The sequence below is a fragment of the Paenibacillus sp. SC116 genome (assembly GCF_024733555.1).
Classification (GTDB): Bacteria; Bacillota; Bacilli; order Paenibacillales; family Paenibacillaceae; genus Paenibacillus_B.
In genome coordinates, this window is sequence record NZ_JANIOF010000001.1 from 2,553,163 (window position 1) to 2,729,508 (window position 176,346).

113 protein-coding genes, 1 tRNA gene and 3 pseudogenes (1 of these 117 only partly in view) are annotated in these 176,346 nt (G+C 43.0%); 25 read left to right on the forward strand and 92 right to left on the reverse strand.

Features of this window, described 5'->3' with window-relative positions:
* The 6 genes from NQ117_RS11155 to NQ117_RS11180 form a co-directional block, all read right to left on the reverse strand.
* Positions 1 to 508, reverse strand: partial view of an NAD-dependent epimerase/dehydratase family protein gene (locus NQ117_RS11155; RefSeq protein WP_258278008.1) — the 5' portion only. Its footprint begins 410 nt before the window's first position; only the first 508 of its 918 coding nucleotides appear in the window; it begins with the start codon at positions 506 to 508; its stop codon lies off the left edge, out of view.
* Between the two features lie 3 nt (positions 509 to 511).
* Entirely contained in the window at positions 512 to 1,741 is a 1,230-nt protein-coding gene (locus NQ117_RS11160) for a class I SAM-dependent methyltransferase (protein ID WP_258278009.1), read from the reverse strand.
* 3 nt (positions 1,742 to 1,744) lie between these two features.
* Positions 1,745 to 2,821 carry a CDP-glucose 4,6-dehydratase gene (gene rfbG, locus NQ117_RS11165; protein WP_258278010.1) on the reverse strand — a complete coding sequence of 359 codons (1,077 nt, stop codon included), beginning with the start codon at positions 2,819 to 2,821 and terminating at the stop codon, positions 1,745 to 1,747.
* Position 2,822: 1 nt separating this feature from the next.
* Positions 2,823 to 3,605 (reverse strand): glucose-1-phosphate cytidylyltransferase, encoded by a 783-nt coding sequence (gene rfbF, locus NQ117_RS11170; protein ID WP_258278011.1) that lies wholly within the window; start codon positions 3,603 to 3,605, stop codon positions 2,823 to 2,825.
* A gap of 158 nt (positions 3,606 to 3,763) precedes the next feature.
* Positions 3,764 to 4,540 (reverse strand): glycosyltransferase family 2 protein, encoded by a 777-nt coding sequence (locus NQ117_RS11175; RefSeq protein ID WP_258278012.1) that lies wholly within the window; start codon positions 4,538 to 4,540, stop codon positions 3,764 to 3,766.
* A gap of 138 nt (positions 4,541 to 4,678) precedes the next feature.
* A complete protein-coding gene (locus NQ117_RS11180) occupies positions 4,679 to 5,437 on the reverse strand; it encodes a MerR family transcriptional regulator (protein WP_258278013.1) in 759 nt (252 codons plus the stop codon).
* Between the two features lie 380 nt (positions 5,438 to 5,817).
* Here NQ117_RS11180 and murB point away from each other — a divergent pair, with 380 nt between their 5' ends.
* Positions 5,818 to 6,735 (forward strand): UDP-N-acetylmuramate dehydrogenase, encoded by a 918-nt coding sequence (gene murB, locus NQ117_RS11185; protein WP_258278014.1) that lies wholly within the window; start codon positions 5,818 to 5,820, stop codon positions 6,733 to 6,735.
* Between the two features lie 511 nt (positions 6,736 to 7,246).
* Positions 7,247 to 7,990, forward strand: coding sequence for a YwaF family protein (locus NQ117_RS11190; RefSeq protein WP_258278015.1), 744 nt, complete (start codon positions 7,247 to 7,249; stop codon positions 7,988 to 7,990).
* Positions 7,991 to 8,092: 102 nt separating this feature from the next.
* Here NQ117_RS11190 and NQ117_RS11195 read toward each other — a convergent pair whose 3' ends face one another.
* From NQ117_RS11195 to NQ117_RS11210, 4 genes are all read right to left on the reverse strand, one after another.
* Positions 8,093 to 8,998 carry a DUF2268 domain-containing putative Zn-dependent protease gene (locus NQ117_RS11195; protein ID WP_258278016.1) on the reverse strand — a complete coding sequence of 302 codons (906 nt, stop codon included), beginning with the start codon at positions 8,996 to 8,998 and terminating at the stop codon, positions 8,093 to 8,095.
* Positions 8,999 to 9,241: 243 nt separating this feature from the next.
* Complete coding sequence (locus tag NQ117_RS11200) at positions 9,242 to 10,462, reverse strand: macrolide family glycosyltransferase (protein ID WP_258278017.1); 1,221 nt, start codon at positions 10,460 to 10,462, stop codon at positions 9,242 to 9,244.
* 393 nt (positions 10,463 to 10,855) lie between these two features.
* Complete coding sequence (locus tag NQ117_RS11205) at positions 10,856 to 11,788, reverse strand: manganese-dependent inorganic pyrophosphatase (RefSeq protein WP_258278018.1); 933 nt, start codon at positions 11,786 to 11,788, stop codon at positions 10,856 to 10,858.
* A 155-nt stretch (positions 11,789 to 11,943) separates the two neighbouring features.
* The gene (locus tag NQ117_RS11210; RefSeq protein WP_258278019.1) at positions 11,944 to 12,657 is read right to left on the reverse strand and encodes an MOSC domain-containing protein; all 714 of its coding nucleotides are present in this window, start codon (positions 12,655 to 12,657) and stop codon (positions 11,944 to 11,946) included.
* Positions 12,658 to 12,765: 108 nt separating this feature from the next.
* On the opposite strand from NQ117_RS11210, the gene NQ117_RS11215 reads away from it, so the two are divergent.
* Positions 12,766 to 13,167, forward strand: coding sequence for a hypothetical protein (locus NQ117_RS11215; RefSeq protein WP_258278020.1), 402 nt, complete (start codon positions 12,766 to 12,768; stop codon positions 13,165 to 13,167).
* A 63-nt stretch (positions 13,168 to 13,230) separates the two neighbouring features.
* The gene (locus NQ117_RS11220; RefSeq protein ID WP_258278021.1) at positions 13,231 to 13,536 is read left to right on the forward strand and encodes a hypothetical protein; all 306 of its coding nucleotides are present in this window, start codon (positions 13,231 to 13,233) and stop codon (positions 13,534 to 13,536) included.
* A gap of 14 nt (positions 13,537 to 13,550) precedes the next feature.
* Here the strand turns inward: NQ117_RS11220 and NQ117_RS11225 are convergent, their stop codons facing one another.
* Positions 13,551 to 13,790, reverse strand: coding sequence for a hypothetical protein (locus NQ117_RS11225; RefSeq protein WP_258278022.1), 240 nt, complete (start codon positions 13,788 to 13,790; stop codon positions 13,551 to 13,553).
* A 16-nt stretch (positions 13,791 to 13,806) separates the two neighbouring features.
* Positions 13,807 to 14,421: pseudogene (locus tag NQ117_RS11230) on the reverse strand (HAD-IA family hydrolase).
* A gap of 164 nt (positions 14,422 to 14,585) precedes the next feature.
* On the opposite strand from NQ117_RS11230, the gene NQ117_RS11235 reads away from it, so the two are divergent.
* Complete coding sequence (locus tag NQ117_RS11235) at positions 14,586 to 15,560, forward strand: aldo/keto reductase (RefSeq protein WP_258278023.1); 975 nt, start codon at positions 14,586 to 14,588, stop codon at positions 15,558 to 15,560.
* Positions 15,561 to 15,684: 124 nt separating this feature from the next.
* Here NQ117_RS11235 and NQ117_RS11240 read toward each other — a convergent pair whose 3' ends face one another.
* The 5 genes from NQ117_RS11240 to NQ117_RS11260 form a co-directional block, all read right to left on the reverse strand.
* Entirely contained in the window at positions 15,685 to 17,748 is a 2,064-nt protein-coding gene (locus tag NQ117_RS11240; protein WP_258278024.1) for an iron ABC transporter permease, read from the reverse strand.
* Complete coding sequence (locus tag NQ117_RS11245) at positions 17,745 to 18,746, reverse strand: ABC transporter substrate-binding protein (RefSeq protein ID WP_258278025.1); 1,002 nt, start codon at positions 18,744 to 18,746, stop codon at positions 17,745 to 17,747. Before NQ117_RS11245 ends, NQ117_RS11240 begins: the two co-directional genes overlap by 4 nt.
* Positions 18,747 to 18,965: 219 nt before the next feature.
* A complete protein-coding gene (locus NQ117_RS11250; RefSeq protein WP_258278026.1) occupies positions 18,966 to 19,748 on the reverse strand; it encodes a thioesterase II family protein in 783 nt (260 codons plus the stop codon).
* Positions 19,749 to 19,929: 181 nt separating this feature from the next.
* On the reverse strand, positions 19,930 to 21,108 hold the full coding sequence (locus tag NQ117_RS11255; protein WP_258278027.1) for an NAD(P)/FAD-dependent oxidoreductase: 1,179 nt from the start codon (positions 21,106 to 21,108) through the stop codon (positions 19,930 to 19,932).
* A 300-nt stretch (positions 21,109 to 21,408) separates the two neighbouring features.
* On the reverse strand, positions 21,409 to 21,582 hold the full coding sequence (locus tag NQ117_RS11260) for a hypothetical protein (RefSeq protein WP_169449340.1): 174 nt from the start codon (positions 21,580 to 21,582) through the stop codon (positions 21,409 to 21,411).
* 322 nt (positions 21,583 to 21,904) lie between these two features.
* Here NQ117_RS11260 and NQ117_RS11265 point away from each other — a divergent pair, with 322 nt between their 5' ends.
* Together NQ117_RS11265 and NQ117_RS11270 are read left to right on the forward strand one after the other, a co-directional pair.
* Entirely contained in the window at positions 21,905 to 22,897 is a 993-nt protein-coding gene (locus tag NQ117_RS11265; protein WP_258278028.1) for a phosphotransferase, read from the forward strand.
* A gap of 140 nt (positions 22,898 to 23,037) precedes the next feature.
* Entirely contained in the window at positions 23,038 to 23,451 is a 414-nt protein-coding gene (locus NQ117_RS11270) for a hypothetical protein (RefSeq protein ID WP_258278029.1), read from the forward strand.
* Between the two features lie 214 nt (positions 23,452 to 23,665).
* On the opposite strand, the gene NQ117_RS11275 is transcribed toward NQ117_RS11270, so the two are convergent.
* The 3 genes from NQ117_RS11275 to NQ117_RS11285 form a co-directional block, all read right to left on the reverse strand.
* Positions 23,666 to 26,446 carry an S-layer homology domain-containing protein gene (locus NQ117_RS11275; protein WP_258278030.1) on the reverse strand — a complete coding sequence of 927 codons (2,781 nt, stop codon included), beginning with the start codon at positions 26,444 to 26,446 and terminating at the stop codon, positions 23,666 to 23,668.
* 207 nt (positions 26,447 to 26,653) lie between these two features.
* Positions 26,654 to 27,853: a response regulator gene (locus tag NQ117_RS11280; RefSeq protein WP_258278031.1), complete on the reverse strand. Its 1,200-nt coding sequence runs from the start codon at positions 27,851 to 27,853 to the stop codon at positions 26,654 to 26,656.
* Positions 27,850 to 30,990: an ATP-binding protein gene (locus tag NQ117_RS11285; protein ID WP_258278032.1), complete on the reverse strand. Its 3,141-nt coding sequence runs from the start codon at positions 30,988 to 30,990 to the stop codon at positions 27,850 to 27,852. The genes NQ117_RS11280 and NQ117_RS11285 overlap by 4 nt, the downstream gene beginning before the upstream one ends.
* Before the next feature lie 215 nt (positions 30,991 to 31,205).
* On the opposite strand from NQ117_RS11285, the gene NQ117_RS24040 reads away from it, so the two are divergent.
* The 3 genes and pseudogenes from NQ117_RS24040 (at position 31,206) to pgsA (ending at position 32,248) form a co-directional block, all read left to right on the forward strand.
* Entirely contained in the window at positions 31,206 to 31,418 is a 213-nt protein-coding gene (locus NQ117_RS24040) for a GNAT family N-acetyltransferase (RefSeq protein ID WP_309137866.1), read from the forward strand.
* A 12-nt stretch (positions 31,419 to 31,430) separates the two neighbouring features.
* A pseudogene (locus tag NQ117_RS24045) lies at positions 31,431 to 31,664 on the forward strand (GNAT family N-acetyltransferase); the annotation flags it as partial.
* The gene (pgsA, locus tag NQ117_RS11295; protein WP_258278033.1) at positions 31,661 to 32,248 is read left to right on the forward strand and encodes a CDP-diacylglycerol--glycerol-3-phosphate 3-phosphatidyltransferase; all 588 of its coding nucleotides are present in this window, start codon (positions 31,661 to 31,663) and stop codon (positions 32,246 to 32,248) included. The pseudogene NQ117_RS24045 and the gene pgsA, both read left to right, overlap by 4 nt.
* Positions 32,249 to 32,413: 165 nt before the next feature.
* Here pgsA and NQ117_RS11300 read toward each other — a convergent pair whose 3' ends face one another.
* From NQ117_RS11300 to NQ117_RS11315, 4 genes are all read right to left on the reverse strand, one after another.
* The gene (locus NQ117_RS11300) at positions 32,414 to 33,175 is read right to left on the reverse strand and encodes a VOC family protein (RefSeq protein ID WP_258278034.1); all 762 of its coding nucleotides are present in this window, start codon (positions 33,173 to 33,175) and stop codon (positions 32,414 to 32,416) included.
* Between the two features lie 112 nt (positions 33,176 to 33,287).
* A complete protein-coding gene (locus NQ117_RS11305) occupies positions 33,288 to 33,989 on the reverse strand; it encodes a hypothetical protein (protein ID WP_258278035.1) in 702 nt (233 codons plus the stop codon).
* Between the two features lie 395 nt (positions 33,990 to 34,384).
* On the reverse strand, positions 34,385 to 35,464 hold the full coding sequence (locus NQ117_RS11310) for a hypothetical protein (RefSeq protein ID WP_258278036.1): 1,080 nt from the start codon (positions 35,462 to 35,464) through the stop codon (positions 34,385 to 34,387).
* Positions 35,461 to 35,988, reverse strand: coding sequence for an RNA polymerase sigma factor (locus tag NQ117_RS11315; RefSeq protein ID WP_258278037.1), 528 nt, complete (start codon positions 35,986 to 35,988; stop codon positions 35,461 to 35,463). Before NQ117_RS11315 ends, NQ117_RS11310 begins: the two co-directional genes overlap by 4 nt.
* Positions 35,989 to 36,479: 491 nt before the next feature.
* Here NQ117_RS11315 and NQ117_RS11320 point away from each other — a divergent pair, with 491 nt between their 5' ends.
* On the forward strand, positions 36,480 to 36,971 hold the full coding sequence (locus NQ117_RS11320) for a cation:proton antiporter regulatory subunit (protein ID WP_258278038.1): 492 nt from the start codon (positions 36,480 to 36,482) through the stop codon (positions 36,969 to 36,971).
* Positions 36,972 to 36,973: 2 nt separating this feature from the next.
* Entirely contained in the window at positions 36,974 to 38,200 is a 1,227-nt protein-coding gene (locus NQ117_RS11325) for a cation:proton antiporter (RefSeq protein ID WP_258278039.1), read from the forward strand.
* Positions 38,201 to 38,284: 84 nt separating this feature from the next.
* Here NQ117_RS11325 and NQ117_RS11330 read toward each other — a convergent pair whose 3' ends face one another.
* From NQ117_RS11330 to NQ117_RS11410, 17 genes are all read right to left on the reverse strand, one after another.
* A complete protein-coding gene (locus NQ117_RS11330; protein ID WP_258278040.1) occupies positions 38,285 to 40,198 on the reverse strand; it encodes a stalk domain-containing protein in 1,914 nt (637 codons plus the stop codon).
* A 172-nt stretch (positions 40,199 to 40,370) separates the two neighbouring features.
* Positions 40,371 to 41,303: an EamA family transporter RarD gene (gene rarD, locus NQ117_RS11335; RefSeq protein WP_258278041.1), complete on the reverse strand. Its 933-nt coding sequence runs from the start codon at positions 41,301 to 41,303 to the stop codon at positions 40,371 to 40,373.
* A 163-nt stretch (positions 41,304 to 41,466) separates the two neighbouring features.
* Positions 41,467 to 42,777 carry an MFS transporter gene (locus NQ117_RS11340; protein WP_258278042.1) on the reverse strand — a complete coding sequence of 437 codons (1,311 nt, stop codon included), beginning with the start codon at positions 42,775 to 42,777 and terminating at the stop codon, positions 41,467 to 41,469.
* A gap of 40 nt (positions 42,778 to 42,817) precedes the next feature.
* Positions 42,818 to 43,585: an ABC transporter ATP-binding protein gene (locus NQ117_RS11345; RefSeq protein WP_258278043.1), complete on the reverse strand. Its 768-nt coding sequence runs from the start codon at positions 43,583 to 43,585 to the stop codon at positions 42,818 to 42,820.
* Positions 43,586 to 43,596: 11 nt separating this feature from the next.
* Positions 43,597 to 45,936, reverse strand: a complete 2,340-nt coding sequence (locus tag NQ117_RS11350; RefSeq protein ID WP_258278044.1) for an ABC transporter permease — start codon at positions 45,934 to 45,936, stop codon at positions 43,597 to 43,599.
* A 36-nt stretch (positions 45,937 to 45,972) separates the two neighbouring features.
* Positions 45,973 to 46,716: a thioesterase II family protein gene (locus NQ117_RS11355; protein ID WP_258278045.1), complete on the reverse strand. Its 744-nt coding sequence runs from the start codon at positions 46,714 to 46,716 to the stop codon at positions 45,973 to 45,975.
* A 204-nt stretch (positions 46,717 to 46,920) separates the two neighbouring features.
* Positions 46,921 to 47,760: a hypothetical protein gene (locus NQ117_RS11360; RefSeq protein WP_258278046.1), complete on the reverse strand. Its 840-nt coding sequence runs from the start codon at positions 47,758 to 47,760 to the stop codon at positions 46,921 to 46,923.
* Positions 47,757 to 48,020, reverse strand: coding sequence for an acyl carrier protein (locus tag NQ117_RS11365; protein ID WP_258278047.1), 264 nt, complete (start codon positions 48,018 to 48,020; stop codon positions 47,757 to 47,759). Before NQ117_RS11365 ends, NQ117_RS11360 begins: the two co-directional genes overlap by 4 nt.
* Positions 48,021 to 48,044: 24 nt before the next feature.
* Positions 48,045 to 49,082 (reverse strand): HAD-IIIC family phosphatase, encoded by a 1,038-nt coding sequence (locus tag NQ117_RS11370; RefSeq protein ID WP_258278048.1) that lies wholly within the window; start codon positions 49,080 to 49,082, stop codon positions 48,045 to 48,047.
* Between the two features lie 38 nt (positions 49,083 to 49,120).
* Entirely contained in the window at positions 49,121 to 49,972 is an 852-nt protein-coding gene (locus NQ117_RS11375; RefSeq protein ID WP_258278049.1) for a 3-hydroxyacyl-CoA dehydrogenase family protein, read from the reverse strand.
* 33 nt (positions 49,973 to 50,005) lie between these two features.
* Positions 50,006 to 51,340, reverse strand: a complete 1,335-nt coding sequence (locus NQ117_RS11380; RefSeq protein WP_258278050.1) for an aspartate aminotransferase family protein — start codon at positions 51,338 to 51,340, stop codon at positions 50,006 to 50,008.
* A complete protein-coding gene (locus tag NQ117_RS11385) occupies positions 51,340 to 52,299 on the reverse strand; it encodes an ACP S-malonyltransferase (RefSeq protein ID WP_258278051.1) in 960 nt (319 codons plus the stop codon). The genes NQ117_RS11380 and NQ117_RS11385 overlap by 1 nt, the downstream gene beginning before the upstream one ends.
* Positions 52,296 to 53,447, reverse strand: coding sequence for an acyl-CoA dehydrogenase family protein (locus NQ117_RS11390; protein WP_258278052.1), 1,152 nt, complete (start codon positions 53,445 to 53,447; stop codon positions 52,296 to 52,298). The genes NQ117_RS11385 and NQ117_RS11390 overlap by 4 nt, the downstream gene beginning before the upstream one ends.
* Positions 53,448 to 53,699, reverse strand: a complete 252-nt coding sequence (locus tag NQ117_RS11395; protein ID WP_144986392.1) for an acyl carrier protein — start codon at positions 53,697 to 53,699, stop codon at positions 53,448 to 53,450. It lies immediately after the preceding gene.
* Between the two features lie 2 nt (positions 53,700 to 53,701).
* Positions 53,702 to 58,054 carry a beta-ketoacyl synthase N-terminal-like domain-containing protein gene (locus tag NQ117_RS11400; protein WP_258278053.1) on the reverse strand — a complete coding sequence of 1,451 codons (4,353 nt, stop codon included), beginning with the start codon at positions 58,052 to 58,054 and terminating at the stop codon, positions 53,702 to 53,704.
* Positions 58,047 to 74,735: a non-ribosomal peptide synthetase/type I polyketide synthase gene (locus tag NQ117_RS11405; RefSeq protein ID WP_258278054.1), complete on the reverse strand. Its 16,689-nt coding sequence runs from the start codon at positions 74,733 to 74,735 to the stop codon at positions 58,047 to 58,049. The genes NQ117_RS11400 and NQ117_RS11405 overlap by 8 nt, the downstream gene beginning before the upstream one ends.
* A 32-nt stretch (positions 74,736 to 74,767) precedes the next feature.
* Positions 74,768 to 75,247, reverse strand: coding sequence for a DUF6790 family protein (locus NQ117_RS11410; RefSeq protein ID WP_258278055.1), 480 nt, complete (start codon positions 75,245 to 75,247; stop codon positions 74,768 to 74,770).
* A gap of 1,132 nt (positions 75,248 to 76,379) precedes the next feature.
* On the opposite strand from NQ117_RS11410, the gene NQ117_RS11415 reads away from it, so the two are divergent.
* Together NQ117_RS11415 and NQ117_RS11420 are read left to right on the forward strand one after the other, a co-directional pair.
* Positions 76,380 to 77,396 carry a patatin-like phospholipase family protein gene (locus NQ117_RS11415; RefSeq protein ID WP_309137867.1) on the forward strand — a complete coding sequence of 339 codons (1,017 nt, stop codon included), beginning with the start codon at positions 76,380 to 76,382 and terminating at the stop codon, positions 77,394 to 77,396.
* Between the two features lie 157 nt (positions 77,397 to 77,553).
* On the forward strand, positions 77,554 to 78,417 hold the full coding sequence (locus tag NQ117_RS11420; protein ID WP_258278056.1) for a D-alanyl-D-alanine carboxypeptidase family protein: 864 nt from the start codon (positions 77,554 to 77,556) through the stop codon (positions 78,415 to 78,417).
* Positions 78,418 to 78,557: 140 nt separating this feature from the next.
* Here the strand turns inward: NQ117_RS11420 and NQ117_RS11425 are convergent, their stop codons facing one another.
* The 4 genes from NQ117_RS11425 to NQ117_RS11440 all read right to left on the reverse strand — a co-directional run bounded on the left by NQ117_RS11425 (position 78,558) and on the right by NQ117_RS11440 (position 83,963).
* The gene (locus NQ117_RS11425) at positions 78,558 to 79,559 is read right to left on the reverse strand and encodes a glutaminase (RefSeq protein ID WP_258278057.1); all 1,002 of its coding nucleotides are present in this window, start codon (positions 79,557 to 79,559) and stop codon (positions 78,558 to 78,560) included.
* A 158-nt stretch (positions 79,560 to 79,717) separates the two neighbouring features.
* Entirely contained in the window at positions 79,718 to 81,139 is a 1,422-nt protein-coding gene (locus NQ117_RS11430; RefSeq protein ID WP_258278058.1) for a M20 family metallopeptidase, read from the reverse strand.
* A gap of 123 nt (positions 81,140 to 81,262) precedes the next feature.
* Positions 81,263 to 82,519 carry an MFS transporter gene (locus NQ117_RS11435; RefSeq protein ID WP_258278059.1) on the reverse strand — a complete coding sequence of 419 codons (1,257 nt, stop codon included), beginning with the start codon at positions 82,517 to 82,519 and terminating at the stop codon, positions 81,263 to 81,265.
* 142 nt (positions 82,520 to 82,661) lie between these two features.
* Positions 82,662 to 83,963, reverse strand: coding sequence for a hypothetical protein (locus NQ117_RS11440; RefSeq protein ID WP_258278060.1), 1,302 nt, complete (start codon positions 83,961 to 83,963; stop codon positions 82,662 to 82,664).
* Positions 83,964 to 84,223: 260 nt separating this feature from the next.
* Between NQ117_RS11440 and NQ117_RS11445 the strand changes: the two genes are divergently transcribed.
* The 4 genes from NQ117_RS11445 (at position 84,224) to NQ117_RS11460 (ending at position 87,721) form a co-directional block, all read left to right on the forward strand.
* Entirely contained in the window at positions 84,224 to 86,215 is a 1,992-nt protein-coding gene (locus NQ117_RS11445) for a bifunctional 2',3'-cyclic-nucleotide 2'-phosphodiesterase/3'-nucleotidase (RefSeq protein WP_258278061.1), read from the forward strand.
* Between the two features lie 198 nt (positions 86,216 to 86,413).
* Positions 86,414 to 86,923, forward strand: coding sequence for a matrixin family metalloprotease (locus NQ117_RS11450; RefSeq protein ID WP_258278062.1), 510 nt, complete (start codon positions 86,414 to 86,416; stop codon positions 86,921 to 86,923).
* A 24-nt stretch (positions 86,924 to 86,947) separates the two neighbouring features.
* Entirely contained in the window at positions 86,948 to 87,286 is a 339-nt protein-coding gene (locus NQ117_RS11455) for a HEAT repeat domain-containing protein (RefSeq protein WP_258278063.1), read from the forward strand.
* A 39-nt stretch (positions 87,287 to 87,325) separates the two neighbouring features.
* Positions 87,326 to 87,721 carry an NUDIX hydrolase gene (locus tag NQ117_RS11460; protein WP_258278236.1) on the forward strand — a complete coding sequence of 132 codons (396 nt, stop codon included), beginning with the start codon at positions 87,326 to 87,328 and terminating at the stop codon, positions 87,719 to 87,721.
* 194 nt (positions 87,722 to 87,915) lie between these two features.
* Here the strand turns inward: NQ117_RS11460 and NQ117_RS11465 are convergent, their stop codons facing one another.
* Positions 87,916 to 88,479 (reverse strand): DNA-3-methyladenine glycosylase I, encoded by a 564-nt coding sequence (locus NQ117_RS11465; RefSeq protein WP_258278064.1) that lies wholly within the window; start codon positions 88,477 to 88,479, stop codon positions 87,916 to 87,918.
* A gap of 200 nt (positions 88,480 to 88,679) precedes the next feature.
* Between NQ117_RS11465 and NQ117_RS11470 the strand changes: the two genes are divergently transcribed.
* Positions 88,680 to 90,236: an FAD-dependent oxidoreductase gene (locus tag NQ117_RS11470; RefSeq protein ID WP_258278065.1), complete on the forward strand. Its 1,557-nt coding sequence runs from the start codon at positions 88,680 to 88,682 to the stop codon at positions 90,234 to 90,236.
* Between the two features lie 91 nt (positions 90,237 to 90,327).
* On the opposite strand, the gene NQ117_RS11475 is transcribed toward NQ117_RS11470, so the two are convergent.
* Positions 90,328 to 91,230, reverse strand: coding sequence for a DMT family transporter (locus NQ117_RS11475; protein ID WP_258278066.1), 903 nt, complete (start codon positions 91,228 to 91,230; stop codon positions 90,328 to 90,330).
* A gap of 28 nt (positions 91,231 to 91,258) precedes the next feature.
* Positions 91,259 to 92,296 (reverse strand): serine hydrolase domain-containing protein, encoded by a 1,038-nt coding sequence (locus tag NQ117_RS11480; protein WP_258278067.1) that lies wholly within the window; start codon positions 92,294 to 92,296, stop codon positions 91,259 to 91,261.
* A gap of 184 nt (positions 92,297 to 92,480) precedes the next feature.
* Here NQ117_RS11480 and NQ117_RS11485 point away from each other — a divergent pair, with 184 nt between their 5' ends.
* Positions 92,481 to 93,272 carry an AAC(3) family N-acetyltransferase gene (locus NQ117_RS11485; RefSeq protein WP_258278068.1) on the forward strand — a complete coding sequence of 264 codons (792 nt, stop codon included), beginning with the start codon at positions 92,481 to 92,483 and terminating at the stop codon, positions 93,270 to 93,272.
* 178 nt (positions 93,273 to 93,450) lie between these two features.
* Here NQ117_RS11485 and NQ117_RS11490 read toward each other — a convergent pair whose 3' ends face one another.
* Positions 93,451 to 94,038, reverse strand: a complete 588-nt coding sequence (locus tag NQ117_RS11490) for an NAD(P)H-dependent oxidoreductase (RefSeq protein ID WP_258278069.1) — start codon at positions 94,036 to 94,038, stop codon at positions 93,451 to 93,453.
* 120 nt (positions 94,039 to 94,158) lie between these two features.
* Here NQ117_RS11490 and NQ117_RS11495 point away from each other — a divergent pair, with 120 nt between their 5' ends.
* The gene (locus tag NQ117_RS11495; RefSeq protein ID WP_258278070.1) at positions 94,159 to 94,596 is read left to right on the forward strand and encodes a MarR family winged helix-turn-helix transcriptional regulator; all 438 of its coding nucleotides are present in this window, start codon (positions 94,159 to 94,161) and stop codon (positions 94,594 to 94,596) included.
* A gap of 83 nt (positions 94,597 to 94,679) precedes the next feature.
* On the opposite strand, the gene NQ117_RS11500 is transcribed toward NQ117_RS11495, so the two are convergent.
* The 5 genes from NQ117_RS11500 to ahpC all read right to left on the reverse strand — a co-directional run bounded on the left by NQ117_RS11500 (position 94,680) and on the right by ahpC (position 99,125).
* Entirely contained in the window at positions 94,680 to 95,177 is a 498-nt protein-coding gene (locus NQ117_RS11500) for an SRPBCC family protein (protein ID WP_258278071.1), read from the reverse strand.
* A gap of 243 nt (positions 95,178 to 95,420) precedes the next feature.
* On the reverse strand, positions 95,421 to 95,993 hold the full coding sequence (locus tag NQ117_RS11505) for a GNAT family N-acetyltransferase (RefSeq protein ID WP_258278072.1): 573 nt from the start codon (positions 95,991 to 95,993) through the stop codon (positions 95,421 to 95,423).
* A gap of 384 nt (positions 95,994 to 96,377) precedes the next feature.
* On the reverse strand, positions 96,378 to 96,719 hold the full coding sequence (locus NQ117_RS11510) for a DUF1801 domain-containing protein (RefSeq protein WP_258278073.1): 342 nt from the start codon (positions 96,717 to 96,719) through the stop codon (positions 96,378 to 96,380).
* A gap of 195 nt (positions 96,720 to 96,914) precedes the next feature.
* Entirely contained in the window at positions 96,915 to 98,444 is a 1,530-nt protein-coding gene (gene ahpF / locus NQ117_RS11515; protein WP_258278074.1) for an alkyl hydroperoxide reductase subunit F, read from the reverse strand.
* A 117-nt stretch (positions 98,445 to 98,561) separates the two neighbouring features.
* Positions 98,562 to 99,125: an alkyl hydroperoxide reductase subunit C gene (gene ahpC / locus NQ117_RS11520; protein ID WP_144986330.1), complete on the reverse strand. Its 564-nt coding sequence runs from the start codon at positions 99,123 to 99,125 to the stop codon at positions 98,562 to 98,564.
* Positions 99,126 to 99,873: 748 nt separating this feature from the next.
* On the opposite strand from ahpC, the gene NQ117_RS11525 reads away from it, so the two are divergent.
* On the forward strand, positions 99,874 to 100,344 hold the full coding sequence (locus NQ117_RS11525; protein ID WP_258278075.1) for a DinB family protein: 471 nt from the start codon (positions 99,874 to 99,876) through the stop codon (positions 100,342 to 100,344).
* Positions 100,345 to 100,415: 71 nt separating this feature from the next.
* On the opposite strand, the gene NQ117_RS11530 is transcribed toward NQ117_RS11525, so the two are convergent.
* Genes NQ117_RS11530 through NQ117_RS11540 form a run of 3 tightly spaced genes read right to left on the reverse strand, consistent with a single transcriptional unit; the run spans position 100,416 to position 102,378 of the window.
* A complete protein-coding gene (locus NQ117_RS11530) occupies positions 100,416 to 101,135 on the reverse strand; it encodes a hypothetical protein (RefSeq protein ID WP_258278076.1) in 720 nt (239 codons plus the stop codon).
* The gene (locus NQ117_RS11535) at positions 101,132 to 102,004 is read right to left on the reverse strand and encodes an ATP-binding cassette domain-containing protein (RefSeq protein WP_258278077.1); all 873 of its coding nucleotides are present in this window, start codon (positions 102,002 to 102,004) and stop codon (positions 101,132 to 101,134) included. Before NQ117_RS11535 ends, NQ117_RS11530 begins: the two co-directional genes overlap by 4 nt.
* Positions 102,004 to 102,378: a GntR family transcriptional regulator gene (locus NQ117_RS11540; protein ID WP_258278078.1), complete on the reverse strand. Its 375-nt coding sequence runs from the start codon at positions 102,376 to 102,378 to the stop codon at positions 102,004 to 102,006. Before NQ117_RS11540 ends, NQ117_RS11535 begins: the two co-directional genes overlap by 1 nt.
* A gap of 213 nt (positions 102,379 to 102,591) precedes the next feature.
* On the opposite strand from NQ117_RS11540, the gene NQ117_RS11545 reads away from it, so the two are divergent.
* The gene (locus NQ117_RS11545; protein ID WP_258278079.1) at positions 102,592 to 103,875 is read left to right on the forward strand and encodes an agmatine deiminase family protein; all 1,284 of its coding nucleotides are present in this window, start codon (positions 102,592 to 102,594) and stop codon (positions 103,873 to 103,875) included.
* 513 nt (positions 103,876 to 104,388) lie between these two features.
* The gene (locus NQ117_RS11550; protein WP_258278080.1) at positions 104,389 to 105,597 is read left to right on the forward strand and encodes an MFS transporter; all 1,209 of its coding nucleotides are present in this window, start codon (positions 104,389 to 104,391) and stop codon (positions 105,595 to 105,597) included.
* 284 nt (positions 105,598 to 105,881) lie between these two features.
* Here NQ117_RS11550 and NQ117_RS11555 read toward each other — a convergent pair whose 3' ends face one another.
* From NQ117_RS11555 to asnA, 12 genes are all read right to left on the reverse strand, one after another.
* The gene (locus tag NQ117_RS11555; RefSeq protein ID WP_258278081.1) at positions 105,882 to 107,270 is read right to left on the reverse strand and encodes a glycosyltransferase family 2 protein; all 1,389 of its coding nucleotides are present in this window, start codon (positions 107,268 to 107,270) and stop codon (positions 105,882 to 105,884) included.
* 17 nt (positions 107,271 to 107,287) lie between these two features.
* Positions 107,288 to 108,385: a cysteine peptidase family C39 domain-containing protein gene (locus NQ117_RS11560; RefSeq protein ID WP_258278082.1), complete on the reverse strand. Its 1,098-nt coding sequence runs from the start codon at positions 108,383 to 108,385 to the stop codon at positions 107,288 to 107,290.
* A 38-nt stretch (positions 108,386 to 108,423) separates the two neighbouring features.
* Complete coding sequence (locus NQ117_RS11565) at positions 108,424 to 109,566, reverse strand: radical SAM/SPASM domain-containing protein (RefSeq protein WP_258278083.1); 1,143 nt, start codon at positions 109,564 to 109,566, stop codon at positions 108,424 to 108,426.
* A gap of 19 nt (positions 109,567 to 109,585) precedes the next feature.
* Positions 109,586 to 109,852 carry an acyl carrier protein gene (locus NQ117_RS11570; RefSeq protein WP_258278084.1) on the reverse strand — a complete coding sequence of 89 codons (267 nt, stop codon included), beginning with the start codon at positions 109,850 to 109,852 and terminating at the stop codon, positions 109,586 to 109,588.
* Positions 109,853 to 109,866: 14 nt separating this feature from the next.
* Positions 109,867 to 113,355, reverse strand: a complete 3,489-nt coding sequence (locus tag NQ117_RS11575; RefSeq protein WP_258278085.1) for a beta-ketoacyl synthase N-terminal-like domain-containing protein — start codon at positions 113,353 to 113,355, stop codon at positions 109,867 to 109,869.
* Complete coding sequence (locus NQ117_RS11580) at positions 113,348 to 117,505, reverse strand: type I polyketide synthase (protein ID WP_258278086.1); 4,158 nt, start codon at positions 117,503 to 117,505, stop codon at positions 113,348 to 113,350. The genes NQ117_RS11575 and NQ117_RS11580 overlap by 8 nt, the downstream gene beginning before the upstream one ends.
* A gap of 50 nt (positions 117,506 to 117,555) precedes the next feature.
* Positions 117,556 to 118,842, reverse strand: coding sequence for an ACP S-malonyltransferase (gene fabD / locus NQ117_RS11585; RefSeq protein WP_258278087.1), 1,287 nt, complete (start codon positions 118,840 to 118,842; stop codon positions 117,556 to 117,558).
* Between the two features lie 21 nt (positions 118,843 to 118,863).
* A complete protein-coding gene (locus tag NQ117_RS11590; protein WP_258278088.1) occupies positions 118,864 to 122,712 on the reverse strand; it encodes a non-ribosomal peptide synthetase in 3,849 nt (1,282 codons plus the stop codon).
* Between the two features lie 36 nt (positions 122,713 to 122,748).
* Positions 122,749 to 125,877 carry a cyclic peptide export ABC transporter gene (locus NQ117_RS11595; RefSeq protein ID WP_258278089.1) on the reverse strand — a complete coding sequence of 1,043 codons (3,129 nt, stop codon included), beginning with the start codon at positions 125,875 to 125,877 and terminating at the stop codon, positions 122,749 to 122,751.
* Complete coding sequence (locus NQ117_RS11600; RefSeq protein ID WP_258278090.1) at positions 125,870 to 127,114, reverse strand: macrolide family glycosyltransferase; 1,245 nt, start codon at positions 127,112 to 127,114, stop codon at positions 125,870 to 125,872. Before NQ117_RS11600 ends, NQ117_RS11595 begins: the two co-directional genes overlap by 8 nt.
* Positions 127,115 to 127,184: 70 nt before the next feature.
* Positions 127,185 to 131,729, reverse strand: a complete 4,545-nt coding sequence (locus NQ117_RS11605) for a non-ribosomal peptide synthetase (protein WP_258278091.1) — start codon at positions 131,727 to 131,729, stop codon at positions 127,185 to 127,187.
* A 721-nt stretch (positions 131,730 to 132,450) separates the two neighbouring features.
* The gene (gene asnA / locus NQ117_RS11610) at positions 132,451 to 133,449 is read right to left on the reverse strand and encodes an aspartate--ammonia ligase (protein ID WP_483874617.1); all 999 of its coding nucleotides are present in this window, start codon (positions 133,447 to 133,449) and stop codon (positions 132,451 to 132,453) included.
* 657 nt (positions 133,450 to 134,106) lie between these two features.
* On the opposite strand from asnA, the gene NQ117_RS11615 reads away from it, so the two are divergent.
* Entirely contained in the window at positions 134,107 to 135,357 is a 1,251-nt protein-coding gene (locus NQ117_RS11615; protein WP_258278092.1) for a macrolide family glycosyltransferase, read from the forward strand.
* A gap of 255 nt (positions 135,358 to 135,612) precedes the next feature.
* Here the strand turns inward: NQ117_RS11615 and NQ117_RS11620 are convergent, their stop codons facing one another.
* The 23 genes and pseudogenes from NQ117_RS11620 to NQ117_RS11730 all read right to left on the reverse strand — a co-directional run bounded on the left by NQ117_RS11620 (position 135,613) and on the right by NQ117_RS11730 (position 176,266).
* Positions 135,613 to 136,875, reverse strand: coding sequence for an L-lactate MFS transporter (locus NQ117_RS11620; RefSeq protein WP_258278093.1), 1,263 nt, complete (start codon positions 136,873 to 136,875; stop codon positions 135,613 to 135,615).
* Between the two features lie 168 nt (positions 136,876 to 137,043).
* On the reverse strand, positions 137,044 to 137,790 hold the full coding sequence (locus NQ117_RS11625; RefSeq protein WP_258278094.1) for a LytR/AlgR family response regulator transcription factor: 747 nt from the start codon (positions 137,788 to 137,790) through the stop codon (positions 137,044 to 137,046).
* Positions 137,787 to 139,430, reverse strand: coding sequence for a LytS/YhcK type 5TM receptor domain-containing protein (locus NQ117_RS11630; RefSeq protein ID WP_309137868.1), 1,644 nt, complete (start codon positions 139,428 to 139,430; stop codon positions 137,787 to 137,789). The genes NQ117_RS11625 and NQ117_RS11630 overlap by 4 nt, the downstream gene beginning before the upstream one ends.
* A gap of 1,210 nt (positions 139,431 to 140,640) precedes the next feature.
* Positions 140,641 to 142,695, reverse strand: coding sequence for a protease Lon-related BREX system protein BrxL (gene brxL, locus NQ117_RS11635; protein ID WP_258278095.1), 2,055 nt, complete (start codon positions 142,693 to 142,695; stop codon positions 140,641 to 140,643).
* A gap of 18 nt (positions 142,696 to 142,713) precedes the next feature.
* Positions 142,714 to 145,266: a BREX-1 system phosphatase PglZ type A gene (gene pglZ / locus NQ117_RS11640; RefSeq protein WP_309137871.1), complete on the reverse strand. Its 2,553-nt coding sequence runs from the start codon at positions 145,264 to 145,266 to the stop codon at positions 142,714 to 142,716.
* Positions 145,267 to 145,347: 81 nt separating this feature from the next.
* Entirely contained in the window at positions 145,348 to 148,884 is a 3,537-nt protein-coding gene (gene pglX, locus NQ117_RS11645; RefSeq protein WP_258278097.1) for a BREX-1 system adenine-specific DNA-methyltransferase PglX, read from the reverse strand.
* 78 nt (positions 148,885 to 148,962) lie between these two features.
* Positions 148,963 to 152,526, reverse strand: coding sequence for a BREX system P-loop protein BrxC (gene brxC / locus NQ117_RS11650; RefSeq protein ID WP_258278098.1), 3,564 nt, complete (start codon positions 152,524 to 152,526; stop codon positions 148,963 to 148,965).
* A gap of 20 nt (positions 152,527 to 152,546) precedes the next feature.
* On the reverse strand, positions 152,547 to 153,113 hold the full coding sequence (locus tag NQ117_RS11655) for a DUF1788 domain-containing protein (protein WP_258278099.1): 567 nt from the start codon (positions 153,111 to 153,113) through the stop codon (positions 152,547 to 152,549).
* 1 nt (position 153,114) lies between these two features.
* Positions 153,115 to 153,714 carry a DUF1819 family protein gene (locus NQ117_RS11660; RefSeq protein ID WP_258278100.1) on the reverse strand — a complete coding sequence of 200 codons (600 nt, stop codon included), beginning with the start codon at positions 153,712 to 153,714 and terminating at the stop codon, positions 153,115 to 153,117.
* Positions 153,715 to 153,717: 3 nt separating this feature from the next.
* Positions 153,718 to 154,008 (reverse strand): TIGR04540 family protein, encoded by a 291-nt coding sequence (locus NQ117_RS11665; RefSeq protein WP_258278101.1) that lies wholly within the window; start codon positions 154,006 to 154,008, stop codon positions 153,718 to 153,720.
* A gap of 312 nt (positions 154,009 to 154,320) precedes the next feature.
* Positions 154,321 to 154,451 (reverse strand): annotated as a pseudogene (locus NQ117_RS11670) (helix-turn-helix domain-containing protein); the annotation flags it as partial.
* A 496-nt stretch (positions 154,452 to 154,947) separates the two neighbouring features.
* Positions 154,948 to 157,068 (reverse strand): protein kinase domain-containing protein, encoded by a 2,121-nt coding sequence (locus NQ117_RS11675; RefSeq protein ID WP_258278102.1) that lies wholly within the window; start codon positions 157,066 to 157,068, stop codon positions 154,948 to 154,950.
* Between the two features lie 414 nt (positions 157,069 to 157,482).
* Complete coding sequence (locus NQ117_RS11680) at positions 157,483 to 161,508, reverse strand: TIGR02680 family protein (RefSeq protein WP_258278103.1); 4,026 nt, start codon at positions 161,506 to 161,508, stop codon at positions 157,483 to 157,485.
* Complete coding sequence (locus NQ117_RS11685) at positions 161,474 to 162,682, reverse strand: TIGR02678 family protein (RefSeq protein WP_258278104.1); 1,209 nt, start codon at positions 162,680 to 162,682, stop codon at positions 161,474 to 161,476. The genes NQ117_RS11680 and NQ117_RS11685 overlap by 35 nt, the downstream gene beginning before the upstream one ends.
* Positions 162,675 to 164,177: a TIGR02677 family protein gene (locus NQ117_RS11690; RefSeq protein WP_258278105.1), complete on the reverse strand. Its 1,503-nt coding sequence runs from the start codon at positions 164,175 to 164,177 to the stop codon at positions 162,675 to 162,677. Before NQ117_RS11690 ends, NQ117_RS11685 begins: the two co-directional genes overlap by 8 nt.
* A 680-nt stretch (positions 164,178 to 164,857) precedes the next feature.
* Positions 164,858 to 166,693 carry a glutamine--fructose-6-phosphate transaminase (isomerizing) gene (gene glmS / locus NQ117_RS11695; RefSeq protein WP_258278106.1) on the reverse strand — a complete coding sequence of 612 codons (1,836 nt, stop codon included), beginning with the start codon at positions 166,691 to 166,693 and terminating at the stop codon, positions 164,858 to 164,860.
* A gap of 984 nt (positions 166,694 to 167,677) precedes the next feature.
* Positions 167,678 to 169,018, reverse strand: a complete 1,341-nt coding sequence (gene glmM, locus NQ117_RS11700) for a phosphoglucosamine mutase (protein WP_258278239.1) — start codon at positions 169,016 to 169,018, stop codon at positions 167,678 to 167,680.
* A 177-nt stretch (positions 169,019 to 169,195) separates the two neighbouring features.
* Positions 169,196 to 170,647 (reverse strand): CdaR family protein, encoded by a 1,452-nt coding sequence (locus tag NQ117_RS11705; protein ID WP_258278107.1) that lies wholly within the window; start codon positions 170,645 to 170,647, stop codon positions 169,196 to 169,198.
* On the reverse strand, positions 170,640 to 171,464 hold the full coding sequence (gene cdaA / locus NQ117_RS11710; protein ID WP_258278108.1) for a diadenylate cyclase CdaA: 825 nt from the start codon (positions 171,462 to 171,464) through the stop codon (positions 170,640 to 170,642). Before cdaA ends, NQ117_RS11705 begins: the two co-directional genes overlap by 8 nt.
* 180 nt (positions 171,465 to 171,644) lie before the next feature.
* Complete coding sequence (locus tag NQ117_RS11715; RefSeq protein ID WP_258278109.1) at positions 171,645 to 172,262, reverse strand: anti-sigma factor; 618 nt, start codon at positions 172,260 to 172,262, stop codon at positions 171,645 to 171,647.
* 144 nt (positions 172,263 to 172,406) lie between these two features.
* Positions 172,407 to 172,973 (reverse strand): RNA polymerase sigma factor SigW, encoded by a 567-nt coding sequence (gene sigW / locus NQ117_RS11720; protein WP_144986256.1) that lies wholly within the window; start codon positions 172,971 to 172,973, stop codon positions 172,407 to 172,409.
* 216 nt (positions 172,974 to 173,189) lie between these two features.
* Positions 173,190 to 175,982 (reverse strand): phosphoenolpyruvate carboxylase, encoded by a 2,793-nt coding sequence (gene ppc / locus NQ117_RS11725; protein ID WP_258278110.1) that lies wholly within the window; start codon positions 175,980 to 175,982, stop codon positions 173,190 to 173,192.
* Between the two features lie 210 nt (positions 175,983 to 176,192).
* Positions 176,193 to 176,266, reverse strand: a tRNA-Gly gene (locus tag NQ117_RS11730).
* Positions 176,267 to 176,346: the final 80 nt, after the last annotated feature.

Genomic DNA, 176,346 nt, shown 5'->3' on the forward strand with positions numbered 1-176,346 from the left:
CATACAAATGAAATATTCGTGCCCAGCACACTCTCAAGTCCACATACTCAGCATAAGATTGCAGCCAAGTACGCAGCGTATTTTTACAGACTGCATAGGGGGTCTTATTAGAAAGAGACGTACTTTGTTCTGCTAAATACCCGTTCTCCCACTCATACTCCGCACAGCTGCCTGCAACAACAATGTCTGTTCCTCCGCTCTCCACGAAGCGCTGAATGAGGGCCATGCTGGCATGCACCCAATGATAATTCGTAATCGAGCGATAGCACTGCGGAGGCACCGCCTCCCAAGCAAGATGAATCAGATGAGTAGGCTGTACACTGCGAATAAGGCTCGCCACTGCTGCTTCATCCAACAAGTCCACTTGATGCCAGTGGCAAGCCAACGACGTATTGGGAATCAACCTACTTCGATACGTAGCATGCACGTCAAACCCTTTTCCCTGAAGCTGAGCTGTAACATGCCTGCCAATCCATCCGCTTCCGCCCGTAACTAGAACCCGCTTCATAGGTTACAACACCTGGGCAGTAGGGATTAACACGACAAATTGCCCGCCCCAATCTCTTATATAGGCGTGCGACTCCATAATTTCTTGCTTCAGGTTCCACGGCAAAATCAAGACGTAATCAGGCTTCGTTCGCTTGATTTCATCGGGGTGTTTGATCGGGATACGTGTGCCTGGCAAATATAGATTTTGTTTGTGCGGGCTTTGATCCACGGTATAGGGAAGCCACTCTTTGCTAATACCGCAATAATTCAAGAATGTATTTCCTTTTGCTGGCGCTCCATAACCAACGATACTTTTGCCCATTGCCTGTACGTACGTGAAAAAGCTCAAAACTTCACGCCTTCTAATCCCTACTCGCTGTGAGAACTGTGTATAGGTGGAAAGTACATCAAGGCCATGTTCTTGCTCGAGCTGAATAATCTCAGCTACACGAGACGCAACCTTTCCCGCATCTTCTACATGTTTTGCGTACAATCGCAAAGAGCCACCATGCGTTGGAAGTTGGTCAACATCGACGACCTCCAATCCATGCTCAGCTAACAGCTTCTGAGCAGTTCGCAAAGAGAAGTACGAAAAATGCTCATGATATATCGTATCGAATTGCTGTTCTCGCAGCAGCTCGAGCAAATGCGGAAACTCAATCGTAATTACGCCATTCGTTCGCAGCAGTCGTTTTAGTCCCGCTGCAAAATCATGCAAGTCAGGTACATGAGCCAACACATTATTGGCAACTAATAAATCCGCCTGACTCCCCTCTTGAACTAGCTGCTTCGCTAATTCTTCTCCAAAAAACGCGGTTCTTGTCGGAATTCCCTTCCCTGTTGCAAGTTCAGCTACATTGGAGGCGGGTTCAACGCCAAGTGCACGAATGCTGCGGTCGTGAAAATATTGCAATAAATAGCCGTCATTGCTCGCCACTTCGATCACTTGCGACTCGCTGTTCAATTGAAAGCGCTCGATCACCATTTCCGCGTAGGCTTCCGCATGCTTGAGCCAACTGGATGAGTAGGAGCTAGCATATAAATAATGGCTGAATATTTGTTGTGGAGATTCATATTCTCCTAACTGAACAAGCAGACAGGCATCGCATACGTAGGCGTGTAAAGGATAGAATGGCTCCATACGATTTCGTTGGTCAGCCGTTAAAAATGAGTTGGCAAGAGGAGACACTCCCAAATCTAGAAACGTATGCGTAAGCGCCGCCTTACAAACACGACAGGTTGAATGTGCCATGCTCTACACTCCTTCTCCCTTGATATAAGCCTCAATTTGGTGCTGCGTAAATAGGCGTATATCTGCCCCCGCTTGATACTGTTGATACCATGCAACCGTCCACTCAACAGCTCTCTCTATCGATAGTTTGGGCTGCCACGCTAACTGTTGGACCGCTTTACTGCTGTCTAACGTCAAGATCGGCACTTCATAAGAGTTCTGTTCCGACGATTGATATTGAATATTTAATGGCTCACCCCAATGCTTGGAGGTTAGACGGATTAATTCATCAACGGTTACATGAGCCTGAGAAATGGGGCCAAAATTCCATGCCTCAGCATACTGCCTATTGCCCCAGCATTTTTCAGCCAACTGCAAATAACCTTGTAACGGCTCCAGCACATGCTGCCACGGTCGAATCGCTGTTCGATTTCTTATGGGAAGCGAAGTCTTTGCAGCAATAGCTCTAACGATGTCTGGAAACAGCCGCCCCTCCGACCAATCCCCTCCACCAATTACATTGCCGGCCCTTGCCGTTGCCAATGCTGGTTGGGATGAAGAGCCACTAGCCCAAAAGGACTTGCGATAACAGTCACTTACTATTTCAGCACATGCTTTGCTAGCACTGTAAGGATCATGTCCGCCAAGTGGATCCTGTTCTTTGAAATGCCGATGTCCAAGCCCGTCATTTTGATAGCACTTATCGCTCGTGACATTCACGATGACTTGCACACTTTTCGTTTGTCTCGCCGCTTCCAGCACGTTGGCGGTGCCTAATACATTGGTAGCAAACGTATAAACAGGTTCCCTATAAGATGGTCGGACTAACGGTTGAGCTGCTAAGTGGAATATGATCTGAGGCTGGTGTTTAGTCATAGCATGTAATAAGGATGGATAGTCATTGATATCCCCTTGAATGGATATGCATAGTTCTGAAACTTTTGCTGCATCAAATAAATTAGGGATTGAAGAGGGAGGGAGTGAATAACCGACTACTTGCGCACCTAAAGAGGCGAGCCAAAGTGTAAGCCAACTTCCTTTGAAGCCGGTATGCCCAGTAATGAATACTTTTTTCTGATGCCAAAAAGGATGTTCCGCCATATTACCAAACCTTCCAAGGCGCTTGATTATCTTCCCATAACGACAGCAGCTTTTTCTTATCGCGCATCGTATCCATAGGGTGCCAGAAGCCATTATGACGATAAGCCGCCAATTGATTCTGTTCAGCTAACTTCACTAACACATCCGTTTCCCATACGCTCTGATCATTTGCTATATAATTGAAAACAGTAGGCTCCAAAACAAAAAAACCGCCATTAATCCATCCGCCATTAATCCATCCGCCATCACCTACAGGCTTCTCCCTAAAGTTGACCACCATTTGATCCTCAATCAAAAGGGAGCCAAATCTGCCTGGCGGCTGAACCGCTGTAACGGTAGCTAACTTTCCATGCTGCTTATGATATCGTATTAGTTCTTCTATATTTACATTGCCTACCCCATCCCCATAGGTTAGACAAAAGGTTTCGTCACCTACATAATCTGCAATTCGCTTTACACGTCCACCCGTATCCGTTCCTTCGCCTGTATCGACCAAGGTCACTTTCCATGGTTCTGCGTTGGTCGCATGATGTGTAATTTCGCCCTTATCCATATCAATCGTGAAGTCAGATCGGTACAGTCGGTAGTTGTAGAAATAATCTTTAATGATATGACCTTTGTAGCCTAAGCAAATAATAAACTCACCAATTCCGTAGTGACTGAATATTTTCATGATGTGCCACAAAATCGGCTGTGTTCCAATTTCAACCATCGGCTTCGGCTTTAAGTTGGTCTCCTCACCAATTCGTGTTCCGTATCCACCCGCGAGAATAACTGCTTTCACTCACCTTCACCCCTAGCTGTCCATACTTTCAATAGGAATAACCGATTGTTGTTGTCACACTTTATGCACAGTATCCCTATTGGGTGCTGCTAAGGAAGAAGCCTCGCACTTGCTCCTAAGCATGGGGGAATGACTAACACTCCAACTCAACTCCATTGCTAAGTAGAATCCTGCCATAATGATTGGTATTCGGGAAGCAACCGTAAATCTACCACCCCGTGGGCAAATCGCTGGCGAGCGTGCTCCAACATATCCGGCGTCGTTATGTGCTGGGCACCATAGCTGTTTAGGAGACTGTGCATTGAAAGAGTAGGACCGATTTGCAACTTTCTGCGCCGCATCGCCTCATTCCACGGACTGTAAACGAATTTAAACACATAGGCAGCCCCGTCGTATGCAGTAAACGGATGCGGCGACCAATGCCGACCAATCGTATAGCCGCCATGTTCATAATTGTGAATCAGTCTACCCATATAAGGTTGATTGGGGTCACGTGAGAAGAACCCATGGAACCTTTGCTGCACTAAAGGCGCTGAATAGACAGGGTCGCTATAAGGGTAATTCGGAGGATCTCCGAGCAGAAACCATTTGATTAAATACATGCGCATACCTTTATCGTTGAGGGAATTGAAAAATGGTTCTTTATTGCGAACACAAAGAAATTCAGTCGTGTTTAAGACCATCTTCCAACCCTTACGCTCTTTCTCGATATCCATCACTTCACGATCCGCTTCGATCGCATCGAATTGAGGGACACGGGAATTGCGTATTTCCCAATGAGGCGCGAATGTGCGGCATATTTCTACAGAACGATCGGTTGAGCCTCGATTAATCAAAATGCCGTGATCGAATAGTTTGGTATGGTGCATCAACCACCACGGAAGTAAGTACTCTTCATTGTAAAAATGAGATATTAACGTAGTTATAACTTCCACCTCCTCCAACTAGGAATGGAATCTCTCTCTACTATTGTATGAACTCTATCAAACAATCGTGCTGGTTATCGTCATCATGACCCCAATGAAGTAGAGGTACATAAAAAAACGAAGCCAGAGCGGCTTCGTTTGCTTCGTTTATTGACCATCACAATAGATATGCATCGCCTGCTGCAAAAAAGATGCCAATCCAGGCTTAACTTTGTCGATATTTTTGGTGAACCGCGGATCTGACGTATATAGATCTCCAAGTCCGCGGAATATTTCCAGCGTGCAATTGTAGAAATTTCCTGTAATCAATGAGCGGTATTCGCTAATTAACGCCTGCACCTCTTCATCCGCAGGACCCTTGTCCATTCGCTCCGCGATTTGCTTATAGAGGGAGTCCCACTCGTGCTTAATTTGCTTCCAATCATCAGCTGTGTAAGTTGATGTTTTCTCTATGGATTCCTTATAAGCATCCGTGTGTCCATACTTTTCTTCTACTTCCTGCTCATATTTCTTCTGATGCTCTTCTATTTCAGCCATATCAAAGGGCTCGAACATTTCTTCTTTGGTCATCGCAATAGCTCCCTTCATCGATTGGAGGGTTTCCTCAACCGTATGAATCAATCGTTCGAGGCGATGCTTCTTCTGCACCAACATGCTCCGATGAGAGACGAGGGCGTGCTTGCGATCGAAGCTTGGATGGTCGATAATGCGCTGAATGTCAATGAGCGGGACGTCTAACTCTTTAAAAAAGAGAATTTGCTGCAGCCGCTCTAAATCATCATCCGTATAATATCGATACCCGTTCTCTTCCATCTTCTGTGGTTTCAACAGTCCAATGCTGTCGTAATGATGCAGTGTGCGCACACTGATCCCCGCCAAGTCCGCTATCTCTTTTACTTTGTACATCTCTTCATCACCTCGTATTTGTAGAATAAACTATAACGTTACGTCAGAGTCAATGCGTCATTTCTATTTTAATGATAATGAACAAATTACGATACATCCGTCTATTGTGTTGAGTAACAAATTATTGTTTGGCAGCCTGCGCTTTTCACAGCGAATCCTATAATCCCTCTACTGTGCCAGACAGGCTTACCATCAATCCATCACTGCTCCTAAATATGACAGTGCGCTGGTATACTCCATTATCTGGACTAGCAACTACAAAGGCTGATGTACATATGATATATGACGGACTGGAATTATCCGATGTATATTCCATCATGGCTCATTCCGTCAATGATTGATATAATGATAGGGTTAATCACACATAAAGGATGAACAATATGAGTAAATGGCTTGAACTTTATAAACAATTACTAACGATTATTCCTGAATCATCGATACAACTTGAAGAATCATTATGTCAACATACGTACACTCGTATGGGCGGACCAGCAGATCTGTTCGTCACGCCAGCTACCTATGAGGAAGCAGCCCAAGTCGTGCGCTTCGCTCGTCAACATGATATCCCCATTACTATTTTGGGCTTTGGCTCCAACGTCATTGTCCGAGATGGCGGTATTCGCGGAATCGTATTAAGTTTCGAGCAATTGACAGACATTCGTGTGTCTGACTCGATCGTCGTTGCGCAAAGCGGAGCTGCTATTATTGAGGTTTCCAGGTTTGCACTGAAGCAAAGTTTATCTGGCCTGGAATTTGCCTGCGGCATACCTGGCTCTGTAGGCGGAGCACTTTATATGAATGCGGGAGCTTATGGCGGCGAGATCTCAGATGTATTGCAAGATACGCTCGTGCTGACATCAGAAGGCGAACTACTTCGTCTTTCGAAAGAAGAGCTTGAGCTTGGCTACCGTACAAGTGTAATCGGACGCAAACAATATATCGTATTGGAGGCTGCATTTAAGCTTGTCCATGCTGATGCGGAACCGATTCAGAAAAAGATGGAGGAATTGACCTATCTGCGTGAATCGAAGCAGCCATTGGAATACCCTTCATGTGGCAGTGTGTTCAAGCGCCCTCCTGGATATTTTGCTGGACAACTGATTCAAGAGAGCGGACTTCAAGGTACTCGTGTAGGCGGTGCAGAAGTATCGAAGAAACATGCTGGCTTTATCGTCAATGTCGATCAGGCTACCGCTACTGAATATATCGCGCTTATTCATCACGTGCAGCAAACCGTGAAAGAGCGCTTCAGTGTTGAATTGGAGACAGAAGTTCGAATTATCGGAGAAGACAAGTAACGCACAAATCTAACTCTTAAGAACAACAAATAACAATGAAATAACCTTTCAACTCTATAGTATTAGAGATGGAAGGTTATTTTTATTGACCCCTCATAGGTGATTAGTAATGAGTGCACACATGAGTACATAAATCATGATTGTATGGACAAAAGTGCAGCTATTTTATGAGAAAAACGTCATTTTGAGATAGATTAAGACAAATATGCAGTTAATTTCCCGATTTGACACTCGGAATGGCCAAATAAGCCAAAATAAATGTATTTTTGACGCTAATAGCCTAAATAAGCACATTTATAGATAAAATAACTGCATAATTGTCACTAATCTACACTGTATACGCACCATACATGCAAGATTAGCTGATTCCACCTAAAACACTGCTTCTAAGCTAAATACGATACGAGTGAATGAAAAACATATAGTGAAATTAACTAGAGTCTAATTTGGGATTTTATAGTATATTGGAATTATTAAGGAAAGGCTTACAAGAAAAAAAGGGGCGTTGTTAATGGTTTCATGGTTCGACACCTATGATCCGAACACATTCCAAGCGTTCTCATCTGCTCATCTCGGTGCGCTGCTTCTCTTTTCCGCTTCCATTGTGCTGCTGTATGTGGGCCGATTTTGGCTGCGGGATGAGCAGCGCAGCAAGCGCATTAGATTTACGTTAATCGGCTTGCTTGTCTTAGCAGAGGTATCGCTAAATATATGGTATGTGGCAGGCGGTGTATATGACGTATCCGATACCCTTCCGTTGGAGTTATGCAGCATTTCGCTATACTTATGTGTGTTTATGCTGCTATTTCGCAGCCGCTTTATTTTCAACATCGTCTACTTTACAGGGATCGGTGGAGCGCTGCAAGCATTGTTAACACCGGCACTCGGATATCCATTCCCTCATTTCCGTTTTCTACAGTTCTTCTTGGCTCATATCGTCATCATTTTAGCGGTGCTGTATATGGTGTGGGTGGAAAAATATCGACCAACTTGGAAGTCGGTCGGGCTTGCTATGCTGTTCCTCAACGTGCTCCTTGTCGTCGTTGGTTCTATTAATTACTTGACTGGCGGCAACTATATGTTCTTGGCTCGCAAGCCGGAAACAGCATCCTTGCTGGACGTATTAGGTCCATATCCATGGTATATTTTATCGCTAGAAGCCGTCGCTTTTGTGATGTTTATTATTTTGTACGCACCGTTTGGATTATCAACATGGCTTCGACGCAGAAGAGGATATATATCGTACGAACAATAAGAGCAAGCCATCCGATGCTAAGTCGGGGCCTGCTCTTTTCTATTACATTACGATGGAAATACGATATCAGAACCGAATTACTGCCAATCACTCTGCCTCTCATCAATTGAACAAATTGAACACGCCACTGCCTTGAATAATGTCCGATTCCTTCATCAAGGTTGCTTCCGTAATACTAATGTTGTTGCGTTTGAGAAATGATTGTACGATATGATAACCAACTGCATAGCCCGCGCCATAAGACATCCCAACTGGCGTATACCCTTGTGCCTTGGCTACTTCATCGCCAAACATGTAGCCGCTTATCGCATCGAATCCTTTCTTATCAAGCGCAGTCTGCATCACTTCGATTGAATAAGCAAGATCATCCTCATCTAGTGAGGTCACCCATGGCCCTATAAGCTCCTGTCCATACATCGCAGCTGCAAATGATTCAGCCAGTCCTTCAATAATCATATATTCCCCTAACGTGACATCCCCATGGCTCCAATCAAAATACGAGAATCGTATATTATGATGGAACTCATGCGCAATCAAAGCAGGAAGTCGCTTGAGATTGTACTCGTTGGGATACATGTAAAGCTGAATAAAACCCGGAATACCGCCGAATCCAGAGTAGCCATTATGCGGCTTTAACTTTTCTGGATTCCCAAAATACAACCCTGCTATCAGTTGTTCCCTTGCTACGCTTAATCCGCCCTGCTCCGCATAGTGAACGCATTCCTGCAAAGAGCGCTGCAAGATTTGTTCCGCTTGATTAGCTCTGATCATGTCCACAGCAGCTAAGCCACGCTCATCTTCATCCAACGCTAAAATCCCCATCATTTCACACGCCATGACAACATCATAGCCACCTTCTGTCGCTGGCTTCATCGGCACTTGGATCGTGCTCCACATCTTTTCGAACGGCCCCATCATTTCATATCGGAAAAAGTCACGGCGCTTTTCCATAGGAAGCTGATAAAGCTGCTCATATTGTTTGAACGTATCCACCCATTGAATATTCATGTATACTCACTCCTCACATTTCGTCAGCCTCATTGTGCCGCGCTCTTGTCGAACAACACGATAAGCTATCACGTAGCGTGAGGGTCAAGAGAAGTGCAGAAATATTTTCCTCTTATCCATCCAAAAATAAAGAAAGCCGATGCATGCACATCATTCATGCACAAATATCGGCTACCTCTATTTTATTTGCTCCTATTCCTATTTACGTTCAAACGAGAACTTCTCGTTTGTATGTTGTTCGTTCTAATTAGCATTCACCAATGCAAATAGCCGCTGTTCAATCAACTCCACTGCACGCGCAGTTCCTCCTGCATCATCAATTTGTTGGCTCATTTGCTTAACCCGTGCTAACATGCATTCGTTGCCTGCAACCGTCTTAATCGCTTCACGCAGCGTATCTACAGTTACATCCTCCGGCTTCAAATAATAGCCCAACCCCAATGCTGCCACACGTTGAGCTGTTATTTCCTGCTCCAACATCTGTGGAATCACAACAAGCGGGACTTGATGCAGCATCGCCTCCATCGTACTATTCATGCCTCCATGAGAAATAAATAACTTGGCATGCTTCAATACAGATAATTGCGGCACACTCTCATGTACCTCAAAGTTGTCAGGAATCTCCAGCAATTGATCACGATCAATTTGTTTGCCAATGACCAAGACAACATGCCACGGTGTATGACCAAACGCTTCTATACATTGATTGAAAAACTCAGGCCAATCGTTAAATACAGTTCCTAGAGAGATGTAAAGGACAGGCTGTCCGTTTATCGGCGCATTCCAATTCACTTGATTATGCTCTGTACGGAGACAAGGTCCTACGAACTGATACCGCTCATCAAAGCTTTCTCCCGCGTAATGGATCATTCGAGGCATGAAAATGAGGGATAACTCTCTGCCGAACATCACCGATTCCAACGTTATCCCTGCGATTTGGAGACCATCAATATACTGGGCAACTTTTTCTTTGAAATCTGCAAATCCAGGAAGCTGATCCATCGCTTCATCCATGCTGTCCTGTTTGCTTTTAGGATAGGAAGAACATAGCTGGATGGAAGGAACGCCCCACTTCGCAGCTGCCACACTCCCTATCCAAGCCATAAAGTCGAACAATACTAGATCAGGGCGATCATCCTTGTAAATCTCCTCTAGCTGCGGCAGCATTTGCTGTGATTCTTTGAAAAATAAATCCATGGCATCGAGCGAGTCTTCTACACGCTGCCTTTTCATAGTGATATTAGCCGGGAACAAAGATTGATAAATACGCGCTTCCGCCCCTGTTGCTTCGATTGCAGGCACAAACTCTTCTGTTACCACATACGTGACCCGATGCCCGCGCTTCACTAATTCCTCCACAATTCCCAATGTAGGGTTAATATGACCGTGAGCACGAATATTGACGACAGCAATATGTTTTCTTTGAGAAACATCACCTTTATAAGTGGTATAGAGATGAGTCATCTACATTCCTCCTTGAACTGACATGTCCGACAATGTTTTTTGTTTTTTTTAGAAATACAGTGAAGGTATTGAGAGTCGTTCGTAGGTGCGGCTTTGCAATATAAACAAATAGGATTGATAGGTGTACTTGAGGTCGTGAACAATGAGGAAATGATACAAGAAGCGGATATCAACGAGTTTGCACCATTCAGATGCGAGTTATTAAAATGACTAGACGAGTCAGATCGCCAATCAACCATTTTCACCACTCTCCTTATCCATTTCTACTATAAATTGTAATATTAACCCTAGCATTTTACAACTCAAAAAGGCTGCCCACTGATGAATAATCAGTGAACAGCCTCTAAACATTAGTTAAAGTTAGCTATAACATCAAGAAATGATGCAATGTTATTACAGTGCGTTGAATGCCTCTGTCAATACAGGTACGATTTGAGACTTACGGGATACAACGCCTTTAAGAATCGCTTTGTTGTCATCCAATGTAACATTGTAAGCTTTCTCTACTGCGTGTGCAGATTGTCCAACCGCAAGACCAACGGAATCGTTGTTCAAGATGTCTGTTACAACGAACAAGAACAAGTCCAATCCTTTGTCAGCAACGATTTTGTTCAGAACCGCTTCTACTTCAGCTTGACGGCCCAATACATCGTTCACGTCTACTGCGTTTACTTGTGCGATTTCAACTTTTGCGCTGCCCATCGTGAACTCTTTGGAGTCAATGGATACAAGCTGCTCGATTGTTTTGTCGCTTAGATCCGCGCCAGCCTTCAACATTTCCAAACCGTACTGCTCAGCATCTACATCAGCGATCGCTGCAAGCTCACGAGCTGCATCGATATCTTCTTGTGTGCAAGTTGGAGATTTGAACAAGAGAGAGTCGGAAATGATAGCGGAAAGCATCAAACCTGCTACTTCTTTGCGAACCGATACACCTTTCTCTTTGTAAATCTTCAACAAGATTGTCGCTGTGCAGCCAACAGGCTCTGCACGGTAGTACAATGGTGCAGCTGTCTCAAAGTTCGCGATACGGTGATGGTCGATAACTTCCAACACTTGAACTTGATCGATATCGTTAGCGCTTTGTTGACGCTCATTGTGATCAACCAAAATAACTTGTTTCGCTTCGCTAGCAACAGCTTCAACAAGACGTGGCGCTTCTACATTAAAATGCTTCAAAGCATAAGCCGTCTCACCGCTCACTTCACCAAGACGAATAGCTTCTACGTTCAAGCCCAATTCTTTTTTCAATTCAGCGTATGCGATAGCGGAGCAGATTGTATCCGTGTCTGGATTTTTGTGTCCGAAAACTAGAATTTTCTCCATAACTAAACTCCCTTTTTAGTCGATTTTAGCGATGTAAGTATACCTTAGATCTTAATAACCAATCAAGATTATACCTTGAATCTTTGTTTATTCCTATACCTTTAGTAGGATTTATTTTCCTATAACAAGAACTTTTTATCAAAATGAGTAAATCATTACGTAAAGTAAACATTGTCGCCTACACGGATTTGCCCTACCTTCTTCACGGAGGCATATACACCAAAGTTCATTTTCATCTCTGTGTTCAAAATTTTTAATAGAGACGGATCACGTTCCTGTGTATCTGGATCCAGTGTCGTAATCATACAGCGGGAGCATTCTTCATCCACTTGCAGTTCTATGTCCCCTACCGAAAGACGTTTACCGAGCCACTCTGTCTCCGACACAATCCCTTCCTCGACCGCGATAACGATGTTCGCACGGAATCTGCGATGATCCACGGGCTTGCCCCATAAAGCTTCAAGCTTGCGCAGTGTCGCATCCGTTACAATAAGAATACTGGCCGCATCAACTGACATGAGATTCGGATCAGTCGGATTCGGTTCTCGATAACTCTTCATCGACACTTTTCTTTTCGAATAAGATTGAATCTCTTGCATTAATTCTTTATCCCATCCAAAAGTCCTTCCATCTGGCCCAGTGACGACAATGCCGTCATCCACATGTTTGGCTTGATAAGCAAGCATATTAGGAATTTGACGCGCGGTAAAGAAACTATTCCAGCCCTGTTTCGTCTCATCATAAAAGGCACAAAAACGATCTCCATATAAGCCATAGGGTTCAATCTGGCATGATTCCAAGCGCTCGCCAGCAAATGATTTTACAGGAAATCGATACATATCAATAATTTTTCCTACACGAGTAGCCAAATTCCTTACCCCTCTCTGTAATTACATGATGCTTTAGCTTACTTCTATTATATGGTTGGCATGGATCTTCGTACAACGTAATATCACATACAAAGGAGTGCAGCAATTATGACTTATGAAATGGTTTTTGAGCACAAACCACTGCTGCTTCGAATCTATCGGCTTATTATGAGATTTGAGCATCCAGAACAGTGCATAGATCAAGGCCTATTAGAAGAAGAATTTAAAGCAATTCTCGAACAACAAGATAGAGAGACTTTGATTCTAATCAAAACGATCACAATGGTCGGACGGCATGAACGCGGGTATGTGTATACGAAAGTTAACGATGATGGTAGTGCTTTCGAAAATATGATTAAAATAAAAATCTCCGAGTCTCCTGAGGAATTGGTTCAGAAATATGGAAAATATCTTATCTATGACAAAAAAGAAGACATCATCCCCCTATTGATTAGGAGATGGATTCGGCCCTCTTTTATCGAAGGTATGCATATTTTGAAACTCACGTAATATTGAATTCGATCCTTCCATTCGATGTTACACGAATTTTGAAGCTATACTAAGGAGGAAATCATGTTGATCGTAGAAATCAATTTTACCCATCATTCCAATTATATGGAGATAAGAGATGGCCTCCATATAAGTGCACGTGAGCTGCAACGCGGATTTGATGACTTTATGTCCAAACTCAATGGAAATAACTACTTTAAAGAATTTCATGTCTTTGCAGATCCCGAAGGGGAACCTCATTCAGGTTATGTAGGTGTGTATGGAGCAGAACATTTCATAGCATGGATAAATGTAGAGAAATACGGAGAACAGGTAGCTTGGCCCATTAGTAAGCCTAATCGTGAGCCGGATGAGATCATTTATTTTTAGGACTGTGTGGGCATTCATATATTGATTTTCAAATGACAATTAGGGGAACTACCTTCATTTGTTGAGGCATCCCCTTCTTCTGCATGGAGATCAACCTTAGGAAATTGTCGATTTAATGACTGACACATTACTTCTAATTTCTCAGGCAGTACCTTTATCATCGAAATATAAGGAATAAACGTGATAAGAAAATCGATTTCATGTCCACTTAACGGCTGCTCTTCTAACCATTCCAATATCGTTAAATCTTCCACTCTGGTTCACCTCTCTTTAAACTAAGTGCAGCAATGATGTGGGAGTGTGGCAGATCTCATCTGCATCTTGTAACAACTTAACGGAATCATATCCCCACGTCACCGCAACGATTTTCACTCCTATCTTCTTACAGGCTTGGATATCTCGAAGCTCATCACCTACATACCATACCTGCTGCAAGTCGATATGATGTTTACGTGCGACAGACGCGATAGCCTGGTGCTTGCCAAATATATTACTTGCTGAATGTACAAAATCGAATATATGTAATTGATGCAAATCTAAAAACGATTGGATAATGTCCTTTCTATTAGACGAAAGTAGACCAAGCGAATAGCCTTTTTGCTTACATTGATGCAGTACGGGGATGATCCCCTCAACAGGTTGAAGCTCATGAATCCATTTTATTTATTCCCTTTTCCCTTCTATAAGTAAGGCTGGTAACTTATACATCGGAATATGTAAGGCATGCATTCGCTCCGAAATAGACATTTCTGAGAAATACTCGACTTCATCCCTGTTTATCATACGTCCTCCGTATTTGACAGAAAGCTTGTTTAAAATTCTGATAGCTAAATCTTTTGACTGAACAAGCGTTCCATCAAAGTCAAAAATGAGATAAGGCTTCACGTATACTTCATCCCTTTTTTCTGAAAATAACAGCTATTTCTATTTTAACATTTCTATCATTTGAATATTGCTCAAGTCCATAGTATCGTAAAAGAGCAGAACGCAAAGTATATTCAACAGCATCTTAAATTCAAATATATCCACGAGACAAGGAGAGATTTCAGTTGCCACACATCCCGTTAAATCGCCGTAACATCCCTGCCAGTCAGCTCGTACTAGGCTGTATGGGGCTAGGCGGAGCTTGGAATCATGACCCGATTACGAATGAGCATGTAAAGCAAGCGCAGGAAGCTGTAGAAGCCGCACTTTCGATTGGTATCAATATGTTCGATCATGCGGATATTTACACCAAAGGCAAAGCAGAGCAAGTATTCGGACAAGTACTGAAAGAAACCCCTTCCTTGAGAGAGCAGATGATCATCCAATCTAAATGCTGCATTCGCCCAAGCGAAGCGCCTGGCATGCCTGGAAGATACGATGCCTCTGAGTCTCATATTACGAACAGTGTAGATGGCATATTACAGCGCTTAGGACTCGACTATATTGATATTCTGCTGCTGCATCGCCCAGATCCGCTGATGGACCCAGAAGAGGTCGCACGTACACTAGATAATCTTCATGCAGCTGGTAAAGTACGCTGGTTCGGTGTATCCAACATGAGTGCAGGGCAAATTCGTTTGCTGCAAGCTTACAGTAAGCAGCCATTTATCGTGAACCAATTGGAGATGAGCCTAGCGAAAATTGGCTGGTTGAACCAAGGGGTGCAGGTGAATACAGATGCTGCTGCTCATGACACATTCCCAGAAGGTACGCTTGAATATTGCCGTCTCGAAAATATTCAGCTGCAAGCATGGGCACCACTTGCTCAAGGCGTGTTCTCAGGCCGCAGTCTGGACGGACAGCCCGACAACATCATCGCTACAGCGAAACTTGTACAGCAGATGGCTGAGGAGAAAAATACAACGCCTGAAGCCATCGTCTTAGCATGGCTTATGTTCCACCCTGCTAACATTCAGCCCGTTATCGGCACGGTAAATCCTGACCGTATTCGCGCTTGTAAAGATGCAGGCAGCGTTGTGCTTACGAGAGAAGAATGGTACTCCTTGTACGTCAGCTCTCGCGGTGTGCCGCTACCATAACCAACAAATGAAAGTACGTGTTTCAACATAATAATACCCTAAAAAAAGTGGTGTTCCCCTCTTCTATACTAGCTTGGGGCAACACCACTTTTTCATCATACTTACATGTTCTCACTACGCTGCTCTAGCGTCTTGAAGTTGATCGCATCAGCCACAAGAAGTAAGGCGCACCGATAATCGCTACCACCAAGCCCGAAGGAATCTCTGCAGGTGGCATAATGGAACGACCAACAGCGTCCGCCAGCACGAGCAGTGCCGCACCAATTAACGCCGTGAACGGCACAAGTTTGCGGTGGTTATGACCGACAAGCAATCTAGCAGCATGCGGCGCGATTAGGCCAATAAAGCCAATCGTCCCTACAATAGCAACCGCTGCTGCCGCGAGAGCTACTCCGATTAACGCTGCTCTAAGCCTCGTGCGTACGACGTTAATTCCAAGGCCTGTTGGCACATCGCTGCCAAAGCCCAGCACATCCAGCTTACGGCCAACCAACCAAGCCGCAGGCACTAAAGTAGCAGGCCAGATGACAAGCTGTGCCAAGTCATCCCACCCTCGTGCATAAGTGCTGCCTGAGAGCCAAGATATCGCCATGGCTGTGTTCATCTTCGACTGAACGACGATGAGTTGAATTACAGCCGAGCCAAACGCAGACACAGCAATACCGACGAGCGCCAGCACAGCTGGCTGCAAACCAGTCCGGCGTGCGATCAAATAAATGAGGAACGCTGCTGTGATCGCTCCGATAAAAGCGGCAATCGGTAGGAAGGCGATCGGAAGATCCGGCCATACGACCAGAACGCTTAATGCCCCAATGCCTGCTCCCGATGATACCCCTAGAATGGACGGATCAGCGAGTGGATTGCGCACAACGCCCTGCATCATCAAGCCACTGACGCCAAACGCAGCTCCAGCACAAGCAGCGACTAGCATGCGTGGAATGCGATGATCCAGAATAACGTTCGATGACAGTCTAGTGCCTTGTCCGATCAACGTATTCCATATGTCAGACAAACTCATTTTTATCCCACCAAAGACAAGTCCGAACAACGTAAATCCTAACAATAGCAGGCTAATAATAACCAGCAATATCGGATACGGTACTTTGCGAATGACTGTGCCAAAGGATACAGTGTCAGGCTCCAGTGATTTCTGATGCCTGCGTGCTGCACGATAAGAAAGCCAAGCAAGACATGGGCCACCAATCATAGCCATCACAGCCCCTACTGGGAGTTCACGATATGAATCACCGGCAGCAAGACGGCTCGCCACATCTGCTCCTACCAGTAATACCGCTCCCCATAAGAAGGCAGCTGGAAGCAGTAAACGATGGTTGCGCACACCAACTAAGCGTACAAGATGCGGAGCAACGAGGCCGACAAAACCAATCGGGCCTACGATGCTCACGATAACCCCCGCCAATACTAAAGCGATCAGCAATCCGACAAGTCGTGTTAGCGTCACATTTTGACCAAGTGACTGGGCTGTTTCTTCGTTTAACAGGAGCACATCAAGGGGACGAGAGAATAAGAATGCAACGATGACGGCCACGATAATCCATGGATAGGCGTAGCTTATGCCGCTCCAATCATTTTGAATTAACGTCCCACTTCCCCATAGAAATAGACCGCTTGTCTCTTCTTCAAAAAAGATTTGCAAACCCGCTGTCACAGATGCCGCAGACATCGATACGATCATACCAGCCAATGCCATCCGTAATGGATTTGAACGGATACCACCAGAAAGCGCATAAGCGAATAAGGCCGCAGCAGCAGCGCCTACAAAAGCTACAGAGATGGATGAAGCAGCAAGCAGCGATGGAGCAAATACGCCAGCGAATACAACAGCAAGCTGCGCCCCGGCGTTAATGCCCAACGTGCCTGCTGAAGCAAGTGGGTTGCGTGTAATCGTTTGCAGCAATACACCCGCAACGGCCAACGCACCTCCAGCTAATATGCCGGCAACGACACGCGGCAGACGCATCGAACGTACGACATGATGTTCTGCCGTGTCCTGCGGTGCAATAATCGCTTCAATAACCAAAGCTGGCGTCAGGTCTGCTGCCCCCTGCATAATATGCATAATGACTAAGCAGGCTAACAGCAAGCTGCCTCCGAGCAACAGCGCCCATGGAGCAAACCTTTTGTTCATTAAAAAAGCGGTGTTGCCACCGCTTACTGCTGCCTTCATTTCGATAATGCCGCTACTGCTTTTTCAGCGATAAGCTGGGCAGAGAGCGGTCCTCCAAACAACCAAGTATCGCCGCCCATCGCATACGTGCGGTTCTCTTTTACGAAGTCTAGATTTTTCCACACTGGATTTTCTTTCATCTGATTCTCAAAAATATTGTCATCGTCTTGAACGATATAGAAGAAGTTTACCTGTTTCATATTGAGCAATGTTTCAGCAGTGCCTTCTTCAAACGTTGGCACATACTGTTTCGGTTGAAATGCATTTTTCATACCCAATTTGTTAAATACTTGTGCTGACATTGCGTGGTCGACCATAAAGCGCATTACTGGAGCTTTATCAGAAGAGTAAGCTTGTACGAGTACATACTCAGAATCCGCTTTACCCAATTCCTTTACTTTCTGCGCCAATTTTTCGATTTCCCCGTTCACTTCCTGAAGAACTTTTTCCCCTTCTTCCTGCTTATTCACCGCATTAGCAACCATTCTAAAATTCTTCTCCATCAACGCATAAGCATCTGGATTCTGTTCAGTCGCTGCATGGAACAGCAAGGTTGGTGCGATATTTTGAAGCTCATCATAGAATGCCTCGATACGGTCAACACCAATAATCAAGTCCGGCTCCAAGCTGGATATAACCTCGATATTCGGCTCAACTCGACCGCCAACATCAACTACATTACTATCCAATTTATGCTTCACATTTACCCATTTATCATAACCGTCCAGCTCAGCCACGCCGACAGGTTGAATACCTAGTGCGAGCAAATCTTCCACAACAGACCATTCAAGCGCTACGATACGTTTTGGCGTGCCTTTAATCTCTTGTGTGCCTTTCAAATGCTCAATGGATCGAACGTCACCTTGCGCTTGGTTCTGATTCTGTTCCTGCTTCGGTTCTGCACTTTCCGCTTTCGTCGGTGCATTACCCCCAGATCCACAACCAGTTAACAAGATGATAAAACTGAATAGCATAACAAGTAAGCGAATTCCTTTCATTACAGTCATTCCTCCATCTAATCTAGTATTTCAAACAAACAATAATGATAATCATTATCATTATGTATACAATGATCTACGATGTCAATCCATATTTATGTATCCTTTCAATCCACCTAGCAAATTCAGATATAGAAAAAGACTGCGGATGTCCGAACGTGCATCGGAACGATGATCCCAGTCTTTTAAAGAATTTAATTAAATTGTATAAATGGTTATTTATAACCGCATAACTCTCTCATCCTCATAGGAAAGTTGGAGCTGCGATTGAATCGTAGATGCCAGGCGATTCATACTATGGTGAATATAAAAATGCTCACCTTCCATCAAGATCAGGTCAAAATGGCTATCCGTCACCTCTCGCCACTTTGCGATCTCTTCAACGGAAACCATAGGATCATGCGTCCCTGCAAATGCTGTAATAGGAACGTTTAACCGTCCTTTATCTTTATAGCGATATCTCTCGCACAACTCCAAATCTGCGCGAATGATAGGCAAGGCAATATTCATCAATTCTTCGTTATGTAATACCCATTCGGGCGTGCCATTCCAGTCCTTTATGGTATCTTTCAACTGCTGGTCACACAACTTATAACGTTCTGTCTTCTCTCTTCTAGGCATATGCGGACTGCTTCGTGCAGAAACAAATAAATGCTCAGGCCTCAACCCGTATTGCTCTTGCAAATGACGGGTCATTTCATAAGAAATTAATGCGCCCATACTATGTCCAAAAAAAGCAAATGGCATTTCGCTTAGAACGCGAATCAGTCCTTGCGAAATACATGTAACGAGTGTATCAATTTGAGTAATAGGTGGTTCCATCAATCGTGCACCTCTCCCCGGAAGGTGAACGGAAACAACCTCAACACGTGAATCAAAGGCATCTGACCAGCTACGGTACAAAGAGGGACTTCCACCTGCATATGGAAAGCAAATCAATCGGACCGCTGCGTTGCTTTTTCGAGTCGTACGATACAACCATGGATTTCCCCAATGTGCCATGATCTTAATTTCCTTTCCATTTTCTCAGTCTTTGTAATTCGAGATCTTACACGATTTAGTGCTTTTTGTCATTGATAGATTTTGTCGATCTATTTGCGAAAAAACAAATAAGCTAGCGATCGTACGAAACGAATTTCGTCGATTCCTAGCTTTGTTGAATATGGTTGAAAAAGAACTTCGATTAATAAGCATAGGCGAATAAAGCTCGAATATGTGCGAGATATCTCGTTTTACTTGCCTCTTTCAACAAAGATGCAGGCAAGCCCGTTAACGGAATGCCGCTGGCTCCAACCGATGCAATGGCATCCTTTCTACCTAAGCTAGCTATTTTTCCAGCGAATGCAGGCTTACACATGTGCATAGAGTCACTGTTCAAATAAGCAAACACATTGTATCCGGCAGTTTCGCCCATTTGCCAAGCTAATTGTGCAGATGGAGGATAAGGATTCCCTTCTTCGTTACTAATAATCGCACTATCTCCCACTACGAAAATGGACGAATTGGAAGTAGATTGTAAATAGTAATTAACGGCTGCACGCCCCCGCTCTACTTCAATGCCGCAATTTGCTACGACTGCATTGCCTTGTACGCCTCCCGTCCAGACTAGCGTGTTCGCTTGAAGTGACTGGCCGCCTTTTAGAAGTATCCTATTCCCTTCAACCTCAGTTAAGGGCGCTCCATTTATAAAATGAACCCCACGCTTTTTCAGACTTGTCTGCGCTCTTGTCACCAGTCCAGCCTCAAAACCTTGTAAAATAGTTGGGGATGATTCGATATTATATAATTGTACATCTTGGGAATTTACACCCATACCAGCGCACCATTTTGGCAGCATATCCGCCAGTTCTCCTACTAATTCCACACCAGTAAGGCCGCCTCCACCAACGACGATGGTCATGTCTGCTGCATCTTTCGTGTTTCGATAAGCTTCGATACGGCCTTTGATATGTTTGCGAATCCGATTCGCATCTTCTACCGAGTTGAGCGTAAAGCTCTTCTCCCTAAGCCCCGGAATTCCGTAGAAAGCTGTTTCGCTGCCAAGTGCAATCACAAGAGCGTCATATGCATACGTTGTACCGCTTGCCAGCTCAACTTGACTGCGATCAGGCTTAATGGACACAACCGTATCGACGCATATATCGACATGCTTACCACGCAGCAACCTCTGCAAAGGAAGTGCTATTGCTTGTTCCGAGATAGTATCAGCTGCAAGTCGATGAAGCTCTGTCATAATTTGATGCGTTGGATAACGATTAACTATGGTAATGGATGCTTCCTCTACTGTCATATACTTTCGCAGTGTAAGAGCGCTGAGTAATCCGCCATAGCCAGCGCCTAAAATAAGTACCTTTTTCATCAAGAGTTCCTCCATCTCCTAATAAAAGCATTTTATGTGATTGTTTTCACTTTCACTTACATAGGATCAACGCTACTTCTCAACTGCTTTTGATATCTGCAATAAATTGTCGATCTTTCGATAATTGCGTACCTCATATGTTTCGCTTGCTGCCTTTGTGATCTCGTTCACTTTGAACATTGTGTGAACTTTTACTTACAGTAAATCATATCCATCCTCAATTGTAAATAGTTGTTTGTGATTTTTTTATCAATGTTAAACAAAAAGCAGGGAGACATATTCCGCCTCCCCTGCTTACTCTATTTACAACGGATCTGCATGTTTCACTGCATGTTCCCAGCTTGGGAAGTAGAACAATGCACTTCTCATCAACTCGGGGTCACTTTGCTTCACTTGTTTTTTACTCACCGAACCGCCACTCGATACGCGTTGACGTATTCGAGCGATCACCTCGTCAGGCTGTAAGGAAATATCCATCAGACTCACCTCCTCCTGAACTTCGTTATTCCCAATTGTACCCAACGCGGCATTAAGCTATACGAAATTCGTCCCATGTATACAAAAAGAACCGAGGTATCTCAAGTGATTGCCACTTGATCATACGCTCGGTTCTAGCTTGTAAATAGATATATGTCAGCACCGTTATTCCAACACTCAGAGCCCATTAATTGTAAAATAAATTCAAAAAAGACCTTATTCAACATCATAACTTAACGGAAAGAAATAGTCTATATTTTTCCCTTTCTATTCCTTATAGTAAGGGAGCCGGCACAATTCAGAAAACGGAGTGTTGCTAACGATGATGCCCTACCAATGTCACCTTGATCCAAAGGATCTACAAACACATGTTAAGAACATTTTTGGCACGGAATATGTCGTTGCAAATATTGAAAATATGCATGGCGGTGCACAAAAGGCCGTCTATAAGGTGAACTGTATGAATCAGTTTAGCTTTGTGCTGTACGTTTGGGATATAACCATCAATTATTTTCAACAAGAAATAGAAAAGGAACAACGATCAGAGCACCATTACAGCAGTCAACTATTTGTACAAAACTATACCTTTTTGCACGAAGTTGGTATTCGTGTACCTTATCTATACTATGTAAATCAAGATCGACTGCGTTATTCATTTGACTTTGCATTTGTGGAGTACATAGATGCACAACCTTCAGATGCGTTTTTCCAGGCCGATCGCATGACTCAGCACAACATATTTACAAAGACGAATGATATGCTTGCTGCTATGCACGCTAATACAAGCTGCACTTATGGAAAACTACATGAGCTTGGAAATAACAACGAACCATGTTATGCATCAATCATGAAGAATGCACAATTGCAGCTTGATTTTGCCGCTCAACATATTGCGCATATAGCCGAACATCAAACACAGTTGCTCGATACGCTATCTACGCTAGAATCCCGGATTGAGCCACGTCAACAATACCATTTCATTCACGGTGAACTTGGACCTAACCATATCTTCATCGACCAACAGCTTGAGCCATGCTTGATAGATATCGATGGGGCTATGTTTTTTGATATTGAATTTGAACATAGCTTCATGGCCTTTCGCTTTGATAAGCTGTATCCTTATTTTAAAAACAATGCTCTGGATCGCAATCGCATGCTGTTCTATAAAATGCACCACCATATTTCCTATGCGGCAGGTGGCCTCAAGCTGCTTCACAGAAACTTTCCAGATCGCCAGCTGGCTGAAAGTATCGTTTCATTCAACTCCCAATGTGTACTAGCATTTCTAGCAGGCACGGATAATATGAGGTTCTAGCTCTAGCAATAAAACGCAGACAGAAACCACTGCTTCGACATCTAAATACTATAGCGACCAGTTTTGGGGATTGTAATCATTTCATATTAGAATACAACATACTACTAAAAACTAGCTCTACAAATGAAAGGAGTAATTGAATGGCGACACTGCGAGATATACAGGAATATGGAACTTATATTGAATTCTCTTTTTTAAAGTGCATACCCGGCGATTACGAAGGATGTCGACTTAATTTCAAACACTACAAGGGAAACAGTATAGTTGATGAGTTGGACTTCGGTTGGACGAATCTGACGATTAAAAATTATGTGGAAGTGACTTCGAATTTTCCGCTTGAGGAATTAAACAATTTTAAGTTGAATAATTTGCACACCTCTTTCGAAAACCATCTATATCATTTGGAATGGACGAAGTTAGAAAAGGGCAATACGCATAAACTCCATTTTTTTGGATCTCAACAAGACTTTACGTTGATTGTAGCCGATGATGAAATCCGACAGTTTGGCCACGACTTAAAAAGCGAGTGGGAAAAAGGGCTTAATCGTGATTGAACTGCACCTAGTCAAGTAGACAGCATAAAAATTAAAGGCCGTTTAATTTGGGTTAATACCAGCATAGCTGTCATAGCTCGCAAAGTAAGCTCAGCTGGCACGGATAATATGAGGTTCTAGCTCAAGCAACAACCCGCAAATAGCACCAGTGCCAATGGCTGCTTTGCGGGTTGTTATACGGTTTATTGTTCAAACTTATCAATTAGTAGATGGGTTACTTCGAAATGAATCTTTCACCCTTTGCAGAGATAACTTCAGCAATATGAGCTTGCGAAGCTTCTTCAATATCCCCATATGCCCAATGTGTTGTCGGAACATCCTTCCATGTTGGTTGGACTACTTCCAACAAAGGCCCACGGTTCATCAATCTATTTAATAGCGTTACTGCTTCCGCTCTCGTAATCGAAGCATCTGGTCGGTACATTCCGTCTTTGTAGCCATGAGCGGCTCCAATTTCGGAAAGTGCTGCAATATGCTTCTCTGCCCAATGGCCTTGCACATCCTCAAAGCTGCTAGCTTTTTCAGACGTAAGCCGCTTCCAACGAGCAACCGTTGCAGCCATCTCCGCTCTAGTAAGCGGACGATTCGGTTCAAACCCGTTCTCACCTACACCAATCATAATTCCTTTAGAACTAATGGATTGAATAGCTGCAAATGCCCAATGACTTGGTTGAACATCTTTGAATAGAGACTCTGCTGCAGGGGAAGATTTCGCTTCTTCCTGACTAAGCTTCCACAACATAACAGCAAGTTCCGCACGTGTAATCGATTGATTTGGACGGAATGTATCATCTTTAAATCCATTCATGTAGGACTTATGTTGAACGGATTGGGATTCAGGCTTATCTTTGCCCGAATCTTTATCTTGTTCCTTTGATTCTTCTTTGTTTGGAGCAACAGGCCAATATCCTCCACCAGAACTAGAAGATTGCTTGGACTGGCGAATCACTTTAATCGTATAAATCGTTTGCGTACTACCATCCTCTGCCGTCACAATTACCTTCAGCTCGTTCGCCCCTACTTGAAGCGGAAGTACATAACCGCCTGTAAGTGGATCATACGTTGCCCCTGTCACTGAAAGGTGAGCTTTCGGACTATACACGAGGTCGGTAACAGATAATTGAGTAATATCATGTCCAACTGTCACCTCGTATGCAGTCGTTCCACTAGCAAATGCAGGTTTTATCGTCCCTTGTGAAAGGGTCATATTCAACAACAGGGCGTTTCGGCTCGGTTGTTTTTTCACGTTAACCTTATACGTCTTCTTCGTCGTGCCATCTGGCGCTGTAACTTCAAATTGTATGACATTGTCGCCAATTTTCAGAGCAATGGGAGCAGAAGCTTGATTGCTGTCTATATCTACTCCATTCAACTTCAACGTAGAACGGTTATCGTAAACGGCACCCGTTACACTAATATCGTATACATCATCTGTAACCGATACGGTGTAATCCGTGACGCTTGGTTCAAACGAAGGACTCAATGTACCTTGTGAGACCGTTAAATGAAGGAGATCCGCATTATCGCTTTCTGTCACCTTGAACAGCGTCGAACTATGAATCGCGCTTACACCTGTAACTTTAACCTTAATGTAGTAGTTAGCTATATCCAATGTATCTGAGACGGGGAGATTTACCACCGCACCGTTATTATTCACGATTCCGCTAACCGTAATCGCAGGAGATACCGAACGCTTATTTTCATCTAACAGCTCAACCTGTACCGCTGATCCATCCAGCACATTCGTTGTCTGAATAGCAACTGGCACACGGATTGCCTTGCCTTTCGCCGCTTTATTGGGCTCAACAGTCACACTAGAGATCGCTGGCATCGCAGCATCGATCGTTGTTGTTACGCTGCCGACGTTGGTAACTTCAGCTTTCTTCTGAGATGTTCCTGTCAGCATAAGTGTGTCTGTTCCTGTTGCCCCAGCCGGAACAGACAGCTCAATGTTAACCGTCTTAATAGCCCCATTACCAGAAACCTCAACACTTGTTCCTTCTACTACGGTAACATTCCATCCTCTTGAGGAAGTTGCATATAGATCAAATATATCTGCTTCCTTTTGGAAGTTTTGAAGCTTAAATTGATAAGAGACTTTGCTACTAGGAGCAGTTGTCTGTGAAGGAGGCGCAATAACTTGCAGAGCACCCGCAGTCGTCCACGTCTCAGTGGATTGAATGACCCATTTACCGTTCGTACCTAAAGTTGGATAATTCCATTGTAAATAATAACCCGCATCCGTATAATTTGCGTTCGACGTATTCAGCAAATTCCCATTGGTTACCTGCCTATGTCCATTCCCAATGTCTCCACTATAATATTGATCTGCAGGAGAGGTATTTTTCCCTGCAAAGCCCATTAAACCAAAAAGGGACATATCATTATTTTTAACGTAGACCATGTTCAAGAGCGGATCCCAATAGGACATTGCGCTATCTTGCCCGCCAAACGTAGTATCTCCACCATGGATTAACTTGAGATTGCTGTAGGATTTAGATGCTGATTTATTTTCAATCGACCATTCTTTTTCCATATATCTTTCGTTCTGAGGATAATAGATGGTTTGCTTCAGCTCCAAGTCGCCGGAATCGAGCAGCCATGTGATTACAATCGTATCTGGGTTAGGCATCGTAACGACGCCTTCACCCAACGGGACACTCTTCACACTACCTCCACCGGCGTAGTAAGGAGAGAAATATCTTGTAGTCGTACCCGACTCTGTATAGAACAAAGTCGTTCCCCAACCCGTATTAGAAAAATATTGACCTATATAGCTGTTTCCTTGCCACAAGTAAGCAGCAAGCGAACCATTATTACTTACCGTAACTTTTAATGGCTCCTGTACACCATTTATTAGCTTCCCACCGATTGTTCGCTGTTCAAGAGCAGCCTCTGCCTTATTTGCAAATGGTGTCAACACCAATGAACTGACCATGACTATAGCTATTACGAGAGCATATATTCGTCTTAAATTAAGATTTCTCACTACCACTTCTCAAACCCCTTTGCCATGAATTTTAATAGGTATATATTCCTAGTCCCTAGGAATCATCATATTCATGGCCACTGAACAAACACTGAAAATTCTTTCTATCTCCATACGAATTATCTGATATAGAAAAAACTGCCCGCTTGTAAGCGGACAGTCCTTTCTTTTATATGACACTCTGTATGAGATAAGTAATGATACATACCACTCTCAGAAGTTGAGATCATGCTCTTCGTTAAACAGCTGACTAACATGCTCATCCCACTCATGGGACAGCGCTTCTCCCAACTCTCTTTCAAATTGCTCCTTAAATTCTAGAATAAAACCTTTTGCTTTCGCCTTTTCCCCGCTATCAACGTAAATCTGCACCATCTGCATCGCGTAATCTTCGTTCCAAGGCTCAAGACTAAGCAGCTTGCGCACACAAGGAATGGCTTTCCGATAATCTCCTTGCTTTTTCATATGATTAATCATATCTTGCATGAGCCACAAAAATCGTTCTCGCAGCTCTTCGCGATGCACACTCATCCACAGATTATCCAACCCTTCACACCAATCACCACGATATAAGGCTAGCTTGTCTTCTAATTCCTCTACACTGGATTGCTGAGTTTGAAGATTTAGAAGTTCGTCTCTATCGTGCCATACGTCTGTCAATAGTAAGCGATACATTCGATCACGAAACGAAACGTGAATATGTTCTTGCAGCTCCTTCTCCGCTAATGCACGACGGAGCTGATACACACACGTATGCACATATTGCTTCGCTTTATCAGGATCCGAATTAGGGAATACATCCGTAATAATTTGATCCAAACTAACAGCACTCTTATATAGTAAATAAGCAAATAATTCTTCAACTTTGAGTGTACGCCATTTTACAAGACCTGCAGGCGATTGGATTTGCAATTGTCCAAGACTATAAATACTTGGTACCATTGATTTTGCAACTGGTACAATAGGAATCGATGATAGATCTGCCATTTGCTGCTGCACATCTTCTTTACGTAGTAGCGGTTGTAACTTCTCCCTAGATGTAATACTAGAATGTCGACGATGAATGCGACTCAGAGCTCTCTGTAATCGCTCAGGCTTGACAGGCTTCAATATATAATCGATAGCACTTAATTCAAAAGCTTGGACTGCGTATTGATTATAAGCTGTTACAAATACGACTTCGATCATAGGCTTCTGCTCAAGAAGCTGCTCTGCAAACGCCAGACCTGTAATTCCTGGCATTTGAATATCCAACAGCACGATGTCCGGCTCATTGTGAAGCGCCCATTCTAACGCTTGCTGCGCATGTGAAAATAAAGTGATATCCCCTGCCAACGGTTCATCTTTCAATATATCTTCCATCTCACCTAATGCAGGCAGCTCATCATCTACAACTAGTATCCGATAGGTCATATGCTCCCCTTCTCTGCACGTATTTTCATCGTTACTACAGTTCCTCCGTTCTCATGACGACGAATATCTAAAGATGTTCCATACATATTTCTCAAGCGACTATTAATATTGGCAAGCCCGATACCTTTCCGTTTACCGTCCAGTTGAGGCGAAGCTGCCGTTACATCCAATTCAATCTCGTCCAACCCTATTCCTACCCCATCATCCAATACAGATAGCTCAATCCATTCCCCCACTTTACGGGAGGAAATGATAACTGTACCACCTTCTACTTTTTCCATAAGACCGTGACGAACTGCATTTTCCACAATCGGCTGCAGCAGCAACGGCGGCACAAGGAAATCCTTCACTTCCAGCGCGTACTCCACATGTAACCGTTCGCCAAAGCGTGCTTGTTCCAGTGATACATAGGCTTTAATAAGCGCCAACTCTTCTGTAAATGAGACCTTATCTGCCTGGTTATCAAAATCAAAACTGCCTCGTAAAAAATCACTTAGTGCATGCAGCAACCTTCTCGTCTCATCAGAATCTCGTTTACTCATCCACGATATCGTATTGATCGAGTTAAATAGAAAATGAGGCTTAATTTGTGCACGCAGCATGTCCCGTTCTGAATGAACTAACTGTACAGCTGTTTCTTTAAGCTGAATTAATGTTTTTACACGCCCTTTTAAATCCGTCCAATCAAATGGCTTATGAATAAAGTCATTTGCTCCCGCCTCAAATCCAGCTAAATTTAATTGCACATTCGAGCCTGCTGTAGCCATCAATATCGGTAACTCTAGAGAATGATATTGTAGGCGAATCGTTCGGCACAGTTCGAATCCTGACATTTTTGGCATCATAACATCCATAATGCACAAATTGAAGCGATTGCCGTCCTTCAACAGCTCCAATGCAGCTTCTCCACTCCTTGCCGATTCACAAATATACCCTTCAATCTCGAGCAAATTACTAAGTGCCTTTAAGCTGGCGTAATTATCGTCTACAAGTAAAATACGAGCTTTGCGATTCCATGCATCCGCTGTTGATGCGGCAATTAATTCGCCTGCTAGAGACAGTTCGATAACTGATGACTGCTCCTGAACAGGATTGGCTATGAAGAATGCTTCGTAAGGATTGTCTGTACTCCTAACACTGCTATCCACAGCCTGTTGACTGGAATTAGCAGATGGAAGCACAAAAGTGAAGGCACTGCCTTCACCAGGGGCAGATCGAACCGAAATATGTCCCCCTTGCAGTTCAATTAATTGCTTTGTAATCGACAATCCGATTCCAATCCCCGTTGTATCGATAAATCCTTTTCGCTCCAGCTGTTGATATTCCATAAATATTCGCTCCAACTGACTCGATTCCATGCCGACTCCCGTATCCGTTACGGTAATCGACTCCCAACTGCCTTGATGAACGCATGACACCGTAATCGACCCAGATGGAGTGTGTTTAAGTGCGTTGTCCAGCAAGTTATACAAACTTTGAAGGATTCGATTCTCGTCGGCAATGACATAATGCTTGCCAGGTTCAACGTTATTTCGCAACTCCACTTCATCGTTATGATTTAAACGATTAAATATATCCAATACGACTGACACCACTCGATACAGATCAACCGGTTCGGTATGGAGTCGAATTCTACCGTTCTTTACTTGCTCATGATCCAAAATATCTTTTACAAGGTAGCTTAATCGCTGTGCTGTACCATTTACGAGGCGCAAGTCAAACTGCTGTGCTGCATTCAGTTGACCTCCTGAACCATGAATCATGGATTGGCTAATGTTAATAATCGCATTCAATGGAGACTTCAGTTCATGAGACGTACGGACTAAAAACTGCTCCTGATCTTTCATTTGTGTAGCCAGTTGTTCTGACAATTGCTTGCTACGATTAAACGCAGACGTAAATCGGCTGGAAAAGAACAACCCTTGCGACAGCACAAAAATAGGGATACCAATGGGCAGCATAAGCGTAATCGTTCCGACCCACACGACTTTGAGTGCCATCAATAGAATGACCTGCAAGACGGCCAGCATGCTAATAAACATATACATAGAGCCAGCTAATTTATGATGTACTGCCTTTACAGATACAACCATCATATAGACAACAACTGTTGTAAGAACTAGTAACAGCAAATACGTGAATCTAGAAAAAAAGCTCATCGGAGTAAATAAGGCCATCAACGTGATAAGCAATGTTAATCCGCCGATTACTCTGGGAACTTTAACGGATGCATACGGTTGAAATTGATGACAAATATGAGCCGTGATGAAGTAGCCGGCAGCAGCACCCGATATAAGCTGGATTTTTACATTCACTTCAAATGATAGATATGGCATAAATTCCAGCAGCACTTTTTCACCATGTGAAGCAACATACAAAGCACTAAAAAAACAAAACAGCGGGAAAAACATACCTGATTTCCCTTCGCGCCTATGAAGACTTTCCCCGAACAAGTAAATCGCCATAAACAACAGGCATACGATTGTTGATATGTCCACATAGCCCTTGCGCTTCTCCATCGTATGTATTCCATCCGGTGTACCGATATAAATCGGCTCTGATACACCTTGATTCGCATAAAAATCAAAGTTCGATGCTTGCAGCACCAGCTCAACTTCCTGTCTATCTGCCGAAAAATACCCATTATACGGTCGATTATAAGGTGTCGAGCTATCTGAGCTGCTGCCTACTTGTCCTGTCGAGCCAATCAGCTCTCCATCGGCATACAGCTTGCTCGCCGTCTTTACATTCGTAACCCTTATCGCATAATTGCGATAATTAGGAGGCAGCTTGAGCTTTATGCGATAGGTCGCATAATATACATCGTCATCGAGAAATGGTTTCCATCCGTTAGGATTCCATTGATGCGGGAGCCTAACAAATGCAGCATTCCCAGAATCAATAGGCTCTGATAAGAGCAGCTGACTGGGGATATACTCCCACAATCCATCGATGGAGATCGGCCCCTCATTCTCCATACTACATGAGGAAAAATCCATAATCCCCTTTTCGCTTACCGCACATTGTTCCGTACGAATATCAAATAACGGCACTGCAAATAAGACGAACAATAGCACAGTCCATAAGCAAATGATGGCTACTGGTATACGGCGTAGTTTGTTCCATACGGATGTCATAAGATGTGAGACTCCCATTCTTCTAGGCAGTAATATGATGCACTTCTGGAATAATACTACTGCTTACAAGAATTGTTGTACAAGCAAAAAAATTGGCTAAACGAAGAAAGTGACAATCCGTTAAATAGAAATAACGAATAAGTAGCACAAATGGCATGGGAAGGATAACTTAATATTTTCGCGAATGCTATATATTAGGATATTCCACGGGGTTCGTGAATAAGACGTTAGACGAAATGACCTTAAAGCGAGGTAATAACCTAATGAGCTTTCCAATACTTGAAACCGAAAGATTAATACTACGACAATTACGGCTTGAAGATGCAATTGAGTTATTCGATTACTTTTCAAAAGATGAAGTTACTGAATTCTATGATTTGGATAGCTTTACAGATATGAAACAAGCAGAAGAATTAATAGAAAATTGACATTGGGGTCATGGTTATATGGTAGAAGTAATTGAATCAGTAGTGAAATACGGATTTAAAGTACTTGAATTAAATCGAATAGAGGCATTAATTTATAGTGAGAACATCAGCTCAAGAAAAGTATTGGAGAAAGCAGGCTTTAGGGAAGAGGGATTATTAAAGGAATATTTTTATGAGAAGACGAAATTTGTAGATGCTATATTGTTGTCGAAACTTAAGAAGGATACTAGGAGGCTATTGTTATGAACCTTGCTAATAAAATTACAATTATAAGAATGTGCCTTATACCTTTCTTCATGTTGGCCTATCAACAGTATCCATCATGGATGGCAGATGAATACCCAATTATAAACTATGTGAATGAATATGGGGTCTACTGGGCAGTTTCTATTTTTATTATCGCATCTGCTACTGATAAATTAGATGGATATATAGCGCGGAAATACAACATGGTTACGAACCTCGGGAAATTATTGGATCCTCTTGCAGATAAACTATTGGTTTCTGCTGCTCTAATCATGATGGTACAACACAATATTATTCCCTCATGGATTGCAGTAGTTATTATTGGAAGGGAAATTTTTGTTTCTAGCATACGGATATTAGCTGCCGCAAGAGGAATAGCACTCGCTGCAGATAAACACGGGAAAGTAAAGCTTGTTCTTCAGGTTGTGGGTATAGCAGCTGTATTATTAGGTAATTATCCGTTTACTTACTTCACGGACTTTCCGGTTGATTATTCAATAATGATGGTTGCAGTTATATTGACAGTCTACTCTGGCTACAACTACACAAAGAATAATTATAAAGAACTAAACCTAGAATTTTAAATGTATTTCCGTCGCATTCATAACAAAACCGTTAGTTCCCTGTAGCCAAGCGCTACGTTGGTACCTTAAATCAGACATCAAAGGTAGCCTTCCCCGATCCCATAGAAGGCTACTTCCAGTCGGGATGCTTTCTTTGCTTGAAAAGAGCACCTGAACCGCTTCCTCCTAGAATAACTCCTCGCGTAGTTCTTGAAGGCGTTCTATAGATTCTTTCACATTTGCTTGCTCATCTGCCGTTAAAGTTATCTTTTCGACTTCTTGTAATGCGTCATTCGCTTTATCCGCTTGGCCCAACAAAACATAAATTTCCGTTTGCAAAACTTTGGCTTTAAAGAGGAGTTCATTCGTTACATCTTCTTTGAACTTAAGCAGCGCAGCTTCAATTGTATTTCTAGCAGCTAAATAATCTTCTTTTGAATAGGCAAAACGATAAGCTTGCGTATATGCTTTTTCAAATTTGGATTCAAGTGCCTTCACTCTTTCATCCTCTTTCTTCATTAAGGTTGTTGAGTCCCCTAAGCTTTCCCCAATGATAATCGTATTTCCAGCGGGATCTGTAATATTAACTCTCCAGTCTTCGGCTGTTTGATTTAACCTTGAAAACCTCGGCGTGCCTTTGGATGGAATTTTACCATAGTACGCTTTTAAGTTTGCTTTCAGTTCTTCATAAATGCTTCGGATATTTGGCACAACCACATAACAGCCGCCTATATTCCCCTCTTCTTCGAATTTTTTAACACCGTAAAAACTAAACTCTCCAATTCCGTCTTTTTGTACGGATGAAAAACGATAAGGAGCCTTTTGATAATAACTCATCTCGAATCCCATAGCGGTGTAGAACTCCAAATGTGTATCAAATAAGTCGTAATCACAATTAAAAATGGGAATGGTTCGATTTCGGTTTAATTCATGCAGCTGTTTGTCCATAAATAATCATCCTTTCACTCGGGATAGAAAGCCATTTTACCAACTTAGAAAAGGCAAAGAAACGACAAAGCCATATCAGCCCTATCGTTTCTTGCTTTGTTCCTTTTACCTATCACACACTCTTTGGAAGCGAAGCTACCAGCGTGCCTGGTGAAATCTCCAGACTATATTCAAACGGCTGTCCTTTATGGGAGTATTTCGATGCAGGAGTGGGCCAGTGAACTTCCCCACTCGAATTGCCTGAACCATGTGGTGTAGGAGGAGTAGAGTTGCTTGCTGTACAGGTAATCCAACTTCCAGAAGAGTCTCTGTATTGAAAATCACTGCATATAACGGAATCATGTGTAGTCGCCCAATCTGGCAGTGGGTCAGGAACACGCCCCGCAGGAAAGTTCTGATCACACGCACCAACAACAAGTCTTACACCCGTCAAACTACTATAGGTACCGGGAAATGATTTGACGATTGCGCCATTTACAATATAGTCCATCGCTGTCTTATCTGCGTTAATAGATAACTCAATAGGAACGATCTGACCTGGTCTAAAGCTCCAAGTATCATCCCCACCACTTCCAACACGCGCCCAAGTATAAAACCAATGCCACTTGTCACCTTGATGCTTATAGCTTGTTGAAATTCCGCACTCCACATGATGTCCCGAGCCATCTGCTGATAAATAAAAATTGATAAAACCATTGCCATTTCTACCTTTAATAGCAGCTGTAGATGGAATCGTCATCGTGGTTTTTACACCTGTAACTCCGTTTGCAGGTGTGTACCATCTTGCTAATTTCGCATATTCTGTAGCACTCATATGAACACTCCTTAAATAAAATTTTGATCATTCAAAGTTTCAGGGAGATCATTTGGTAAGTGAATTCCATTTCCGTCTCAACCAAATGGAAACTCTGAATCATTAAATAAAGTGAAAGGAATAGAGTGAAAAACAACCCTCAGCAAAAAATGTTCATAATAGTTGTTCTCATGATGCAAAGGATCTCCAGCCAGATGTAAGCCGACATCCATCCAAATTTATAACGAAAATAGCCGTTCCCATTATAAAAGAAGAAATGAGGAGATAAGGAGCTAGCGATGGCTCAGTTCGAGGATTATCTTAAGAAGAACAATTACATAGAGGAGAATATGCAAAGTTCGGTGGGAGAGATAAGGGGACCTCCCACCCTTATTTTTTTCTTAGCAGCAAGCAAATTACTTTGTTACATGTCGTGCCATGCGGTCGAGACTTCCATATTCATCGAATGAAGCAAAGATAGATTGTTTGCCACTACTGAACGTATAATCACTTGAAGCTTTGTCGACCTTCACTTGATAAGTGGACAAATCGATGCCGAACAATTTCTTAACAACAGGCAGTATCTTCTCAACAGCCTTGTCCTGTGTCAATTGAACTTGCTTCTGATTGTCTGTCTTTGGCAATGCAAAGACAGAAATTAACTCCCCTGTCTTGCTATCAATAACAACCTGAGATTCAATAGCATACTTCTTCCCCTTATCGATAGCTAAATATGAATATTTATCACGATCTATACTTTTAACTTCTTTTTTCCTTTTGAAATCCCATATTTCTCCCTTTCCTAAAGGTCCCCAGTTGGTGTACCGCTCAATATGCGTAAAGGGCAACTTACTCCCCAAGCCCTTTACGGCCTGCTCAGCTGCCCTCATAACTTTTGCATCGACATTAGATTTCTTGATTGCAAAGCGATAAGACGTCGGCTTGTTCGTTTTCAGATCTAATTCTATAAATTGTTCATCCTTTGTGAAAAAGTTAAGTGTCTGTCGCTTATTCGATTGGACGTTTGAGATATCTATACGCGCTCCTGCAAAAGGAGTATCTGCCTTTAATTGCTTAGCAGCCAATTGTGCTGTCTTCAAGTATTTCTCATAGTCACCTGTTAGCTCTGAAATAGCAAACGTAAGCGAAATTGAAAGCAGTTTTCCTGATCCGGCATCGATTGATATAGCAGCACTCCGCTCTTTATTTTCAACTAACCATCGTTCAATCGCAGCTTTCCCTGTAAAAAATTCACCTTTGGTTGCTCTCTCAAGCTTGAAATTTTTTCCGTTTCCGTACTGCTCGATTGCTTCTTCTGCTGCTTTTTTAATAGTAGGATCCAGGTCAGCATACGTAACCACTTGAGATTCTTTTTTATTGTCCATGCCATTATTGTCAATACTTTTACTAGCTGCCAGAACAGGTGTCGCAGCGAACACACTGCACGCCAATAATAGTACGATAAATCGATAATTCTTCCTACTTGTTCCCCTCACAAGACCCCTCCTCGTTTCATTCGTTTCCGCAGCTTGCCCAACCCACGATACAATATCGTTTTCGTTGATCCCAACGGAAGCTGCAATTTATCGGATATCGCTTGAATGGTATATCCTTTATAAAATTTTAATAGAATTACCTTTTTCTCGTTTATATCTAACTCATCTAACATTTGTTGCAAGGTTACGGCAAGAGGTACATCCACTGCTGACACGCTTCCACTATTCTGCTCCGTGAACTCAGGCGGGAACGGTATAATCTTTTTACGTTGCTGCAATAGATGAATCGATTGATTGATAGCAATCTTCGTCATCCATGACTTTACATATTGCGGCTCTCGCAGGCTGCCAATTGACTTATACGATTGATACGCAGTCTCCTGAACAATATCGAAGGCATCATCTTTGTTTTTCACATACATGTAGGCAACTCGAAAAATGGCTCCTTCATACTGCTGAAATATTTCTAGAAATGCTTTGTCGCTGCCCTTTTGTGCCTGTTTCACGAGCTTATGTATATCCATGTCGCATCGGTTTCTCCCTTCCCTCTAACATTTATTAGATCATGATTGGAGGAATATGGATTTACAATTTGTTAAGTTTTATGAAAATTTCTTCATATCGAATAGGGCATTTACTAACTATCGTTAAACAAAAAAACGCCGATATAAATCGGCGCTGTGTATCGTATATTGAAACAACCCAAATTATGCGTGAGACCAATTCAGAATGCGCCTTCTCCTTTCGTCCTTCCCTATTCTATTTATACGATTGCTCAACTACCAAATATTACTTATCTACTTTCGAATTTCTATTAAACTCCCCTTCCTACACCCCTATCAATCTATTTCTACTAATAAATGCACTCTCTTTCATCACTAAACCTATTTAAAGCATCGCAGACGAATTTTGATATGAAGTTTGAATCCCCCTACATTAAATGTTTATCTCGCGCCTAGAATAGGTTATAATGTTTATGGTAATATCATTTTTTTCGACAGGAGGTTTAAAACGGGTGAACATTAGAGAAACGGATCTACCAGGAATCGGCAGAAAGTACCAAATGGAAACCAGAAGTGGGGATAAGTTTGTCGTCATTATTCATGATGATGGGCGCCGCGAATTGTATCATTTTGATTACGATGATCCAGATGAGAGCATTTCCATGGTTTCGCTCGAAGATGAAGAAGCTCGCCAAATGGCAGCGATTATCGGGGGCATGACGTACAAACCGAAAGCGCTAGAGACGATCGAAGTTGCACTTGATGATTTGATAATTGAGTGGTATCGTATCGAGCCTCATGCGACTTGCATCGGTAAATCAATCGGCGAAACTAACGTTCGTCAATCGACTGGAACGACGATTATTGCAGCAATTGAGAAAGAAACGAAACATATTAATCCTGGTCCTGAATACGTCTTCAAAGCTGACACAATGCTTGTTATTGCTGGGGAACGCAAGCAGATGAAAGCCCTTAAAGCTATGTTACAGAACGGGAGTCGGTAATTATGGATCACCTGGTTCTTGAAGTTGGACTAGCCATCATTCTCATTGCCCTAGCAGGTTTATTGGCTACCAAGATTCGCTTCTCCGTCATTCCTTTCTATATTTTAGTCGGTATGGCTGTAGGGCCTCATGCTCCACAACTCGGTGTGCTTGATTTTAGATTTATAGAAAGCGCAGAGACGATTCACTTTTTGGGTCGATTAGGTGTACTATTTTTACTTTTCTATTTAGGATTAGAATTCTCTGTCGGACGACTGATCAAGTCAGGGAAATCAATTGCGGTCGGCGGAACGATCTACATTGCTATTAACTTTACGCTCGGACTTGCGTTTGGCTTTCTTGCCGGGTTCCCATTTGCTGAGACAATGGTTCTGGCGGGAATCACGACGATATCATCCAGTGCAATCGTAGCGAAAGTACTTGTAGATTTGAAACGGACGGCCAACCCAGAAACAGAAATGATACTCGGTATCATTATGTATGAGGATATTTTCCTTGCGGTTTATCTCTCTGTCCTCTCTGGTCTTGTTCTAAGCGATGAATCTTCCTTAGTGGGAGTATTGCTCTCTGCTTCTTATGCACTTGGATTTATGCTTCTATTCCTTGTTGCAGGCAGAAAAGCTGCGCCGCTGTTGAACAAATTATTGGATATTAGATCTAACGAGCTATTTATCCTTCTCATTTTCGGATTATTGTTCTTTGTAGCTGGATTAGGGGAAACGATTCATGTAGCTGAGGCGATTGGTGCATTGCTGTTCGGTCTTGTACTGGCAGAAACAACGCATATGAAGCGTATTGAGCACATGATTCTACCGTTCCGTGATTTCTTCGGGGCATTGTTCTTCTTCAGCTTCGGTCTAACCATTGATCCTAGCTCATTAGGTGGAGCAGTAGGACTTACGCTTGGTGCAGTTGCACTTACGTTGTTCGGTAACTTCCTTGCAGGCATGCTCGCAGGAAAAAGTGCTGGATTGTCTAGAAAAGCTTCTGCTAATATCGGACTAACGATCGTGTCACGTGGTGAGTTTTCAATCATCGTTGCGAATATTGGTATTGCGGCTTCCTTAAGCCCTAAAATCCAACCATTTGCCGCCTTATATGTACTAATCTTGGCCGTTCTCGGACCGCTCCTAACGAAAGAATCCAAATTAATCTATAAAGGATTAAATGCGATCTTCCGCTGGGAAAAACCAAAAGCAGCTAAAGAACGAAGTACATCCAAGAGTTAATACAGTACTATAGGATAGACAGAGGGTGTCCCAAGGGCCATGTTAAATGACTTTTGGGACACCCCCTTTTCGTTTTTGCTGTGGTTATTGATACATGCCTGTTACTTTTCCATTTGTAAAGGTAATAATGCTAAGGCTTGAACCACTTCCATATCCCCAAGATTCTACCGTAAGGTTGCCGCTTGTAATATAGGAGGTATGTTTTGGTTTTCCCCAAGACATGAGTACCTGCTCCTTGGTCATCCCTGTAGCTACTCTTTCTTTCTTAATTTTTTCCCATATCGATTTAGACCATTTATAACGTTTATATGGATCATAGTTCAATAGTTGAGTTTGATCGCTGAACAACCACGTTACTTCGCTAGCACTCATTGGATAACTCGTAAGCGTTTTGCCATTAGCATGCTTGAACACGACCGTATAGAACGTGTCCTTTGGAACGATGTCCGTCACGGTTAGTTTATTAAAACGCTCCCAACCTTGGAAATGATTAATCCAATAGCTCTTACCAATATATTTGGCCAAATCACCTTGTTTAGCTCGCTTTTGGACCTTAGCCGTTTCATCAGATTGAACGATCATTTTCGCGGAGCCAAATTTTATAATAGCCTGCTTTAATTGATTGTCCCATGAAATAGTCGCCTGCAAAATATGCTTCAGCAGCTCTGCAGGGAAAACCGTTGTACCACCAGCCGTTTGCACAACGCCTTTCATGGTGTATGCCTTACCATCAACTGTTGCAATTTTACTACCCGATTGCAGCTTGATTTTTTTGGAACCTAGTTGAATATGATGTTCCTTCGTACTAGGAACGGAAGTTACTTTACCTCCAATAGTTTGGAACACGGATTTTAGTGGAAGGTAGACAACACCGTCTTTTTGGATCGCTTTTTGCAGCGGCTCATCTAGACTCACTGAAATTTTCGCTTGGCTGCTCAACCCATTTGCCGTTATTTTTACACCTGTTTCGCCAACAGCACGAGCTTTAAATTTATTGTCAGGAATCCTCTCGATCAGCTGTGGTTGATCGATAACAAGTTCATCATTCTTTGGATATCGCTTATGTGTATAACCATTCGTATATTGTTCTTCTACTGCAATTAAAAATTGATCACCTACATTGGGTGTCGGTCTTGTAACGATCAGCTTAATACTTTTCATTTCAGGTACTTTCATTTTCTGTATGCCCTCTTCACTAAAAACATTCCAAGAGCCATCTTTTTGCTGGAAGTAAATACGATTGTCTGAATCGGAACTAGACATCTTCACGATATCTTTGAGATCATGAATTTGCTTCATTTCAAATTTATTCGTACGATCTGATACCCAGACCGTGCCGTCTTTTTTCGTAATTAACAGTTGTTGGGGCTCATACCATTGTACGTTGACTGCATCCGTCGTGACGGTTAACGGTTCTTTTTGAAAAGGAGCATAATGCGTGACAGTTCCCTCTTTATCCACCACTATAGTATCATATGTGTTGACATGTACGGATACCGCATTTGGTACATTTGCAATCAACTCAGGTCTGCCCGACCCCTGTTTCGTATAGATATCACCACTATGTGATAATGCAGCAAGCATACCATCACGTGCATCCAGCAGCCTAATGTTGGACAGCCCCGCAACTTCCTCGTCATGATTCCAGACCGTACCGTCTTTCTTGAGCCAATAGCCATACTTGCTCAGTTGGGCAACTTCCTTCATATATGGAAGCTCTTTTGACTTTCCAATATATTCCCAACTAACCACTTTCCCTCCAGCAGTTAACCCCCATCCCCCCATGTCTGTTTCTTCAATGGAGACGAGGTTAAACTGATTCCGTCGTGCACCGTCAAAATCCTTTCTCCACAAAGCTCCATCATCCAACAAAAATGTGTCGCTATCAATGACAGATACAATCTTCGGTTTACTTGCTGGCGAACTTGCCGAAACGATTCCTGCCGTGCAGAGCGCCAATAGAAGCGCGACGACAGATAGACTAAGCAATCTCTTCATTTACACATCTCCCCTATTTGTATGTACATAGACAACTTCCAGATTATATCAGACGATGTCACATCAAAGTAGGATAATATTAGAAACAAAAGAAAGGAGAGGATAAATTCCCTCTCCTTTTTAAATGGATTTTCTTTTTTATTTGAAACACTATTGAAGAATGACTATGTGGCTACTTCTTATGAACAGCAAGCTGCGGTTCTTGCTTTCTTCGAAGCAACAGTTCTTTCGATCGAGAGTATGTAAATAAAAGAAGCGCTAACCAGATCATCATAAACGCTAACAATTGCGGAGTGCTAAATGGTTCATTGAATAGAAACAGCCCTAGTCCAAGCATAATTGTCGGTGCAATATACTGGAGGAACCCGACCAAAGTAAACGATATACGCTTCGTTCCCGCAGCGAACAACAACAAGGGAACAGCCGTTACTGCGCCAGCGCCGATTAGTAGAAATATCGTCGTTACATCTCTGTCCCAAAACGATGGTGAGCTTTCGAAACCGAACAAGAAGACAAGCGCAATCGGCACCATAATCAGCGTTTCAATCGTTAATCCTGCCCAAGCACTAATTGGGACTGTCTTTTTCATAAGACCATAAAAGCTGAAAGTGGCAGCAAGTATTAAAGCCGCCCATGGGAAGTATCCATAGTACAGCACGAGTCCCAGAACCCCTACTCCCGCGATAGCAACAGATAACCACTCCAGCTTCTTCAGTCGCTCTTTTAAGAAAATAGTAGCAAGAAAAATGTTAAAGAGCGGATTCATGTAATAGCCTAAACTCGCTTCAATAACCCGATCACTTTCCACCGCAAAAATATAAACAAGCCAGTTTACACTAATCACGACAGCAGCAAGAATGATTCGAATGGCCATCTTTTTATCGGTAAACACTTGTTTGATTTCCTCGATGACTATCTTCAACTTACCAAGCAGCAGAAGAACCACGATCATAAACAATAGCGACCAAATAATACGATGTGCTAACACTTCTCCTGCGGGAACGGAGCCGATTGCCTTCCAATAGATCGGAAGGACACCCCACAAGATATAAGATACTACAGCTGCCAGCACGCCTACAGCATACGGGTTATGTTTTGTTTCCATGCCACGCCTCCACTCTATCCAATTCTTTATCTAATTTTGTATATTACTATATCAAAATTTATATATAAAATGGTGGAGAAATTATATTTTTATACCAACTAAATAGGAAAAGACCTGCCGGCATAGACGCTAGCGGGTCTTCTCTGTTTATGAAGCATACAACTTACATACTGTGATTCGAAACATCATGATTGACATCTAGCTCGCGGATTGACTTGATTCTAGACGTAATTACCGCGATGATAACCACGAATATGCCAGAAATAATAAATAGCAAGCCGATTCCTCGGCCAGGACCGGTACCAATATATTGGCCTACCGTTGAAGCGAGCAATCCTCCTTCTTGCAATAATGGGTTAAACACACGGTCAGCCAGTAAACCAGCTAGGCTGTACGCGATGACAAAACCAAGCTGTGAGAGGATACCAATAATGCCCCATACCCTGCCTTGCTTCTCATTATCGATATTTCTCCGCACAAGCACATCTGCACTCGTATTAATAAAGGGCAATGCCGATAAAAACACGAATCCCGCCGCGATCAAAAAGTAAATATTCGTGGTTACACCGTGCAAAGAGAAGGCAACACCAGCAACAACCAACCCTATGACCAACATCGGTACGTACTGTTTTGTTACTTTGAATAGACCAATTACGATGCTGCCAAGCAGCATTCCGATGGCACTTACTGATAGGAATGTACCAAGCGTCTGCGCATCGGCAAAGGAAAGAATCATTGGTCCAATCAACGTCTGCAGGAAGCCAAGATAAAACGTAATAATCGATACGATGACTACTAGTAGTAGTACACCTTTATTAGAAGTTACTTCATGCCAGCCATCTGCTAGCTCTTGCATAAAGGATTGAGATGCAGATTGTTTGGAAGCAACCTGCATCCCTCGCTTAACGACTATTACCGCGATGACTGCAACGAGGAAAGTAGCAATATTAATAACGAGAACGGTACTAATCGTCGTAATGCTTAATAAGAAACCTGCAAGAATCGGAGAAAATAAAAATTTTGCCGATTCGGCCAGCTGCAGCAATCCGCTTCCCTTCGAATATTCCTCCTCCGTAAGCAAATCGGTGGCAGATGCCTTGTAGGCTGGGCTCTGTAGTGCTGTAAATATAGCACTTACCGTAACGCCAACATAGATACTCCAAAGTGCAATGTTGCCGTTTAAGATCAGCATTAGCAAGATGAAGACGAGTCCTGCCGCTGCGCCTAAATCTCCGATAATCATCATCAAGCGTCGATCAAACCGATCCGCCAGCACACCACCGATTGGCCGTAACAAGATATTAGGCAGGAACGAGCATAAGGAAACAATTGCGACGCTGGTTGCCGTATTTGTCTGTTCAAATGCATATACGCCCAGAGAAAAAGCAGTCAAACCAGCACCTATGGAAGCAATTAGCTGACCCATCCATACGATAAGAAATTTATTGAATGACTTGTTCTGTACGCTTTCCATATGTAGCCCCTTTCGTCGATCCGACCTTTGAATGACACATTTAGAAGCCCATCTCCATTAGCCAGTGCGCTAATTTATTTTCTCTCGCTTTGATATCCTCCCCCGTTCTTGAATACTTGCCAAGACGCTGTTCTGCTACGATATTTCCATCCAGCATGAACAGAATGCGCTCACTTTTCGCTGCTACCTTCACATCATGCGTAACAAGAAGGATCGTCGTTCCTTCGTCGTTGATATCCGCTAAAATATCCATAATTTCCGACGCTGACTTGGAATTCAATGCCCCAGTCGGTTCATCGCCGAATACAATTTCCGGCTTATTGATAAGCGCTCTACAAATGGCGACGCGCTGCAGCTGACCGCCAGATGCTTGCGTAATATCGTTGTTAGCCAGTTCGGCAATTCCTGTGCGCTTCATGAGTTGCCGCGCTCGTTCATTAACTTGCGCGCGGCTGGTGCTATTGTTCATGTAAGCAGAGAGCACGATATTGTCGATAATATTCAAGTTCTTTAACAAGTGAATATGTTGAAAAATAAAGCCCATTTTCTCCAGTCTTACATCTGCCAGCTCTTGTTCTGTAAGTGCCGAGATTTCTTGCCCATTCAGCACCACACTGCCTGATGTCATGCGATCCATACCACTGATGTTATACAGTAAAGTGGATTTTCCTGAACCAGATGGGCCCATTACACTGACAAACTCACCCTTTTCAATCGTCAGATTTACATTTTTAAGAATATGATTCTCTTGGTTATTACTGACCACAAATGTTTTACTTAATTCCTTCGACTCCAACAGAATACTCATCGTCTTCCTCCTTATTCGGCAATCAGCGAAGCTACGCTGGATTTCTTAATGGACAAAATGCTCAATAACGTTGTAATCGTAACAACGAGGATAAGAATGAGCGGGCTAAGCAAGTATGCTTTAACAGGATCAACGATGAACTCGATCTGAGACGCGCCGAAAGAGGACATCAACGTGCTGACCAACATTGGGCCTACCGTATTGGATATGATCGTGCCAAGTAAAATACCGATTATCAATACAGACAACGACATCGTCACGTATTTCACCCGAACTTCTTTCAATCCAAACCCAACGCTTCTCATAATAGCGATTTGCGCATTATCTTTGGCAATGACCATTTTAATAAATAACGAAGTAATAAGAATCGATACCAGCACCGCGATCAGCGTTGCGACCACCGTAATAAGCCTGATCTGCTCGATCGTCGTACCTAGCGTTTGGTCGATGTAACCTTTTAGATCCGTTACTTTTGCCGGATAGAATGCTTTCTCATACTCCGCCATCTTCTGCTGCATGAGCTCAGGTGATTTTAAGTCGAGACTGACGACATACCACAGTACATTATCTTTATTAAATGGCAGCAGTGCTTTTGCCGTCTTTCCGCCATTCGTTACATCCTGATAAATACCGCTGACGACCATCTTTTTCTCTTGACCATCTACGATAAAACGAAGTTCATCGCCAACATTTTTCCCCAGCCCGCTGCTGTTCGCATAGGAAAGAGCAATCTCATTTTCCTTGGTTGGCGCATTTCCTTTTACATAATCAAGTGGGAAGATCGAAAAGTCACCTGTTTCTACACTAATATTCTCCTCGACTCCCTCACTATTGATCAGTTTGAACTGACTTGTAACGAGTGGAGAGAAGCGTGAAACATCTTTATCGTTCTGGATGACTTCCAGCATATTTGAGTACCTTGCTATCATGTCATCGGACTGCCTCAAATCGATACGAATGTCACTTTGGCCAATTCCCATATATGAGGTAAAGCTTGGTGACTGAATCGTATTTAAGAAGTTGATCGGTACGATAATCATAAAGGAGCTGACTAAAAAGACTACGAGCAGCAAGCGGAACATCTTAAACCGCTGTAACACATCTTTTATACCAAGGAAGATGGGAACTGCAAGTAGCTTGCTCTTGTGCAAAGAAGGGGAGAATCGATGCATTTTCGCATCACCGATACTGCCTGAACGCAGCGCTTCAACCGTCGAAATTTTATTGAACCTGCGCAGTACCAATCTACAGAAGAAGACAACCATGAAGAAGATAACCGCAACGGCTGCAATAGAAATCGCATAGTCTACAATGCCTTTAGGCGCAGACCCGATGTACAGCAAAATATTTGCCGTGAAAAATTGGTTAAGGAATAAAGATGTGACATAACCAGCAACGGCTGCGATCGCAGCCAAGACTACATACTTCGTTAAATATATTTTTTTAATATATCGTGAGCTAATTCCTATTGCCTTCAATACACCAATTTCTCGATAATCCTCTTCAATCGTCGCAAGCAGCGTAAATCGAATACAGAGAATAGCGATAATATTAAGCAATATACTCACAAATATAATGACTGCCGCTACTGCGCCATCTGTTAGTGCATTTAAGGTTTTGAATAAGGTTAGATCAATGGCGGGGCCTTTCTTCGGCAAATTGGAAGCCTGATAAGCTTGGGAGAATTCATTGAGTGTACTAAAATCGTGGAGTTGGAATTCAATTAGGTATTCGAGTTCACCATAGTTTTGTTTGACGAAGTCGTAATCAGATGGATGGATGACGAAGCGTTTGGAGTGGATAATCGATGGGTTCATCTGCACATCTCTTACAAAATCAACAACCGTAAATACCTTTTCAAACGGTGGAGCCGATATTTTTACTTGATCACCAATCTTCATATCATTTTGCTGCTTATAATAGATCGGTACGGCAATTTCGCCTTCTGATACTTGAATCACTTTACTTTCTAGATTGAGCAGTAAGTCAAAGGATTTGTTTTGCATAACGACACTAATATCCATGACACTGTTCTTCTCAGATTCGCCTTTGTTTCCTAAAAACAAGTTGGAACCGTCAATATTGATCATCTCTACCGTTTGTTGTTCTTTCACCTGCTTGTTCGTGGATGACCACTTATCAATAGCTGATTGATCAATCTCACCCGCATGCATTTGTACAAAGTGCGGTGCCTTAGACTGGGAAAATAGGTGGGTCAATGAATTCGATAACTCAACGATCATATTGGAACCTGCGGATACGAGTACAGCAGACAGCCATATGAACAAAAACAATACGATCGTGATACTCTTTTTCCTAGCGAAATCTTTCTTCAGCATTTTCAATAACATCTTTTCTACTCCAACCCCTTTCATTTCAAAAACGTATTAATCCTCCCTGAAAACGATTTGCTCCATATGATGGGCGACTACATCCGCATTAGCTGATATAAACATATGTGAACCATTTTCAATCGGGATTACCTGTAATTCATTATCAAGATAACTCAGCCATGAAGTAATGGAGTCCACTGGAACAATGCTGTCATTCTCCCCCCAGAAATAGTAGGTAGGTATGCGGATTGGCTGTATTTCAAGCGTAGAAGCAGTCTCTAACACCCCATAATCAGCACGAATCGTAGGCAAAAAGTACTCCAAAATGTTTCTCTCGTGTATAAGCTCTTCAGGTACTCCACCATAAGAGATGAGGTGTTCAATCAGCTTATCATTCGTTAAGCTCGTATATTTGTTCATTTCATAATCATTAGGAGGATTGCAAGCAGATAGAATTAACTTCATTTGATCCAGATCATAATCCCTAGTGTTATGTAATTTCTGCGCTAGCAAGTATGCAATGATTCCACCCATGCTATGCCCAAACAGGATTGCATGCGGCTTAATAATGGTAATCAATTGTTCAAAATACAAATCTAATAAAGTATGTATATCCGCTATCGGCGCATTGGTATCTCCTCCATGTCCTGGTGGATTCACTGCCCACACTTCAACATCATCATGCAGTGCATTCGCAAATTCTTTATAAGCGTACGCATTCCCCCCCAAGTAAGGAAAACAAATTACTTGTTTCTTGCCATTTCCCGGTTTGATTAGCTGAAATAGGTTGCTTTTCATATGACCCTCCTTAACCTCCATAACCCTTCAAGGTTATTTGAAAATGATCAGTATCGTTCACCTTCCCAAACGGCCAACTGCAAGATCATGCAGAATCCCTCCAAGCAGCTTTAACATCCTGTTCAGAGGGATTAAGCATTTATGTGTATTCTACATAACGAATAAATATCCTTTTTCTTCTAACTTGTGCAAAGGTTGCTGAGCCTAGTTCGCACCTGAATTGATGAATTCTGGGAAAGTTTGAAGCTTAGGATTAACCTTCTTAGCTTTAAACACAAGATGGATAATAATCGCTGCAAGTGTGAAGTACGTAATTTGCATAATTTGTACTTGTGGGTTAAAGAAGTACAGTTGAATTTGGCTGCCTGTAGCTGCAAGCCAAAAGGCAACGAGGTAGAACAGAAGGTTTCCTTTTGTCGCATTGAAAATGTAGCTTATAAATACAACAAAGACCATCAGTTGTATGACGTAGTATATATACGAAGTTGACGTTCCAAACGAAGAAATAACATAGCCTGGCAGAACCCATAGTCCGAAGGAGAATCCTGTCAAAAGGCCGCTAACAATATTGCTCTTAAATTTCGTTTGCAAAGCTGGTAGCAAAAATCCAATCCATCCCAGCACACCGCCAATTAATCCTGTTTCCTTAATCAAGTTAAATAGAGCAGCACCGATCATTTCTGGTACAGTAAACGTAATTTCAGGAACTGGAATTCCGAACAATTTTGAACCAAAGTGCATCGTTGCTGCGAACATGAAGAATACCACAATAATAATAGGAAACCAGAACAAATCCTGCTTTCTTGGGATGAACTTCGCTAGCACTCCTTTCACTGCACTGCCGCCGCCCACCATATAATAAGCAATCAAGCCAGCAATCGAAGGGGAATACAGCGTCACGATGGTGATCGGATGCATTAAGGTAAGCTCCCCTGTAATCGGAACTATTACATCAGGAAAAAATAGATAAACAATTGTCACTCCATAAGAAGCACCAAAAGCTATAGCCAAGTAAACGAATAAATACTTATTAATATTAATCACGATATCGCTCCTTTACTCGCAAGTTTGTTATCAATCAAGGCAACCAAATTATTGACCGTACTGAAATTCTTCAAATCCAACTCATCATTTTCAATCGTAAGATCAAATTTCTGCTCTACAAAATCCACAAGCTTCATCGCAAAGAGCGAGTTGACAAATCGCAATTCAAAGTAGTTGTCATCATCTGAAAGGGTCACATCGTCATTATCCAATGAGATGTTCGCGCCAATAAAGGTTCTTATTTCTGTGCGATAATCCATAGTATCCTCCCTTACAAATACGTTCTAAGCATGACAGCGAACGTCTATATAATCTGGATAACTCATAATCTTTTCTAGGTCATGCTCGAACACATAATTCCCTTGGTCGTCTGATGACTGCTCCCTGAATCCTGAGAACCGAAAGCTAACATTCATCATCCGATTCCTTCCTGTGTCTCGGAAGTCTGCCAACAGTTTTTTGCTCTGCTTCTTCGCTTCGTTCATAATGTAGCTGAGCAGCACGGTGCCTACTCCCCTAGAGATGACTCGACATGACATGAGCATCATCTCAAGTCTCCAATGGTCGGCATTCTGTTCGATTAAGGCTAAGCCTATCTTCCCATATGAACCGTACTTATCTTCCAACTCACACACGAGTAAATGATGGGCATCAGATTGTCTGAATTGATCCAATTCCTCGTAGCTGAACGTCTTGCCAGTAGCATTCAATTGATTCGTTCTTACCGTCAGCTCTTCAGCCCGCTTCAAGTCTTCTTGTCCTGCAGATGCAATCGAAAACTTCATATTTAGCGATGCTAAAAATTGCTCAGACGGTCCACGATATTCCGTTTCTGCCTGCTTGCGCATGATGTCATCTTGATACATTTTTCGTCTGCGTTTTGAGTCAATCGTAATGAACCTTGGATTCAACCTTGGATTATCCAATAAGGATTCATACAAGTTCGAGTTCACACAATCCACCGTTTTATGAGTATTTTTCACCTCCTCCAACTCAAACTCCTGATCATCTACAAACAGAATGCTGTCCATCCCGATGTTAATATTTTTTTGAATTTGCTCTATCGAGTAGGACTTGGCATTCCAATGGATCTCAGGGTAAATAAAATAATGACTAAGACCGTACTCTTTCAACTTTGCCATCGCTAGATCATGATCATTTTTGCTCGCAATGGATTGGAGAATGCCCCGTTTATCCAATATGTCTATAATCTCGACAATGCCAGGCTTGAGCGACACATCATTGGACTCGATCAGCACTCCATCCCAGATCGTATGATCTAAATCCCACACGACGCATTTTACTTCTACTTGTTTTCCCATTAGCACCCCTCTTTTCTAATAGTGAGTGTGAACATCCTCTAATAGGCGTAAAATCCTTTACCGCTTTTGCGACCTAGATGCCCTGCATCGACCATCTTTTTCAGCAGCGGACTGCATCTATATTTAGAATCTTGGTAGCTGTCATACAACACTTCCAACGAATCAACAACTGTATCCAATCCGATAAGGTCCGCTGTTTCTAATGGACCCATTTTATGATTGAATCCTAGCTTAATAATGCTATCTACTTGCTCAGGAGTAGCAATTCCATCTTGCACGATAAGGGCAGCTTCGTTCATAAATAAGTGGGAGAGTCGATTCGAAACGAACCCTGGGAAATCTTCAATAATGATCGCCTTTTTGCGCAATGTCTTTAAAAAGGCGACGATGTCATCCTTCGTCTGTTCAGAGGTGTGATAGCCCTTAATAACTTCAACCATTTCTTTTAGGGGGACTGGATTCATTAGGTGGATGCCGATGGCTCTGGATGGATCAGGCAAATAGGATGCAAGCTTCGTAATAGAAATACAACTTGTATTGAGTGCGAACAATGCACCCGGCTTGCATATTCCTGCTAACACTTGGTACTCCGATGTTTTGCTTTCTACATGTTCACTTATGTTTTCTATGACAATATCCGCATGTTCAATCCCCTTATAGTCCAACTGAAAAGAGATTCGCTCCAAGATCGAATGGAGGCTTTCCTCCCCATATGCCTTATTGAACATGCACGCAGAACGGTATTCCTTTTTGATGAGATTAGGAGCTTGTTCGATTGCAGCAGTGGAAATATCCTTGAGAATGACGTTATAACCATATCGAGCAGCATCTAGCGCTGTAGCACAACCCATAACTCCAGCGCCAATAATCGCAATGGTTTGGTGTTGCATGCTTGTAATCTCCATTCAGATTAATTTATCGTTTCAAATCGTTTCAAATACTTCATCAAAGATTTCTTTCGTCTCCACGAACGCTTTACCAATTCGTTCACGTAAGAAAGAAATATCTTCTGTGCTGATCGATATGTTAGGGTACAATCTTGAAACCGTAGATACGAGAATGCCGTGCTTCGCTAGATTAGTATGGAGCATAATATCGAGGGACATGATGTCAAACGTATAATCAGACGTATTTCTAAGAACCTCGTTGCAGCAGTGATAGGACGCGCAAGCAGTAGGACCTTGAATAACGAAAGGTAGTCCAACAGCCGCCGCCTCCGCTTTCATCAGCTCGTGAATGTGAAGCATGTTGTTGTTCATATTCGTTAAAGCTTCGCCATTGTTGCGGCTCAAAATTTCAAGTGTTGCTTTCACCGCCGCCGTTCCCAGCGGATAACCGTTAAATGTACCTGCATGGATTACCTTTTTATCTACCAGCAGCTGCATGATTTCCTTCTTGCCCACAAGCGCAGCAACAGGTACCCCGCCACCGGCAATCGCCTTACCCAGCGTCGTCAGGTCTGGCTTCACGTCGAAATACGTTTGTGCACCGCCTAGTCCCATGCGGACCCCTGTAATGATTTCATCAAAAATGAGCACGACATGGTGTTTATCACACAACTGTCTCACTTTTTGCAGATAGCCCTCTGCTGGCATAACGCCTCCGCCATTCACACAAACTGGCTCTGTAATGATAGCGGCAATCTCGTCCCCTTTTTGCAGCAGCAGTTCTTCTAATGCTTCCGCATCATTCCAAGGGATAAGATAAGATTGGCTCTCTAATGCATCTTTCGCTCGACCAGCCGTACCTTTCAAATCACCGAAATACTCGGACGGAATCGGAGCATCGCCTTTCTTCTGCACCTTTCCACCCATAATATTGTCGGCATTGCCATGATAATGGCCCTCGAAGCGAACAAAGCGATTCTTTCCTGTCCATGCACGCGCTAATCGCAGCGCATTCTGAACAATCTCCGTGCCAGACACGCCGAAGCGAATCATTTCCGCAGAAGGAACATACTTACTAATCAGCTCTAATGCTTCTGCATCGAGATCGCAATGGCTAACAGAAAGCACGCGATCGATCATTTCTTTTAAACTCTCACTGTACTCCTCATTCCCATGCCCAATAATAAGGGAGCCAAATCTAGCATAGAAGTCCAAATACTCATTGCCATTCATATCCCACAATCTGCTGTTACGAGCCTTTACAAAGTGAATGGGCGTCTCTTCCCATGGCATATGGAAATTATAATGCACGCCGCCTGGCAACTTTTCTTTTACACGCTGGTTATACAGCTGCATGTTGCTTAACGCCATTACGCGAGCGCCTCCTTTTTCAATAAGCTCAGGATTTGTATCCGATCTTCTTCATCATCAAAGGAGAAGCAAGCAGGTAGTACTGAGTTCTCCTTCACGAGATGCTTCGTAATTTGCTGTGGCCCAATATCGATGAATGATTTCACTCCTACATCGTTCATCTTGGTGAGCACTTGGTTCCACTTCACAGGTAAAATGAGCTGATTGCTTAAAATCGTTGGAATCGAATCGGAAGGCTCAATGACTTTGCCTGTTACGGTAGACCACACATCCAACTTCGTTTGTGCAAAAGTAACAGAAGCTAGTGCCTCTTCCAGCTCTGGCTTCAAATAAGCCATTAGCGCACTATGGTAAGGTGCATCCGCCTTCATCGGCATCATACGGAAGGGGATAAAATCTCCTCCCAGCTTGCTTACTTCCTCATCCAACTTTCGAAGTGCCATCTGATTACCAGCTACGATAAATTGATTCGGCGAATTATAGCCGGATATGGCTACATAATCATTGCCTTGAATCGACTCAATGATGCTGTCCAGCACCTCTTCTTTCATATCTACAACAATACCGGCTCTGCCCTTATTTTCTTGAATGACACGCTGCATAATTGCGCCTCTCTTCCTTGCATAAGAGACACCGTCAGCAAAGGTTACAGCTTCAGCAGCAATAAGCGCAGATATTTCCCCTAAACTATGGCCAGCCATACAATACGGTGCTGCTCCTACTTGTTCCTGGAATACTCGAAACAGGGCATAGCTTGCAGCAACTACTGCTGGCTGTGCATGGTCAGATTGAGTCAATTCTTGCAAATTGCCGTTAAGAATGAGCGAGCGAATATCCATGTTCAGCGCATGATTTGCTTCTTCAAAAACGTCAGCCGCAATCCGGTATTGCTCTATGAGATCTTTGCACATGCCGATATACTGGCTTCCTTGACCTGGGAACAACAGCGCATATCTCATCGTTTTTTACTCCTCTTGTAATACTGTCTTAAACCATAATGAGAAATGATTTCCTGCTGCATCTGGGAGGAGCCTTCAATAATTTCTAGCACTTTCGCTTCGCGGTACAATCGTTCTACCGGATACTGATTCGTAAATCCGTTCGCACCATGTACTTGCAAGGCATCGTTCGTTACATCTACGGCTACTTTTGAGGTGAAATACTTAGCCATCGTCGTTTCCATCGTCGCATCACTGTCTTTGGCCTTGCGCAATTCGCCTGCCCGCAAACACAACGCTCTCGCGGCATGCACCTTCGTCACACTATCTCCAATCATGCCTCGAATCAGCTGAAAATCACTCAATTTCTGATCGAATTGAATCCGATTCCGAGCGTAGGTCACCATTGCTTCGACTGCCTCTTGCGCAATGCCAACTCCTGCCCATGCAATGCTGTAACGTCCATTATCCAGTGCAGTAGAAACGATATACTCAAAGCCAAAATTCACCTTCCCCAATACATTTTCTTTTGGCACCTCGACGCTCTCCAGATGAATTTCCGCAAGGTAAGTCGCACGTCCCGCCATCAATCCTTCGATTCGTTTCGTCGTGACGCCTGGGAAGGAACGCTCTACGATAAAAGCAGTGCTCTTGCCTTGATTCGATGCAATAACAATAAATACATCAGCAATGTCGCCGAACGTAATCCATTTCTTGACGCCATCCAGCACATAGTGGTCAACTTCTTCTCGCCACACCGTCTTAATGCTTTTCGCATCCGAGCCTACATCAGGCTCAGACAAGCCAAACGCTCCAATCACTTCCCCGCTTGCTAATTTAGGAAGCCACTTGTCTTTCTGCGCCTCTGTTCCAAATCGCAGCAGCGTCTCACTTACTAGCGAAGTGTGTACGGTAATTAAGCTTCTCGTAGCAGAACAAGCCTTGCCAATCACTTCCGTAAACTGACCATACGAGACTGGATCCAATCCTAGGCCGCCATATTGATAAGGAAGAGGAGCGGCTAAGTAACCTTTAGCCGCCATTTTGCGAATAAGCTCCAACGGTATCCCTGACTGTTCCTCGAATTGATTCACATAGGGACGAATTTCGTCATTCACAAACTGCTCCACTTCCTGAATGACATTCTGTTGTATCGTCTCCGTACTCATCTAGACCACCTTCTCACTCATGCATTCATGCAAATATCCAGAGAATTCGGCAATCGTTTTGTACTCGAACAGCGCAACAGGGCTAATGTCGATATCCAGCTTTTTTCTAGCACGATTAATAATTTTCAGCGCCTGGATCGAAGAAACACCAATTTTCAGAAAGTTTACGTCCTCATCAATTTCACTATGATCTTGCTCTAGCACTGCAGCGATCTCCATTTTAAGAAATAGAATAATGTCGTCTTTCGTCATCGTTATTCTCCTCTCCATTCATGAATCCAATGTGATTTGCGCTCGAATGGATATGACGGCAAATGCACAAGTTTACCTGAACCAGCAGGATAAATCCGCTCCCAGTCTACGTTCGCACCTGCAATGTACAATTCACTCAATACGGATAACAGATGGGATTCCAACGAGCTGTCACTTTCCGGCTCTATCGCAACGATCTTGCCTTTGCATGCATCGGATAACGCTTTTGGTACAGTTCCGATCACGAGGACAACGTCGGCATTTAGATGACTAAGCTCATTTTGTTCGCTGCTAGCACTGCGGCTGAGGCGTCCATATTGCACATAGCGATCCGCGGCTTGAGGCAAATCTATCGCTTCATTTAAGTAATCTGCTAGAATTTCACCGGATTGGGCGCCTCTGATTTCTTTCATCTTGACTCCCATTTGTTCCAGTTGTGAGATAAAGCTGTGCCAGTACGATACATAAGCCAATTCATTCGTCTGAGCATCTGCCTGCACTTCAATATCGGATACCGTACTGCTCACTTCTGCAACATGCGATTGGTAGAAGGCAGAACTGTTCGATTGATGAGCACCATAGTCATACCCGCCTGCTAGACTTCTTTCCCCGATAAGCAGACTCACTCTCGCTTTTCGATGTCGGAATGCTAGTCCTTTCTTTAATGCAGCTAAGGAATTGTTTCCGGCACCGTCACTGGTAGCTATGACACATGCTGCGCGATACTCGTAGTGCTTTCTGTAGCGATTGCGAGTAAAGCAGAGATTAGCTATATCTTCTGGCGAAGAACTCGCTAGTAATTGATTGGTCTCGTTAATCATTTGCTCAAGCGCCGATTCCGTTTTCGCTGAGAAGGTTAGTAAATGATAAGGCTGCTGCGATTCTGAGGAGTCGGTTAATGCAGGAGTTGCCCACTCTTCCAGTACAATATGTGCATTCGTCCCGCCTAGCCCAAACGAACTGATTCCCGCTTTGCGCGTTTGCTGCTCCTCAACCGACCAATCTTCTACATCTTTTACAATATAGAAAGGCGTCTTTTCCAATTGCAGAGCAGGATTAATTTCGTTCATATGCAAGCTTGGAGCAAGCTTCTTATGCTTCATACTAAGCAATACTTTAGCTAGACTTGCGCCGCTCGACGCAGGGAATAAATGTCCGATGTTCGTTTTGACAGAACCAATTCCAATACGTGCTTCTTTTTCTTTTGTACTTGTTGAAAATAATTTCATCAGTGCATTGATTTCGATCGGATCACCGATCGTTGTACCCGAACCGTGCGCCTCAATATAACCGACATGCTTCGGATCTAGATTAGCATCACGATATGCCTTCGTTAGTACTTGATGCTGCCCCTTCGGATTCGGCGCCATAATGCTGAGCGAGTAGCCATCATTATTGACAGCCGTGCCACGAATGACACCATATATATTTTTATTCTCTTGAATCGCTTGTGTAAGTGGCTCCAAATATACGACGACCGCACCTTCTCCAATAATTGAGCCGTCTGCTGCCTTATCAAATACTTTCGTATGATTCGTAGTCGAGCATATTCCTGCTCTACGTGACAGCAAATGCACACTAGGCGTCGTCAAAACATTGGCGCCACCAACAACTGCGCCAGACACTTCATTGTGTCGAATGGCAGCTACTGCATGATGCAGCGCGGCCAAGAAAGAGGAACAGGCCGTATCGATCGCTAAGGCAGGACCGGTGAAATTGTACAAATGAGCAATGATAGCTGCCCCAATATTCGGCATATTGCCAACCATCGCATTTTGATGAATATGGTTAAATTCCACGTCTCCCAATGTATGGATAAGCTGGTCAAAATACGTACTCACGTTGCTAGCGACGTATACGCCAATATTTCGTTCATCCGATTCGTCCGTAATCATGCCTGCATCCTCAAGCGCCTCATAAGAGGTTTCCATCAATAGCCGCTGCTGAGGATCCATAAACTTGGCTTCTTCGTCGGTAATGTCAAAGAAGTCATTATCAAATTCATCAATGTTTTCAAGCTCGCCGATCCAATCATCCCAGTTTGGGCTTCCCGCTTGCTTTTTGCGCTTTGCGCTAATTTTGGTAATGCTGTCTCGCTTCGAACAAAGATTAGCCCAGAATTCCTCTTGCGATGCAGCATTCGGCAGCCTTAAAGCTAAGCCTGTAATTGCAACGGCTCTGTTACTATCAAGCTGGTGATGGTACTGAGAGTGATCACTTTGTCCAACGTTTGATGGTTGAGCACCGTGTTGATTCGTTGTTGATTGCTCGTTTATTGACTGACGATGTAACTGCTCATTCCGCGGCGATTCAACTGCCGACTTTTTAGTAACGGAAGCCTTAGGCGACATCTGCATCGACTGCAAATACTCTGCTGTTTCCCTTATCGTCTTACAGCGAACCAACACTTCAGGACCAATCTCTCGGCCTTCATGCTGCTCAATAGCACCAAGCAATTGATAAGCTTTGACCGAGTTTCCACCCAACGATAAAAACGAGTCATCGATTGAAATTTTGGCAGCAGCTCTATTGAGCACTTCCGACCATGCTTGATGAAGGAAAATTTCGAGCTCATTGCGCGGCAGCTGAATCACTCGCTCTTCCGATTGAGCCTTGGCAAGCCCTGCTTCGATCTCTCGCAACACTTCGTCAAACTCACCATTTTCATAGTCGGTTCTTAACTGGTATCTCTGTACTTTGCCGCTAGAAGTTTTAGGAATCAATTTAATTGGGATAACATGCGTCGTTTCGATGCCTAGTGATTCATTTAACTGGTGAATGACTCGCTCACGAACGGACAAGAACTTCTCCACACTGGACTTATATTTAATAAATACAAGCAGCTCTTCCTGCTCGGTTTTACTATTCGTAAGTCCAACTACCGTGGCGTTTCCACGCGAAATCTCTTCCATTTCATACACGACTTCTTCCAAATCATGCGCGAAGAAGTTTTTACCGCGAACGAAAATAATATCTTTCACTCGTCCGCTCACCACTAATGAACCATCTACCATAAAGCCAAGATCCCCGGTTCGCAGCCAATCATCTACAAACAGCTCCGCCGATAAATCTTCCCGGTTATAGTAACCCGACGTAACCGATTCACCTTGTACTTGAATCTCGCCTACGCAATATTCATCAAGTACATTGCCCTGCTCATCGGCGATTCTGAGACTAATGCTGTCCAAGGGGTGACCTTCGTGCGCTAATACAATGCCTTCTTCACCATTGTTTTCATCAACAGGAACAGCAATCTGTTCATTAATTAATCTCGCCCGATCAACCTTCTCAAATCTAGGCTCTGCACCTAGCGTTGACATCGTTATCCCTACGGTTGCTTCAGCCATTCCATAAGCAGGGAACATCATATTCGATTGATAGCCGCATACCGCAAATTTCTCTGCGAACCGCTGAACGACGGCGGAGGAAATCGGCTCCGCCCCGTTCAATGCCAGTCGTAAAGAAGACAAATCCAGTGTAGCTAATTTCGCTTCAGGTACTTTTTGCGTCATCCATTCATAGCCGAAGTTTGTGCAGCAGAACCAAGTTCCTTTGTGCTCCGTAATTTTTTTCAAGAAAAGATAAGGAGTACGAACAAAGCTGTAAGGCGTAAGCACAAAAAGATTCGTTCCACTTAAAATCGGCGTTAAGTGCTGGCAAAACAGTCCCATATCATGCGTGTGAGGAATCCAAGTGAAGGAGACGTCATCCTCTACAAGAGCTAGACCATTTTTGCATCCGATATTATTCGAAATAATGTTGCGATGGGTCAACTGGACGCCTTTCGGAATGCCTGTACTGCCTGAAGAAAATTGCAGCACAGCTAGATCATCCGGTTGAGATTGATATCTATCCGCTAGCTCATCGGCATGCAGCTCAGCTGTAGATATATATCGAAGCCCTGTAAAGATCGTGCTTTCTTGAAGCTGCTTGTACTGATCACGAAGCTGCTCTTCCACGATGACAAGCGGTTGGTGTAAGGTTTCCCACACTTTCGTGAACTTGAGCATCCCTCTGGAATCAGGCGCCCAAGATGTAGGCTTGCTCACAGGCGCAGCAATGATTCCGCCAAACATACATGCCCAGAACGCTCGGTAAAATTCTTTTGGGTTATCAATTTCTAAAATGGCAACGTCTCTCGGCTTCAGACCTTGGCGACGTAGTCCAGCAAGGTAGATACGAGCTTGCTCTACCAACGCTGGATACGATTCAAAATCTTCATTCCCGTTGGAATCCACATACGTAATGCCTTTATGCGGATGTCGATTTGCAATATAGATAAGCATGTCAGCGAGCGTGTTGTATTGTTCAGGAAGCGTAACCTTGTTGCCATGTCGGATCGCTTTCTTACCCATTTTCCACCTCCGCAAATTTTTCATTGCTCAACCGTTCTGAATGCCCGAGCAGTTCCGTTTCCATAATGTCATTAAGCAGATCGGTGTCGATTCCGCTTGAGCAATCAATCGAGATTCTCAAATACTCCTCATCATAGTTCACAGTGACCATGCATGCTGCCAAGCGATCACCATCGCTATCGCCCATCGCCTGTTCAAAAGCATGCCGCTCCTCTTTCGAAACAAACCCTTGGAAGTTGAACAATACGAGCTGCTTGAGCTGCTCATTGCTTTGATAGGCTGATAGAAGCAATGACACTACGCCTGGGAACTTCTCAGCTAGCTTGGCATCATATAGTAAGGAAAGGAAATTAATCGCATGATCTCGGCAATATTGAATCCGTTCCAAACTGCTGGACCTTGGCTGTTCTTCCCCAGTAACGAGCGGAATCATATCGAGGAACTCACCAACACAATTGTAAAAGTCCTTGTCATGATAGCTTCTGCCATAGTTCACAATCGCTAGCGGAATATCGCGCACACCTGTATACGCTCTGAGCAATTGAGCCACTAGTTCAAAGGAGAACCACCATAAATCTTCGCCCTCCACATGGTGCAATGGTATGTTTAAATGAACTTCCTTGTCATTGCGATGTCTCATCGCTGCCAGCTTGTCCATTAGTAGAAGATTGTTATTATTCCAAACATCGAGAGCGAAACGTGCGATAATATCCGTCTCCTGAATCCCTTGCGGCCCAGCTTGCAGCAGCGAGACATACTCCTCATATTTCTGTGGAACCTCATTCAGCTGCTGGACACGGCGCTCACCGGAAGCTTCGATTTGAATTTGATGACGAATGACTTCGGCACTCATTCCATCAAAAGCAGCATGATCGAATCCCCAAATGACATAATGGGATTGTTGGCTTACGCGAACACAACCTAATCGCCACGGAATTGCGCCTACTCGATGGTCTTGTGACAATAAAGCGGAACATAATTGCTCGATGACAAGCTCCCTTGTTGACGACGTGTATTCACGCAAATCTAGATAAGGAATATGCTTCTCAATTAACAATTGCAGCCCCGAAATATCACATTCACTCCACACCAGCGCCGCTGTTGATTCGTTTGAAGCGACTGATGCCGTTGACACGGCTTCTTGCATGACACAATGGAGCAGTTGATTATCGCAAATCACTTTTCGCAGTATTTGTTTGATCTGCTGCTCATCTAGACCCCCGTCCACATAAGTCGTAAACCCGCTTCCACTAGAGCCTAGTGATGTATGGACGAGCTGAACAGGCGATAATGGGAATTCCGCTATTCGCGCTGAGGAGGTGAGCAGTGAAGATATCATGGAACATGTACTCGACACATGTTCCACTAACAAATGCTGTTGCTGTTCATTCAAAGTGGCAGAGCCTTCGACGATTACAGATTCGGATCGTTTTACTGCGAATTCCACAGGTTCAGCAAATCGTTGTTTCACGCTAGGCAATGCAGCAAGCCCTTCCACCGTTGGGTATTGGAAGATTTCATTTACCATCACGGTAATGCCCAATTTGGCCAATGCCTGAACAAGCGCAATCGCTTTGATCGACTGTCCACCTGATCTGAAGAAGTCATCTTTAATCCCAATGTGGCTATTATCGAGAACTGCCTGCATTTGCGTCAAAATGATCTGTTCCGCTTCATTGCGCGGTGCATCATAAGCATGAGCTAGTACACGCCCTGTTTGTTGTGCAATCTCAGGCAAGGCACGCCGATCAATTTTCCCATTGAGGGTTAGTGAGAAGTGCTCCATTCTCTTGATTCTTGATGGAATCATATAGTCTGGAATCGTGTCTGCCAGCAGCGATCGGATTTGATCAGGCTCTACATGTACACCCTCATCCAGTGTGTAATAAGCAGCAATGTAGAGACTATCTGCTTTGTCCTTCTTGGCAATAACGATGACTTCTTGCACACCCGTAATGTCTTTGATGTGGTTCTCAATTTCACCAAGCTCAACTCGGAAGCCGCGAATTTTAACTTGGAAGTCCATCCGTTCCATAAATCCGATCTCACCTGATGGCTTGCGCCATACCCGATCTCCTGTGCGGTACAGCTTGCCGCTGCCTTCAAATGGATTGTCGATAAATTTCTGTTCGGTCAGTTCACTTCTGTTCAAATATCCTTTGCCTACACCGTCTCCGCCAATATAAAGTTCTCCTGGAACATTTGAAGGAGTTAGCTGACCCTCTTCGTCCAAAATGTACAAAGTCGTATTCGCCAGCGGATAACCGATAGGCACAGATTGCGCATCATCATCCAAGTGATCAATTGGGTAATAGGTTGCAAAGAATGTGCTTTCCGTAGGTCCATAACCATTGATAACTCGATTCGGCCCCAAATCATTCAGCACTTTTTTCATATGGCTAAGTGACGCAGCTTCCCCACCGATTAACACTTTGCGAACATGCTTGAGGCACGTAATATCCCAATCAACCAGCATATTGAACAGTGCCGTTGTCACAAAGAAGGTAGTTATCCCTTTTTCCTCAATAAACGCAGCCAATTTTGAAATTTCAATGGCATCCTGCTTCGAAATGAGAACGAGACTTGCTCCATTAAGCAGTGCACCGAAAATATCAAATACCGAGCCATCAAACGCATAATTCGATAGTTGAAGCAATCGATCAGTCGGCAGCACCGTCACAAAGTTGGTTTCTTTCACCACACGAATGACATTGCGATGCGTAATGATAGTCCCTTTTGGCATTCCAGTTGAGCCTGATGTGTACATAATATAAACCGTATCTTCGGCATGACTACGAGGGAAAACTCCATTCCAGTTGGCTGGTAAGTCTTCATTCAACTCGGACAGTTTATGGTTATCATCCAGCAATAGTCGAGGGGTAGAAGCCGTGATACTTGGCGCAAATGTAGACTCCGTCAACAGCAGGCGTGCAGCGCTATCCTCCAAGATAAAGTTGACACGACCCTCCGGAGATTCAGGATCTATCGGCACATACGTCGCTCCGCATTTCAAAATGGCTAGAATACTAATCATTTGTAATGGGCCGCGCTCTAGCAAAATAGCGACATAGTCACCATGCTTTACTTGCTGCTTAACAAGCTGATAAGCTAGTTGATTCGCTCTATCATTTAACTCCGTGTAACTAATCTCTTCATCGCCCCATAACAAGGCGGTTCGTTGACCATGAAGCTCCACTTGTTCCTCAAAGAGCTGCACGATGGATTGATTTCGCGGATAATCCGTCGCTGTCTGATTCAGATCATGCAGCAGCCACTGCCGCTCCGCTGGGCTGACAATCGATAGTTCCGTTATTTGCTTATCAGATTGAGTTGTAATCGCTGATAAGATAAGCAGCAATCTATGGCCAAATGACTCAATCGACTCGTGCTTAAATAAGGTGGACTTGTACTCCAACTCCAGCTCGAACCTGCCATCCTTGTCTAAAATGGTCCAAGTCATATCGAACTTGCTGTCGATGTCATCCAGCTCCCACGGAGTAAGCACCGCATTGTTGATCGACAGTTCTTCCGTGCCCATGTTGATATAGTTCAGCACAACATCGAACAATGGATTTCGCGACAAGTCTTTTGGCAGATCGAGTAGTTCAACCAGCATCTCGTATTGGCAGTCTTGATTGTCATACGCCTTGATCATCTTCTGCTTCACAGCGTGCACGTACTCGGCAATCGTAAGCTCTTTGTTCATTTGCGAGCGTATCGCCAACGTGTTCACGAACATACCGACGATGGCATCAAGATCAGCATGACGACGTCCCGAAATACCCGTTCCGACTACCAAATCCGTCTGCCCCGTGCTCTTCCATAAGAGCAGCTTCAGCCCCGCCATAAAGATCATATATGGGGTTACACCTTGCTCTTTACTCCACTGATGGATTTGCGCACTTCGTTCTTCGCCAATGTCGAACGTCATGCTTCTCCCCTCATAGGATTGAATGCGCGGTCTTCTAAAGTCCGTAATTAAGTCCAGCTTTGGAATTTCACCGCTGAATTCACCTTTCCAGTATGCGATTTGCTGTTCATGTTCTTGATTAGCAAAAGACTGGTTTTGCCATACAGCAAAGTCTTTGTACTGGATCGAAAGCTCTGGCAAAGCTTGACCACTGTACAACGCAGCGATTTCCTTCAGCAAAATCGCGATCGAGCTTTGGTCGGTGATGATATGGTGCATATCGATGAAGAGTACATGTTTCTCTTCACTGAGGCTTGTTAATTTCACACGCATTAATGGTGCCTGTGATAGATCAAACGGAACGATATAGCTTTGCAGTTCCGCATGAATCTGTTCTTCCGTAGAGGTGCCAAACTCAACGATGGAAGGTACCTCATCCTCGATAATCTGAACGGCTTCTCCGTCGATCATCATAAATCTTGTACGAAGCGCTTCATGCCTGCGCACCAATTCATCAATTACACTCTTGAATTGTTCCTTGTCCACTTTGCCCTCAACGAGATAAATGGATGCGAGATTGTATGGCACCGCTTCGCCAACCATTTCGTTCACCACATACATGCGCTTCTGGGCAGAAGAGACTGCATAATAATCTTTCTTCTCAATCGCAGCAATCGTAGTTGAAGGCTGTTCCGCTCTGTTCGTGAGCAGCCATTCTACCATTTGCTGAAAACGAGGACGATTGAAAATTTCGGTCAATGGCATATCCACTGCGAATGATTTCTGGATTTGTGCAGCTAACGTGATAGCTTTCAAGGAGTGTCCGCCAAGGATAAAGAAATCATCTTCTGGTCGAACCTCATCGCAGCCTAACGTCTCTTGCCAAATGCGCGCTAACGCTTGTGTAGTCGCTTCTTCTCGATCCAGCTCACTTGCATTTGCGGATATAAGTCCAACAGTGCTGACATCTGGGCTGCCCTGATGTTGGCCGCTGCCACTCATCTGGAACAGTGAAACATCATGATCATGATATTTTTTGTCAAATACGTACGTTGGCAAAGGAATGCGCCTTCTAGTGGCATCTCCCTTTAATGCCTGCCAATCCATATCGATTCCGTAGCACCATATGCTGCCCAGTGCCTGGTTGAAATGAATGACATCGCTGCTATCGACCGACTCATTGGAGTGCTTGATCAGATGCAGCGCCTCATGCGCTTCTGCTGAGTACAAGCCTTTAAGCTCACTCGTTGGTAAGATGCTAGAAGCACCTAACGTGATAAGCAGCGCATTGCGATCAGCTAATGCTTCTTCAAGTCGATCAGCCGAAGTAAGCAACATTGTGTTAAGCAATCTGTCCGTTAATTCTCCATTCAAGCTAGCAGCAATCTCATCCATATGATGAACACGATGCACACCCTGACTTTTGAGCTGTGCAACTGCCTCTTCAAGACTCAATACGCCTGTCACAGCCATCGCGGATATTCGTCCGATACGTTGTCCGTACGAGAATTCAGGCATGACACCCACATGAATAAGTGTCTTGGCTAATGCATATCCGATAGCAAACACTGCTAGATGACGATTTAACGCGTTGTCCTCGTTAGCGTACCGTTCTTCACCGCGCAGCACTTGTTTCAACACTTCGCGTTCCTCTCTCGGCAGCCGTGAGAGAACTTGGTCTAAATAGGATTTATATCGTTCTGAGCCTTTGCTGTTATAGGCCAATACGTATAAGTCTCTACCCATGCCGAAGAAATAGCTGTCTTCATCCGGGTACATAAATACGATAGTTCTTGTGATATCATCCAACTTCACAGCCGAACTGGTAACAAAGTCAGCTATCGCTTTGTCATTATGTCTGCGAAGTGACTCTTTCACGACGAGCAGTTTTCTGTACTCGAAGGCTTTACGACCTACTTGCAGCGTCCATGCCGCATCCGAAAGATTCAGCCCATCAGCTTCTCGTAAATAGCTCAGAACCTCTTGACTCGTCACAGATAACGCTGCCTCTGTTCGCGCTGAGAAAGGTAGAATGTTGATCGTTTCAGATAAGCTGTTCTTATGCTCCAGCGGTGGCTGTTCGACAATAACATGCACATTCGTTCCACCGATACCAAATGAGCTGACGCCCGCTCGCAGCGTTTGCTCCGAATCCTTCAAACTCTTCGCTTCTGTCGTAATGTAGAACGGACTGTTCTCCATGTCGATCATCGGATTCGTCTTGTTGAAATGAATTTGCGGAGGAATCGTTCGATGCTGGAGCATCAACACCGTTTTAATAAACCCAGCTACACCCGCAGCAGCGTCCAGATGACCAATATTCGCCTTCACGGAGCCGATGGCACAATATTTTCGCTTATCCGTACGCCAAGCTTGCTTCAAGGCTTCAATCTCAATCGGATCGCCCAACTTCGTACCTGTTCCATGAGCTTCCAGATAACAAATGTCTTCAGCAGACACCTCTGCATGACGGAGTGAAGCATCGATGACATGAGCTTGTCCGGTCACACTCGGCGCTGTATAGCCAATCTTCTCGGTTCCGTCATTGTTAATAGCTGAACCTTTTATAACCGCATAAATCGCATCTCCATCTCGCTTAGCTGCATCAAGCGGCTTTAGCAGGACGAGACCACATCCATTGCCAGAGACAGTACCCGATGAATCGTCAGAGAACGGTCTGCAATGCCCATCCTTAGAAAGAATCATCCCTTCATGCCACAAGTAGCCTTCTTTTCTCGGATAAGAAATCGATACACCACCTGCAATCGCCATGTCGGATTCCCCGTTATTAAGCGATTGAACGGCTTGATGGATGGCTACCAACGAGGTAGAGCATGCCGTTTGGATATTGAAGCTTGGTCCTTTTAAATTCAGCTTGTAGGATACTCTCGTCGTTAAATAGTCCTTTTCATTAAGCGTCAACGCTTCAAACGCACTAAGGAAATCATGCTGACGCCCTAAGAATCTCGTCATCCACGGCATACTTGAACCACTGCCGGCAAACAAACCAATGTTGCCAGCATACGTAGCAGAATTGTAGCCACCATGCTCCAACGCTTCCCACACACACTGATGGAGAATACGAATTTGCGGGTCCATCATATTGGACTCTTGATAAGGATAGTCAAAGAAGTCCGAGTCAAAATATTCAATGCCATCCAAGTAGCCTTTTGCCCTTACATATTTCGGATTCGATAACGTGTCGGCGTCAATTCCAGATTGCAGCAGCTCTTCATCCGTAAAGGTTGTAATGGATTCCACGCCGTTTACAATGTTGTGCCAGAACTCATCCATATTGTTCGCGCCTGGGAACTTACAGGACATACCGATGACAGCAATGTCCTGGGAGGTACTTTTCTTAAATGGCACTGGAGCATTTGCAACTCTCTCGTCACTTACGCCTGTACCTGTGTCCGCTTCAACATTCACGATCATGCTCGTGTCCATGTTCGTGCTCCGTGTTGTCGTATCGAGTGTTCCCTTAAGACTTTTCACCAAAGACTCAATCGTCGGATATTGGAACAACTGCACCAATGGAATGGACCGTCCCAATATAGCGGTCAGCTTATTGTTAACGAGAATCAAGCCTAACGAATTGCCACCCACGTCAAAGAAATTGTCTCGAATGCTGATTTGATTCAGATTGAGCACGTCTTTCCAACAAGCTAACAATTCACGCTCCAAGTTGGACGATGGCAAGATGACTTCTTTTTCTACAGGAGCACTTTGCTCTACTGGCAGCTGCAGCGCATTTTTGTTGATTTTCCCGTTAGGGAGCACTGGCATTTCTTCTAGATGTGAATAGTAGGAAGGTATCATGTAGTGCGGCAATTGTTCTTTTAACCAAAGCTTCAGCCATGAGCTTTCCTCGTTCGAAGCAACCGCGCCGCTCTTCGTGCAATAGTGAAGGACAAGATGCTTATTACCTAGCTTGTCATCCATCACCGTGACGACGGCTTGCCGAATGCGGCTATGGCTCATGATCACTTTTTCGATTTCTGCCAGTTCAATACGATAACCTCGAATTTTGATCTGCGTATCCAATCTACCTAGCAGTTCGATTTCGCCTTTTTCGTTCATTCTAGCCCGATCCCCGGTACGATAAAGACGTGTATGCGGAATATCGGACACGGTAACAAATTTATGATTCGTCTCTTCTTCGTTATTTAAATAGCCACGTGCAAGTCCCTTGCCTGCAATATACAATTCACCAAACACACCAACAGGCTGCAGCATGCCCACTGAGTTCATAATATAAGCTTGTGTATTGGCAATCGGCGTGCCGATATTGATAGAATCCGCATGTGTAAGCTCCTTCGTCGTCGACCAAATCGTCGTCTCCGTCGGTCCGTACATGTTAAACAATTTCGCCTGAGACCGCTGCTGCAGCTCTTGCAGCAAGGCAAGCGGATAGTTCTCCCCGCCACTCAAAATGCATCTCAGCTGTTTCAAAGCCTGAACAAATTCAGGATTCTCTACAAATGCTTTGATCCGCGAAACGGTGCTTAATATATGCGTCACACGATGTTCAATAATCTTCTGATTCGCCAACGCAGGGTCCATCTGTTCCTGTTCATCCGCCAAATAAATCGAGTGACCTGTGCACAGCGGAACGAGCGATTCAAATCCAAAAATATCGAATGACAGTGTCGTTACACAAATAACGCGATCATCTTCATGCTCGAAAATGTTCCGATGTACAATATCCTGAATAAAGTTGACCATGGAGCCTTCATTAACCATGACTCCTTTAGGTTTTCCTGTAGAGCCGGACGTGAAGATAACACATGCTAATCGTTCTTTATCGATTAACGGTGTTGGATTGCTGCTATTGTCCGCATAGCTGCTCAGACTCGAATAATCAACGACGGTACCCTCATATTCGAGAGGCTCCTGCAATGTTCCCGACGTAATCAATACGTTGATTTCGCTTGCGGACAGCATGTAACTGATTCGTTCTTTTGGAAAATTCGGATCAATTGGTACATAAGCGCTCCCGGCCTTCAACACAGCCAGAATTGCTATTAGTAAGTGCTCGTCTCGTTCCGGCATAATGCCGACAACCGAATCGGCTTGTACACCAAGCTCGATCAAATGCCAAGCCAACGCATTCGCCTTTTCATTCAATGCTTGGTAGGTGAATTGCTTGCCGCTAGCAGTCAGCAAAGCTGCTTTGTCTGGATGGTTGACTACATTGCGTTCGAACATTTGTTGAATCGACAGTGACGAATCATATTCCAACCCAGTGTTATTAAAGTCATGAATCATTGCTTGCTTCGCTGCTGGAGAAATGAGGTTAATGTGCGACAACGATGCTTCCTGATCCTCCATCACATGCTGAAGAATACATTTGAAGCTCTCAATCATTCGTTCGGCAGTTGCTTGGGCAAAAATACTAGAGGAATACTCAAGGAATCCGCCGATGATTTGTTTCTTCTTATCCTCTTGGCAAGTCATGACCAAGTCATAAGCAGCTGTTTTCGTATCAAATGGAACGGGTGTGAACCGAATATCATTCATTTCGAGATCATGCAGCTCCATATTTTGAAAATCAAAGCTTACATCAAATAAGGCGTTTCGATTTAATTCCCGCTTCAGCTGCAACTGTTCCACCAAGTCATCGAATTGATAGTTCTGATGCTCGTAAGCAGCCAATGCATTTCCCTTCACCTCATGCAGGAAATCAATAAATGTCTTATCCTGCTGCGGAAAGTTCCTCATCGCCAACATGTTAATGAACATGCCAACCGTGTCTTTACATTCATCTTGCGTTCTGCCAGCAACTGGAGTGCCCACAATAATATCCTCTTGCCCAGAATATCTGGCTAACAGCACATTCCAAGCGCTCAGAAGCACCATAAATAAGGTCGATTCATTGGCTTGCGCGAATTCGATTAGCTTGGCACTTAGCTGCTTGTCCAAGTCGAAGTGGATTCTACCGCCTGCAAATTCCTTCACTGCAGGTCGCTTGTAATCCAGCGGCAGCTCCAATGTAGGCAGATCATCTCCCAATTGGTCGATCCAATAATCTCGATGCTGCTTCATTTCTTGAGACTTAAAGTAATCCTGCTGCCAAACAGCATAGTCTTTATATTGAAGCACCGTTGGAAGTTCTCCACCGAAGTACAACTGATTAAAGTCCCGAGTAATCGTTTCAACAGATGTACCGTCGGCGATAATGTGATGCAAATCAAATAATAACAGGGTGTGATCTACCCCGATATTCACCAACTCAATTCTAAATAACGGTGCTTGCTCAAGCTCGAATGGTTGAATAAACGAATGGACGAGTTGATAAATATCGTCATCGCTGGATACCTCTTTACTTGAATAAGCAACAGGAACAGCAGCTGTCGGATGAATCATTTGAACAGGCTGATTGTCTTGAATATGGAAGGATGTTCGCAGCGACTCATGTCGTTGAATCAGCTTCGCAAACGTCTGCTCCACCCGCTTCGTATCCAACTGACCTTTAATTCTCGTTACAGACGGAAGGTTATACGCGACACTATCTTTATCCAGCAAAGACAAAGCAAACATACGACTTTGTGCTGACGAGAGCGGATAGTAGTCCCGCTTGTCTGCTGCATGAATCTGCATCGCATTCGAAGTCTGCACGGTGCTCGCATTCAAATAAGAAGCTAACGCACCTGGAGATGGGTATTTAAATAGATCTCCAATATCCACTTTGATGCCAATGTAATGTTTGATCGATGACGATAAACTGACTGCTTTTAAGGAGTCGCCACCCAGAGCGAAAAAGTTCTGTCCCGCCTGAATCGAGTCAAATCCAAATACCGCTTTGTATGCTTCGGTTACCAGATCGAGAATATCACCTTTATTCTCTCGTACAGATGGTGCTGTAGCTGAAGCAATATATCGGTTTGGCATTTCAATCGGTTCTTGTGCCAATACGAGAGGAGCCGATGCAGCTTGAATGTTTATTGGGAAATGCTTTTTCTCAAAGGCGTAGGTCGGAAGTGAAACTCTTCTGCGCACAGCCGATCCTTTTAGCGCATACCAATCGATTTCAACACCTGCAGACCAAATATCACCGAGCTTCTTATTGATATATTCCACATCGTTGTCTACTTCTTGTGGATGACGAATCAAATTAATAAAGCTATGTTTGCCAGCAGCATGCTGCTCATGCTGTCTTGCAAATGTACTGAGCGTACGCCCTGCTCCTACTTCGATGCCGACAAGTTGTTCCTGTTTGAGCAGCTCTGATAAGTTTTTCGCGTACTGAACCGACTCTAAAATATGCTTCGACCAATACGCAGGGCTCGTCATCTCCGTTGGCTGAACCCATGTACCTGTCGTATTCGAAACGATCGGAATAGCAGGCTCCTTCAAGCTGTAAGCAGCCAGTTTAGCCTGAAACTCCCGTGCAGCATCTGCCATCATTGGCGTATGGAAAGCATGCGAAGTTTTCACGCGCATACACTTCCAGCCCAGCTTCTCTAGCTTCTGCTCGCAGCGAGCAATCGCTTCTTCACTGCCGCCAACGACACAGCTATTCGTCGTATTTTCCAAAGCAAGCGACACATCCGCTTCGAGTACCGGTTTAACCTCTCTAGCGTCAGCCATAACTGCCAGCATGACACCTGGTGCCTGCTTCTGCATCACTTGTCCGCGGAATCTGACGATTTCCACTGCATCTTTCAGCTCAAATACGCCTGCGACCGTCGCGGCTGTCACTTCTCCGATGCTGTGGCCAATCATACCTACTGGTTGGATGCCGATATCCATCAACGACTTGGCCAATGCATAGCTTGTAGCAAATAAAGCAAATTGACTATATTCCGTCTGGTTGATCAGCTGTGGGTTCTGATCGCCATATATAATCTCTATAAATGCCGCACGTTCAGCATCTGTTAAATAGCTATATACGTGGTCAATATGACCTTTAAATAAACTAGAAATGGCGCTGCGCTCTGCCGAATAATAGAGTTCGCGTCCCATTCCTTGATATTGGCTTCCTTGACCCGAGAACATAAAATAAACTGGGATACGGCCTGATACTGCTTCCGTTACAACACTCTCTTCCAAAGCTTTGAGAACACTTTCTGGGTCATTATAAAAGCTTTCATTTACGACTAACGCTTTGCGATACGTAAATGGCTGTCTGCCCACTTGCAGCGTCCAAGCAGCATCCGATAGCTTTGTCTCTGGCGTGTTTACTAAATATTGAACGACTTTTCTGGAGGTATCTGTAAGAGATGAAGTGCTCTTAGCAGAGAATAGCAGCACATTCACCTTATCATCTGGACTACTGTCACCTGTCACTGGAGCTTGCTCAAGCACCATATGTGCATTCGTTCCCCCAACACCGAAGGAGTTAATGCCAGCACGAATGATATTTTGTTTCATATCCATATCTCCCCATGCAGCTCCATTATTCGATACGGAAAAAGGCGTGTTCGCAAAATCAATCTTCGGATTTGGTTCGTTATAATTCACCGTGCCAGGAATATATTTGTGCTTCATGCTGAGTGCTACCTTGGCAAGGCCGACAACGCCAGCTGCTGTATCGGTATGCCCTACATTTCCTTTTACAGAGCCTAATAGGCAAAATTGTTTCTTATCGGAAGCAAACGCCTTCGTTAACGACTCAACTTCAATCGGATCGCCGAGCGATGTTCCTGTACCGTGAGCTTCCACATAACTGACCGTTTCAGGGTCAATTCCCGCTACACGATAAGCCTCTTGAATAACATCCGCTTGTCCTTCTACACTTGGCGCCAAAAATCCAATCTTATGATTGCCGTCATTGTTAATCGCTGAGCCTTTAATAACCGCATAAATTTGATCGCCGTCAGCCAAAGCTTCATCCAGTCTCTTCAGCACCACGAGTCCCATACCATTGGAGAACATCGTACCTTGTGCTTTAGCGTCAAATGGTCGGCAATGTCCATCCGGTGAGAACATCATGCCATCCTCATAGAAATATCCGCCTTCATTCGGCAGCTCAATCGTAATACCGCCAGCAACAGCCAGATCACATTCGCCCAAAATAAGCGACTGGCACGCCAAATGCGGCGTTACCAATGTTGTCGAGCAGCCTGTAAGCGCTGAATACACTGGCCCTTTAATGTTCAATTTGTAGGCAATTCGTGTCGCTAAAAAGTGATTCGTGCTTAGTGTAAATGCCTGATATTTTTCACTATAGTCATTGTCTGCAAACAGCACGTTGCGATACCATTCAAAGTCATCGGAACCGCCGATAAACATCCCTATTTTGGAAGAAGTGGACCCTGGATAATAACCCGCATCCTCAAGCGCTTCCCATGTACCTTGATAGAGATGGCGCAGCTGTGGCGACATCATACGAACTTCACCAGGTGTATAATCAAAGAACGGTGCATCAAAGTAATCGATGTCGTTAATCCGTCCTTTTGCCTTCACATAATGAGGAGATTGGATCACATCCACAGGAATGCCTAGATCCTTCAATTCATCATCGGAGTAAAAGTGAATGCTCTCCTTGTTATTTTTTAAGTTGTCCCAGAACTCATGTACGCTGTCTGCACCAGGTACATGTACCGATATGCCGATAATGGCGATATCTTTGCGAACGATCTTCTCATCTCTTGTAAAATGAGCATCTCGGTCCGTAATCGTCTCGGTTTCTTCTGTGGAAAAATGCTCTGCTAACAAGCGAATCGTTGGATGCTGGAAAAACAGCGTGATCGAGAAATCAACGTTCAAACGTTTTCTAAGCTTATTGTGCAGTTGAATCAAGGTCAGTGAATTACCGCCAATATCAAAAAAGTTATCATCGAGACTAACTCGAGATATAGACAGCGTTTCCTGCCACGCAGCGGCAATTAAGCTCTCCAATTCCGTTGTCGGTGGAATATAGTCTGCATGCGAATCAGCCAGAAATTGCACATCTTTTTTCAGTGCGTTGCGATCGATTTTGCCGCTATTATTATGAGGAAGCTCTGTTTTGTGAACAAAATACGTTGGAATCATGTACGATGGCAGCTGCTTCAATAAATGTGTTTTTAGCTCTGCAACCGGAATTTCTTGCTCAGAAAGATAATAAGCACATAACATGGCCGGGTTATTGCCTTGCTTTTTCACAACGACGACAGCTTGAATAATGCCCTCATACTCGGACATCACATTTTCAATCTCTGTCACTTCAAGCCGAACGCCGCGTACTTTAACTTGGAAATCGATTCGTCCTAAATATTCAATCGTCCCACTAGGAAGCCAGCGCACCTGATCACCCGTGCGATACATATACCGATACCAGTCTTGATCGATTCCCTCTCGGAAGAACGGGTTCGGAACGAACTTTTCTTTCGTCAGCTCTTCCAAATTCAAATATCCTCTTGCTAAACCTACACCACTTAAGCAGAGTTCACCTGGGATGCCGATGGGCTGCAAATTATCGTGCTTTCCAACGACGTACCAGCGAGATTCATTCAAGGGCTGTCCGATTGGAATGTTGGCTGAACCTGTATAGTCTTGAAGCGAGTAATGGGATACCCATATCGTACATTCCGTAGGCCCATATACATTTTCTAACTTGATATTGGTGTTGAGTGCGTAGAATTTCTGCAATATGTCTGGAGTAACTGCTTCTCCACCAACAAATATCCATTTCAGTGAATGAAGCATGGAAATATTAGCATCGATATCAAATAACTCTAAGAAGAGGCGGAACATCGTAGGAACAAAGTTGATGTGTGTAACCTGATGATTGTAAATTTCATTAAAAATCAACTGAGGATTTTTTTCGCCCTCAGGTTCTAAAATAAGCAGCGAGCCTTCCCCCATAAACCATCCGAACAGCTCTGTAATCGACACATCAAATGTAAATGCCGTCTTTAGTAAAAATACATTGCCCTTCTGCACAGGGAATCGTCTTTCTAAATCCAACAACGTATTGACGACACTATGATTCTCTACCATAACGCCCTTCGGCTTACCGGTAGATCCAGACGTGTACATGATGTATGCCAGACTAAATGGATCTAATGGTTCTGGTAGATTGCTATCATCCCCACTAAACGTCTGTGTATCATCTAAAAATAAATAATGTACGTTCCAATTGGGATCGATCGGCTGTTGCTGTGTCGTTAACAGCAATGAAATTGAAGCATCTTCGAAAATATATTCTTTTCTAGCAGCAGGATAAGCAGGATCGATCGGAACATAGGTACAGCCAGCTTTCAAAATAGCCAAAATACTGATGACCAACTCCATCGAACGTTGGCACTGCACCCCGACTGACTCATTTTCTTTGCTCTTATGCTTTAAAATGGTACGTGCTAACTGATTGGCCTTTGCATTGACTTCCGCATAGGATAGCTTCCTCTGGCCTTCAATCAATGCAATATTGTCAGGATCCTTGGCTACTTTGGACTCAAATAGCTGGATCGCGTGCTGCTGCTCATAAGGGAAGTAGACCGTTTGATTGAAGTCAGACAAAATATTTCTTTCTTCGTTTTCTAGCAACAAATTGATATCTTTAATCGTTATATGTACATCGGCCACCAGTACTTCTAATAGCTTCAGGAATCGTTGGCCTAGCAATTCCATAGAATGTTCCGAAAACATATCCGGCTTGTACTGAATTTTGATCAGATCATGTTCCGGTGTTTTGTTCCATACAACCATCAGACTTCCTGGAAATGTAACAACATCTTGATCCACAATGGCAACATCAAGATGTTCCCCTTCTACTTCCTCGTAAATATCGTAGACGAAAGAAACGTCCAGGATCGAAGGCGATCCTGGCATCGGTATCAACTGGCTGTCACGCATAATTAAATTGTTCGGGTAGCCAATATTTTTATATACTTGGATGAATTCCTTTGAAACCTGTTCAAGAATGGATGAAAATGCGCCATCGCTAGCAATGTGGTACCGCATTGGCAGCATCGACACGAAGCAGCCTATCGTTTCTTCCACATCCAAGCTAGGACGATGTGAGAATGGCGATGCGAATACGACATCCTCACTTTGTGTGTATTGATTCATAAGCACACTGAAAGAGGCAAGCAAAAACATAAAAGATGTGACTTCTTGCTGCATCGAATGCTCATTGATTTGTTTTATAATAGAAGCTGGTATTTCAAACCGCTTCTCCTTGCCTATTCCTTGCTGCTTGTTACGGGCAGGATAGTCAGGCTGCAGCGCTAACGGTTCAGCGCCTTCCATTTTGTCCAACCAATATTGTTTTTGCTTGCTATATCCTCCGCTATTGAGCTTCGCATTCTCCTTACTCATATAAGCAGAATAGCTCGTATCCCGCTTGTACACGAACAGCTCTTTTTTCACCAATTTGTTATAGTAATCGACCAACTTCTTCTTCAACATCTCTAACGATAATCCGTCAGCGACAATATGATGAATGCAAATGATGAATAGATGCTTATTCTCTTCAAACTTAATAAGCTTCACGCGAAATAATGGAGGTGCTGTCAGATCAAATTTCGTTGCCAGCTCTTCTTTGAACAGGCTTTGTAACCTATCGTCTTTCTGATCTGCCGTATGTGAAATATCCACTTTTACAAGCGGTACGCTTGCTTCGCTATGAATGACCAATACGGGATAATCATTAACGATCTCCAAATGGCTCCGCAATGCTTCTTGCTCGCCGATTACTAATTTCAATGCATTTTCGAAATGCTTCTCATGTAAATTTTCGATTACGATCGTTGCAGAAATGTTGTAGGAAAGGGGATTATCGACTTGGCAGTCGAAATAAATCCCCTTCTGAGTTTCTGTTAGTTCAACACTATTCATTTTCATGATCATACACCTCGATTCTCAACATCAGTATTCTAGTTAACAAATACCCAGATGCCGCCTGCCAAGATGGACAATACCGTAATAAACGTCTGATAAACGATATCCATAATAATGTTACACACACTGTCTGCATCCGCTTTGCGGTTCTTTATCATGACGTAGGAATGAGACCACAAGCCGCTCAATCCATAGATATACATCGTAACAAGTACCCCTACCCAAAAATTCCCCTGGAACCAAATTGCCATGATCCCCATAATCCCTAAGCCTACTTGAGAGAAGCCATATTTCACTTGAAACGGTCCCCCAGGCCAGCCTAACATCTTCGCCGTTTGATCCGCCTTCCAAATGTTCACCACATAACCGATAACACCAACTAATCCAAACGTAACGACAAATTGATGCAAGAGAAGAATTCTACTAATCTCACTTGTACTGCTTGGAAAATCCAACGTATACAAATGTACAAGCGCTGAAACAATTCCTAAAAACCATAGCAATAAGAACCACATATTTATTCCTCCCATATAACTCCGAATATTTTCCTGCAATTAATTGCTCGATATGATGTTATTTGGTAATTAAAAGCGAAAATAACTCTATGCTGCTTGCAAAATACAAAAGCTATGTACGATATACTCTCTTTTTGCATCCCTCCTTAAGGTAATTGAATATGTAACGATGGATATAATACCAAAACTAATATCTAATTTTAATAATAAGCTAAATATGCTAATTAATAGCATTAATTAAACGTGTAAATATGTCGTCCTAGTTAGGCACCAAGACAAATTATTAACGATATAAAGTAAATAACTCCGTTGAGTGGTATAGGAAAATATAGTGGAGTCGGACTCCTTATGCTGCATGATTAGTTAAGTGGATTAAGAAATAGTACTGAGGTGATGGAATGTTGTTTTTGTTAAAATGGTGTCTTAACCGAAGAGGGAATTATACTAGATTATTTCTAATTTGGAGTTAAAATTCATAAGTGGATTCAAACCTTAAATTTCTTTAAGCAAAATCATATTCCTTTAATTTGGTTCTGTCAACCGATAAATTCCGATGTATTTGTGTCATAAAAAGTGCTTATTGACTAGAATGATCCACGTTTACGAGCAACGCGAAATTCAATAAAAACCGCAACCATCCAAGCATTTTACCTGTGATAAATCGCATTGTCATTCCATTAATGGAAGCCGACGCCTAATCATTCCAATCAACTTTTAATCTTTGTTTCTAATGACATATTCTCGAAATTTTTTTTTAAAATTAATCTAATTTATGTAAACTCCATTTTGGAATTAACCTTTAAGCGCCTGTCATTCTTACGAAATCTCATATGATTTGTAAGAGGGTCACTACTTTTTTACAGACAGTTTTTTAAAATCAAATCTCATAATTTATCGCTCACATTCTACAAATAAAATCTTAAATCTACGATGTCCTACATAGCGGGAATAGGGGGTATTGCAATCGAGGAACAGTGGTCAATTATTTCGACAGTGGTCATTGAATCTCTACCTAGTACGGGGATATCGCTCACTATAATTCGTATTCCCTTCTTTGAATAATAAAAAGTAGAATGGGAAATTGTAAAACAGTGCTAAAGATCGATATTTAAATAAAGGAATGATTGTAGAGATGCACTACCCTTTCAGAAATTTAGTTTTTGAAGGCGGGGGAATCAAGGGGCTTGCCTATGTCGGAGCGTTGGAAACGTTAGATAATAAAAATGTTTTATCTGGAATTCAACGGATAGCAGGTACATCTGCTGGTGCCATCACCGCAGTATTAGTTGCGCTTAATTATTCATTAGATGAAATTAGAGATATCCAACTCAAGCTTGACCTGCGGAAATTTCAAGATGATTCATGGGGAGCTTTACGGGATACCGCACGCATGCTTACTGAATATGGATGGTATAAAGGCGATATTTTTAGAAAGTGGATAGGTGATCTTGTTCAAGCTAAGACAGGGAGCAAAGACTCAACATTTGAAGACATTTGGAATCTAAAACAAGATAAAGGATTCCGAGATTTGTTTCTAATAGGGACTAATCTATCCACACGTCTGTATGAAGTATTTTCGTACCAGCATACTCCAACCATGAAACTCACAGACGCAGCGCGTATATCCATGTCCATTCCGCTTTATTTTAGAGCCATTAGAAATGATCATAACGATGTTTATGTAGATGGCGGTGTGCTGAACAACTATCCTATTCGTGTTTTCGATAAAAAGAAGTATGTAGAACGAGAGGAGAACTTCTCTATGCCTTCTTATTACGAACGAGCAAATAGCACATTCATAAAGGATGACGATGCATCAGAAGCGCTTATTTCTAACCAAGAAACACTAGGATTCCGTTTAGATACCTCTGAACAAATCTCCATGTTTCGGGATCACAAAAATCCGCAGCACCGAGAAATTCATGATTTCTTTGACTACACACACGCTCTAATTGAAACGATCCGAGATTTCCAAAGTAATCAGCACCTTTATGATGAAGATTGGCGAAGAACCGTATACGTTGATACGCTTGATGTAAAAACGACTGACTTTGATATTACGGATGAGGAGAAAAAGGCGTTAATTCATTCAGGCAGAACGTTTACCGAGAAATATTTTCAATGGTTTGACAATGAGAGAACACAATAAGGTAGCTTAGCTCATGTTCTTGATCCATGTAATACATTACAAAGAGCTAATTGCGGCTCTTTTTTCTTTACCAACTTAATAAAAACTTTATTTTTTCTTTCCTCCCATTTAAATAATTATGGTTAGACTGGGCTTATACAACGACGGAGGTTAGAAAATGAAACGTATGAAAAAATGGATTACTTTTATCCTTATATTGCTCCTTGTATATATTGCTTTCCCCTTTATAGCCAAACCAGATATTGATGCCAAGGCTGCCATTCTTATGGATGCTGAATCGGGAAAAATACTTTATAGCATAAATGAAAATACACCTCTTGCCCCAGCAAGTATGTCAAAAATCATGACAGAGTACATCGTATTGGAGCACATTTATAAGGGCGCATTGAAGTGGGATGATACGATTGTTATTAATGCAACGACTTTTGATAGTGAAGGCGTAAAAATTGATGTGGAAATTGGAGATCGCCTATCGGTTAAAGATCTGTTTTATGCGATGGTCGTTTCATCGGCAAATAATGCTGCGGTTGCACTAGCTGAACATATTGCTGGCAGTGAAGAACAATTCACTCAACTGATGAATGAAAAGGCGAAGCAATTACAATTATCGCCTCATACTTATTTTGTAAATGCAACCGGTCTCGCTAATGAGAACAATGAAGAATCCAGAATGACGGCGCTGGATGTAGCTATATTATCGCAGCAGCTGCTAGAAAATTTCCCAGACCTAGTCGCAATTACAAAGCTTGATTCTTACACGCTAGAGCATGACGGCACCGTTCTAACAGCGACAAATAAAATGCTGGATCCAGATCAGCAAGGGCTATATGTTAAAAGCGTTGACGGATTAAAGACAGGGTTTACGAATTTAGCTGGCTATAGCTTTGCAGGAACTGCTGAAGAAGGGGATAAACGATTAATAACGGTAGTCATGGGTACAGGTAGCGATGCAGAACGGTTTGAAGAAACTAAAAAGTTATTATCCTTCGGGTTCAATAAATTTTATACTCCTTTTATTTAATAGCCGTGATAGTAAAGCAATAGCTGTCTGTCTGCTAAACAAGATCTAAAGTAAAAAGAGCTGCATGCAGCTCTTTTTTTGTGCCACTTATATAACAGGCGATGATTGGCCTAACCTCTAGCAAATCCGTTATGTATCTATTAAAAGATATTAAAATCCCATTCTTTAGCGATATGCTTTAACAGCATGCCCCCGGCTACGCTATTTCCGTACTCATCAATCGCCGGACCATATATTCCGATCCCACATCCATCTGGAAATGGTGATTCTGGAGAGCTCGCATGTCCTGGTACAGCTGCCATGATACCGCCAGAAACACCGCTTTTCGCGGGTACACCGATAAATGCGGCGAATTTTCCAGAGGCATTATACATGCCGCATGTGACCATCAAAGCTTTCACCAACTTGGCGACTTCCTTCGGGAAAAGCTGCTCTTTACGAAGCGGATGGTATCCGTCATTAGCCAAAACCAACCCGATCATCGCGATATCTTGCGTATTTACTTCAATGGAACATTCCTTTAAATAAACCTCCAAAGCTTCCTCTACCGAACTTTCGAGAAATCCTGTCCCCTTCAAATAATAAGCAAGAGAGCGATTGCGATCGGCTGTCTTCCATTCGGATTGATACACTTCTTCATTAATACCGACGCGTCTTCCTACCATTTTCTCCATAAAGGTCAAGATGGAGTCTATTTTTTGCTGCGGCGACTTGCCCCCAAGTAAAGAGGAAACGGTAATCGCACCAGCATTAATCATCGGATTAAAAGGCTTGCCTGGCTTATGTACTTCTAAACGGACAATCGAATTAAAAGCATCTCCAGTTGGTTCCACATCTACGCGATCCAATACATAGGCAGTTCCATGATCGATGCAAGCTGCTATGAAGCCAATTACTTTTGATACACTTTGCAAAGTAAACAAAGCTTCGCAATCACCTGATCTGGTACTCTTTCCATCTGGTCCAATTATCGTGACTCCTAGTTGTGAGGGATCGACTTTTGCCAATGCAGGAATATAGGCTGCGCATCGTCCATCCGCTGTATAGGGGCGATAGTGCTCCAACCATGTATGTAAAACCGTATCTGTTGCGTATGAATCTGCTTGAATAGCTTGACCTAGCTGGATGTTCTCGATTGCCATAGACATGCCCCCTTTTTTTCCTCTACCAAAGAAAAATAAAGATGAGAATCAAATCGATTCTCATCGTATTAGAAGTCCAGCGAATTAGCAAGCATTTTGCTAACAAGTCTTTATGGTGACGACTAGACCTCAAAACGCTATCGTTTACGCTTGAACGCTTACTTTACCGGGGGCATCACATGCTCTGGAATAAGTGACGTATATACATCCCCATCCAAGCGCTCTCGCCATTCCGAGCGAGCTTGCTCGATAATGTCTAGATTGAGCATTGCATCAATCGCTGTGCAGGCAATGACTTTACCTGCCTGCAGCATGCCTTTATGAGCAATTGGCATCGTCCCTTGTGAAACGACCTGCCACGTATGGAATGGCGTTCCCAACGCCCAGCATGTCGTCATGCACTGCATTGTCGGCACGACCCAGCTCACATCGCCAACATCTGTAGATGCGGATAGTGCTCCCTCATCTCCAAGCGGCGGAATGAAATCTACAATGTCCTTGTCTTTCAAGGCCCGCACCACTTCTCTTCCCCATCCTGCTATAGCAGCTTGCAGATCCTCTGGTGACAGCGAAGCCCGAATATCCTTTGCAAATTGATAGTCAGCCGCATCGTATACAGGAGCACCAAGAGCAGCCATATGCTTGTACATAACACTCGCTAACGTTGTATTTGGAATTAAGTTGGAGGCAGCGCCTTCAAACTCCACTTCCATTGTCGTTCCTGTCATTAAGGCTGCACCTTTTGCGACGTTAAGTACTCGCTCATACAGCTCCTCAACCTGCTGCTTTTGCGGGGCACGAATTAAATAAACGACTTCCGCATGCGGCTGGACGACATTCGGTGAAATTCCGCCTGTATCGGTAATCGCATAATGGACACGCGCTTCTGGAATCATATGCTCTCGCAAATAATTGACGCCCACGTTCATAAGCTCCACCGCATCCAATGCACTGCGTCCTAAGTGTGGAGCAGCCGCAGCATGCGCACTTTTGCCGGCAAACTTAAACGTGACCGAGTAGTTCGCAAGCGAGCTGTCGTTCATAATACGAGGTGCCGTATAGGGATGCCAGGAAAATGCTAGGTCGACATCATTAAACAATCCCGCACGAGCGATAAACGCTTTCCCTGATCCGCTTTCTTCAGCTGGACATCCATAATATCGAACGGTCCCCTGCATGCCAGTCTGCTGCATATAATCTTTAATTGCAACAGCAGCAGCGAACGCTCCCGCTCCCAGTAAGTTATGACCGCAGCCATGCCCATGGCCGCCAGCAACTACTGGCTCTTGCTTAGTAGCACCCTGTTTCTGGCTTAATCCTGCCAAAGCGTCATATTCACCTAAGATAGCGATGATTGGCTTCCCTTCTCCATAACTGCCGATGAATCCGGTTTGCAATCCAGCTGCCTCGCGCTCAACTTGAAACCCTTCCGATTCCAATGCCTTGCACACATATTCAGCGGATTGATGCTCTTCGAAGTAAATTTCGGGACAAGCCCAAATGCTATCACTCAGCTCGATTGCCTTATCTCTTTTTTTCTCAACTAGATCAGATATGATTGCATGCAAGTCCAATCCCATACATCAATCTCTCCTCTCGATTTCAAAAATCCTGTATATGAACCTTTCATTGGTCACGCGTTAAGCGTTCAGTATCCAGCATTGCATACTCCAAATTGCCTATTGCATGTTACAAATTCCGTATTACGAATAAACTTCTTCCTCGTTTTGCTTAAATAGCTCGCCTTTCTTGTCATTCATCGTCATCAATGCGCCAATGCAAACGACAGAGAAAGCAATCAGCATCCAGAACGCAGCGTCAAATGAACCGTTGAACGCATCAACCATAAACCCAATTGCCATTGGCGTAATAAAGCCTGCCAACTGACCGCCTGTATTGGCAATTCCCATTGCTGTACCTGTTACAGAAGTAGGCAATTGCTTCAATACGATTGCCGGCAATAGCGTAACGACGAAGGCAATAAATAAATTCACGGTCGTCTGATACGCGATAAAGGCAGACACACTTGAAGCCGTAAACATCAGATAGAGCAGCACTCCAATACAAGCACAAGACACGCTTCCAAGCAGTCTCTCTTTGCCTTTTGGCAGCTTATCGATAACATATCCGCTTATAAAAATACCGACAATCGTTGTAACAGCAGGAATTGTCTGCGCCCAACCAACGGAAACTAGATCAAGACCACGACTTTTCACCAAGTAAGTTGGCAGCCATGCGGACAACCCCCAGTTGACGGCATAAATACTAAAATAAGCGACAAGCAAATTCCAGATGATTGGCGTTTTAAGCAATGCTTTAAACATTCCTTTGTTCTGCTGTGGATTCATAGTAGTTGTAGGAATCGTCGTTTTAACGATTTCATCTTCTAATGGATGGTTAGGAATCTTAATGAAGAACCAATAAAGTACGGCGATAACCACACCGGCTAGTCCAAAAATAACGAACATCGTGCGCCAGCCGATCGTCTCCAGCATTCCTGCTGCTGCTAATGGAATAAACAGCGATATAATTCCGCTTGATGACAAAATGACAGACATCGCCCGTGCGCGTTCTGCTTTCGGGAATGTTAGCGATAAAATTTTAGAGCTGGCAGGTTGGAATCCACCTTCTCCGATACCAAACAAAAAACGGATAATGATCATCGAGGTCAGTGACCAAGCTACAGCGGTCAGCCCCGTAAATATGGACCATATGACAACAGCAGATAAAAGAACTTTTCGTGGACCAAATCGATCTGCGAGCCATCCACCAGGCATTTGCATCAAGGCATAACCAGCGAAGAAGCTGCTCAGTAATATCCCCGTAGAAGACGAACTTAAGTTCAAGTCCTCCGTAATGGCTAATACAGCATAATTCATAATATAACGATCCAAATTACCTAACGACCAACCAAGAAAAAGCAATGCTAAAATCCAATTCCTTGTGCGTTTTGATGTCATCCTATTCACCCCGCATCTTCATTTTACGAATATATAACGACAATTTCGTTTTATAAATATAATACGAAAAGCATCTACGCAACTCCAATAAATATTTTTTATATCCATAAAATAAAAAAATAAGCACCCACCATGTGGATGCTTACTTCAAACGATACATTTTAATTGGTCTTCCCCTCGTATGGTGGGATTCCTCACCGACGCACTCCGCAAGATCTACGTCGCATAAATCAGCCATAATCCGCTGTGCATTGCGTTCACTCATCTGTAAATTGGCAGCCAAATCTTTCGTCGTAAAATGGCTCCAGTTCATTTTTTGAATCAAGGCATCTATTTTCTTAACCGTCTTTACACTAATATTTCCGCTCTTTAATTTCTCTAAGAAATCTTTATCATCGGTACGGTAGGAGTAAGTAAGTTCTTCTTCTTGTCCTGCCGATTCGATAATTGTTCCATCATCTTGGAAAATAACAATCCCTTGTTCCGCTTTATCCTTCGACTGCCGCAAGGCACGCTGCGCATTCATTTCTGCCGAAAATACAGTCTGTTCAAATCCAATGCCAACAGCTGTCGGCATATCCGATTCAAGGGACAACTGCTGCACCTTTTCCTGCAGCGCATGAATTTCTCTTTCAATCGCACCACGAGAACTGAATATCGTGTACCGTCCGTTGCCTTCTTCAATAAGAGATCCATCCAGCTTCTCGCAAAGCTGAATCAATGTCTCTTTCATTCGGAGCTCTAAATACTGAATTTGATACGTATTTTTCATCTTCTCTTTGACCGAGTCGAACTCTTGCACTTCCATCATAACGACACCGATTTGTGTATCTTTATAATAGGAAGTTTTTACTTTCTCAAGAAAAATTCGTATCGTTTGAAAAATTTCAACCCGAGTTGGAGACATCCAATACGAGGGAATGCCCGCTGCTTTCAACGCCTCATGGACGGTTGGATAGCAAGTCAAAGCTCCTTCTGTCTTATTCTGCTGCCACAATTCCAAGTGAAACTGGTACAATTCCTCTGGATCAATATCTGCGTCAAACGTTTTCACATAAAGCTCGGATACCGTATTTTTTAGCTGCTGCAAGCCTTCTCCCTCGACTTCATTCCTAGTCGGTATCATGTCTATGCTAACCCGATTCAATAGCTTGCCTTCGCCATACACTAAATCCATAAAGCCCTTATAAATAGTCGATTCTGTAGAAAAGATATATACGAGTTTATCGTCCGATGGCAACGTCTTCGTCGCAATTCGATACGGGATATATCCTGAAAACAGCCAAAAATCTACTTGATGATTATGTTCGGCCACAATGCTGGCTACTTCCTTTGCCTCCGTATAGACAAAGGGAATAAACTTCATATCTTGCTCCATGTCATGAGCCAGCTTAAGAATTCGGTTAACGGATAAACTCGGCCCAACAACGCCGATTCGATACATGAGCGTTCCTACTTTCTTAACACGGATATGTCCATCTATTTTAACGTCAGTGGCTGCGTAAATCCATTCCTAAGTCTGATCATTATATATCGTTCTTACGATTGATTTTACAGATTGCCTTATTTGTTTTTACAAAATGACCTTTGTTCAATAATTATGTTAAATTTTCCTCCGAACTCTATCTAAAACCCGATTCTAATGATAGAATGAACTCGGTTGAAATATTATCTATCACCTACTCATTAGGAGGAATATCCAGCATGAAACTATCAACAAGGCATAAAATCACAAGTCTTGTACTCTCCGCGTCTCTAGTGGTGGGAACGCTTTCATTCACGCTATCTCCCGTTAATGCAGACACAAGTACATCTTCGGATTCCGTACTGAAACTGCGTCTTATGGAAACAACCGATTTGCACACAAACATGGTGAACTACGATTACTACCAAGACAAATTAACAGATGAGTATGGTTTAGCGAAAACAGCAACGTTGATCAAGCAATCACGCGAAGAAGTAAAAAACAGCATGTTGTTCGATAATGGCGACCTCCTTCAAGGTAATCCGCTTGGCGATTATGTTGCAAAAGTACAACCTTTGAAAGATGGCGAGACACATCCTGTATATAAAGCAATGAACGAATTGCAATACGATGCAGCCAATATCGGAAACCACGAATTCAACTTCGGACTAGAGCATCTAGACCGCAGCTTGAAAGGCGCGAAGTTCCCTTATGTGAACTCCAACGTGTATGTTGATGATAAAGATAAAAATCCAAACAACGATAAAAATAGATATAACCCTTATGTCATTCTAGATCGTACGTTCAAAGATGAAGCTGGCAAAGATGTGAAGCTGAAAGTCGGCGTAATCGGCTTCGTACCACCGCAAATTATGAACTGGGATGAAGCTCATCTTAGCGGTAAAGTCATTGCTAAGGATATGGTTGAATCTGCGAAGAAATTCGTACCAGAAATGAAGCAAAAAGGTGCAGATATCATTGTTGCGATTCCTCACTCTGGTATTAGTACAGCAGGCAATGATTCCGAAAATGCAAACTTGGAATTGAGTAAAATCGACGGAATCGATGCAATTCTTTTCGGTCATTCTCACGCTGTTTTCCCTGGCAAAGGGTTTGATAATATTAAAGGCGTAGATGCGAAAAAGGGTCTTATCAACGGAATTCCAGCTGTAATGCCTGGATTCTGGGGTGACAACCTTGGTGTCATTGATTTGGAATTGAAGCAAGTGAACGGCGAATGGGACGTAGTCGATTCTACATCTAAAGCAGTGCCTGTATTTGATAAAGAAAACAAAAAACCACTCGTTGATGCAGATAAGACTATTGTTGACGCTGTAAAAGAAGATCATGACAAAACAGTGAAATGGGTTCGTTCTGCTGTAGGTAAGACGACAGCTCCAATTCACAGCTACTTCGCACTTGTACAAGACGACCCGTCTGTACAAATCGTGACAAATGCACAAAAATGGTACACAGAAAAAGCAATTAAAGGTACAGAATTAGAAGGTATCCCTGTTCTTTCTGCTGGTGCACCATTCAAAGCAGGCGGACGTCAAGGTGTAAACTACTACACGAACATCCCTAAAGGGACGTTGGCAATCAAAAACGTTGCTGACTTGTACGTATATCCGAACACTGTAAAAGTGGTAAAAATCAACGGTACACAAGTACAAGAATGGTTGGAGCGTTCTGCTGGACAGTTCAACCAAATCGATCCGAAGAAAAAAGGCGAGCAAGCTCTAATCAATGAGCAATTCCGTACGTACAACTTCGACATCTTGGACGGCGTTACGTACCAAATCGACGTAACTCAGCCATCCAAATACGATGCTGACGGCAAACTTGTTAACAAGAAAGCGAAACGTATCAAAAACTTGTCTTACAAAGGCAAGCCAGTTAAAGCAACTGACAAATTCCTAGTTGTAACCAACAACTACCGTGCAACAGGTGGCGGCAGCTTCCCAGGTCTTGATGGCTCCAACATCGTCATCGATTCCCAAGAAGAGACGCGCCAAGTTGTTATCAACTACATTTTAGAGAAGAAAACGATCAACCCTACTGCGGACAAGAACTGGTCGTTCGTTCCGTTGAAGAACAAAGCAAATGTAACGTTCGTAACTTCTCCAAATGCAAAAGAATTCGCGAAGAAGCAGCCTCACATGAAATACAAATCTACATTGGACACAGGCTTCGCGAAATTCAGCATTGATCTGAGCAAGAAGACGAAGTAATTTAAACTATCCCTAAATAAAAAGGCAGTGGTAGCTTAGGATGCAATAAACGCTCCTATACTATCGCTGCCTTTCATTTTTTATAATTCACTTTAACATCTAGCCTGTTTTTGAATAAACGCATTTGAATATTTTTTTGTCATTAGCGAACTATATGGTAGCGCATCATCAATAAAATGTATTTGGAGGATAATATTTATGTCAGAGCAATCTGTTCGTTTGCATTTAAAAATCCTGCATGAGCCAATAATCCCTATAAATGAAATGGTGAATGCGATGAAAGGGGTATACGCTTCTGCGGGATTTCGAGTCGATATCGTTAGTACAGAGCAATTAGATTTACCACTTCTTATGGATGTTGATGTTGGTCAGTGTGTGGCAAACAGTGCTACAGAAGAACAAGAGGAGCTATTTGCACACCGAAATCATGTTGGGGATAACGAATTGACGATTTATTTTGTCCGCTCCACAATCCCCGCCTATAATGGTTGCGCTGCGCATCCAATCGGTCGTCCAGGAGCAATTGTCGCTAGGGTAGCAAGCGTTTGGACTCTTGGGCATGAAATTGGACATGTACTAGGACTTCCTCATACTGTTAATCAAGATAGTCTAATGTATGGCGGAGGAACTAGCAATATTACGAATCCACCACCAGATCTTAGCAGCTCAGAAATAGATACGATGGAAAATAGTCCGTATACGATCTAATCATAAAAGGAGCTAATAGAGACTATGTCAAAAGAAAAATTGATTCAATTACTAGATCGAGAGGAACCAGATTACAAAGCTGCAGCTGAATTGGGTCCTGAAATTATTCCGGTATTGTTGGATTTGACCAAGAGCGGAGATCCCAAAATCGCCCCTCGAGCAATATATACTGCTGGCCTTCTTCAGGATGCAAACGCAATCGAGATTCTTAAAGAGGGGGCAAGCAGTGACCTTGCGGATATACGCGTAGCTGCAGCAGCTACTCTACGCAAAGTGACTGGTATGGGTGATTCAGATCTATTAAACACTTTGTTGAATGATTCTGATCCTGGCGTTAGAAAAGTAGCATCAAAAGGATTGTAAGTAAATAATATCTAGTAAAAACAATGTGGCGCAAGCGTAATCGTGATGAATGACCTAGGACACGTCCTTATGATGCGGAGAACGGATAATAACAGTTGGTGCTTTCCTGGCGGAGCGATCGAACTAGGAGAAGAAGTTCGCGAAGCTGCAGCTCGCGAATTATTGGAAGAGACAGGGGTGCGTGCAGAACAGTTAGATATCTTCGATGTCTTTTCAGGCGAGCGGCTTTACTACAAATATCCACACGGCGATGAAGTTTACAATGTCGATATCGTGTTCAAAACAACGCAATACAGCGGTAAGTTCGCCATTAACAACGAGAGCAAAGATGCCGCCTTCTTCCCTATAGATGAGCTGCCAACGCCAATTAGTCCGCCGGTCATACCAATTGTGGAAGCATTGCAGAAAGCCTATGCTGAAGGAGTTTCTATGTAATTGCAACAACAGAAAAAACGGTAGATTCAGTCTCGTTGCTGAATCTACCGTTCCATAACCTTCCTTACTCAACGACAAGTATTTGTGGTGATGTTGTAGCCACTACTCTTGAAAAGAGCCACGTTCCCTCTCCCACTGCATGTCCAACATTCTCGCTGACGGGTAAAGTAAAGCAGTTCTCAATAGCTTCTTCGTTATCGATTCCTTGGATGACAGGAACACTCCAACGTATGGTCATTCACCATCCCTACTGCTTGCATATAAGAATAGCAAATTGTGCTTCCTATGAATTTGAACCCATCCTTCTTTAATCTTTTACTCATTCTATCACTGATTTCCGTTGAAACAGGCACTTCTGTTATCGTTGCCCATTGGTTCACGATCGGCTTGTCACCGACAAATCTCCAAATATAGTTGGAAAAGGAGCCAAATTCTTTTTGGATTTTCAAAAACGCTTCGGCATTCGTGACGACGCTTTTAATTTTCAGCTTATTTCGAACAATACCTGTATCTTCGAGTAGAGACTGTAATTTTTCATCCGTATATTGAACGATCTTCTCCGCATCAAAATGATCAAAGGCTTTACGGTAATTGTCCCGCTTCTGCAAAATGGTCCACCAGCTGAGCCCTGCCTGTGCGCCTTCTAGGCATAGCATTTCGAATAAGATCCGATCATCATACACGGGCACTCCCCATTCTTTATCGTGATATTCCATATATAAAGGTTCTTGTGAGACCCATGCACAGCGTTTTAACATTCGCGAAACCACCCTTTTCTTCTTGGATATTTTAATCATGAATTCTTTCTTCAGCCCGAGCATCATTGCACCTATTAATTCCATAATAACAAACATACGTTCTTATGTAAATGATTACTCCTATTCCATCAACTTGCGCCTGCTGATTAAACCAATGACTGCAAGGAAATGAATATCATAAGAGACCAAATTCAGGAGGAATGACAACAATCATGGACAAGGAACGATTGAACCTGCAAGACATGCCCCAATTCCCTGAGTCTTACTGGTGGGACTCAACTAGCCTTCCCTCATTCCCAAAACTTAGTGAAACTTCTCAAGCTGAGATTGTAGTGGTCGGAGGCGGAATTACAGGGATAACAGCTGCTTATTTGTTAGCCAAAGAAGGTCTTAACGTTGTATTAGTAGAAGCAGGCCGTCTGCTAAGCGGCACGACTGGAAATACGACAGCGAAAATAACCGCTCAGCATGATTTAATCTATGACGAGCTTATCCATACATTTGGTCAGGAAAAGGCACAGCTCTATTACAAGGCGAATCACGAAGCTATGCAATTTATAAAACATATCATCCACGAACATGAAATTGACTGTGATTTCAGTGAGCAGGATGCTTATATTTATACGAGCTCGGATACATACGCAAAGAAACTAGAAACAGAACTTGCCGCCTATGAGAAGCTTGGCATCCATGGTGAGCTAGTTGAGCAAATCGCGCTCCCGATTCCGATTAAATCAGCTCTTGTCATGCACAAGCAGGCCCAATTTCATCCGTTAAAATATGCAAGCAAGCTCGTTCAGTTGTTTGTGCAGTCAGGTGGGACAATCTACGAGCATACTACGGTGGAAACTGTTGAAACAGACGAGCAGCCTGTTATAGTCACGACAGATGGACACAAAATAACGTGCAAGCATGTCGTATCCTGCTCGCACTTCCCTGTCATCGACGGGATGGGCTTTTATTTTGCAAGAATGAATGCGCAGCGTTCCTATGTCATCGGTGTAAAAAGCGACAAACGGTATTTAGGGGGTATGTACATAAGTGCAGATGAGCCGAAGCGCTCCATACGTTCTACGTCGTTAAGTAATGGAGAGAATCTTATTCTCATTGGCGGGGAAAGCCATACAACGGGACAAGGCATTTGCACGATTAAGCATTATGAGGCCCTGCAAGCTTTTGCACATAGTACGTTCGGCATTCAGGAGTTTGCTTACCGCTGGTCTGCTCAAGATTTTGTGACGTTGGACAACTTGCCTTACATCGGGCATATTTCATCTTCAACCCCTAATGTTTATGTAGCAACCGGTTATCGGAAATGGGGAATGAGTACAGGAACAGCTGCCGCCCTGCTTCTGCGGGATATGATTATCGGAAAGGAAAATGCGTATCAAGAGCTGTATACGCCATCCAGGTTCCATGCCACGCCTGACGTGAAGAACTTCATTGTTCAGAACGCGGATGTTGCGAAGCACCTTATTGGAGGCAAGCTTCAAATTATTCGTAAAAAGCCTGAAAGCTTATCGAACGACGAAGGCTCCGTCGTATCCGTCAATGGCAAAAGAGCTGGTGCTTATCGTGATCAAAAAGGAAATTTGCACATCGTCGACACGACCTGTACTCATCTAGGGTGCGAAGTGGAGTGGAACGAAGGGGAGCGCAGCTGGGACTGCCCTTGTCACGGCTCAAGATTTTCTTATGATGGCGATGTATTAGAAGGTCCAGCCACACAGCCGTTAAAGAAAATTCAACAATCCTGAAGTGTGTACTTCAGGATTGTTTTGTTTTATATTTCATCGGGACTATTATCGTGAATTGCATCCTATATATCGTTACACATACCATTGCTTATTAGTGAGCTTCATCCACTCCAGACACTTGATGACTGCTGTTGTTCGTTTGCTTCACCGTCTTATTAACCAGATAAATGCCAACAATAATGAGCAAGCCGCCAACGATCAAGGAAGGATACAGAGGCTCCCCTAATAATAGCCAGCCCGTTAACACACCGAAGAATGGAGCCAAGAATAGAAAGGAGCTCGTTTTTCCTGGATCACCATTTTGCAATAAATAATACCACCCTGCAAATTGAACAATAGATGACATAATGCTTAACCACATTAATAAGAACAAGGATTCCCCGTTTAAAATAAAAAATGGCTCTTCAAAAATAAAGCTGCACACGAACAGAATAAGTCCTCCGAACAGCATCTGATAAGCAGATAACACCCATGTATCAAGAGACCCTCCCCACTTCTTAGCCAGTAGAGTCGCAAATGCCCAAAAGACAGCGGAAAGAATTCCATAGACGATACCCATTTTCAAATCAACCTTTGCCCCCATCGTAATGACGACCCCAACCAATCCCAGAACGACACCGATCCACTGATAAAGCTTGTAGCGCATGTTCACAAATATTGTCCCGAAAATAACGACAAATAACGGATTCGTAAACGTCAAAATAGACGTTTCACTAGCTGTAATCGTAAGCAAGCTTAAGAAAATACAACCCATTACGCCAGCCGTTTGAAGTGAGCCGATCACGAACATCTTCATCCAGTTGCTTGTGGTGGTTGGATGAGGACGTTTAAGAACATATACGATCATTCCCATGATGACGCCAGCAAGCAGAAACCTTAATGCCGCTAATAATAATGGCGAGGAATAGGGCAAGCCAATTTTGACGACAGCAAAAGAAGAACCCATTAAGAAGGTGGTTAGCAGCATGATGACTGTAAATTTAAATGTACTCATTGATAGATTATCTCCTTATTAACTATCCTCACTTCAAGCAGCCCATTACACAGTCACCAAATCCTTTAATATCAGGCAAATACTCATAACCAGCAGCCGACCCCCAACTATTAAACGCACGTACAACTACCGTGTCATAATCGGGAATAACAAGCAAAGCTACATTAGAGAAACCCAGTATCTGATAAGAGCCCTTTGGAACTAAGTCTCCAATCTCACTATGCTTCGCTGCATGATCCTTCACGAACCATAGAAACCCATTTTGCGGCAGATCTTTATCCTTAAGCGTTGGACTTTGAAGGGTAGTTGCCAGCTTAATGATTTCTTGAGGAACAATTTGGTTGCCACGTATATTTCCTTGCTTCAAATGCAAGTAACCCCATTGCGCCAGTTCACGTGCTGAAACGTACATATTCATTTTATCGCCATCCGTCGTGTCGAACGTTTTCCAATGCGGATTATTGGGATCTCTCATCACTTCGATAAAGTTGTCCTGTGGTGCTGCGTACCATCCAGTTTCTTTAAAGCCAAGAGGCTCGAATACTTCTTTCGATAAGATTTGTGCAACTGTAAGTCCCGTCTTCTCATATATAATCCTGCAAAGAAGTTCAATGCCTATTATCCGATATGACCAACTTTCGCCTGGTAGGAAATCACGACCAAGCCCATCGTCCTTCAACCCATGAGTATGCGTTACCAAGTGTCTAATCGTAGTCCCTTGAAAGACAGATGCATCTAGCTCTGGAATATAATCAGACACCGGATCATCTATAGACGAGATATATCCATGATGTACAGCGTAAGCAACTGCAAATCCAATATAACTTTTTCGGACAGAGGCAACATGAAATTGAGTATCCTTTTGTATCGCTCTAGCCCCTTCATTCAGTGAATGATGGCCCCAATACGTTTCCGCAACGACGTTGTCTTGGTGAATCACCATAACAGCTGCGCCAGAACAATGATTAGCACGATAGGTTTGGTGAACATGTTCAATTACCGGATCGAACTGATTAGAAATTTCACTAGTCAATGGCATCGGGATCAGCTCCTTATTTGGCAACATTTAAACTAACACCTCACCCATAATAGAACATACGTTTTTGTTTGTAAATATTAAAGTTATCGTAATAACCGAGAATCAATATGTTACTTATGGTATATTGTTTTCACTGTATATTTTTCCAATTCGATTCACGATAGATAGAGAGAAAAGCAATTTTAAGCGTAACTTGAAGGGGTGATACTCGATGGCACAAGGACAGCTGATTACGAAAGAAAGAATAAAGTTGGACCTAGAAAAGTTAGGTGTTGCCGAAGGCATGACGGTGATCGCCCATTCTTCCTTGAAATCGATAGGACGAGTCGTAGGCGGAGCTGTATCCGTCATACTTGCTTTAGAAGAAGTGATTGGGGAGTCAGGTAGCCTTGTTATGCCTACCCAAACTGAGCAACTTTGTGACCCTACCGTGTATGGTAGCGACTATTCTGAAGAAGAAGTACGAATCATTCGAGACGGCATGCCTATTTTCCATCCGGATTTGACGCCGACTTCATATATGGGATTTATACCAGAAATCTTTCGCAAGCAAAACGGAGTATATCGAAGCGCTCATCCACACGTGTCCTTTGCTGCTTGGGGCAAGCACGCAGCCTACATTACCGACAATCACAAGCTAAATTATGCGTTAAGTGAACAGTCGCCATTAGGGAAAATCTATGAGCTGGACGGTTATATTTTATTGCTCGGCGCTCCAACCGACTCCAATTCTTCGCTGCACTTAGCAGAATACAAGCAGCAGAACACCTTTAGGAAAGAAATAATATGGGACGTGAAAGTAGCGATAGATGGAGAAGAAAAGTGGACGACTTATCAAGATATTAATAATGATTCTGATGATTTCAGCAACCTATTTGACAGCTTTAAAAAGGATACAAATTACATCGTAGAAGGAAAAGTTGGAGCAGCGACCAGCTATTTGATACCGATGAGAGCCATGGTAGATTACGCGCTGAACTGGATGAATACCAATCGAGCTTAAATGGGCGTAAATTGCGGGCTGATATGCCAGCTTGCATGAATCCCAATATACAAGAGCATAAGCTTCGCTGCTTGCAACAAAGCTTATGCTTATTGGCTTCAATACAGATGAAGAACAGTCAAATATAAAAAGGACTACCACTTGGCAGACCTTTATTTTGTAGCGGTTTCAGCTTCAATTAAGAAGCTAACATTTTGAAATATTGAAATACTTTATTTAATTTCTTCTCATGATTTCCTTTCGGACTCTCCATATTGCCAAATTCAAAAAACTTCACTTTTCTGATGCCGACATATTGTAACAAAGCCTTTCTCATCAGCATTTTATGGGCATTCCCCAGCCAAAATAACGGATAAAAAGTAGGCCCTTTCATCGCAGAAATGCAGACAGCTGATTTCCCTTTCAGCAGCCCTTCAGGAAGCATGCCTCCTGTGTCTCGATATGCAAAATTAGAAGCAAACATTTGGTCGATATAACCTAATAGCATCGCAGGTGGACGTCCCCACCAGATTGGGTAAATAAATATAAGCTTATCTGCCCAAAGGATTTGTTCACGATATTTGGCCAGCTTAGGATCTGCATGCATATCCCTTCTGCGCTTCGTCTCATTGAATACCAGTATGGGATCAAAGCCTTCTTCATACAGATCAAGCACCTGCATATTGGGCGCATGCGCGTTCTCACTTATTCCTTGGATAACTTTTTGCAAAAATGCATAACTAAGACTCCTATGATTCGGGTGGGTATATACAACCAATATGTTCATTGCCTTGCCCTCCATTACTTGTCATATGATAAGTAAAAGGTAGCACGATCATGAGTTAGTTGTCAATTGATAATTGTATTGTGATAATCATTTTGTTATCGTACAGTTGAGGTGATCTATATGGACAAAGAAGCTTTGTTTCAACAATTTGTGAACTTCACGACTTCCGTACATGAAGTAACATTTGAATTAACGAAAGATGTTAAGCCTGAGGACATTACACCTCTTCAATATAGTATTTTGGAGTACATCGCGGTCAGCCAGCCAGTTACGTTAAGCCAGATCAGTGAATGCAAGCATATTTCTATGCCCAATACGAGCCGTGAACTCAAGAAATTAACCGACAAGCAATTATGCGAGAAATTTGAGGTGCCAGATGATAGGCGCAAACAATTGATTCGACTTTCCGAATCTGGACAAACCATGATGAATACAGCTTTCGAGCAAATTGGAGCTCGGTTTCTCGAGCGAATAAAGGATGTCTCTTCTGAAGAGCTGCAGGATATTCAGCACGCATTAAATATACTCCAATCCAAAGTATTTAATGGCAGCAAGTAAATTTCCACCCTTTAGAATTACGTACTCGTTTATTCGCATCAAATGAAAAAGAAGGAGCTGCAATCGCTCCTTCTTTCCCTATTTTAACCTGTATAACTAACCTTACCCGTTTCCACTAATTCCTTCAGTCCCATAAACATCAAGTTCCAGCCGTGCTCAGTGCCATCATATGCTTCAGCTTTCGCTTTTTCAATATCTGCTTCCGTCCAGCTCGGTTCATGTGGCACGTTGATGTTGTGCGTGAAGATCATCTCGCAGCCTTGCGACGTTTCTGTCAACTCCACTGCAATCGTATCTTCCCATTCACTAAACTGCGGCATTTTAAAGGTAAAGACCAGTTTATGAGGAACGTCCAGTTCAACGTATTTCCCAATCGCACGATAATCGACTCCGCCTCGATGGTCAACAATCTCCCAATCCCCTCCCACAATAGGATTGTTGCGTATTATCTTATTGGTTCTTTCCAATGTAAAGAGCCATTTTTTCATCATCTCAGGGTTCAACCATGCATGATATACCTTTTCAGCAGGCACCTCAAAATGTCTCGCCATTGTTAACACCGTTGTAGAATAGTTGTTCATACTCAACCTCCTCTATGTCAGTTACAAATATCGGCTTTCACCCATCAGTCTCTTTGTAGAGCTTGTCCATTTGCAATTCAATTATAACTCACCTCGATAGCACCATCCAAAAATCAACCGACCACGATGAAGTCTCTGTATGACTCTAAGCAGTATCCTTCCATTTCATCAGCAGCATCACAGAAGGATGGCGTATATAAAAAGGACTACCGTGTGGCAGCCCTTCAAGTAATATAACTGTTATTATTTTGTAAGCTTATAATAGCAATGAGGTTGATCCTCGATCTCCACATCACCACAATATTGAAATCCACACTTTTGTATCACTTTATTGGACGGATCATTACGTAAATGAGCGAGAGCGATAAGCTGTTCAACGTTTGTATTTTCGAATAAATACATAATCAGACCTCTCGCCGCCTGCGTGGTGTATCCCTTATTCTGATAGGGTTCGGAAATGCCATAAAAAATTTCACGACTAGGTGGAGACAACTCATCCTTAATTCCTGTACCGCAAATACCGATAAATTCACCTGTTTCTTTCAATATAATGCCTAGTCGCAACCGATATTGTTCAGGATCTCCGTTTCTCGATACGGCATCAAGGAACCGCTCATTTTCTGGCATTTCATAATTCACAAACCACTCTTCCCGCTGTTCCCTGGGGGCATTCCATCCAATCAAATATTTATGAAAATGAGGCTGCCAAGTAAGGTTGTGCAGCGCATCTACATCATCAGCTTGATACTCCCGTAAAATGATATCTTTGGACTCTATCGTAAAGACGCTATTGCTTCTATTTTGTGAATGACTCATTATATATCCTCCTAATGAATAGAAGGCATACAAAGCAGCTAATTTTATGAATGATCATCACAGGAACATGCAGCAATCCACAAGGATTCACCGCATAAAGTGATGGATAACACTATGCTTTGTATCCTTGTAATCGTTAAATAATTGAATATTCGATTTAACACATTACAAAGTTGTTGGCATAATGAATCCTCCCCGTTATCAAATACTAGTAAATTGTAGCAAAATGTTTAATTAGGTTCAATAAATATACTTCTCACTAGTCTTCAACCTTAAACCACGCCGTTTAAACGGAAGTAAAGTTTCATTATTGAAAGCCTTGTCCATACCATCATAAAAAAGAGCAATGCTTGACGTTCATGCATTACTCTTACCTTAATCCTATTAAATTGAGCTTGATGCTTGCTGTAGCCATAATGTTAACTGTTTGGAATCATAGGCATTGCCTTTGCGAAGCTTCAGCGTTTTTCTTTCAGCTGGACCATCAAACATGTCTTCTGGAAGCTCCAAGCCAACAGCATTAAAAATAGTAAAGCTAACCGCGTCTTTGGATGTGGAAATAACCGCGGCGTATTTACCATTTTTCAAAAAATGTGGTTTCTTATACTGAATCCGTTCCGTTACTTCCGGTATAGCCTGATGCACAACTTCACGCAAGTTCGTGGAGAGCTCCACCTGCCATGGTTCTTGAATTGCAGCGATAAAATCGGTCACTTCCTGATTCATTTCCCTCTCTCCTTCACTCAAGTATAAAGTCTTTATACAGGTACACCATTTGTTCGACGAAAATAAATCAATTCCTTCTATTCATTTGCTGTACCTATAGATGACAAAAGCCCCCACTTTATAAAAAGTGAGGGCTACTCTAACAGCAGTAAGCTATCCTAGATAGGCTGCCATTTATTATTTTAGGCGAAAATATTAGTTGCGAATGAGATAATCGAATGCACCTAGAGCTGCCGTCGCACCGGATCCCATCGAGATGATGATTTGCTTGTACGCGCTGTTTGTGCAGTCACCAGCAGCAAATACACCTGGAATACTTGTAGCACCGTGGCTATCAACGATGATTTCACCCATACGATTGCGTTCAACCGTATCAGCTAACCAGTCTGTGTTTGGTACAAGACCGATTTGCACGAATACACCTTGTAGTGCGATTTGTTTCTCTTCGCCTGTCTCACGATCGATATACGTAAGGCTTTCAAGCTTATCCGTTCCCGTCAATTCTTTCGTTTGAACATTCTTGAGAACCGTAACGTTTGGCAAGCTGTAAAGACGATCTTGCAATACAGAATCAGCTTTAAGTTCAGAAGCAAACTCAAGCACTGTTACATGGTTTACGATACCTGCAAGATCGATTGCTGCCTCGACACCAGAGTTACCGCCGCCGACAACTGCAACATCTTTACCTGTGAACAATGGACCATCACAATGCGGGCAGTAAGCTACGCCTTTGTTTTTGAATTCCACTTCACCTGGAACGCCCATATTTCTCCAACGTGCACCTGTAGAAATGATAACCGTCTTACTCTTCAGAACCGCACCATTTTCAAGCTCAATCTCGATAAACTCGTTTTTATCTAGACGCTTCGCACGTTGTGTTTTCATCACATCGATGCCATACTCTTTTACTTGCTCTTCGATGCTAGCAACGAGCCTAGGACCTTCTGTGTACTTCACGCTAATGAAGTTCTCGATGCCCATTGTATCATTAACTTGGCCACCGAAGCGCTCTGCAACGATACCTGTACGAATCCCTTTACGAGCTGCGTAAATCGCTGCGCTTGCGCCGGATGGACCGCCACCAACAACAAGCACATCATAAGGAGCTTTATTATCCAATTCAGATGCATCTGGACCAGAACCCAATTTAGCAAGAATATCTTCAATTGTTGTACGACCGCTTTCGAAGAACTCACCGTTGAGGTATACGCTTGGCACAGCCATTACGTTTTTGCTTTCTACCTCATCTTTGAATACAGCACCATCAATCATCGTATGCGAAATACCAGGATTGAAAATACTCATCAAGTTCAACGCTTGCACCACATCAGGACAGTTATGGCAGCTCAAGCTGATATAGGACTCAAATGTGTATTCGCCTTTAATGCTCTTAATTTGATCGATTACACTTTGATCCACTTTAGGAGCTCTGCCGCTTACTTGAAGCAATGCAAGTACAAGGGAAGTGAATTCATGTCCAAGCGGTGTACCTGCGAACACAACACCTGTGTCTTCGCCAACACGGTTTACGCTGAAGCTTGGTGTTCTATCCAAATCTGCCTTTTCTACCGAAATCATAGCAGACATGCTAGCAAGCTCATCTACAAGAGACATCATCTCTGTAGATGCAGCATCGTCACCAGCGCTCACTTTAATTACGATGTTGCCTTCCAATAGTTGAAGATATTGCTCTAATTGTTGTTTGATATCCTGATCCAATGCCATTTGATAATCCTCCTTAAAATGTTCGATAATGACGCTGCTTCGCATGGTCTAGTCATGGTGCTGAACAAACGCTTCTATATCAATGCCGACAACTTCGGCGACTTTATTACAGGTTGTTTAGATTTTTCCTACAAGATCAAGGTTTGGCTTCAATGTTTCGCCGCCTTCTTGCCATTTTGCTGGGCAAACTTCACCTGGATTGTTGCGAACATATTGTGCTGCTTTGATCTTGCTAATTAGCGCACTTGCATCACGGCCGATGCCGCCAGCTGTAATTTCAACCGTTTGGATAACTCCGTCTGGGTCGATGATGAACGTACCGCGATCAGCAAGACCTTCGGACTCTACCAATACATCGAAGTTACGGGAGATAACATGAGATGGATCGCCGATCATGATGTACTCTACTTTACCGATTGCAGGCGAGCTTGCATGCCATGCTTTATGCGTGAAATGAGTATCTGTAGATACGGAATATACTTCAACGCCAAGTTGTTTCAACTCTGCGTATTGATTTTGCAAATCTTCAAGCTCTGTTGGGCAAACGAATGTGAAGTCTGCTGGATAGAAGCAAACGACGCTCCATTGACCTTTGAAGTTTTGTTCTGTTACATCTAGGAATTTCCCGTTTTGAAATGCAGTTGCTTGGAATGGTTGTACCTCTGTACCGATAAGTGACATATATAAAATCTCCTTTATTAGATGTTTTCTAAGTTGATAGAAAAAGCTGATTCAGAACGTTAGAGCAGTGTGTGCTGTTCATTCCGCATCGCTCTTTATAATGATTATTATTTACTACGAACTACAAACTGTCAAGCTTTTTTATAATCATTCTAAAATGAGAACCTTTTTCAGTGGCGAAATGATGTCGGACAGACATTTGGGATTATATGAACGAACACGCCACATCGACGGATCAATTTAGAATAGCTTAATCTACCCTTCCTCATAGTGACGTATGTAATTTTCAAAAGAATTAAGAAAAAGACTTCCCCCTTAGTGAGAGCAAGTCATTTTTTATATTCGATACTTTTGCATTGCATTGTCTTACATATGAGCCTGCCGTACATTAATCAGAAAAAGCTCTTGCTCTAAGGTTCTCTGGCCCTACACGGAAAGCAGTTCCAGCCGCCCCTCCAATTTGGCTTACAAACGCTTGATAGATCAAAAATCCAGGATTAGGCGGCAAAAAATCCACACCTTCTAATTGAAAGGGACACATAGTACAATCAATGGCGCGGTTCTACAAGCAAGCGATATTATTAATCATCATGAGGCGATGTGGAATAATCGGTTCTTAACGGTTATAGATGGGGAGATTACATTGTAATTATCGATGACACCTACAGTGCCTATGTTCGATATTTGATACTTATCGTCCGATTTACTAAAATAGAATATAGGCTTTAACTATTGGAGGTATTTAATTATGTATCGTAAATCAGAAGATTTTATTGAAGATTGGATTGCTTCTTCTGCTGGAACTCTTTCCGTCATGAAGGCAATTACAGATGATAAAATGGATTATTCCATTGTAGAAGGACATAATTCCTTAGGATGGCTTGCTTGGCATTTGGTCGGTGCTGGTGGATTTTTCGGGCAACTTGCAGGCTTGCAAATTCCTGCTGCAGGTCCAGATACATCGATGCCAAGTTCAATGACAACTATCGTAGAAAAATACGAGGAAGTCATTGAAGCATACAAAAACGAAGCGTTAACATTAACGGATGAACAACTAACCGAAGAAGTAAGTGGATTTATGGGTCCAATTGCAAGAGGTAAGTTGCTGCGAACGCTAATCGATCACCAAACCCATCATCGTGGGCAAATGACAGTACTGCTCCGTCAAGCAGGCTTACCTGTACCAGGTGTTATGGGACCAACAAAAGAAATGCAATAAAGTAAAACGGCTTACATCGTCCATAAGGAAGGTGTAGGCCGTTTAATTGTTTTCCATGCATTTTTTATCGTTTAATCTTTAATTCTTGCTTCTTTCGTTAATCGCCGTATGAGGATACTCACAACAACAATCAGTATCAAACTAATAAACGTAGCAATCCATGTTGAAACTTCATAAATATTCATCAATTTATAAAGTGGAATCGGTACATTTTCTCCCCATATCCCACTCTGAATGAAGACAATCAATAGTGAACTTGCGATAGATACGAATCCAAACCAAACATTCAAATGATAAAACCCAGCAGCTATAAACCACCCGACTAAATAAAACAAGCAGACATCTAATACCATTTTAAAATAAAATGCAATTGGTACACTTATGCTTCTTTCTATTCCAATTATATTCATAATCAAAGATTCGAGTCCGAATAATAAAGCTACGATTGCAGTAAAACTCAGTGACAGGTAAAAGATTGATTGTAATGTACCCTTATAGTAATCCAGCCTTGTTACTCCATTAGATACAAAGTATTTAATAAACCCTCCCATTGAGAGCAAACCACAGATTAAGAAAAAGCCTTTGGAAGAGGTTAATGCACTATTTAAAATAGACCAGCTCGCTTCCCCATTTATCAGTGCAGACTGCGACAAATTCAACTCTATACCTGTATAACTTGTTGCTCCACTTGCTAAATGCAAAACTACAAGAATACCTATATACCATAGCATCCATGACCCTATCGTTTGATACATCCCTAATCCAACAACAGTCGATTTATTTTTCCTCATTGTTTATCCTCCTTCGTCAAATGAATAAACAACTCTTGAAGTGTTATCGGCCCTAATGTCAGCTGCATAGCTTTAGCTTCTTCTCGTTCCTTTTCAGACAACTGACCGTAAATCATAACTAGCTTCGTACCTCCAAGCACCTGTTCCTTCAAAATATGTTTACCATGTACAAAATGATCGACTGCTTCTACTGCCCCCGTTACAGACACTCCACTTTCACGCAAAGTCTCCGCTTCTTCATGCAAAATCATTTCTCCCTGATCGATGATAAGCACTTCTTCAAACATAGACTCCATCTCAGAAATTAAATGAGTAGAAAGAATGATCGTTCTCGGATGCTCCATAAAATCATTCAGTACTTCCTCATAAAAAATTTCTCTTGCCGGAGCATCCATACCTAAATAGGCTTCATCGAAAATCGTAATCGGACAGCGACTAGCTAAACCGATAATGGCATGAAATGCTGACTGCATGCCTCGTGAGAGCTTTGATATCTCCGTATCCGTTGGAATTTTAAAACGTTTAATGAGACGTTCCGCATAGTCCAAATCAAAGTTTGGGCGGAAAATGGATAGATCCTTTATATATTTATTTACACGACCAGATTCATCATCCAGCTTTACATCTCTTATAAAAACAATTTGCTCCATCACCTTTGCATTTTCAAAAACAGGCTCACCATCAACTGTAATACTACCATTCGTCTGCTTTACAAAGGCTGCTAAAATAGACAGCAAAGATGTTTTTCCTGCACCATTCCGTCCAAGTAAACCATAAATTTTTTCACCTTCTAATTCGAAGGATACATTTTTTAATACTGCTTTATTTTGATATTGAAGTGACACCTTGTCAGCTTTAATTCGTAGCATTAATTATCCCTCCCCTTCTTAGAATCGATCATGTTTTTTATTTCCTCTACTGAAATACCGAGCTTTTCTGCCTCGTGCATCATGCTCCATACATATTGTTCTTGAAATGCTTGTTTCCGTTGTTCTCTAAGCATCTGATACGCTCCCGCTGCGACAAACATACCGACACCTCTTTTCTTATATAAGATCCCTGCATCCACAAGCTGATTAAATCCCTTTAACACAGTTGCTGGATTGATCTTGTAGTAAGCAACAAGTTGATTGGTGGATGGAGCCTGCTCCTCTTCTTTCAAGTTCCCGTTCACAATATCATCCTCAATCATTTCCCTAATCTGCTGAAAGATCGGTTTATTCTCATCTAATGACGAACGCATAGTCAGCCTCCTTTCGTTCCTCATTTGACCGTTAGTATTATGGTTAGTTAGTTATGTAGTTAACCATATATCTAATTACAAGTAATGTCAAGCGTGTTAGGATTAATTTTGAATGCCTATTCCAACTTGAACATAGCTAGTTTGATCGGTATGATCAGATCGCAATTACTGAATTTCTTTTAAAATCGTTGAAATCGAGAGGATGGATGTGCAATGACGGTGATCAACATGAACAACAAACCACGATTGGATACGTTAAGCTTTAGGGTACCCGGGGAGTTCGAATTGCAAGACAGTGTTATGCTCTGCTGGTCTGATGTTGAAACCCCTTGCGAAGGATACAACGTAGACGCAGTAAGTGTAGAAATCGTGAAACATATGCTCGACCATGTTGATTTAATCATCGTGAACACATCAAATGAGCAAGTCACGCAGCGCGCGAAAGAGAAATTAGCACAGCTGCATATTGATACTAGCCGCATTCAATTTTCGAACATCGAGAATTTTGTTGTATTCCCGCGCGATTTTGGAGCCGAGATCATGGTCGATGATACTGGATGTCGCAAACTCGTCGATTTTGATTTTGATATGTATGGGATGCTGAACAAAGATATCCGACTTGTCAGATTAATGGAAGCTTTCGATCGCGAGCATGCTAAATTGCTTGGCATTGAAGATACGGTGTTCACCCGTTTGTTTGGTGAGGGTGGTGATCGCGAGTTCAATGGACAAGGTGTCATGATGACCATTGAAGCCACCGAGGTGAATGATCGGAATCATGGCATGACTCGCGAAGAGGTGGAGGCTGAATTCAAACGTATTTTCAACTTAAAACAAGTCATCTGGCTGCCTCGCCCGACTTTTGATGACGAGCATATTATGAGCGGTCCTGTACCAGGACCCGATGAAGCTACACTTGCCTACCGCTCGGCTTCAGCCAACGGTCATATCGATGAAATGTGCCGTTTTGTTGATGAACGAACGATTGTGCTAGCCGAAGTGACTGCAGAGGAAGCTTCCGAACATAAGCTTGCCGCCATCAACAAAGAGAGGCTGGATCAAGCGTACCATGTCCTGAAAAATTGCCTTGATGCAAATGGTGAACCTTTCCGTATCGTTCGCATCCCCGTACCCGATCCAATATATGTGCAGGCAAAGAAAGAAGAGCCGTTATACCAAACCTGGCACTCATTTAAAGAGATTCTTGGTTTAACTCAAATGTTCGACGGCTCCCCATTTCCGACCGGAGATATGACGATGCTGCCTGCATTAAGCTATTGTAATTTTTTAATTTTGAATGACATCGTCATCGGGCAAAAATATTGGAAAGAAGGACTTCCGCAGCGTATGAAAGAAAAGGACGAGGAAGCAGAGCGCGTGCTCAAAAGCGTCTTTCCGGATAGAGAGGTCGTGCTGCTCGATACGTTAGCACTCAATTTATTGGGCGGTGGTGTCCACTGTCATACTCGTAATGTACCTGCTGCGTGTAACGATTAGGGTTCAACGTTAAACTTCAGTTATAGCGAGAATTTTAAATAAATAAATAAATAAATAAATAAATGAATGAATGAATGTACAAGGTAAAGAGAGAAGGACGCAGCCTACGCGAAAGCGCAGGAGCGTCCTTTTTAGTACCAGGTCAAAATCAAGTTAAAAACTCGAGAATCCGATTCCAATAACGATATCGTTAGTACTATACAGAGTCAGGACCGCTCATCACGATTATGTTCCCGATATGTTTTGAACAACGACAATTGGCTTTCTTTCAACCTTTTCATCATAGATTTAAGACATTAATTCAACCTTCATTCACATAATAAAAAACAACCATAAAACAAACATTATTTTATTTTGTTTGTTTTATAATAAACAATAAATGTTTTTGTTTGTTATTTTTATTGACTGAAAATGAGTTCAAAGCTAAACTAATGCAGTAAACAAAGACGACGAAGTAATTAGTGATCGTCTTTGTCACGCTTTTTACAATAAGAAAGGATATGGGGTGTAAAAATGTTTTCCAATCGATATGTTCGAACGATCCTCCTCTCCCGGGTCCTGCTCCAGCTGGGAATTTGGATTCGCAATTTCGCAGTACTTCTGTATGTAACGGAATTAACAAATAATGATCCGGTTTATGTATCGCTTATTTCCGTTGCGGAATTTGCTCCGATCTTTCTATTCGGTCTTATAGGCGGTACCTTTGCTGACCGATGGAAGCCAAAACAAACGATGGTATTAAGCGACCTTCTGTCCACCTTATCTATTGTGGCTGTTCTATTCGCTGTCATAAACGAGGGATGGATGGCTCTTCTCATCGGGACTTTCATTTCTGCGAGCCTGTCACAATTTTCTCAGCCTTCGGCCATGAAACTATTCAAACGGCATGTACCAGCTGAACAGTTGCAGAGTATCATGGCCATGTTCCAAACACTTGTCGCTGTATTTACGTTGTTGGGTCCAGTCATTGGCACATTTATATTCATGCAGTTCGACATTAACGTTTCTCTAATCCTGACGGCATTTCTGTTTCTGGGATCATCGCTTGTCTTATCAACGCTGCCACGTGACCTGGAGGAATCAAACTCTGGGAATGCTGGAGGCTTTATAAGAGAATTAATCGATGGGTTGCGTTATATCTCTTCCAATCCATCCTTGCGCACGCTTTGCTTAACATTCTCTGCTGTCGGATTAGCATCAGGACTGACCCAACCGCTTCAAATCTTCCTTGTCATCGAACAACTGGGATTAGATAAACAAGCTCTGCAGTGGTTTGTCATGGCTAATGGAGCAGCTATGCTGATAGGCGGAATTGCTATCATGGGGATTGCCAAAAAGGTGAGGCCGCAGTTATTGCTCATGGTAGGCTTACTTGTCGCTGCCTTCTGTACGATGGGGATAGGAGCCTCTTCTGTAATTTGGATAACAACGGTTCTTCTCGTCATTAGCGGATTGTTTTACCCATGCATTCACGGAGGCATTCAGACGCTGATTGTGCGTAATACGGAAGGAGCCTTTATAGGCCGAGTATCCGGCATTATTACGCCTGTTTTTATGGGGATGATGGTCATTGGCATGTTCTTCTCCGGTTATTTGAAAGAAACTATTTCTTTACTAGCCGTATATGCAACAAGCGGTATTTTAATCATTGTCGGTGCACTTATGCTGTTCCCTCTTATTGTTGATAAAAGTAAAGCTGTCGAACGAACAAGAGACGTTTAGAATTACGATGGATAGAAAAAGTAACGGTAGAAAAGCATCATAAACTGTTCATTTACAACGATCAGCTTCTTACACAAAGGATACTAAGCCCTGCTAATCGCTTCTATCGCAACATAGAATTGGGCTAAGCCTATACTTTGCTCAGGTCAGATACAAAAAAACAAGCGGCCACAATCGCAGGGAAAACTGTGCTATTACCGCCAAAGCAGAATGCAATCACCCCGACATAGAAAAGCGAAAAAACTCCATCCCACCAAGGGACGGAGTGTTTCTCCTTGTAACAGCTACACGCGAGCAGCCACATTTGCTTTATCCAGCTCAAATACTTTACAATCACCAACTTGCTGCTCCGTATGAGAGACGAGCTGATTCCGACCGAACAGCTGTTCAAGCTCTTGTCTGCTATGCCACATCCATCCGGCTGTTGTAGCGAGATAAGACACATAAGTATCGTTGTACAAAAATACAACTCTCTTCGCAATGCGATATAATTCCTTCAGCATCAGACTGATTAACGGATCGTTAAACATTCTGAAATAATCAGTTACGATGATGACATCAAAGTGCTTGGATGAATAATGCGTGTCTACCCCTAGTAAATAGACGATCTCTTTGTCAGGCCACGTCTGTTGATAGCGGTAGATCAGATGTTTATTTTGTAAAAATACATGGGAGACCTGCAAGGAAGAGAGCACCGCATGGCTGTCTGCGCCAAGTACTGCCGTGCGTTCGGCCCCTTGTAAATAGTCTGTATTCAGCAGCTCAATAAGCTGACCACTATACGCAGGCACGTAATAATGGATTAACAGCCTATTAAACTTGGCGATAATCTGATCGTAGTGCATGTCCGCCGAATACGGATACAGCTCCGTATCGAAAGTTCGCTGCTTGAGATGCATCTTCTTACGATTGAGGAAGCTGGATTTGATCTTCAGATCAATCTTATCATCAGATGGATGCGGTAAATGCAGTGCGCTAATATCAGCCGTAGCATACATAACTGCGCCATGCTTGTGCAGCATATACGCAAAGTCCGTATCTTCCGCCCCCCATCCTTTGAGCATCTCATCGAATCCCCCTGATCGAAGCACGACGTCACGCGAAGCACTAACCGCTCCGCCCCAGCCCATCGTCCAAGGCACATCCATTCGGTTAAGATCATGTTCGACCAGTTCAAAATGAGAGGTTCGCATATCTTCCCAGCCAGGATGATACTTGAGCTGTTCACACATGTCCGCAAGATTATTGGGATCAATGCCTTCGATCACAGACATATCCTCCTGCTCCGGATCTGTTAGTGCGCCCATAATATAATGATACAGAGCCATATTAGTGCTGGCGCCTATCCGATTGATAACACGTTCTAAAAAGAAGTCAGGTATCACTATCCCGCAGTCAAGGAAGACCAATATGTTCCCCTTGCTCTCCTTAATCCCGATATTGCGAGTACGAGAACGGCCAGAATGTTTATCACGAGCGATATGCAAATACTTGAGATTTGCAATGCGTCCTGCAAAGGAATCGACAATCTCTTGAATCGGCTGAGTTGAACCATCATCAACGACGATCACCTCTACAAGGGCGTCGGACACAGTCTGATGCGCGATAAAATACAAGCTGCGCTCCAACTGCTCCATCTTATTGTATACAGGAATAATGATCGATACGTCCACCGTGCACCTCCTTTTGGTTACGAGTTATTTTTCTGGAGCTCTTCAATCAATTGCGTGATTGCTATTTGTTCTCCAGCCTGTATGCCTTGCAACGAGTCATTAATGGATTGAAGTATCTTTCTATCATCACACATATGACCTTTGATTACTTTGTTACGCTGCGCATACGCACGTTTCTCCAACCACTCGAACTCGGCCAATATAGGTGTGTCTGCACTCAAATGGCCTAACTGCTGCAAATATTTAATTCTCGCGATCATCATCATCTTATGTTCCCACAAAATATGAAACGGCCGCACATCGAAGTATTTAATCCCGTCAATCATTTTAGTCGTGAATTCTTGCAGTAGAGGGTAAATATCCATACCGAAAATTCCTTCTACCGGATGCTGCTGAATCTTAAGTCGCTCCGTGGAATTTTTCCCCTCCAAGTAGTCTTGCAGCGTATCAATAATAAGCTGCAAGTCAAATTCAAATCTCGCCAAACCTGCTCCGAATTTACTTGCCTCATAATCGGCAGGCTCCAATCTTTTGAAGGAATTGATCAGCGAGTGAACACCAGAATCCACGGAGTACGCTTGTTCAAATTGTTCAAAGCTAACTTCCTGCATAGAGAACTGGCGATTTTTATCAAAGATCGCTACATGATAGATTTGCCGCTCCAAGTCATAGCCATAGATGAAAATATCATGGATAAAGTGATACTGCTGATAGGAGCTAGTATTGCCAATGTAGTACTCATCCACATACGTAACGACATACGATTCACGCTCTAATTGTGTAATCAAGTACTTATGAATATCTACTCCCAGCTGCTTCAGTATCTTCTTGTCGCTATGCTTGTACTCCAACCACGGCAGATTTCGATAAGCAATCATTAAGTCTGGATAGAAGTCCAACCGATATTCCCCAAGGTCGTTCAAGTAATGCTTCGAAAAAAACAATTGAATATAGCTGCTATGAATCCAAGGCTGTGCATACTCATAAGGTTGCAATACGCCTAATACATAGGCATGCCCCAAAAATCCATATACTTTAGGTTTCTCAAATGGCAGTATTACAACCTTCTTGGTCTTCTCAACAAGCGCTGATTCTACTTCTAACATGTCTATCATGCAGTTGCCTCCATTTATCTAGGTAGGAGCTCTGTCTATTAAAAAGATTGAGGATCAGCGAACATCCTTGTGCAGCGATTGCACATCATGAGATTGGTCGTTTTGAGATAATCACGGAATTGGGTCGCACGCTCCCCTTCCCACATTTCGGCAAAGCTATTCTCGTAAATGTTGCCATACTTATAGTCCGGCAAATCCACACATGGGTATACATCACCGGTACGGCGTATAATCAGTTCATGCCACGGTGCCACACATTTCGTACGTCCGAACACATTATCAATATCTGAATAATAGTCATGAATATCGACGTAATGAGAGGAATCGATACCTTCTGAAGCCCACAACTCTTCTAGCTCCTTTTTCAATAACAACGTATCCATCGGTATCGACTCTTCTACAAATCCTTGCCATGCAGGCGACACATCGCAATCCAAATCGTGCTTCATCTGCGTCGCATAGGCACGACCTCGTTCTGGTGTTGTGAACAATAGCGGTGCCAAGTTAACAGATAAATCACGACGTGTCCCAAATGGGTTACGCGGATCATGCAGTTCTATTTTGGCATCACTGAATCGCTCGCGCAGCGCACTCATAAATTGCTTGATGCTAAGATAATTCGTTGGAGAAAGAACCATCGTAATATGGATATATGGGAACCTCTTCTTGCGTCTACGTTTCTCCGCAATAAGTGCTTCAATGTTCTCACATATCTTTTGATAACTTCCTTTACCTCGAATCGCATCATGGAACTCTTCGGGTCCATCGATGGAAATGTTCATTCCCACGATATTCTCCATTATGAACTCAATACGATTTTTAATTAATGATCCGTTCGTTAACAAGAAAATATTCGCTTTGCGCTTCCGAAGATGCTCCACTAGTTCTGTAAAATGCTTGTACAACATAGGTTCGCCGCCCGTAATAAGAACTCCAAGATTTTTGTTCACAGCAGTGACTTCATCTAGAAACTTCTTCAATACCTCAATATCCAACTGCTCGCGAATCGCACGTTGCGGCTCTTTAAGCGCCCATCCTGTATCCCCCCAAATGTGGCAGAAGTTGCAACGATAATTGCATAGCTCTGATGGATATAGCGTAAGCTGCTTAATTTCTGGTTTTAAGTTTTGAACATGCTCGACTAGAGCTGTACCACCGAGTTCCCCTGCTTTTGTTAACATGATAATCCCCCCCCTTTTCTTATTCCTGACCCTGATTCAAGCTGATATAATTCATGATTTGGTTAATCGTGCTGAAGTTACGGAAGTCGAGATCCTCGTCGTTCCATGCCACCCCGAATTCCATCTCTGTCGCGATTACCAGCTTAATAAAAGTCATCGAGTTAATGCCGAGGGAAGATAGATCATCATCTGGATCAATGTTTTCAAGCATTTGTGGGTCATCCACGTTATCCTTCAAAATTTCGATTACTTTCGCTTTTAATTCGTCCATCGTTTCAATTGTCATTATAATTCCTCCTATTAGTTAGGTGATAATGTGCATTCAAGTTGGTCCATGAATGTCGACAGAAATTGCTGTTCAGCTTCCCATAATCGTTCCAATCTGGCATGCATGGCCTCGATCCTATCGACTTGATAAGTTGGTACGTACAAAAAGCGTACGCTCCCTTTCCGAATCGTTTCCCACTGCTCCACACATGCGTGATGAGCTGCAACAACAGCGGCATCAGCTCCGTAAAGAGCCGTTAGTCGGTAACCTTCTACTTGCTTGGCGTTCAATATTTGATTCAATGTCTCAACGATCACTTCAATCTGCTGCTTGTAAAGGTCTTCTGAAGAACTGATTGCTTTGATCCACCCTACAAATTGATGCAGCACCGCCATACTTTCGTTCAGAAGACGACGGTTCTGAAGCTGGTTGTTGGCAAACAGCTGTTGAAGCTCTGCTAACTTGGGCTTCCATTGACTGGCACTGTGATTGTATTCCGTGATGTAATAAGCAACTCGCTGCTCCCTTTGTTGAAAGTGATCTTGGAATCCTTGGCACGCGCGCACGAGATCCTCATAGTCGATCAAGCATGGCTTGTACGTAAGGTTTTCACGTCGATCATGTTCGAAAATATGGAATTTCTTACTATGTTCATTACAGCCGTAAATAAGAAGCGTATGATCCACATGCTGCTTCTGATACGCATCCTTACGGAATGGCACATAGTAGCTGTCTATCCACACAATAACGGGATGCCCTTGACGGATACGCTGTGTGATCTCTTCTACGATGTTCAGGAATTCGCTGCCCGTGTGCACCGTTAAATGGAATTGTGAAAATAAAGTCTCAATCGGTTGAACTTCTTGGTAGCGAAGCTCGTATCCACCAGCACTTTCTGTATGCTCGCTATGGTGAAATCCGATTACATCATTAAGGAGAAATGGCAGTATGCTGCCTCCAAAATGGTTAACTACTGGGAAAAAGGAATTGTAGAAACAATTGCGGTAGTATAAATCGTTAAATGGCTCCATGTCTGGCAATATAAACGTATCCGAGTCGTAAATTGAATCTAAGTTAGCTTCCTCCACGAGCAAAGCGCTGCTAGATATTTCGCTAGCTGCAGCATCATCTGTCATGGCCAACCGCTCGCTAATCACCTGCTGTACCGATTCATCCACATCCACTGGCATGGCTTCACCTGAATGTTGCTCTAAGCAAGCCGCCGCTTCACGAATCGTAGAATATTGGTATAGCTGCTCCGAGCTAAACGACAATCCTGCTTGCTCTAGCTCCACTTCCAAGCGTATCGCTAAAATGGAATTGCCTCCAAGCTCGAAGAAATCATCATCTACATTGAGCTCTGCAACGCCTAGCAGCCGTTCCCACAATTGGGCTAGCTTTATTTCTGTTGGGGTGTACTGTCCGTCCGTCTTTCCATGTAGACGAGGTGTAGGTGTCATGGAAGTATGAGTAGAAGACAATGACGGAATCGAACTCGTTTCTTTGCTGCATCCGGCTGCATTCGCTTCAGTTGCAGACCAAGCCTTATACGTATCAGCGGATGGATCAATCCAGCATCTTGATGGATCAAAGGTGTATACAGGAAGGTGGAGCTTCCTACGATTGCGCCCTTCGTAGAAGCGTTCCCAGTCCACTTCAGCACCCTGTACAATGTGCTGAGCAAGCTGCTCTAGTTGGCTGCGGGTTAATGTGCCACTGTCAGCAGCTTGGACCATCAACTCCTGTGCAGCCTCATTGAGGACTCTCCATTCATCAGAAGTCCGCTCCATATGCTGCCGTACTTCTCGGCGTCCGCTTGCGATTCGATGTTCATCGTAATAGATGCCTTTCTTCACGATGTGCTGCAAGCCATGTTCCGCTATCGATTGCAGCTTGTTCAGCAAGTCGGACTTGCTGCTCGCAATAACGGCCAATCTACAGCCGTAATGTCCTCTGCCTGTATTCGCTGTATAGCAAATATCTTCAAGGCTCCCGTCTAGCTCAGGCAGCTCAGTGACATAGGACAAAATGAGTCGTTCTAAGGATGGTTTGGTCTTGGCAGACAAGATAAGCAATCTATCGACTCCATCATCATTCGTAAGGTCATGAACGGCTTCACTGGTCCTCACAGGCGCTTCTTCCAAGACGAGATGACAGTTCGTCCCACTGAACCCAAATGAACTGACGCCGCATCTTCGCGGGACACCCTCATCTGTCTCCCAATCTGCCAAGCGATCATTCACATAGAGCGGTGAATGTTCAAACGGAATATTTCGATTCGGTTTCGTAAAATGCAGCGTAGACGGCAGCTTCTTATACTTGAGTGCAGCGATAGCCTTCGCTAGACCTGCAACACCTGAGGCCGCGTCTAGATGGCCAATGTTGGTCTTAACTGAACCGATGGCGCAAAATTGCCTCCGGTTCGTATAGGTGCGGAACGCTCTTCGAATCCCGTCTACTTCAATCGGATCGCCTAGCTTCGTTCCGGTCCCATGAGCTTCGATATAGCCAATCGTCTCTGGATGGATGCCTGCATCCTCCCAAGCTCGAATGAGCAATTTCTCCTGCGAAGCTGCATTAGGTGCCGTCAGACCAACAGACATGCCATCTTGATTCGTAGCACTTCCTCGAATGACAGCATGGATTGGATCTCGATCCCGCACAGCCTGGTCCAGCGGCTTAAGCAGCACAGCAACCGTCCCTTCTCCCCATACCGTGCCGTCAGAGCTGTCATCGAACGCACTCGTCTTTCGATTCGAAGATTCAATCCCAATTTCGAACAAGCTGTCTACAGGCATCAGCATTACTTTAACTCCACCTGCGATCGCCATGTCGCACTCCCCATTGCGTATCGCTGTACATGCAAGATGAACAGCTACTAAGGAAGAGGAGCATGCCGTGTCCACGAGCAGCGCTGGGCCTTGCAAATCAAGCAAATAAGCAATTCGCCCAACCATAATGGAAGGCGTATTCCCCGTACTCGCCATCGGAATATGAGATGGCTGATGCTTCGTAATATACTGGCCATATACAGGCCAATCCGCATATCCGAGATAAATACCTGTCTTGCTGCCTTGAATGCGTCTGCCACCATAACCAGCGTCTTCAATCGCTTCCCATGCTGTTTGCAAGAACAAGCGCTGGTTGGGGTCCATTAAGGCAGCTTCCTTAGGAGATAGATTGAAGAATCCGTAATCGAACTTATCAACATCCTCCATATAGCCGCCATAACTAAAGCGCACTTCCTCTTCACTTAACGGCGTGAATGCTCGAATGAATGCTAGACTATCTCGCTGCCTTGACGAAGGCAGCGGACCGATGAAGTCACGGCCTTGCTCCAGGTTGTCCCAAAATTGCTCGATATTACTCGCACCAGGCATTTTTAAGGAGAGCCCAATAATCGCAATGTCCTTCGTTCCTGAAGCTTCTTGCTTCAGCGTCCGAAGCAGTTGCAAAGCTACTTCTTCATCCAATCGTCCCGCTCCAACTTGCTCGAATATTTGGCTCGCTAGATTATTCATTAGCTACCTCCAGCTCACGAAATCGTCCAACCGCATCCTTAATCGATAATTCGCCGCGTTTCATTCGGCCAAACATATCTAGAATCACCTCGTTAAACGGGTCTTGTTGGCTAGATTCCAACCCTCGCATTGCTATTTCCGGTGACTCTGCCTTTGAATCTAATGTGTTCAACCGCAAGTCGCTCGTCGCTGCCCTACTCGTAATAACCGCATGCAGATGACTAGTTATTCGTGCTACGGTTGGGTAGGAGAACAGATCCGAGATCGTTGTTAAACTTGGAAACACTTCATCGATAGACTTATGCACTCTTGTGATGAGTATCGAATCTCCTCCAATTTCGAAGAAATTCGCGTGTACATCCAACTCCTCGTATCCAAGCACCCGCTTCCATGCCCGTATTACGAATCCCTCAATTTCACTGTACGTGCTGGGTACTTCATTCCATTTTTCTGTACCTGCTGCTGTATTCCGATTGTCTGTGGCAAGTCTTGAAGATTCCTTCCCACCGTGTGAAGAACTCGACAGCAATCGTTCGTGTTGAACCTGCTCAGATTGACGGAAGGGCAGCCGATCGCCTAATGCGAACAATCCACTTTGGTGATTCCAATAGCCTACAATTGCTTGCCGAATCGATACCTGTGCAGACATAGAGTCGGGCACATTTTCGGTTTCGCTCTCCCCATTTACGACCGATGACTGAAGTAGCGCTTGAAAAGCTCGCACTCCTTGCTCCGCTGACATGAGACAGAACATTTCCTTAGATTCATCTGCATCGTTATCCTCAGTCACACCAATCTGCTTCCATGCAGGCCAGTTAATGGTCAACGTTCTCAAGCCCAGTCGATTGCGGAAAGCTGAATATCCATCCAAATATGCATTCCCGGCTGTATACGGACCTGAGCCAATTCCTCCAACTAGCGTTATCGCTGATGAGAATAAGACGAAGAAGTCCGGCTTATCTGCCCTTGTTAAGTGATCCAATAACCAGGTACCCGTTGTCTTCGCGGCAACAATCGCTCTCAGCTCAGTCGAATTTAATTGACTTATGACGTTCCCCTCTGCTATACCAGCGGCATGTACGACCCCTGCAATTCGACCAAATCGCTGCCGCAGCTCTGCTATAGCCATACGTACTTGCACTTCATCTGCCGTATCTGCACGAATCAATTCAACCTGCGCACCCCTTGCTTCCATTTCACGAATCACTCGCATCGCTCGAATGCTCCACCGATCTTTACCTTCATGCTCGATAGCAGACCACTGCTCCCGCGGAGGCAGCAGCGTCCTTCCCAGCAGAGCAAGATGAATGATCCCCTTCGCTTCAGTGGCAAGATATGCGGCAATAAGCAAGCCAATGCTTCCAAGTCCCCCCGTAATGACATATACGCCATCAGCATCGACATGCACAGGTTGACTGATAGCATGCCGCTCATCCACATGAAGCACATCCACTCGTTCTACATAACGCTGTCCATTGCGATACGATGTCCAGAATTCACTAGATTCCGCCCCAAGCTCTGACCCTATAACATCCACTGCATCTGTTCCCTCGTCCAGATCGATCCAGCGCAGGCGGATATGAGGATTCTCCCAACCAATCGCCTTGCTGAGCCCGATCATAGCCGATTGCTCTGGCTGTACCCGCGCTTGATCTGCTACAACTTCGTCGGCATATTGCGACACAACCATCATGTCTAGCGGCTCGTTGCTTGATCGACGGGTTAGAGCATGTGCTAGACGATAAAATCTATACATCGTCTGATCCAGCACTCGCTCATGCGCCTCTGCATCGTCCACTTGTGCGTGCTTGGAGATATAACGCAAGTCTACGATATGCGTAAGCGAGACATCTGCCATATCTAGCAGAAGCTGCTCATAATCTTGCGCCTCATCACGTATGACGTAACTGCGCGCGTCCCGCCGCTCATACTGCTCGCCCATTACAACTTGGATGACGGATGCATCCTCATCTTCCCAGCGACGGACTAACGAAGCTGCTGCTATTTGATCATCATTGTGGAACAACATGATGGTAGTCCGCTTCCCTATTGTTTGGCCGCTATTGGTTAAGGGCTCAGGACACCAGATGCGATGATGATAGAAACTACTTGAATGCTTCTCATGCGTATTCTCATACCCATGCCCATTCCTATGACTCAATTGCTCGTTCACAGCATTTGATCTATCACCATGCACCTTACGAAGTGGTGAAGTCTCGTCCAAGCTACTGGCGTCCAACTTAACCCAACAACGATAAGGATCAAATGGATACGTAGGGAAGCTAATCCGCTTTCTACGCTCTTGCCTGTACAACTGCTCCCAATTGTAGTTGGCCCCCTGCACATAAAGCTTGCCTAATTCACCGCAGAGCTCCCGATCATATTTATCCGACTTGGCAAATGAAGCTGCCATCGATGCGATGTTGGAATGAATCGCTGTCCATTGCGAGCTATTACGATCTGCTCGTTCGATGTAATCGCCATACAAGTAACCGCTAGGCTCAGCTTCCCGTTCATCCATAAAGGATGCAAAGCCGATCTTGTTAAACCGTATAAGCTCCTCCAACACTTCCGCAGCACCGTTTGCCGCGATAGCAAGCCGATAGCGGTAATGACCTCTTCCCGTACTTAGAGAGAAGCAAAGATCACCCACGTTTACCGAAGGATTTTGCTGGAGAAATTGAATACTCGACTCCACATAAGCTTGCAAGGCCGACTCCGACTGTGCAGACAGTAGAAACAAATGATAGTGCGGCTTATCCTGTTTCACCACATGCTTACCTTCTGGAGCCTCTTCCAAAATAACGTGGCAGTTCGTCCCGCTTATGCCGAAGGAACTCACTCCGCATCTGCGCGGTGAGGGAGAACTCTCCCATTCCCTCAACTTGTCATTCACATACACCGGAGAATTTGCAAAATCAATAACTCGGTTAGGCCTGTCAAAATGCAGCGTCGGATAGATGCGCTTGTGCTTAAGAGACATCACCGCCTTTAGCAAGCCTGCAATACCGGCTGTATTATCTAAATGACCGATGTTGCTTTTGAGCGCTCCTATCGCACAGAATTGGCGTTTATCTGTAAATCGCCGGAATGCTCGCTCAAGCCCTTTATGTTCGATTGGATCTCCGAGCTTCGTTCCTGTTCCATGTGTTTCGATGTACCCAATCGTCTCTGGGTCGATACCTGCTCGCTTCCATGCATCAACGATGACAGCCTCTTGCGCCTCTGCATTTGGAGCGGTAATACCAGCAGAACCGCCGCCGTCTTGGCTCATCGCGCTCGACTTGATAACAGCGTAGATATGATCTCGAGCTTCCCGCGCTTGATCGAGCGGCTTGATCATCATCGCTACGACACCTTCTCCTGTTCCGGTACCATCAGCATCATCATCGAATGTCCGCGCACGGGAGGTCGATGATTCGATTCCGACCTCATACTCCCGCACTGGTATCAAATGAAGTTGAATGCCGCCTACGATAGCCGCTTCGCATTCTCCGTTGCGAATGGCCTGACAAGCCAAGTGGACAGCAACTAGAGAGGAGGAGCATGTTGTATCCACAAGCAAGCTTGGGCCCCTTAAATCCATCAAATAAGATAATCGACTGGCGATGATCGGTCGTACATTCCCAGTCATGGACATCGATACAGCTTCTGGCTCTACTTGGCGAATTAGCTTCAAATAGTCCGCATCAGATCCATAGCCGACGTATACACCTGTCCGGCTGCCCGCAAGCTTCCCATTACTATAGCCAGCATCTTCAATGGCTTTCCACGCCGTTTGCAGAAACAGCCGTTGATTCGGATCAAGCAAGCTTGCTTCCTTCGGAGACAACTTGAAGAATGGGTAATCAAACTTGTCGATATCCGTTAGGTAGGCAGCCTCGCCATAGGCGACTTCCTCTGGATTCATACCCATTCGCTTGAAGTACAAGTCTGTGTCCTGTTTACGCGACTGCGGGATCGGCCTGACACAATCCCTTCCCATCTCTAAATTGCTAGCGAATTGATCCACTGTATCGGCTAGCGGCAGCTTCAATGCAATTCCGATAATGGCGATATCCTGATTGGCATTCGAAGTCTGATCAAAGGCAACATCATCCTCAGGTACAGCAACAGACTTACGGTTCAACTTGATTGATTGAAAATCCACCTTGATCACCCCCATACATCATCAAGCATTCACCACATTCAACAAAGCTCCTATACATGCAACTGCTCTGAATCAGCAAGCATGCTGGAAAATAACGATGTTGTCCCCGTCTGCTTCAAAATATCAGCCAATCGTTCTCGCTGTTCCTGTTCAGGTACTCTCTTGGTTATAAACATCTGCTTCAGCAGCTCTAACGCTTCTCTCATCTGAGCTTCAGTTGGCGGAGCCCCTGTTTCATCTAATTGCTCTTGCAATTGCTGTACTTGTTTGTACGGTGCTACAAAGCCCTGTTCATACTCTTCCAAATCCCAATTGCGGTTTCTTGTGCATACAGCAGCTGCCAGACATCTGGTCACGACATTGTTGGCCGCTAGTCGACGAGCCTGCTCCAACCACTCTGGTGCCAGTTCCTTCCGTAATAGATCAAGCTCCGCTGCTTTTTCGTAGGGATAGCACACAATCGACTTGGCATCTGATTTCATAAATTGTGTCAACACCCGCTTCGCCCCAAGTTCAACCGCTATGGAAACCCCGCCATCGCATAATTCCTGCATCGTCTGATCCCAGCGCACAGGAGCCGTAAGCTGCTGCGTTAGGAGGCTTGTGATCTGCGCTGGCGATTCGTAGGGCTTACCTGTAACGTTTGCGACAACTGGCCAATCGAACGAACCATATGTGCAGGCAACAAGCTCCCCTCTAAACTTTGCGGCAGCCGAGTGCATCAACGGACTATGAAAGGGAGCACTCACTTTTAGAAACGAGATACGGGCTCCATCAGACTCCAATGTACGAGCTGCTTCTTCAACGGCCAGACGATGCCCCGAAATGACCAACTGCTCCGACGAATTGTAGTTAGAGACGACGACCATTCGTTCATCCGAACTTGACGCCTGCACACACACTGCTTCTATGCGCTCCCGACTGCTGCCAATAACGGCACACATCGCACCGGTCTCTTCAGCAGCGGCTTCCTGCATCAATTGTCCACGACGTCTGACCAGCCTCAACGCATCAGGGTATGAGATGACCCCTGCACAAGTTAGAGCCGAGAACTCGCCCAAGCTATGACCTGCCGCATAAGCAGGCACTACACCAATTTCCTCCATGTACACACGATACGCAGCGACACTTACCGTAAGCAGTGCAGGCTGCGCGTACTCCGTTCGAGTTAACTCCTCGGCGCTTCCTGCGGCGATTAACTGCTGCAGATCGAACCCCAATACCTCATTCGCTTCTGCAAATACGGATCTGGCCGTTGCCGAGCGCTCAAGCAGTTCTTTGCCCATTCCGACATATTGCGAGCCTTGACCTGGAAATAGAAGCGCAAGCTTTCTCATTCACGTACTCCTTTCACGACATCACGACATTACACGACTTGCAGCCAATTGACGCAGCAGATCAACATAGCCGTTGGCCAGCATCTGAATGGCTTCTTTTTTCATCCGCTTGTCGTTGAATTTGATCGATATAGACAGTTGCTCTTCATCCTGCTCCTCTATCCCCCAAGCCATATCGTAAGACTCTAACAAGGTCGAATCGATCTCGATGTCCTGCTGATGGTAGATAAGCGGCAATATTTCGTCCTCCGCCTTCTTCAACTGCTCGGGTGCAATTCGATGAAGCGCATATTGACCTACCGCACCGCTAACTTGTACTTGGTGTACATAGTGAAACAGTTCTTCAAACCCGCTAATTTCCCCCATGTCGACCGACAAGGAGATTACCTGCTCCCCACCTTCTTGCAAGCATTGAATGGAGGCATGAGGCTTCTCATTCCACTCACTGAACAGGTACAGCACCATTCCCGAAAGTACATCAAACGGTGACACCTGCGCACCCTCGGCTATCGCAATGACTTGCTCACGGAGATTGGATTGAAGGTGGAAGCGAACGTTTCCTATCCCAGCGCCATGCCATTGACGATGGAAAACATCTGCTGGCAGCTGTTGATAGTCGATGCGCAGAGCATCATCGTCACGTTCACTCCCCGATTGCCTTTCGTCTATCCATTTCGCTAATCTAGCAACTGTCGAATACGTGAACAAGTCTACGATCTCGATCCCCCATGCGTTCTCTTTCTCCAGCTTGGCATGCAGTTGCATAAGCAAGATGGAATTGCCGCCTAGGTCAAAGAAATGATCATTCAGCCCCACATACTCCAGCTTCAATACTTCTTGCCATACGCGACGAATGTTCTGTTCTGTCTCACTGGCATCATGATCCGTCATCGAATAGCCTGCATGCTCATTAGGCAATCGAATGGAAACTTGCAGCAAAGCTTTGCGATCCAACTTATTGTTCGATGTCGTTGGGATGTTCTCAATATGATAGAAAGAGGCTGGAATCATATAAGCTGGTAAACTTAATGCCAGTGCCTCTCGCAGCTCATTAGCAGTGATCGTCTTATTCGTCTTCACATAAGCAGCCAGTGACATCATGCCATGTTCATCTTGATGTGCAAGTACAACTGCCCCGTCAACCGCTGTATGGGTCAGCAGGCGATACTCGATATCACCTAGCTCCACACGATAACCACGAATTTTCACTTGATGATCATTTCTGCCTACATACTGCAAGCTTCCATCCGACAGCCAGATCCCCACATCCCCGGTTCGATACATGCGTCCATCCGCGTAGAATGGATCAACCGCATAGAAGCGGGCGGTTAATTCAGCTCTGTTCAAGTAGCCGCGGGCTACACCCGCTCCAGCGATACATATTTCCCCAGGCACACCAATCGGCAAAGGGTGCCCGTACCGATCAAGCACATACACACGGTAATTTAGTATCGGTTTGCCTATCGGAATGCTGCCCCGGGCTGAATCAACAGCCGAACACCGATGATATGCCGCACATACCGTTGCTTCTGTAGGACCATACGTATTGTACACATTCGCTCTGCCTAACAAAGACGATATATATTCGGGCTTCAAGACGTCTCCACCACTAATGAAAGTTCTGACGCTCTCCATGCCTTCCCGCGTATTTAGCTCATTCAGCATCAACGGAGAGACCGAAACGATCGTAATCTGATAGATATCGATCAGTTGAATCAGCTTGGGAATGTCGATGACATCCATCTTGTTGGCGATCACAACATGACCGCCTGCGAGCAATACCGGATACATTTCCTCGACAAATTGGTCAAAGGAAAACGAAGCTTGCAACAAACAAATATCGTTCTCGGTCAATTGGAACTCGTGTTGAAAGGCATCCACATAGGCGAGCACATTGCGGTGCTCGACAACGACCCCTTTCGGCGTACCAGTCGTACCCGATGTATAGAGAATGTAAGCTGCGTCGTCCGACTTGTTCCTATGAGGGAGGTTGCTCTCGTCATTTCTCTGCTGCATCGATTGCTGAGCATGCTCATCGCTATGTCCACGTACATTCACAATCGTCCCGGCAAATAAAATAGATTCCGGCAGCCGATCATCTATAGCGACTAGCTTCGTTGCTTGGCAGTCCTCCAACATCTGATTGATCCGACCTGGTGCGTATTCATAGTCGATAGGCACATAGGCAGCCCCCGTCTTTAGCACAGCCAATACGGCAACAATGAGCTGCTCTGAACGTTCCAGCCAGATGGCAATAGGTTCATCGACATGTACACCAAGATCGCTCAATCGGTGTGCAAGGCGGTTCGCAGCCACATTTATTTCGGCAAATGTATAGCTCTGTTCCCCGCATCTAATGGCGATGCGATCAGGGAATTGTTCCGCTATGCGCTCATACCGAGCCTGCAAAGTGTCAGCCTCTTCATGCTCCGTGTTACTTGCAGGCGAAGGCTTGCGGTTGAACGTATACAGCTGTTGTTCTCGCTCTTGTCCATTCAAGAGTCCAATCTCGCTTATAAGCAGCTCACTATTCTCACAAATCTGCTCTACGATTTGCTTATAGTGTCCAGCTAGCCGCTCTACCATAGCCCCTGAGAAGCAGCTCGCATCATAAGCAAACTCCAACTCTATGTCCCCAGTACCAAGCAATTGCACACCAATTGTCATCCCGTAGTGCGTCGACTCTTCCATTGCGTAATGCTCGATTTGCAAAGCGCCCGTTTGCCCGATACTCGTATCTAGCGGATAATTTTCAATAACCATAATCGTGTTAAACAATGGCTCGTAATGATCCGCACCACTATAGGCATGAATATCGACTAACGGTGTTAGCTCCACATCTACTCTTCGTTTTATTTGTTCATCGACCGCTTTAACGACTTGGCTGGCCAGCTCATCGGACTGCCAGCGCATTCGAAGTGGAATCGTATTTATAAATAGCCCGATCATCTCTTCCACTCCAGCCAGTTCTGGGGGTCTGCCCGATACCGTTGTACCAAACAGCACATCTTCGGTCTGACAGTAGCGTCCGAGCAGTACGCCCCAAGTCGTGTACAAGAGGGCAGCCAATGTCACTTTATGCTGCTGTGTATATCGATTCATTTGTTGTGCCGTCTTGACAGAGACACCTAACTTATAGCGGGAACCGCTATCGCCAGTTCCGTCCCTATCATCTCGATCGAATAGCAGTTCTGACGGCTCTACTAATCGAGTCCGCTCTTGCCACCCAGCCAACTCTTGCTCCCAATATTGCCGTTGCTCCCCCTTGTCTTGACGCTGTTGCAGCTGTACATAGTGCTTAAACGGGGTTTTGATAGATTCGCTGTTGAGCGGAATATCCGTTCCGTCACAGAGCGCTTGATAAGCTTGCATAAACGCTTTGAGCAATATTCCATTGCTCCAGCCATCGAATAAAATATGGTGCCATGTTAGTATCGTTTCGCTTGTTTCACTATCCAGCAAGCATAGTCCGATCCGAAGCGGTGAAGCTCCAATATCTAACTCCTGATGACGATCTTTCGCTTTTAGTTCAGCAACAAGGGTCTCCGCTTGTTCTCTCGGATAAGAGGAGAAATCATGCACCTCAATCGGTATTTCCTTCTCTTTCAATACGATCTGAACGGGCTTAACCAGCTTCTCCCATCGATAGACCGTTCGCAGCACATCGTTGGCGCGAGCAACTGCATGCCATGCCTTCTTGTATCGCTCAACCGAATAATTGCCTACTAGGCGCATCGAAAATTGCTGCGTGTAATGCCCCTTGTCTTTGTCACTCCGATAATGGAACAGCAGACCTTCCTGCATCGGCGTCAACGCAATGATATCCTCGACATTTTCCTTGTCCAATAGATTGGACTGCGTCTCTCTCATACAGGATCATCCTCTCATGCTGGCCAATTTACTCGTTCATCCTTTTTCAGAATAAACAAGTTCTCTATTTTCTTCGTTCTGCACGATTTGTACGGCTTGCCCAAGCTCCATCTTGATTACTTGATCCGCCATATGGAAATATCGATCATCATGTGTAATCGCAATGATGCATTTGCCTCGCTGCTTCAGCTCAGGCAATAACGTGTGATAGAAGAACGCTCGGTACTCCGGATCTTGATCCGCTGCCCATTCGTCAAACAAGCAAATCGGTCGATCCTCCAAATAACTAATGAGCAGCGCCAGACGCTTGCGTTGACCCGTTGACAATTTGGTCGTATTTAACGCGCCGTCACGGATTTCCACCTTATCCTGTAGATGAAGGACATTCAGGTAATAAGCGATTTCCGACTGCTTCGTGGAGTACGGAACACCATACAGCTTATCGAATAAATAAAAGTCGCTGAATATCGCTGAAAACTGCTGGCTAAGATCTCTTGATGCGATAGACTGGCCATTGATCGTTATACCGCCCTGTACAGGCTCATAAAGCCCCGTAATTAATTTCGCCAAGGTCGATTTGCCACTGCCATTGCCTCCAGTAATGAAGGTAATCTCGCCTGTGCGGAATGAGCAATCAATCGGACCGACCGCAAATCGCTCTCCCTCGCTATTTCCATAGTGATACTCGACTGCTTGCAGCTTAAGCTCTACAAGCTCGTTAGCTTCCAAGCTCGATGCTGCTTGCTTCTCAGCTTCCTGAATGGAGTCGAGCTCCTTCGATAGCTCGTTAATACGATTCCAACTTATTCGCACGCGAAACAAGTTAGGGATCGTGCCGAGAATCCCGTGTACAGGCGCTGTCATATAGAGCAGGACGAATACGTAATTGCGCAGCGTGCTGACCTTTAAGTCACTGAACAACAGCGGGAACAAGAAGACGACCGCACCAATGACGAATGTAAATAGCAACTCTCCAATGACATTCACATTCGCGAACTTGAGATCCCCGCCAACCCGCTTCTCGCGATAGCTATGGCAGTTTTCCTGCATATCTTGTTGGAAATCTGTGCGCTTGTCTTTGTTAAGGCTTAACTCTTTAGCCCCAGCTGTCAGATCGTTAATAAATCGGAAAAATACGTTCTGAATGTCACGTGTCTGCTCCCATAACTGGTTGGCTTTTAAGCCTGTAAAATAATGAATGCCAGCAGCCACTACGATAAATCCTATCGCCATGAGCACACCCGTCGGGCTAATCATGCCCATGTACACAAAGCAACTGACCAAGGTTACTAAGCTAGTAGCTCCCGTGATTACAACATTGGAGAAGCCGGATATCGTCTCTGTATCGTTATTGAGTGAAGCAGGAATTTTACCTTCCTCTACCCCTTCGATTCTCTGATACGACGTATTTAATATTTTCCCAAGCAGTTCCATTCGTTTCTCATATACCATGTCATTTGCGATCCGGACCAATCGAGTACGGACCAGCTTCTGTCCGAAGACGTAGATCGCGATACCGAGTAAAAAATAGACAAACATCCCGCTCTGAAACTTCTCAATATCCCGATTCAATGTTTCATTGACGATAAAAATGATTAGGGCATTACCAAAGCCGCTTGCGACACTAAGCAGCGTAATCGCAAAAAATGAGCGGTCATCGGATTTCGGAAATACGGTCGTAAACAAGAAGTAGAGTCCGAACAGGAACACCGTTGTATACATGGAAATAACAGCGTATGGAAGCGTATTAGGCGCCCAAACTTCGACAAATGCCCAGTCCACGCCCCAAAATAAAGTACTCGGAATTTGATAGAAACAATAAGCAAGTCCTATCATAAATGCAGCGAATATCGAGAATCCTACCATCGTAGTCGCGTGGCGACCGACATAGCTGCGAGTGCCTCGAATGGCCTGCCAGATGGCTTTACTCGTCAGCCATAGAACTAACAAGACAACAGGTGTCGTTAATAGCAGCACGACGGAGGAAATCATATCGATACTTTTGTACATATCACTTCCAGGCTCTGGTACTTCCTTGCCAAGCATCATGTTCATAATGCCTTGTGCCGTTGTGATGGAGTAGGGGGAATTCATGTTGGTAAGCACGGCTACACCATAGCCATCATGCGGACGAACTGCAAAGTAGGACGAGTAATTGGGGTTAGCCCCCGCATGCGCAAGCATCCCCGTTCCATTCTGATACACACTCCAACCACCAGCGTAGGAAGAACCATCTCCAGCAGGCGATACAGAACGATCCGGTTCATGAGCACGTATGAGCCATTTCTCAAAGCTTTTCGCTTCAGGCACAGTACCCATTTGAATTTTGAGCCATGTTGCCACATCTAGCGAATTGGAAATAATATAACCCGCTGGTGTATTACCTCTATACATAGGCGCATCATAAGCTGCTGCACGCAGCATGTTGTACTTGTAGCCTTGAGCCAGTTCACCATTTGCTGCTGCTTCCTCACGGAACAAGTAAGTGTCACTCAGGTTCAGCGGAGCTAGCACATGCTGCTGGATATACGCCTCATAGGTCATGCCTGATTGTTGTTGAATAATTAGACCTAGCACATCGTAGTTAATCGTTGCATATGAATACGTTTCACCAGGTTCATCGTCAAGCTTTTGACCGATCTGAGTACGCACTGTGGCTTCAAGTGCTTGACCATCCACAGCGATAGGAATATCACTGATACTTTTAAACGGAATGCCGCTTGTATGATACAGCAAATGCTTCAATTGGATAGGAGCAGGCTTACCTTCGTACGTAGTCTCCAACCAAGGGAGATACTTCGTTACCGGATCTTCTCGATTCACCAGTCCTTGCTCTTCCATCTGAATGAATGCTAATGCTGTATAAGCCTTACTCGTAGAGCCGAGCTCAAACAATGTCTCTGGACGAACAGGCAGCTCTTTGTCGACATCCGCGTAGCCGAACCCTTTTTGATAAACCGTTTCCCCACCTTTAACGATGACAACTGACATCCCAGGTATTTTCGATTTATCCATCATTTCTTCCACGTAAGCATCAATATTACTGATCGTTGTAACACCGACTGTTGAAGCTGCTGTCGCAGCCGCTACACCTGAACCTACTGTGCCTACACTTAACATGAGAATCAAACTTATCGATAATAGCAGCCGTTTTACATTACACATGGCACACCTTCTGCTTCGCAAATTGGATGATTTTATTAACGGCACGATCCAAGCCGCCAGTGGCCTCAAAGGACTGCTTGACACGCTTACAATTGTCTCGATAACCTGTATCTGATAAGATCTGCTCCACTGCGTCTCGCAGCTCGTCCGTACTCGGTTCATGATTGCGCAAGTAGATGCCCGCACCTGACCGCTCAACCATTAATGCTCCCATAAATTCATCGAATTCTTGAGGCAGAACGACCATCGGCACATGATTGCAAATCGATTCATAGATACTGTTCGCTCCACCGTGTGTAACAAACGCATCGGCCCGACGCAAGAGCTCCAACTGTGGCACATAAGACCTAACAATAAAATTAGGAGGAACAGCGCTGAATGCTGTTGGATCGGTATGCATACCAATCGACATCACCACTTGATACGGGCTATCGCGAAATGCTTTGAAGCAAGTCTCATACAGTTCGGACAAATGATTCAAGATCGTCCCAAAAGCAATGTAGACAAGTGGTCTATCATCCAACCGCTCGAAAGGGAAATCTACCGGTTCCGATCTAGGATAAATGTCGTAGCCTGCAAATAGATGGGTATTGTCGAACACTTCCTCATGGATCTGAAATTCGCGAGATGTGAATACTAGATTTAACTTTTCTTTGCTGCAAAAAATATCATTCATCACATTAAGCGACGGCTTCCCATATTTGAGCGATATAACACGCGCCAACTTGTCCAGCAGCTTGCGATACACATCATGCTTCTCTTTATGCTTGAGATAGAGTGGATCGTCCGCTGCGAGCAGCACGTACTCCATAAAGAACGATGGGTCCTTCTGAGCCATCTCATCGATAAATGGGAAGTTCGCGAATGCAGCGATCCCCGGTATTTGCAACTTAGCAGCAAGCTCCTTGCCCCACAAGCAGAAGCTGTCATGAATAATATAATCCGGCTGCAACTGAGTAACTTCTTCCTGAAGCTCCTCGACTAATGTCCGGCAATTGTCCATAAGAAAGTCCGCAAATATAAGAAACGTCTCGATGCCGCTACCATTATGCCTTCCAAAGCTAAGCAAACCTCGATAACTGCGGAATGAAGCTCCCGTTTGTTCAATTTTTTCACGAAAAGGATCATTACAGTAATAAATGACCTCTTCGCCCCTCTCAATCAACTTGTTGATCAATCCGAGCGTTGGATTCACATGCCCGTGCAGATCAACTCCAAAAAATACGACTCTAGACATATAAGATTGTACGACCTCCTTTGAGATCTGGAATAACGAACTGGCACAATCGAGCCGCATTCATCCATGATTACAGAAACAAGCTGTCCAGTTCGTCCTGAGAAATGGCAATCGTCTCGAAGTCCGACGGTGTATATTCCTTCACCTGCTTACCGAGACAATGGTTCGTGATCAAGGTCAGAGCTTCCCCATATGACTGCATGAATGCAGCAATGGTCTTATTTGTAAACTGATTCTGACTATAGGTAATACTCACACGCAGCGATTGATTTACGATCATGGCTTGCACATCCAGCAATGAAGTGAGTGCATTGTATTTACTTGTATCTGGACCACTGTTTTCCTTTGCTAACGTGAACCACGAGTTGTCCCAGATACTGTCAAAATCTCCAAGAAAGTTAAACCGTATTAACTTTTTAGCGTCGTAAATCGATACTAGTTTCTTTTGGGCTTGGAGTAACCCGAAACCGATTCCTTGGTCTGGTATTGTACGCAGTCGCTCCTTCGTCGTCTTAATTAGAGAAGTTAGTGCAGATACATCAGACCCGCGAGCGGGCATCATTAGCTTCACCGGATACATACTTGTAAACCAACCAACCGTTCTGGAAAGGTCAATCTCATCATGGAGCTGCTCTCGTCCGTGCGACTCCAATTCGACCACTGCTTCTTCCATATCAAAGCAGCTATATATCGCATGCGATAAGGCTGCTAATAGCAGTTCCAGCGGCTTCGTACCATAGGCCCGGTGACTCTCGTACAATAGGCCCCTCGTCTGCTCCACCGTAAGCCATTGCTCGATCGTATTGGCGCTGCTCATCAATGCTTCACCATGCTGTATTTCAGTTGGAATGAACCTAATCTGTTCAATCGTAGATTGCCAGTCGTGAAGCTCCTGCTCTGCTATCGGATGATTCCGTACATATTGGGACCACATTTGTAACGATGCCGTTTTGGATGGAAGCTGATACACTTCTCCCTTAGAATGGCTATGAAGTGCTTCTGCCAGATCTTCTAATAAAATACGCCATGATACACCATCCACAACGAGATGATGCGCAGTAATAAGCAATCTCTTCCCATTGCCGCCAAGATCGAATAAGCACATTCCAATTAGCAGCGTATCAAGTAAACGGAACTGAGATTTAAACGTTTCACAATGCTCAAGCATCCGTAACTGTTGGGTTTGATTATCGGAATCGAACTCTGCTAGCGAAACGGAATGAACAAGTCTTGTCCGATCAGACTGACTCAAATATGTTAATGTTTCGGTTTGCATATCTACCTGTAGACGCAGGCCATCATGGTGCTCTACAAGCTGTACAAGAATAGCCTCCAACACATGAAGGTCAATTTCTTGCTGCAATTGAAGTAATACCGATTGATGATAATAGTCAGGTTCGCGCAATTGCAGTTGGAAGAACCAGTGAGCAATCGGCAGCGGTTCAAGCACCCCTTCACAACGTTCTTGTGAATAAACGTGTGAACCATGCAACGGTTGAATTCGCAGCGCCATTTGCTCCAAAATCGGGTATTCCAATATATCTCTAACTTTGAGCGCGTATCCCGCTTTGTTCAATCTTGACGATAATTGAATCGCCTTTATGGAATCCCCGCCTAGATCATAGAAATGATCCGTAATTCCAATCCGATTATGCTGTAACACACCGCTAACTATTTCGATCAATTTCGCTTCATTACTACTCCGTGCTGCTACATGCTCGTATTCCTGTATTAAAGTAAAATCCGGCTCTGGCAGCAATGCGCGATTTACTTTACCGTTAATCGTTAATGGAATCTCATCCAGTTCCACGAATATCGAAGGCACCATATACGAGGGCACTTGCGCGGACAAGTATGATTTCAATTCCGAACTCGCAATCGAGCATTTCTTCACTATATATGCGCATAAGTATTTCCCAAGCGTCTCATTCTCAAGGTCTATAACAACTGCATCTTGGATGGCTTCATGCTGCATCATAACCTTTTCGATTTCGCCTGTTTCAATGCGATAACCACGAATTTTCACTTGGTGGTCCACACGACCAACGTATTCGATCTTGCCGTCCTCAAGCCGCTTGACCAAATCACCCGTTCGATACATTCGCGTTCCTTCGACAAATGGATTGTTCAAAAAACGCTCCTTGGTCAGCTCTTCCCGATGAAGATATCCTCTAGCAACTCCATCTCCAGCGATATACAACTCCCCAATTGCTCCTGCACCTACGGGATTCTGGTCAGGATCAAGGATGTAGAGCATGACATTGTGTGCAGGCACGCCAATAGGTACAGATACTTGCCGATCCTCACTGCTGTTGAATAGATGAATCATGCAGCCCACTACCGTTTCGGTAGGACCGTACTCATTGTAAATTTCTATGGATTGTCCAAATAAAGCAGTTATGTCCCTAGCTAGATCTGCCTTAAGATCTTCGCCCCCAACGATAAACCGTCTAACTGTCGAATGCTGATAATCTCGTTCTTTGAGTAGTGCAAGATGTGCGGGCGTCAGCTTTACAATGGTTGAAGCGTTGTCACTCATAATTCGATATAAAATAAATTCATCGCCATCGTCCCGGTATACACCAATTCGACCTCCGCATATAAGCGGCGTGAAAATAGAGGTTACAGTAAGATCGAATGCTAGTGAGGAATAGAGCGGGAATATCGGGATCTCGTCACGAACATATACGTTCTTCGCCCACCAGATGTAATTCGTTAATCCCCTATGCTCGATCATCGCTCCTTTGGGACGCCCTGTTGATCCAGATGTATAGATTACATAAGCGAGATCAGTAGGTTCATGTACATGACCAAGATTCGATGCATCCAGCTTCTCCAGTTCAAGACTGTGATAGCCTTGTATTTCACCTACAAACTCGGCTATAGCTCCATCCGTCATGTTCGTAAGAACGAGCTGTGTGCGAGAATCTTCCAGCATGTAACGAATCCGCTCTTCGGGATAGGCCGGATCAATGGGCAAGTATGCTCCGCCTGCCTTCATCACTGCCAATATCGCTACGACGGAGTCGATAGAATGCTGCATCCATAGTCCCACGATAGATTCCCTTGTTACTCCCTTGGCGCTTAAATAGCGTGCCAGCCTATTAGCTTGCTCGTTCAATTGCTGGTACGTCCACTGTTCTTCTTCATACGTGATTACGATATCATTGGGTGTCCGTCTGACCTGCTCCTCAAATAGCTGGCTGACCGAATGATCGGAAGGGTACGGTACAAGCGTTGCGTTGTAGTCGTAGAGCTCTCTTACTCGCTCCTGCTCTGTTAGTATGGACAATTCCTTGATAGCAGCCTGCGGATTATCTAACATTTGTTCGAAAATAAGATGCATTCGTTTGGACATTTCTTCGATCTGATTCGCGTGATACGCATCGAGGCGGTAGTCAAAATCAAGTGTCAGACCTTCGGATGCTGACCAGTCTTTAATGACGAGCTGAAGTTCATAGACTTGATGACCGTTGTAAATTTCCACATTTTCGATAGACATGCCATTTATCGTTGTAAGCAGCTTCGTATTGTAGTAGTTAATGCTCGTCTGGAATAGCTGATCATATCCTTGTTTCTTCAGCTCCAGATCCTGTACCAGCACATCGTACGGATATCGCTGATGGAAGTAACATTCCATCAATCCCTTCTGAGCAAGCTTAAGCGTCTCACCTATGCTCATCTCGACATCCAACTTCCATCGGAACGGCATCGTACTCGTGAACATCCCGTACATCGACTTTTCCTTTTTGCCAGATCGATTCAGCACCGGCGTGCCGATAACGAGATCACATTGTTGGGTCATTTTGTACGCATAGATCAGATAGGCGAGTACAAAAAATGTATTCACTGATACCTTCGCTTCGCTTGTCATAGAATGAACGCGCTGGGAGAGTCCTGCATGAAGTTGTACAGAATAGCGTCTTCCCTCTGTGCTTGCAACAGACGATTGCGTTAAACTTTCCGGAAGCCATTGAAACTTGTCATGCCAGAACTGCTTGCTTTTACTACATCTCGGTGAGGTAAAATAATGCTCTGCATCTTGCACGTAGTTGACGTACGATGGCGGTTGTTGCTCATCTTCGAGGCGCTCGCCCTTCAACAGCCTCGTGTAGTTCTCGGCAATTTGTGACGTTGTCAACTGAATCGACCAGCCATCGGAAATGATGTGATGACACTTGACCAAGTAGCCATTATCCTCGTCCGATATACGAAATAACGCAAAATAGAAAAGCTTCGAGTTCAGTAACTGAAAGGGGCTCCCCGCCTCACGATGTACCCATGACCAAAAAGCTGATTCCGCATCCGCCTCTTCGGAAAAATCTAAGAAATCCAACGGTTGCGCTTCGTACTCTGTAACGACCTGTGCGATTTGTGTTGCTTCCCCATCCTGCTCCACAAGTTCAATTCTCAAGCCATCATGCTGTCGAATAAGGGTATGGATTGCTTGCTCCAACAAGCTAAAGTCAATCGCTCCCTTTATCCGAACGGGACCGCCTATGTTGGCGAATGATGTGCCCGGAAAGATCTGTTCCATATACCAAATACGCTTTTGCGGATGGGTCAAAGAATACGTCGTATTGCTCGGAGCCTGAACCGATGTTGGTACAGTCATAACATCCCTCCATTTCGTTCCATTTCATATCACATCGACCGATTGCGCATTCCCGCGCTCCTGTCCTATATCGAAGAACAATGATAGAAGTGAATCTGAGTCATTCCTGAATCATTAAGTTGGTAAACAAGCTTATGTGAGATGGTGTGGGTTAGTTAAAGATTGGATCTTGGGTTCGTTCTTATGTTCTTCTAGTAGGTTAGGTTGATCTCATGAGTAGAATTAGAAAAGTGTGTCTGATAAGTTGGGGATTGCAGGATGGAATATCGAATCATAGTGATAGAATTAGAAATACTTTATCAAAGCTCGTCGAATAAAGTCAACAAGACGAAAGTTGTGTTCGAAAAACGTTCACTTTGGGCGAAAGTAGTATTTATACCCAATATTTGTATTCTTCTGTCATTCTCGCTGCAAGCGTTAATAATTGCCCGATGCCGAGAAAACCCTTACGGTATCAGACATTTTCTATTTTCTGGAACGAAAATTTATGATCTACCGATAACTATCGACACGTCTTATCGCCTTCTATTTTATTGAAATAGTGAGTAGTTAATTCTTCAATTTGACTTGAATCATTCGAATCTTCTATCTTAAGTTTTGATAAAGTTACGTTAAAGTTTATGAAATAACTGCCCTAGACATCATTATCATAGGGCAGTTATCGTCACCTTTATCAACGGTCTCAACTCGCCCTTTAACTGAGCGATATTGATTTTTATAGTTAGCTGATGACGTCAAGCAACTCAATCTCACGTTCCCTGCATGCTTGTACCATTTCCTTCGGCCATACAGACATCTGCACCTGACCAATATGGAGCTTGCGCAGCAGAAGCATAACAACACGGGATTGGCCAATCCCCCCACCCATTGTATAAGGGAGAGTGCCATTCAGAAGCATTTGATGAAAAGGAAGCTCTGTACGGTTCTCACAACCACTATCTCGAAGTTGACGTTCAAGTGCGGTCTCATCTACACGAATGCCCATGGAAGAAATTTCAACGGACGTCTCCATAACAGGATACCAGACGATAATATCTCCATTTAGCTGCCAATCGTCATAGTCTGGAGATCTGCCATCATGCGGCTCACCAGAAGCCAAGTTACCGCCAATTTGCATAATAAAGACCGCGCCCTTCTCTTTTGCGATCCTGTGCTCGCGCTCTTTAGGCGTCGTATCTACTCCATACAAATCTTCAAGCTCTTGCGACGTTATGAAAGTTATTTCTTGTGGTAAGAAAGGCTCTAATGACGAATCCAGTTCTGCTACTTCCTCTTCTGTCATTTTAAGTGCCTCATAGATGAGGAGGACCTTTTCCTTCAACATTTCCATCGTTCGTTCTTGTCTATCGATAACCAGTTCCCAATCCCATTGGTCGACGTACAGCGAATGCAGTTGACTCAGCACTTCGTCACGCCGGATCGCCCGCATATCCGCGTAAAGTCCTTCTCCCGGCTGCAAATCATAATAGTGAGTAGCCATCCGCTTCCACTTAGCCAACGACTGCACAACCTCCAGCATCATTGGCGGGTAACCAGCTGTATCGAACGCGACACATCGTTCCCAGCCATTCAAGTTATCATTGACGCCCGTGTCCCCCTCTACAAATAAAGGAGCTGACACCTTCATCAAGTTCAACTTCTCGCTCAGCTTATGTTCGAACAAACTTTTTACTTTGTGAATCAACTTCTCAGTCGCCTTTTTGGATACATTACTCTCCAGTACGGTCCGTGCTTGAATAACCACTATAAATGCCCCCAAGCTTTCAACATTTTTTTAATAGACTAAAGAACCTTCGAGCTTCTAACAAAAGTAAGGTCAATGAAATAAATAGATAAGATAAATATAGGAAATTCTACACAGTGTGCAATTGTGCTTTGGAAGTGTTGTAGGAATAATCTTAGAAGTTAGAGAGGAAATAACGTACGTGATGATGTTCCGTGTAGTTAATATTCCATGTAGTTAATAACTTAAACTTTCTTCTTTAGTACCCATCCGTTTGCTACCAGCAGGGTTGTTGGCTGCGAATGTTGAAACGAATGTGCCAAAAATATCTCCCTTATTTGTTTGAATTAATGTTCTAGGTGCATCGTACACACCTTTAAATGGAAAATCAAGACACTATAACAACCTTTCAATAATTATTTCGCTAATCGTTGATAGTTTTACCGGGGATATGATCATGCTGCCTGCATTAAGCTACTGTAATTTTTTAATCTTGAATGACATCGTCATAGGGCGAGTTAATTACTTAAAGTGAACTTAAGGTTAAAGAAAGAGGAATTACCGATCATAGGTAGAAATTGTATTTTGACGCAGAAGGGTATATATTGGTTTGAACAAATATCCTAGTTAACAGATTAGAGAAGGAGGAGTGTAATGTCTAAGCTGATATATTTCGGGATCGATCTACACGGACATATCAATGTTTCGCTGGGGTTAATACGGGCGCTTGTTGAGAAGGGTGAGGAAGTACTCTACTACTCCAGTAACGAGTTCCGTGAAAAAATTGAGGCAACCGGCGCTCAGTTTAGGAATTACGAGGATATGGGTGGATTCGAAATGCGAGAGGGAGATCGCGTCGATACGTTCCTGCTATTCTCCCATTACATTTTAGATAAAAGCAGAGTACTCGTAGAACGATTCAAAGATGAGGTTACGGCATGGGAACCTGATTACATCATTCATGATGCATTTGCGTATTGGGGAAAAGAATTTGCCCAACTACTTGGTGTTCCTGGCATTTCGGCATTCGCCACGTTCGCATATATCGACGAAATGGCAGATTTCGATCCTAACTTCTTTATTTCTAATTTTATTCGGCTTGAAGAGCATTCGGCCTATAAGAAATATAAGGAAGCTGATCTTTACCGTAGATTAGTTGACATGTCCTCCAAAACCATTGCATCGAAATATGGGCTAAGTAACGTGAATGTCATTAATGATATCTTAGGAAGCAAAGAGAAACTAAATATTATATATAGTTCCAAGTCCGTTTATTTATTCCCGGATTCGTTCGACGATAGCTATTTATTTGCTGGTTACTCGATCACTCCGCGCGAAGAGACGGTGGAATTTCCTTTCGATGAACTTGATGGCAGGCCGTTAATTTACATTTCGTTCGGTACTATCTTGAATGAATTGGAGAAGCTATTCCTAAACTGTTTCGAAGCTTTTGGACAATCGGATGTACAGGTAGTAATGTCAGTGGGCAATCGTATGCGATTGGATGACCTTAAAGGCATTCCCGACAATTTTATCATCCGCAATTATGTGCCGCAGCTTGATATACTGAAGCAAGCAAGTGTGTTTATTAATCATGCAGGCACGAATAGCGTGTACGAAAGCATCTGCTTCGAGGTGCCACAGGTCGTCATACCGCAAGCTTTCGATGAATTTATGGGAGCTGTAATGGTAGAGCAGGCTGGAATCGGGATTTACATAAGAAATATGGCTCCAACTGCCGACGAACTGCGGGAGGCGGTGCAGCAAGTGCTGTCGGATTCGACTTACAAAGACCGCAGCACAACGATAAAAGCTAGTTTCAAGCCCTTGGATTATGCAATCAATGAGATTGCCGCATATGTGGAGCGAGAGCGCGCCGCATCAATTTCAACCGTACGCTCCTAATAGGTATCAGGAGGATTTGGCGCGGAAGTTCAATGTTAACAATTTGAAATACAGGCCATTCCATGTTCCTCCCTCTTAGCTGCTGAATACGAAAGAACGTGCCGATCCAATCGACACGTTCTTATTTTATTTTTCCCTTGCAATATGTTGTACCTATCACATCTTATATATTCGATACCTTATTACTATCACTGTAAAATAGCTTCAAGCCACACATTCAGTAGTCTCTCTTATCGTTAAAAGGTTTCACTGCGATTATCCCGCATTATAATGCGGTTTTAGCATAGCTTCCACAGCTTCTTGGTTCTCGGCCGACTTCTTACGTTGGCCGGGTACGGAGATAAAGAGTGCAATCAAGAAAGATATCATACACAAGACCGCGATTACATTAAAGGTAACTTGGAAACCACCGAACAAAGCACTAAGGAACGAACCAGCCAAAGCACCTAAACCGAATCCTTGATAAATAATTCCGTAGTTTTTGCTTTGATTTTTCAAGCCGAAATAGTCAGCCACAATCGCAGGAAAGACCGTGATATTACCGCCAAAGCAGAATGCAATCACCCCGACACATAGGAAGAAAATGCCCATGTTCAAAGGTACGAAGCTTAATGTCATGACTGACAAAGCCGTTGCGAACAGCGCACCGGCTACCACTTTCATACGTCCTACTTTATCGGACAATGCACCGAGTATGATCCGGCCGGCCGTATTGAAAATCGCCACCATAGCTACAGCATTCGCTGCTGTACTAATATCAAGACCGGCAAGCTGAACACCGATGTCTTTGACGATACCGATTAGGTACAACCCGCTCATACAAGCTGTGAATAGAATAATGAAGAGCATATACGCTTCTTTCGTACGCAGCATTTCTTTGACCGTATAATTTTTTTGACTGACCGATTGAGTATTGGCTTTCATAGGTGTTTCTGTCATTACAGCTTCTTTAATTAAGAATGAACCGGCAATTACCATCACCAGCACGATCAATCCCCAGACTAGGAAAGCTTGGGAAACCCCCAACGTATTGATGAAATGCCCATTGATATATTTAAAGAGTAAGCTGCCCGTCCCAAAAGCCCCTACGGAGATCCCCGCTATTAGCCCTTTGCGTTCAGGAAACCATTTCATTAAGTTCGATAGCGATGTGATATATGCTGTACCATCTGCATAGCCAACAACGACACCAGCAAGCAAGTATAACATCCACAACGATGAAACTTGTGAGCTAGCGATCAGCCCTGCACCGAGAACAGCACCTGAGATCATCGTCAAATTCCTAATTCCGATACGATCCTGTATTTTACCAGCGAACAGTGTCGCAAAAGCAAGTGCAAAGCTGGTAATGGAAAAAGTAATCGATACAGAGCTAAGCTCCCATCCAAACTTGTCAGCTAACGGCTGATTAAATAAACTCCACGTATATATGGTGCCCAATCCCATCTGTACTATGATTGTTCCAAGTACGATCATCCACCGATTTACCTGTCGTTGAGTTGCTTGAGGCATACTCATGATAAATCCCCTCTTTCCATTCTGCTATGATCATGATGTGTGCGTTATCTGTATGTGTAGGGAAGAAAAGCCTCTTACTCCTTGCTTTCACACCCTTATCTTACAAGAGAGAACGCTTTCTTGAGCCAAGCACGACATGAAATGACGGGATTACGGAATGAACTGCCTTTATATATGCATCAACTGCCTAAATTCTTTGACTTTACTTCGACTGACGGGCACTTTCGCATCCATATCACGCAGACGAAGCAGATAGGTATTGTTGAACCATGGAACGATTTCATGGATTTGAGACAAATTGACGGTATAGGAACGATGACAACGGTAGAATCGATCTTGAGGCAGCAGGGCATGAAAGTCCGAAATACTCATCGGCATCGTATACATACCACTCTTCGTGAATACGTTCGTCACCTTTTCTTGTGCCTCCGCATAGTAGATGTCATCGCTGCTCGTCACGATATACTTCTCATTTTTCAGCAGATTAATGCGCTTCTCCTCCGACCTTTGTCTGCTGTCCACAGCATTTTGACTTCCTTCTTGCTGCTGATCCCGTTCGAAAGCGGTCTCCAACTTATGCAACATCGCAGCAATTCGTTTCTCGTCATAGGGCTTTAATATATAATCGAACGCTTCCAGCTCAAAGGCTTGGGCAGCATGTTCCTTATAAGCGGTTGTAAAAATAACATACGGTTTTCGCGCGAATTTACTTATATTAGTTGCTAGAAGCATTCCGTCCAAGGATGGGATGTTAATATCGAGAAAAATCGCATCGACTTCCTTCTCCTGCAGAAATTTAAGCACATCAAGACCGTCCTCGAATCGTTCCACAATTTCAACGCGGCTATGTTTTGTAATCAAATACTCCAGCTCTTCACGGGCTAATACTTCATCTTCCACAATTATTGCTCTCATCGTGTCTCCTTCTGTATATCAAAAAAGATATTCGTTCCTTGAGCCAGCCTCTCCATCGTAACACCATACCCAAAAATGAGTTTCACACGTTTGTGCACATTGAAAAGGCCAATATGATTCGGCGGAACACGCTCCTCTATTACCTGTTCAATCATATCTTCTCGGATGCCCACTCCTGTATCTTTCACACCAATCCGAATGTGATCTTCTGTATCTTTAACATAGATGGTGACCGTTCCGGGTTCTTTTTCTTTCAATATACCGTGGACAATCGCATTCTCCACTAACGGCTGAATAATAAGACTGGGAATCTTAACGGTGACTTCATCCACATCATATATAACGTTTAACCGATTTCCAAAGCGTGCTTTTTCAATTTCTATATAATTCCGAACCTGTTCCAGCTCCTTATGGATATCGATCAATTCATCTGTGAGCTCCAAATTATAACGCAAATATCCCGATAAATTGACGAGTAACTCCCTCGCTTGGTCCGGTCTTGTCCTAATTGAGGAACCAATTGCATTCAACGCATTGAACAAAAAATGTGGCTGAATCGTTGTCTGCAGCGCTTTGAGCTCGGCTTTATTCGCCATCGCCTTAATTTCTTCTACACGTGACACTTCCATTAATGTAGAAATGATCTGAGATAAACCGACGGCCATCGTTTGCAAGGGATAAGTGATTTTATGTGCTTTCCGATAATAAATCTTCAAGGTCCCGGTAACTTCTTCCCGCTCTTCCAGTGGAATAATTAATACGGATTGAATGCCAGGCAGCGCATCATCCAATGCATGGTTGCTTATCATGAACTCCCCGCTTCGTATCGTCTCTTTGGTCATATCACTAATGATCTCATGTCGGAAGTGATAGCGGTCTTCCCCATAACCAACGTAAGCGAGCACATTCGAGGCATCCGTTATTGCTACAGCATCAGCTTGGATATCATTTTTAATAATGGAACAGATCTTGTGTAACGATTCGGTATTGATGGAGCGAAAATAAGGTAATGTCTTATTCGCAATATCTAAGGCCAGCTTCGCCTGCTGCGCAGCGATTCCTTCCCGTTCACTTTCCACATTTTGAATTAACAAAATGATCAATCCGACATTCAATTGACCTATAATCATTGGTATGGCAATTTTAGATACAATATCGATTCCCAATGCTGTAGGCTCCGCCATGAATATGATCAACAGCATCGTTAATGCCTCACAGGCCATTCCGGCAAAGATACCGACAAACCAGCGCTTTGCTTTAGGCGTTCGAAGATAAATATAGCCGGATACCAGCCCGGCAATAATACTCGTGATGAGACATGGAATCGAAGTCACCCCACCGATATCGATCAAATATCGATGGATCCCTGACACTACCCCCACGACAATCCCGACCCATGGCCCGAATAAAATACCTCCTGCCATAATCACGATAACTCGTACGTTGACGAGCGAACCTTCCACATCGATTCCTGCATACGTACCGAAAAGCGCAAAGGTACAAAACAGAATCGTAACGACGGCAAACTCCTTCGGTGTCTGCGATTCCTTTTGCAGAATCTGCTTAAAGCTCGGAATACGCGTTAATAAAAACAAAATAATGAGCAATAATGCCGCCCGCTCAAAGAGCTGAAGCAGCATCGTGAAATCGTCGTCTATGGAACTTACCTCCCGTTATCACCAGCTGTTGTTTGCTTATTTTATCAAAGTTTGATCTGTTTTTATGCTTCAAACCGCACAAATGTTCAACAGATCGTTGTATGGAAATCTATGAATCGCACCGCTCTTTGTCAGAGTTTCAGAAGAAATAATCAACAACTGTCTCTGTTGCTTCGGAAAAAAATTTGAATAAAAGTATCGTACAAACCTATTATTTACTATAAATAAATAGAAGCCACTTTGAAAAAAATAATCAAAGTAGCTTCTATTCTTCTTAGATGAACATTCTATTTTATAAAAAGAGAATAAAAGATGCGAAAGGAGTTGGTTTCCATAAATAAAGTACCTGCTCCCGCGTCTTACCTTATAGCATAACTGCCAACATTTTAGTTTAAAGTATCTTCCACCTTTTTTCTTACTTTCTTAAACGGCTTAAAACCAAGGCGATTCGTATGCTCCTCATTTTTCACCAATTGTTTATAGTTCTAATATTGGTACCGTGCGAATGAAAATGTAGACACCAACAGCATTCAAAGCTATACAAATTGGATAGTAAGGAACCAGCAGTTCTGAAGTAATATCTTTTCGTTCTAAGAAAAATGGAAGTGGGCCTGCTATGCTGCAATAATGGCAACGACAATGACTGCTGCAAATCGCTTCTTTCCGTTTACATAATTTGCTGTTAACTCTCCAACATTAGCAGTTCTTTCTTCAATACATTATATTTACTGTCTTCTTCTGTAATGGTAGCTGTCACAAGCGTACCTATCCCAGGCACCGCCTGGATAATGATAAGGAATGTGTGTCTGGCTGAATTATCTTTAAAGATCGAATATGGGATCGTCGCTAATAAGCAAGCCGACAACTACGGACACATACTTCGATGTTCTGCGTTCATGCTACAAATATCCTTCTGCCATTTCTCTGCTTACATAGTAGCCATGCTCACTAACCACATGTTGCTCAACCGTATCTTTCAGTAAATAATCAACAGATACTTCTAAATTATTTCCGGGCATAAGAAGTTTTCGGTTTCAGGCAAACCTTGACCATTTTCCCATTTAATAATGGCCTGTCTAACGAGTTTAAACAAGCAAATGGCACTATACAACAGTCTTCCACCCTATCATTATATGTAAGGAAACTGCAGTCAAGTTCAGTAATGATTTTATCTATCCTATCTTCCATACATTTATCCCACGCCCAACGCCTTAAACACGGCATCGGTCGGATCTGAGTAGAACACTGGCTGTAACTTAATAAGCAAATCCGGTGGAACCGTCTGAAAATCTACTACAGAAGAGGCAGGTATTAACACTTTCTTTGCTCCTGCATCTACACAAACCTGAAGTGTATTCGCAAACTCCTCAACCTTAGCAATCGTACCACCAACGGTCATGTTTCCAAGTATCACCAGACTCTCTTGAACAGGGCGTTCTATCGCGCCTGAACAAAGTCCAATCAGCTGAGCAATCGCCAACTCGTCGGTCAAACCAATCCCTTGCAAATCGCTAATATGCATCAAATAGTCCTTTGTCTTGGTACTAATCGAGCTGCTGATACTTTTACTGTTAGACGTAAAGTAACGGAATGCTGTATCCAAGCTTTCTTTCGCCCCACGATGAGTTCCAACACCCGACTTTTCAAACTTACCCGAACCTGAAACAACTTGGTTTTCCAGCTTGTAAACCCCTATCATGCCAGAATCACCATGCCCTACCGTATACACATGCCCTGGCTTACCCATGCCTTCAGGAATGAGCTTCCCGCCACCCTGCTCTGGAACAGAAACATACTCTTCACTCAACGTTTCTTTATCAATGTAGGAGAAGTGAACATCGTAAAACTCCATGCCACCGATTTTCTTGAGTTGTTCTTTAACTCTTCTTCTACCTTCAAGCGCATATTTCAGAACTTCTTCTACATCATCTCTCGAATAATCACCATTAGGATACAAGAGTTTTATGAAACCCGACACGGTTTTACGAACTGCTATGACATCACGTTGGTTCAAGTTATTTCCCAACTTAAAGTACCGATCAATGGCATCCGCAAACGAGCGTTTCCGCATTTCCCTAAAGTATTCAGCCATGTAATCCACAATAAAACCGTACTTGTCCGTAAAGAAGTCAGGTCGCATTTTCGGAATTTCCCAGCCTGGTAGATAGTAATGCATCCGATCAAAGAAAGCTGAATCGTTCGCCATTGCTTCAGGAAATGGTGCGAACAGATGTGATGTCTTAATCAACGAATCAAGGCTCTGATTGATATTACCTACGAAAACCATAGAAGCAGATGCTGCTTTCTCTTCTCTTCCCCGTGCAAACGATCCTGAAGCCATGTAATCCTTCATGATCTGAATGCCGTCTTTATCTTTAAATGTTATTCCAGCTACCTCGTCGAAAGCCACTGTATCCCATAAACCCACGAGTCCTACTTTCTTAGTGGACATATTATAAAATAGATTAGCTACAGTAGATTGGCCACCAGATACAAGGATCGAGTTAGGAGATATCTCTTTATACACATGCGACTTCCCCGTTCCTCTTGGCCCCAGTTCACACATGTTGTAGTTATTCTCAACAAGCGGTACAAGTCTAAGCAGGAGATGCCATTTCACCCTATCCTCTAATTGTGTCGGCTCCATACCAGTCGAGCGAATAAGTAGATCGATCCATTCCTCTTTCGTGAAGCTCTTTCTACCCTCAAATACCTCGTTAAGATCCATGTTCGGCATTTGTATCGGTTTTAAGCTACTAATGCTGAAAGGATTACTATTCTTTACTTCTTCATCGAAGAAATAATCCATCTTTAGCATGCACCAAATCCCACCTGCCAAAAGCTTATCGAACTCTTTTACATAGCTTGGCGAAATGGGAACACCCTTGAGACCTAAGTTCGAGAATTCTGCTACATAGGAATCAATTTTTTCATTGAGTGTGACCGTGATCTTATCAATGATGGAATACTGACCCAACTCTCGAATTCTGGATTTGATCTTCTCCGCTTCATCAGGTCGTACAAAGTTCTCCGAAAGGATCTTTTTTACTCGTTCGCTCCCTTCCCTAAGGGTATCTTCATCGTCTGTTGCCGCATACATGCCAAGTAAATATTCAAGGACATAAACTGGGACATTCGCCCCTTCTTTCATCAGCTTCGTTAAGTCTTTTCGGACGACTCTTCCCGAAAATACGTCGTTCAGCTTATGGTCTAAATCCGATGACAGTTCCTCACTTATTGGTTCCATTCAGCTTCCTCCTCTCCTCTAAAAATCAAAATCGCTAACAATGCCTAAATTAATCGAAAATGATGTTTTCTCTACAATCACATTCGTCTCTTCATCTTTAGTAATGAGGTAATAGTTAGCGTTCTTATCGTATGGTATTGACTTCAGAGCAAACCGGAGCTTGAATGTGCGCTCATCTGGCTTATCCGAGATACGGTCACATATAAGCATTTCCTCGTTGCTAATCACGTTGTCAGCATCATCCGTCATATATACTTTTACCGTTCGAGGTATTCGTTTGTCCTCCACCTTCTCTGTCTGGAAGAAGGTAAGACTGAACAAGCTATTCGTAATCTTTCTTATGGTGTTCGTGAGCTTCACGTCCACTTTCTCGATTTCACGGCTGTTCTTCTGCCCACTACGAATATTTTTGAATGAAATCAATGGCACTACTATCTCTTGCAGGCTAGCTCCTCCATGAACGAAGTTAGCACCAGCTCCTTGGATCTTGAAACGGATCGTTGCCTTTGGTACATAAGTGGTGATTTGATGCTCATTCTTTATCAAGCTGTCCATGTTGATATCAAGAAGACCACTTCGTTCCCCTTTCTCCTGCGAGAAAAGATGTCTTCGTTTTACTTCCAAAGCTTGAATACCTTCCTTCTCGATCTTGTCACTTTCCTCTAACGCCTCACGTTGGTAGACGAAGCCATGGTCTGCCGTGATGAAGATATTCGTACCGCTCAGATCATCTCTAATGATCTTAACTATATCGTACAACTCATCAATAGCTCTCTCCGCCGCTGTGAACGTATAAACCTCTGTAGAGGCCTTATCTCCAGTTGCATCGATGCTGTCGTGATAAATGTACACCAGCTTCTTGCCTTTGAATGTTTCTCTGCGTCCAGCCTTATTCATGTTTTTCATCTCTTGGAAGTGAACGGCTGTACTTTCGGCTATTGCGGCTTGTAAGATACCGATTCGATTCTCTAAACCACTTGAAGATTTCCCATTAACCAATACATTACCGCTCAGGTCAATATCTAATTCCTTATGAGGTAGTAGTGATGCCATTCCCATCTTGGTAACAGAAGGGACCACCCCCAACAATGGTTGAATCTCACAAGCTCCAATCGTTTCTGAATTAAGCTTATCCGCCAAATCACTTGCTATTTCATAACGCAGAGCATCGGAGATAATGACAAATACCCGATCACCATTATAGACTTTAGGTGCAACAAAGCTTCTATAGAAGTCCTTCTGACTTTGAATACCTGGAAGTACCCAGCTTGATTTCATCTCTTCTTGCACAGCTGCAGACCAATTAGCGCATAATTCGCCCATATACCAATTCGTATATAAGTTTTCAACCATCACTTTGAGCTTCTTCAAGATTTCACTGTTGGAGTTATTGTCATATGCAACATAGAACTTTCGATAGAACATGTCCATGTGGTGATAGTCATTTACATAGGCACGGTACATGTCCACAGCTTGCGCTTTCGGGATACCCATACTGTATTTCTTGTGGAATTCGAACATCTTAACCGTGTAATACAAAGCTTCATACACAGATTGATATCGCTCGTAGTAGTGCTTTGCTCTACGAAGGTTTATCAATTTCATATATGTATCATAATCCTCCATCCTCTCTTCCAGACTGTTGGCTATATAGATAATGATGGCTTTATCGAAGTAAGGGAATGTATCCGCCGATTTGAATTCCTCTACAGGAAGTTGATTCACAATATCAGATAGTTTGATTTCCTTCTCAATAATTTCAGCATACTGATCATAGATGTAATAATCCGTTTTGTGATGCATCCAGTGATCGATGAATACCAATGCATTGGATCTGTTCCGAGTGGCAATATAGTTCTTTATCCGCGAAAGATATTCGTCGTTCACCGCATGGCTCAGAGAAGTTACAGTCAAATGAATAAACAACGTTTTGAGTGTCTTTTGACTTTGCTCATATCCATATCGCTCAGCTACTGTATTCCAAAACACATCTGACCCAACGTACTTTGAAATTGAATCAAAATATTTGTTATGGTTGTCATCAAGTGTATCCATAAGAACAACTTTCAGTACATCTTCGAAATCAGGTGTCTTGAGATTGCACAACGCACTCATCATTACCAATTCAATCGTTCCTTCAGTAAATACCGAGACCTCGAACCCTTTAAATTTCCGAACCCGATCCTTATTCCCAAAAAACTTCTCGTATTTCTTCACTGAACCTCGGAGAGATGAATCAATATTCATCTCATTCATGATGAGAGATATTTTATCTGCATAAAATTCCTTAGAATAAAGGAGCGTATCCAACAACCAATTATCCTCAATACTCATGTCCGAGTTGGAATACATCAAATAATTAGAAGTTGGATCCTCTTCTTCTAGCAATACCTTCGTGTAAAAGTTATTCCCTTCAGTTAACTTATGTACCTTGATGTTCTCTATAGAAATCTCATGTATGTATTCAGCAAACTCCTGATCTTTATCAAACCAAAAGATGATCCTACGTTGCTCGCCCTCAAGGAGCGGTTGCAAAAAAGCTTCTTGTAGTGATTTTGTTATTTCACCCATATTCACGATTTATCAACACCTTTATCTCAGCTAAAACAGGGATATACCAAGACTATCTGGCATATCCCTATTGTACCCAATTTATTTGATTGGAGCGAGTAAGCCTTCGAATTTAGCATAATTGACAGCAACACCATCATCCAAGTCAATCTCGATTTGCATATCCGCCATGTGACGAAGTTTTTCATCGTATGCTCGTAGTTCTTCGATCTTCAAGTCAAGGGACTTGAGTTCTTTCTTCGCATTGGCGATTTCTTTAGTTGTACCATCTCCATTAATAACATCGAGCAGTGTTTTTTTCTCAACATCCATCCGAATCTGAAGCTCATGTAGGTAATCCGTTCTTATTCTCGATAGTGTCGATTTGTCATAACGATGCATGTAGATTAAGCAGTTGAATGCCTTTTGTTTTCCAGATGTGAAGAGCCAATAAATTGGTCTCTTTTTGTATGTTTGTAAATGATCTTTGTAAAAATCATTCAAGTAGTACCTCTTAAGAGTCTCTTTTACTGACTCACCGTCTTTCTTTCCGAGAGTCTCAGCGAGGTACTCAAGATTTTCTGCTAATATTTCTTCTCCGAACACCACTTTGACAATCTCTAAAAATTTGGACACTATATCGTCTTCAAAGTAACCTCCTGAGACTATTGGAAGAATATTATCTTTATCAGCAGAAAACAATCGGTATTTTTCAAGATTATAGTTCCCTCCTGCAAAAACAAGGCCTTCTGAATCCAGTGAATACCTTCCAAACATACAACCTACAGCGTAGGATAAAAATGATTTCACTTCAAGTTTTAGGTCAGTTTTACGTAACGAAACATTACCTTCATCAACTTCTGGTGATACCTCGTCTTCCAATCCATATATTTCTATAAAAATACGATTTAGTTCTTCTTCATTTGTTTTAAGCTGAGTGAATTGCTTTTCACTATATTCTTGCAAATTCTTAAATGAATGCATTATAGTATTACTTTTGTGCTTGATCAGGCTATTTATTTTGAAATTCCAACTCGACTCGAATCTATCCCAATCCGATTTAGATATAGATATATTTTGTCTTACAAGTTCCTCGATGCGATCTTTATATTCTTCGGATAACATTATTGGCAAACTTGATACGTGACTTCCTTCATAGTTGAGTGTAGGAGATAATATAGACAATATCGTTGAAGCAATTTTTGAGTTTACAAATCCTAATATATAATGAAGTTCTTGATCGTCAACGAATAAACAAGCACCAGCTACGTCAAAAATAAAACCATTTTCTTTGTATCTAAATGCAATGTCTCCTGAAGTAACTTTTGACCATGACAAACATTCTTGAAAATAATACTCAGTGTTAGGAACGGTTGAACGAATACGTCCATTATCATCTTTAAAATTCTTAATTTCGAAACCATTCTGTTCCCAATTAAGCACTACATCATTATTACCATACCACTTTCTGTATTTCCCCCCCTTGTTGTATGGAACCCACTTTGCACCAGTTGATAAAAATTGCTCACTGTTCTGAGCAGATAGACACAATTTATTTTGGTCTACCTCATGCCAAAATCTTGTGAATTTATTATTATCGCCAGTTGTCATTCCTAACCGAGTAGTACCTATTTCCGACAACGCATTTCCTTTAATAAAAGCATTCCTTAACCCTGCACCCATCCAGTATGCAATTGGACTTTCTGGCAACATGATGAAGTCTTTCACTTTCCTTAGAAAATATCCATTATTTTTCTCAATATCAAAGGCATTCTCTTTATCAAAAGATTGAGGGTATTTATTTGTTAAATCCAAATATTTCGAAGTATATGATTCAATATTATTATTCTTGATAACAAAAGAAACGGCTTGTGCAACTTTTGAATTCAATTCAGGGAATGAATTGTAGCCAATGTGAATCAAATTAATAATATTTTTGCTCAATATATTTTTTCTCAATTCTTTAAAACTCGATAAAAACATCCAAGAATGCATAGTTAGCATCGCATTATAACCATTCTCTTTTGTATATTCAAGACATTTTTCAATAAAAACAGCAAACATATCTGATTTACTATTTGAATGGTGTTTTTTTACATATTTAGAAACTTTATCATTCATTCCACCACTCCCCATATAGGGGGGATTGGTACAAACTACATCATACTTAAACCCCATTACTTTCGCCTGCAATAAGATATTTGGGAGTTTCTCTAATATTTCAATTTTAGCTATAAGTTGTGTAATATCTCCTTGATCCACTGAATCGTTTGCGAACTCAATCAACTGTTTTTCCAAAAAATCCAAATCTAATGGTTTTACATTTAAAATAGATCCATACTCTTTGGAATCTCTAAAAACATCTCTCAGGTACTCCAATATTCCTCTCTGATTATCTTGCTTATGAATAGTTGAGTTTTCGTCCACCAAAACATTTATTATATCATTAGTAATCCAGTTAGTTTCTTGAATTGCACTTATGTTTAGCTTAATCCCCTGTTCGAATACCCTTCGAGACTTCCCTCTTGCCTTCATCATAAGGGAAAATGAGGCTAATTGAACTGCACGTTCGTCAATATCTAATCCAAATAAGTTCTTTTCCAATATTAGTTTGGGTATCTCTCTATCAATATACCCTTTCTCAAGATATATATCGTATAGAACATCAAATGCATAAACAAGGATATGACCACTGCCACAGGAAGGATCAAAAAAAGTAATTTCCTCAGGATTTATGATATTGTATTGAATCTTTTCAAGATTAGTAATCACAGGCTCTTCTTGTTGCGATTCATCTAAATAATACTTATAGCATGATTTCAAAGAAGTTTCTGGATAACTCTCCAACCATATTCGTCCCAACGAATTCTCTACCATATATTTGACTAACCAATTAGGAGTAAAGAGTTGCGTTGCGGCTGGAATATTATCTTTGCTAATTTTAATGTTCATCTTGAGGTCAGCAAATACCTGATCCTTCTTTTCTGAAATATAAAATTGATACATCCAACCTATGATCTCGACATCTTCCCAATCCTGTTCTAGAATAGCTGTTACATCTGTCATCTCCCGAAGAAATGAATTTTTCGCCAATAGTCCCTCTGGAAACAGTATCGCTTTATAATCGTCAATAGTTTCAAACATAAAGGGGAGAACTTTATTCAATGCATTGCACTGTTCAATAATTAAATACTTGTATAGCTCTTCTGTCTTGTTGTTGATCTTCCACTCATAAACCAACTCTTTATCAATTTCTAAATCTACAGTCAATGCCTCTTTAATAATATCAGGCTCGGAACTATCGGAATTACTGGACGATAATACTCTTACCTTGGTAGGGAGATAATTATTTACCTCCATAAACCGCAATGCAGTGAACCGATTAAACCAAGTGTAGGCTACTTCCTCTACAACCTGCTTAAACCCTATTTCATTTATGCGAGAAATAAGTTTATCACGTTGTTCCTTTTCAATTGAACTAAGTGGTTTACCATCAATATATATAGCACCCGAACTTTCTATATGAGCCTTCTTTATATTCTCCTCGGTAATCCCTATTTTAAAAGCCCTTGCTTTGACTTTCTCAATCAATTCTTTACGAGCATTCGTCGCTAAGTTTTTCAATGCTGTCTTATTCATGCGTGTTATTCACCAACCCATACAGGATTTTTTCATACAATAGTCAGAGTGCCATGACCTAAGCCACGGCACATTGGATTAATCAATAAACTCGATTTGTTTGTTACTCTTAATAATCTGCTTCAGCCTTGCTGACAATGTATTCAACAACATATCTACATCTTCTTCTGTCCGTAAAGTCTTAGTAGCCAGCAAATTATTCACTCTTACTCGTTCTCTCTGAGGAACTGTTTTCACTGCTACATATGGCTCTTTTCCTTCAACCACTGCTTCTGGTTGTTCCACTTGTTTTTTCTCAAATTCATGAATCTCACGATTGATTGTGATATCTTGTCTATCTCTAAAGGCGGCGCTTTGTGTTATAGTCGCATCCACTTTAAAGATATCGGTTAACTCATTCATACCGCTGTATAAATTATTGTAGTAATCCAGAATTTTTTTCCTTGTTTCTTCGGAAACTCCATCCTCATTAGCACGTAAAGTAAGATGATCGAGATCCAGTTGGATGACACTTTTCGCCGCTAATTTCTTTTCTTCAAGTATCGCCTGAATCTGCTCATCAATTTTATTCACAAGCTCAGGTATGTCCTTGATTTTTCGATAAGGTTGTACTTCCGTTAAGATCGCTCGCAACGTTTCAGCATTGCCTTTAATCTCGTCATCTGATAAATAAACATCGTTGTCTTTGTACTTCTCGATTGCACGAAGTCCTTTATCAAAGATGTCCTTTTGTGAAGCGAAGAAACTTTTCACATACGTAACATCTTCTTCCCATTCCAACAAATTATCTTCAAAATCACGAAGCTTCGTGAAGAACGAGACGTTATCTAATCCTTTTGTAAATTCATCGAAATAATCCGATCCTTTGTCTAATAGACTACTACCAGGGTACTTTCTTCCTTCGTAGCGATTCTTGAGTGCATTGATCTCTTTTACCTGATCTTCAATCAATCCTCGAATATCTCTTACCAACCCATCCTCATCATCTGCTACGTCTGTTTTATTGAACACTTGCCTACAGATGTTTTTCGCAACTTTCAGCAGTGATTCGTCAACGATAACCCGTTTCACAACGATGACCTTATCGACTTCACTTGCCTTGGTCAAAGCATTAACAGCATTTCCATCTTCTGGCCCCATATATTCCGAATTAAGTCTCAATCGAATCCGTTGTTCTTTCATTAACTCCGCAATCAAGCCTGCAATGTCGAGATCTTTCCAACCGTAAGGCTTATCCTTAAAGCGATCTAATAACACTTTGACTCGAATTTGCTTCTGAATGCTGTCCTGCAAGCTGATAAAGTCCATGACTTCTTTGACTGCCAACTCATTCGCACTCGTAGCCGCTCCATCAATAGTCAATTGCTCGGTATTTCTTCTCAAGATCGCAATCAGATCCTTCTCTGAGTCCAAGTACGTCTTAATATAACCAAGCTTTGTATACACATTCTCGACCAACGACAGGAAGCCAGCATTAATCCGCTCTTTAACTGCTGAACCTTTGATCTCAGCTCTATTACCATTAATGAAGAATACGCCACCTTTGATGGCTTCTTCCAGCATATCTCTCACTCTACGCCTGCGATCTCTCGCCTCAGATTGTTTATTGTTCAAGATGTTCTGAATGCTTTCTGGGAGTTGTGACGGGTTTATCTTCTTCCGATACTCTTCAATCTTGAGCACTTCTTCGATCTCTTCCACATAAGCTTCATTCGCACCCAGCTTGAGAATCATCTCGCCTGTACCAGAAGACATGAGCATCAACTCTTGATCTGACTTGGCGTAATGATCTGAGAGCGGCGAAAGAATATTAATGCCGATGCTCGATGTTTGATTACCGATATTCTTCTCATCCATCTTCTGATTATAGGAGAATTGGTACTGAGAAGAATAACGATATCTCTTGTCATCGTATAAGTCCTGATAGATATAAGTAGCAAGCTCCCGCTTAATGACATCCTCTTCAATCTTCACACCTTTGATCTCACGGTTAATATCCTGCTCATCATCCGTCAAGAACAAGTAGAATTCACCATTCTTCTGAATTAGTGTTTGGGATATCAGTTTACGAAGCGATATCTTAATTTTCTCCTTCAAAGCCAACTTATCTTCATCGATCTGTGTAACCATTAGCGTAGCAATATTATCAATATTTGCAGGAAGCTCTTTAATATACTTAATCATGAATAGCACTTTAAGCAAATCCATGTTAAACGGATCATCTTTTAATGCTGGATTCTCATATGCACCTTCAATAACCCTTGAAATGGTTGGAGTTAAGAACTCTTTAATCGTATCGTAGAAGGCATAGAATGGAATTAGTGTTCCTTCCTCCGAATCCTTGAAACGTAAACCAGCCTCTTTGAAGGCTGATAGCATGGAACGTTCCCCTTCTGATAAATGCTTACCTGAACTACCGTGCTTACGTACTTGTTCAAAAACATTCTGAAGCAGCTTAAACTGGTATGGAAGGAACGGATATACATCGGCAAACTCCAAATCGTTCTCATAACCACGCAAATCCGCAGTACTATCCTTAAAGCTCATTAGGTTTTTGAGTGCAGCACTCTCATCATGATAAATTTGCTTCAACTTATCGGCAACATGTTCCTTCTTTTCGAGAATTCGCTTCTTAATAACCTCATCTACCGATATGGAGGATAGAGATAGTCTCGTATCAAACCGTCCTTGGATACGAGAAAAGTCATCACCCTTCACTTTCACAATGCTATCGATACTTTCCTGCGAAGTCACCATAATCCACACTTTACCTGAGCCATGCGTTCCAAGATCCTCTGCCAACGTTTGAAGGTTGAGCATCAGCTGTCGGCTGTCGCCTATGTACTGTCCAATCTCATCGACCAAGAAAATCAGATGGAAATTGTCCCCCTTTTGGGCAACATACTCTTTGACATCCTTCGAAAACTTCTCGATGCTAATCTCAAAGTTATTCACACCGTTCTCAAACCAGTTTCTCGCTGTTTCTTCAGACATAGAAGTAACCTTTGTTAAGGCTCCAATCACATAGTCAGCATCAAAATAGAAAGTGTTTCTGCGTTCTATCCACTCTTCGCCTGCCGATGCTTTAAACTCCTGCTTAAAGTCCTCGTACACACCTTCCTTGGTCAGATACTTCTCCATCTCCGCCACACCAGGTATATCACCATAGAAGCCCTGATGCTCGTAAAAGACTTTCGAGAATACTCTGAGGATGGCATCTTCTTTCGATTTGTTATCCAAGGAGCTTTTTGAATCGATATTGAAAAGAATAACTTCCGTATCCACGTTAGCAGTTCGCTTCATATTAGCGTAGATGAGTTCATCTTGAATTTTATTAGCAAAGAAATCTACTGCTCGCTTGTCTTTTGCTTTCTTATTCTCAAGCAAGTAAGCTAGGATCTTCAAAAAGTGTGATTTACCCGAACCGAAGAAGCCTGATATCCAAACGCCCATTTTATCTGTATGGCCGTCGATCCCTTGCTGATAATTCTCATAAAACTTAGATAAGTGCTTATTCAGCTCTCGTGTCACGACATATTCATCAAGTTCCTGATAAATGTTATCTTCATCGGTCTGGGCGACCTTAATTACACCTTTTATACTACGTTCGATGTCTTTGATAAACATGTCTTTAATTAGCACACATCTTCCCCCTCTGGTTGTTAATCCACTAAACGGAATGCCCTATAATAGTTATCATCTTTAAAACGATCGAATAAGCGTAAGGATAGTCCATCGTACTTGCCTGGGAAGAACATAATCACAGGGATTTTATCCAGCACTTCTTGAAGATTATTCAAGATATTATGTGAGCGAACAAATGGATAAACCTTCCCCACGCCTGTGATGATTACGACGTTATGATCGCCCAATTGCTCCTGAATCTTTTGCAGAAAGATATCAGGCTTCGCAAAATTAGCCATCGCTTTAAACAAAGCTTCCTTCCCCTGCTTCTCTTCCATCTGAGGAATTCGCTCGAATATTCTCTTCTCCTTAGCAATCTCAATAAGCATCTTGTATAGATCAAACTCAATGAGCCTGCGGCCAGAGCCTTCGTAATTGAATTCCTTCAATATATGTGGGATGTAGTCTCTTACTACAAGTTCATGCTCAGGCTCGTAATCAAATACGTAAAAGCTAATCTCATTCCCCAATCCTCTACCCTCAATAAACTTATCTTCCTTTATCTTCGGTATGATCTTGTCGAGTCTACTATTCAAATTCGCCATACTATACCTCACCCATTGCTCTTACATAAGCAGTGTCTCCGATTTGAATCAAATGCTGTTTTAACTGATCGTCCATCAACAGTCTGCTTAATTCACCTGTCTGCTTATCCTTCAAAATTCCTGCATCGTATAAAACCTTAACATAGACCTGTTTCAACCTATTCATCGTCTGTTCCGTCCAAGCCGCTACTCTTGGATTCTGCTCAGCTTTAGATGCAATATACAAGTTAATATCCTTCTTTTCCAAAATATAATTTCCATCTTCAAACTTCTCTTGGATAACTTCATTCATAAATTCATAAAAGAGCCTGTCCGTCTTCATGATTGCATATAGATTAATGATTTTACCTGATTCTAACGATTGCTCCAGTACCATTTGACATAGTGCATCATCGAGTATACTTACTCTTCGCAATACTGATGGCAAGCTTCTTCTAATGCTCGACTTGACCTGATATTGAAATAGATTATCCGTGTTCACCTTTTCCTTTATTTCCACTTCTTCCAGCCCTTGAACCCTAAGTCCTACTACCTGTTTCAACTCATAAAATAGGAACGATGCCCCAGTTATGGTTGCACTATATTCTAATTCTATGGTCATGGTTTAGCTCCCTGCCTTCACTTCAAAACAATTTATGTCATTAATCATTCCATTCATATGTAACACCTTTTCAATTACTTCAAGTCGTCGTTTTCCACACTGTTGTTTGAGAATTGTCGTAAATTCATTCTCTTTCCATATCTTCATAGGGTTATTTGTGTAAATGCTGGATACCTTACTGATCATATCTTCTTCAGTAATTAGATTTGCCCAATATCCATCGACAACACCATTTATAACTGTTGCCAGTTCTCTTTGTGTTTTGTAGAACAGTTTAATCTCCAAAATTAACACCTCGTCGCACATCAAGTAATACTTTAATATTATTTCATTCTTACTTTTTTCTCAATGGAAGATACCTGCAGCATAAAAGAAAAACCGCCATATCAGCGACTCCATCCATCAAGTATTCAGTAAATATTACAAAATGCTTGAACTATCATCGAATATTGAAGCATGTATTAATATCATTAGACCAATCCTGAATAAGGTTAAAACAGTACCCCAAGCTTCCTCTTAATCTCCATAAAACCATTATGGATTTTTTGTACAACTCATTTTGATTTTTATCCATATGCATAAAAATTCCTAGCATGAGTAATTCCCCGTCTCAGGGAAACCTCGATCGTTTTCCAATTTGCTGATTGCTTGTCTTGTCGTACTCAACTTTTCTGCTGACATGTCTTGAAAAAGTCCCCTTTGTCTTCTTACTTATAAAGATTTTCACTAAAAGTCATCGTCGTGTCCCTTTTTTTGATACCCAAGTTGTGTGAAAGCAAAGCTGTTGTTCTATCACTCTACGAGTGTATATTGTCAACTTTTACAGTTACACTTTAGTTACAGCATGCATTTACACACAAAAACACGAAAAAAACGCCCTAGATCATTATCTAAGGCGTCGAGCATCGTAACATGTTGTATCATGTCGCGACTTCACTATATACTCGATTACACTGTGACTTCATTTCAAAGCGACAATAACTAAAGTCAGTTGTAAAAAATCTTTGTAATCAATTTTGTTGATTTATTGGATTTGTCGCAGCATGTGAAAAATGGGAAGAACAAAAAGTAAAGGACCCTAAAAAACAACATCAAATAGTTTCAATGGGTGCGAACTGTTAGATGTCAGTAGCACATAGTAAACAGACTGTGTGATTTTCATAGTATATCTAGGCTATACATGGCACTCCTACTACATTCGCCCGAATCAAAAACACTGAATATGCTAGTTCTTTAATAGTCATCTAAAACGAAACGTATATCGAATGGATATTGAGTATTTCTCAAAAGACTAATTAATAAGTCATGAGAAGATAAAAATTCCTTCCCAATTATATTCGCTATTTCTTGAGATAATTTATCCTGACCAGTCAAATTACCTATAATATCGACCAATATAGCTTGAGCTAAAGGGTTCTTCTTCTCTAGTGCAATTACTAATATCAAATTTAAAGTAGATATTTGCAGTGCTAGATTTTGTGATATTTTATAAATTCCATTCAAATGCTCTGAAAGGCGACCCCACTCTTCTTCATTACATTCTATCACTCTGTAAATGTTCACTTTTGCTATATGTATAAATGGCACCATTACCGTTTCATGCTTTGCACATTCCTCAAGCACATCAATGGGAATGGATAAGAATGGTCTAACGAATTTTTCAACGACTTCATTTGATTCTTCAATATTCACTATAGATAGACATTTTAAAACGTGCTCCACATCGAAAAAGAAATCTTGGAATGCATAAGATTTTAAACTGCCAAATAAATAATCACTTTGAGCCAAACTATTATTTAAATCATCCATTAATTCTAGGGCAGTTTGGTACCTCTTAGAACGATCCTCCTCCATTGCTTTTCCAACAATAGGCTGATATTTAATAAGCGTTCTGAATCCTTGCTCAGGTGATTCTCCGCTAAATATGAAATACATGATGGCACCTAGCGAATAAATATCAGACAGAGAATCTGCATTTTTCAAGCTTTTCTTTTGCTCTGGAGCAGTAAACGCAGCTCTTCCATATGCTATGTTAGAATGTCTTGTGATTGAAGAAAGCGATTGGTCATCTCTCGCTAAACCAAAATCAGCAATTTTCGCCAATCTTGTCTTGTCACTGTTGGAAAATATCAAGATATTATGTGGGGCTATATCTCTGTGACTTATTTTATAACTATGTAGATAAGATACGCCGCAAAGTATATCTTTAAATATACTTAATTTAATTTCCTCTGATGCGGCAGGGTTTAATTCTAGCCATTTCTCTAAAGAAGTTTCCGCTAAAGGCATTGTGAATAGAGCAGGCTCGTTATCGAGCTTTATTTTGTCAACTTTAATAATATTAACATGAGATATCCTTTCTCTTAAAAGTCTGACCTCTCTTTTAAAGCGGAGTAAATAGTCCTCCCCTTCCTTTCCATAATCTTGAAAGAATACCGACTTCTCAAAGAGTACTTTACATGCCATTTCTTTTTTTGAAATTGAATCAAAAACTCTGTAAACTTCAGCAAACCCACCTGATCCGATTTTTTTCAATGGAATTAGGTGATTTTTTTGCTCTTCTCCATTTTGGTTTTCTAAAGCCCACAAACGACGGGCTAATCTATTTGAATACGGACAGAATATGATGCGGTACCCATATAAAATATGTATAATCTGTTCTTTATCAGGTTTTAAAATGATGTCATTTCCGTTATCCAAGTGATTTAACACTTGTAGTGCAAACAACATCATCTTGCCTCCATCCGAATTAGGTGCTAAAGCATGAAAATCATCTGTAAGTTTGTAGGAAAATAAAGGTAAAAACATATTATTTTCTACAGGTAAATTGTCAAAAGTTTTTTTCACTAGGTTAAGTAATTGCCTAAGTAAATTTGATTTATTTTTATACATCAAATGAATAGATGGTGCATTTTGATAGTTTGATATGAACGAAACAAATCTATCAAACGGACTTTCCTCCTTAGATAGACTCAAAAAAGACTGAAAGAACAGTTCCTTCTTTTTTTCAAATCTGTGTTTATCTTCGCTTTTGGACGTTAAGTTCCCCAAAAAGTATAATTGTAGAAGATCGTTTATATCCAGACCTTCAAATGAATCTTTATATTTTGTTTTCATAATAGCTTTTTCAAATTTTGCAGCAGTAATCGTTAGTGGCTTGTCATTCCTGTATACCTCACCAAAAAAACCTTCTAACGTTTGTAGTTGGTATGGTGATAGATCGCTAAGGACAACTTTAGTACCCTTACTAATTCTTCCATAACTTCGGTATTTATCCCGAAAAAGTGTAAACAAAGCACTAAATCCTCGCTCATTTCGAAAAACTTCCGCGAGTTCCTCTACTGAAGACTTCATAAATACACTCCCTTAAAAATATACCTACATATGGATCTATATCAATTTTTTGATACTCGAAACAAGATGGAATAAAATCCTTCACTTACTGACGCATTATGATAGCTCTATAGATTCAATTACAATTACAACGCTCTGTGTGTCCTCTATTTCATCCTTTTAGTGATTAAAGTTATCCAAAAATAAGCCGGTAACTATTGAAGCTTTTTCGGACCACGTATCTTCCCAAATGCTAACAGAAATTTGTATTCTAGTTATACAGACAATCTTTAACTGTGTTCTTCAGACTTTAACTTTAACTCGAGCTTTTTTAAACGAACCATAGCTCTCATAACAAGAAACGAATAATTGAAGATGACGAGTAAAATGCCCATCCTTTTTAGTTCAAATATGGCTTAATTGAAGTCCATTTGTTTACTCCACTTCGGCTTGCCGCTTTCCGTTCCAGTGATAACGACGAAAACCCATATGCGGAGAAGAAGGTTGCCGCAAAATTGTGACGATCGAAAGTGATTTTACACTTCGATAGCAGCCCCACAAATCATACGAATTCATAATGTAATCAAAGCCAAAGTCTTGAATCATATTGAACATTTTCTCTTTATTGCTTGAATCCACTCCCGCAAATGCTTCATCAAGTGTAATTAACCTTGGTGCGGCATCTGACGCACTCGTAAGGATTGCATCGATGGCCGCGAGCAACGGCATATACAAAATAATCGCTTTTTGACCATTACTGTATCTCCCAAAATTGCGGTTTCCGACTTTTTCGGGTCCTGTACCTTTATCGACCCTCGTTTCGAATATAAACCATTTTCGGTAATCCAAGACCTCTTTGTATGCCTCCAGCCTGGACATTCTAAATTCTTTTTTTGTTCGCTGTTGTACAGCTTCGATACGCGCACGGAAGTGAGCTGCAACTTTTTCAAGATCTGCAGGATCAATGAATCTACTGTTACGGCTTAACAAATCCACAAGCTGTTTTGTTTTGAGTGTATCGTCTTCCATAGCATCCTTTGCATTCCAGTCCAACCGAATCCGAAGTCCCTCGAACTCATGGAACCTATCGTTTACATCATTAACCCATTGTCCAGCTTCATAAATACGTGCTTGGATTGTACGTCCGATCTCATTAATCACAATATCTGTAAATAGTTTTTTTTCTTTATCCCCTATATTTTGTTTTAATTTAAACTCAATATCGGACAATTCTTGAAGCAACTCTAGCGGAGAACATGGAACCCCGTTATTGTTCTGCAGGATTAGCGTGGAATACGAGGTTAACCGAGTTAGCGCCTCTACATCAGTTCTTCCTATTGCCTCTTTTACTTCACTTTCCTCGTTCCAAGATTGTTCGCGTTGGCGACGTAAACGGTAGTCTTCAAGATCGCCTCGCACCGTATTTTCTACTTCCAAAAGGTGTTCAAGTGCCTCTTCACGTTTTGCAGCACTTTTACTGCCCCGCTCTAATATTTGATCGGCCGTATAAGAAGAAAACGGACTCTTTATTATTTGGAGCTTGCGAAATTGTTTAAACCACACGCTTTCTCTTTTCGAAGCTTGTAAAACAGCAGTTTTGATTTTCTCAACTTCTTTTTTTGCATTTTCGATTTGGGGTGTGAGTTGGTTAAATACTTTTTCTGCTTGTCGCTGACCAAATTTAGTGTCGTTAAGCTGCAGGTTCGCTTTCTCAATCTGTTTAAACACATCAGAGTTTGAATCAATAGCTTCTTGCAAACGCTGAATAGTCTTTTCGAGCTTCGCTTGCTCGTACGATAATTCATCGTAATCCTCTTGATAATCCTCTACGATCGACCCTAAAGATTCCAGATGTCCCCTAGTCTGGGAAATCCTCACTTCCACTTCCATTCGTTTTTCTACAAGCTTGCCTAATTCCATGATTTCATCTTTATATTTCCTGCATTGTTCGAGGGTATGGCTGCAAACATCCAGGCGAAGTGGGAGATCCATATCACCAATTAAATGCATAACTTGATTTCGAACATTAAGAGTTTCTCGTCGAATGGTCTCATAGTGCGTATATGCTTCCTCTTTTTCCGACTCTCGATGTTTAGCATTTCGCTTTTCTACATCTTGCTCCCGATAAATGTCCTTAATTTCTTGTGTAGAAGGGATCTTCATCCATGTTCGGTGTAGTTCGTCTATCTCGGCCTTCGCCGTGCGTTGTTCGCGGCTTTGATTCGACAAATGCTGTTCTAACTCATCTAGTTGCTCTCGAAGGGCAAGCAGGCGCCGCTGACGAGCCTCCTCTCGAGCCCGAAGACCGACATACGACTCACTGCATCTAGGCGCAATTCCTTCTAGGAATCCGCTACGGAAAACGCCATCCACGCCGATGTACCCTTCTTGATGTTCGTCAACTGAAATTCCCTGCAGGACACTCTCAATTGTTTTTGTATCAATTCTATCACTAGGAACAGGCTCCATCAGATCGCCTAGATGCTTGCTTTTCGGCGCTTGTGTGCGAAGTACAACCGCTTGACCACTCGCCGTTGCTTCATATTCCTTAGGTACAATAACAGCTTGGAGCAGTCCAGAACGTTGAATGACGGACTCGACACTTTTTCGGATATGGTCCGAAACGGCGTCCTTGAACTCGACAGCTTCGAAAAAACGAATATATGGGATTTGAAGCTCATCAAGGCAATTCCATTGTAGTCTCTCCTCTTTCTGTTCAGGAGGTTCTACAAATGGCGCTGACAGAGCCTGCTCATATTCGATTTGAACTTTCTTGATTTCACTAGTTAGCCGTTGAACATGGTACTCTGCTTCCCTTTTTTGGATTCGAAATGGTTCTTCCCGGGACTCTAATACATTTTGCTTCCAAGAATAGAACTTTTCCTCATCTTCACCATATTCATATAAATCACTTAAAATTCCCTGTAACACCTCCCACTCTCGTGCTTCAATTGATAGGCCGTGATAAGCTGACCAACTTTCGATTCGTTCGAACAACTCGACTCTGGACTTTTGAAGCTGCTTGTACAACGAGTCTATTTTTACAATTGAAGCATTATAAGCCTCAAGTTTGTTTTCAAACTCGATTCGTTTTTGGATGGTTTTCGCTTCTTGCTCTTGATAGCGCCGTAGATTTTCTTCAATTTCTTTTAATCGTGCAATTTGCCGATTAATTTCTTCTTTCCACGCCACAATTAAACCGATCTGATCTGCCGTTGTAGAGAATTGACTAACATAACGATCATGGTAATCGAACTTGATCAGCTTTTCATACTCTGTCAAGTAATCGAGGATTCCTTGGATCTCATCCTTAATTTGAAGTTCATTCCGAACTGCCTCCTCGATGGTTTGTTCATTTTTGTGAACATCCGTCTTGGAGTTACGGAGTTGGGCCTCCTTTTGGCTCAACCTGTCTTTGACTTCACCAAACTGACTTTCCACTCCTCGCTTCTTTTCTTCAGCCTTGAAGATATCCTGATGAGTTTCTTTAAGCATGTTAACGGTTACTTCAAGCGCCGTAATTTGTTGCTCTGATTCTTCAATTCGCTCTTTCGCTTCCGCCTGTCTTTGGGTCATCTCCTGCAAATCATTTTCTTTTATGACAAGGCGACTTTGCTCATTTTCAAACAATCGAGAGGAGCGAGAAACATGCTCGGAGAACTCGAAGAACAGAGCAAATTGATAAGCTTCATAGGCCGCGCTCAGCTTTTTCAATGCTTCTACTTCAGATGTTGTCTTTGCTAAGAGTTCTTCTTGCTCAGTAATTTTTGATACAATATTCGTTAGCGACTCCAAATCTTTATCAGATAGTTCTGGGAGCGCGTCCGTCAAACTTGTATTAATAATGCTAGGGCCAACATCTTTGCTAATTTTCGGCGGCCGAAGTTCAATTAATAGCTTGATATACATATGAAAGGTATGAATATTTTGAAACCCGAACAATAGCCGATTGACCTCTTTCGCATAATCGGCTTTATCTTCCGTAATGAATGATCCTTTGAAACGGCCACAGAAGTCACGATAATTAAGTGGAGCCTTCCCATCCCTTGTTTGGTCGTATAGTAACAAGTCTTTCCCGATCTGCTTTCCATTTGTCACAATGAAATACCAGGTCGCTAAATCTCTTGACTTACGCACGCCCGAAAGGCCCATACCAATGGTTATGAGTTGCTCCCCCTTACGAAATTCCATGTAAAGGTAGCCGTTTCCGTCTTTCTTTTGATTGACCGCCTCTTCACCAAGATGAAGGTCAATCAGCAAGCGATCAGTACGCTTTTGAGGATCAAGGCGAGAAGGGGTGTAATTCCCATCAAGGAGCAGGGGCAACATCAAAGTCGAAGCTATCGTCTTCCCGCTAGCATTATCACCACGAATAAACAGTTTTCCGTCCGATAGTTCAATTTCCGTATCGGCATGATACCAAATATTAAAATAACCAATTCTGGTCGGTTTCCAGTTCACGCTTAACGTCCTCCTTTAGCGGTACTTCTGCGTTTACAATTTCACCTGCCACACGTCCTAAAGCATCACTAAAGATCCATTCATCGTTTACTACTTTCAACATGCCTAGTTGCTTCATATAGTCGACAACTTCTTCCCATAGCGCTCGATCAGACAAGCTGGATTTCGCTAAATGCTCCAGATTCTCCCTACGAACAGAAACAAAAAGGTCGAAGGCATCTTTGCCGTGAAGCGCAACATGGCCGCGGTGATTCAACCAACTTTCACCTTGTTCAAGCCGATCACGTAAATGAGTCCCTATCGCAGTGACGATATGGGAATGAGTGTTGTAAGCAGGGTAAACGCTCTTCCCTTCTCTGATTTTGTCATGGACTAGAATCCAAGTTGAGGCATATCGCTCTAGGAACACACCTTGAAACACTTCTTCCAACTTTTGCTGCATGCGAAGCCCGTGTCGTTCTGCATAAATTACTTCATCTTGTGATAATTCAGATAAAAACAGGCAGCCCTGCGTAAATAAACGTCTCCAAATTTGCTGTTCACATATCATGCCTTCTTCAATTTCTTCTTGATGAAACGCCTCTCTAAGCGAATTCATGTTACTATGTTCAGATAACGATCCACGAGTCTGACGAATCGCATGCCTAAGCCCATTGGAGACTTGCATGAGTAAATCATAATCTTCGTTGTCTCGAAATTGGTCAATGGTTCGGTCGAACATAAGAAGAAGCCGTTCTTGTTCCAACGTTTTAATTACGCGAATCAGACTTGTACGAACCCCATGATCAGACCACGAAATGGTATCTGGCTCTCCAGGATAGTACGCTTTAATGCTTTCAAGCAACTCGCGTAGTACAAATTGTTGATCCTCACCCTTCTCTTCCATGAACGCCAGTACACAAGCATATAAAACAAAATCCATTTGGTATTTCAGTGAGTGCGTAGGATTAGGATCGAGCACTTTCCGTTCGGGGCGTTTGATCAAACGAACATAGCCTTCCCCCATGTAGAAAGGATAATGAAACCATTCCCGAAAAACAGCTTTTAATTTGTGCTCGTGACTTCGAATACGAAAGTATAATTCAGGCTTATGCTCCCTATAAATCCACTCTTCGGACCAGAGCAAAAAGATTAGGGTTTGAATCTCTTCGTTTAAGGATTCTGCGTTACTCACCTGCAACACCACCCTCTAACACTATTTCAATGTCATCCATGGTAAGTTCTCCATCTGTACACTTCATCTTAATGCGGTCTTCACTAGCAATAAACGCACGAAATTCACGTCCGTCAGGCAGATAAGCAATATCATGATTGCGTAAGCCTTCGGTTTCCATGTACAACAAAGTATCCCTTAATCCGGGGCTGATTTCATTCAAGTTTCGTATTCGAATTCGGCCGTTCAGTGAGATCGCTTCCAATTCCCTTCGCAATCTTTCCTCTTGCTCTTTATGTTCCATTTCAATTCGCTGACACTCGAGTGGGTCCTCAAGTAGTATCGATTTTACTCGCTTAACAAATTCTCTCTTTTTACGGGGAATTAATTCGATCTGCTCTGCAGGTAACTCCCATATAGTTTTGGTTTCACTGTCTGACGTCTGTATGTCGGTGATAACGATTTGGGAGGCGGGACCAATCCCCTTTATATAGCCAAACAATTCTTTGCAATCTTCATCATCATTGGCTTTGAAAAATAGGTTCGCAAGATGCAAGTAATCATGTTTTCGGTTACTATAGTGGAAAAGCCGATCGCTTACTTGTCTAGACAGACGAAGAACTTTGCTAATTGCGTTTTTGGTTTGCTCCATCAAAAAGTAGTACCCGCCCTCCTGGGAGCTTTCACTGGCAAACCAATTAATCATCGATTGCCACTGCCTTTTGTGCAATTCCATGCGCTCTTCTTGATCCGTGTCTTTGAGGGTAGGAAGCTGTATAAGATTGATCTCGTAATCCACGATTAAATATATGACAGCCTCTAAGTAATCTTTGGGGATGGACATCAGTTTTTTTAAAATACTAACTTGCTGTTTTTGAATATCGCGAACAAATTCGTCCAAATAGCTAACAAATTTATTTTTATGCTCAAGGAACCGATCAGAAAGATAGGCTGCTTCCATGTCACTGCTATTCACATGGGAGAGGTAATCCGACGTATCGATGCGCAAGCGATCATGCCGACCCATGATTTCATTCCAAAGGTTGTATAATTCAGATGGCTCTTTCATCGTTGCACTTTTGAAGCGATCTAGCTCTTCTATAATACGGGCCGCTAAATTCTTCTCTAGTGAGCCCCTTACTCGATTTGCTCGTCGCTCCATCGTTGCGATCATTTCTTCAACATCTATGAGTGCATCGGTGGCTCGAATCAAATGTTTCTTACGCTTGAAATCTTCATAGGCCGCGTATTTGGCATTTTCTTGTTGCGATATCTCGATATTGCCCCACTCTTTCATCGAACCAAGGTCCATCTCCAAGTTCTCTATTGAGTAGTCGGGGAACCGTTCAACAAACTCATCCATTTGTCTTAAAGCGTTATAAACATCTTCTATGGTGAGCATGCTTCTAAACGTACGATGATGTTCGTATAAAACACGGGCAATAGGACGATAGCGATCGGTCCGTTGGTGTGCAACCAAGTAAGTGAATTGCTCCAATCTATTAAAAAGACTCATAATATTCTCCTTTGGAGATTTGCTTATTCTATTATTATATACTTTTTACAACTATAAGATTGGAATATATTCCATATATTTTTCACTAATTAATCTCGTGTAACAAATCTACATGTGGTAATACTACTCCATAATTAAAATTGTCTATGAGTGATTATGAAAGTTTACTTGCTCTTTGTTTAGCACCCGCCTTACAATAAAAAGAACAATGATTGGGAACCATAGATCTATATTCCCATCCAATTGCGTTAAGGCATTTATGCATTTATCAATACATCGATAGAATAAACGATCGCATTTTAAAACCAATCGCTTGTTTTACGTACTCAACTTCCGCAAACATCTCTTGAGAAAGTCCTTTTTATTTTCTTAACTCATAAAGCTTTTTGTTAATGTCATAGTCGTACCCCTTTATTTTGATAGCCATATTGTATGGAAAGTGAGCCCAAGACTCTATCACTCTACAATTGCATATTGTCAACTTACGGTTGCATTTTAGTTGCGGCGTGTATTACATATAAAAACATAAAAAACTGCCCTAGATATCATCATCTAGGGCAGTTGATCATCACAACACGATAAGCATGTTACGACTTCACTCTATATTCTCAATGTCTATTTTACAAACTCAAACTTTATTTCAATGCCATAAAACTAATTTTATCAGAGACTCATCAATACTATTCAACCGTTACACTCTTAGCCAAGTTACGCGGCTTATCAACGTCATTACCACGAGCAAGAGATGCATAGTAAGCAATCAACTGAAGTGGCACAACCGACAATGCCGGGCTCAAATGAGGAAGTGTAGTCGGAATGACGAACACACCGTCTGTTTCTTTTCCTACAAGCCCCGCATGTGCCTCATCCGTAATCGCGTAAACGACACCGCCGCGAGCTTTTACTTCCTTAATGTTGCTCACCATTTTCTCAATAAGAGCTGGTTGAGTCAACAAAGCAATAACCGGAACGTTATCTTCGATCAACGCCAACGTACCATGCTTCAATTCACCCGCTGCATACGCTTCAGAGTGAATATAGGAGATCTCCTTCAACTTCAAGGAACCTTCCTGTACAACCGCATGGTCAACCCCACGACCGATGAAGAACAAGTTGTCATGCTTCGCCATGTCTTCAGCAACACGCTTCATTTCTGTCGCTTGCTCAAGCAGCTTCTCAACTTGCTCTGGCAATGCTTCGATTGCAGCAAGCTCTCGACGAAGCTCAGCAGCTTCAGCACGACCTGTAACTTGTGCCCAGTATATGCTGAACAGCATGAAAGCAATAAGCTGAGACGTATATGCTTTTGTCGAAGCAACTGCAATCTCTGGTCCCGCCCAAGTCACGATCGTATCGTCTGCTTCACGTGCAACTGAGCTGCCGACAACGTTCGTAATCGCCAATACAGGCGCTCCACATCTCTGCGCTTCGCGAAGTGCAGCCAATGTGTCTGCTGTCTCACCAGATTGGCTAACAACGATAACAAGCGTCTCTGGCGTAATGATCGGATCACGATAGCGATACTCAGAAGCAACATCGTTCTCAACAGGGATCTTCACTGCACGTTCAATCAACGTACGGCCAACTAATCCTGCATGATAAGCTGTACCACAAGCAATAATGTGAACGTTACGAATTTCCTTCAAGCGCTCAGGAGTCAAAACTTTCAATTCAGGAAGTTTGACACCTTCCAACCCATCCAGCATACGACCGCGCATTGTGTCGCGATATGCCTTCGGTTGCTCATAAATTTCTTTCAGCATGAAATGGTCGAATCCGTCCTTTTCTGCAGTCAATGCATCCCAATCGACAACAATCATTTCCCGAGAAATAGTATTGCCCTCGACAGTCATCAATTCGACAGCGTCCTTTGTCAGGACTGCCATTTCATTATCGTTCAAAATATATACGCGTCGCGTATATTGTAAAATAGCTGGTATATCAGAACCGATAAAATTCTCGCCTTCGCCAACACCGATAACAAGTGGGCTTGCGCAGCGTACAGCAACCAGTCGATCTGGCTCATGCTCTGTCAACACGCCAAGTGCAAATGCACCGCGCATATGACGAATTGCACGCTGTACAGCTTTCACAATATCTCCATCGTATTCGCGAGCAATCAAGTGAGAGATAACTTCTGTATCTGTCTCAGACAAGAATTGTACGCCTTTCGCGATCAACTCTTCTTTTAGCTCCAAATAATTCTCGATAATACCGTTGTGCACGACAGAGAATTTCATCGTCGCATCTGTATGTGGATGGGAGTTCTCATCCGATGGCTTACCATGTGTCGCCCAGCGCGTATGACCAATACCAGCGTCTCCTAGTAGTGGACTCACTTCCAACTGAGAAGCTAATACTGCCAAGCGGCCTTTAGACTTACGAACTTGCAAACCTTGCTCTGTAGTTACAGCAATACCCGCAGAGTCATAACCACGATACTCCAACTTGCTTAATCCATCCAACAATACTTCCTGCGAATTACGAGCTCCAATATATCCAACAATACCACACATAAATAGGTAACCTCCGTTATGGGGCTGCCTCATTCGACATCGCCGCGCACGAAAGTTCCTTCATACTCGTTGGACTATCAGCTATATAGATATATACACCCTTATTCCGTCCAAGGGCTGTAAATGTCACACATTGACTTTACCTATTCATAGAAGCTGTGGTCTACCTGTTCCGACAACTGCATCCAGAAGGTAGTTTCCTCTTGCAGCATGTCGATCAGGGAGAACCTTTTCTTGCACCAACGAGCAGAAGCTGAACCATTGTCCAGTCTACGGTTGTGCGATGCTGTAAGGAGGCAGACCACCTCGTTATATTTTATAAGATCAATAGTAATGTAAAAGTTCAAGTTCCATCTTACCGATACGCATTGTCCAACAAGTTGCCTCGTTGTTTTCTGCTATACCGTTTCGATGCAGATGGTACACCGGGAGGTCCCCGCCGAACAGGTTCGAACACCTCCACCTCGTCCACTTGCTGCTGCTGCCGTCCATAGCTGCAAGTGCTGGCGCTTGTATTACCTTATTAATTTACTACCCTGCCTTTCTTGTTTTGAATACGTATTCAACCTATAGATCGCATTTCAAAGATAAAACGAACACGGCAATGTTCGACGTTATCCATAACCTTTAGATTGAAGATGTTCTTAATTATATGCATTGCTGCACTCATTTGCAATATACGCTATGATATTTGTATATAATTACTACTTAATATGATTATACATACATATAATAACTAAATACCTTCAACATACACAAAAAAACCGCTCCTCCCCGCTTCTGTTGCTTAGCGAGAAAGAACGATTTTTTATTTACAACTAATTCACTTATTTAAGAACTCTCAAGCATCCTGCCTACCACAACCGGTAGAGTTCAAAAAATCTACTCGTTACAATCATAGCTTTAACCTAATGCCTGCACGATGCCATTATTCTGTTTTATTGCTATCGCATTTGAAATAGCTATCGCTTCAGCTTTCACATACTATTGAAGCTCACGCTCAACAACATCTGCAATACGCTTCACATAAGCTTCTACCAAGCCCTCTTCAGGCCCTTCCGCCATAACACGGATAAGAGACTCTGTCCCGGACGGACGTACCAATACACGGCCATTATCGCCAAGCTCAGCTTCAACAGCTGCTACTGCTTCTAGGATAGCAGCGTTGCCTTCATACTTGCTCTTATCCTGTACACGTACATTGACGAGCACTTGCGGATATTTGCGCATAAGAGCCTTCGCCTCAGAAAGTTTCTTCCCGCTTCCTACAAGCGTATCGACAAGCTGAATCGCTGACAGCATACCGTCACCAGTAGTGATGTAATCAAGGAAAATAACGTGGCCGGACTGCTCTCCACCTAGGTTAAAAGAGCCACGACGCATTTCTTCCATTACGTAGCGGTCACCCACACCTGTTTTCGCCGTTTGCAAACCAAGCTTCTCTGCTGCCTTATAGAAGCCGATGTTGCTCATAACTGTCGATACGATTGTACCGTTGTTCAAACGCCCTTCACGGTTCATAGCTTCGCCGCAGATGAGCAAAATAAAGTCGCCGTCAACTTCTTCACCTGTCTCATCGACAGCAATAAGACGATCCGCATCGCCATCAAAAGCCAATCCTAGATCCGCTTGTTGACGCAATACTTCTTCGCGCAGCTTCTCTGGATGTGTAGAGCCGCAATCCGCGTTAATGTTCAAGCCGTTAGGCTCACAAGCAATCGCGATTACTTCAGCGCCAAGATCACGGAAGATCTTCGGTGCTAGTTCGAACGCTGCACCATTCGCGCCATCCAATACGATGCGCTTGCCAGCGAAAGAGTTCTTAACTGTCGTTTTCAAGAAATCGACATACTTCCACTTCAATTCTGTATCTACAGAAATCGTGCCCAAGTCTGCGCCAATCGGGCGAGGAAGCTCGTCTACAGCCGCATCCATAAGTGCTTCAATTTCGTTCTCTGTCTCATCAAGCAGCTTAAAGCCATCACGGCCAAAGAACTTAATTCCGTTATCTTCTACAGGATTGTGAGAAGCAGAAATCATAACCCCTGCGTCAAATCCTAGTTCCTTCGTCAAATAAGCAACTGCAGGTGTCGATACGACACCTACTTGTACAACGTCTGCACCAATCGAAAGCATTCCCGCAGTTAGAGACGCTTCAAGCATACGTCCTGATACGCGTGTATCCATTCCGATAAGCACACGTGGCTTCGATACTTCTTTCGTCAATACATATCCGCCGCAGCGTCCAATTTTATATGCCAATTCTGCTGTTAATTGTTGATTTGCTACTCCGCGGACACCGTCCGTACCAAAATATTTCCCCATTTTCGTCTCGTTCCCTTCGATTATATCCCATTGATTAATTTTATTTCTGTATACGCAAATATGTGTCATAGTGTTATCTGCAATCTGTTCTCTTTATCTATGTTGCAAATGGTTTACAGGTATACACTAATAAGCATCCAATGAATAGCTTATATGGCTATTCATTATAAAATGTGATCAGCTTGTCCCATCTGTAGCTGGAGCCTCTGGTGAATCCGTTCCCGCATTCGGACTTTCCGACGAACCATTCGTCCCGTCCTGCGGATCTGTTGTCGAATTCTCATTTGGCGTTGGATCAGGAGTTTGCTGATCCACACCCGCATCTGTTTCTACTTCAGGCCCTGGGTTAGGTACAGGATTAGGTTTAGAATTCGTACCTGTACCTGTAGATGATCCCTTTTCCTGTATCGTAACCTTAGCTGTAAACTGCTCGGATTTTGCCAACTTAACGAACCGCGGCAAATTCACTTGAAGGGTAACTACATGATTACCCTGCGGCAGATCATTCACATTCGCTATTAATTGGATATCACTTGCTTGCATCGCATTGACAACAGCTGGCGAGCCTACAACCGTAATATCAAAAGACCTTGATGCTGGCTCTGTTATTGTCGTTACTAAACGATCATTGACACCTGTTAGCGTGATTGGGATATTTTTCAATGTCCTAACTTTCTCTTCCGATATTACGACATTTACCTGAATCTCGCTAGGTTCCATTTTCTCAATGTTTGGTGGCACAGTCAACTTTACACTTACGGTATACTGCCCGCTGGCCTTAATATCACCTAAATCGATGACAGCCTGATCATAGAACTCAATTTTATCTAATTCTGCTTGCGGCCCATATAAGGTTACTTGATTCACACTAGGTGTCACTTGAGCAACGGATAAGCCTTCAGGCAATTGACCTTTAAAGTTTACTTGCAGCGGTACCGTTTTAAAAGGCTTTGTTATCGGCACTTCTACCTCTACGACAGAGGGAGTAATCACCGCATCTTTAATTTCATTTCCCGCTCCATCGTAAGCAGTCAGCTTCACTTGCTGCTGCTTGACGGACTCACTAGCCTGAGCAATATTCACCATACCAATGACAGACTTCACCTCTGTCATACGTGATGTAGGCAGTGACACATGTACACGGTTAGATGGAGTTACAATTGGCGTGCCTGCTGTGTATCCTTCTTTAGGTATCCCCTCTGTTTTTATTACAACATCAACTTGTTTCGTTTGCACCTCTTCGAGGACAACCGTAACCATCGAAGGCTGCAAGCTATCTACTCTTACTCCATCTGGAAAATCATATCGTAACGGAATAATATGTTTGCCCGCTCCATAGCCAGTAACATCGACAACAACTTTATATTCTTCGGCAAGAGCTGCCGCAACAGCTGCTGTCTTGCCGCTTACTTTGACACTGACCGTATTTGGCGTTATTCCTTTAAGTACAAGATTGCTTGCCAAACCTTTCTCTTGCAGCTTCACCCCATCGATAACACGCGTTTCCAAAAGAGGGTGTGTAACTTCATTTGCACTATCTTCATTATGGTGCACCACAGCAAACAACAGTACGCCCAAGACGAGCGCGATGATTTTGGCTGAGTTATTGTTCATTAACCATTTATCCACGCTGATCACCTCTCCGCTTCCAGAACAAACGACGTTCCTTTTTCGTTTCCGGCTTCAGCTCTTCAAATAGTTTCGAAATGAGCGATTCCTCTTTAATATCACGCACAACTTGACCGTTAATTGCCAATGATACCTGCCCTGTTTCCTCTGAAACGACGACAGATATTGCATCGCAGACTTCACTAATTCCAATAGCAGCACGATGCCTTGTACCAAGTTCTTTGCTAATGAACGGATTTTCTGACAATGGCAAATAACAAGCCGCCGCCGCGATATTGCTATTCTGAATAATGACAGCTCCATCATGAAGCGGTGTATTTGGACTGAAAATATTAATAAGCAGCTCAGAACTGATCCTCGAATCCATCGGAATGCCTGACTCCACATACTCATTTAGTCCTGTGCTTCGTTCAAATACAATTAATGCCCCTATTTTTCGACGAGACATATAGTTAATGGCTTTAATCAGTTCTCCAATGACACGTCCTGTCTCATCTTCTTCCGTATTAGAGCGACCGCTAAAAAACTTCCCTCGACCAAGCTGCTCCAATGCACGACGCAATTCAGGCTGGAAAATGATAACAAGTGCCAACACCCCGAATGTGAACATCTGGTTCATTAGCCATTTCAGCGTATACAAATTAAGCCATGTACTAGCCGCCCATGTAACAACTAGCACAAATATGCCTTTAATCAGTTGTACTGCTCGTGTGCCTCTAATGAGCACCAGTAATTTATATATGATGTAACTCACGATTAAAATATCGAGTATATTCTTAATCGTATTCGTCCATTCAATTTCAGCAAAAAAATCCATGAAGGTACCCCCGAGACCCTAATAAGATAATCCTTCTCTATTTAGCTTAACTATATCCTTTTCTGCAACAGATTACAAAGTTCCTTCAAGAATATGTACATTTTCACCTTACATATAAAAAAAACTCCCCCGCGGACATATGCACGGGAGAGCTAGTTTATCGATCGAGATGTCGTCAGACTACGGCGCTACTGCCGAACTGCCGAACAGGCTATTTATCTGGTACCAAATCCAATCAAATGCCTCATCAATCTTTTGAACCGATCCTGAGATATGTGCCGTTGACGCTTGATATACCTGTCCGTCAACAACCGTTAGGTTACCTTTGACTTCGCCATGAACTTCCGCCTTGCCATTATGAATCGTCAAATCTCCATTAACAACTTGACCACTAGGCACAATGACTTTGTCATCTTGAATAATAATATTCATTTGATCGCCTTTGACTACTAACTGCTTGTCAGCATTCCACATGCTTAACCAGCTCGTCGTCATAACGAGGAAGAAAACAGCTGCTACTGTGATGGCAGGATGACGTTTCACCCAAGCAATCATTGGACTCTGCTTACGCTGCGGCCGTGGAATCGCAACCATAATCCGCTCAGTCAAATCTTCCGACGGCGGCTGCAAACGATGATTGAATCCGTAAAGCAGCCTTTCCGCTTCTTCTAACTGGCGGAAACGCTCACGGCAAGCCGGACATGCAAGCATATGCGCTTTTAGGTCCAAGGCACACTGTCGCTCCAAGTCTTCATCCAGTAAATCATGCATCAATGAGACGGCTTGTTTGCAATCCATCTGAGCCAATCCTTTCTTAGGGTTCTTGAGAGAGTAAGCAGCTCTTGTCCGATCATACGGATTAAACCCATTACTTAATGTTTTCGTAACAATATACGATACGTTACGTTCCAAAAATCGTTTCAAACTTTCTTAAGCTAGCTATTAAATTTTCTTTTCCAATTTCTTTCTCAAAAATTCACGTCCACGATGCACACGGGTTTTGATCGTTGTAACCGGCATATCCATTACATCGCTAATCTCTTGCAGAGACATGTCCTGCAAGTACCGTAGAATCATAACTGACTTGTATTTGGCCGGAAGCGTCTCTATCGCTTCATGTATCATTCTCTGCGTCTCACTGACAAGCAAATACGTCTCTGGTGTACGATCATCACTTGGGATCATAGCATAACCATCTACACCGTCTTGATCCGTCATTTCCGCATCAAGCGAATAACTCGGCTTACGTTTACGCAGCCGGTCAATACAAAGGTTCGTCCCTATACGGTATATCCAAGTCGAGAATTTCTGATTCTCGTCATATCGTTCTAAGTTACGGTATACGCGCAGGAAAGTATCCTGCACAATATCTTCCGCTTCGTGTCGGTTACTCAACATACGGTATGCGAGGTGAAAGATTTTGTCTTTATACAGTTCGACAATTTCGGCAAACGCTCGTGTGTCTCCCGCCCGGGCTAACTTCGCGAGTCGTCTTTCTAACGTATCCAACAGTGTCCCTCCGTCCTCACTACTCGTGTTGCTATATCGGTTAAAATCCTTATTAGGAATATGACGGAGCTTAAGGCATAAATCCCTGCAAAGTAACACAGGAAAGGCCGAGCCTTGCTGTAACAAGACTCGACCACCGTACCATTCCTTACCCATGGTTGCATGTATTTCTGCATACACTCTCGCATGGAAAGGTGAACCGAATTAGCTATAATATTAACCTGTATTGCGAAGACCTGATGCAATTCCGTTAATGGTGAGCAGCACTTCGCGCAGCAATAGCGGATCATCTTCACCAGATTCACGCAAAGCGCGTAATTCTGTCAATAATTCAACTTGCATATAGCTGAGAGGATCAACATATGGGTTACGTAAGCGAATGGACTCCTGAATGACTGGCACATTGTCCAATATTTCGCGTTGCCCTGTAATCTCTAACAGCATTTTTGATGTTAACTTATATTCCTCTTCCACCAATGCAAAAATACGCTCGCGTATACTATCGTCTGTAATCATGCTCGCATATCCCTTTGCGATAAGTAGGTCAGCTTTAGCCAGTGCCATCTGAAGGTTATCGATCATGGACGCGAAGAACGGATAGTTCTCATACATATTACGCATTGTAGCCATATTTTCTGGATTATTGTTGTAGAACTTATCCAATGCCGTACCAGCCGCATACCATGCAGGCAGCAAATAACGACTTTGTGTCCAAGCAAATACCCAAGGTATTGCACGCAAATCCTCGAAACGATCGCTATTTTTACGCTTCGATGGGCGTGAACCGATATTCAGCTCACCGATCTCAGGAAGCGGAGTAGACTCTTTGAAATAGGTTAAGAATCCTGGATCACGGAAGATCAGATCCTGATACTTCTTCTGCGCCGTTTCTGAAATGCTCGGCATCAACATCTCCCATTTCTCTTCCTCCACATTAACTTGTGGATAACGAGCCAGCATAGCCCCTTGCAGCAAAGCAGACGTTGCTTGCTCCAACGAACGATACGCAATTCCCTGCATAGAATAACGTGAGGACAGTACCTCACCTTGCTCTGTTATTTTAATACCGCCGCCAATCGTATGAGGCGGTTGGTTCAATATACTACGGTTCAACGGCATACCACCACGACCAAGTGCACCTCCACGTCCGTGGAAGAACTTCAGCTTCACTTGGTGTTCTTTCGCAGTATCCGTTAGCTCATTCAGTGCAACACGAAGCTCCCAGTTTGCAGTCAACATACCGCCATCCTTATTACTGTCAGAATAGCCTAGCATGATTTCCTGCAAGTCGTTCATCGCGCTAACTGCTTTACGATAAATAGGAAGCTCAAACAACTGACTCATAATTTGAGGAGCTGCATGCAAATCATCAATTGTTTCGAAAAGAGGCACCGCTTGCAATGTACAACGTACATCACCATTCGCTTCTTCACGGAACAATCCAACTTCTTTTGCAAGTAACATAACTTCAAGTACATCACTAGCACCTTGAGCCATACTAATTAGGTAGCTTGTAATGCAGGAATGACCGAACTCAAGCTGAGCTTCATGTACAATTCGGTAAACATCCAAACATTCCTTTGTCGACTCACTGTAGCTAATATATGGAGAAGTTAAAGGCCTAGGATCATTTAGCAAGCGGTTAAGAAGTTCAATCTTGTCTTGCTCAGCTAGTGCGCTATAATCCTCAACAATGTTCATATTCGACAAAATTTCAGTCATAGCATTTTCATGCTCTTTACTATGCTGACGAATATCTAGTGTGGCCATATGGAAGCCAAATAGCTCAACTTGGCGAATAAGCTTCTTAATATGCGTATCTGCAGCATAATCAGCAAAGTGGTGACGAAGACTGTTATCAATCAGCTTTAAATCCTGAATAAATTCAGACGCCATTTGATAGCGCTCACTAGTACCCTTCGTTGTCTCTTCCATAACATTATGGAGCTTCTGAAGCATGTAGATGATCTTAACCCGATACGGTTCTTTCGGATTGTTCCATTCAGGCACATTCTTCAAAACAACATTGCTGCGGTCCAGTTCGATGGAATCAAGCAGCTCTTTACTAACATCTACAATACTAGTACTAAAACTCATCGTGCGCATTAAATCACGCAGACGCTGATCATACTGGCGAATCGCCAGCCCACGATGCATTTTCATCGTTTCCCATGTAACCGTAGACGTTACGGAAGGGTTTCCATCTCTATCGCCGCCAATCCATGAACCAAAACGTAAATAAGTAGGTACATGCCAGGACTGCGTAGGATAGTATTTATCTAGGCAACGTTCTAATTCTGCATATACTTCAGGTAGAACATCAAAGAGTGTTTCATTGAAGTAATACATACCGTTACGTACTTCATCAATTACAGTAGGTTTACGATCGCGCAATTCGTCTGTTTGCCACAGTGTAATAATCTCATTCAACAATTTCTCTCTAAGCTGTTCACGCTCGCGATGTGTTAATGTCGGATTATCAAGCTGCATGACATCTTTTGCAATTCGCTTATGAATATCTAGGATGGCACGACGCATTGCTTCTGTTGGGTGTGCCGTCATAACCAATTCCAACGACATTCCTGACAGCATGGTTTGCAGTTCATCTTCTGATATTTGATTTTCTTTCATTTCTAAAATAACGCTCTCAATTGAGCCGGGCTGTACAGTCTCACCTGCAGACCGTTCGTAATCACGCTTACGGCGAATACGGTGATTCTGTTCAGCAATATTCACCAATTGGAAGTATATCGCGAAAGCTCTAATAACCTGATGACGATTATCCGGGTTTAACGTGTTGATTAACTGTTTGAATTCATCATATAATTCTGGCAAGTATACAGCACGAAGAGATTTACTTAGTTCTCGAATCTTCTCAACAATATCAAGAAGTTCTTGCCCACCTTGATGGACGAGTACTTCTCCAAGAATATTCCCCAAAAAGCGTACGTCCCGCCGCAAGAGATTGTTTGAATTTGTTTTATTTGCGGTCAACGTTAAATCAGTCATCCGTCTCCCCCTATCCACTCCAACCATTTTCTAACTTTCTAAATGTTCTTACCATCATACTACAAGTTGTAATGAAAATCTTTAGCTAAATTCTGCTTTACCACATTAACAGCCTAAATTTTTTTTGATTATTATGTATTTAGGTATAGGTCTATATACAAAAAAAGACCTCTTCTGAAGGTCTGTGGTCTCTGTGTTATATAAGATTAATGGAGCGGGTGATGGGAATCGAACCCACGCTATTAGCTTGGAAGGCTAAAGTTCTACCATTGAACTACACCCGCATAACTGGTCGGGATGACACGATTTGAACATGCGACCCCTTGGTCCCAAACCAAGTGCTCTACCAAGCTGAGCTACATCC

Bases quoted from the DNA above. Each gene is read 5' to 3' on its own strand.
- NQ117_RS11260 (WP_169449340.1), bottom strand. From the start codon at position 21,582: ATGGATATTTCCTTACAGCCTGACGAGGTGATCGCTCGAATACGTCAA.
- NQ117_RS11510 (WP_258278073.1), bottom strand. From the start codon at position 96,719: ATGAATCAGGAAGTGACCGATTTTATCGCTGCAATTCAAGAACCATGG.
- rfbG (WP_258278010.1), bottom strand. From the start codon at position 2,821: ATGGCGGAACATCCTTTTTGGCATCAGAAAAAAGTATTCATTACTGGG.
- NQ117_RS11350 (WP_258278044.1), bottom strand. From the start codon at position 45,936: ATGTTATTGAAAATGCTGAAGAAAGATTTCGCTAGGAAAAAGAGTATC.
- NQ117_RS11500 (WP_258278071.1), bottom strand. From the start codon at position 95,177: ATGAACAACTATTCTACAACGGTGTTAACAATGGCGAGACATTTTGAG.
- NQ117_RS11570 (WP_258278084.1), bottom strand. From the start codon at position 109,852: ATGACAATTGAAACGATGGACGAATTAAAAGCGAAAGTAATCGAAATT.
- NQ117_RS11305 (WP_258278035.1), bottom strand. From the start codon at position 33,989: ATGAGTGCTACAGAATATGCGAAATTAGCAAGATGGTACACACCTGCA.
- NQ117_RS11325 (WP_258278039.1), top strand. From the start codon at position 36,974: ATGGATCACCTGGTTCTTGAAGTTGGACTAGCCATCATTCTCATTGCC.
- NQ117_RS11380 (WP_258278050.1), bottom strand. From the start codon at position 51,340: ATGGCGTTAAGCAACATGCAGCTGTATAACCAGCGTGTAAAAGAAAAG.
- glmM (WP_258278239.1), bottom strand. From the start codon at position 169,018: ATGGGGAAATATTTTGGTACGGACGGTGTCCGCGGAGTAGCAAATCAA.
- NQ117_RS11420 (WP_258278056.1), top strand. From the start codon at position 77,554: ATGAAACGTATGAAAAAATGGATTACTTTTATCCTTATATTGCTCCTT.
- NQ117_RS11160 (WP_258278009.1), bottom strand. From the start codon at position 1,741: ATGGCACATTCAACCTGTCGTGTTTGTAAGGCGGCGCTTACGCATACG.
- glmS (WP_258278106.1), bottom strand. From the start codon at position 166,693: ATGTGTGGTATTGTTGGATATATTGGAGCTCGTAATTCGCAGGAAGTA.
- pgsA (WP_258278033.1), top strand. From the start codon at position 31,661: ATGAACCTTGCTAATAAAATTACAATTATAAGAATGTGCCTTATACCT.
- rarD (WP_258278041.1), bottom strand. From the start codon at position 41,303: ATGGAAACAAAACATAACCCGTATGCTGTAGGCGTGCTGGCAGCTGTA.
- NQ117_RS11590 (WP_258278088.1), bottom strand. From the start codon at position 122,712: ATGAGAGAGACGCAGTCCAATCTATTGGACAAGGAAAATGTCGAGGAT.
- NQ117_RS11470 (WP_258278065.1), top strand. From the start codon at position 88,680: ATGACAACAATCATGGACAAGGAACGATTGAACCTGCAAGACATGCCC.
- ahpC (WP_144986330.1), bottom strand. From the start codon at position 99,125: ATGTCACTTATCGGTACAGAGGTACAACCATTCCAAGCAACTGCATTT.
- NQ117_RS11410 (WP_258278055.1), bottom strand. From the start codon at position 75,247: ATGTGGTTCTTATTGCTATGGTTTTTAGGAATTGTTTCAGCGCTTGTA.
- NQ117_RS11440 (WP_258278060.1), bottom strand. From the start codon at position 83,963: ATGTATCGAATCGGCGTTGTTGGGCCGAGTTTATCCGTTAACCGAATT.
- NQ117_RS11330 (WP_258278040.1), bottom strand. From the start codon at position 40,198: ATGAAGAGATTGCTTAGTCTATCTGTCGTCGCGCTTCTATTGGCGCTC.
- NQ117_RS11675 (WP_258278102.1), bottom strand. From the start codon at position 157,068: ATGAAGTCTTCAGTAGAGGAACTCGCGGAAGTTTTTCGAAATGAGCGA.
- NQ117_RS11220 (WP_258278021.1), top strand. From the start codon at position 13,231: ATGTTGATCGTAGAAATCAATTTTACCCATCATTCCAATTATATGGAG.
- NQ117_RS11620 (WP_258278093.1), bottom strand. From the start codon at position 136,875: ATGAGTATGCCTCAAGCAACTCAACGACAGGTAAATCGGTGGATGATC.
- NQ117_RS11280 (WP_258278031.1), bottom strand. From the start codon at position 27,853: ATGACCTATCGGATACTAGTTGTAGATGATGAGCTGCCTGCATTAGGT.
- NQ117_RS11270 (WP_258278029.1), top strand. From the start codon at position 23,038: ATGGCGACACTGCGAGATATACAGGAATATGGAACTTATATTGAATTC.
- NQ117_RS11285 (WP_258278032.1), bottom strand. From the start codon at position 30,990: ATGACATCCGTATGGAACAAACTACGCCGTATACCAGTAGCCATCATT.
- NQ117_RS11300 (WP_258278034.1), bottom strand. From the start codon at position 33,175: ATGGACAAACAGCTGCATGAATTAAACCGAAATCGAACCATTCCCATT.
- NQ117_RS11195 (WP_258278016.1), bottom strand. From the start codon at position 8,998: ATGAATATTCAATGGGTGGATACGTTCAAACAATATGAGCAGCTTTAT.
- NQ117_RS11265 (WP_258278028.1), top strand. From the start codon at position 21,905: ATGATGCCCTACCAATGTCACCTTGATCCAAAGGATCTACAAACACAT.
- NQ117_RS11400 (WP_258278053.1), bottom strand. From the start codon at position 58,054: ATGGGTAAGAAAGCGATCCGACATGGCAACAAGGTTACGCTTCCTGAA.
- NQ117_RS11660 (WP_258278100.1), bottom strand. From the start codon at position 153,714: ATGACCATAGAATTAGAATATAGTGCAACCATAACTGGGGCATCGTTC.
- NQ117_RS11505 (WP_258278072.1), bottom strand. From the start codon at position 95,993: ATGAGTCATTCACAAAATAGAAGCAATAGCGTCTTTACGATAGAGTCC.
- NQ117_RS11530 (WP_258278076.1), bottom strand. From the start codon at position 101,135: ATGAGGAAAAATAAATCGACTGTTGTTGGATTAGGGATGTATCAAACG.
- NQ117_RS11365 (WP_258278047.1), bottom strand. From the start codon at position 48,020: ATGGATTATCGCACAGAAATAAGAACCTTTATTGGCGCGAACATCTCA.
- pglZ (WP_309137871.1), bottom strand. From the start codon at position 145,266: ATGGGTGAAATAACAAAATCACTACAAGAAGCTTTTTTGCAACCGCTC.
- NQ117_RS11375 (WP_258278049.1), bottom strand. From the start codon at position 49,972: ATGCAACACCAAACCATTGCGATTATTGGCGCTGGAGTTATGGGTTGT.
- NQ117_RS11545 (WP_258278079.1), top strand. From the start codon at position 102,592: ATGACGGTGATCAACATGAACAACAAACCACGATTGGATACGTTAAGC.
- NQ117_RS11490 (WP_258278069.1), bottom strand. From the start codon at position 94,038: ATGAACATATTGGTTGTATATACCCACCCGAATCATAGGAGTCTTAGT.
- NQ117_RS11550 (WP_258278080.1), top strand. From the start codon at position 104,389: ATGTTTTCCAATCGATATGTTCGAACGATCCTCCTCTCCCGGGTCCTG.
- cdaA (WP_258278108.1), bottom strand. From the start codon at position 171,464: ATGGATTTTTTTGCTGAAATTGAATGGACGAATACGATTAAGAATATA.
- NQ117_RS11445 (WP_258278061.1), top strand. From the start codon at position 84,224: ATGAAACTATCAACAAGGCATAAAATCACAAGTCTTGTACTCTCCGCG.
- NQ117_RS11200 (WP_258278017.1), bottom strand. From the start codon at position 10,462: ATGACTCATCTCTATACCACTTATAAAGGTGATGTTTCTCAAAGAAAA.
- NQ117_RS11345 (WP_258278043.1), bottom strand. From the start codon at position 43,585: ATGAGTATTCTGTTGGAGTCGAAGGAATTAAGTAAAACATTTGTGGTC.
- NQ117_RS11485 (WP_258278068.1), top strand. From the start codon at position 92,481: ATGGCACAAGGACAGCTGATTACGAAAGAAAGAATAAAGTTGGACCTA.
- NQ117_RS11525 (WP_258278075.1), top strand. From the start codon at position 99,874: ATGTATCGTAAATCAGAAGATTTTATTGAAGATTGGATTGCTTCTTCT.
- NQ117_RS11190 (WP_258278015.1), top strand. From the start codon at position 7,247: ATGGTTTCATGGTTCGACACCTATGATCCGAACACATTCCAAGCGTTC.
- NQ117_RS11240 (WP_258278024.1), bottom strand. From the start codon at position 17,748: ATGAAGGCAGCAGTAAGCGGTGGCAACACCGCTTTTTTAATGAACAAA.
- NQ117_RS11625 (WP_258278094.1), bottom strand. From the start codon at position 137,790: ATGAGAGCAATAATTGTGGAAGATGAAGTATTAGCCCGTGAAGAGCTG.
- NQ117_RS11405 (WP_258278054.1), bottom strand. From the start codon at position 74,735: ATGAAAATGAATAGTGTTGAACTAACAGAAACTCAGAAGGGGATTTAT.
- NQ117_RS11630 (WP_309137868.1), bottom strand. From the start codon at position 139,430: ATGCTGCTTCAGCTCTTTGAGCGGGCGGCATTATTGCTCATTATTTTG.
- NQ117_RS11605 (WP_258278091.1), bottom strand. From the start codon at position 131,729: ATGACTGTACCAACATCGGTTCAGGCTCCGAGCAATACGACGTATTCT.
- NQ117_RS11560 (WP_258278082.1), bottom strand. From the start codon at position 108,385: ATGATAGACATGTTAGAAGTAGAATCAGCGCTTGTTGAGAAGACCAAG.
- NQ117_RS11690 (WP_258278105.1), bottom strand. From the start codon at position 164,177: ATGAGTCTTTTTAATAGATTGGAGCAATTCACTTACTTGGTTGCACAC.
- NQ117_RS11180 (WP_258278013.1), bottom strand. From the start codon at position 5,437: ATGTACAAAGTAAAAGAGATAGCGGACTTGGCGGGGATCAGTGTGCGC.
- NQ117_RS11250 (WP_258278026.1), bottom strand. From the start codon at position 19,748: ATGGCACATTGGGGAAATCCATGGTTGTATCGTACGACTCGAAAAAGC.
- NQ117_RS11395 (WP_144986392.1), bottom strand. From the start codon at position 53,699: ATGACGAAAGACGACATTATTCTATTTCTTAAAATGGAGATCGCTGCA.
- NQ117_RS11715 (WP_258278109.1), bottom strand. From the start codon at position 172,262: ATGGATTGCAAACAAGCCGTCTCATTGATGCATGATTTACTGGATGAA.
- NQ117_RS11215 (WP_258278020.1), top strand. From the start codon at position 12,766: ATGACTTATGAAATGGTTTTTGAGCACAAACCACTGCTGCTTCGAATC.
- NQ117_RS11390 (WP_258278052.1), bottom strand. From the start codon at position 53,447: ATGAGTACGGAGACGATACAACAGAATGTCATTCAGGAAGTGGAGCAG.
- NQ117_RS11355 (WP_258278045.1), bottom strand. From the start codon at position 46,716: ATGAAAAGCAACCTATTTCAGCTAATCAAACCGGGAAATGGCAAGAAA.
- ppc (WP_258278110.1), bottom strand. From the start codon at position 175,982: ATGACTGATTTAACGTTGACCGCAAATAAAACAAATTCAAACAATCTC.
- NQ117_RS11245 (WP_258278025.1), bottom strand. From the start codon at position 18,746: ATGAAAGGAATTCGCTTACTTGTTATGCTATTCAGTTTTATCATCTTG.
- NQ117_RS11535 (WP_258278077.1), bottom strand. From the start codon at position 102,004: ATGCTACGAATTAAAGCTGACAAGGTGTCACTTCAATATCAAAATAAA.
- NQ117_RS11565 (WP_258278083.1), bottom strand. From the start codon at position 109,566: ATGTTAACAAAAGCAGGGGAACTCGGTGGTACAGCTCTAGTCGAGCAT.
- brxL (WP_258278095.1), bottom strand. From the start codon at position 142,695: ATGGAACCAATAAGTGAGGAACTGTCATCGGATTTAGACCATAAGCTG.
- NQ117_RS11370 (WP_258278048.1), bottom strand. From the start codon at position 49,082: ATGGGAAAACAAGTAGAAGTAAAATGCGTCGTGTGGGATTTAGATCAT.
- NQ117_RS11315 (WP_258278037.1), bottom strand. From the start codon at position 35,988: ATGGATATACATAAGCTCGTGAAACAGGCACAAAAGGGCAGCGACAAA.
- NQ117_RS11385 (WP_258278051.1), bottom strand. From the start codon at position 52,299: ATGAGATATGCGCTGTTGTTCCCAGGTCAAGGAAGCCAGTATATCGGC.
- NQ117_RS11495 (WP_258278070.1), top strand. From the start codon at position 94,159: ATGGACAAAGAAGCTTTGTTTCAACAATTTGTGAACTTCACGACTTCC.
- fabD (WP_258278087.1), bottom strand. From the start codon at position 118,842: ATGAGAAAGCTTGCGCTTCTATTTCCAGGTCAAGGCTCGCAATATGTC.
- NQ117_RS11475 (WP_258278066.1), bottom strand. From the start codon at position 91,230: ATGAGTACATTTAAATTTACAGTCATCATGCTGCTAACCACCTTCTTA.
- ahpF (WP_258278074.1), bottom strand. From the start codon at position 98,444: ATGGCATTGGATCAGGATATCAAACAACAATTAGAGCAATATCTTCAA.
- NQ117_RS11655 (WP_258278099.1), bottom strand. From the start codon at position 153,113: ATGGCGAATTTGAATAGTAGACTCGACAAGATCATACCGAAGATAAAG.
- NQ117_RS11465 (WP_258278064.1), bottom strand. From the start codon at position 88,479: ATGTTAAAACGCTGTGCATGGGTCTCACAAGAACCTTTATATATGGAA.
- NQ117_RS11600 (WP_258278090.1), bottom strand. From the start codon at position 127,114: ATGTCTAGAGTCGTATTTTTTGGAGTTGATCTGCACGGGCATGTGAAT.
- pglX (WP_258278097.1), bottom strand. From the start codon at position 148,884: ATGAATAAGACAGCATTGAAAAACTTAGCGACGAATGCTCGTAAAGAA.
- NQ117_RS11205 (WP_258278018.1), bottom strand. From the start codon at position 11,788: ATGGAGAAAATTCTAGTTTTCGGACACAAAAATCCAGACACGGATACA.
- murB (WP_258278014.1), top strand. From the start codon at position 5,818: ATGAGTAAATGGCTTGAACTTTATAAACAATTACTAACGATTATTCCT.
- NQ117_RS11480 (WP_258278067.1), bottom strand. From the start codon at position 92,296: ATGTTGCCAAATAAGGAGCTGATCCCGATGCCATTGACTAGTGAAATT.
- NQ117_RS11435 (WP_258278059.1), bottom strand. From the start codon at position 82,519: ATGACATCAAAACGCACAAGGAATTGGATTTTAGCATTGCTTTTTCTT.
- NQ117_RS11425 (WP_258278057.1), bottom strand. From the start codon at position 79,559: ATGGCAATCGAGAACATCCAGCTAGGTCAAGCTATTCAAGCAGATTCA.
- NQ117_RS11415 (WP_309137867.1), top strand. From the start codon at position 76,380: ATGCACTACCCTTTCAGAAATTTAGTTTTTGAAGGCGGGGGAATCAAG.
- NQ117_RS11575 (WP_258278085.1), bottom strand. From the start codon at position 113,355: ATGAATAATCTAGCGAGCCAAATATTCGAGCAAGTTGGAGCGGGACGA.
- NQ117_RS11340 (WP_258278042.1), bottom strand. From the start codon at position 42,777: ATGGAAAGCGTACAGAACAAGTCATTCAATAAATTTCTTATCGTATGG.
- NQ117_RS11540 (WP_258278078.1), bottom strand. From the start codon at position 102,378: ATGCGTTCGTCATTAGATGAGAATAAACCGATCTTTCAGCAGATTAGG.
- NQ117_RS11615 (WP_258278092.1), top strand. From the start codon at position 134,107: ATGTCTAAGCTGATATATTTCGGGATCGATCTACACGGACATATCAAT.
- NQ117_RS11430 (WP_258278058.1), bottom strand. From the start codon at position 81,139: ATGGGATTGGACTTGCATGCAATCATATCTGATCTAGTTGAGAAAAAA.
- NQ117_RS11595 (WP_258278089.1), bottom strand. From the start codon at position 125,877: ATGTGTAATGTAAAACGGCTGCTATTATCGATAAGTTTGATTCTCATG.
- NQ117_RS11455 (WP_258278063.1), top strand. From the start codon at position 86,948: ATGTCAAAAGAAAAATTGATTCAATTACTAGATCGAGAGGAACCAGAT.
- NQ117_RS11450 (WP_258278062.1), top strand. From the start codon at position 86,414: ATGTCAGAGCAATCTGTTCGTTTGCATTTAAAAATCCTGCATGAGCCA.